Origin of the sequence: Bacteroides sp. An322, assembly GCF_002161765.1 — a bacterium.
Taxonomy (GTDB): Bacteria; Bacteroidota; Bacteroidia; order Bacteroidales; family Bacteroidaceae; genus Phocaeicola; species Phocaeicola merdavium.
Genome location: NZ_NFIN01000007.1, coordinates 1 through 167268 on the forward strand (window position 1 = coordinate 1; position 167268 = coordinate 167268).

Genomic DNA, 167268 nt, shown 5'->3' on the forward strand with positions numbered 1-167268 from the left:
GATTATGAATTCCTTGCTGAAACCGCAGAAGCTATGGTACAGATTGCATTCATCCAAATCATGCTTAACAGATTTATCGAATGAAATCAAAACAGCTTCTTAGAAACTGACTATAAAATACATGATTGCCCGCTATTTGCCCATCCGACCATATTAGCGATATAACTGCAATACCGGCACGATTACTAATCGTGTCGGCGATGCAGTTATATTGCACCTGCCATGCAGTTATATCACTCATTCTTCATTTACCAAAATAAGTGTCGAGCAAACGCTTGGCGGCAGAGAAAGAAGTGGTTTTGCCCGAAAGCACTTGTCCTTCTTCGTATGCCAGCATCGGAGTGATTTGTGGATTGTTATAGAAATTGTCCCGCAATTGTTCGTTGATGGTTTCATACATCCAATATTTTGCCTGCTCGTTGCGCCGGTGTTCAAAATATCCGTTTGCTTTTACGAAAGCGAAATATTCGTCAACCATGTCCCATATTTCCTTGATGCCGATGCCATAAAATCCGGAATAGGTCAAGACCTTCGGCATCCAGCCCGATTCGGGAGCGGGAAACAGATGAAGTGCATTACGGAAATGAGCCGCTGCCAATTTGGCTTTCTCAATATTATTTCCGTCTGCCTTATTGATGACAATGGCATCCGCCATTTCCATAATCCCCCGTTTGATACCTTGCAATTCATCACCTGTACCCGCAAGTTGGATAAGCAAGAAGAAATCCACCATCGAATGTACCGCCGTCTCGCTCTGCCCGACTCCGACCGTTTCTACAAATATCTTATCAAAGCCAGCCGCCTCACACAAGATAATAGTTTCGCGTGTCTTACGTGCCACCCCGCCCAACGAACCTGCCGTAGGGCTGGGACGGATAAACGAATCGGGATGTACGGAAAGTTTCTCCATACGGGTCTTATCCCCCAAAATGCTTCCTTTCGAACGCTCACTACTGGGATCAATGGCAAGCACTGCCAACTTTCCTCCTTTCTCTAAAACATGCAATCCGAATACATCGATCGAAGTACTCTTGCCTGCTCCGGGCACACCACTAATGCCTACCCGAATCGAATTACCTGAAAAAGGCAGGCATTTTTCTATTACTTCTTGCGCCAATGCCTGATGTTCATGCTTCACGCTTTCTACCAACGTGACCGCTTGGCTTAGTACTGTAATATCTCCTTTTAGGATACCTTCTACATACTCACCTGCCGTAAACTGGCGGCGTTTTGGACGTTTTCTTGCTTTCAGATACGGATTTACCGCAGCAGGTTGTTCGATGCCCTGGTTTACCGTCAATCCTTTGTATGCATCGCTGTTTTCAGGGTGTTCCATAGTTATCTTTTTATTAATTGATAATTGACAATTTGCCATGCGGATGAAAAATAAAATAATTATCAATTGTCCATTGTCAATTGTTAATTGATAATTGCAATTCCGCTTTTACCCGAATCGTGACCGAAGGCTTTGCCGGATCATTGGTTATCATCAAGACACGCGGTGTTCCTTTCACTCGAGGCAAATTCTCCGCCAATACCGTAATCTTCATTTTAGTTGACTCACCGGGTTTCAGAACCGTCTTCTTCAGACTTACGCCAAGAGCTATACTGTTTACCTGCATATCTTGAATTTCTAAATTCGACTTGCCCGTATTAGTTATCACAATATTCTGCGATTTCTTTTGTGTCGGCTTTAATCCCGTAAATTCCAGTTGAGTAGCCGAGAGAGAGAGCTGTGGAGGATTGTTCTTCTGTTGTTCGGTCATACCCGAGAAATCAGGAAGCAAAGCTATAGATACAGGTATCTCATTCTCCGCACCGACCTTATCACCCAAAAAGCGTGACAAATACACCGAAGTGCGGGTAATGCCAAGCTTAGGCAACTTGTCGGTATCAAGCGTCACTACTATCTTCCCATTTTTACCACGTCCCAAGACTTCGGGAGTGGCCTTCGCCGAAAGATAAGGAGGCAAGTGCATCAACACTGGTGTATAAACCTTGCTGGAGGTATTAGCAACCAAGATCGTAAATTCCGGACGGTCACCTTTATTAACTTTCTCGAACTCAATTTCTTGTTGGTTCAAACGTACTGAACCAAATCCGTAGGGATGTGTAAACGAATAATTCTTGGGATCGGCGGTCACTTCTCCATTAAATTCCAAATAGATAGGCATTGGTGAAGCATTACAATATACGCCTACTTCTTTATAAAAATGCCCGATAGCTTCGGCATCGAATACCGCACTGACCGTTCCTTTCCCTCCCGCCGGAATGGGTTGCTTGGTCCAATCCACATTGACACATCCGCACGAAGCCGTCACATTCGAAATCACCAAAGGCTTATCACCCGTATTGGTAAACGCATAAGTAACGGTAGTCGGATTACGCCAAAGAAGATAGCCCAAATCCTGCTTTTCACGGTCGAAAGAAATTTTCGGCTGGGCTTGTACGGATAGAACCGTCACGAATAATATGCTGAATAGAAATAAAATACGTTTCATCATCTTCTGTCTTTGTTTGTTTTGAGTGAACAAAGATAAAGAGAAAATCAAAGACAGACAAAAAAAGAAGGCTTGGAAATAAAGATGAAACGCAGATTAACGCGGATTAACGCAGATTTTTTAATATTCATCTGCGAAAATCTGCGTTTCAAATAAACGTACGTATTTACTCCACTATTAAAGTTTCGCCTGCGGTATGCCCGCTATACTCAGGCGCATACGCCGACTGAATAGTAGCGATACCTGCCTGATACGTTCCGGAACGGTCGATGTAAACCGTATATTCCAATTGATACGTGCCTTTACGCAATTGGTCGATAAAGAACGAAGTAGATGCGTCGCGGCTCACTAAGTAATAGCCGATGCCTCCACCCCAATGATAACCTGAAAGTTGTTGTTCCGGCTCCATGCAAGCGGCACGCTCGTCTTTTACCTGAATGAAATCCATATCCCGGTCTGCCGATATGGTAAGGCGTACCGTCACCTTATCGCCTACGTGCAACACCGTTTTAGAGTCTAACTCCTTCCCATCGCGGAAGAAAGTGCGTTCGATTTGCAATCCCGTACCTTTTGCAGAAGACACTTTATCCATATCTTCCAAGTATTGGGCATAAACGGCACCCCAACCCAGACCTTCACCTGTGCGGGCTATGCGGATTTCGCTTACATCTGCATCGCTTCCCGTAAAGGTTTTGCGAGTATATCCTAAGGCATCTTGCGGGGTTTGCCACGTAGTTCCGCCTACCGACGCTTCCATACTTCCGCTTTGATTCAACTTATTTCCTCCCATAGAAAGGAACGCATATACTGCATCCGCCGTAGCTATCGGGGTTTCCCACACTTGTACCTGCTTTTGCTTCAGGAGCCATTGCTTCATGCCGTTCAGCATCTCCGTATCCGGAGCAATGCGGTTAATAGCTTCCATTGCAGCCACTTGGGTCGGTATCTTATAACTCATCCACGAATATTGCGCTTTCCGGGTATCGAAATAAATGCCCATTTCTTCCGTACCGACCACATATTCCTTAATGGATTGAATCAACTCCGAAGCTTGGTCCGGCTTTCCCGCCCCTTGCATCACCATGGCTATCATCGCCTTTCCATAAATCGTATATTCAGATGAACAATCCGTTAACTTCGAGATAAAATAATCGTTCACCTTTTTATCCGCATGATTTGCCGCCAACTTGTCAATAGCACATATATATAAATAATGTACTATCTGCTCGTCTCTCCACACGTACGGTTCTTTTTCAGCATCCCGCCGTTTCAAGTCCTCATACGCTTCTTGCGCCTCTTTCTTCAAATAATCTATCGCACGCACATACATATTCCCGACACCATTATCTAATTTTACATCCATCGCTTGCAGACGTGCCAACATCTCTGCTACATGCGTAGTGATGTAACGGCTTCCCGTCATACCTTTATACCAGCTCCACGAGCCATCGGGCAATTGCAATGCCGAAAGCTTATCGATAGCCGTCTGCAAGCGGTTGCCCATCGAGTTCAGGTCGAAGAGCAAGGCGACGCGTCGTTTTTGTTCGGTTTCATTTGTAGCCTCAGCCACCCAAGGTGTTTCGGAGAGCAAGAGATTCTTCAAGTCCTGATTGCGTTCCAAATTACTGAGCAAAGTTTCCTTGCCTGCACCGTTTGCTTTCCATGCCTTAAACACTTCTTCGATGCGGGGATTCGACTTCACGATGTGCGAAGCCAAGGCATTGGCATAATATGCCGTAGCCCATGACAAGGCATCCTCATCCGAAGGATTGCCCGCTACAGGAAGCGCTTGTACGGCATACCAATCAGGATTGGCGGTCATCTCTACCGTGAGGCGTTTCTCCGATGCAGTCTTGCTTTGCTTGTTAAACAAGTCTTGGGTATTCACTTGTTTTGTCTCCGTCCCATTCAATTGTACGGGCACGGTCTCGGTCACCCATTGTTTATCGGTCAGTATCGGCAAATAGTGCTGCTCGCCATCGGTATATGCACCGGCTTCCGCAACTATCTTGCAGACCAATACATCATATATGTCTGGTGCCTCGAAAGTAAATTGCACCGTTCCCGTCTCGCCTTCGCTTACCGAGAAAGGTTGCGCATCGTGCGCCACAGCCTTTCCGCTTACAGGGTCAGACCATTCGATACGCGCCGTACCCGATACGGCTTCCATAGACAAGTTAACCAAAGAAGAAGCGATAACCGCACGGTCTCCCTTTCGGATGAAGCGAGGCAAATTGGGTTGCACCATAAAGGGCTTCGAGGTCTGCACCGTATCTGTCCACAAGGCATAATCCACTTCTTGCGTATGAGCAAAGCCCAAGAAACGCCATTGGGTCAAAGCATCGGGCACGGTAAAGGAAATGCTTACATTCCCCAACGAATCCGTGCGCAGGTTGGGATAGAAGAAAGCCGTCTCGGCAAAATTCTCGCGCAAGGCAGGCATCGGAACTTGTGCGGCTTCTTCCGCACTTCCTTCCGCCACTTCGGCTATACTCATCTGTATTTCACCTCCTCCTGCATTCCCTTTCTTCATTTGGAAACTGGGAGCAGCCGTAGGCGCACTCACAACTTCCTGCAAATCGGCTATGTCCGCTCCTTCCAATTGGCTCAATGGGATGACATCCATCATCACTTCCTCCAACGCATTACTCCGGCTCAATGCGAATCCACGTATGCGTAAAGAAGAATGATTCGCCTCATACAACTTACTATAATCGCCATAAAGCAAATCCCAACCGCTATCGGGATAAGACACCCGAAAATTACCCGACATCCAAACCATTTGATAAGCCGAAGCCAAATCGGCACGCACATACATCGAAGAGCGCGGGAAAGAAAGCCCGAACCGCCAATCGTGTTTGCGGAACGCATCCAGCGAAGCATCGTAGAGCGTTGCCATCAGGTTGGCTTTTGCCGGCATCCTCGAAGAACGGGCAATATGAAGTGTCCATGTCTCTTGCGTGCCCGGCTGGAGCTTATCGCGGAACGTCTCCCATTTCATCACCAATCGTTTATCGGGTTCAGGACGGATAATCCGGGACTGGTTGGTATAAAGGCTTCCTTTCCGCATCAAAGTAAATGAAACGGTTATCGCATCACCATAACTTGCTTGATACGGATAACTGAATGCTTTCATTTCCCGATTCAACTTCACCTCTTGTGTATCAATGCGTTTCTGATTATCATACACATTGATAAAGAGCGAAACGTTTTCTTCGCTCGTCCCGATATAGAAGGTCGGAGGAGTATCGCTTCCGAAAGTGTCTCCGTCTTGATAAAACCATGCAATCTCATCCGAAGGAGATACCTTATCTGCCTTCGAGAATAGCGTGAAGTCTTGCTCTGCGGTGCAAGCCCTGCCTTGCTCATCCTGTGCGGAGATTTCCATACGGTACTTGCCCGAAGCCAATGCCCATACTCCCGAAGGCACGAACGATTGCATCGAAACGGCTTTGCCTTCATAGCGCAAACCGCCTTTCTTGCCTTCCTTGTCCAAGGCATAGACTTTATAACTTACCTCCACCTTTACGGGCTGGTTAGTCAGGTTCAAGGCTTGGAACTGGATGCGCTCTTGCTTCTCGCGCATTACATTCGCATTCAATCCATTGATTTGCAAGCCCAAGCTCTGCTTTCCGATAGGCAAAGCCAACTCGCCTTCGTGAGTCTCTCCCGCCCCATCGGTCACTTCTGCTTTTACCTTATATATATAATAGGTGTAGTCCTCTTCCACCAAAGGCTTCTCCAAGTTCACGCCGATAAAGAACTTCCCGTCCGCATCGGTCTGCATTTCACCCGATGCCAATTCTTCCGATACGCCCCGGAAACGAAACCACGACATGCCAGTACGGGTCACGGTGTATTTCACACAGGCATTGCGCACCGGAGCACCAGCGTAAGTCTTTGCTTCAGCCGATACCCGGATGGAATCTCCCATTGTATATGCATCTTTATACGGATTGAACTGCACATCGAAAGTCGGACGTTTGTACTCATCCACCTTTATAGCCTGTATGCTCTTATATCCTGATACGTAATACACACCGGGGAGCAAATCTCCGGGCAAGGTAAATTCATGCGAGAATACACCGAATTCATCGGTACTTACCTCCACCTCTCCTACAGTTTGAGAACCAGAATAGATTTTCAACTTATCACTTGTGTGTTTCGCCACACGAGTAGAATCGCCCAATTGCTCATAAACCAAGCCCGATACATACACCGTCTGACCGGGGCGATAAATAGAGCGATCGATGAATAACGAAACCTTCCGCGTCCACTCCGCCGAAGGCTTGCTATTCACAATGCCATTCGCATACAACTGGGTTATTGCCATCGATTCATGCCCCGGTGTGCGTACCTGATAATAAAACTCAACACTTTTCGGCATCGTAATCAATGTGCGTCCACAGGCATCGGTGCGATGTACGTTCCACACTTCATAATCGGTATCCGATTGATAAAAATTGAGCTTATACGTCACAATTTCCGCTCCCGGAACCGACTGACCCGTAAGACGGTCTACCGCAATAAACTCGCGCTGGTTGCCCGATACGGGTACATCAATCGCCTGATAGGGTGATACATAGAGCAACGCATAATCAATGCCTTCCTTTTCTCCTTTAGGAATCTGTTTTAACATATAGATGCCTTCTTCGGGCAAGGTATAATGCAACACGGTATCACGTTGCTTATAGTCCGTAGTAGGACTTAATGCATAAAAAGCAGAAGCTACTTTTTTCCCGTATTGCTTAATCAGCGTCTCTTGCTTGATATCATTACGGGGTTGAAGTTGAGCTGCTTGCGCCGGAAGGTCCAACCGGTAAAGTTCGAGCGTCACCCCTTCCAGATTGGCATACGACACATTCAAATCCGCTTCATAATCCGGATAAATAAACGGGATTTGAAGCCTCAATTCGGGACGGGTAATGTAATCAATCTGCGTCTGCAAGTCCTTCGCCCATTCCCCTTTAGGATATTTCTTCAAGCCCTCACGAGCCGTCTCCACGGCTTTTACGAAATCTCCTTTTGCCCGATACACATCACCCAGCTTGACGTATGCATCGGCACAAACAGACACATCCGAATAGGTTTCAATCAACTTACGCAAGCCTTCGATAATTTCCTCATCCGAAAGCCGATAGGGTTTGAAATCATCCAGCCGTACCTTTTGGAACCAAAGTTTCGCCACCTTAGTTAATAATGCCGCCGGACGGTTCTGCTCCTTTTCATAAAAGCCAATCAATCCGTCATAGAAATCCAGACACGCTTCCGCCTTCATCATCCGGTCTTCCGCATAAAGCCCAGTGGAAACCAAGCCTTGAATAGCTCTGCGGGTGAGCAAATCCAACATATTATCATCGAAATACGCTTCGCTCCGCTTTCCCGATTCGGTCATGGGACGGAACGCCTTTGCCGAAGTATGTCCCAGCACTTCCTTATTTTCCACCGAAAGACGAAAATAACGGATCACCTCTTCCGTCGTATATACCTTCCGTCCCTGTGTCATCGTCCCCATCAGGCTATTCAGCACGGCACGCGCCACGGTATCGGTCTCCCGCTCTGCCCAAGCCTTCAATGCTTTAAATTCGGCTTCGGCACTATCCGGAGTAAGCGACACCTGCGAAGAAGAGCGCACCAGTTGCGCTTTCATCATCTGAGGCAAGTTGCGTTCTTTCTTTGCTTTCTCGTAAATCTTTCCCGCCGTAGCCATCACCGACTTAGGCAGGTCTTTCTTCTGATATGTCTCCACCTCTTTCCATAGCTGGTCATAACTTTGAGCCAACACCGGAGAAGAGGCCATGCCAATGAAAAACATCATCAGCCAAGACAAAATTTGTTTCGTTTTCATATCAATTCAAATTTGTTTTATAAAGAAACGAAATATTTCCCGAATTACTGCACTCTTTCGTATTAAAAGAATCAAAAACGGAAAGGCAAATATATGCATCGCTTCACGCACCTGTCTTCATCGCCCGATGCAAACAGATGAAATGCCGTATGCATATATTTGCCTTCCTCCTTCGATATAAAGGCGCGTTCACGAAGATTAATGTATCGTGACCATCGTTGCCCCGAAACCATACTCGCGGAACGATGCGTCCTGGCTGGAATAATTCTTATACTTGCGCTTCAATTCGTCCAAGATAGCCCGGCGCAACACACCGTCCCCTTTTCCGTGGATAAACACGATGCGCTGGCCTTTCTTGTTCTTGTATTCATCCAAGGTCTTACGGAATACATCCAACTGGTAATTAAGCATTTCACTATTGCTCATGCCAGCGGTATCGTCCAGCAACTCGTGGATATGCAAATCAACCTCCACAATGTCGTTCTTCACCTTCGGCTGGTGCTTTTTCGGCATTTTAGGCTTATCCGAAGCATCCTTTTGCAACAATGCCTCCTTAATGTCATCCGCCGAAACGAAGACTTGCTTCACCTCCTCATCATCACGCACAATGTCGTACACCAAAGCGGGTTCGGCAAAGAAATCGGTTTGCTGGAACGTGTGAAGTTTATAAAATTTCACCGTATCAATGCGTAATTCCATGTTGATAGCCGGTTTCAATAAAAACGTACGGTCATCCTTATAGGCAAGCAATTGCACGGCTACATGCTCCAAATTGTTCAACTCGCTCTTTTCGAACTCCTCCAAAAGCTGCTTCATATTGGGTGCCACCGTCCCCCGGCTACGCAAAGTCCAGTTTTTCCCTTCGGCGGAAAGATACAGATAATCAATAAAATAATTGCTGTCATTCACTAAATAAGCATCGAAAGCCGTAGTGGAAATCGCCTTCACGTCTTGCGGGACGTATGCCAAATACACGTTCAGCACATCATTCCCTTTTATTTCCGGCGCGCGGTACGTAACAGGCTTCTCCTCCTCTTCTTCTTCCGGCTCTTCGTCCACCACTTCCGGCACATTCGCTTTCTTAGCCGATTTCAACGGGATATTGTAATCATCGGTCTCGATTACCACGCATTCTTTCACCAACATCGGTATTTCGAATCCGTCTTCACCTTCCACCAACGCAATGTCTTTCCCTTGGAATCCTTTCACAATTCCGCCTCCCACTTCGCTCAGGAAGCGCACTTTATCTCCTATTTTCATACTCGTTCTCTTTTTTATTAATGGTCTATTGGTAGACAAAGATAGTTATTTTCGATAAGATAACAGATAACTGATAAAAAAATCCCTGTTCTTTCTTGTTGTGCAATTGGGAAACAATTACATTTGCATCGGTTGAAAGGAGAGGCTTATGAATACAATGACTTACAAAGGATATATCGGTTCGGTAGCTTTTAGCGAAAAGGATAATGTGTTTTTCGGTAAAATAGAAGGCATTAACGGACTGGTCAATTTCGAAGGAGAAAGCGTAAAAGAACTTACGGAAGCTTTTCATGAGGCGGTAGACGACTATTTGGCATATTGTAAAGAAGAAGGCATCGAACCGCACAAAAGCTATTCCGGCTCGTTGAACATACGCCTATCGCCCGAAACACATAGCCGTATCGCTATCCTTGCCAAACAAGCCGGAATTTCGATAAATGCATTTATCAAAGCTGCTGTAGAAAAACAAATCTCTGCTATGATGTAACTTAACTTATATAGGAGGCAAATTATGAAAAAGGCTTTAAAAATTGCAGGCATCACGGTAGGCGTGATTCTAATCCTGCTTTTGGTACTCCCGTTTGCTTTTCAAGGGAAAATAGAAAAGATTGTAAAGCAAGAAGGGAACAAGATGCTTAACGCACAATTTGATTTTAGCGCACTCAACATCAGCTTGTTACGCAACTTCCCGTCCGCTTCGGTCACATTAGAAGATTTCTATCTGAAAGGTACGGGAGCATTCGAGAACGATACGCTTATCCAAGCCGGAGAACTGACTGCGGCGGTCAACCTATTTTCTCTTTTCGGAGATAGCGGATACGACATTTCCAAGATTATCATCGAGGACACCAAAGTAAAGGCTATCGTATTAGAGGACGGCAAGCCCAACTGGGACGTAATGAAGGCTTCCGCCGAAGAAGATACCGTTCAAGAAACTTCTGCCGAAAGTTCACCTTTCCGAATCAAACTGAAAAGACTGTCTGTCAAAGACTTGTCTGTGAGCTACGATGACCGCCAAGCAGGTATGTACGCCGCAATCGAAAACCTGAAAGCTACATGTTCGGGCGATTTCGGAAGCGAACGGACCCTCGTAGACTTGGAACTGAAAACACCTGCGCTTACCTATCGCACCGGAGGCGTACCTTTCTTAAACCGTGCGGCACTGGAAGCCGACATGAACGTAGATGCCGACCTCGTAAACAATAAATTTACCTTGCAAGACAATTCCATCAGCCTGAATGCCATAAAACTGAACATTGACGGATGGGCTGCTATGCAAAAAGACGGTGTAGGCATGGATATCAAGCTGAACACGAACGAAGTAGGCTTCAAAGAGTTGCTTTCACTCATCCCCGCCATCTATGCCAAAGATTTCCAAGACCTGAAGACTGACGGAAAAGCTTCACTTACGGCTTTTGCCAAAGGCACATTGACGCAAGAACAAATGCCCCAGTTTGAAGTGGCACTCAATGTAGAGAACGCCATGTTCCGTTATCCGTCTTTGCCAGCCGGAGTAGACGGCATCAACATCTCTGCCACGGTTAAGAATCCGGGCGGGAATATCGATGCCACCGAAGTGACTATCAATCCGTTCGACTTCACTTTGGCAGGTAATCCGTTCAGCCTGAAAGCCATTGTAAAAACCCCGACCAGCGACCCCGACCTGCAAGCTACGGCTAAAGGAACGCTCGACTTAGGCAAGATAAAAGATGTCTATCCGCTGGAAGACATGTCGTTTAACGGTACGATACAAGCAGATATGAACCTCGCCGGGAAATTATCGTATATCGAAAAAGAGCAATACGACAAAATGAAAGCCGAAGGAAGCATCCGCCTGAACGGCATGAAGCTGAATATGAAAGACCTGCCAACCGTAGCTATCCAACGCTCTACCTTCTCGTTCTCGCCCCGATACCTGCAATTGAGCGAAACCACGGTCAATATAGGCAACAATGACGTAACTTTGGATAGCCGGTTCGAAAACTATCTTGGCTATGCGTTAAAAGGCTCAACCTTGAAAGGAAGCCTCAACATCAGCAGCAACCACCTGAATCTGAACGACTTCATGAGTACCGACACTACAGCGGTACAAGCTCAAGCTACAGCAGATACGACCGCTACAACCTCTTCTACCGGAACGATCCGCATCCCCGAAAACCTGGATTTCAACATGCAGGCAAACCTGAAAGAAGTGTTGTTCGACAAGATGAAATTAGAGAACGTAAACGGTACATTGCTGGTCAAGAACGGCACGATAGACATGCGGAACCTTTCTTTCAACACCATGGGAGGAAGCATCACCGCCAATGGCGCTTATTCGGCTCCGAAAGCCAGCCAGCCTCATCTGAACGCGGGATTCGACATGAAGAACATCGGTTTTGCGCAAGCCTATCAAGAATTAGGGCTGGTACAGCAATTAGCTCCTATCTTCAAAGGACTGAAAGGAAACTTCTCGGGCAACCTGCAAATAGATACACCGCTTAACGAAAACATGAGTCCCGTAATGCAAAAAGTGCAAGGAAGCGGAAATTTATCTACCAAAGATTTAAGCCTGAGCGGAGTGAAATTTATCGACCAGGTAGCAGACATCGTGAAGAAACCTTCGATGAAAGAGATTGAAGTGAAAGATCTTAACCTCGGCTTCGAAATTAAGGACGGACGGGTAAACACCCAACCTTTCGACCTGAAATTGGGTGACTATACAATGAACTTATCCGGCTCTACCGGCTTAGACCAAACCATAGACTATACCGGCAAGATAACCCTGCCTTCGGGAGGAATCGGCTCGGCATTAGGAACGGTAGACATGACCATCGGCGGTACATTCACATCGCCCAAGGTAGGCATCGACATGGCAAGCCTTGCCAAGAATGCAGCCGAACAAGCCCTGAAAGGCATCGTAGGAGGAGATAATAAAGAAGGCGAATCGGGCGAAAAGAAATCCATTCTCGATAAGGCACGCGACTTGTTTAAGAAGAAAAAGTAAAAAATCCCTGAATAAGATAGGCATATACGCCCGCCTGTTTTATGTCAAAATGTCAACTGGATACTGACAAAGATGCATACGGCTTCGATGGCTGATGAAGTTAAGTTCAATCGTTGATGAAGCCAACTTCGTTTGCCATCGAAGCCGTATGTATTTAAACACACACCTGCCCGACATGAAATGCATAAATGAAAGTTTGGCTATCTGACCGGAAAACCGTACCTTTGCCCGTCCATAAAAAAACATGCATACAATATGGAAGATACCAAACACATTCATATCAGCGATTATAATTACAATCTGCCCGATGAGCGTATCGCTAAGTTCCCGCTTCCGGTGCGCGACCAGTCGAAATTATTGGTTTACCGGAACGGAGACATCAGCGAAACACATTTCACTTCCCTGCCCGATTACATCGAACCGGGCACTTTAATGATTTTCAACAATACCAAAGTAATCCAAGCACGGCTTCATTTCCGCAAGGAGACCGGAGCTTTGATAGAAATCTTCTGCTTAGAGCCTATCCAGCCCAACGACTACGCCTTGAATTTCCAGCAAACCGAACATGCGGCATGGCTTTGCATGATAGGCAACCTAAAGAAATGGAAGGAAGGACCCTTGACCCGCCAACTGACGGTAAAAGGCAAAGAAATTACATTGACCGCCACACGAGGCGAGGCACGAGGCACCAGCCATTGGATAGACTTCACATGGAATAACCCCAGCGTGACTTTTGCCGATATTTTAGAAATGTTCGGCGAACTTCCTATCCCTCCTTATTTAAATAGAGAAACACAAGAAAGCGATAAAGAAACTTATCAAACGGTTTATTCGAAAATAAAAGGCTCGGTAGCTGCCCCTACCGCCGGACTTCATTTCACCCAGCGGGTATTGGACGCATTGAAAGCCAAAGGTGCAGACTTGGAAGAAGTAACCCTCCATGTGGGCGCAGGTACGTTTAAGCCTGTCAAGAGCGAAGAGATAGAAGGGCACGAAATGCATACCGAATACATCTCGGTTTCGAAAGGAACCATCGAAAAGCTGATTGCGCATGAAGGAAAAGCCTTAGCCGTAGGAACTACTTCGGTCCGCACACTGGAAAGCCTATATTATATAGGTGTAACTCTCAGCCAGCATCCCCATGCGAATGAAGCCGACCTGCACGTGAAACAATGGCAACCCTACGAAACCCATCCTACCCTAAGTACGGTAGAAGCGTTGAATCAGATTCTCGACTACATGAACCGGAATCACTTAGACGCGTTGCATACCAGCACCCAAATCATCATTGCGCCGGGATACGAATATAAGATAGTGAAACGCATGATTACCAATTTCCACCAGCCCCAAAGCACCTTGCTGCTCTTGGTCTCGGCATTCGTCAAAGGAGACTGGAAGCGCATTTACGATTATGCCCTGTCACACGATTTCCGGTTCTTGAGCTATGGGGACTCATCGCTGCTGATGAACTAAACATGAAATAAAATCTTCATTCAAAATATATGCCAATGTTACATATTATAAAAAACAAATTCCTAAATTTGCGATGATGTATTTTATTTAGTAAAGCTATGGTGGTACAGTTAAATCAAGCAAATTCTTATCGCTTCTCTACGGACGAGGCTTTGTTGGATGATATCAAGCAGAGCGACCATGTCGCTTTCGAATATCTTTTCAAGCGTTATTATCCCAGGCTGTTGGGATATGCTGTCCGTTTTGTGCAAGACGAAGATATGGCGCGCGATATATTGCAAGAGTGCTTTATGACCTTTTGGGAGCGCAGGCATTTGCTGGCTGCTGTATCGCTTAGTTCCTTGCTTTTCCTAATGGTGCGCAATGCATGTCTGAACTACTTGAAGCATAGTGCATTGGTCCGTCATATTCCTATCGATTATTTAAACGAGTTGAATGGAGAGGAAAAACTGTATTCTGCCGATTTGATGTTAAGCGCGGACGAACCTGTATTATACGAAGACTTGAAGCGGCAAATTGATGATGCTTTGTCACACCTCTCTCCCCGTTCGCGCGAGATATTTCTTCTTAGCCGTTTTAAAGGACTGAAAAATCGGGAAATAGCAGAGATGCTTGGCATCTCAACCACAGCGGTAGAGAAACACATTTCTAAATCGTTGAAGCTGATTTCTGATTATCTGAAAGATAACACTTCTTATACATCCTACCTTATTATTATGTCTTCCTTGCTTTTTAGATAATTCTAAAAAAACACACGAAGGAGGTTGGGTAAACTCCTTTTTAATTGTTCTATCTATAGAAAACAGACACTATGGATAGACTTTCTTACATACGCGATTTGGCATTCCGCTATTTTGAGGGAAAGATCTCTCGTGATGCGGAAGAAGATTTGTTCGGTTTTATCAATGAAAGCCCCAGTCATCTTACCTTATTCCGCAGATGGGAACGGGAATGGTTGCATTCGGGGTGTACGGATGCTGCCGTAGAGCGAGAATGGCAAAAACTTCAGGCACGCATACAAGTAAAGGATGCCATTGCTCCAGTACTTCCCAAACGCCATTTTTCTTTTTGGCGGATATGCTCATTTGTTGCTTCCGCTGTTATTTTAGTTTGTTTGTCAGTTACATTTTCTTGGTATTATTTCCATCAAGAAGATGGCGATTTTTATTTCATCAGCGAAGCTCCGTTAGGTGGAAAATCGAAAGTACTTCTCGCCGATGGCTCTTTAGTCTGGCTTAATAGTGGTTCGACATTGAAATATTCCACGGATTTTAATGAAGAAGAGCGCATCGTCACATTGAGCGGGGAAGGTTATTTCGAAGTATCGAAGAGAAATGATATGCCTTTTACCGTGCGTACCCAAGGGTATGACGTGGTGGTAAAAGGCACGAAATTCAATGTGTCCGCTTACGAGGGAGATCCTTTTATTTCCACTACCTTAATCGAAGGGAAAGTTACGGTCAATTATAAAAATGAGTCGATTGACATGAATCCGGGTGAGGAGATGAAGCTGATAAAGAGTACCGGTGAATTGCAACACACTTCGGTTAATGTTTCCCAATCGAATGCGTGGATGGACAATCAGTTAGTAAGCGACAACATCACTTTCCAAAACCTGATGGCAAAATTGTCACGCCGGTTCAATGTCGAGATTGAAATCGAAGACGAAAGATTGAAGTCTCAGACCTTCAGCATTTCGTTGCGGAATGATGAGACTTTGGAGCAAATCTTCGGGGCACTACAAAAAATCATTCCATTTTCAGTAACACGGGATAATCAAGTTTATCATATCAAATCTATTAACCATTAAATTAAAGAATTATGAACAACCGAAAAGTTTTTCTCAGGCTGTTCCTATGCCTTTCGTTCGGGTGGGGTACAATGACGTTGAATGCCCAGACGGTGAGCAAGACGTTTAGCAATGCTCCGTTAAAGACCGTATTGAAAGAAGTGGAAAGCCAAACGGGGTTGTCTGTTGTTTACAAAACAGACGAAGTGGACGTGAACAGGAAGGTAAACGCATCCTTCCAAAATGCTTCATTGGAGGAAGTGATGGCGCAAATCCTTGACAATGGATTATCATGGACCGTACAGGACAAAATGATTGTCATTTCGAAGAAGCCGCAAGAACAATCGCGGCAAGTAGGAAAAGGCATGAATGTAACAGGAGTAATAATAGATGAAACAGGTATTCCCGTAATTGGTGCCAGTGTATTAGTGAGGGGAACCTCGAACGGAGCTATCACCGATATAGATGGTAAGTTCTCTATATCCGATGTAGATAAGAATGCAATGATAGATATTTCTTATATCGGTTACAAAACATTGGAATTCAAAGCAACAGATAAGGCTTTGGCAAATGTTGTATTGAAGGAAGATACCGAAGTGTTAGAAGAAGTGGTAGTTGTAGGATACGGTACGGCAAAGAAAGCGAACTTGTCGGGTTCTGTTGCGCAGATTTCATCCAAGGAAATCGAACACCGCATCAGTGCCAATACAGGTTCTGCCTTGCAAGGGCTTATCCCGAACTTCAATGTATCGTTCAGCGATGGTGCGATTAATAAAAAAGCATCGTTTAACGTGCGTGGTGAAGGTTCTATCAATGGAGGTGAGCCGTTGGTGTTAATTGACGGTGTAGAAGGGGATATGAACTACATCAACCCGAAAGATATTGCTTCGGTTACAGTATTGAAAGACGCTTCTTCTGCGGCTATTTACGGAGCCCGCGCCGCATTTGGTGTAGTATTGGTCACCACCAAGAATCCGGAAAAAGGAAGGATACAGGTGAACTACTCCAATCATTTTGCTTGGAGCAATCCGACGATTAATACAGATAATTTCATTACCGATGGTTTGGAATGGGCACGGTTAAGCGATAAGCTGAGTTTGATGGAAAATACGAGCACTTATTTGGGCTATACTGAAGCAGATTACGCTTATATGGAAGCCCGCAAGAAAGACCCTTCGCTTCCCAGTGTGCTGATAAAGACGATAGACGGTGTGGAACGGTATGTACATTATGGCAATACGGACTGGTGGGATTATATCTTCCGTAGCAATCAGCCTTCTATGGAACACAACCTGAACATCTCTGGAGGTTCAGACCGTGTGCGTTATTATCTATCTGGACGTTTCTATTCGCGTGACGGAATTTATCGTATCAATCCTGATAAGATGAAAAGTTACACCTTGCGCTCGAAAGTGGATTTCCAGATATTGGATAACTTGAAATTTACAAGTTCTACCAATATTTACATGAGCGATTACGATTATCCAGTGACCAATGCCCGCGATATGAGCGGAAATAATAACGATGAGGATTGGCGGAAATATACTTATCACGCTTCTCCGTTGTTCCTTCCTCATAATCCGGATGGCTCAATCATGATTAACAGTCCTTATTCTCCGGGACGTGACATTGCTGACGGTACTTTTGCTGACCTGACGTATGGCAAGAGTCATGGAACGGACTCGGAGTATGATTTAATGAATACATTCAGCATTCAATATACTCCTATCAAAGGATTGGATTTGAATGCCGATTATACATTCCGCAAAGAAAGCCCTTATTCACGTCAGTTGCGTGTGTCAACTCCTCACACCAACCAACCGGGCGGAGCTGGAGTGACAGACTATAAACCTAATACGGAGTTGTATAAGGAAAGGCATTGGCATTCACAATACCAAGCTATCAATGCGTTTGCCACTTACAGCCATACGTTCAATAACAATCATAACTTGAAGGCGATGGTCGGATTCAACCAAGAGTGGAGACGCTGGGAGCGTACGGTTGCTATGCGTAGCGGACCTATCTCGGAAGATTTAGGGTCATTCAATCTAGCTACCGGTGAAAATATTGATTTGTTGGGTTCGAAAGCGGAATGGGCTATCCGTGCTGCTTTCTATCGGTTCAATTACGATTATAAAGGGAAATACTTGATTGAATTTAACGGACGTTTTGATCTTTCGTCTAAATTCCCTCATGACAACAGATTGGGTATATTCCCATCGGGATCAGTCGCTTGGCGAATGAGTGAAGAGAAATTTTTTGAGCCTTTGCGTTCGTGGATGGATAACCTGAAATTGCGTTTATCATTCGGTACGTTAGGCAATCAGAATGTCGGTGAATACGATTATATAGCCAAAATGAAAGTAAATCAGGGGAATTATATTGCAAACGGGTCATACTTGAATTACTTGAGTACACCAGGTGCTATATCTTCCAATTTCACTTGGGAAAAATCTCAAACCATTAATGCAGGTATTGACTTGTCGTTTTTCAACAACCGCCTTTCGGCTTCGTTTGACTGGTATCAGCGTGATACACGCGATATGTTGACGCAGGGTAAGGAACTTCCTGCCGTATTCGGTACAGAAGAACCGGAAGAGAACGCTGCAGACTTGCGTACACGAGGTTTTGAATTGTCGGTAAACTGGAGAGACCGTTTCAACTTGTGGGACGCTCCTTTTGAATATAATATCGGAGTAAACCTTGCAGATAACCGCACTGTTATTACTCGCTTCGACAATCCGAGCGGAAACATAGACGACTTTTATGTAGGGAAAGAACTGGGTGAAATATGGGGATATACCATCGAAGGCTTCTTCCAGACCGATGATGAATATTTGACCCATGCCGACCAATTGTTAGTGAACCAGCGTATCCGTAACTACTATTTGGTTAACCATCCGGTAGCGGGTGACTTGAAATTTATGGATATTAATGGAGATGGTGAAATCACTCCGGGAAAACAAACGCTAAGTGACCACGGTGATTTACGTCAGATTGGCAATACTACACCTCGATATACATTAGGTGTCAACTTAGGATTTAATTATCGAGGTATCGACTTCTCCGCATTCTTCCAAGGCATTTTGAAACAGGACTGGTGGCCTGGCGATGATAACGGATATTTCTGGGGACCTTTTACCCGTCAGTACCTCAACTTCTATCCGAAGAGCATAGAATCTATGTCGTGGACACCTGAAAATCAGGATGCTTACTTCCCACGTCTGGCTGTCTATGCTGCAAATGAGGGAGGAAACTATGAAGGTTCGCAGTTAAGAGTCATTTCGGACAAATACCTTCAGAATGCGGCATACGTGCGGTTGAAGAATATCACTCTTGGATATACTTTACCCGAACGAATTTGTCAGAAGCTGAAAATTATCAGAAGCATCCGTATGTATGTGTCGGGTGAGAATATCCTGACATTCTCTCCGCTGTATAAGAATAATCCGGACCGTACTGTAGACCCAGAACAACTTGGTAACGGTAATGCTTATCCTTTCAGTAAGACATTTGCCTTTGGCTTTGACATTAAATTCTAAAGAATATCAGTTATGAAAAAGAAATATAGTACAATTAAATTAGTTTCCCTTTTTGTGGGAGGCATATTGACGGTTTCCTGTAACGATTCCTTCTTGGACCGTTATCCCATTGCGGAAATCTCGCCGGAAAATTCGTTCAAGACGGCAGATGACTTGCGGTTGTATACAAATGGCTTTTATGAACAACTTCCGTCTATCCGCAACATTATCGATGAAGACTTGAAGACAGACAATGTGTTGTATTCCAGCATACCGGAAGAACAACGTAGCCACGAACGGATTCTTCCCTCTGAAACAGGAAGTGGCGGATGGGATTGGGAAGATTTGCGTGATATCAATTTGTTCTTCGACAATTACCAACGTTGTACCGATGAAGCAGGGCGCAATAAATACGAAGGAGTTGCCCGATTCTTCCGTGCGTGGTTCTATTTCGATAAAGTGAAGCGTTTTGGCGATGTACCTTGGTATGAAACAGTTATTCAGACTGATGATGCAGACTTATTGTACAAGGCACGTGATAGCCGTGAGTTTGTAGTCAGCAAGATTGTGGAAGATTTGGAGATAGCTGTAGATAAGTTAGGAAATGAACGTGCGTCCGATCAAGTTACCCGTTGGACAGCATTGGCTCTCCTTTCCCGCGTCTGTTTATATGAAGGTACGTTCCGTAAATATCATACGGAATTGAATTTGCCCGAAAGCGATGTCTTATTGCAGAAGGCATACGAAGCGGCACAGCGCGTAATGGACGAATCCGGCTATACCTTATATAGTACAGGTAATCCGGATACGGACTATAGGGACTTGTTCGCTTCTACGTTAAAAGAGGAGGAAGTGATTTTGGGACGCCGTTATTCGTTGACTTTGAATCGGATGCATAATGTGAATTATTACCTAACATCACGGACCCAACGTGACATCGGTTTGACAAAAGATTTGGTGGATTCTTATTTACAGATGAACGGAACCCCGTTTACAAATAAGGACGGATATGAGACAATGGGATTTTATGAAGAAATGCAGAGCCGTGACCGCCGTTTAGCACAAACAATTCGTTCTTTGGGATATCAGCGTATAGGGGGAACGGCGACTTTACTTCCCGATTTTGCCGCTACGATGACAGGTTATCAATTGTGTAAGTTTTTATCCGATGAAACACAAGACGGTGACGGAGCATCTTATCAGGATGTGGCGTTTATCCGTTATGCGGAAGTTCTGTTAAATTATGCGGAAGCAAAAGCTGAATTAGGAATCATCACACAGGATGATATTGACCATACCATCCGGTTGATACGTAGCCGTGTAAGTATGCCTAATTTGGATATGGCGTCAGCTAATCAGTCCCCTGATGCCGTTTTGTCTTCCTTGTACCCCAACGTATCTGGAAGTAATAAAGGCATTATCTTGGAAATTAGGAGAGAACGACGGATTGAATTGGTGATGGAAGGATTCCGTTGGGATGACTTGGTAAGATGGAAGGTCGGCAAATTGCTGGAACCTCATTTCATCGGAATGTACTTCCCTTCATTAGGTGAATTCGATTTGGATGGTGACGGAACTCCCGATTTGTTGCTATACACAGGGACGGCTCCTTCTACGACTGCTTCACAAAGCGTAGAGATCGGAGGCGTGCTTCAACTGACGGAAGGCGACCACGGTAATCTGATAGGTTTCAAGGATAACACGAAACAATTCGATGAATCCCGTGATTATCTATACCCTCTGCCTACGGGAGATTTGTTATTGAACGAGAATTTGGTACAGAATCCGAATTGGGATAAGTAATAAAAGAGGAATGTTATGATTAAGGCTTTTAAGTTTTTCATGCTTGTATTTGTCACGGTCTTCTATGCCTGCGGTTCCGATTCTGTAGAAGAAGGCGCGGCATCTACATCCATAACGATTGAGGCTTCCGCCAATGAAGTCAATTATGGGGAAGACGTGACATTTACGCTCCAGAATGTGCCAGAAGCAGATGTGGTTTCTGTGCATTGGGATTTTGGTGACGGTGAGACATCTGATGCATTTGTTCCGTCGCATACCTATCGTATTCCTGATGATTATACGGTAACGGCTTCTGTGGCTTTGTCTACCGGAGAGACGAAAGAATATAAGACCTTAGTAAAGGTTTTTGCAGCAGAAATAAGTTCGGCAGTCCGTCTTTCCATTCCGGAGTCTTTGGCAGGCAGGCATTATCAGGTATGTGCGCACCGTGGATATTGGAAAGAAGCCCCGGAAAATTCGGTTGCATCCATTGCGAAAGCGATACAGCATGACATTGACTTTATCGAAATCGATGTACGGATGACAAAAGACAATGAGTTAGTGTTAATGCACAACGCTACGATAGACGAGACAACCAATGGAACAGGTAAAGTTTCCGACTTGACTTTTGAAGAAATGAAATCTTACTATTTGTATTATGACGGTCGTCAGACAATGGAACGCGTACCTTCGTTAGCAGAGGCATTAATGGCGGCAAGAGGAAAGATTTATGTGGATATTGACATGAAGATTTCGGATTATCGTTCTGTTTACAATGTAGTGAAACAATGCGGTATGCTGTCTCAATGTATGTTTACGGTTTACGAATTGCAAGACGCGTCTAAATTGTTGAATATCGACAATACAGTCAATGTATTTCCAGTGGTTTATACCAAGGAAGACTTAGACGGCTTTATGTCTTTGGTTGATAATCTTGCTATTGTGCAATTCAATTCGGATGCTTGGATAGATGACATTTTGGAGAAAGCTTACAACAACGGGATAGCTGGATTTATGAATGTTTATGTGAATGACAAAGATACTCCGGAAACAGACAACTATCGGAAAGCAGATAGATTTGTCGATTTAGGAGGAACTGTCGCACAAACAGATTTCCCTGTCGAGCTAAAAACTTATCTTGACAACTTAAAAAGAGATTAATGACGTATGAAAAAACTATTATTAATGGCAACGGCTGTATTGTTAATAACAGCTTGCCAAGATGACGATAAAGTGAATACCAAGCCGGTAGCTGCGTTTAAGGCTACGGCTACTACGGTAGAAGTGGAGCAAAGCATTTCATTTACGAGTCTTTCCTTTGACGAAGACGGGCAGATAAGCCGCTGGCAATGGGATTTCGGAAACGGAACGACCTCGGAAGAAGAAAATCCTACCATTACCTACAGTGCGCCCGGTGACTATAAAGTGGTGCTGACCGTATGGGATAATCAAGGACAGCAGAATGCCAATTCGTTTGATAAGACCATTGCAGTCAAGGAAAAATCGTTATCAGATGAGGAACCGGAACTGATATGGGAATATGCTACTACAACGGGATTTCAAGATGCTTCTTTGGCTGTAGATAACCAAGGGAATGTTATTTTTGGTTGCGATGCTAATAACAGCCGTGGCGATTATAACATTGCGGTGTTGAACAATAAGGGTGAAGAGCAATGGACTTATAAAGCCGGTGATGTGGTAAGAAGTACACCAACTGTTGCTGATGACGGAACATTCTACATCGGTAGCTATGATAAAAATCTGTATGCGTTTAATGCGTCATCCTCTACAATCTTGGCATCGTTTGCAACAGGTGCGACTGTGAAATACTCTTCACCTGCAGTGGATGCAGACGGTACGGTCTATTATGGAGGAAATAAGAAAATGTATGCTATATCCGCTTCTCCTGCAATGACTGAATTGTGGAGTACGGATTGTGGCGGAGACATACAGTCTCCGGTAGTTATCGGTGATGATGCTGTATATGTCTGCAATAATAGTGGCAAGATGCTGGCATTCGCTAAGGCAGACGGCTCTAAACTTTGGGAAATAGAATACGGATCGTCATGTACGGCTGCTCCGGCATTGGGTGAAGACGGAATAATTTATATGTGTGGAAACACATCAGACGGTGGTATTGTCATGGCTGTAAATGCAACGGACGGAACCGTTAAATGGCAATCGCCAAGCATGGCAAAATATGACAATACGGGAGTTGCGCTTGATTTAAATGGACATCTCTTTGTCGGTGATAGTGACGGCGTGATGACTTGCTACAACCAATCAAATGGAGATGTAGTTTGGACATTCCGTAGCCAAGGAAAGATTCGCTGTACGCCAGCCATAACCGATAACGGATACATTTGTTTTGGAGACGGTGCCGGTTATTTCTATATTTTGAATGAAGAAGGCAAGCAGGTATACAAGGAAGTCAAGCTGGGTAATGAAATCTATTCTTCACCGGCAATAGGTAGTGACGGTACGGTTTATATTTGCGTGAATGTCGAGACAAACCAACAGCCTGGCAGATTGTGTGCATTCCGAACAACTGCAACTGGAGCAATGAAAGGCTGGTCAATGCGAGGAGGTAACAGTTTAAGGAACGGACGTCGTTCAAATTAAAAAAGTTTTCAATATGAGGTATTTTATATATATAGTATGTGTCTGCCTGTTGACATTATCGTCTTGCGGACAGAAAGAGAAGAATGATTCGACCAATGAAAAATCGGTCATTGAAAAGAAAAGTGCATCTGTTACCGAAAACTTGGAGTCTGAAGGAATCTTAGTGGTTTCGCATCGGGGTGACTGGCGTAATGCTCCGGAGAACTCGTTGCAAGCCATTCAGAATTGCATTGATATGGGTGTGGATATGGTGGAAATCGATTTGAAGAAAACCAAAGACGGATACTTGGTATTGATGCACGACAAGACCATCAACCGCACAATGAACGGCAAAGGGAAGCCGGAAGACTATACGCTTACTGAATTGCGGGAATTCTTCTTGAAAGGTGGGCATGGTCAAAAAACCCGTCACAAAATCCCTACTTTCGAAGAAGTAATGACCCTCTGTAAAGGCAAGATTATGGTGAACGTGGATAAAGGATACGATTACTTCAAAGACGCATACGCTGTACTAGAAAAAACGGGTACGGTAGACCAGTGCGTGATGAAGTCGGATCATCCGTATGAAAAGGTGAAAGCGGAAAATGGAGAAGTTTTGGATAAGATGGTCTTTATGCCAGTGGTGAACCTGCATAAGGAAGGGGCTGAAGCCATTATTGACGGTTATCTGAAAAATATGAAGCCAAAAGCTTTTGAATTGGTGTTCAATAACGATTCTGCCGATGTGTTACGCCTTGTCAAGAAGGTAAAAGACAGCGGTGCAAAGATTTTCATCAACTCTTTGTGGCCCGACTTGTGCGGAGGGCACGATGATGACCGTGCGGTAGAGCTGGGTGAACCTGAAGAAAGCTGGGGGTGGATTATCAATCAGGGAGCTAAGCTTATCCAGACAGACCGCCCCGCTCTTCTCTTGGATTATCTGAGAAATAAAGGATTGCATCAATAAAAATCGGATAGAAGTTATTATTACCTGCATAGTTTCATTTGAGGCTATGCAGGCAATGTTAAGCATTTCTAAAGTCAGTGTAAGGTATGATTAAGAATCTGATATTCGATTGGGGCAATGTATTGATAGATGTATCTATGGAACGCTTTGCCAAGTCTTGCGAAGACTATGGAATCCGGTTCACCGAGGATGAAGTTAACAGCACCCATAAAGCTGGTTTCTTCCTGGAATATGAGAAAGGTAACCTTTCGGATGGTGAATTTAGGGATGAAATCCGGGCAAGGGCTGCTATAATTCTTTCAGATGAAGAAATCGATTCGGTTTGGAATAGGATGTTAGGCAACATTCCTATAGAGAAATTGCAACTCCTGTGTCTGCTAAAGGATAAATACAATTTATATCTGTTGAGCAATACCAACTCTATACACTGGAATACGTTTTCCAATAAATGCTTCGATTATAGAGGATTAAACGTCGATGATTTCTTTAAAGGAATCTATCTTTCTTATAAGCTGCATACGGCGAAGCCTGAATCTGCCATATTCCGTATAGCGGTTGCAGATGCGGGGATAGATGTGAGGGAGACCTTGTTTATTGATGACTCTTCTGCAAATTGTATAACGGCTGAATCCTTGGGAATGAAAACATTGGAATATAAACCAGATGATGATTTGATGAATTGTGTATTGGAAAAATTAGAACAAAAAGAAATGATATGATTTTTAAATCAATAATTGAGTTTTACAAGGTCTCCAAGCCGAAGCCTTGTAACGGCGGATGGACACCGGAATCGGAACGAAAGCTGAAACGCTTGCAATGGTCCACTTTCCTTTCGGCTACGTTAGGGTACGGTATGTATTACGTCTGCCGTTTGAGCCTGAATGTGGTAAAGAAACCGATTGTGGAGGAAGGTATTTTTTCGGAAACCGAATTAGGTATCATCGGATCGGTGCTTTTCTTTACTTATGCGGTAGGGAAGTTCACCAACGGATTCCTTGCTGACCGCAGCAATATTAAGCGGTTTATGTCAACGGGGCTGTTGGTGACGGCGCTCGTGAATTTGTGTTTGGGTTTCATACATTCGTTCGTCTTATTTGCCGTGCTTTGGGGAATCAGCGGGTGGTTCCAGTCGATGGGAGCGGCATCGTGTGTAGTGGGGCTTTCGCGTTGGTTCGATGACAAGAAGCGTGGTTCATTTTACGGCTTTTGGTCGGCAAGTCACAATATCGGCGAGGCTTTGACATTTATTATTGTGGCTTCTATCGTAAGCGCATTCGGTTGGCGTTATGGATTTTGGGGAGCTGGATTGGTAGGTTTGCTGGGAGCGTTGATTATATGGAATTTTTTCCACGACACGCCGCAAAGCAAAGGATTACCACCTGTAAATCAACCTAAAGAAATAAAAGTATTGACCGAGGAAGAGACTGCTGACTTCAACAAGGCGCAGAAACAAGTGTTGCTGATGCCTGCCATTTGGATATTGGCATTATCAAGTGCGTTTATGTACATCAGCCGATATGCTGTAAACAGTTGGGGTGTTTTCTATTTGGAGGCACAGAAAGGGTATGATACATTAGATGCCAGCTTTATAATCTCCATTGGTTCTGTGTGCGGTATTGTCGGAACGGTTTTATCAGGTTTCGTTTCCGACCGCTTATTCAAAGGCAAGCGCAATGCACCTGCACTGATATTCGGTTTGTTGAATACCTGTGCTTTGTGTTTATTCTTATTGGTTCCCGGTGTGCATTATTGGTTAGACGTGACAGCAATGATACTGTTCGGTCTCAGCATCGGCGTGTTGTTGTGTTTCTTGGGTGGACTAATGGCGGTAGATATTGCACCTCGTAACGCTTCGGGAGCGGCATTGGGCGTGGTTGGTATAGCCAGCTATGTCGGTGCGGGTGTGCAGGATGTGATGAGCGGTATTCTGATAGAAGGGAATAAGATGGTGATGAATGGTGTGGAAATATATGATTTTACTGCTATTAATTGGTTTTGGATAGGTGCAGCACTATTGTCTACGCTTTGTGCTCTTTTGGTTTGGAACGTGAAACCGGCGGAACATAAGTAACTTTTTAAGATTAGTTTTTATAGGATTGTGGATTTTGCCTAAGCTTGGTTCCACAATCCTTTTTATTTTTATAAAATTCAATTTATGGAGAAAATTTTATCGACACTATTCATAGCGTTTTATATAATAGGAATGGATGCACAAAATATTCAGTGGAAAGATTATATGCCAGAAATCCACGGAACATTAAGGGGTAAATACGAATATCAGACTACGACCAACCAACAGCGTTTCCAAGTGCGGACGGCACGGGTGAGCGTTTCTGGGAACATAATTCCTATCGTAAGCTATAAAGCCGAAATAGACCTTTGTGATGAAGGTGAAATAAAGATGCTGGATGCTTATGCACGGGTTACTCCATTAGAAGGGTTTCACATTACCATAGGGCAAATGCGTGTTCCGTTCACTATTGACGCACATCGTTCTCCCCATTTACAGTATTTTGCCAACCGTTCGTTTATTGCCAAGCAGATGGGAAGTCTGCGTGATGCAGGTGCCACGTTGAAGTACGTTCACAGAAACGGGCTCCCATTTTCGCTGGAAGCTGGTTTGTTTAGCGGGTCGGGGCTGACAGAGCAAAAGGGCTGGCATAAGTCTCTTTCGTATTCAGCGAAATTGGAGTTAAAACCTTTTAAAGGATATAATCTGACATTAAGCACCCAACGCATCCGTCCTACAGACAAGAATATCTACATGTATGATTTAGGCACTTATTACGATTGGAACAATTGGCATTTCGAAGTGGAAACCATGTATAAAGAGTATCCCAACTCATTATTCAAAAGTGTATGGGCAGTAAACGCTTTTGTCAATTACGATTGGTTCATCCGAAAGAAGAAAAGTCTGTTCAAAAAGGTTTCTCTCCTTGCTCGTTTCGATTATATGGGCAATAACAGTGACGGCACCTTAGATGAGCAAGGAGAGTTCCTGATAACCGATTATGAGCGCAAACGCATTACGAGCGGTCTGACCTTCAGCTTCGGAAAACCGTTTCAGGCAGACCTTCGCTTGAATTACGAAAAGTATTTCTATGAGGATCGCTCGTTTGCTTTAGAGTCGGAACAAGATAAGTTGGTGGTGGAGATGATGGTACGTTTTTAAACCTCAATTAATTTACTTTGTTACGTAATGCCTTCGAAGAAAATCGATTGAAATTGACAACTATAGCAAAATTCAAAGATAGATAAAGAAGCTGTCTCAAAATAAAAATAGGCCTTCATTTTGTCTAAAAGAGCGTAATGAAGGATCTTGAGGACACAAGCTGATGCACACGAGATCCTTCACTACAACACCCGTCTTCGCTATTGGCGTGTAGCAAACAGCCGATTGCCAACCTCTGCAATGTCTAATGATAAATCTCTACTTTCAATTTTTAATTTCTTCAGCGTTTACAATCCTTGCTTCTTCGCTTCTTCCCAAATAGCATCCATCTCTTCCAGCGTCATATCCGTCAACTTTCTTCCGGCTTTCAGCGTATGTTCCTCTAAATAATTGAAGCGGCGGATAAACTTCTGGTTGGTATGTTCCAAGGCGTTATCGGGATTGATTTTATACAAACGGGCTGCATTGATGAGGCTAAACATGACATCTCCAAACTCGGCTTCCGCCTTGTCTTTGTCCATTGTAGCCACTTCCGATTCGAATTCACTGATTTCTTCCTTCACTTTGTCCCATACCTGCACACGGTCTTCCCAATCGAAGCCGACATTACGCGCCTTGTCTTGGATGCGGTAGGCTTTAATCAGTGAAGGCAAGGCTTCGGGCACCCCGCTCAATACAGACTTGTTCCCGTCTTTTTCCTTCAACTTAATCTGCTCCCAATTCTCGGAAACTTGCTCGGCTGTATCTGCTTTTACTTCACCGAAAACATGCGGGTGACGGAATATCAGCTTGTCGCACAATCGGTCGCATACATCCTTGATATCAAAATCTCCCGTCTCGCTTCCTATTTTTGCATAAAATACGACGTGAAGCAACACATCACCCAGTTCCTTACAAATGTTCTTCTTATCGTCCTTCATCAGGGCATCACAAAGCTCATATACTTCTTCTATCGTATTGGGACGCAAACTTTCGTTAGTCTGTTTCCGGTCCCAAGGGCATTTCACCCGCAATTCATCGAGCACATCGAGCAACCGCCCAAAGGCTTCTATTTTTTCTTCTCTTGTATGCATAATCTATCGTTTAGTGAATAATTAATAGTGAACAGTGAATAACGGCAATTAAAATACCAACTGTTATTGCTTGCAAAAGTAAGGAAAAGCTTCGGGAAAACCTAATTGAAAACAATGAATAGTTAATAATGAATAGTGAATAACGGCGGTTAAAAAACACAACCGTTATCCACAATCCACTATTAACTATTAATTATTCACTATTAACTAAAAAGACAGCCCGTCGTTCCAGCCCGGATTCTGTGTCAGATTATGATTCAACGAACGTTCGTTGATAGGAATCGGATACAGATAATCACGTTCTTCATTAAATGCGGTACGAACGATATTGTGATGATAATCGATATATCCATGATCGCCTTCCGACAGGGTTATATCTGAACCAATTTTGTAAATCTGAGCACCGTCAAGAACCGGTTTGTCATCACCCTCATACAAAATCACATCTATCGCGCCATCACCACTCAAGTCATATTCTCCTGCACCGGGGAAATACATACCCATAATAGACTGATTGATGCAAGTACCTGCTTTCCAACGTACTAAGTCATCGTAACGGAAACCTTCTTGAGTCAACTCTATGGCACGTTCACGGCGGATTTCCAAAATAACTCCTTCATTGCTTCCTGTTACATTGGAATAACCATAGTCATCAGAAGCCAAATAAGGGTCTGGATTTGCGTTTGCTTCTGCTAAATTCAGATGAGGCATCCCTACACGGTCACGGATTACATTAACCGATTTATCCAAATCAGCCTGAGTTAAATTCCCTAATTCGGCTTTAGCCTCAGCAAAATTCAACATGACTTCTGCCAAACGGAATACAGGCAAATCACAAGTCGAACGGTCGTTACGGTCTACCTGACCACCCGAATCTGTCGGGTCTTGCACAAACTTGACAGGCTGATATCCCGTTACACTAACCGACAAGTCGGGAGCCAAAATGTCCGTCTGCCCGATACGGTGATAACCCGGAGTACGAATGCTCTGAGCCAAACGCGGGTCACGGTCTTTCACTTCCTCTGTAAAAGGCATCGTTTCCCATCCTTCACGGTCGGTAAAGCGTGTTCCGTCTTTCATCAAATAAGCATTGATGAGTTTACGGGTTACGCCCGGACGTCCTTGTGTAGGAACCAATGTATGTGCCGTAGCATTGTGGTAAACACTCATACCATAGTCAAACTTAATAGCCAAGATATATTCATCGGGATTGGCATCTTCTTCAGCAAAAAGCGTCAAGTAATCCTCTTCCGGATTATCCGTCGAATACAGATGATATTTACCGCTGTTTATCAATTCTTCCGCTGCATCCGCTGCCTGTTGTAAATAATAGGTATAATCATGTCCGTCCAAAGTCAAGTTATGATATTTCCGGTATGTTCCTTCATACAAGCAGAAACGAGATTTCAATGCCAATGCTGCCCAACGGTTTACACGGAAAGGACTGCTGGTTTCTTCTTCCTTGGTAGGCAGATTCTCGATAGCATAATCTACATCAGCCAGCATATTGGTCATCACCAATTCACGAGAATCACGGGCTTTATACAAATCGGGGTCGTCCGAAAACAGTTCTTTATCATACCAAGGCACATCGCCGAAACGCTTTACCTTATCATAATAGAAGAAAGCACGGAAGAAACGTGACACAGCTGTATATTTAACGGCTGCTTCTGCATCCTCACACTTATCTATATTTCCCAACAAGGTATTAATACTTCGCAAAACAGTCCACGACCATCCGCCCCCACTGGCAGGCACGATACGGTTTTCACCTCCCAACATCTCGTCAGATAATTCCTGTTGCACATACAAATCGCTTTGTTCATCGTAAGGCGACTTATTAAGAATGCTATTATAGAAATTATTGCTGAAAAGCTGAAGGTCTGTTTCGGTCTTGAAATAGTTCGTGTCCACAATCTTATCCAGCGGCTCTTTGTCAAGCCAGTCATCACACGAAGAAAGTCCGGCAAGCAACGCCAACGCTATAAATATAGTTTTCTTTTTCATAATTGTTTTTTCTCTTCTGTTTAAAAGTTCATGTTAGAAAGTGACATCAATACCGAACAGGAACGACTTCTGCCACGGATAGAAAGCATTGTTGTAAGCATCGCTCCGGTCGATAGCGCCTTCTGGATCAACATACTTGGTATGTTTCTTGAGAGGAGACCAGTAACAGAGGTTTTCACCTGTAAAATAGATGCGTATAGCTTCAATACCGGCTTTTTGAGTCCATTGTTGTGGAAGGGTATAACCTACGGTTAAAGTTTTGAAACGCAAGTAACGCAAATTCTGCAAATAACGGTCGTTTACATTGCTCAGCACACCGCCTGATGCCGAATAAGCCATCGCACGCGGGAAATAAGCGTCCGGATTTTCGGGCGACCATACATCTTTCAAGAAATCTTTCTGCAAGAAAGACAAGTAAGGATAAGAATACGGACCCCAGAAAGGCATCGACTGACCGGTAGGATACCAATAGTGGTTACCTGTTCCTTGAAAGAACGCCGACACATCAATACCGTTCCAGCGTACACTTGCCGTAATACCGTATGAAAGCGAAGGCAATTCATTACCAAGTATCTTACGGTCTCCCGGATTGTCTACATTGTTGCTGCCGATACCGATTTTATTATCGCCATCCAAATTGACAAACTTCACGTCACCAGCCTGCCAGCCTCCAGTCTGCCCCTTCAATACATAACTCAAATCCAACTGTTCTGCGTATGCCTTTGCTTCTTCGTCACTTTGGAAAAGCCCGTCTGTTACGAATCCCCAAATTTCACCAATTTCCATACCTTCGTAATAAGGTTGGGCAAAAGTCTTGTCTTTGTTATCATACTTTGTAACAACACTCTTATAGTCACTCAAGTTGAAACCGATGCTATACTCGAACGGCTTGCTGCCCAAAGTCAACTGGTCACGCCAGTTCAACGTGATTTCATATCCTTTTGTACGCAAATCTGCCGCATTCATATCAGGCACACTTGCGCCATATACACCAGGCAGTTCCACACCGTCAGTCAACATATCCCGCGTATCACGTATATAGCCATCCACTGTTAGGTTCAAACGGTTGCCCAACATTGTCAAATCGAAACCAAAGTCCCATTGCTGAGCGGTTTCCCACGTCATATCCGAAGCGATAGGTGCTCCCAATGTAGAATATTTAGGCAATACGCTTCCTTCGCCGAATGTGTAACCTAAGTTGGCGATTGAAATCAGACGGGCAAACGTATAATAAGAAGATACATTCTGATTACCCAAACTACCGAACGAAGCCCGAATCTTCAAGTTATCTACCAAACGGCGTGCCGGACGGAAGAAAGGTTCTTCCGAAATACGCCACCCCACTGAAGCTGAAGGAAAGAATCCCCAACGGTTTCCTCTTGCAAAGCGAGAAGTTCCGTCATAACGTCCGCTCACCTCAAACAAATAACGGCTCATGTAATCGTAGTTGATACGACCGAAGATACCCAATAGCGCATATTCGTTCTGACCACCTCCTACACCGGTTATGACCGCTCCGTCTGCATTTTGACCGACCAAACCTAAATCATCCAAATCGGCAGATACCAAGTTTTCGCCGTATGCCGAAACATTCTTGCTTTTCCAAGCCTCGTAGTTCATACCGGCAACTACGGTCAAATGATGTGCATCATTGAACGTATCAGTATAGTTTCCATAAATATTGGTTGAATAATAATGACTCGTATTAACCCATTCATCCAAACGGTTGGCACCCGCACCTGTAGCATACGAAAGTAATTCGCCATCGGGATATTCACGGTAATACATCGGATTGGAACGGCTCGTATTACGGGTCTGATACAGACGATACGTAAAGTCTCCCGTAAAGCTCAATTCCTTTATCGGAGAATACACTACACGAGTGGTATTCGAGAAGTCTGTGCCACGCTCTACATTGCGGTGCGAATCTTCACCCAATAAAATATGACGCCCATTTGCCACTTTATAATTTAAATAAGGTGTACTATACAACCATGAACCGTCGGGATTCTTCTGTGGAAAGCAAGATAAAGCGTGGCGGGCACTGTATGCCAATGTGTTTTCTACACTGCCATCACCCAAATAGTTGTATTGCGAACCATAGAACGAAGTATTATTCGACAAAGTAAACCATTCATTGATACGGAAATCAATCTTCGAACGCAGATTGTATTTCCGGAAAACATCGGGATTCTCACGCAAGATACCAGTCTGCTTGTCGAACGAACCGGAAAGGAAATACTTGATATCATCTTTTCCTCCACTGATAGAAAGATTATGTTGCTGCATCGGACGGTTATCGCGATACAATTCATGCCACCAGTCGTGGTTTCCATAATATACCCATTGGCGGCGTCCGTTTCTCACTTCTTCCACTACCCACGGACGGTCGGGATGTTCAGTCTTATCATTCACACGGTCCAGCAAAGCCTGCATATCTTGGTCTGTATAATCGACATACAACGTACCCGAATCAGCTTGCCAAAATTTATTAATGGTATATACCGACCAATAACCGGTTGTTTCATATTCGGTAGAAGTGGTAGGAGCTTGCCAACCGAAACGTCCGCTATAATGTACTGTAGCCTTTCCGTCTTTAGCGGCACCCGACTTAGTAGTAACCAAAATCACACCGAAGGCAGCACGTGCACCGTAAATAGCTGCTGCAGAAGCATCTTTAATAACCGAAATAGATTCTACATCATTCGGATTGATACGGTCCAATTCGCCTACTGCACCGTCTATCAGCACCAACGGTTCGGCATCGTTGATAGAAGTCACACCACGCACATTGATACTGGCAGAGCTTCCTGGAACTCCAGAAGAAGTAGTGACGTTCAGACCAGCCACCGTACCCTGTAACATATTGCTCAATGAGCGGGTCACACGATTTTCCAATTCATCACCTCCTACCGTCGCAACCGCACCGGTCAGGTTTACTTTCTTCTGCTTACCGTAACCGACCACAACCGTTTCATTCAGCAAAACGGCATCTTCTTTCATGTGAACGGTTACGCTGGATTGGTCAGGAGCAACCTTTACTTTCTGCGAAGCAAAACCGATGTAAGATACATTCAAAACTACCTCTCCTGCAGGCACTTGAATCGTAAACGCACCATCGATATCGGTTACCGCTCCAATGGTAGCACTCTCTACCGCAACCGTCACGCCGATTAAAGGCTCGTCATTTGCGTCAAATACTTTTCCCGATATGGTTCTGTTTTGAGCAGAAAGTGTCATAGCACTCCCCACTACGAACAACATCAAGAATACAACTACTGATTTTAATGTTCTCATTGTTTATGAATTAAAGAAATGTGTATTTTATAAGTCGATAGTCTGTGTATAGACTTCACCGAAACGGTTTGTAAACTCTATTTTGATTTGTTTGGCACCGTCGGAAGGCATCACACGGAACAAATGAGCCGTCGGTTCCGCCTTGCTGCGGTCTTTCAGTTGAGAAGCACGTTCTTCATCCGAACCGATGAACTGCTCCATGTCTCCCATCGGTTTCCCGTCTTGATACCATACCACACGGCAGGCACTGTCCCAATCCCATACATTGGCTACCACAAAACTGCTTTGAGCCGTAAACTCTCCTTTATTATATATACGGAACTGATAAGAAAAATCGCGGCGAGTAGCCTTGTAATGCCATTTCACACGCTCTCCGTCTACATCTACCACCATATAGCCATTGGGCGCACCGCATTGGTTGACCCAACCAGCCCACCAGCCGCCACAAGCCGCACCGATGTTGTGTTCATAAAGCATGGGAGTCACTTCATTATTCTGGAAGAAATGCGTATGACCGGAAAATACATGTACCTTATAATCTTTCAGCACCTCTTTCAATTGGGCTGCATTACGGACATTCCCGCCCGGCGAAACCTTGTTCCACACCGGAGCGTGCAGATTCAAGATGACCAGACTTCCTTTCGGAACGTAACTTAAATCTTTCTTCAACCATTCCAATTGCTGCCCTGTAAGGCTTTCCACGTAATTCTTCCCGCCCACATAGTTGATGTCTTTCATCGTTACAATGTGAGCCTTACCGATATTAAACGAATAATCCGTAGGACCGAAATAACTTCCGTATACCATTTCACCGTACACCGGAGTGCCTGCCTCCATGTTATGAAGGTCTTGGTATTGCTTGTCGAAATCATGATTGCCGATGCATTGGAAAAAAACGGCACCGGTATTCTTTACCGATTCCCGGTATTCCTCGAACAACGGCATATTGTCCCATACCAAATCACCCAACGTCATGGCAACCACTTCACGAGATTGTTTCAGCGAGTCAATAACTTCTTTCAAATCAGGCACCGTTTCCTGCCGCCAGCGTTTCATCTGACGGGCATCACGCACTTGCGGGTCGGAAATGGCTATATAGTGGAAACGCTCTTCCATCCGCTTCCGTCTTTCCAACACAAAATTATGTTTCCCGTCTGCCTGCGCCAACGCGCGTACCGATATATAATAATCCCCAGCCAGCCCGTCTTGTTGAGGCAAGACACACGAAGCCGGCACCGAAATGCTTACAAACTTGCTTCGTGTCGTATCCGATACCAAAGCCCATGCTCCTTGCGCATCGGTTTTGGTAAAGCTGATGCCATCGTTTACAACCACACCGGCTATGCCTTGTCCGTTCGAGTCGGTCACTTTCCCATTGAAGTCGAACACTACTTTCTGAGCACTTGCACTCAAGCAGAAGCCACCCATTATCAAACTAAAAATCAACGATTTACCTTTCATCCGTTTCTTTGCTTTATTAAAATTAACCATGCTTTTGTTTCTGAATGCAAAGAAACAGCGATAACACTTCAAAACGGATACAACTTCGTTACATTACCGTGAGAATGTCATTACAAAATCAATACAAGCTAATTGGGAGAAAAAATGAATACGGGTTCGATGGCCATCTCACCCTAATGAAATTGCCAACACACTAGGGTGCGTTGGCGAATGCTCCCTAATGGGTTTATCAACCTATCTAATCCATTTGATTTCCGATAAAGGCAAACAATAAAAAAAGGAATGCATCCGCTATCTGCAGATGCATTCCTTTTTTATTTATCTTATTAAGAAATACGCTTAACGAACCTGAATCACCAAATACCGTGATACGCTCCAGAACTGGCTCGGATTTGTAATTTTCAAGGTCAGCTGGCTCTTATCATCCTTTACCAATTCGTATGAACCCTCAGGATGCGTAGTCAGCAATTCGGCACGTTTCGAATATAACTTGATTTCCTTGTCCTGACGGATGTCGATTTCGGTAAAATAATCCTTGTTGAATTCATTATCTTTCAACACATCACCCCGCTTCAGAATCTTTTGGTCTTTCAGTTCCGACTTGGTTCCGAATACATACCATGCCGTATTCAATGCCTTATCTTGGGCTGCAACAGTCTCTGTCTTAGCAACATTCTCTGCGGTCAACTCGTCTACATTCTTGTTCAAGTCAGCTACGGCTTCGTCCAATTCGGCAATACGGATGTTCTTCGAAGCCAATTCCGCCTGTAAAGTCTCGATTTGTTTTTGCTTGGATTCCAGTTCGGCGGTCAGGTTCTTGATTGCCTTTTTCAATTGAGCCGACTGGTAATTGCTGTTCTGCAATTGCTTTTCCAATTCCGCGATACGGGCACGGTTAGCTTGAAGCTTCTGACTGATAAACCGGATATCTTCCTTAATTTTTTCGGCACTCGACTTGCTTTCCATAGCACCTCCCTGCAAATCAACCCGGTTCTCGGCTTCATTGATTTCGCGAAAACCTTCCTGTATTTCATTAAACGCGCCCATAATCTCATCCAATTCAGCATCCCGATCAGACAATTCAAGCATCAATGAATCATTCTGAAGTTGCAATGCGTCTTTCTTCTGCCCTGTTCCTGTACATGAAGCCAACAAAGCAACTGCACATAACGAAAATAAAACAACTTTTTTCATAGTTCTTAATCTATTTAGAATTTATACTTCAATTTTCTTTTCCTGCTAAAACAATTACAATCTCTCCTTTTGGCTCGTTCTCAGTGAAATGAGCAATAACCTCAGCCAACGTCCCCCGGACGCTTTCCTCGTGTATTTTCGATATCTCCCGACAAACCGAAACCCGGCGTTCCGCGCCGAACAATCCGGCAAATTGGGTCAATGTCTTTACCAGCCGGTACGGAGATTCATAAAATATCATCGTGCGTGTCTCCTCTGCCAAGGCATTCAAACGTGTCATCCGCCCTTTCTTCTGAGGCAAGAAGCCCTCGAAACAGAACCTTTCATCGGGCAATCCCGATGCCACCAATGCCGGAACAAATGCCGTAGCACCCGGAAGGCACTGCACTTCGATACCGTTACGCACACACTCACGCACCACCAGAAAACCCGGATCGGATATGCCCGGAGTGCCTGCATCCGAAACCAGCGCAATAGTCTCGCCCGCCTTCAAACGTTGGATAATACCGTCCAACACCTGATGCTCGTTGAACTTATGGTAAGACTGCATAGCATTCTTTATCTCAAAGTGCTTTAACAAAATACCCGATGTACGCGTATCTTCCGCCAACACCAAATCGGCTTCTTTCAGCACCCGAATGGCACGCAAAGTCATATCCTCTAAATTGCCTACCGGAGTAGGAACCACATACAATTTTCCCATATCATTCGTTATAATAATAGCAAAGGTAGAAAGTTTTTGATTCCACGGATGAATTTAGACCATTATTTAACAGATGTTGTATTATTTCATCTCCCTATATTGTTTTTTTATCAGGATAACCGTATGGATAGCTCAAGTTTTTTATGTAGCTTTGTTTCCACATTGCATTATATATTAAATGAAAAAGAAGATGAAAATACCAACTTGGATATGGGCAGTTGTAGGATGTTTCCTGCTGGTCCCTCTGAAAGCGGAAAACGAATCGTTATGGCAAGTGCATACTCATAATTTACACGCCTCGTATGCTCCGGCTCCAATGGCGAGTGGATGCATCGGCATTTTACCGGGGAAAGAACCGTTCCGGATAGAACAAGTGGTGCTGAATCATGTATTCGATGCTGCTGCTCCGGGCACAGTAAGCCGGGTCATGCGAGGGATTAATCCATTTGGACTGAACATGAAAGTGGACGGCGAAACCGTAGACACGACTTGCATTGAGGGTTGGAATCAAACGGTGGATATGCGGAAAGCGGTGCATCGTACGGGATTCCAAATAGGACGGAAAGCGCATGTGGTTTCTGATTTGCGTGCTTTGCGGGGGGCTTCCTTATTCAGGATTAATATCGGTACAAGTCGAGGCATTGACAGATATTACCATAGAAGTGCGGTGCGGAATGGAAATTCCCGATGATTACGGAGAAAGTACAGTATATTACCGTGAACTGGATGCCGACAGTACCCGTTTGCACTTACTTGAAGCAAAAGCCGTTTCAGCACGCGGGGCAAAACAGGTTGCTGCAGCATCTGCCTTTCTATTAGAAGATGAAACGACATCCGAACTTTCGTTTGAAGAAGCCACAAAAGAGCTTTGCCTAAATATATCTATAAAGAAAGGAGAAACGTTTTCGTTTTCGCTTGTAGGAAGTATCTGCTCTTCGCGTGACTTTTTCGACCCTTATAACGAAGCCGAACGCCAAGTGGTTTATGCCGTCCACGAAGGACAGGAACAATTAGTGGGGGCGCACGAGCGGTTGTGGAATGAATTATGGCAAAGTGATATCCGTATAGAGGGAGACGATGATGCCCAGCGGTTGGTGCGCTTCGCCTTATTCAATCTTTATTCTTCTTGCCGTGCCGGAAGCCGGTTGAGTATTCCCCCGATGGGGCTTTCTTCGCAATTCTATAACGGCCATATCTTTTGGGACACCGAGCTTTGGATGTATCCTCCATTGCTTTTGTTACAACCCGAATTAGCTAAGTCAATGTTAGACTATCGGATAGACCGAATCGGTCCAGCCCGAAAGAAAGCGATGGCATACGGCTATCGGGGCGTAATGTTCCCGTGGGAGAGTGATGATACAGGCGAAGAAGCCACGCCCACTTTCGCCTTGACCGGTGTATTCGAACATCATATTACGGCAGATGTGGGTATTGCTTGCTGGAATTATTATAGAGTGACACGTGATACTGTTTGGCTAAAACGTGAAGGCTTCCCGTTGCTCAGGGAAATAGCCGACTTTTGGGTAAGCCGTGTGGTGCGGAATGCCGACGAATCTTATTCGATAGTAGGCGTAACTGGAGCGGATGAATATGCCAATGGCGTGACGGACAATGCCTTTACCAATGCTTCCGCCTCATTGGCATTGGAATATGCGTACCGTGCCGGAATAGCTTGTGGTGAGTATGTTCCGCCTATATGGAAAGAAGTGAGCCAAGGTTTGCGCATCTTGCAATTTGAAAACGGCGTGACGCGGGAACATGCTACTTATCAAGGCGAAACCATCAAACAGGCGGACGTAAACCTATTGGCTTATCCGTTGGGGAAGATTACCGACCCTGAACAACAACGGAAGGACTTGGCTTATTACGCAGAACGCATTGACCAACAGAACGGTCCAATGATGTCGTATGCCATATTTTGTGTGCAATATGCACGAATGGGCGATGCGGAAAAAGCATGGGAGATGTTCCGCCGGTGCTATCTGCCCAACTGGCGTCCTCCTTTCGGTGTATTATCGGAAACACCCGCCAGCAACAATCCGTATTTTATGACCGGTGCCGGCGGTCTGCTTCAGGCTGTATTAAATGGTTTTTGCGGGCTTCAAGTAACCGAAGAAGGCATTGTGCAATTGCCTTCGGTTCTTCCCCCACATTGGAAGAAAGTAACGGTAACAGGAGTAGGTATCGAGAGAAAAACGTATTTTTGCACCCGCAAATGATTAACAGCAACAAACATGGTACTATTTTCAGAAGATCATACACAAGAAACCAATCGCAGGGGACGTATCGAAGTGGTGTGCGGCTCGATGTTCTCAGGCAAGACCGAAGAACTGATACGACGTTTAAAACGTGCTAACTTTGCCCGCCAACGGGTAGAAATATTCAAGCCAGCCCTTGATACGCGCTATTCTGAAGCCGATGTGGTCTCGCATGACAACAATTCCATACCATCAACTCCGGTAGACACTTCGGCAAGCATTCTGCTGTTCAGTTCCGAAATTGATGTAGTAGGCATTGATGAAGCCCAATTCTTCGATGAAGGGCTGATAGATGTATGTAACGAGTTAGCCAACCGAGGTATCCGAGTCATTGTCGCCGGACTGGACATGGACTATAAAGGCATCCCGTTCGGTCCTATCCCCGCCCTCTGTGCCATAGCCGATGAAGTGACCAAAGTACATGCCATTTGTGTAAGATGCGGCGAGTTGGCTTATATCTCTCACCGCACCGTCCCCAACGATAAGCGAGTCTTATTAGGAGAAAAAGAAGAATACGAACCCTTATGCCGGCATTGCTATCAAAAAGCATTGAAAGAAGAGGCTGAGCATAAGACATACCGAGAAAAATAAAGCATTCGAAAAGAAAAAAACAAAAAAGTTGATTTAATATTTGGTCAACTCAAAAAAAGAGCATATCTTTGCACCCGCAATCAGAAATGATGCACACAGGTTTGATTCGCTAGCTCAGCAGGTAGAGCACAACACTTTTAATGTTGGGGTCTTGGGTTCGAGCCCCAAGCGGATCACCAAAAGAAAAGCCAAAAGGCGACAACAAAAAGACAAGAAGGTGTGTCAAAAGCTACACCTTCTTTTTTATGCATAAAGCCCCGACTTTCACAACTGAGGGATTTGTTATTACCTAAAGATTTTGTTTACAATCTCAACTAAACGGTATCATAAAAAAAGAGTGCCCTTGCCTTAAAGGCAATGCACCCTCTTTTCCAGTTTAGTTAGTTGCGATATTACATAGTGTGAGCACAATTCTGTTTATCTCATATACTGACCGTATATGGCATTTGCACTCCATTCCAAATTCTTTTTGATTTCTTTTAAGAAACTTTTTACTTGATTTTTCATAATGTTACCCTTTCTAGTTTAGTTAGTACTTTCTACTTTAAGTCTTCTTTTTACCTTGTTTTCATGTTTTACAACACAAAAATAGTACCTTTTGTTCGAATATGTTCTTTCTTTTATTGGCAAAGTAAAGGAAAACATTTATTTCTTGATTTGTATCAAAAAAGCAAGGAGTATGAAGACATAGAAACGAAATAATCTGCCAATTTGACAGATTATTCATTCATCATTCTTTATTATTGCCGGTTAACCCGTGACCGAGGTACCACCGTCTGAAGACAGATAAGCTTGCAGTTATGACGTTTCTCAACGGCAATACCGGAAAAATGGAGGCTTAAACAACGGATTTACCAATTATGCAATTGATTGCCTTATTGCAATCATTTTTAGGGAAGAATGTATCAATTTCTGGAATAATATGTTTATATTTACCCATAACTTCTAGGATTAAATCCTTTGGAGCAATGCTTAAAGATAGTCATTTTCTGTAAAATACAGGACTAAAAGCTCTATTCTTTTACTTGCGAAACTTGAATTATTATTAAATAGTTTATGATAGAATTGAAAAAAGAAATGGGAATTACCCAAATACGAGAAATTAGCGAACATACAGTAGCACGTATTTTTGGATTTATTATGTATACAAGAAGGCATGCATATATAATCAAAGCACTGAGAGATAATGATTTATGGAGTGAACTAGATGAGATTTCAGGTGCAAATTGGCCGATATTTTCTGTAAAACCATTATCTGAAGGAAGATATGAATTACCAAAATCCAATAGAAATTCATCTCAAATGTTAGTTCCAATTTGGAAAGAGCCTAACGAAAATAAAGAATTTCTAAGCGTTTTTTCATTGAATGAATCAAAAGACTTACCTTGCTTCATAACATTTATATGGAAAGACAACGATGAGATAGAACAAATTGTATGGAAATTAAGCAATAAAAACAAAGAAGAGGCATTTAACTCAATTCGTGAAGTTGTTAGTATTATATCTGAAACAGAAGAATTAATACTTCCAGAATACAAAAGGACAGAAAATGTTTTTAGAAATGTCAAAGCAAATATAGAAGCACGTATTGCAAAGCACAGTATTATAAGAAATCTAAAAACCGTACTTAGACTTAAGGAATTATTTACATGATTATAATAACCTATGAATAAGGAACAGGGTGGCTTTTGCCGAAGCGAATATGGAATCCATATACAACAAAAAGCATCTACCCGTAAAGGTAAATGCTTAAAGGAAGTTGGGCTACTCGGATTCGAACCAAGAAAAACAGGACCAGAATCTGTTGTGTTACCATTACACCATAGCCCAAACGAAAAGATTGCCCCCTCCATGGAGTCAACCGGTTTTTAAGGAAGTTGGGCTACTCGGATTCGAACCAAGAAAAACAGGACCAGAATCTGTTGTGTTACCATTACACCATAGCCCAAAATCACTTGTCAAAACCGATGTTTTGATTTTGACGGTGCAAAGGTACAACTTTTCCACAACATAGCAAGTGTTTAAACGAGTTTTTTCAAAAAAAACACAAAAGATTCGAGAATTAGGCTTTAATCTTTCGTGATATACAGAAAAGCAAGTATATTTGTCACGTTTAAATCTTCCTTGCCTAAAAAGGGAGAGTAAGTTAAACTGATTATTATTAAAAAAAGGACTAAAAGCAGAATGAACGAAACACAAGTATTAGTAGAAAAAATAACAGAAGGAATTCAAGAAAAGAAAGGCAAAAACATTATCATAGCTGACTTAACCGGCATCGAAGACACGATTTGCAAGTATTTCATTATTTGTCAGGGAAATTCTCCCAGCCAAGTCCTCGCCATTACAGACTCCGTAAAAGATTATGTAAAAAAATCCACGGGTGAAAAAGTGTATGCCATAGACGGCGCACGAAATGCCCAATGGGTGGCTATGGATTATGGAAACATCATGGTACACATTTTCTTGCCGGAAGTGCGGGCATATTACAAATTGGAGAATCTTTGGGCTGACGCCAAACTGACAAGCATCCCGGATCTCGACTAACATTTTACTTATATAATATATATCATGGACGGAAATAATACAAATAATACGAACAATAATCTGAATAACCCGAATACGAACAAGCCGAAGATCAACGTACCGCGCCCCAATCTGACGTGGTTGTACATTGTGATTGCGCTCACTTTGGGTTTTCTATATCTGTCGAGCGATGAAGGCAGTGCAAGTAAAGAAATAACTTATACCGAATTCAAAGAAATGGTAAGCAAGGGATATGCTAGCAAAATCATTGCTTACGATAACAATACTGTAGAAATGTTCATCAAGCCTGAACACATTGTAGATGTATTCAAGCAAGAATCAAAGAATGTAGGGAAAAGCCCTGCAGTACACGTGCAAATAGGCTCAATGGAATCGCTGGATAAGTTTCTGGATGAAGAACAAGCCAACGGGCACTTTACCGGCTCTATCAGTTACGAGAAACAGAATAATTACTTTGGAATGATATTTTGGAATATCTTCCCGTTCTTGCTTTTGATAGCCATTTGGTTTTATGCCATGCGACGCATGGGCGGAGGTGCAGGTCCAGGCGGAGCCGGAAGTGTATTCAGCGTAGGCAAAAGCAAAGCACAACTCTTTGAGAAAGGAGCCAACCGCGTAACTTTTAAGGATGTAGCCGGACAAGCTGCAGCCAAGCAAGAGGTACAGGAAATTGTAGACTTTTTGAAAGACCCTGAAAAATATACTAAATTGGGAGGTAAAATTCCCAAAGGCGCTTTGCTGATAGGTCCTCCGGGAACAGGTAAAACATTGCTAGCCAAAGCTGTAGCAGGTGAAGCAGATGTACCTTTCTTCTCGATTTCGGGTTCTGATTTCGTGGAAATGTTTGTAGGTGTAGGTGCTTCGCGTGTACGTGACTTATTCCGCCAAGCCAAAGAAAAGGCACCTTGCATCATCTTCATCGATGAAATTGATGCTGTAGGACGCGCACGCGGAAAAAACCCCAGCATGGGAGGCAATGACGAACGCGAAAACACATTAAACCAGTTACTGACCGAAATGGACGGATTCGGTTCGAATAGCGGTGTCATTATCTTAGCCGCTACCAACCGAGTAGACATTTTGGACAAAGCTTTGTTGCGCGCCGGACGTTTCGACCGTCAAATCTATGTAGATTTGCCTGACCTGAACGAACGGAAAGAAGTGTTCGGCGTACATTTGCGCCCACTTAAACTAGACAGTACTGTAGATGTAGACCTGTTGGCAAGACAAACGCCCGGATTTAGCGGAGCGGATATCGCCAACGTATGTAATGAAGCAGCACTGATTGCAGCCCGCCATTCGAAAGAATCGGTAGGGAAAGACGACTTTCTGGCAGCTATCGACCGTATCGTAGGCGGGCTGGAAAAGAAAACGAAAGTAATGACAGTTGCGGAAAAACGTGCTATCGCCCTACACGAAGCCGGACATGCCACCGTATCATGGCTCTTGGAACATGCCAACCCGTTGATTAAAGTAACCATCGTACCGCGTGGACGTGCATTAGGTGCTGCATGGTATTTGCCTGAGGAACGTCAACTTACCACAAAAGAGCAGATGTTGGACGAAATGTGTGCGACACTTGGCGGACGAGCTGCTGAAGAATTGTTTGTAGGACATATCTCTACAGGAGCGATGAATGACTTAGAACGAGTAACGAAACAAGCTTACGGTATGATAGCATACGCAGGCATGAGCGACAAACTTCCTAATCTTTGTTATTATAGCAACAATGACTTCGCTTTCAATAAGCCGTATAGCGAACATACCGCAGAAATCATTGACCAGGAAGTTCAAAAGATGATTAACGAACAATACATGCGTGCCAAAGAGATATTGCAACATCATCAGGAAGGGCACAATCAGTTGGCACAATTACTGATTGAGCGCGAAGTCATCTTTGCAGAAGATGTAGAAAAGATTTTCGGCAAACGCCCTTGGGCTTCCCGTTCGGAAGAAATCATGGCAGAAGAAAGCCAGCCTCAACTTCCGGCAAAGGAAGAGCCTAAAGCATTGCCTGAAACCCCGGCTAAAGAAGGGAGTGAACCCCAAAGCGGCACTCCGGGCAAATAAAGCATAACAGAGCCGACCGTAGGGGCGTATCGCATACGCCCGAATGCACCAACTGTATAAGTGGATGTTTTCAGAGCGTATGCGATACGCCCCTACAAGTAATCAATTCAGATTATACACACACTTACCATGAAAAATAACTTTTTACAACGGACTATCACCGGCATTATTTTTGTAGCCGTATTAGTAGGATGTATTTTAGGAGGTCCAATCTCTTTTACCATCCTTTTTGCTATCATCAGTGCACTGACAATCAACGAATTCGGGAATTTAGCCAATGCAACAGGCGAAGTTCAAATCAACAAGCCTATTACCATTCTGGCTGGTGTTTTCTTATTCTTATGTTTCGGCTACATTGGAGTCATACCGGGTTCCAATGAAATATTCATCCCCTACTTGTTCTTAATCATGTACCTGTTCATCAGCGAATTATATAAACAACAGAAGAACCCGATTAATAATTGGGCGTATGCAATGATGAGCCAAATCTACATCGGGCTATCATTCGCCCTGCTAAACATTCTTGCCTACCATTCAAGTGCAGCCACAAGTGTTTCGCAATATAATCCGATACTGCCTTTATCCATCTTCATCTTTACCTGGATAAATGACACGGGAGCTTATTGTACAGGAATGCTTTTCGGCAAACACCGCCTATTCGAACGCATCTCGCCCAAGAAATCATGGGAAGGCTCTATTGGCGGAGCGGTATTTGCCGTTATCGCAGCGATTGTGCTTTCGCAGTTCTTCTTCTTCCTCAATATCTATGAATGGATAGGTTTGGCATTGGTTATTGTAGTATTCGGTACATGGGGAGACCTCGTCGAATCGCTTTTCAAACGTACCTTAGGAATCAAAGATTCTGGAAACATCCTGCCGGGACATGGAGGCATGCTAGACCGTTTCGATAGTACGCTTATGGCTATACCGGCATCGGTCGTTTATCTGTATATCTTAAGTTTGTAATACTTCTCACCACAGAGTTTCATTAGTTAATAATTAATAGCGAATAATGAATAACGATATAAAGACATTCCGTTATTAACTGTTAGCTATTAATTATTAACTAAAAAATCACGTATACAATTTCTTCCTGTATGCTTCTAATGCTTGCAGCATTTGACAGGCAGCCCGTTCTGACGCTCCTGCCTCCCCTAAGATTTGTATCAGATTACCATAATCTTCCAACATCTGTTTACGCTTCTTTCCGCCGGGCAATATCAAAGCAAGTTCACGTTTTACGGCACTGGCACTCATATCTCCTGCAACCAGTTCGGTCACAACCTCTTTTCCAGCAATCAGATTGACCAATGAAACAAAAGGCACTTTCAATACCAACCGGCGCAAAAGAGACACCAGTTTACCTACAGCCGTATAATAACAAACGACCTGAGGAACACGAAAAAGGGCAGTTTCAAGCGTTGCCGTACCGGATGTGACTAAGGCTGCGGTAGCATGCGACAAAAGCTGATAAGTCTCACCAAAAACAATTTCGGTATCTGCATCAATATATTGCCGATAAAACTCCGGTTCAATTCCTGGAGCACCTGCCACAACAAACTGATAATCCGGAAAATTCTGTGCCGCCTGAATCATCAACTTCAAATTATCTTTTATTTCCTGTTTCCGGCTTCCGGCAAGCAAAGCCACTATCGGCTTCTTGCCCCACTGGTGTGCAGACACATATTCATCAAAACTTTCACTGAACCCTTCCTGGAAAGCGGCTACAGCATCCACGCATGGATTACCCACGTAATGAATCGGATAGTTGTATTTCTGATAAAATTCTACCTCAAAAGGCAAAATGGAGAACATCGCATCCACATCATGCTTGATATTTTTAATGCGATATTCTTTCCATGCCCAAATCTTCGGAGATATATAATAGAATATAGGGATTTGCGTATGAAGCTTGATGTATCGGGCTATCTTCAGATTGAACCCCGGATAATCAACTAAAATCAATACATCCGGATTCCAAGCTTCTATGTCATTCTTACAATAATCCATATTGCGGAGAATAGTCCGTAAATGTAAAAGCACCGGCACAAAACCCATGTATGCCAAACTTTTATAATGCCTTACGCATACACCTCCCGCCTCCGTCATCAAATCACCGCCAAAGAAACGGAACTCCGCTTCCGGGTCTTCCCGACGCAAGGCACGCATCAAATTGGATGCATGCAAATCGCCCGACGCTTCTCCTACAATCAGATAATACTTCATACCTTACACATTACACATTAAAATTCCATGTTTTCAGTTCACGCATCACCGTATACGCCGTTACATCAATCTGAGTAGGCGTAATTGCCACATAATTATGCGCCAAAGCCCAGTGATCGGTATCTTCCGCCTTCGGTTCCAAATTAAGGTATTCGCCTGTAAGCCAATAATAATTCCCACCCCTCGGATGGTCTGCCTTCACAAACTCATTTGTCCACACGCCATGCGTCTGGCGGCATATCAACACCCCTTCCAAATCGGGCGTATCGGGGAAATTGACGTTCAGGCAAATCCCTTCGGGCAAGCCTTTCTCTAACGTTTCCTCCACGATGCGGCGCACGTAGGGCAAGACGGGCGAGAAATCGGCGTCAGCCTGATGATTGCACAACGAAAAGCCAATAGACGGAATGCCTTTCAAACATCCTTCAATCACCACACCCATCGTTCCGGAATAATGCACATTCACCGATGAATTATCACCATGATTAATTCCCCCAATCACTAAATCCGGCTTATCAGGTACAATGGCATGCAAAGCCAGTTTCACACAATCTACCGGTGTGCCCGAACATTTATAGACCGACAATCCGTTTTCTTGTTGAAGCAAAGCACAACGCACCGGATTGGCAGAGGTTATCGCCCCGGCAGAACCCGAACGAGGTCCGTCGGGAGCTACTACAATCAAGTCGCCCACCGGACGCAAGGCACGTATCAGTTCATGTATTCCCTTCGCGTTCACGCCGTCATCGTTCGACAGAAGCAAAAGAGGTCTTTTTCTTGTCATATCTACTCCTTTTTATATATAGATTTCCATATATCAGTGGCGCAAAGTTACAACAATTTGCCTAATCGCCAAGGATATAATGCTTCTAAAGTAGGATGTATTTCTTATTCCGGACAACTTCATTCTACGTTCCACGGGCTGGAATGTATATTCCACGGGCTGGAACGTATATTCCACGGGCTGGAACGTACATTCCGCGGGCTGGAACGTAAAACATAGCTTGCCTTTCCGGTAAACAAAACCGCATCATCCGTTAATTTTACACAAGCAGACATTAAACTTCATGTACCGTATGCCAGAATTACACAAAAATCGCTATCTTTGCCCAGCGAAGTTATTAACAATAGAAGCGAGTTATCAACAGTTTTGCAAAATGTAGCATTTTTGCGATACGCCGTATCGCCAATTATTTGTTACTTCGCAATCAGAATAAACTGATTAATATGGGAAAAATTATTGCAATAGCCAACCAAAAAGGAGGAGTAGGCAAAACTACTACCACCATTAATTTGGCTGCATCATTGGCTACACTCGAAAAGAAAGTATTGGTAATCGACGCTGACCCGCAAGCAAACGCTTCATCGGGACTGGGAGTTGACCTGAAGGAAATCGACTGCTCTATCTACGAATGCCTGATTAACCAAAACGACATACGGGAAGCCATTTACACGACCGATATTGACGGACTGGACATCATTCCTTCTCACATCGACCTTGTAGGGGCAGAAATCGAAATGCTGAACTTGGACAACCGCGAGAAGATAATGAAAAACGCTTTGGCGCCCATGGTGAACGAATACGACTACATCTTGATAGACTGTTCGCCCTCGTTGGGACTTATCACCATCAATGCCCTGACCGCCGCCAACTCGGTAATTATCCCCGTGCAATGTGAATACTTTGCATTGGAAGGCATCAGCAAATTGCTGAATACCATACGGATTATCAAAACCAAGCTGAACCCTTCACTGGAAATAGAAGGATTCTTGCTGACCATGTTTGACTCTCGCCTGCGTTTGGCAAACCAAATATACGACGAAGTGAAACGCCATTTTCAGGAACTGGTATTCAAAACCATTATCCAACGGAATGTGAAATTAAGCGAAGCTCCAAGCCATGGAATCCCAGCCATCTTGTATGACGCAGATTCGACCGGAGCGAAAAACCATTTGGCACTTGCCAATGAAATTATCAACAAGAACAAATAAAAAAGATTCGTAATTAGGCTAATTAGATATGGCGGTACAAAAGAAATATGCATTAGGAAGAGGGCTTGATGCCTTGATTTCAACAAACGAAGAAATCAAGACATCCGGTTCGTCTTCTATCAACGAGATAGAACTAAGCAAAATATCGGTGAATCCCAATCAACCTCGCCGCGAATTCGACCCCATCGCCTTGCAGGAGTTAGCCGATTCTATTGCCGAAATCGGCATCATCCAGCCCATCACCCTACGCCAGTTGAGTGAAGATTCTTATCAAATTATCGCGGGCGAACGGCGTTACCGCGCTTCTATACAAGCGGGATTAAAAACCATCCCAGCTTATATCCGCACGGCTGACGATGAGAATGTTATGGAAATGGCATTGATAGAAAACATCCAGCGCGAAGACTTGAATTCGCTGGAGATTGCACTTGCCTACCAACATTTGATTGAACAATACGGATTGACCCAAGAACGGTTGAGCGACCGGGTAGGGAAAAAACGCGCTACCATAGCCAATTACCTGCGCCTGCTGAAACTTCCGGCACAGATACAAGTGGCATTGAAGAACAAGGAAATCGACATGGGACACGCACGTGCCTTATTGGCATTGGATGACCCGAAGACGCAAATCCGCATTTTCAATGAAATCATCTCGCAAGGTTATTCGGTACGGAAAGTAGAGGAAATCGTAAAAGCACTTTCTGTAGGCGAAAGTATCGAGTCGGGCGGAAAAAAGATTGTTCCGAAAGGTTCAAAGCTATCCGAAGAATATACCTTATTGCAAAATCATCTGTGCTCTTTCTTCGGAACCAAAGTGCAGCTTTCGTGCAGCAACAAGGGAAAAGGAAAAATCAGCATACCTTTTAATAGTGAAGCTGATTTAGAACGGATTATGGAGATTTTAGATTCGCTGCAACCTAAAGTATAAAAACAGATTGTATTTTGAAAAAGAAACCATTGACATACCTGTTGCCTCTTGTGCTCTTATGCTGCTTCCTGTTCGGGGAAAGTGCAGACGTACATGCACAACGTGCCCGCAAGCATCGTGAAGGATTGCTAAAAGCCGATTCAATACGGGCACAACACGTCGCAGACAGTTTAGCGTTATTAGACACATTAGGCATACCCAAACGGATTACTGATTTGGAAAACCCGGTAGACACAGCACTGCTTGCCAGACAAAACGACTCTATCCAGCAACAAATGCCTGAGATAGAACTAAAAAAGAAAAAATGGATACCCAATTCCAACAGTGCTATTTGGCTTTCGTTAGCTATTCCCGGAGCCGGACAAATCTATAACCATAAATATTGGAAATTGCCTATCATCTATGGAGGATTCGTGGGATGTATCTATGCCCTGACATGGAACGGACAGATGTATAAAGACTATTCGCAAGCCTATCAGGACATTATGAGCGATAATCCAGCCAACGACAGCTACATGGACTTCCTGCCTTTGGGGTATACACAAGCAGATGTCATGAACCAGCTCAGCTATTTCCAAGACTTGTTCAGACGAAGAAAAGACCTTTACCGCCGGCAACGGGACTTAAGTATATTCGCATTCATTGGCGTATATCTGCTTTCAGTAATTGATGCGTATGTAGATGCCGAGTTATCTAACTTCGACATCTCCGATGATTTAAGTATGGAATGGCAACCAGCTATATTTAACGATGCACGTTGCGGACTGCCCCAAGGCATCGGCGTGCAATGTAACATTAAATTTTAAAGACCATGAAAAAACTCTTTATTGGAATACTAAGCTTTTTAGGATTTTCTTCCCTCTATGCTCAACAAACGGAAGAAAGCATTACTATCCGTTCTGCATCCGGAGCGGAAGAAGTCATTGACTTGCCTGCTGGCATGATTTCAGAAACAGATAGTTTATACCTGGACTGGATTTCGAAGAACTATATTAATATAGGAGAAAATTGCGACCCTACCGCTGCTAATCCTGAAGTAAGCGATTCTATTTATATGGACCGGCTGCAACGTATTCCAGCTATCATTGAAATGCCTTACAATGAAGTAGTACGCAAATTTATCGACATGTATGCGACCCGTTTGCGCCAAAAAGTGGCATTCATGTTGAGCGCCAACAACTTCTATATGCCAATATTTGAAGAAGCCCTTGATTTATACGACCTTCCATTAGAATTAAAATACCTTCCCATTATCGAATCAGCACTAAATCCCATGGCTGCATCACGCCAAGGGGCTGTAGGATTGTGGCAATTCATGCTCAACACAGGAAAAATCTACGGTCTCAAAGTCACCAGTCTGGTAGATGAACGCCGCGACCCTATCAAGTCTACACGGGCTGCCGCCAGATACCTCAAAGATTTATATGATATCTATCACGATTGGAATTTGGTACTTGCCGCCTATAATTGCGGTCCTGGAACAATCAACAAAGCCATCCGTCGTGCCGACGGTGAAAAAGATTTTTGGGCACTCTACAATTATCTGCCGAAAGAAACACGCGGCTATGTTCCTGCGTTTATAGCAGCTAATTACATTATGACCTATTATTGCGAACACAATATCAGCCCATTGGAAATGAAAATGCCGGAAGGAACTGATACCATTCATATTTCACGCCCTTTGCATCTACAACAAATCTCATCGGTTTGTAATATCAGCATGGACAAGCTGCGTGCCTTGAATCCCGAATTCAAGAAAGACATCATTCCTGGAAATGAGCAACCATACGCACTTCGCCTGCCTAGCAAAATGATGAGCTATTTCATTGACCATGAAGACAGTATCTATAATTACAAACAAGATACCTATCTTACGCGCCGAAACACTGTAGACATCCCCGAACCCAAAGCCGTCTATCACCGCATCCGCAATGGAGAGACTTTGGGAGGCATCGCACAACGATATGGAGTCAGCGTGACACAGTTACGGAGGTTGAACGGCATCCGCGGAAGCAACATCCGGGCAGGAAAATCCATACGTATTCGATAAGTCATGAAGAAAAATAATCCATTCTTCTTGCGAAATTTCTGATTTTTCCTAATTTTGCAATATTGATTAAAGACGGATACCATGACGGACGAAAAATTAACACAAGAGCAAGCCGATGAAAAGCTGATAAACGACGCTTTTCAAGAATTGTTGGACCGATACTTAGAGAGTAAGCATCGCAAAAAAGTTGAAATCATCACCAAAGCGTTCAACTTTGCCCGACAAGCCCATAAAGGCGTAAGACGCCGTTCCGGTGAGCCATACATCTTGCATCCGATAGCTGTGGCACGGATTGCATGTGTGGAAATCGGATTAGGCTCTACCTCTATTTGCTCGGCATTATTACATGATGTCGTAGAAGATACGGACTATACTGTAGAAGACATTGAAAACTTATTCGGACCTAAAATCGCACAGATTGTCGACGGACTGACTAAAATATCCGGAGGCATCTTTGGTGACCGTGCATCGGCACAAGCAGAGAACTTCAAAAAACTGCTATTGACGATGAACGATGATATCCGGGTGATTTTAATCAAGATAGCCGACCGCTTGCATAATATGCGTACCCTTGGTTCCATGCTTCCAAGCAAACAATATAAGATAGCAGGGGAAACGCTTTATATCTATGCGCCTTTGGCAAACCGGTTAGGATTGAACCGCATCAAAACCGAATTGGAAGATTTGAGTTTCAAATACGAACATCCGGAAACTTATAAAGAAATCCAAAGCAAGCTGCAAGCCACTCAGGCTGAACGCGAAAGTGTATTTGCAGAATTTACCGCCCCTATCCGCGAACAGCTGGATAAAATGGGAATCCCTTACCGCATCATTGCGCGTATCAAATCGCCCTATTCCATTTGGAATAAGATGCAAGCCAAACACATCACGTTCGAGGAAATCTATGATATTCTGGCAGTCCGTATCATCTTCAGCCCCCGCAATGAAGAAGAAGAACTTAACGATTGTTTCAATATTTACGTTGCAATCTCCCGCATCTATAAACCGCACCCCGACCGTTTGCGCGATTGGGTAAGCCATCCGAAAGCCAATGGTTATCAGGCTCTGCATGTCACACTTATGAGCAATAAGGGACAATGGATTGAAGTGCAAATCCGTAGCGAACGCATGAACGATGTTGCCGAACAGGGTTTTGCCGCCCATTGGAAATACAAAGCCGGAGGAGGAAGCGAGGACGAAGGTGAGCTGAGCAAATGGCTGAAAACTATCAAAGAAATCCTCGACGACCCGCAACCGGATGCATTGGATTTCTTAGATACCATTAAACTGAATCTGTTTGCTTCCGAAATATTCGTATTTACACCCAAAGGCGAAATCAAGACCATGCCTCAAAACTGTACTGCACTTGATTTTGCGTTCTCTATCCATACGTTCTTGGGAAGCCATTGTATTGGAGCTAAAGTCAACCACAAACTGGTTCCACTAAGCCACAAGCTGCAAAGCGGCGACCAAGTGGAAATCCTGACCTCCAAGTCACAAAAAGTCCAGCCTTCATGGATTAATTATGCCACAACAGCTAAGGCTAAAGCAAAAATCCAAGCCATCTTAAAACGGGAAAACAAAGAACAGCAACAAAAGGGAGAAGAAATTCTTGTACAATTCTTCCAAGAGTTAGGATTGCCTTCAAGCGATGAAAACATCCGGAAACTATGCGAGAAACGCCAAGTAAAGACCTACGATGAACTGACACTTCGTTTGGGACAAGGAGCCATCACGCTGGACGAAACCGACAAAAACGAACTGAAAGAGAAACCGACTCCTACCAACTGGAAAAAATACATCAGCTTTGCCTTTGGCGGAAACAAGCAAAAACAGCAGGAGAATAAAAACACGTCACAACAGAAGCTGAATATTGACAAGAAAGAAGTGCTCAAGCTGACCCCTGACGCTATTCAGAAAAACTACATCCTTGCAGATTGTTGTAAACCGATTCCGGGTGATGATGTATTAGGATACATTGATGATAATAACCGCATCGTCATTCACAAACGCCAGTGTCCGATTGCGTCCCAACTCAAGACCAGTTTCGGGAACCGTTTGATAGCCGTCCAATGGCAAACAGGAAAAGCCTTGGTATTCCCGGTAAATATCTATCTGAAAGGATTAGACGAAATCGGTGTGTTGAATAAACTCACCGAAGTCATCTCGCAACAATTAAACGTAAACATCCATAAATTGATTATCGAATCGGACGAGGGTATTTTCGAATCCCGCATCCAACTTTATGTACATGATGTAGATGACGTCAATACCATCTGCAACAACTTAAAGAAAATCGAGAACATCAAGAAAGTGACCCGTATCGAAAGTTTCGATGATCCGGCAGAATGATAAAACCATTTATGTCAAATAATCCAATTCCTTACGCATACTGACTAACTCGTCTCTGATTTGTTTCAATCGGTTGACGAGTTCAGTCGTATTGCGTACACCTTCCTTATTTTGTTTCAGCAATTGCTTTGCCCCAGCCAGTGTCATTCCTTTTTCTTTTACAAGATAATACACCTGCCGGATATTTTCTATATCCTCTTTCGTGTATTGGCGGATTTTCCCTCCTGCCCGTTTAGGGGAAATATCCGAAAATTCCTTTTCCCAATAACGTATCAACGATTCGTTTACTCCGAACATTTCCGCCACTTCCTTAATTGAATAATACAATTTCAGTTGTTTATTCTGCTTCAAAGCCATTTGCCTTCCTCCAAATTAATCAAACACTTTACCATGATTGGCTGCAATTTCTATCATCTTATCATAATCATCCGCATCCAAATCCATGAAATAATAGTTCACCGGATTCATAATCTGTCCCCGCAAATGCACCTCATAATGCAAATGCGGTCCAGTGCTTTTTCCTGTCGTACCCACTTTGCCGATAGTCTCACCTCGCAATACCTTTTGCCCCACCCGCACATCTATTTCATTCAAATGCGCATAACGGGTCACATACCCGAAACCATGGTCGATAATAATGCATTTGCCATACAATCCTTCCCAACCTGCCGTCTTTACCGTACCGTTTCCCGTAGCATATACAGGCGTACCGATATTAGCGGAGAAATCCATACCTGCATGAAACTTCACCGTTTTATAAATAGGGTCAATCCGTGTTCCATATCCCGAAGCGGTCTGTTTCAAGTTTTTATTGGACACAGGCTGGATAGCAGGCACACACTGAATCATTTCATCGTGTTGCTTACACAAATCCACCACCTCATCGAATGATTTCGACTGGACATACAATTGCCTCGTAAGCACATCCAACTTTTGGGTTGTATTCACCACCAGTTTCGCATTCGCCATATCCATTAATTCCTCATACCGGTTTGTATTCCCGTAACTGGCAGTCCGCAAAGCCCCAGCTACAGGGTCTGCCTGCAAGATAACCCGATACAGATTATCATCACGTTGCTGCAATTGCTGCATCACGTCTAAAGCCTCATCCAAGCGGGTAGACAAAATATGATATTGAGCAAGCAAACGGGAATTTTCCACCCGAAGGTCTTTTTCGGAAGGAGAACCGAAAAGCCACAACAACAAAATAAAACACCCGGCTCCCAGCCCCATTCCGACAAACAAATTACGAAGATAACTCATGAAACGCTGACGTATCGTGGGATATATCCGGTCGTATGTACGTGTCTTCGGGTTGTATATATAATAGACTTTACGCATGCAAATTCTTGTTTTTGAAGAAATTTAATAGGCAAAACTTCAAGTTTTACCCAAAACGTATGGGCAAAAATAATAAAACCAATTATCTTTGCAAATCGATTTTGAGAATATTAACGACAAGATAGTAAGACTTATATGTTGACAGCAAATGAAATCCGCGACTCATTCGTAAAATTCTTTGAGTCAAAAGGACATCAGATTGTGCCTTCTGCACCGATGGTCATCAAAGACGACCCTACGCTGATGTTTACCAATGCAGGTATGAACCAGTTCAAAGACATTATTTTAGGTAATCATCCTGCCAAATATAAACGTGTGACCGACTCGCAGAAATGCTTGCGCGTAAGTGGAAAACATAATGACCTGGAAGAAGTAGGCCATGATACCTACCACCACACCATGTTTGAAATGCTAGGAAACTGGTCATTCGGCGATTATTTCAAGAAAGAAGTGATCGGCTGGGCATGGGAATACTTGGTAGATGTATTGAAAATCGACCCCTCTATCCTTTATGCGACCGTATTCGAAGGAAGTGCCGAAGAAGGGCTGGAACGCGATAACGAAGCTGCCGGATACTGGGAACAATACTTGCCCAAAGACCATATCATTAACGGCAACAAGCACGACAACTTTTGGGAAATGGGAGATACAGGACCCTGCGGACCGTGTTCGGAAATCCATATCGACCTGCGTCCGGAGGAAGAAAAAGCCAAAGTGCCCGGACGTGAATTGGTCAATAAGGACAATCCGTTGGTCATTGAAATCTGGAACCTCGTATTCATGCAATACAACCGGAAAGCAGACGGAAGCCTGGAGCCTCTGCCAGCTAAGGTAATTGATACAGGTATGGGATTCGAACGTCTTTGCATGGCACTGCAAGGAAAGAAATCAAATTACGATACTGATGTATTTCAACCCATTATCAAAGTTATCGGCGACCTGACCGGACTGAACTACGGCAACGACCCGAAAGTAGATGTAGCCATGCGTGTAGTGGCAGACCATATCCGTACTATCGCTTTCTCTATCACCGACGGTCAGCTTCCTTCAAACGCCAAGGCAGGTTACGTTATCCGACGTATCTTACGCCGTGCCGTCCGTTATGCCTATACATTCTTAGGGCAGAAGCAAGCCTTCATGTTCAAACTGGTTCCCGTATTGGTAGAAAACATGGGACAAGCTTATCCCGAACTGAAAGCACAGCAACCGCTTATCGAAAAAGTTATTAAAGAAGAAGAAGAAGCTTTCTTGCGCACACTGGAAACCGGTATCCGCCTGCTTGACAAAGTAATGAAAGACACGAAAGCTGCCGGAAAAACTGAAATCAGTGGTGTAGATGCCTTTACATTATATGATACTTTCGGATTCCCGCTCGATTTGACCGAACTGATTCTTCGCGAAAACGGCATGACGGTCAACGAAGAAGAATTCAACGTAGAAATGCAGAAACAGAAACAACGTGCCCGCAATGCCGCAGCCGTAGAAACAGGCGATTGGGTAGTGCTGGAAGAAGGCGAAACGCATTTCGTAGGTTATGACTATACCGAATACGAAACCCGCATTTTGCGCTACCGCCAAATTAAGCAAAAGAACCAAACGCTCTATCAAATCGTATTGAGCGAGACTCCGTTCTATGCAGAAAGCGGTGGTCAGGTAGGTGATACCGGCGTATTGGTCAGCGAATTCGAAACCATTGACATTATTGATACGAAAAAGGAAAACAACCTTCCGATTCACATTGCCAAACAACTTCCCGAACATCTCGATGCTCCGATGATGGCGTGTGTAGACACCGACAAGCGTGCCGCTTGTGCAGCCAACCACTCTTGCACACATTTGCTCGATGAAGCATTGCGTCAGGTATTGGGTACTCATGTAGAGCAAAAAGGCTCGTTGGTCACTCCGGAATCGTTGCGTTTCGACTTCTCGCACTTCCAGAAAGTAACACCCGAACAATTGCGCGAAGTAGAACATTTGGTCAATGCCAAGATTCGTGAGAATGTCCCATTGACCGAATACCGCAATCTCCCGATTGAAAAAGCCAAAGAACTGGGAGCCATCGCCCTCTTCGGCGAAAAGTACGGCGATGAAGTGCGTGTTGTACAGTTCGGTTCATCTATCGAGTTCTGTGGAGGAACCCATGTATCCGCTACAGGCAAAATCGGTATGGTGAAAATTATTTCCGAAAGTTCGGTTGCAGCAGGCGTACGCCGTATTGAAGCCATTACCGGAGCTAAAGTGGAAGAAATGCTGGATGCCGTACAAGATACCATAAACGACTTGAAAGCCTTGTTCAATAATGCTCCCGACCTGAAAGCAGCCATCGCTAAATATATTGATGAAAATGCCGGGCTGAAGAAACAGGTAGAAGAATTCATGAAAGAAAAAGAAGCTACCGTAAAGGCAAAACTCATTGAGAACGCCAAGGAGATACACGGTGTGAAAGTGATTAAATCCGTTCTCCCGATGCCTGCAGATGCCGTAAAAAACATTGCTTTCCAACTAAAAGGACAATTCACTGAAAACCTGTTTATAGTTATCGGAAGCGTGTACGAGGGCAAACCGATGCTTACCGTCATGATGAGCGATGACCAAGTAAAAGCCGGGCTGAATGCCGGACAATTAGTCCGCGAAGCCGCTAAACTGATTCAAGGAGGCGGAGGAGGACAACCTCATTTCGCTACAGCCGGAGGAAAGAATCCCGACGGATTAATTTCCGCTACAGATAAAGTACTGGAACTAGCAGGATTCTAATCCGCTAAATTCTGATTTTAACAGAACACAGAGACACAAAGACACAGAGAAAAAATTCTTAAAAGCCCTGTGCCTCCGTGTCTCTGTGTTCTATTAATATATTTGCTTAAAATTTCAATCCCCCCGCATACTGAACTCACATCCGCAATACTGCTGGTTATAAAAGTCATATTCTTTGATAATCTGAATGCGGCGCTCACTCAAACCGCCCTTACGCCAATTCTTATCCCACCACGTCACATCCGGATAAGGCTCTACGGCATAACGTCCCGCCTCGTTTATTTGCTCCAGACTTTTCCAACGCGAAGAAGCCAGCGTAGTGGTAATTACAGCAAATCCATGTTCATGAGCATAGCGTGCCGTATCCCGTAAACGCAACTTGAAGCATCGCAAGCAACGCCCTCCCCTTTCAGGCTCGCCCTCAAATCCGTGCACCGCACTACGCCACGCCTCATGGTCATAATCAGCATCAATGATGTCCAATCCCAATGCTTGTGCATAACGGGTACATTCTTCTTTCCGGATACGATACTCTTCCAATGGATAAATATTCGGATTACAATAATAAACCGTAGGGCGTACCTCATGCTGCATCAAGCATTCGATAATCGCCGATGAGCAAGGCGCACAACACGTATGAAGCAACACACGGTCAGCATTGCCCGGCACCAACCAATCTTCTTTCTTCTTTTTCATTGTACTTCTTTTTTCACTTAATCACCCCTATCTTGTGGCATCTTGAATGCATACGGGTTCATCGAGCTACGTACCCGTATGTGTTGACTGACGAAGCTGGGTGTGTAGCCCGATGAACCCGTATGCATTTTTGGCAGCATTCAAATGCCATTTTGACAAGAGTTTTCTTCGAAAGCCTTAATTTCCGCGAGTCTAAAGGCAACATCATGCCGAACATCTTGTCAAAGATATCTATCTACAACCTTCGGTTTCTGTTCTTTAGGACTGTTTAAAATAAAAAACAGGATGACACGGGAATTATAGTCCGGCTATTTCATCCAGCGGGAGTCCGGTTATTTTAGCAATGATTTCCAACGGAATCCCTTCGGCTTTCATGCCACGTGCATTCTGAATATTGCTTTGTTTCATCCCTTCTTTCATTCCTTCTTTAATTCCTTCTTTAATTCCTTCTTTAATTCCTTCTTGCATACCTTTCTCCATACCTTCTTGCATGCCTTTCTCTAGACCTTCTTGCATGCCTTCCTTCATGCCTTTCTCCCTGCCTTCTCGCAATGCATCACTTATCAACGTATTTTCTACCCGCACAGCATCCCAAAAATCATCATACCACCAAAGTTGCGCATCACTGAAAGCAGATTCCTCAACTTGCGTTACGGCTTTGCTGATTTCTGGATTATCCAACAATTCTTGAGGAGCTTGACGCGTCTGTTCGTTTATTTCTGTCAGATACCGAAGCCAAAGCACAGCCATCTTCTTACCCTTGAAATCCTTGGGAGTGAATTTAGGAAGCTCTACGAAAATAAAGCGCAACCCTTCGATTACTTTATCCGTATGCTCCACCTGCACGATTTTGTAGTCGTGATAAGCATCGGGAATATCCGGAAGGAAAATATCATTCACCAAATTGAGCGAATAAACAGGTTGGAGTAGTTCGTATTTACTTTCCCTACCACCTAGTTGACGTACATACGCTTTCGAGGCATTAAACAACACACGCTGCATAAATGCGGATGACCAAAGCATCTGCATCTCTACCAAAAATTGTCTGCCCTGCTTGTCTTTGCACCTCACATCTACGATGCTGTTCTTTTTTAACGGTGTTTCCGGAACCAATTCCGGAGTCAGATATTCAATTTCCTGAATTTCTTCTTCAGGTGTCTCAAAAGGCAGCAATGCGTTAAGCAGGCTAATCACAAGATCGGGGTGTTCGCCGAATACTTTCTTGAAAGTCAGGTCGGCTTTAGGATCCAAGTATCTCATAATCGTTAGTTAAATAAGATTCCATACAAAGTTAAACAAATTTCGCCAGTTAGCCAAGTTCATGGGAAAAATGTTTTTCCTTCATACACCTTTGTTTTATGCATTCAGTTAACCAAACGCAGAGAGGCAAGAATCCGTTCAAATAGGCTCTGGATAGATTCATAAGCGAATTATGAAAGATTTATGCATGCTATTTGCACGATTAAAGAATTGTTTTAACTTATGATTTTACTACATTTGCACTCGTAATTAACTTTAAAATAAAAAGCATGAAGAAACATTTCTTAAATCTGGCACTATGGGCACTCATTCCTATGAGCCTATGTGTGACGGGATGTAGTGATGATGACACTTATCCTGATGTAGACGGACAAACGCCTGTTGCTGAAATGAACACTTTGCATATTCAAACAGCCGCAGGACGTACATTTACCATTGAAGGCACATTGACAGATGCGGACGGTATTGCTACTATCCAATTGCAATGTGCAGACTTGTATCTGAACAAAACTATTGATTTAATTGAAATCTATGGTGAGCCTAAAACAGAGTATGACTTGAGTTATAACTTCGACATGCCTGCCACAGAAATCGGTGACCTTTATATTGTAAAGGTTACTATTACCGATGTAGGCGGGCGTTCTGTATCACAAGACATCAAAGTTACATTAGACGGCGATTTTGAAAATCCTGTATTCGTTTCAGGTGCTCCCGATGAAGGTAGCATTGTACCTGTAATTTTGCGCGAAGGGGAAACTCCTACTCTAGACTTGAATTTCTCGTTAAGCGATGACCGCGGTCTGGATTATTTGGAACTTACTATCGAAGGCATAGAAGGTTTCCCAAAACGTATTGACTTAGGAATGAAAACTACGGGAGAACATACAGAAAGCGTATCTTTCCCCGCTGAAATCCATGACTACGCATATACTGTAGCTTTAGCCGATACTATCGGTAATATAGTAACACGCAACGCTACTATCCGCGTAACTGATGTGATGGATTACGATAAAATGTATATAGCCGATGTAGCTACCGAAGCCGAACTAAACAGTGACGTATTCGGTGTACCGATGTGCATTAACCATACAGGAGAATACCAATATCAGGCTATTTACTACAACGCTGAAGCAGGTACAGAAGTTTACTTCATCCCTACTCCGACCAGCTTCTCCGTACGTTACGGTATCAATTCGGAAGACAATACTGCATTGACTAACGACCCGAACTTAGTGCAACCATTGGTATTAGACCAAGCAAACGTTTACTATACTATTAATATCAACATTTGGGATTTAACTTACGAAATCGAAGGAACTTATTCTGTAGAAGAAGCTCAAGACCCGTGGGGTACAGACATGACGTATGGTGAAGAATGCTTCGACTTGTGGGGTGATGGCACAACATTCATTCCGTTCACATTCGGCTTAACTTCGGATAATCCGACAGGAGTGAAATCATTTATTCAAGATGAAACTAATCCGCACTTATTCTACAGTGAACCTATGGAGCTAGCTTCTGGAGAACAAATGAACTTTATCATCCACAACTACCATACAGATCAATGGTGGAATGCCGTAAGATGGTGTAGTATCAGTGAAACAGACCTTGATGTATTCAGTTATTATACTCAAAGTGCATCGAAGAATCCTGCTTACACAGGACCTACTACCGGACAAGATGTATGGTCGAAGCCGACTGTAACAACAGGCGGAACCTATCGTTTCTACTTCGATTCACACTTAGGACGAGCTAAATTAGTAAGAGAATAATTAACCAAACAATTTCTAATATGAGAAAACAACTATTGATTGCATGTCTGTTGCTGCTATCCGTATGCGGTTTTGCACAACAGATTACGGTGAAAGGTATTGTGACCTCAGCAGCAGACCAATTGGGACTGATTGGAGCCACGGTACAGATTAAAGGTACGACTACAGGTACCATTACAGGATTGGACGGTGACTATATGTTAAACAATGTTCCATCGGACGCTGTATTGGTATTCTCCTCTATTGGTTACGAAACCCAAGAAATACCGGTTAACGGAAAAACTACCATTAACCTGGTAATGAAAGAAGCAACTGAATTATTGGATGAAGTCGTAGTCATTGGTTACGGTGCTGTAAAGAAAAGCGACTTGACCAGTTCTATTTCTACTGTAAAAGGCGAAGAAATCACCGAGACCGTTACAGGTAACGCCATGGATGCCTTACAAGGTAAAGTAAACGGTGTACAGGTAGCCAGCGGTGGTGGACCGGGTACAACTCCGAAAGTATTGATTCGTGGTGTAACCACCGTTAATGGTTCCGACCCGCTCTACGTAGTAGATGGTATGCCGATTAGCGGAAATATCAATTTCTTGAACAGCAACGATATTGAATCGATGCAAGTATTGAAAGATGCTTCTGCAGCCGCTATTTACGGTACACGTGGTTCTAACGGTGTCATCTTGATTACTACTAAGAAAGGAAAATCCGGACAAACCCGTGTAAACTTTACAGCGTCTGTCGGTTTTCAAACTATTTCTAAACCGAAAGTAGCAGATGCTGCTGAATATAAAGAAGTATTCTTGCAAGCCAATGCTAATATTGACCGAGACCCAATGTGGAATGATACAGGTGCAACAACCAATCCGGGCGGAACAGACTGGTGGGATACCGTAGTCAACAAGACTGCCTTAACACAAAATTACGCCCTCAGCATATCAGGCGGTAACGATAAGTTAGTCTATAACTTGAGTTTGGGATACTATCGTACCAACTCTCAATTTGATGTCGGCTACTGGGACAAACTAAATGCCCGTTTAAATACCGAATATACCTTTAATAAATATGTAAAGGTAGGATTCGATGTTGCCCCGCGTGTAGAATCATGGGATGACACTTCGGTACAGTTTTCGTCTGCTATGTCAATGGACCCGACAACGCCCGTATTCCGTCCCGAATCGGAATGGGAAGACAATGAGTTCAACAACTACGAACGTTCGTACAACAACCAAACTTGGAATCCTGCAGGTTCGATTGCACGACAAAATGCACATTCACGCGAAATGGGTGCAATCTTGAATACCTATTTGCAAATTAACCCGATAGAAAAGCTGTCGCTGCGTACACAGTTTGGTGCCAACGCACATTTTCGCCGTTCAGACACTTTCACCCCGCAATTCTTCATAAATGCATTGGAGCAACAGACATTAAGCCGTGCTGAACGCGACATGACAGAATGGCTGGACTGGAACTGGACAAATACAGCTACATATATTGATACATTTGCAGAAAAACACAACCTGAATGTTATGGCAGGTTTCACGGCTGAACGTTTTGCTGAATATACTTCTGTCGCAAGACGCGATGACACTCCAAGTAATATGGACGTAATGCAAGAAGTACATGCCGGTACTGAAGCGACTGCATGGGCAGACGGAAATACAAAATATAACACATTGGTCTCTTTCTTGGGACGTGTGATGTATAACTACGACAACCGTTACTACATCTCTGCATCAATCCGTGCCGATGGTTCTTCCCGCTTCCCCAAAGGTAATAAATATGCGATTTTCCCCTCTGTATCTGCATCATGGCGTATCACCAGCGAAGAGTTCATGCAAGATCAGGAAATCTTCAGCGATTTGAAACTCCGTGGGGGTTGGGGACGTGTAGGTAATCAAAATATCAATAATGATGCAACCTTAACTCTGTTAGAACAAACATATTACATGTATGGCGAGACTTTAACCAACGGATATTTCATTTCAAGTGTCGGAAACAATAACCTGAAATGGGAAACCGTGGAAGATTGGAACGTAGGCGTAGATATGTCATTGTTGCAATCCCGTTTAGGGGTTACTTTCGAATACTTCCAGAAGAAGTCAATGGATATGTTGTACCAGAAACAAAATATCCACGCTATCGGTTACCCTAGCTGGAACAATACAGTATGGATGAATATTGGCAGCATGAAAGCGACCGGTTGGGAATTAGGCTTGAGTTGGCGCGACCAAATCGGTAAGGACTTCTCGTATGACATTGGTATCAACTTATCAGCAGTACGCAACAAAGCCATCAAGTTCTCAGGCGACGGACCGATTTATACCGGAGGATTTAACAGCGACCAAATTATCAGCAACGTAGACGGTGGATTAATCTCTCGTTTCTATGGATACGTAGCAGACGGTATTTTCCAAAATCAGGAAGAAATCAATGCCCATGCCGATGAACACGGAACACTTATTCAGCCGAATGCAAAACCGGGTGACATCCGTTTTAAAGACTTGAACCATGACGGTATATTAGATGCAAACGATAAAACCTTTATCGGTAATCCCTATCCCGACTTGATGATGGGTATTAACATCGGCTTACGTTACAAAAATATCGATTTTACAGCTAACTTCTACGGAACATTTGGCAATGACATTTTCAACAAGACCAAAGGCATGTATTCCGGAATTAACGGACAGAATGTTTGGGCAGGCACTTTGGAAAAGGCATGGCACGGTGAAGGAACCAGTAATGACATTCCTCGCTTGACATACAACGATGTAAGTCAAAACTACGAACGTGTATCCAGTTTCTATGTAGAAGACGGTTCGTATATGCGTTGCAAACTGATGCAAATCGGTTATACCTTACCGAAAAAATGGGTAGGTGATACAGACTTGCGTATCTCTTTCTCAGCTCAGAATCCATTTACGATTACCGGTTATTCGGGTATGGACCCTGAACGTCCGGCATTGGATGGTAGTGTAATCGAAACAGGTATTGACAATACGGCTTACCCAAGCCCGCGTACCTTCTTGTTCGGTATTGATTTTAAATTTTAATCATTAGACATTATGAAACATTTACTTACTATATTAACCTTAGTTGTTACGCTGTTCTTCACCTCATGTGAAGACTTCTTGACCGAAGAAATACGCGGACAACAAAACTTGGAAACCTACTTCACTGATATAGAAGATTGTGAAGCGTATATCGTCGGATGTTATCAGGACATCACTTGTGGCGGTTGGTGGAACATCAACACCGTTTGGTTACTCTCTGAAATGTGTAGTGATGATGCATGGATGGGGAATACCACCCAAAGTCAAAGCGACTATGTCTCATTAGCGCACTACCAAGGTAGCGGTGCTAGCAACGGTCCTATTGCAAACTTTTGGCAATATCGTTACAAAGCTATCCTTCGCTGTAATACCGCTATCGAATATATCAGTCAAATGGATTTAGTAGATACAGAAAGACAAAGTCAGTTGGTTGCCGAAGCTCGTTTTTTACGTGGATATTTCTACTTTGAATTGGTACGCAACTTTGGCGGCGTACCTTTGATGACTAGTTTCTCGGATCCGGCAGATGTACAGGGAATCACCCGTTCTTCTGCTGAGCAAATCTATGCATTCATCGAAGAAGATTTGTCGGCAGCAGCAGAAATATTGCCAGAACGTAGTGAATCTGAAATTGGACGCGCTACTCGTGGTGCCGCTTTAGGTTTATTAGGAAAAGTGTACCTGTACCAAGAAAAATGGCAAGAAGCTCATGATGTGTTAAAAACCGTTATTGACAGTAAGCAATATAAATTGATGGAAAACTTCGGAGATGTATGGAGCATTGATAAGAACAACAACGAAGAAAGTCTGTTCGAAGTACAATATGCCTACCATGAAACACTTGCTTTAGGCGGTGCATTAACCGTAGTTACTGGAGCACGTAACGGTCCCGGTGACGGATGGAGTTGGTGCCAACCTACAGCAAATTTGGAACAAGCCTATATTGATGCAGGCGATACAGAACGTTTGAAATGGACAATCATCAAGACAGGTTGTACAGAAATCGCTGGTGAAGATAATTTTGATGTGTTCGTACAGAATAGTAAAGAAATGGCTAATTACGACAAATACATCGAACAATACGGTTGGGACGAAAACTGTTACATCATTGACCCGGCACAACATAAGTCAGCACGTATTATCCGTAAATATTTTGTTCCATACAACAAACGACCGGCAGTATACAATATCGACAAAATTCCTTTGGATCACCGCATCTTGCGTTATGCCGATGTTTTGTTGATGTACGCTGAAGCTTGCAATGAATTAGGACAAGATAGTGAAGCACAAAATGCCTTGAATGAAGTCCGTGGACGTGTAGGATTGCCTGATGTAACTTCTACAGGCCACCAGCTTCGTGATGCCATCCGCTTGGAACGCCGCTTGGAACTTGCTTTTGAACAAAACCGTTTGTATGATATCCGCCGCTGGAAAGACGATAGCGGTCAACCAGTTATCGCCAGCATTTTGGGTCCGAACGGAACTTTTGTACAATGGAATATGAATGAAGCTACCCGTGACCGTTACGAGTGGGAAAACCAAGGTGAAAACAGCAATAAAGGTATTACATTTGATGTAAACCGTGACCTTGTATTCCCAATTCCATTGTATGAAATAACTATGTCAAACGGTTCAATCACACAAAATCCTGGATGGAATTGATTTTATAAATATCAATTAGTGTAGGGGCAGACCTCTCCCCTACACTAATTAAAGATATCTATATTCATTTTCAATAGGTAATAAATATTATTTCAAATCATGCATCGGACATAGAAGTATACGGAGAATAAAAAACTTCGTGCTGCTAATTCCGATAAATAAAGTTAAAGTATAAACCTAATTTATACAGAAACTAATCTCTAACATTATATTATATGCCGCGGGTAGTCCTGCCGATTATCCGCGGCATTTTATTTTAATAAAAAAACGTATCATGAAACTCAAACAACTTCTCTTTTCAATCCTCTTATTCAATTTTTCTGCGTGCAGTGATGCCGAAACCACTCTGTCCCAAGAAGAGGAAGGAGGCCAAGACACTCCAACGGCAAGCGTTACGAAAACAGTGACCATTGATGCCGGACAAACCTTTCAAACCATAAAAGGCTTTGCCGCATCCGACTGCTGGGCTCCTGCATTCGTAGGCAAATATTGGACAAACAACCGGAATGAAATTGCCGAACTGCTCTTCTCGTCTGAAATTGCCGACGGACAACCCAAAGGTATCGGACTTTCAATGTGGCGTGTCAATATGGGAGGAGGAAGCATGGAACAAGAAGATGCCAGCGGCATTTCAAATGTTTCACGCCGTGCCGAATCGTACCTGAATGATGACTTGACTTTAGACTGGACCCGTTGCGAAGGACAACGCTATTTCATGGAACAGGCAAAAGAATTAGGTTGCGACCAATTTGTATTGTTCAGCAATACTCCGCCCGTGCAATATACGAAAAACGGCAAGGGATTCTCATCGGAAGGAAATAAATCGAACCTAAAAGAAGACTGTTACGACGACTTTGCCAACTATATGGCAGACGTAGCCTCACATTATCAAAGCGAAGGATACAACATCACGCATATCTCCCCCATCAATGAACCGCAATTCAGTTGGAACGACGGCGGACAGGAAGGAAGTCCATGGACAAACGATGAAGCCGCACACCTGATACGTGAATTGGATAAAGCACTGACGGAGCACAGCCTTTCCACCGACATCTTGCCCGGAGAAGCAGCCGAATGGACCTATCTTTATACAATCAAAGACGACGAGAACCGCAGCAAAGTATTGGAAGCTTTCTACGAACCAAGCTCATCGGCTTACATCGGCGACCTGAGCCACGTAAAGAAATTAATCGGCGGACACAGTTACTGGACCGACAGCACATGGGACGGTATGCGCAACACCCGCCAACGCATGGCACAAGCGGCAGCCCAATACGGACTGGAAGTATGGCAGACCGAATGGAGTATGCTGGGAGACAACTACAGTTCTACTGAATTTGGAAGTTACGACACTGCTACAACCATGGATATCGCCCTCTATATGTCGCGTGTCATTCACAACGACTTGACTGTAGCTGGAGTGACTTCATGGAGTTATTGGACTTCAATGGATATCTCGCAATGGGGACAAAAAGACCGTTTCCTGCTTATCTCATTGGTGCCGAACGGCTGGACCGGTGACGGAGGCGATACGGGATTGTTGCGCAACGGAGGAAGCTACGAAGCCATGCCTACCCTTTGGGTATTGGGCAACTATAGCCGCTTCATCCGTCCGGGTTACCAGCGCATCGCACTCAGCCTGAACGAATCGCTCAACTTCTTCGGCTCGGCATGGATTTCTCCGGAAAAAGACAAAATCGTTGCCGTATATACCAATTATTCGAACAAAGGCATCCGCCTGAGCGAAACCCGTCAAGGCTGGAACGGCGAAATAACCGCTATCAAGACTTACACCACTACGCAAGACAAAGACTTGGTAGAGAAATCATACGCACCGGATAAAGAAGTGGTCTTAGACGCAGAAAGTGTAACGACTGTAGTATATACATTGAAATAAGTTCTTATCTTTGTAAAAGGATGTTTTTATAGCACACAGATGACACGGAAGTACACACCGTCAGTCGAGGATGCATCAAAACAAAATCAGCTTTCATTTTGTCATCCTGAACGCAGTGAAGGATCTCAGGAACAGATGCTGATGCGCATGAGATTCTTCGCTACGAATGACATTACTTTTTGATAGTCTATTTTTATTTTGATACACCTCCAACAGAGTAACAGGTATTTTTTCTCTGTGATACACTGTGTCCTCTGTGGTAAACAAACAATAAATTAAAGTATAAACCATGAAAAGCAAAATTACCCTCATTCTGATGTGCTTGTTAGCATGGATGACTTATCTCCCGCTACATGCACAAGTATCTTTTGGCAAGGCTGAGAAATTCAATGAAGGCTGGCTCTTCAGTCTATCGGATGATTCTCTAAGCCAAACAAATAACTTTGATGACAGCAAATGGCGTAAGCTCGACCTTCCACATGACTGGTCTATCGAAGGACAATTATCCCCTACTTTGGCAAGTTGTACCGGTTATTTGCCGGGAGGTATCGGTTGGTATCGCAAACATTTCGAAATCACCGATGATGCCCCGCGCCATTACATCTATTTCGAAGGTGCCTACAACCGAAGCGAAGTTTACCTGAACGGGCATCTGCTTGGCAAACGTCCGAACGGCTATATTTCATTTATGTATGACATGACTCCTTACTTAAAAGAAGGAGAAAACGTGTTAGCAGTCCGCATCGACCACAGCCGCTATGCTGATTCGCGTTGGTATACCGGCTCAGGTATCTACCGTGATGTATGGATGATTGCTGCACCGGAAACCCACTTTGCACAATGGGGAGTAGGATGGCAAGCGACTTCCATCAGCGACAAACGTGCTTCGATTGCCATAGACATGCAAGTGGAAAAACACGAGGATATTACAGGAACATTAAAAGTAAAAGCTACCTTATATAATAAGGAGGGGAAACAAGTGGCACAAAAGAGTGCCAACATCAAGGACGGGAAATCAGGCATTGCCCAACAAGATGTAACCCTAAGTGTATCGAAACCGAACCGCTGGGAGTTGGATAATCCTTACCTATACACCTTAAAGACCGAACTTTTCCATAACGGAAACAAGATTGATGAATGCGAGACCCGTGTCGGACTCCGTACCCTTCAATTCGACCCGAACAAAGGATTTGCCCTGAACGGCAACTGGATGAAGGTGAAAGGTGTCTGCCTTCACCACGACGCAGGAGTGTTGGGTGCTGTAGTGCCCAAAGAAGTATGGCAACGCCGCCTTACGAACTTAAAGAGCATCGGTGTGAATGCCATCCGTATGAGCCACAATCCGCAAGCACCGGTACTCTATGACCTATGTGACGAAATGGGATTCCTCGTCATGGATGAAGCTTCAGACGAATGGGAATTCCCCAAACGGAAATGGGTACAAGGCTGGAATGTAGGCGAACCCAGTTTCGACGGGTCTTTCGATTTCTTCGAAGAATGGATTGAACAAGATGTAACCGACATGGTACGCCGTGACCGCAATCATCCGTGCATCTTCTTGTGGAGCATCGGAAATGAAGTTGACTATCCGAATGACCCGTATTCACATCCGGTATTAGACGGCACAACCATCAACCAACCCATGTTCGGCGGCTATAAACCTGATGCACCCGATGCGATGCGTATCGGAAAAATAGCCAAACGACTTGCCGCTTGCGTACGTAAGATAGACACATCCCGCCCGGTAACCGGTGCTTTGGCTGGAGTCGTAATGTCTAACCAGACTGAATACCCCGAAGCAGTAGACGTAGTAGGATATAACTACACGGAAAACCGTTACGACGAAGACCATACCACTTATCCCGACCGCATCATCTATGGAAGTGAAACAGGAGTAGGTTTCGACGCTTGGCTTGCAGTACGGGATAAGGATTTTATCTTCGGACAATTCATCTGGACCGGTACCGACTATTTAGGAGAAGCCGGACGCTGGCCCTCACGCGGACTTTATACAGGCTTGCTTGATTTCGGCAGTTTCCCAAAACCACGCGGACACTTCCGCGCTTCACTGTGGTGTGAAAATCCCGTTACCTACATAGGTACTTATCCCCTACGGGAAGGGAAAAACTGGATTTCGCAAGACGCATGGGACATTTGGAACTATGAGCCCGGTCAACAAATACGGGTAGTCTGCTATACCAACGCACCTCAAGCCCGCCTGTTATTGGACGGTAAAGAAGTAGGAGCAATGAAACCTTACGATGACAAGACCGGCATCATTTATTGGGATATTCCGTATCAAGCCGGAGAACTGAAAGCCGAAGGATGTGACGCAAACGGCAATGTATTGTCGCACTATTCCATCACTACTTCTGGACGTCCGTATGCCCTGCGTGCCAGCGTAGACCGCGAGACCTTATCTCCTAACAAAGCTACAGCCCACGTAACAATAGAAGTAATTGACGAGAAAGGGACTGTAGTCAAGTTAGGCGACAATGACATCACCTGCCACATTGAAGGTCCCGCTAAATTATTGGGATTGGAAGGCTCGGACAACAGTGACATGAGCGATTATACCGACAATCATCACCGGGCTTATCACGGCAGGTTATTGGCTTACGTGCAGACTACAGGAGAAAAAGGAGAAATCCGTATCAAATTCACGTCTCCGCTCCTGAAAGCTGCCGAAGTGACACTGAAAGCTGAATAATGAATATTTTTAAGGGTCTGTGTCAAAATAAAATTTGACTATCAAAAAGCAATGTCATTCTGCAAAGCGAAGAAGCAACGTTCAACGAAGCCAATCTCGCATGCATCAACTTCTGTTTCCAAGATTCTTCACTTCGTTCAGAATGACAAATGATTATTATTTTGAGACAATCTTTTAATTAACACATCGTTACCTATGAAACATTTGACTCTGTTTGCTTGTTTGTTTTGCATATTGGAATGCTGGTCACAAACTTATACCGTAAAACGCTTAGGATTGGAAGACGGGTTATCCAATAACTATGTCGTAGACATTGCGGAAGACAAAAACGGTTACTTATGGTTTGCCACCGAAGAAGGATTAAACAAATTAGAAGGAACTGAATTTACGGCATTCTATAAAACAGAGAAAAATGAAATAGGAATAACGGGTAATGAACTAAATTGTCTATTGGATGACCCACAAGAAAATATTTTATGGATTGGAACCCAACGGGCAGGACTGAACGCTTTCAATTACGAAACCAATACATTCACTATCTACCGGCACGATGACAACAATCCAAACAGTTTAGCAACGGATGACGTAACAGGCATCTTTCCGGCTAAAGACGGCAATTTATGGATTACGACTTACTGGAAAGGCGTAGACTATTTAGACAAAAAGACAGGAAAATTTATTCACTACAATAAAGAAACAATCCCTCAATTATCTGGCGATCATGTTTGGACTGCTTTAGAAGACGGAAAAGGCAATCTTTATATCGGACACCGCAACGAAGGGCTGACCATCTTGTCACTAAAGACCAAACAAGTGGAAAACTTCAGGCATGACGCACAAAAACCGGAATCACTTCCCGGAAATGAAGTTCTTTGCATTTATCAAGACCAAACCGGAGGTATTTGGATAGGTACAAACAGAGGGCTGGCTTTATTCAATCCAGAACAAAAAAATTTTGTCCGCTTCGGAACATCAGGCAACCCATTGTCTAACGCCATCTATGACATCCGCCAACTTAACGACAAGCAATTATGGATAGCCACGGAATTTGGAGGAATTGCTATCTTAGACCTCTCACAACATTTCTTCTCTTCATCTAAGCAGACTGAATTCCGCTTTATTACCAAAGGAGATGATGAATATACATTAAGCAGCTCCACTGTACGTTGCATTTTCCAAGATTCGTATGATAACATTTGGGCAGGACTTTGGGGAGGAGGCATCAACTTCCTCAGCAACAACACGACCTTATTCAATACTTACCACTATTCCAAAGAACTGTCAGAGAGCAATCTGACAAATCCCGTCGCCAGTGCCGTATGCATTGACCACGAAGGTAAATTATGGGTAGGCACAGACGGAGGAGGAATCAACGTATTAGAAAAAGGGAAACGAATTGCCGTTTATTCTGACAAGAAACAAAATGGCAATGCCAATTCCATACAAACAGCCTATTGCGATTCGCAAGGAAATTTATGGTTCGGACTTTTCCGTAAAGGCATCATATATTATGACAGCAACCGAAAATCCTTTGAACAAATATTACCTTCCGATCTCAGAAACATGGATGTCCGTTCCATTTTCGAAGATACAAACGGACTTATGTGGATAGGAAGCAGCAACGGTATTTACCAAATTGCAAGAGATTCAAAAACAATCATCAAACACATCGACATACCTGAAAATCTGGTAAGGGAAGTAACAGCCGACGCACAAGGCAGGATTTGGGTAGGAACATTCGGAAGCGGACTGTTTCTCTATTCATCTGACATGAAATTAATCGAAACATTCAATACATCAACGGGATTTACATCGAACACCATTAATCACATCTATGAAGACTCAAAAAAGAATCTATGGATAGCCACCGGAGACGGCTTGGTTTGCTTTACCTCATCTTCAGAATTAAAATACCGTATATACCAACGTGTTGACGGACTGAACAATATCCACATCCGCGCCATTACAGAAGACAATGCCGGAAACATCTGGTTCAGTACCAATAACGGCATCAGTTGCTTCAAGGTAAAAGAATCGGTATTTTATCATTACAATCAGAAAGACAATGTACCGCTTGCCAGCTTCACAACCCGAAGTGTATGCAAAGACCCAAAAGGCAATCTGTATTTCGGGTCAACCGACGGATTGTGCTATTTCAATCCAGAATCAGTCTTAGCCCCTCAAAACACTCCAAAAGCAGTTTTCATAAAACTGACAACACTCACCCCGCTTTCTTCCCAAGAAGACAAAGGGAACATGTATCAACTTACCAACCAAAAAAACATTGTACTTAAACATCAAGAAAACAATTTCAGTATTTCTTTCTGTATTCCCAATTATGCATTGGCTGAGCAAGTGGAATACGCATATATGTTAAAAGGATTCAATGACTCATGGTATACCTCTACAGAGGAAAATAATATCACATTCAGAAATCTTCCTTACGGACAGTATAAATTAATGATTAAAACCAGAATACGCAACCAAGAATGGTCTGATGAAATTTCTACATGCAACATCGAAGTCATGCCTCCTTTCTGGCTGTCATGGGTAGCCAAACTGATTTATACAATCATCGGAATCATTATACTTTGGGCATTACTGAATGCTTACAAACGTAAAATCAATTTGGAATATCTCTATAAATCAGAGAAATGGAACCATGAGCAAGAACAACAACTGAACAACGAGCGATTGCGTTTCTTTACGAACATCACACATGAACTACGCACTCCGCTTACACTGATTATCGGTCCATTAGAAGACATGATGGAAGGCAATACCCTCACAGAGAAGGACAAACACCGCATCAATGTCATCCGGCAAAGCGCAATCCGCCTGCTTGACTTGGTCAACCAAATACTTGAATTCCGCAAAACAGAGACTCAAAACAAAAAGTTATGCGTATGCAGAGAAAATATCGCTGCTTTGGTTTATGAAATCGGACTTAAATACAAAGAACTGAACCAAAATCCGCACATCAACATACAAATCCAAACAGAGGCAGAGGAAATGGTGCTGTACTTCGACAAAGAGGCTTTGACAATCATTCTGGACAACCTGATATCCAATGCTTTGAAATATACAGAAAAAGGACAAATTACCATCAATGCCCAATGGATAGAAGAACAAGGTACACGTTATCTAGAAATTGATGTGGCTGACACCGGATATGGCATCAGCCCGGAAGCCATCACACACATTTTCGACCGCTACTATCAAGAAGGAAGCGAGCATCAAGCTTCAGGCACAGGCATCGGACTGGCATTGGTCAGAAACCTGACAATCCTGCACGAAGGAAAAATTGAAGTAAAAAGCAAACTTAATGAAGGTACCATATTCCAACTCCGTTTAGTTGCAGCCAATACATACCCTTCTGCCCTTCATCGAGATAATGAAAAAGAAAATACACAAAATACGCTTCCTCAGCCATCGGTATCCAATCAAGAGCAAACGGATAACACACGCCCCGTTATTCTGATAGTGGAAGACAACAAAGACATTCTCGACTACATCGCCGACTCTTTTACCGACCTGTATGAAGTAAAAACTGCCCACAATGGAAAAGAAGGGGTGGAAATAGCATTGGAATGTATTCCAGACATCATTATCAGCGACATTATGATGCCTGTTATGGACGGAACAGCTTTATGTACACGATTGAAAAATGACATACGGACCAGTCATATTCCCATTATCCTACTGACAGCCAAAAACACATTAAGCGATAAAGAAGAAGGCTACCAATCGGGAGCAGATTCTTATCTGACCAAGCCATTCAGTGCTAGTCTGCTACATAGCCGCATCAATAACCTGCTGGCACAACGCAGACGACTATTCGAACGATATTCAAGCACGCCTATATCGCAAGAACAAGGAAAAGAGTTGGAAGAGAAACATACGATTTTAAGCGATTCATTAAACAAAATCGACCAACAATTTTTAGAGAAAATAACTCACGTTATCACCGAAAATCTTTCGTCAACAGAAACAATTGACATCAGTTTCCTTGCCAGCCATCTTTGCATGAGTAACTCGACTTTATACCGGAAAGTAAAAGCTTTAACCGGCATGTCAACTAATGAATACATCCGTAAAATCAAGATGCAGCTTGCCGAAAAGATGTTGTTGGAAGGAAAATACAACATTTCTGAAATCGCGTTCAAGGTAGGCATCAACAGCACGGTCTACTTCCGCCAATGCTTTAAGGAAGAGTTCGGCATCAATCCTTCCGAGTATCTGAAGAAAATAAAGCAAGGGTAAATATAAAAAAAGGATACAAAAATCGGGGAGCCTCTTTGGTCAAATAATGTTTCAATACAAATTTTAAAAAAACTTATTCGGAACAAAAAAGATAAGAAAAAGGCAAACGAAGCGTTCATATCCTGCCAGTCTGACAAAAAATCACTACCTTTGCACCTGTTTTCCTTACTTTTTAGGATTAGGCACAGATTTTGTAGGGACGAAAGAAAAGCGAAATAATAAAAATACAATATCATCATGAATACAAAAAATCAGAACGAAGAAGAAGAGTTGAAACAAAACCAGGCTGCTAACGAAGAGGCAGAAGCCCAAGCTGAAGAAACTCAAAATAAAGAAGAAGGTAACGAAAAACTGACCAACGAACAAAAGTTGGAAAAGGAACTGGAAGCCGCCAACAAGGCTATCGAAGAGCAAAAAGACAAATACCTGCGCTTGTCTGCCGAGTTTGACAACTACCGCAAACGTACCATGAAGGAAAAAGCCGAACTGATTAAAAACGGAGGAGAAAAGACCATCAGTGCCATCCTTCCGATTTTGGATGACATGGAACGTGCTTTGCAAAACGCGCAAAAGTCGGAAGACATTCAAGCCGTATGCGAAGGCATCGAACTGATATCGCAAAAGTTCCAAAAAGTGCTTGCGCAAGAAGGACTGGAGAAAATGGAACCGGTAGGAGAAGCATTCGATACGGATTTCCACGAAGCGATAGCATTGGTACCTGCCCCAAGCGAAGAGCAAAAAGGAAAAGTATTGGATTGCGTACAGACCGGATATAAACTGAATGACAAAGTAATCCGCCACGCGAAAGTTGTAGTTGCACAATAATAAAAGAGTTTGATTGACCATGGCGAAAAGAGATTATTACGAGGTATTAGGTGTTGAGAAGTCTGCCTCTGCAGACGAAATAAAGAAAGCATACCGCAAGAAGGCAATCCAGTATCACCCCGACCGGAATCCGGGTGACAAAGAAGCCGAAGGGAAATTCAAAGAAGCCGCAGAAGCATACGAAGTATTAAGCAATCCGGACAAACGCGCTCGGTATGACCAGTTCGGTTTTGCCGGAGTAGACGGAGCCGCAGGCGGAGGAGGCTTCGGAGGATTCAGCGGAGGAATGTCTATGGACGATATCTTCTCGATGTTCGGAGACATCTTCGGAGGACGAGGAGGCTTTGGAGGATTTGGCGGAGGAAGCCAGCCACGCCAGCGCCGGTACAGAGGTTCCGACTTGCGTGTAAAGGTGAAGCTGAACCTCAAAGAGATTTCTACGGGAGTGGAAAAGAAATTCAAACTGAAGAAATACGTCCAATGCTCACATTGCCATGGCACCGGAGCCGAAGGAAACAGCGGTGTGGAAACTTGTCCGACTTGTCATGGAACAGGAAGTGTCACCCGTACCCAACAAAGCATCTTCGGCATGATGCAGACCCAAACGGTTTGCCCTCAATGTGGAGGCGAAGGAAAAATCATCAAGAACAAATGTAAGGAATGCGACGGCGAAGGCATCGTTTACGGCGAAGAAGTCGTATCTGTCAAGATACCTGCCGGTGTAGCCGAAGGCATGCAAGTCACTATCAACGGCAAAGGAAATGCGGGCAAGCACAATGGTGTATCGGGCGACCTGTTAGTATTGATTGAAGAAGAGAAGCATCCGGAATTGATACGTGATGAAAGCGATTTGATTTACAACCTGTTATTAAGTGTTCCTACCGCCGCCTTAGGAGGTACGGTAGAAATACCGACCATCGACGGAAAGGCAAAAATCAAGATAGAGCCAGGCACCCAGCCGGGCAAAGTATTACGCCTTCGCGGAAAAGGACTCCCGAAACTTAATAGCTACGGATACAACACCGGCACGGGCGACTTGCTGGTAAACGTAAGTGTCTATATTCCTGAAACATTAAGCAAAGAAGAACGTCAGGCTTTGGAAAAGTGGCAAGAATCGGAAAGCTTCAAGCCCAATATGACTTTAAAAGAAAAAATCTTCAAGAAATTCAGAAGCTTGTTCGAATGAGATTTCAATAAAACGCAAAGACGCAAAAGCGCAAAGAAATAAAAAATAAAAACGTTGCGCTTTTGCGTCTCTGCGTTTAACCCAATGAGGTTAATCTATGAGAATGTGCGTGAATCTGCGTTAACGCATCCGCATCTATACACAAATATGCTTATCTTTGAACTCGAAAGACAAAACGGGAATGTATTATGAAACGCTTAGGACTGATGATAATTTTAATAGGATTCGCTTTTTCCGCGATTCATGCGCAAACGGAACAACAAAACACGCTTGAAACGGAGAAAACCGATGTGGCTTCTCCCGAAATGGTATTATCGGAAGACAGCCTGAGCGTGCCGTTGGCATCTCCCGTTTCATTCTCGAATCCGTTGCGTCCTTTCGGCATGTACGGCATCACCCCATTCGATTACAATTTCGCCACATGGGAATTGCACAAAGGCTTCAATGCTTCTATCGGATTGAATGTGACATTCAGCCCAAGCAAATGGGCACCGTCGGGAGTCGGATTCGGACAAGATTTCGCGTTCATGTATGCCGTTCCGGTAAGTGACCGGTTGAGTGTAGCCGCCGGACTTTATGCAACCAACATGGATTGGGGATTCCTGCGCTATCGCAATGTAGGCTTTGCCGGAGTCGCCGCATACCGTTTGACTGATAAAATCAGCATTTATGCATACGGAAACAAATCGTTTATGCCTAATCGTCCGGGGTATTTCTATCCCTTGCCCAACTATACTCCCGACCGTATCGGAGGTATGGTCAACTTCAAGTTGGGCGAAAGCAGCTCGATAAGCATCGGTGTAGAAGAGCGGAAAAACGATTATCCGTGGTGGTATTAAAATGTATAAAACGATGAATTACCAAGAAACCCTTACCTATTTATATACAAGCGCTCCCCTATTCCAGCAAGTAGGAAAAGACGCCTACAAAGAAGGACTGGAAAACACGTATGCTCTCGATGAATATTTCGACCATCCGCACCAGAAATTCCATACCATTCATGTAGCCGGCACAAACGGAAAAGGCTCTTGTTCGCATACGCTGGCAGCCATCCTTCAATCGGCTGGCTATCGGGTAGGACTTTACACTTCCCCCCATTTAGTCGACTTCCGCGAACGGATACGCATAAACGGCATTCCGGTTCCACAAGAATTTGTCATCGATTTTGTAGAGAAGCACCGCGCTTTCTTCGAACCTTTGCATCCGTCTTTCTTCGAACTGACCACGGCTATGGCTTTCCTCTATTTTGCCCAACAACAAGTGGACGTAGCGGTTATCGAAGTAGGATTGGGAGGCCGATTGGACTGCACCAATATTATCCAGCCCGATTTGTGCGTAATTACAAACATAAGTTTCGATCATACTCAATTCTTGGGAAACACATTAGAGAAAATTGCTTCGGAAAAAGCAGGCATCATCAAGCCCCATACTCCGGTAGTAATTGGTGAAACCACACCCGAAACCAAACCCGTATTCCTTAAAAAAGCCATTTCAGTCAATGCCCCGATTGTGTTTGCCGAAGAAGAAAAACGATTGCGCCAAGCCGATTGGGACGAGAACGGCAATCATATTTACCAAACTGCGGACTATGCCGACCTGAAAGGCGAACTGGGAGGCTTGTGCCAAGAAAAGAATACCAATACCCTTCTGTCCGCTATCCATCAACTGAGACAAACCGGATACCGTTTCACCGAATCTGACGTACGGAACGGATTTGCCCAGGTATGCGAACTGACCGGATTGAAAGGACGCTGGCAACGATTGGCAAGCCAACCAACCGTAATATGCGACACGGGACATAACGTAGGAGGCATCCAATACATCGTCAAACAATTATCCTATCAACATTATCAACGGTTGCACATCGTAATCGGTATGGTTAATGACAAAGACATTAACGGTGTACTCACCCTCTTGCCTACCGATGCAGCTTATTATTTTACCCAAGCCAGTGTCAAACGTGCCTTGCCTGCCGAAGAGATGAAAAAGCAAGCCTCAGTTCACGGACTTCAGGGAAATGCCTATCCTACAGTAAAGGAAGCATTACAAGCGGCATTGGCTCAAGCAGATAAAGAAGATTTCATTTTTGTCGGAGGAAGTAGCTTTATTGTTGCCGATTTATTAACTACATGTTATACTTCATGAATTATTTAACTAAATTGCTTGTATATCTTGAATAAAATCTTTTTATTTGCATACATTTATTGTTGTAACATCAAAAAAGAAAGATATACAAGATCATGATTAACACATTTTATTATGAAAACAATCTCTGCGGACTGAAACGCAGCGATTTTCAACGTACCATAGACGGTAAAGACGTTGATTTATTCATTCTGAAGAATGACAATGGTGCCGAAATGGCAATTACAAATTATGGGGGTGCCTTATTGGCTATTATGGTGCCGGATAAAGACGGAAACCTTGCGAATGTCATCCAAGGGCATGATACGTTAGACGGGGTAATCCATAGTCCGGAAGCTTTTTTAAGCACCCTAATCGGACGGTATGGGAACCGTATTGCCAAAGGGAAATTCCAATTAGGCGGAGAAGAATACCAGCTGACTATCAACAACGGACCGAATTCGCTCCATGGAGGTCCTACCGGATTCCACGCCCGCGTATGGGATGCAGAACAAACCAGCAAACAAAGTGTTACACTTCGTTATTTATCCAAAGACGGCGAAGAAGGATTCCCCGGAAACCTCAATATACAAGTGATTTACACCTTCACTAACCAAAATGAATTCATTCTGACTTATACGGCAACAACCGACCGCACGACTTTAGTCAATCTTACTCACCATGCATTCTTCAGCCTTTCGGGGATTGCCAATCCGACCCCTAGCGTAGAAAACAACATTCTTACTATCAATGCAGACTTTTATACTCCAATAGACGAAGTATCTATCCCTACTGGAGAAATCCTGAAAGTTGCAGACACCCCTATGGACTTCCGTACTCCGCATACGGTAGGAAGCCGCATCAACGAACCGTTCCAGCAATTAATTAACGGAACCGGATACGACCACAACTATGTGCTCAACAAAGAAGAAGCAGGTACATTGACTTTTGCAGCTAAATGTGTAGAGCCTGAAAGCGGACGTTCGCTCGAAGTTTATACAACCGAACCAGGCGTACAAGTATATACAGCCAACTGGCAAAGCGGTTTCAGCGGATGGCATGGAGCCACTTTCCCGGCACGTAGTGCAATCTGCTTCGAAGCACAACATTTCCCCGACACGCCGAACAAAGGACATTTCCCGTCTGCTGTTCTGAATCCGGGCGAAACCTACCATCAAGTAACCGTATACAAATTTGGCGTAGAAAAATAACTTAATTTACTAACCTCTTAATATACAACCATGAATCAACAAAAACAGAACGGTAATCTCATCGCAATCATCACCATGTTTTTCCTTTTTGCGATGATCTCTTTCGTTACCAATCTTGCCGCCCCGTTCGGCACTATTTGGAAAAACCAATATGCGGGAGCTAACACATTAGGCATGATGGGGAACATGATGAACTTCCTCGCTTATCTGTTTATGGGTATTCCGGCAGGAAACATGCTGGTGAAAATCGGATATAAGAAAACTGCTCTTATCGCAATGGCGGTAGGTTTCTTAGGATTGTTTACCCAGTATCTTTCAAGCTTGATAGGAGCTGATGTAGCAGTATTCAGCATGGGCGAATACAGCATCAAACTGAACTTCATCATCTATTTGCTGGGCGCGTTTATCTGCGGTTTTTGCGTATGTATGCTTAATACAGTCGTAAATCCGATGCTGAATCTGTTAGGCGGTGGAGGTAATAAAGGCAACCAGCTGATTCAAGCCGGCGGTGCCTTGAACTCTTTGTCAGGTACACTGACCCCGTTGTTTGTCGGTGTATTGATTGGAACCGTTACGCCTGAGACTGCTATGTCCGACGTGACTCCTTTGCTTTTCATCGCCATGGGCGTATTCCTCCTTTCCTTTATTGTTATTTTGTTTGTGGCTATTCCCGAACCCCACTTGCATAAAGGAAATGTAAAAGAAGAAAAGTTCAGCCACAGCCCGTGGAGTTTCCGCCATACGGTATTAGGTGTTTTCGGTATCTTCGTTTATGTAGGCATCGAAATCGGTATTCCGGGTACGTTAAACTTCTATTTAGCAGACGCTTCGGATAAAGGGGCAGGCATTTTGTTCAATGGCGCGGCTATCGGTGGAGCCATTGCCGCTATTTATTGGCTGCTCATGTTGGTAGGACGTCTTACGAGTACCATTATCAGTGGAAAAGTTTCTACCCGCACCCAGCTGATTACAGTATCTGCTACAGCTATCCTTTTCATTGTCTTCGCTATCTTTATTCCGAAGAATGTAGGTATCAACGTACCGAAAATCGTTTATGACCCGATTGCCAAGACCTCTGAAATACTGACAGAAGCCAAAGTTCCAGAGGCTACAATCAGTGCGATTATCGCTGACCCGTCAGGTGCAAACCTGCAACAACACGAAGCGGAATTGGCTCAAGCCAACTTGAAATTGTCGGACATCGAAGGTTCATTGAAGACTCCGAAAGTACCGGTGAGCGCTTTGTTCCTCGTACTTTGCGGCTTGTGCACATCCATTATGTGGGGAGGAATCTTCAACCTTGCCGTAGAAGGATTAGGAAAATATACTGCCCAGGCATCCGGTATCTTCATGATGATGGTTGTGGGCGGAGGTATCTTCCCGTTGCTGCAACAAGTCATTTCCGACTCAATTGGCTATATGGCAAGTTATTGGCTCATCGTTGCGATGTTGGCATACCTGCTGTATTATGGACTGATAGGATGTAAAAACGTCAATAAAGACATTCCAGTAGACTAAATTATTTATTAACCCTTTAATTATAAAATACCATGGATATAGATTTTGTAAGAAGCCGCTTCATCAAACACTTTGATGGAACAACAGGAGCTATTTATACTTCACCGGGACGTATCAACCTCATTGGCGAACATACTGATTATAACGGCGGATTCGTATTCCCCGGTGCAGTAGACAAAGGCATTACTGCCGAAATCAAGCCTAACGGAACCGATAAGGTTTGCGCTTATTCAATCGACCTGAAAGATTACGTAGAATTTGGCTTGAAAGAAGAAGATGCTCCAAAGGCAAGTTGGGCACGTTACATTTTCGGTGTATGCCGCGAAATGATTAAACGTGGAGTAGACGTAAAAGGTTTCAATACTGCATTTGCAGGCGATGTTCCATTGGGAGCAGGTATGTCATCTTCTGCAGCACTCGAATCTACCTTTGCATTTGCATTGAACGATTTGTTCGGTGAGAATAAAGTTGACAAGTTCGAATTGGCTAAAGTCGGTCAGGCTACAGAACACAACTATTGCGGTGTAAACTGCGGTATCATGGACCAGTTCGCTTCTGTATTCGGTAAAGAAGGACATTTGATGCGTCTGGATTGCCGTTCACTGGAATACAAGTATTATCCGTTCCATCCGGAAGGCTATCGTTTGGTTTTGGTTGATTCAGTCGTAAAACACGAATTGGCGTCTTCGGCTTACAACAAACGCCGCCAAAGCTGCGAAAATGTAGTAGCCGCTATCAAGAAGAACCATCCGGAAGTGGAATTCTTGCGCGATTGCAACATGGATATGCTGAACGAAGTGAAAGCAAACGTATCTGAAGAAGACTACAAGCGTGCGGAATATGTCATCGAAGAAATCCAACGTGTATTGGATGTCTGCGATGCTTTGGAACGTGGCGACTATGAAACCGTAGGACAAAAGATGTTCGAAACTCACCACGGCATGAGCAAGCTGTATGAAGTAAGCTGCGAAGAACTCGACTTCCTGAACGACATCGCTTTCGATTGCGGCGTAACAGGCTCGCGTGTCATGGGCGGCGGATTCGGCGGATGCACCATCAACTTGGTTAAGAACGAGTTGTATGAAACATTCATCACCACTGCCAAAGAACAGTTCAAGAAGAAATTCGGACGTTCACCCAAAGTATATGACGTAGTTATCAGCGACGGTTCACACCGCGTTTGCTAAGGACCGATAGTAAATTAACTTCATAATGAGGCTGTGTCAAAATAAAATTTGATATAGCCTCATTATTTTTTACTCAAACCGTTAATAAGGTATAAATAAGAGAATGCAGCAGAATAAAAGCATTATTTTTCAGTATCAATATAGCGATATATAGATATTTATTTCTAATTTTGTAAAAGAATGATTGTACGACTTACTACCAGAACTGCCTATGCCCCCAATGGCATTAAAGCAGATAAACAAGTACATACCCAAAAGAGTAAGGAGGAACAGCAATGATACAGAATCTTGACGTTTTCCTATGGGGAAATAAAGTATCGAATAGAGAAATTAGATGACAGCTGATTTAACGCTATTCCTTTCTGAATATTTGTCAGGCGGCAACTGACAAAAATGCATACGGCTTCGATGGCAAACAAAGCCTGCTTCGTTCGTCTTCGAAGCAGGCTTTGTCAGTTATTGAAGCCAAGTCCGTTTTCAATCCCAGTTACAAGACTCTTTATTTCATTTCCCGTAATGTTTGAGACAGCCTCTTTATGTATGATTATCTTTTCTATTAGAGGTTTCCGAAGTTATGGTTTCATCAAACAATCTGTGTCTCTGTATTTATTTTTCAGCCATAAATCAGAGATTAAAATATTTTTCAACCATATCCTTGAGCTGATGCGGGGATAGATTTGCGATTCCAACCGATTCTATAAGTGAAAACTCTTCCTTATTTTTACCTATAACAAACTTCCGTTCCCGACCGTCTATTTCGGCAAGCAAATGAAAGTTTCCCTTATATGCTTGCTCCACACGGATATTCTTTACGACATGTCCGTTTATTAAGACTTCGAATGTACGGGTTATTTCTTCCAACTCTCCCCAGGATTTCAAATGACCGACTATGGTAGTTTCCACACGCCCTATCCATTGCTCTGCCACACCACATTGAGTAGCAACCGTGCGGAATTGTTTTAAAGCATTAACAATATCCCGTATGATTGCATCAGGCCGACGTATGCCATTGTCTTTAGCAAACTGAATAACATCATCGCGCGTAATATCCCGAAGTTTTGCCCTAATATACATGCAATGTTCTTCATTGGGCAAAAATCCTCCGCTGTCAACGATATAAGTCATATCGTATGCCGGAGACAAACGCCACGCACCATCCTCACTCATAACAAATGAAAAATTCTTATTATGGTCGTCCGTGTTGTTTGCCAAGACATTAAAGACCATCCTGCGGAATACCTCATTACAATCAGTTTCAGGCAAATGGAGCTTGCGGCACACTGCAATCAATTGTTCGTAACTATCCGCATCGGGACTAACAGCAGCCAAAGTTTGTATGTGAACCTTCTTGCCATCCTTACGGTCAAAGCGTTTGGTCATGAAATGATTATTCCCATCCACCTGATATAATTCCGAAGGCATCATATTGATGCCTGCCATAGTAGCCAATTCATAATAAGCCATTTCCAACTCTGCCGAACAATAGTGTGAATTACCAAATTTAACCAAGAAGTAATCAAAATCCTCCAAGCCGGAAATCTGCCCGCTACGTATCTCTCCATTCTTCCGATTAATGGCAACAATGGCTTTAGGTTGACGCCCACCAGCAGAAGTACCAACCGTAAGCAAAGACTGCATTGTAATTGACTCTTCGGGCAAGATTCTGGCATTTGCCCTTTCCGTAAATATTCGTTCCGCTAAATTGGCTAACGACTTAATATCTATCTTTTCCGCCTTGCGTTCTCTCGAAACCTCAGGCAAAAACTCCAAGGCTCCCATTCCACGTTTCCCTATAAATGAAAGCTTGTCAAGAGGAGTAATATCTGCATTGGACAGGTGATTCTGTTGACGCCACAAATCAAACAATTGATTTCCCCAAGCGTCAGGCAACGAATCGGCAACGAACGATGGCAACTTTTGATAGATTTTGGCATCTTCTCCCCAAATAGGTGTAAGTCCTCTTACTCCATTAATAGGTGCTACCAACGGAAATATATCCAAGCCTTTCTTTAAGAAGACCGGATTATACATAAAGTAAGATAACCTGCGTCTGCCATCCCAAGCTAATCTGCCAATTTCTTCACCCCAAAGAATCACTTTTAGAGACTGTACCATAAGTTTATGCTATTTAGAATGTCTGACACGTTGCGCCTTTTTATCATCCTTACGCATCAGATAAGGAGATTCAGGCAGTTCGGGAAGAATATAATCTATTGTATTAATCTGTCCGACTGTTTTTAGCAACACAATAAATGTTGACAAGGAAATGTTACCGGCTGTACCATTCTCAAATTTATGGATGGTTGTAAGCCCGATACCTGATTGCTCCGAAACGTCTTTTTGAGTAAGATTGCAACGTATTCTGTATTCTTTAAACCGAGTACCCAACAGTCTGACAAGCTCTGGAGTGGAGTATTCATAAAAATCTTTCATATCATCTGCATTTATATATCACTATAATGATAATTAAGCGTGTAATTACCCATTAACTTTCACCATAATGAAGATTATAAATGCAAATATACAGAATTTACTTGAAGCAAACTATTTTTCTGGGAAAAGTTTAATAATCAAACGACAATAATTGATTGACGGCTCTTTCATTTAAAATGCTACGCATTAGCCAAATACCTGTAGGGGCAGGGTTTGCCTGCCCGAATGCGTCCACAGATATATCCGTTGATGTATCAGGGCGGGCAAACCCCGCCCCTACGGTTAAATGGAAGAGCCGTAACCTCAATAAAGCTTTATTCGAAACGGATGGAACGTGCCGGAAGAATACAGCTGATGAGATAAGAAGGCCCGACCAACATCCATACGGATACAACCAATGTGCCTATATTCAGCAACAGCCATATCCACACATTCAACTCGATAGGTACAGCATCGATGTAATATACCGCAGGATCTAATTTTATCGGATGAAAGAAGTATTGCACACCGCAACAAGCCAACGCTAAAACATTCCCCCACAACATGCCTTTGCGGATTAAAAACACGGCAAGCGTCAGAAACACCTTACGGACAGATGTATTATCCGCCCCCAAGGCTTTCAAGACACCTATCATATTGGTGCGTTCTAAAATAATGATAAGCAATCCGGATATCATGGTGAAGCCTGCTACGCCTACCATCAGAATAAGAATCACCCACACATTGACATCCAACAAACCGAGCCAGGCAAAAATCTGAGGATAAACCTCTTCTACCGTTTGCGAATAATATTTTCCTCCATATTTATCAGTCCGTTCATTGAAAAACAGAAGCAATTGCTCATTGGTTTCATTCAAACGGGCATAATCATCTACACTGACCTCCAATCCTCCTACCTGCCCCTCTTTCCAAGAGTTCAAACGCACCACTGTACGCAAGTCGGTCAGCAGAAACAAATCATCATACGAGGAAAAATTAGTCTGGTAAATGCCCGCAACGGTCAAACGGCGTGCCCGGACATTGTTTTCTACATAATAAGTATAGAGTTTATCCCCGACTTTGACGCCTAACCGGTCTGCAATAGCCTTCGAGACCAACGCTTGAGAAGAAGAAACCGAATCGGTAAAAACAGGGATTTCGCCTTCAATCAAATGACGCTGAAGAAAAGACATGTCATACTCCTGCCCTACTCCCTTCAGCACAATCCCTTGGAAATTATCGGAAGTCATAATCATGCCGGGCTTGGTAGCATAACGCTGCACATGCTTCACGCCCGGCATATCTTTCAAAATCGACATCAGGCTATCATCGCCTACAATGGGAGTCACCTGATACGACTGCGCCTCATCCAAGCTCGTAATCAGGATATCCGAGCCTAACCCGATAACCTTATCGCGCACTTCATGCTTAAATCCGATGACTACCGCCACCGAAATAATCATGACCGCCAAGCCTATAGCAATTCCTGCTATAGCGATACGGACCGCCGGCTTCGAGACACTCTTTTCGCCTTCCTCCTTGTTCTTATAAATGCGGCGCGCGATGAAAAGTTTCCAGTTCATGGTCAATCGTCTACCCGTCCGGGATAAGCCTCCAATGCTTTACGAAGCACAAACAAGGCACGCACCAAATCTTCCTTCTTCAACACATACGCCAAACGTACTTCGTTCTGACCGGCACCCGGCGTAGTATAGAATCCTGCCGCAGGAGCAAGCATGACGGTTTCGCCTTCGTAATTAAAGTCACTCAAGCACCACGCACAGAACTTCTCGCTATCGTCTACCGGCAATTTGGCTACGGTATAGAAAGCACCCATCGGTATCGGCGAATAAACTCCGGGGATGCGGTTCAGCCCGTCAATCAAGCACTTGCGCCGCTCTACGTATTCATCGTACGTCTCGCGCGTGTATTCTTCCGGTTCGTCTAAAGAAGCTTCTGCCGCAATCTGCCCAATCAACGGAGGACTCAGACGAGCCTGACAGAACTTCATGACCGCCTTACGCACTTCCTTATTCTTTGTTATCAAGGCACCGATACGGATGCCGCATTCCGAATAACGCTTCGAAACCGAATCAATCAGCACCACATTCTGCTCGATGCCTTCCAAGTGGCATGCCGAAATGTAAGGCGAGCCTGTATAAATAAACTCACGGTACACTTCGTCCGAGAACAGGAACAAGTCGTATTTCTTCACCAAGTCGCGTATCTGGTTCATTTCGCGGCGTGTATAAAGATAACCGGTAGGATTATTCGGATTACAAATCAGGATTCCTTTCGTCCGTTCGTTAATCAGCTCTTCAAACTTCTCTACCTTCGGCAAAGAGAATCCTTCTTCAATGGTAGTCGTGACCGTCCGGATAACCGCACCCGCCGATATGGCAAAAGCCATGTAATTGGCGTATGCCGGTTCGGGGACAATGATTTCATCTCCCGGATTCAAGCAACTCATGAAAGCAAACAATACAGCTTCCGAGCCGCCTGTAGTCACGATAATATCATCGGCATCCAAATTGATGTCGTACTTCTTATAATATCCTACAAGCTTCTCACGATAGCTGCGGTAGCCTTGGCTCGGACTATACTCTAAAACCGTACGGTCTATATGGCGAATCGCTTCAAGGGCCGCTCGTGGAGTGGGAAGGTCTGGCTGACCGATATTCAGGTGATATACATGAATTCCTCTCTCCTTAGCAGCTTCTGCCAACGGTGCCAACTTACGAATCGGCGACTCCGGCATTTCATTTCCTCGAATGGATATATGTGGCATAAAATATATGAATTTAAAATATGGTCGCAAAGATAAACCGAAAGAATAAAACCCGCAAACATTTCTGCCGAAATAAATGCTATCCTAACCTTAAACAGGGACTAAACTCTATCAAAAAACATAAAAACAGCCCCCTTTCTATCGGCTTTTTCAGAAAAAGCCCGTATATTCGTCCTTTGTTAATAGTCGCCTTCATTTTAACTTAATAATTATGGATTTATACTTACTTATCTTCACTACCGGAACATACAATGCAGAACAAACGTACGAGAGCCATAAAGAATTATTCATTGCACTCGAAAAACATTTCACCCTGCATTTGGTAGATTACGTAAAAGCAGAAACAATTCCTGCTAATGCATACAAGATGGTCTTCATCGGAAGCGGAGGCGTAGAAGACAAAGTAATCCAGAACTTCAGCAGTTTTTCCTATCCTATCACGATATTGACCGATGGACTGAACAACTCACTTGCCGCAGCATGTGAAGTATCGGCTTGTTTCGGATATAAAGATATGAAAGTACGCATCATTCATGGGAACGTATCCGAAATGGTAGAGCAAGTATTGATTCATCATTGCGCTTTTGCAGCCAAACGCTCGTTAAGAGGAAAACGAATTGGCGTAATAGGCACACCGGCACCTTGGCTGGTAGCCAGCCATGTAGATTACCTATTGGCAAGCCAACGCTGGGGAGTGACGTATGTAGACATTCCCATCGAAGAGGTATTCAAACGCTTCTACACCATCACCGATGATGAAATCGGTATGCAGGCCTCTATCTTTGCCAACCGTGCCAAAGCTTGTCAAGACGCAACACCAGACGACCTTTTGCGGGCTATGAGGCTCTATAAAGCTGTAAAAGATATATGCGCCGAACAGAAACTGGACGCCGTGACTTTATCCTCTAACCAATGTATCAATCAATTGAATGCCACCGGGAATGTAACCGCAGCCTTATTGACCGATGAAGGCATCCCGGCTGGGGGCGAAGGCGACTTGCAAACGATTATGACCATGCTGATGGCGTATGCCGTAACAGGCAAACCCGCATTTATGGGGAATCCTTCTTTCATCGACCGCAAACGGAACGAACTGATTTTAGCACATTGCTCCGTCCCTACAAAAATGGTAGACGAGTTCATCATCCGCGACCATTTCGAAACCGGACGAGGCATCGGCTTGCAAGGACTGATGCACGAAGGGGATATCACCTTATTTAAATGTGGCGGGGAATGCCTGGACGAATATTACGTATCGGAAGGATATCTTGTGGAAAACACCAATCTCATTTCGGCATGCCGGACTCAATTCCGCTTGAAAATGAATAAGCCGATAGACTATTTCCTCAACAACCCGATAGGGAACCACCACGTCTTGATACAAGGCCGCCATGCCGCTGCCCTACAGGAATTTATGCAACTGAACCGGTGTAAGTTGAGGGAATAAGCGAGAAATTGAGAATTGAAAATTGAGTATTAAAAATTACGGTGCCGCATGGATAATTTTCAATTTTCGATTTTCAACTTTCGATTTTTAATGTACATTTGCAAGAAATTAATCTCATAAAAAGAATACAATTATGATGCATAACTGGTTCGAATGCAAAATCCGCTACGAGAAAATAGCGGAAAACGGCATGAACAAAAAAGTGACAGAACCCTACTTAGTAGACGCGTTGAGCTTTACCGAAGCCGAATCGCGCATTATCGAAGAAATGACACCGTTTATCAGCGGAGAATTTACTGTATCGGATATCAAACGTGCCAACTATAGCGAACTCTTCCCTTCAGAAGAAGAAGCCGCCGACCGCTGGTTCAAGTGCAAGCTCTATTTCATTACCTTAGATGAAAAGAGCGGGGCGGAAAAGAAAACAGCCACCAACGTACTGGTACAAGCAGCCGACTTGCGTGACGCCATAAAGAAACTGGATGAAGGGATGAAAGGCTCCATGGCAGATTATGTAATCGCATCCGTGGCTGAAACCGCGATTATGGATGTCTACCCCTACTCTGCCGAGCCTGACGTGAAGCCGGAATTTCCAGATGCAGACAAAAGATAACGCCTAACCCACGAATCCGATTATATAACAAGCCTATGGACATTCAGACCAATCTACGAAACGTGCTTGCCGAACTCCCCGAAGGAGTCCGGCTGGTAGCTGTCTCCAAATTCCATCCTGCCGAAGCCATCGAAGAAGCATACCGTGCAGGACAACGGATTTTCGGAGAAAGCAAAGAGCAGGAATTGTCCGAGAAATACAAAGTACTACCCAAAGATATCGAATGGCACTTTATCGGACATCTGCAAACCAACAAAGTCAAATACATCGCCCCCTACATCACCCTTATCGAAGCGGTAGATTCTTATAAGCTTTTGGCGGAAATCAACAAGCAAGCCGGGAAACACGGACGGATTATCCCGTGCTTGCTCGAAATACATGTCGCGCAAGAAGAAAGCAAATACGGATTCACTCCTGAAAGTTGCAGAGAAATGTTAGCATCTGGAGAATGGAAAAACCTGAATAATGTCCGTATTGCCGGAGTAATGGGCATGGCAACCAATACCGATGACGAAACCCAAATAGAACAAGAATTCCGTACGCTAAAAGCGTTGTTCGACGAATGGAAGCAAATCTTCTTTGCCAACGAACCTTCTTTTAAAGAAATTTCAATGGGAATGTCGCACGATTACCGGATTGCCGTACGGGCAGGAAGTACATTAGTACGGGTAGGAAGTAAAATATTCGGAGAAAGAAACTATATTAAATAATACCATTATGGCACAATTGAAAACCACATTCGCAGGACTTACACTGAACAACCCGATTATCGTCAGCAGTTCAGGATTAACAGACAGTCCGGAAAAAATCAAGAAACTGGAAGAGGCAGGGGCAGGAGCAGTAGTACTGAAATCAGTATTTGAAGAGCAAATCACCCTTCAGGCTGGCGCAATGCATGGATATGGAACTCCCGAAGCCGATGACTACCTGAATGCATACATCCGTTCACATACGTTGAACGAACACATCAGCCTAATAGAGGAAACAAAAAAAGCATGTGCCATTCCCGTTATTGCCAGCATCAACTGCTATAGTGATAACGAATGGACAGATTTTGCCAAATTAATGGAGAAAGCAGGGGCAGATGCACTGGAAATCAATATTCTTTCGCTTCAGACCGAAAAAGACTACATTCCCGGAAGCTTCGAACAACGCCACATCAACATTTTGCGCCATGTGAAGAAAGAAGTGCATATTCCCGTCATCATGAAGTTAGGAAGCAATTTGACAAACCCCGTTTTCTTAATCGACCAATTGTATGCCAACGGTGCGGATGCTGTTGTACTATTTAACCGTTTTTATCAGCCAGACATTGATATTGACAACTTTACCTTCGGCAGCACAAACAGAATGAGTACCGAACAAGAACTTGCCGACCGTTTGCGTTGGACAGCAATAGCCTCTGCCACTGTGCCACAATTAGACTATGCCATATCTGGAGGAATACACAACGGCAAAGGACTTATCAAAGCTATTTTGGCGGGAGCTTGCGCTACAGAAATTTGTTCAGCCATTTATCAAAACGGTCCTGAAACTATAAAGGCAATGTTAAACGAATTGACAGAATGGATGAACTCCAAAGGCTTTCATACACTGACACAATTCAAAGCTAAAATGAATGCCAAAGCTGCAGGTGAGATAAATCCTTTCGAACGCACGCAATTCATGAAATATTACAGCAACTACACAGAATGATCTCTTTTCTTGCATTTTTAAAGAGAATGACAAAAAGCCTAAACAAGACAAAGAATTTGACCATTTCCGTTGCATAGGTAAGAATAAAAAGATATATTTGCACATTATTGCACGATTTGTGCATCAAACACATTCGAATATATGGAAAAAAGTTTCTTAGCCTTCGTAGAGCAGAGCATCAAACAGAATTGGGATTTAGACGCACTGACTGATTACAAAGGTGCTACCTTACAATATAAAGACCTAGCACGGAAAATAGAGAAGTTGCACATTCTGTTAGAAGAAAGCGGAGTCCAACCAGGTGACAAAGTCGCTATTTGCGGACGGAATAGTTCGCATTGGGGAGTGGCTTTCTTGGCTACATTGACATACGGCGCAATCGCCGTACCCATCTTACATGAATTCAAGTCAGATACGATACACAACATTGTCAACCACTCTGATGCCCGCCTGCTCTTTGTAGGCGACATGGCATGGGAAAGCCTCAACGAAGCCGAGATGCCCGCCTTGGAAGGCATTATCCTGATGACCGACTTCACCCTGTTGGTATGCCGAAGCAAGCAACTGGAATATGCCCGCGAGCATCTGAACGAAATGTTCGGACGCAAATTCCCGCGCAATTTCCGACGCGAACATGTCTCCTACCGGCGTGATGACCCGGAAGAATTAGCTATCATCAACTATACGTCAGGCACCACCAGCTTTTCGAAAGGGGTCATGCTCCCCTACCGTTCATTATGGTCGAACACTCAATTCGCTTTCGAAGTGCTCCCGCTCCAACCGGGCAACCGGGTCGTATCCATGCTTCCCATGGCACACATGTACGGGCTTGCCTTCGAGTTCTTATACGAAATCTGTTGCGGATGCCATGTCTATTTCCTCACCCGTATGCCAAGTCCGAAGATTATCGCTCAGGCATTTACCGATGTGAAGCCCCATATTGTCATCGCCGTTCCACTGATTATCGAAAAGATTATCAAGAAAAACGTGCTTCCGAAAATGGAGACATTCAAGATGAAGATGCTAATGAAGCTCCCCATTATCAACGACAAGATAAACGAAGCCGTGCGCGAACTTTTGGTGAAAGGATTCGGCGGACAATTCTATGAAATCATTGTAGGAGGAGCCGCATTCAATAGCGAAATAGAAACTTTCCTGAAAGGGCTTGACTTCCCTTATACGGTAGGCTATGGCATGACCGAATGCGGTCCGATTATCAGTTATGAAGACTGGAAAAATTTCCGTCCAGGTTCATGCGGGAAAGCTGCCCCTCGTATGGAAATACGGATAGACAGCCCAGACCCGCAATATACGGTGGGCGAAATTCTGGTGCGCGGCGATAACGTCATGTTAGGCTATTACAAGAATCCGGAATCGACCGCACAAGCCATAGATAAAGACGGATGGCTGCACACTGGCGATTTGGGAATAATGGATGCCGACGGTAATCTCTTTATCAAGGGACGAAGCAAGAATATGCTATTAGGACCATCGGGACAAAACATCTATCCGGAAGAAATCGAAGAACAATTAAATAACCTGCCTTATGTAGCGGAATGCATCGTAATCCAACAAAAAGACAACAAATTGGCAGCACTCATTTATCCAGACTTTGAAGCTGCCTACGCACAAGGCATGAGTGATAAGGATATCGAAAACCAAATGGAAGAAAACCGCACGACATTAAATGCTGCCCTTCCTTCTTATTCGCAGATATCCGTAATACGAATCTATCCGGAAGAATTTGAAAAAACTCCTAAGAAGAGCATCAAACGCTTCCTGTATCAAGACGTTAAATGAAAAGAAAGCACATGAAAACAAATATGATAGCGGCAGGATTATTTTTATTCTGCCTGCTTTTTACAACGACATCACCGCTATTTGCACAATCTCATTCACATAAGAGACCGAAAAAAGGCATCAATCTTGCCTTGAATATTACAAACAAGAAAAAGCAACCTTCACGCACATACCTGAATCTCGGTATTATTAGCAACTACAGTTGTCTGAACGGATTGGGCATCAATGCAATCTCCAGTGTCACACACTACCACACCAAAGGATTCCAACTGTCAGGGCTGACCAATATCACAGGTCTGCATACCAAAGGCTTCCAATTGTCAGGAATAGCCAATATAACAGGAAGGAATTCCAATGGAATTATCTTAAGCGGATTGATGAATGTCAATGGAGGTTCACAAAACGGATTTGCCTTTTCCGGTATTGGAAATATGACCGCTAAAAGCCAACGTGGGGTAATTATCAGCGGATTGATTAATATTGCCAATGAACGGTCCAGCGGAATGCTCCTGTCTGGCATTGCCAACGTATCAAAACAAGAACAAAGTGGGCTTATGGTAAGCGGGTTGCTGAATGCCAGTGGAGATACTGTCAGAGGGCTGCAACTTACCTCACTGCTTAATATTGCCGGAAAAGCCAATAACGGCATCCAACTTGCTGCCTTAGGCAATATAAACACTACTAACCGAGGAGCACAAATCGGAATAAGCAATTATAGTGCAGAAAATAAGGGAGTACAAATCGGCATTGCCAACATAGCTGGAGAAGGACGCAAAGGGTTACAATTCGGAATCGTCAACGTAAGTGCTGATAGTCTTTCCCACCAAATAGGGTGCATCAACATCACACCTCAAACCCGTGTCCAGCTATTAATATCAAGCGGAAATTTAAACAAGGTGAATATCGCCGCACGATTCAAGAACCGCTATACTTATACCGAACTGGGCGGAGGAGCTTATTATTTTGACCTCGACCATGATTTATCTGCCTCAGCTTTTTACCGTGCAGGACTTTATTATCCCATTCTATCCCGATTAGAAATCAGTGCCGATGCCGGATTCTACCATATTGAGACCCTTGACAACAAACACAACGGATATCCTGCACGAGTATATGCCTTACAGCCCCGACTGAATCTGGAATACCGGATTACTAAAAAATTAGGTTTCTTTGTATCAGGAGGTTATAGCTGGACCCGCCAATACAAGCATAACCATACATTTGAACGTAAAGGAACGTTTGAAGCCGGATTGGTCTTATTCTAAAAACCAATAAATAAAAAATAAGTGAAGGAGCTTGAAAGCACAAACCGACGCACACAAGCTCCTTCACTCAAAAACGGACTATTTTTTAAATGAATATCCGCAAATCGCCAATGTAGGGGCGTATCGCATACGCCCTGAATGCACCAACTTATCCACGTGGATGTTTTCGGGCGTATGCGATACGCCCCTACAGTTTATTGGGTAAATGAGGATATTCATAATTTTTTATTTGAGTTCATCCCATTTAGGAGGTTCGACATTCAACAGATTCCGTACAAAAAAATCATACCGTTTATGCTCTCCGAACCCTTCTCCCATCGTATGGTGCGCACCCGGAATTACAACCAATTCAAAATCCTTATTCGCCTTGATTAAAGCATTCACCACTTGCATCGTTGACGCAGGGTCTACATTGTCATCCAGTTCTCCTACGACCAACATCAACGGACGAGTCAATAAATGTGCATTCTCGACATTCGAACATGCCTTGTATGAATCGTCTATCGGATAACCCATCCACAATTCATTCCACCAAATCTTATCCATACGGTTATCGTGGCACCCGCAAGCCGAATAAGCCGCTTTATAAAATTCCGGATGCAACAAAACTGCATTCAACGCCTCTTGCCCGCCGGCTGAACAACCGAAAATACCTACCCGCTCAATATCCATATACGGATACTTCTGCGCTGCCGCCTTTATCCAAGCGATATGGTCTGCCAACCCCGAATCTTTCAAGTTCTTATAGCAAACCTCCTCAAATTCTTTCGAACGGAACGATGTAGTCATCCCGTCTACCTGAACCACAATAAAGCCCAACTCTGCAATGGCGGACATATAGCCGTTGAAAGGAGAAAAACTCTTCGGTACATATTGGTCGCCCGGACCAGAGTAAATGTATTCAATCACCGGATATTTCTTTGATGAATCAAAATTAGAAGGACGATAAATGATGCCCCACATATCGGTTTTCCCGTCACGTCCTTTTGCCGAGAACACTTCTGGAGCTTTCCAACCATTGGCGACAAGTTTGGATATATCCGCTTTTTCCAAGGGCATAATCACTTTGCCATTAGAAGCATTGCGAAGCACTGCCACAGGAGCTTGGTCTACCTTGGAATATACATCTACTACATACTTATAATCAGATGAATACCAAGCCTTGTGCATACCTTCTTCCGGAGTAAGCCCTTTCATTCCTTTGCCGTCAAAACCAATCCGATAATAATGAATCAGGTACGGGTCTTCGTCTTTGTTCACACCGTTTGCCGAAAAATAAATCTGTTGGTTGGCTTCGTCTACATATTGCACCTCACGCACATACCACTCACCTTTTGTTATCTGATTAATCGGGCTGGCTGTAGCACGGTCATACAAATACAAATGATTATAATTATCACGCTCGCTCGACCAGATAATGCGTTTGCCATCGTTCAGATAACAACGGAAGATACGTGGATAATTGACGTATTTTTCTTCTTTCTCTTCAATGAGCGGACGCACACTACCATCTGCAACAGACATTTCAAGTACCCTGTAAACCTTGTGTCCCCGTTCATTGTACTCAAACGTGATGCCTTTACTATCGGCATTCCACATCGGTCCGTACAATTCATATTGATTGCTGAACAATTCGGTAGAGGGAATCAAACGCTTACCGTCTTCTACCCCAAACACACACGGCACTTTAAAAGGCAATTCATCGCCCGGCTTAGCATATTCCTGCTTATGCAATTTGGGTTGTAATTGGTCTGCCGGAGATGACTCTACATAATATACATAACGTTTCTCCGTAGGTCGGATACGGCATGCCGCCACATACTTAGAATCGGGAGACCAATAAATATAGGAGGAATAGTAATTGCCCATCGTTCCATCCTGACTTAATTGTTTCTCTTCGCCTGTTGCCACATTACGCACACAAACATTGTCATTTTTGATAAATGCCACATACTTGCCATCGGGCGAAGTGACAGGAGCGCCTTCTTTCTCGTCATCCCGTTCCATCCAATGCTTTTGTTTGGGAGGGACAGGAAGCATACCCTCATCGGTCAGCTTGCTGCGAATAATGTCAAAACACCAACGTTTTCCTTCATACACAAAACGCAAAGTATCTAATCCTTGCGACAATTGGCATCCACGAATTGGAAGTTGCATCGGATTGATCGTTTTCCCTGTACTTGCGGTGAGTGCTACAGATAGTCTCTTTTGGTCAAACAAAGGTGTGCGTTTCTTCTCTCCAGCATCTACTTTCACGTATTCTGCTCCTTCAGGAGTATTCCGCACATACCAAAAACAGTCAGTACCTTCTACCCATTGAGGAGTTACATCGCTATAAAATATTAATTTAGAACTGAATTTTTCACGTAATCCATAAGCGCGATTATAGTCTTCTATTGTACCTTGTGCCCAAGTTATACCGCTAATCAATAGAAGAGCAATTGTAAGTATAGAATATTTCATAAACTTGTTTTTACTGATTATTTATATTCGCCATAAACACAAAACACCACAGGGGCATTAATTTTAAAATATTTCCTCTGTGGTATTCTGTGTATTCAGCAATAAATCAACATATTATTTTACTTCCCATTCAAAAATACCGGAAGCATTTTTCTCTGGCAAAACGACTTCCAACTTAACAGCTTTGGTTTTAACAGGTTCGAAATCAACGATATTAGGGTCGCCTTTCTTTACGCCATAGCCATTCAAATTCTGAACCGGAGTCCAGTCACCCGAGGCATTCTTATAGTAAATCTTCCATGATTTCGGAACACGGCATCCACCCCACGGAGCATCATCAAACCAATAAACCGTAGAATTGGAAATGGTCATTTTTTCAGGGAATTCGTATGAAATCCATTCGGTTGTTCCTTCTTTCGGCCACCAGTGATAGTAGGGTATGGTACGGTCGTTCTCGTCTTTCGGCACCAGTCCGTCGGTAATGGAAGAAAGTGATGATCCTTTATGGGATGCGTCTATCTTGCTCTTTGAAGCCAATGTCGGGATAGCAGTCGGACGGGTAGCATTCACTTCATAAGGCAACCATACTTCCATGTTACCCGAACCGCGGTGTGCCCATGCGTAGTAAGGGATCAAAGTCAGTGTATGGTCTTTCGCCACAAGGCGTCCATTGTTGTCGTATTCCAAGGTTTGCGCCTGGGTCTTGATTTCGTTGATTCCATACAACAAATCAGGGTTGCTTACCACTTCAAATTTCGGTGTGCGGTTCATCAGAATGCTCAGTACATCGAAATCGTTGTCGGGCCACTCGGCGCAATATACAATCGGACCTCTTTCTATGGCGATGCGTCCACGGTCGGCTTCCACCTTATTATTAGCTTTAACCATACGCGGCTCCATATCGAAATGTACCTCTACCCGGTCGCCTTTCTTCCATTTACGGTCGATAGTGAAATAACCATGTTGCAGTTCGGCATTCATTTCCTCACCGTTTACTTTCACGCTGTATTTGGGGCGCAGTCCGTCGGTGTACATGTACAGGTCACTCGGCACGACTTGATTTTGTACCCAACCCGGTATGCGGACTTTCATAGCGAATTGTCCTGCACTATTGCGGTCTACATTTATAGTGATATCACCGTTCCAAGGATAAGAAGTGGTTTGAGACAGTTCTACTTTCTTACCTTCCACTTTCAATGTCACGTTGTTCGACATGAAGAGGTTAACATATACATTGCGGTCTTTTACGGCATATACATATCCCGGAAGCGAAGGAATGAAGCGGCAAATGTTCGACGGGCAACAAGCACATCCGAACCAAGGCTGACGCTGGTGTTGTCCCATAGACTGCAAGGGGTTAGGATAAAAAAATCCTCCACCGTCAAGCGATACACCCGAAATCAATCCATTGTAAAGCGTACGTTCCAATACATCGTAATATTTAGCATCGCCATGCAACAGGAAGAGACGGTAATTGACATAGACATTGCCGATAGCCGCGCAGGTTTCGCAGTAAGCCGACATATTAGGCAATTCGTAGTTGGCTCCGAAAGCCTCGCCGTTGCTGGTAGCACCAATACCGCCCGTAATATACAACTTCTTGCCTACAATATTATCCCAAATACGGTCAATAGCATGTACATACGAAGTATCTCCAGTCAGCGCAGCAACATCCGCCATACCGGCATACATATAAGTAGCACGTACGGCATGACCTACAGCTTCATCCTGCTCGATAACAGGCTTATGTGCCTGACTATACTCGTCACGGCGTGAAGTGTAGCCACGTTTATCAAGGAAAAATTTAGCCTGTTTCAGGTATTTTTCATCACCCGTTACGAGATACAGTTTCGCAAGTGCCATTTCAGCTATTTGATGACCCGGTACACGTACCACTTGGTTCGGTCCGTCACCTATTTCACGACATACGCAATCGGCATAACGGATAGCAATATCAAGGAAGTTGCGCTTTCCTGTAGCTTGATAATGAGCAATAGCACCTTCAATCATGTGTCCTAAGTTGTAGAACTCGTGGCTCAGTTCTTCCACTTTTTCCCAGCGTTTACTTCCTGCCCATTCGTGCGGATGTTTGGGATTCATTGTACGAGAAGTATACAGATAGCCGTCAGGCTCTTGTGCAGCAGCAACAATAGTCAACACACTATCAATATACTTCTCTAATTTCTTGTCAGGATAAGTTTGGAGCAAATAACTGGCGCCTTCAATTGTTTTATAAACATCGGTATCATCGAAAGACAATCCGCCCACTTTAATGGTGTCACTTGGATGGGCAGCCATTTCAAAATTCCTATAACGCCCCGTTTCCTCACATTTACTAAATGCCAACGGAATAGTCATTTCACGACTCGCTTTCAGACGTTGTCCCCAAAACGAATCTGTTATTTTCACCGAAGTGAACGGAACAGGGTCAATAGGATACCCATGTGCTACCGTTCTTTTTTGTGCGTATGCTCCTCCCGTTATCATAGAGAAAAGCAAAACGGAAATCATTAGTTTTTTCATGGTTGTATATTTTTATGTGGATTAATTATTTATTAAACGGAATCCATTCGTCCCATAGTTTCAACGAATGCAGGTATCCGGTAAATGGCCATGCGTTTTCGGCATTCAACCCCAAAGTTACAAATTGAATGGGTTTTACCAAAATTTGAATGTCTTTACAGCTAATGAGGCGGTCATTTATGTACACTTTTTCGGTTCTTCCGTCGAATTCTACATAGACATGTTGCCATTTGCCCGCCAAAGCGGCTGCATCTTTATATCCTACGTCTTCATACCAACCGTAATGGTTCAGCATGCCACAACGAGGTTCTGTGCCGTTAACCAACATGATTTTCTCTAATTCATCGTGACTGCTGGTAAAGTCGGCTATGCATTCGTTTTCGCTCAGTTCCGGATTTAATATCCATGCTTCCAAAGTATAAGACGCATTGTCGGCTAAAGTAGCCGGAAGCGGAAAGCTGGAACGGAACACTTGTTTGCCTTCGAAGCAGAAAGCTTTTTTCCCTCCTATCTCTTTAACGATTGCAGGTGTGCTTTGAGCTTCAAAAACGCCTTCGATTCCTTTATTGGGAATATAAGCTACGGTATCGCCCACTGCAAAGTCATTGGCAGATAGAGATACGAGTAATCCTCGTTTGTGGCGATCGGACGGCTGTATACGTACCAGTCCGGTGGTAGCATCGTATTGTTTTTCCGCTTCTTCCTGCTGCCAGTTGTAATAGCGAAAATTGGTTAATATCAATGGTTTATTTCCTGCTTCAATGCGGATGCCTCCATTTGTCAGGTAACGGTCGGCATTGACCGAAGTCCATGCGTTGTTGTCGTACATCCATACCGTAACTGTATGTGCTTGGGTAGATGTCAGTACGGGTGATGTATATTCCAATACACTGCCCGGCGCCAAGACGATAGCTTCTTGACCTTTCAAGCATCGACGGCTGATTTGTCCGGATTTCAGGCAGAAAGCTCCTCCCAACATACCTCCATCGTTTTTCCATTCCGTTCCGTTCCAGTCTTCCCCTGAAAGTCCCATCCATAATTGGGGCGAGGCTGTTTCGTATGCACCGAATACCTTGATGTTCCACAAAGCTCCGGCAAACCCGTTCTTTTGAGTACCAGTAGTGGTTAAACGGATGTAACGGGCTTTGGTATCGCCGAAGTCTACCATTGGACTTCCTGCCAAGTAGTTCGAACGTTTATCGGCAAATACAGTCCAAGTCTTGCCATCAGCAGACGTTTCGATAACATATTGATAATAGGAAGTACCGTATTCGAATTGAGTCCAAATGGTCTTTATGGTTTCTACTTTTTGCAAATCAACTTCAATCCATTCTTGTCCCATGCTGCGTGGACGCCAAAGAGTACCATTATTGTCATCTACAGCATATTCAGGCAAAAAATTATCATCGTAGTATGACGAAGCACGCACAGGTTTCCGATATGCCAGATTCGGTGAGGTCAAAACACTTTTCTCCAACCTGCCTATACCGCTATGAGTTCCTTCTATCGGCTGGATAGTTCCATCTGCATGAAAAATCAATCTGTCAATGCACAGTTGACGATGAAATCCCCGTGTAGAATGCGGATTGTCATGACGGTGATAGACAATATAATAGTCATCCCCTTCTTGCAAAATGCTATGATGTCCAGGTCCGTGTACCGTTCCATCTGCCGAAGTCTTCAAAATAGTTCCTTTATAAGTGTATGGTCCTAATGGACTGGTAGCTGTAGCATATTGCACGTGATAGGTGCTGTCATGACAAGAGTCTGACGAATACATAAAATAATAGATACCGTCTTTTTTCATCACAAACGGTGCTTCGAAGAAATCCGTTACTTCCGTATTGGGTATCAGACGGGTTTCGCTGAAACCTTTCAAATCGGGAGTCATTTTTCCAGCCCCGCATCCAAATCCTTTGTATATACCCCATGTTCCCCAATACAAGTACACCGACCCGTCATCATCTACAAAAGTCTGTCCGTCTAATGTAATGGCATTTTTCACAAACCGGTCGGGGACCAATACGGCTTCACTTTCTCCTAATATATTTTTCCACGGACCACGAGGCGTTTCTGCTATGCCTTCATACAAATTACATGGTTGACAATAGAACAGCCGGTAAGTACCATCGGTATGTTTCATTACATCAGGTGCCCATATCCAATGACTGTCAGGCCAATTCATAGGCATAAGTGTCCAGTTTTCGAAATCTTTGCTACACCATAATTGCGATGGTCCAAATCCGGCACCACTTCCATCGGTAGTAGCATATATATAATAAGTATCGCCAAATTTCTTAACAGTAGGGTCGGCAAAATAACCCGGAATGAAAGGGTTTCCCGCCCCCGGCGTATTCCATTTGACTTCTTGCGCTTGTGTAGTCAACGCAGTAGCAATTAATAAAAAGGTATACAATAACTTTTTCATGGTTTATCACTCCTCTGCTTTACAATCGTTGTATAAAGGTAAATCTATCTCATAAAAATATTCTTTAAGCAAGTTGTACATATCCGGATCGTATGCTTTCAGTTTCGTGCGGTTATTCACCCAATTATGCACTCCGTTAGCTTTTTTCGAATAGCGGTTACAATTGAAGAACGACTGTGTACATTCAGCGAAGTATTCTTCTTTATTACTGACAGCATAAGTGTCTTTCCATAATCCTTTTTGGATAGCATTTTGACGAAGCGCTTCCAACCGTTTGTCAAAATCTGGTTCCACCCCTACAATTCCAATCGTATGAATCAAATGGGCAAACTCGTGTACTAAAATATTTTCGCCTACGTATTTATCATTAGGCAAAGCAAGCAGGTTTTCTTCTCCACAACTGGATGAGTAAGTATCTTCGGGTGCGCCGCCGAAACCGCGGGCACGCTTGTTCCAATACTTGATGCTGTCTTCACAATTGCAGATGTGTGCGAATTCGGGCAAGTCGCACGTCTCTTCATTTTTTCCAATGACCATCACGTGACAGCCTTCTTTTACCATTTGCGCTTTAATATCAGGTCGTTTCGCAAGCATCAGGCTGATAATGTCACAAGCTTTCAACAAAGCAGTATCGCTTACCTGTTCCGAAGAAGTAACATAGAGCCCTTCCGTCTCAATGTATTTCTTATAAAAATCTGGAATCTGTTTTCCTTCAGGTACACCAATTACTTCACTATGTTTCGGGCATAATTCCAATTTCATTGCAAAACCGCCTCCCGAAGCAAGATGCAAGTTGAGTTTGGAGTCATGATTTACATTAAATTGTTCGCACACATAATCTTCGGCTTGTTTCGAAGCATTGATGCCATCCTTTATTAACGTACAACGATAAGTCTCATTAACATTCAAGAAAGAAAAATCTATTGTTATATCACGTTCATCCCAATTGGTCATACCACCCACATACCAGTTGATGTCTTTCATACGTGCCGTTACAATATATTTGCCTATTTCGCCCGCTACAACAAAAGTCGAATCGGTTTCTACCGGAAGAGAAGTGATAAAATCCAAGCATTCCGATTCACGAATATAATTGGTAGGTGCATCACAAAGCATTGTGAATGGAGAATCGTATACGATGTAAGCGGCAAGTTGATGAGAACGGGTTCCCATACTCATCGGTGTGTAATACATCGGTCGGAAATCATGTTTCGTAGCATTACGCATGGCTCCCGGTGTATAGTCTACATGACCTGCCATCATACGGATGTAAGGAAAAGTCACATCATACAACGGCATATTCTTTTCTACCTCGCTCCATTTGGCTTCCTCCATACCGAACACACTTTCGTAATTGATGACATTGGGATAAGTACGGTTCAATCCGGTAGGTTTATAGATACCGTGATAATCGAGCAATAACTTATATTCGGCAGCTTTTTCAGCGATACGGTATATCATTTCTACAGCAGTCTGATCGTCACGGTCAAGAAAATCCACCTTAAATCCTTTGATGCCCATATCGGCATATTTCTTGCAAGCAGCTTCCAGTTGGGCGTCTAATACATTGAATACCGTCCACAACACGATGCCTACACCCTTGCTCTTTCCGTAGGCAACCAGTTCGGGCAGGTCGATAGCCGCAACGGTAGTCAACATATCTCCGCTCTTGGGATCATACCAACCTTCGTCCATTACGATATATTCCAACCCGTTGCGGGAAGCAAAATCGATATAATATTTATAGGTATCCATATTGATGCCCGTGCTGAAAGGTACGCCTTTCAGGTTCCAGTCGTTCCACCATTCCCATGCCACTTTGCCTGGTCTCACCCAACTATAGTCTCCGATGCGGTTAGGCGAGGCCAACGCATAGACTAAATTGTTGACCGGCATTTCGGTGTCTTTTTCTGTAATGGCAAGGATACGCCATGGATATTCGCGGGTACCTTTTACTTTTGCAATAAAGTTTTCTGTTTCGGTCACATATAATTGTTTGCGCCACGGATAGTAGTCTGTCTTTTTAGGATAAGGGGCAAATACTCCTTTCAGTCCGTTGGCTCCGGTAGGCTCAACGAACATACCCGGATAAGCTTCTAAATCCGATTCTAACAACGTTACTTTTACACTTCCGCAATCTACTGTAACAGGAAGAAAGGCAAGTTGCTTACGTGCCCCCGAAAGCGGTTTTACATCATAGGTAGCCTGATATGCCATAGCCATCGGTTTTTCTTCGTTGGTAGTGTAAGGCAAGTATGCCGTATAGTTTCCGGTGAAATTGAATTCCGCCGTTTCATCAGCTATAATCAGTTCTTTTTCTTTACCGGCGGTCGTGTAAAAGCGGTAGGCGACGCCTTCGTTATATGCCCGGAATATAACGCCGAAATCACCTTTCAGCTTCAAGTTCATTTCGTTGCATGCCGCACGGAATGACTTGAAGCGATAGAAAGGAGATATTATATCCTGAACAATCGTCCTTGACTTTTTAGAAGCGACCTTAACTGCTGTCCCAGCGGTCAGTTGTTTGTCAAGAGTCACTAAACCTATTTGATTGCTTTTAAGTATGAGAGAATCGTTATGATATACAGAGTATGTCAACAGATCGTTCCCGTCTGTTACTGTGACTTTCAAGTGCTTGTCGGGCGAAAGCAACGTGAAGTCTTTGGCTTGCGATGCAATCCCGACGATGCTAAAGATTATTCCGAAAAAAAAAGATGTCTTTTTCATGTGTTCATGTATTATGGGTTATTTTCGTTTGCAAAGCAAAAGAAAAAGTTCCGAATGGTGTGTCATAGAAGTCTTAAACAATGCGAATATCGTCCGAAAGCCGGCGTAATTCATGGCTTTTGGACGATTATTGCATCTGGTTAAACGATTTTATAATCGGTATAGAGTTTTTTACAGTTATTGGATGCTGGTATTCGTCAGTCGTATTTTATAAGGCCATTGCACTAAAGGTACTTGCTGTAATAACCGGTGATTATCGTGCGGGCCGGCGGTCACTATCAACCATAGATGGGCTAACTTCTTTCCTTTAGGCACTGTCCATGACGCTGTATTCGTTTGATTGTTTGCGTCTGTGCTTCCCGATGTGCCGAATAAGGTTTCTCCTTCTTCCGTTACGCCCACAAAGCCGTAACGGTAATAGGCTGTGTGATGAATCGGGTTCTCGTAACCCGGATATCCTGTTGGCGCTTCTTTGCCTTGCAGCCCTTTGAAGTCAGCTTTTACCGTCGTGCCCGGTTCAGGTATTTCAAGACGGATGGCATTGAAACCGTAATTTTCCGGACAATGTTCTGCTTTTACTTGCCAATAACCGTCAGGCTCTTGGATCATGTAAAGCTTGAAGTTCTCGAACGAATTGGCAAAAGGCCGGGTTTCAGCAAAAGCCCGTTTGAAATCGAGGTTCACCAAATGGCAGTAACAATCAAACATTTCATCTATAAACTTATAATTCTCTCCTGTCTTGAATCCTTTCAGCCGTTGATAAGTCAATACAGGATCTTCGTCTGCCGTGCTTTCCCGATAAAGCTTGGCGATGAAGTCCAGTCCGTTGCGTTCACTCCAATATTCTAATACGTATGGCGAACGATAAACATTCTCATCATGTAGAAATGCTTTATATGAAGCTTGTTTAAACGCATCCCAATGATAGGTCTCTTCAGCAATCCAGTTCGGATTGACCTGCCATAACATCCATTGCGAAGTCATTTCGAAGAATCCTCCTTGCTTTTCTCCCCAACATGAACTACCATCCGCTAACATCTGAAGTTGGAAACTGTGTCCCAATTCGTGTGCCACGGCATTCAGGTTCGGGTCTTGCAGACGGTTTGGCGCAGCCCAAAAGGCTCCTATCTTATTATCGTAGGCTCCTCCGTATGCGGTGCCATCCAGCGAGTACATCAACATCACCATCATGCGGTATCGTTCGCAGTACGAGCCGGAGTTGACAAAGTCTAAACTGTCGCGGAAAAACGTGTAGAATTCTTCCAATTTCGTTTTCAAGTGTTCCAAATCAATACGCATATTGTGTCCCTCTAATTGTGGAGGATTTGCCAAGTCTTTGCCAAAACCTTTTTCCCAGAAAATAGCTGTATTTTCGGTATAATCCATCCGGGCATAACTGTATTGGCAGGTATCTATTTGCCAATTTTGCCCAGCAAATTCTTCTGGCTGGTAAATGGCTTTCCCTGATGGCAACGGGTAAAGCTGATGAATGGAAATCGTATCATTGGCTGCACATGAAAGCAGGGCAACCGTACTCAATAAAATTATACTAATGTTTCTCATGGTTGATGAATGTTTTTTTATTCTGTCAGCAAAGTAAAGCAAAAAACAGGAAAAGAAAGGATGAAAATCGTACAAGGTTATGATAAGATAGTCCAAATATATCCCACTTTGGTTAAGAAACTGTTTTAAATTAATCGAAGATAAACGTTACGCACATTTATAATTGATTCCCCAATACCTTTCAAATATTTAAGTTCCGCTTGGATTATATTATCGATGTGAACGGCATCCTTTTACGGTTTCCGTTCCAAAACCGTACGTTCTTGATACGGAAACCGTATGTTTTTGGGTCGGAAAACGTACGGTTTGGGGACGGAAACCATAAAAGTGAGACTGCCTGAAACAAATTCTGATCCTTTCAATCCTACATTGATTCATACCCTCCTAAACAAATTTATCGGATATGATCAAACCAGCTTCTAAAAAGCAAAGAGCAATACCATCAGGCTTTATTCCGACAATCAACCCATGTATTGCTCTTTGCCTTTATAACGGATAACCGGCTTCTTCAATCATTTAGTCTTCATAAGGAAGACCGTCAAGATTCGGACACTTATTTAATTCATAACGTGGTACAGGCATCCAATACATCGCTTCACGGAAATTGCGTTGTTGCAATATCGTAGTATTGTGTGTGTAAAGCAACGTACCGTCCCCTAACTTATAAATCTTCATAGCAGTAGGACAGTTTTCTGCTGAATAAGCATCTTCCATCCGCTTCCACCTACGCAAATCAAAGAAACGTTGCCCTTCGAACATTAATTCCACTGCTCTTTCCTGCTCATACTTTTCGCGAATGTTATTTGCATCTGTCAAAGCAGGCAACAAAGCACGTGTACGGGTTTTGTTAATATATTCCAACGCTTCAGAATCCCGACCCAATTCTATCAAACATTCGGCATAATTCAAATAAAACTCGCCTAAGCGGAAGAAAATCCAAGGAGTATTATCCATGACGGTTTCATCCCATTGGTCATAGTCCGGATTCATAAACTTACGCAGGTAATAACCTGTTTGCGTCGCATTCCAATATTCACCGCTGGTATAAGTTGGTGATTGTTCACCTGAAGTCACCCCTTCTGCTCCTGATTCATATATTTGAACAGGATGGTTATCTTCTCCATATCCCCAACGTGCACCATCATAAAGAATATTTGCATACAAACGCATTTCACGGTTTTCATAAGGAGAGATTTTTGTAGCGTCAATAGTTTGGTCGGTATATACAATTTCGCCAGTATTAGCATCAACAGTAGGTACTTGGATATTATATTTTTGGACTCCAGTCATTTCAAAGTCTGTTCCGTCTTCATTCTGATAAAGATTTACAATATCATAAGTAGGAAGCCATACTCCCCAACCATTGTAACCATTATAAGCTCCGGGAGGCGATGACATCGGATAACTTTGTGAATAAGCACCTCCACTTACCGTATTATACATTTTCTCAAAAATGATTTCTGGATTTTGAGGGTCGCAGAATAAAGCGGCATATTCTTCATAACCATTCACTTGCGGTAAATTGTAAACTCCTTGGTCAGCCAAGTCAATAACCGCTTTTTGGGCATCAGCGGCTTCTTGCCATCTTTCAGTAGAAGGCGTGCCGAAAAGCGGACTTGCCTTATATAACAAAGTACGTGCTTTTACGGCTAATGCAGCCCCTTTTGTTGCACGACCGAAGTCCTCGCTGCCATAAGATGTCGGCAATATGGCAACAGCACGGTCACAATCCGCAACAATAGAATCTGCCACTTCATCCATATCTGCCCGAGTTTGTGTCCATTCCGCATCCATATCAAATGTATGGTATACCAAAGGCACCCTTCCATAAAGGGAATATAATTGGTGATAATAGAATGCACGCAAAAAATAGGCTTGTCCAATCATTTCTTCTTTTTGCGTTTCCTCTACGTCTGAAGCGACAGGGACCTCACCTATTCTTTCTAAGAACTGGTTTACATTTTTAATTCCCGTGTAATAAAAATACCACGTATTACCTTTACCTTCAGAATATCCTACATTATAATTATCGCACGAAACATTACCCAAGGTATAAACTTCCGTAGCATAACCTGTACGGTGATACAATTCGTCTGTATAGCTACAAAACGGAACGCCCTGTTCGTTATCACCTTCTATCCATCGGTAACAGTTGTTTAAGAAAGCCTCGGCATAATCGAGGTTGCTCCACACAGCTGCATCCGAAATCTGGTTGTGAGGGTCAACATCCAAGAAGTCTGAACACGCTGCCATGCCTACTCCAACCAATGCACACAATGCGTTTTTATATATTGTTTTCATATTGAAGTTATTATAGAATTAAACATTAAAAAGTTACATTGACACCAAATGTCCATGAACGCTGAATCGAATATCCCCTAATACCATTTGTCATTTCGGGGTCGAAAATACCTACACCGTCAATGGTGAATAGGTTGTTTCCATTCGCATAAAGACGAAGATTGTCTATGCCTAAACGTGAAGTCCATTGTTTCGGGAATGTATATCCGAATTCCAATGATTTCAGGCGGACAAATGATGCATCGCGCAGCCACCATGTAGAGGATTGTGAATTACGTCCGTCTACTTGAGATTCTTTCATGAATGCACGTGGCCATTTTGCTGCTAAGTTCTGTTCGGCTGTATTCGATTCACTCCAGCGTCCTTCATAAAAGTCAGTAGCCATGTTCATGGTCGGTTGAACCAATATTTCAGCATCTGCTTGACCTTGGAAGAAAGCACTGATGTCAAAACCTTTCCAAGAGCCATTCAGCGTTAAACCGAAAATCCATTTTGGCGTAGCTGATTTATCACGACGCACAGCATCATCCCATGTGATATTTCCATCGCCGTTTGTATCTCTATAAATCAAGTCTCCGACTTTAGTCCCTGACAAATGAGGCGTAGCATCAATTTCTTCCTGAGTTTGGTAAATCCCCAATGCTTCATAATAGGTGCCACCATCAATAGGATGTCCGGTTACCCGTTGCCATTCTGGAGTATCTATTGCCTCATCCATATAAATAACTTCATTTTTAGCATAAGTCACATTACCAGTCACTCCCCATTCGAAATCACCTGCGCGGTCACGATAAGTAGCAATAGCTTCGAAACCATGATTCTTTACCTTCCCTAAGTTTTCCGCCGGAAGTGAAAGTCCAGAGTAAGTAGGAATAGAAGCATTCCGCGTAATCAAGATATCACTACGGCGTGATTGGAAATAATCAAGGTCAAGCCCGAATTTACCATTTAGAAATTGAGCGGAGAAACCTGCATTCCAAGTTTTCGCCGTTTCCCAAGTAACGAGAGGATTAGCAGTAACAGTTTCGTAGATACTTTCTGCAAATACGGGGTCTGTACCGAAAGTATACAAAGGAGGAGTTGCCCCACTTTGTACAAATCCATACATGGAAAGATATTGATAAGCGGAAATGTTATCATTACCCATCATACCCCACGAACCTTTCAACTTGAGAAAACTTACCACATTCTTTATAGGTTCGAAGAATTTTTCTTCTGACATGACCCAACCTGCAGAGAAACCCGGGAATAATCCCCAACGATGACCTGGTGCAAAGTTCATCGAACCGTCATAGCGCAAGGTAAATTCGGCAAGATATTTATCTTTATAACCGTAGTTAATTCGTCCAAACCAATTCTGGCGAGCTGTTTCATCAGAATTGCCACTATTGCTTTGGTCATCTTTATCAATGCTGCCAAAATCCAAATCGGGCAAAGCCGATGATGTAAAGTTCGTCCGGTAGCCATACAAATAATTGTAATTATACCGACTTTGCTCATAAGCCACGAAAGCATCAACCTTATGTGCTTCGTTAAATGTACGACTATATCCAATACGTGCATTTACGGTAATGGTACTACTGTTGCTCGACCAAGACCCAACGCTATTCGAACCTGTAGCGTCTCTCTGATTAATGTATTCTCCAGTAGCTTCATCATACGAATAAATATCATACGGAGTCCGTATAGACTTCCCGTTATTGAACGTATAATCCAATGCAGCATAACCTTCTGCATAAAGTCCTGATGTAATTACATCCAAATCAATACGAAGTTTCGGCTTTAAATTAATGGTATTATACGTACTCTTGTCAGTTCCGGGCAAATCAGATACCATTAATACAGCATTGTTGGTAATGCCATCGTGTCCGGTTCTCAACAGTCCGTTCGGATAATACGGAGCAGCCATCGGACTGGTAGTTAGGAAATAGCCAAACAAGTCTTCTGTTGAATAAGCTCCACGATTATTCACGGCTTGACGTCCCAAAATATCCATACTGAACTTAATGGATTTCGTTATTTTGGCATCCAAATTAGTTGTAAACTGGTACTGATTGTAATCTTGAGGGCTATTCTTGTAGATTACATCCTGATACATATATTGAGCAGAGGTATAAAACGAGAAACGTTCATTACCTCCACTAATGGAAAGGCTGTGTTCGGTATTGGTAGCCCAATTCTTTGCTACAGCATTCCACCAGTTCGTGTTCGGATAGTTAATTTGGTCACTTCCATTCAATATGGTTGCAAGGGCTGTTTCTGGATAAGTCAACGCATTGCCTTGTGCCGCATCAAACTCATTCACATACGTAGCATATTGATATGCGTCTAACATTTCAGGCACACGAGTCGGTTGCGAAATAGATACATTTCCACTGTAGTTTACGGTTATTTTCCCTTCTTTACCACGTTTGGTAGTAACCAAAATGACACCATTTGCCGCACGGGCACCATAAATAGCAGCCGAAGCATCTTTCAATACTGATATAGACTCAATATCTTCAGGATTCAATCGGCCAAAAGAACGGTCTGCGATACCATCCACAACAATCAACGGAGCGGTATTTCCTAACGTACCTTTACCACGAATCAAGATTTCAGCATCATCTGCTCCCGGTTCCCCGCTTCGGGTATTAGCAATAACACCAGCCGTTTTTCCAGCCAAAGCATTGGTCAAATTTGCAGCAGAAACATTCTTCAACTCATCACCGCTTACCGCAGAAATAGAACCGGTTAACGTAGCTTTCCGTTGAGTACCATAACCAACTACGACAACTTCATCCATAAGTTCTGAATTTTCTTGCAGCATAATAGCTTGCCCTGCTTTTACTTCACTTGCTTTTATTTCTATTGTCTTGTAACCGATGTAGCTAATAACCAATGTTGCATTAGGAGCTACCTCTAATGAGAAGTTTCCATCAAAATCAGTAATCGAACCATTACTCGTACCTTTCTCAATGACATTGGCACCAATGATAGTTTCACCTTTCGAGTCCACAATCTGCCCGCTAACGGTCCGTGTCTGTTGGGCAGCCATCATAGCAGCTTCTATGTTGCCCGCTTCTGCATACATTGCCAAAGGCAATCCAGTAGTCAGCATGGCACACGCAGCCACTTTCACCATAGCGCGACTAAATAACGCGCGGTTTCCATGTGTATCCATTCTGTTGTTATTTAAAGGTTAATAGTTAGTTAATAATTAACAGTGAACAAGGAATAACGGGATTGCCATTCTTTGCTCTTGTTAATCACTCACTGTTAATTATTCATTATTAATTATTTACTGTCATTTTACTTTCCATTCAATAATTCCTCCCGATTCCCCTTTCTGCAATTGTACGGATATTCTAAGCCCATTTGTCTTTACAGGCTTGAAATCGAGGCTATTATAACAATCTTTCTTCACGCCGTATTCGCCAAGGGCTTCTACTTCTTTCCATGAATTTCCCGACTTGTAATAAAGTTTCCAGCTTTCAGGCACACGGAAGTTTCCATCGTAATGATCGAAGTCTAACCAATACACTTGTACATTTGATACCGTATAAGGCTGGTCGAACTCATAAGCGAGACTTTCTTCGGTCCCTTCTCTCAACCACCAATAGAAATAAGGTTTCGATGTATCTGAAGAACGTTTCGGTTCCCATTGGTCATTCACACCCCAGGCATACGAAATGACAGAAGCCGATTCGGGCGCATCTTTTTGGATAGGTGCCTGAATGCTGAATGTCTGAGCCTTGCTGGCTATAGTGGGTTCAGGCGTAGGGCGTACATATTCGGCTGATACCGGAATCCATACAGCCATTTGGTCTGCTCCACGGTTATTCCAAGTTGCGTATGGGATTGCCTTGAAAGGCACATCTTTCACCGTTCCGTCTTTCTCGACTTCCTTAGCCATGCCGGTCAATTCTACTATTCCATTCAACAAGTCGGCACGATAAACGGCTTCCATAGGCGTATTGTCCGGGATAAACTTATTAAATACCGTACTATCAGCTTGGTCTTGACCTTCCAAGCAGAACACCACTGGTCCTCGTTCGATAGCCAGTTTTCCAAGGTCATCTTCCACATTCTCATTGGCTTTTACCCGACGGACATCCATCGGCAACTCAATTTCAACTTTATCTCCGGCTTTCCAATCACGCACAATAGTTACGTATCCATTTTGTTGTTTGCTTCTTACTTTCGAACCATTTACTTTCACACGATACCGTTTAGCCCCGTCGGTGAACGAATAGAGGTCAGTTGGCACCGGAGCATCTTGCGCCCATCCGGGTATACGGACATGCAAAGCAAACTTTTGTTCCCGCTCAGGCTTAACCGTAATCTGTATTTGTCCGTCCCATGGGTAAGCCGTAGTCTGGCTCAGTTCCACCTTATTTCCCTCGGTCTGAATATCGGCATTGCCTTGAATATACAAATTGACATAAATATCATTTGCCTGAGTAGCATACATATAATTAGATACTGAAGCCATGAAACGGGTAACATTTCCCGGACAACAAGCACACCCGAACCAGCGTTGGCGTTCGTGTTGTCCCATTGACTCCAAAGGATTGTCATAGAAGAATTTATCCCCACTCAACGATACACCGGAAATCACTCCATTATACAAGGCACGTTCCAGCACATCCATGTATTTGGCTTCTCCCGTAGCAAGAAACATCCGGTAATTCCAATACACATTGGCAATAGATGCACAAGTTTCGCAATAAGCCGTGTGGTTATTCAATTCATAATCAGGTCCGAAACCTTCGCCTTGCGCACGAGAACCGATGCCGCCCGTAATATAAAGCTTTCGTCCAGCCATATTGTCCCAAATGCGTGTCAAGGCATGAAAATAAGCTGTATCGTGTGTCAAAGCCGCCACATCTGCCACTCCTGAATAAAGATAACCGGCACGTACCGCATGCCCTACAATTTCATCCTGCTGCAATATCGGCTTATGGTCTTGGCTATATTCGCTCAACGGATGTCCGTCCGTACCCCGTCCGGTTTCCTCTACGAAATACTTAGCGGTTTGCAAATAGTTCTCATTACCTGTCACCTTATATAATTTAACCAATGCCATTTCAATAATCGGATGCCCGCTGGGACGATGAATCTGCCCTTCTTCCGGTCCGAACACCTGACAGACCAAATCGGCATTCTTTATTGCCACATCCAATAAAGAACGCTTTCCCGTAGCCCGATAATGCGCCACGGCTGCCTCATACAAATGCCCGCTATTATACAATTCATGGCTATTGATTTTCTCCCAACGGCGGGTCCCCCACCAACCGGATAAACGAGTGCATTTATTTGTCACACAGGTAGTCAAATACCCGTCCGGCTCTTGCGCCGATGCTATGATAGTAATCACGCTATCCAAATAATGGTCCAGATTCTCATCATATTTCACCGCCAAAGAATACGAAGCCCCTTCTATTATCTTATAGGGGTCGGTATCATCAAAAGAAAAATCTCCCCTATGTTCTCCTTTCATCAATCCGCCCGCAATGGCAAAATTGTCAAAGCGTCCGTTCTTCTCACATTCTTTAAAAGCCGAAGGAATAGAGACCGTACGGTTTGTCTCGATACGAGGCATCCAGAAACTATCTTCCAAATGCACTTGGGTGAAAGGCACTTCTTTAATCGGCGCATCGGGGCGTGTATAAGCGCCTCCACAAGCAGACATGCCCAACAAGGCGATGCTTCCATACAAAATGTGTTGCAGTGTTTTCTTCATAAATTTATGTGTTTCGTTAGTATTTTCACAATCACAAAATAATGGAATTCATTTCAAACAAACTAAAACATAAGTCTATAAGAATGACAAAATCATCCGTAAACAGCTCTCTACAAGTCATTTTAGACAATATTTTCATGATTTAGACGATATTTTCATCCATCCAATCGATTTCATTGCCAGTTCCAGTTAAATGAATTCCCTTACGAAGTTAACTGCATCAGGCATCTCACTTATATTCATTGCCTGATAAAGCCAATTGGATAAACTTCATAAAGGCGTTTTCAAAAAAATTAGTATCTTTGCCAAAAAGAAAAATCAAAGACTATGGCAAAACGACTCCTGCTACTCTGTTGCATCCTCATACCGGCAATGCTACTGGCGAAACCTGTAAATTTCCGATTCCGCCACCTTTCCGTGGAAAACGGACTTGCCTCCAACTCTGTACGTGCCATTACGCAAGACCATTCGGGTTTTCTATGGATAGGGACAGACGAAGGCTTGAACCGCTATGACGGTACAACAATAAAGACGTATACGATTTCTCCGGAAGGTCCGGGCAAATTCATATCAGCCCTTCATGCCACAGATAAAGAATTGTGGATAGGAACCGATGAGGGAATTTATATCTATACATTTGAGACCTCCCGATTCAAGCATTTTGACCAAACCATATCCCCCAATATACGCATCAAGGGTATCATTAACCACATCACGGAAGATAAAGAAGGGAATATTTGGATTGCGACCAACCAGCAAGGAGTATTCAAATACATCCCCTCGAAACATGATATGGAACAATATGCTTTCTCGGATGTATCTGGACAAATATATAATATTTTAGCGGACAATGAGAACCAAATATGGGCGGTCAGCAATCAAGGGAAATGGGGTATCTATAAACTCAATAAAGCAGAAAACAAATTCGAACCTTTTCCGTTACATTATTCTGATTCCCACAAACATGACTCACAGGCATTGGCTATTTTGGAAGATTCGGAACATAATCTATGGCTAGGGACGTGGGAATGCGGCTTACATAAAATAGATAAATATAGCGGACAAACCACTACCTACCTTCATCCCGATGACACAAAAGGCATTACCCACATCCATTCGCTCATGGAATACGCTCCCCACCAATTACTCATCGGGTCGGATGACGGTTTGCTTTGGTTCAACACGATAACCGAAGATTATCAGTTGTTTACAGAAAATGAGACTTCCCCCTACCCTTTATCAAACCGCTTTGTATATCCCATTATTAAGGACAGGGAAGGCGGTATATGGATAGGCACTTACTATGGAGGAGTCAACTACATTTCTCCCAAAACCGACCAATTCGAATGTTTTGCCCATTCGCAATATACCAATTCGGTTAACGGAAGAGTTATCGGACGCTTTTGCGAAGACAAAAACGGACATATATGGATTGCTTCAGATGACGGAGGACTGGATTGCTATTCTCCCCAAAGCCAAAAATTTACGCACTATAATGCCAACGAAGGGGAAAACAGCCTCTCTTACCACAATGTACACGCTTTGTGCCTTGACGGAGACCAGCTTTGGATCGGGACTTATACGGGAGGAGTAAATGTCCTAAACCTGAAAACAGGTGCATTCAAAAAGTATTTCCCATCCCAGGAAACCCCCAACGGCTTGGACGGAAGCAGTTCGTATGCGATATTCAAAGACCGCTCGGAACAGATTTGGGTGGCTTCCATGAGCAGCATTCACTTATATAATAAGGAGAAAGATAATTTCACCTGCATCAAAACATTGAATGCCCTTACCATCGACATCGACCAGGATAACAAAGGGAACTTGTGGTTTTCAACACAAGGAAAAGGGTTATTCAAATACCAGCCCGAAAAGCGTATATGGAAAAAATATACCCACGACCCAGCCCGCTCTAATTCACTTGCCAATGACCAAGTAAATTGTTGCCTGATAGACCGTCATGGCACCTTATGGGCAGGCACAATGAACGGGTTATGCAAATACAATGCGGAAAAAGACGAATTTGAAACTATCCCGCTGGATATCCCCAGCCACAATATATGTTGCATCATTGAAGACCAGCATATTCTATGGCTAACCACAACGAAAGGGCTGGTACGTTACGTTCCAGGCGAAAGTTGTCAAGTATTCACAAAAAACGACGGATTACAAAGTGACCAATTCTTGCCTAATGCGGGCATGAAAGCGTCTGACGGAAAAATCTATATCGGGTCGGTCAATGGTTTCAATGCTTTCTATCCACATCAAATAAAGACCAACCAAGTAATTCCTCCCGTAGTTATCACCGAACTGGAGATATTCAATAAAACCGTACCCGTAGGAAGCAAGACATTGCCTAAGGCTTTAAATCAAACCGAAGAATTGGAATTATCTTATAAAGATAACGTATTCAGCCTATTATATGCATCCCTCAGCTATTGCACACCTGCTAAGAACCAATACGCTTATAAACTGGAAGGATTTGATAAAGAATGGAATCACGTAGGCTCACAAAACAAGGCAACTTATACCAATTTGCCAGCCGGAACCTATACATTCAAAGTAAAAGCCTGTAACAATGATGGGGTATGGAACGAGCAAGGGGCAAGCTTGAAAATCACTATTCATCCGCCATTTTATTGGTCTACCGCTTTCAAGCTACTTTATTTCGTTATGTTCATCATCACGTTAGGACTCTTTATCCGACTGATCATCAAACGTACAGAAAAAAAACATACTATCGAAATAAACCGGCTCAACGAAAACAAAGAAAAAGAAGTACATGCAGCCAAAATCAAGTTTTTTACGACTATTGCCCACGAAATCCGCACACCGGTATCGCTTATCATCGGACCTTTGGAAAAAATCATGAACTCAACCGTTACTTTACCCTCATCGGTCCGCGAAGATTTGAACATTATTGACCGGAATAGCCAACGGTTACTTTTTTTAGTAAACCAGTTATTAGATTTCCGCAAAGTAGAGGAAGAAAGTATGAAGATGAAATTTACCCGCCAATCGATTTATGCCTTATTAAAAGCCGTGTGCGAACGTTTCCAGCCTTTCATCAACCAGCGTGGTGCAACGCTTGAAGTCAACTACCCGAATGAAGAATTTACCGCCATAATAGATAGTGAAGCTATAACCAAACTGGTCAGCAATCTATTAACTAATGCAAGCAAATATACCAAAGACCAAGTCATCTTGACCTGTACCGTCCAGCCAGCCCAACAAACCTTTACCATACAAGTGACAGACAATGGCATCGGCATCAGCGAAGAAGACCAAAAGAAAATCTTCAATCCTTTCTTCCAAGCCACGGACAACAAACCGGGGACAGGCATCGGGTTGAGTATCGTTAAAAACATTGTAGAATTACACAAAGGACAGATTCAAGTTGAATCCGAGAAAGGGAAAGGATCTTCGTTTACCGTTACTTTGCCTATCGAACAGGCCGAAGAACAGGAAGAAGATATCCCAAGCAAAGAAATGAATACCCAACCAACCATATTGCAGGAAACCATAGTGGAATTCCCTGCCCGCCCAACTACAAAAAGCAAACCTGTCATGCTGATTGTAGATGATAACCAAGAGATGTTAAATTTTTTAGCAAACAATTTCACAAACCGATATAACATTTTGCTGGCTGAAGACGGTATAGAAGCACTAGAGAAATTAAAAGAGAACGATGTGACCCTTATCATCAGCGACTGGATGATGCCGCACATGAACGGTGTAGAGTTCTGTAAAGCAGTACGCGCCAATCCGGCTACAAGCCACATCCCCTTCATTCTATTAACCGCCAAAACTGATGTGGATTCAAAAATAGAAGGATTGGATTGTCAGGCAGACGCTTACATCGAAAAACCGTTCTCGGTGCAATATTTAGAGGCTTGTATCAAGAACCTGATTACAATGCGGAACTTGTTACGCCAAAAATTCTCGAAAATGCCATTAGTTCCTTTAAACAGCATTGCCAATAATAAGATAGACAACCAATTCCTCACCCAATTGAATGAAATTATTGAAGCAAATTTCTCGAACCCAGAATTATCTGTTGATTTTTTGGCAGAAAAATTATGCATTAGCCGTTCCGGATTGTTTGCCAAGATAAAAACATTGGCAAATATCACCCCCAATGAACTTATCCAACTGGTGCGCTTAAAAAAAGCGGCTTCCTTATTGGCTGAAAATAAATACCGCATCAATGAAATCTGTTATATGGTAGGATTCAACAATCCGTCTTATTTTACTAAATGTTTTCAAAAGCAGTTCGGAATGAAGCCAGGAGAGTTCATAAACAACTCTTCGAAGGATATTTTGCCAGATATATTAGGAAATCAACAATAATTCGCTATTTTTGCAAAAACTAAAAGAAACAAGAGTAAAAAAGCATGAATGTAGCGATTATCAAATACAATGCGGGAAACATCTTCTCGGTAGATTATGCCTTACGCCGGTTAGGAATAGAACCGGTAATCACTTCCGACAAGGAACTCATCCGGAAGGCGGATAAAGTCATCTTTCCGGGAGTAGGTGAAGCCCAAAACACAATGGAATACCTTCGGGCACATCAATTAGACCAATTGATAACCGGTTTAAAACAACCCGTGCTGGGTATTTGCCTGGGCATGCAATTGATGTGCCGGCATTCGGAAGAAGGCGATGTCCCGTGTTTGGGTATCTTCGATACCGATGTCAAACGTTTCCAGCCAGCCCGGCATGAAGACAAAGTACCCCACATGGGATGGAACACCATCCAATGCACCGACAAGGAACTATTCAAGGGCTTCGGCAAAGACGAGTTTGTCTATTTCGTCCATAGCTATTATGTTCCGCTAAACGATTTTACGGCTGCACAGACCGATTACATTCTGCCTTTCAGCTCTGCCCTGCATAAAGACAATTTCTATGCCACTCAGTTCCATCCTGAAAAGAGCGGAAAGACCGGCGAACGTATATTACAGAACTTTTTAAATTTAGCATACTGACATGATAGAGCTTATCCCTGCCATCGACATTATAGACGGAAAATGTGTACGCTTGTCACAAGGAAACTACGATTCAAAGAAAGTCTACAACGAAAATCCGTTAGAGGTTGCCAAAGAGTTTGAAGCATACGGCATCCGGAGACTTCATGTAGTCGACTTAGACGGAGCGGCATCCCAACATGTAGTCAATTACCGTACCTTGGAACAGATAGCCACCCAAACCTCGCTCATCATTGATTTCGGCGGAGGCATCAAGACTTCGGGCGACATTGAAATAGCGTTCGATAGCGGTGCCGAAATGATAACATTGGGAAGTGTGGCGGTAAAACATCCGGAATTATTCGATGAATGGCTACAAACTTACGGGAACGAGAAAATTATCTTAGGCGCGGACGTTAAGGATAACCGCATCGCTATCAACGGATGGAAAGAAGAAAGCCCGCAGGAACTGATGCCTTTCCTAAACCAACATATAAATAAAGGTGTAACGAAAGTGCTCTGTACGGACATCAGCCGCGACGGGATGCTGAAAGGACCTGCACTCGATTTATATCGCAGCATCATGGAAGCCCATCCCGAACTGCACCTGATAGCCAGCGGAGGCATCAGCGGCATGGAAGATATCCTGAAACTGGACGAAGCCGGCATTCCAGCTGTGGTATTCGGAAAAGCGATTTATGAAGGACGGATTTCTCTAAAAGAGTTAAGCCGCTATATAATATAATAAGGAGACACGACATGTTAGCAAAACGCATCATACCTTGCCTGGACATCAAAAACGGGCAGACCGTAAAAGGCACTAATTTCGTCAACTTGCGCGAAGCGGGAGACCCGGTAGAATTAGGTCAACTATATAGTGACCAGGGTGCAGACGAACTGGTTTACTTGGACATTACAGCCAGCCACGAAGGACGGAAAACATTCACCGACTTGGTAAAACGCATCGCCGCATGCATCAATATCCCGTTTACCGTAGGCGGAGGCATTCACGAACTAAGCGATGTAGAATGCCTGTTAGGTGCCGGAGCTGATAAAGTCTCGGTTAACTCTTCCGCTATCCGAAACCCGCAACTCATCGATGACATTGCCCGCCATTTCGGTTCGCAAGTGTGTGTCGTGGCGATTGATGCCCGCCAGACCTCGGAAGGCTGGAAATGCTATTTGAACGGCGGACGAATCGAGACCGACAAGACCTTATTCGATTGGGCACACGAGGCTAACGAACGAGGTGCCGGAGAAATACTCTTCACCAGCATGAACCATGATGGAGTAAAAAACGGCTATGCCAATGAAGCCTTGGCTACCCTTAGCGATAAACTGACCATCCCGATTATTGCTTCGGGAGGCGCCGGAAACAAACAACATTTTAAAGACGCTTTCGAGACAGGAAAAGCCGATGCGGCATTAGCGGCAAGCGTATTCCACTTCGGCGAAATACCCATACCGGAACTAAAGGCTTACCTCCATGCAGAAGGCATTAACGTGAGAATTTAATTGATTAGATATAACCTAATGATGAACATTACCAAAAACAAGAAAGACCATGCAACCCGATTTTGATAAAATGGACGGATTAGTCCCTGCTATTATCCAAGACAGCTATACCCAAAAAGTGCTTATGCTTGGATTTATGAACAAAGAAGCTTACGAAAAGACCTTGGAAACAGGTAAAGTTACATTTTATAGCCGAACCAAGCAACGCTTATGGACCAAAGGAGAAACCAGCGGAAATTTCCTCGAAGTCGTATCCGTCAAGAACGATTGCGACAACGATACGTTGCTTATCCAAGTACACCCTACAGGTCCCGTATGCCACACAGGCACAGACACTTGCTGGGGAGAAAAGAACGAGCAGGACATCATGTTCCTGAAAGAACTGCAAGACTTTATCGACAAGCGTCATGAAGAAATGCCCGAAAAGTCATACACCACAAGCCTGTTCAAGTCCGGTGTCAATAAAATGGCACAGAAAGTAGGCGAAGAAGCTGTAGAAACCATTATCGAAGCCTGCAACGGTACGGACGAACGCCTGATTTACGAAGGTGCCGACTTGCTATACCACCTCATCGTATTGCTCACCTCGAAAGGGTACCGCATCGAAGACTTGGCACGGGAATTGAAAGAACGCCATAGCGAAAGCTGGAAAAAACATTGACGCATGATGAACGAAGAACCGCTTATCCTATATAAAGGAGTAGAAATCAACCAACAAGCACTCTGCATCCTGCACGATGTAGATTTCGAACTGCATAAAGGCGAATTCGTGTACATCATCGGCAAAGTGGGAAGCGGGAAATCTACCTTCCTGAAAACCATTTACGGAGAACTGGACATAGCCGAAGGAGAAGCCAATGTATTAGGCTATAACGTCAAAAAGCTGAAGCAAAAGCAAATCTCTGAACTGCGCCGCAAGTTGGGTATCGTATTCCAAGACTTCCAACTATTAATCGACCGGAGTGTACACGATAATCTGGAGTTCGTGTTGCGGGCTACAGGCTGGAAGCAAAAAAGCGAAATCGAAAACCGGATAGAAGAAGTGCTCAGGCTGGTAGGCATGGAAAACAAAGGCTATAAAATGCCCAATGAATTATCGGGAGGCGAACAGCAACGCATCGTCATAGCCCGTGCCATTCTGAACAAGCCGGATATCATCTTAGCAGATGAGCCTACCGGAAACCTGGATGTGGAAACCGGAAGGAACATCGTAGAGCTCTTGAAAGAAATATGCAAGCAAGGCTCAGCCATCGTCATGACGACACACAACCTGAACCTGCTTTCAGAATATCCGGGCATCGTTTACCGTTGCGAACAACATCAATTGCAACGGATAGGCGAATCCTAAAAAACACAAAGAGACAGAGATTTAATCCGCAAAGCATAAAAAAAACGTAAAATATTCGTATCTTTGCGGCGAATATTAAAGAAAAGTATTTATAACAGAACATTTTAAAGAATTCGAAAATGAAAGTTTTAAAGTTTGGAGGAACATCGGTCGGCTCTGCACAACGAATGAAAGATGTTGCCAAATTAATTACCGATGGCGAACAGAAACTTGTTGTTTTGTCTGCCATGTCGGGCACAACCAACACATTGGTTGAAATTTCGGATTATCTGTACAAGAAAAATCCTGAAGGTGCGAATGAAATCATCAATAGGCTGGAAAGCAAATACAAACAGCACATCGATGAACTTTATTCTACTGAAGAGTATAAACAGAAAACGCTGGAATTTGTCAAGTCGGTATTCGACTACATCCGGTCGTTTACAAAAGATATATTTACTTTATTCGAAGAAAAAGTGATTCTCGCACAAGGTGAAATCATTTCAACAAACATGGTTACCAATTACTTGTGTGAACAAGGAGTAAAGGCTTATCTGATTCCGGCACTCGACTTCATGCGTACCGACAAGAACAGCGAGCCAGACCTGAATTACATCCGCGAGAAATTGAAAGCTCAACTCGAAGCACATCCGGGACAAGAAATTTACATCACTCAAGGATTCATCTGCCGCAATGCATACGGCGAAATCGATAACCTGCAACGAGGCGGAAGCGATTATACCGCTTCACTTATCGGAGCAGCCGTTAATGCGTCTGAAATACAAATATGGACCGATATCGACGGTATGCACGATAACGACCCGCGTGTAGTCGACAAGACTTCTCCGGTACGCCAACTCCATTTCGAAGAAGCTGCAGAACTGGCATATTTCGGTGCTAAAATCCTGCACCCGACATGCATCCAGCCCGCAAAATACGCCAACATCCCTGTACGCTTGCTGAATACCATGGAACCGACTGCTCCCGGCACCTTGATTTCAAATGATACCGAAAAAGGGAAAATCAAGGCTGTAGCTGCCAAAGACAACATTACAGCTATTAAAATCAAGTCGAGCCGCATGCTGTTGGCTCACGGATTCCTGCGTAAGGTATTCGAGATATTCGAAAGCTACCAAACATCCATCGATATGGTCTGCACTTCGGAAGTAGGTGTATCAATGTCGATAGACAATACCAAACACCTGAACGAAATTGTCAACGACCTGAAGAAATACGGCACCGTAACCGTTGACCACGATATGTGTATCGTTTGTGTCGTAGGTGATTTAGAATGGGAAAACGTAGGCTTCGAAGCCAAAGCACTCGATGCCATGCGCGACATCCCCGTACGTATGATTTCATTCGGAGGCAGCAACTATAACATTTCTTTCTTGATTCGCGAAGCCGACAAGAAGAAAGCATTGCAATCACTGAGTGACACGCTGTTTAACAACAAAGCATAAACGAGACAATCTATGCAAACGAAAGCGGATGGTACGGTTGTTGCACAAAACCGCATCATCCGCTTTTTTGTTTCACCAATACCAAATACAAAACTCTACCATTATGAAAGGGACTTTTCCAATAAACAAATTCCGTGAGATAGAAACCCCATTCTATTATTACAATGCCGACCTGTTGCGCGAAACTTTGCAAACCATCCGCACCGAAGCAGGCAAGTACAACAAATTCTGCGTACACTATGCCATTAAAGCCAATGCCAATCCTAAAATCTTGGGAATCATCCGCGAAAGCGGATTAGGCGTGGATTGCGTCAGCGGAGGTGAAATAGAAGCAGCTATCAAAGCCGGATTCCCAGCCAGCAAGATTGTATTTGCAGGCGTAGGAAAAACCGATAAGGAAATCAATTTAGCACTTGACCACGACATTTTCTGCTTCAATGTAGAATCGATACCCGAACTGGAAGTCATCAACGAACTGGCATCAGCCAAAAGCAAAATCGCACGCATCGCCTTCCGCATCAATCCCGATGTAGGCGCACATACACATGCCAACATCACGACCGGACTTGCAGAAAACAAATTCGGCATCAGCATGCAGGATATGGACAAAGTGATAGATTGTGCCTTGGGAATGAATCATGTAAAATTCGTAGGGCTGCACTTCCACATCGGTTCCCAAATATTAGACATGGGAGACTTTATCGCATTATGCAACCGGGTAAACGAATTGCAAGAAAAGCTCTATGCACGCCAAATCATCGTGGAGCACATCAATGTAGGCGGAGGATTGGGCATCGACTACGCACACCCCAACCGCCAGCCTATTCCCAATTTTGCCGAGTATTTCGCTACTTACCACAAACATTTGAGACTTCGCCCGCAACAAACCTTGCACTTCGAATTAGGGCGTGCCGTAGTAGGACAATGCGGAAGCCTCATCACACGGGTGACTTACGTGAAACAAGGCACTAACAAACAATTCGCCATTGTAGATGCAGGCATGACCGACCTTATCCGCCCTGCCCTCTACCAAGCCTATCACAAAATAGAAAACATCTCATCCGAAGAACCGGTAGAAGCATACGATGTGGTAGGCCCCATCTGCGAATCGTCTGACGTATTCGGCAAAGCCATCGATTTAAACAAAGTACATAGAGGAGATTTCCTTGCCCTCCGTTCAGCCGGAGCCTACGGGGAAATCATGGCATCACAATATAATTGCCGTCAGCTCCCAAAAGCTTATACATCGGATGAACTAGGATAAAATTCATTTATGAATTACGAAGAGGGTGTGTCAAAATAAAAATTAGCTTTTTGATACACCCTCTTCATTTTACTATGCGTATGATAAACTTTACCGCAAAGGCTTCAATTTGATAATTTCTCCCAATTCCGGAATAATGACAGGCATATTACGTTTCTTTGCCTCCATTCCAAATACATGAGGAGGGTCAAACAGAGGTTCGTCCGATAAATCAAATGTTCCATAATGCATGGGAATAGTCATATAGGCATGCATATCCGCTGAAGCTGTCAATGCATCGTATGGTGAGATATGATTCGGCTTCATAAACCAACGGGGCTTATAAGCACCTATGCCTACCATACAATAATCAATATGCGGAAATAATTCGGGCAACTCACCAAAATGTTGCGCATACCCCGTATCCCCGCTGTTATAAATCACGATTCCGCCCGCTTCAATCATAAAAGACCCCCAAAGCCGCATGCCTCCGTCATTCACCCCTCGCTTACTCCAATGCTGGGCAGGAAGGAATGTCAACCGCACTCCGTCAGCCTCATATTGCTGATACCAAGCTGCTTCTATTACTTCCATTGCCGGAAACCAACTCTGAATCAACGTGCCCGTATTAATGCCGCAAAACAATTTCATCTGCGGATTATCCGCAAACAGACGCGCCACACTTGGCTTGTCCAAATGGTCGAAATGGTCATGACTGATAAGCAAGTAATCAATATTCTTAAAAATAGAAACATTGGCAGGGAACTGGCTCCGGCGTTTCACGAAAGGAATGCTTCCATATACCGGGTCAATCATAAACCGCTTCCCTCCCAATTGCAAGAAAAACGAATTATGTCCCAACCAAATCAAGGAATTGCCCACTACTGCATCCAACGAACGCAAGAAATTCACTTTCGGCTCCCATTTGATAGTTCGTTTTTCCTTTCGTTGCGGATTAGGAGACAAACGCCATTTCAACACACTGCCCATTCCTGGACGCCAACGATGCTGCCGGTTAAAGAACTTTCCTCCCACCGTAGGATTGCCACGCCAACGCGGATTAACCGTGTGCAACCGTTCGTTTTTACGAAATGTAATACGTTCTCCCATAGGCTTATATTTTTAAGTTAACGAAAACTCACAAACTTTTGTCAACAACACAAGTCTACTTCTCCAACAGGTCTTTCAGAAAAGCATCCAGTTCTTCGTCCAGACCTTTCAGCAATTCATCATTTAAGAACAATGTTTCATCATCGTCTACCAACAACAAATCTGCTACAGACTCCTTTTCGTCATCTATCAAGACAAACGAATAAGGCTTCATCAGCGCAATCTTGTCCAGCAATCCTTGTTCTTTCAATGTTACCACTTCCTTCCGAAGCAACGGCTCGACTACTGTATAGAAATCGTCTCCTTCATAATTCACCCATTCATTAACCACCGTGCGTGCCAATATCGCATCGTCATCATCAGAAATAACCACTTCGCCAGTCTCCTGATTCGGATGCAAATGAATGTCTGTCAGCACCGATTCCTCACCCGTGCCGGTATATCTTTTAAGTGCTTCTTTCAGTGCTGAAGCAATAGCAACATGCGATTGTTCACTAATATCCATCATTTTTCCTTTTTAAACTTGACCAAATGTACAAAAAAAATCAGTCATAACAACATTATTCCGGCAAATTGTTTCCAAAACGCCTCATCTGAATCTGCAAATGAGGAAAATCCTTCATTCTTTCCTCCAACTTCAAGACATAATATTTATAAATCATTTCCTCATCCGAATTAGGCTCTACCCGTTTTTGGGCTTCATCCAACCACTTCCGGGCTTCTTCCAAATTGCCTAACATTTCAGAAGCCAAAGCCAAATTCAGTGCGGCACGCGCCTTTACCTTATCCGACTTGCGATGCTCGAAAAGAGAAAGCCACAATTCTTTCGCACCTGCCCAATCGCCTTCTCTAATACATACAGCCGCATCACGCATCTCTACACAACCACCCGTATAATATACCCGGTCGGTATGTTCCCAATAAGGAGTCAACTGACGCGCCAACAAATGAGCAGAAAACTCCGCTACCTGTTCCAACAAAAACTTATCCGAAGGCATACGGTCCAAATCCCAATCCAAACTATCCGTCGGAGCAACCACACGGACGGGACGTTCACGCACAGGCGAATAAATGCTTAAAACCGGAGTCACCTGCGTCAGCACCACGGGCCAAGGTTCCGAAATGCCCGGATAATGAATTTCCTTTTTTACATTCTGCACAAAAACACGGTCAAGTGAAAACAACATGTCCACTCCCAAATCTTGAATCAATCTACCAATTTCTTCTTTCGATAACGAACGGATTTCCGTATCGTCTGACGCAGTTTTCCCGTTCAACGCAGAATCGCAAATAATCACTTGACTAAAATAATCAGCATCTGCCAATGCGCCAGCCAATGCCTCCGCCGTCTGCTTTCCGTCGCCATTCAAACTCCCTAAGGTAGCCATACCTCTTTTAGCCTCCGGTATCGAAGGCATATTGTTGACTACAGCCACGCTTCTTACCCCTTCCGGCAAACTGACTTCCGCCGGACAAAGCTGGTCGAAACCGATCGTCTGCACCGAAACACACGACATCATCCCCCATGCAGCCAACAATACATATAAAACACGTATCTTCATATCATAATCCTTTTCTATACGAAGCAAAGATAAAGAGAAAAAGTGAAAATACATTCATCCGACACCAATTTATCACAAAATCATACATGAAAAAAGAAGAAATCAGATAATGACAAAAAGGCAGGCAAGTACTGACAAAAATGCATATAGGTTCATCGCCCGATGCAGCAGGGTGCATCAGCCAACGCATCCTGCTTCATCGGCTTACGAAGCCGGGTGCGATAAAAAACATTCTCTATTGATTTTGGAAAAACACTTTCGAAAATTCAGAATAAAAAAAAGAAAAAGGACACCATACTGATTATCAAGCTGGTATCCTTTCAATTCTAGTACACCCGTGGGGAGTCGAACCCCAATCGTCGGAACCGGAATCCGATATTCTATCCATTGAACTACGGGTGCATTTCCGATTTGCGGCACAAAAATACAATTATTCTTTTATCTATCCTAATGATTCAGCCAAAAAATTATTTGAATGTTAGCAATCAACCACCAAATCCATATCTTCTCCTTATCCTATCCGTATGTGCTATTTGAATATCATTTTTCCTATGAAAGCTTTTTGATATTTACATTCTGATAATATTTTTCAATTATCTATTGCACTTTTACAAAATATTCCTACCTTTGCATAACTTTATAAATAACTAATAACGAAAAAGCAATGAGCTATCTAATAAAACCTGTAAATTACAAACCCTTACTCGATATGAAACAAACCGAGTTGGGCATCAAACAAATCAAGGAATTTTTCCAGCAAAACCTATCATCGGAACTGCGTTTACGAAGAGTGACCGCTCCGCTTTTTGTATTGAAAGGAATGGGTATCAATGATGACCTGAACGGTGTAGAACGTCCGGTTACTTTCCCTATCAAAGACCTTGCCGACCAACAGGCGGAAGTGGTACATTCGCTTGCCAAATGGAAACGGGTCACCCTCGCCGATTATCACATCGAGCCGGGCTATGGCATCTATACAGACATGAATGCCATCCGTGCCGATGAGGAACTGGGCAACCTGCATTCCTTATATGTAGACCAATGGGACTGGGAACGGGTTATCACCCCCGAACAACGTAACGTAGAATTCCTGAAAAGCATCGTAACCCGCATCTATGCCGCTATGCGCCGCACGGAATACATGATATGTGAAGCCTATCCGCAAATCACTTCTTTCCTTGCCCATGACATCCACTTCATCCATGCTCAGGAATTGCTGGATATGTATCCGGACAAGACCCCTAAAGAACGCGAAAACCTCATTACTGAGAAATACGGCTCGGTATTTATCATCGGCATCGGATGTAAACTGAGTGACGGTATTCCGCATGACTTACGTGCACCAGACTATGATGACTATACGACTATTGACCCCAAAACCGGATTGCCCGGTCTGAACGGCGACTTATTGGTATGGAACAGTGTATTGGGACGTGCGCTTGAATTGTCTTCGATGGGTATCCGTGTAGACCAAGACGCCATGATGAAGCAATTGAGACTGACAGGCAAAGAAGAACGCACCCGGCTTTATTTCCACAAACGTTTGTTAGAAGGCTCACTTCCGTTAAGTATCGGCGGAGGTATCGGCCAGTCGCGTTTGTGTATGTTATACTTACGCAAAGCACACATCGGCGAAATCCAAGCCAGCATTTGGCCCGAAGAAATGCGGAAAGAATGTGCGGAACTAGGAATGCAGTTGATATAATTCGTCAAACGCAGAGACGCAAAAACGCAAAGGAACTATTTTTTAGAGAAGGCAAAGACCACAAAGCCAAATACATTTCTGCAAATCTGGCATTCTCTCTAAAATCAAAGCTCAGCGTTTTTGCGCCTCTGCGTTTTAATTAAAAAAACAAACGACTATGAATGTACAAATAGAAGAATCGTGGAAACAAGTACTGGCTCCCGAATTCGAAAAAGACTATTTTGTCCGACTAACTGATTTTGTGCGGCAAGAATACCGCGCTACTACAATTTATCCTCCCGGAAGACTGATATTCAATGCATTCAATCTTTGTCCTTTCGATAAGGTAAAAGTAGTCATCATCGGGCAAGACCCTTATCACGGACCGGGACAGGCACACGGACTTTGTTTTTCGGTAAACGATGGAGTCGCATTTCCACCTTCTTTGCAAAACATCTTCAAGGAAATACACGATGATTTAGGCACTCCAATTCCTGCCAGCGGAAATCTGACACGTTGGGCAGAACAAGGTGTACTGCTCCTGAATGCGACCCTTACAGTACGGGCACATCAGGCAGGCTCACATCAAAACAAAGGGTGGGAAGAATTTACCGATGCAGCAATTCGTGCCTTAGCAGAGCACCGCGAACATTTGGTATTTATCCTATGGGGGTCGTATGCACAAAAGAAAGGTGCTTTTATTGACCGAAATAAGCATTTAGTATTGACTTCGGTACACCCTTCTCCCCTTTCTGCCTATCACGGATTCTTCGGCAACAAGCATTTCAGCCGTACCAATGAATATCTTATCCAGCACGGGGAAACACCGATTCAATGGTGACTTTTTCAATGAACAATTAAATAGTTAATAATGAATAGTTAACAATTAACAACGGTAAATGTCAACAGAAGCACATCCGCTATTAATCATTCATTGTTAACTATTTATTATTAACTATTAACTACATCAGTACCACGTAACCTGACTACCCGTATTGCTTCGTTGATCCCACTTCAAGGCATCGGTCAACATACTCGAATTGGCACGGATAGAGAAGTTATACGAAGTAAACGGACCGAATACCAAACCGCAACTCATATTAAAACAGTGCAAATCGCGCGTAATATTCACCGTGGTCATAGACATCTCTTTCGATGTAAAATCATAACCGCTTGAATACGTAATGTTCCACCGGCTTCCGATTTTCACATTTCCTGAAATATTCAACGAATGTGTAAGTGCATACGGATAACGCATTTTCTTAATATTAATCTTCGCACTGGTGTTTTCACGGATACTATAACTATAACTCAAGCTCAAGCTCCATGGCATATTAAAGGCAAGATAACCGTCTGAATCAAGGGTCGCATCCTCGGTTTTCCGATTAGGCGAAGGCTGGTCGTTAGCCGTACTTTCATCATCATCTTCATCCTCTTCTTCTGAATCTCCCTTTTTATCTTTATCCTTGTCTTTATCATCCCCTTTCCCGAATAATTTCTTAAACGTATCATTATTCAAAGTATATGAGAACGAACCGCTATATCCCTGGAAACGTCCGAAACGTCCGTATGACCATTCGGTCCGGTCGCTTGTCACAACTCTACCATTCTCGTCAAACTTATAAGCATAGGTAGCAAATGTGGCATTCATATTAAAAGTATAACTCTTAGTCAGCTTCAAACGGGCACTCATCGTCAAGTTGCTCCATCGCTTTTGGGCAATATCGTACGACAAGTTTGCACTCAAATCATCAATCAAACTGATTTTCTTATATCCTGTCGTATCTTTATCCGAAGCCATTTTCATTTCCAAATTATTCTTCAGAGAGAAAGCAACGGTCTGAGAAGTCCCTTTACCCGGCACACCGTAAGGCATTCCTTCAAAAGGCGAATATTCGGTCATACGCACCTCGCCGTTTTCATCTGTATAAGTATAAGTTTCATAATAACCGAATTTCGACCTGCCGAAGTCTGGCGTATAAGTATAACTCACACTTGGCGTAACAACGTGACGGATAGTTATATCCTTACTTTTCCAAAACAAAGGCTTATACATACCATATAGCTTTGTATTCATTGATACCGCCATATTATAATCATACACGCGATGGAAACCATTAATAGTATCACGCACTTCTTCATGCGCCAATTCGTCGTAATTGCGCATGATTTTTTTCGTATACCAACGCTCTGTATAATTAAACGAAGGTGTAATGTTGATATACTTAAATAAGGTAAAGTTTGCCTCAACCGGAATATTATGACGCATACCTGTCTCCCACTGCGATAACGGAGTCTTAAACAGAAGGTTATCTTTTGTATTGACACTATTGGTCAATGCACCCGTATATTGGAAAGAGATTTTCTCATACCAACGTTCATTACCGGCTGCTTTTTTCCGCTTAAAGGGATAGATACGGCTCAACGAAATGTTTACATCAGGAAGAGTCATATTCAATGAAGAATCCCGCGTATTCTGCGTAATATTAAACGTACTCGAAATATTCAATCCGATTTCAGGGAAATTACGAGAATAACTGATACTAGACGCTTTCGTATTGTTGCTATACGAAGAAGGGTCGTACAACGTACTCAAACTCGAACGATCATAGCTGCTGGTCGCAAAGTTCACACTTGCCGAGAACGAACTGTTCGGATTCGCTTTGGCATCCTGACGATGGCTCCACTGGATACGGAAGTCTTTCGAAACGGCATAATCGGGCATATTTTTCTCTCCCGTCTTTGTTACCAAATAACTCGCATTAAAATAGCCACTATATTTATACCGCTTGTTATAATTCGAAGCGACAGAAAGCCCCCATGAACCTTTCGTATAAATTTCACCCAACAATTTTAAGTCCATTTTATCGCTAATGGCAAAATAATATCCTCCGTCACGCAAATAGAAACCACGGTTCATTTCATCCCCGTATGTCGGCATAATAAACCCCGAAGAATAACTGCTATTGAAAGGGAAAAAGCCGAACGGAATAGCCAAAGGCAGAGGCACATCTTCTACCACCAGCTGTGCCGGACCAAAAACCACATCCTTTTTAGGACGCACTTTCGCCATTGAAAGTTTCAAATAGAAATGCGGATGATCAGCATCACAAGTCGTATAGGTTCCGTTCGTCATATAAATTTCATTATCTGGACCTTTTTTCGCATTCACACTGGTCACATATCCTTCTCCTTGTTGGGTAATAATATCGTTAATGAAACCTTTCTTGGTCTTGAAATTATAGCGCATGGTTTTCGACTCGTATGGTGTTTCTCCATCTTTGAATATCGGAGTGCCTGAACTTACTCCTGCCGTGTCTACCACACCTTCAGCAAATACTGTACTGCTATCCATATTCATGGAAATCTTAGCAGAAGTCAGTTCGATATTCTGATAATTCACTTTTCCGTTACCATACAAATGAGCATACCCTCCCTTGGTAAAGACAATCGAATCACTCGCTTCATAAATTACCGGGGCATCCAACGGCTGTTTATCCGTACTGTCTGAAGCCAACGAATCAGCCATAAGACTATCTGTCGCTAACGAATCGAGCAACAACGAATCTGATTGTAGAGAATCTGTACGAAGTTCTGCATTGTTTCTTCTCGCCCGTTTCCCCTTTACACGCTGAACCTCAGCATATAACGAAAAACAACAGCTCATAAAAAACAAAGACAAGAACAAATATGTAGTTTTCTTAAATGACGTCATTCATTCTTTTTTTACACAATGCGCTGCAAAAGTAAGCATTCTCCCGTAAATAAACGCAGATGCTTCTGTTTTTAATGTATTTTTAAGACTATAAAAACAACTTGCACCAGCGGTCGAAACGCTGCACGCCGTTGCCTCCATGCTTTTCTACACTCTTCCGTGCCTTCTCAAGACTCTTTTCTTTATCCAATTTGGTTTTCGAGAAAAACTTGTCGGCAAAGCAAATAATCTCTTCTTCCAAACTGACCGGAAGCATATCCCGATGCGGAACAGGCAGGTTCTGTTCTTCAATATCCTGCAACGAAAGCCCTGCCCCCGTATGCCGTTCGCATACCAAAGCATGGCGCGGAAAGCCTTCTTTCCTCACCAAATCCGCCCCCAAATAGCCATGGCAAATATACGGATGAGTGCCGAAACACTGAATATCCGGCGCATCGGTCAGGAAAATGCCGATGTCGTGCAGCATCGCAGCCTCTTCGATAAAGTTCAGGTCCAAATCCAGCTCGGGATGTTTTTTAGCCAAAGCAAGTGCCTTGTCCGTAACCGAACGGCTATGTACCAACAAAATATGTTTCAATTCATTCTCTTCCGGATAGAATTTATCAATCAATGTCAATGGATTCATACCTTATTTATATTATAACGATTTATTTTCCTCTTTTCTCTAATTCCAATAAAAACTTCTTGGCTTCAAGTCCGCCTCCATATCCCGTCAACGAATAATCGCTTCCGATAATCCGATGGCAAGGAATAAATAGAGAAATGGCATTGGCACCGTTCGCATTGGCTACGGCACGCACAGCTTTAGGTTGCCCAATACGCTCTGCCAATTCACCGTAAGAACAAGTCTTGCCGTACGGAATCTCTTGCAAAGCGTCCCACACCTGTTTCTGAAAATCAGTCCCTACGGTCAATAAAGGCACATCAAAGCTCTTCCGTTCCAGCCGGAAATAAGCATCCAACTGTTTCATTGCTTCCTGAATCACATCCGACATGCCTTCTTCATAATCCACTTTCAATCCGGTCTGTAACCTCCTGTCCACCCTGCCCGGATGTTTTTCAATAGTCCAATTGCAAAGGCAAAGTTTATCCTCGAAAGATCCTAACACCAATTCCCCGCAAGGCGACAAATAGGATTGTATTCGAATTTTCTTCTCTTTTAGCATAACTCTTTCAATTGACTTTAGCCGGTTTGATATCCGGAAGAAATACGGCAATCACGCCCAACAGAGGCAACAACGTGCTGACAGTAAAAATAAACTCAATACTGGTCTTATCGGCAAGCCAACCAAAGAATGCCGAACCGATACCTCCCAAGCCGAACATCAATCCGAAGAAAACACCCGACACCATACCGACTTTATCAGGCTTCAAGTCGGTAGCATAAACCAAAATAGCTGAAAACGCCGATGCTATAATCAAGCCGCTCAGTATTGCCATGACAAGCGTCCAAAACAGATTAAGGTAAGGAAGTGCCAACGTAAACGGTGCGGCACCCAAAATAGAGAACAAGATAACATACTTCCGTCCATAACGGTCTCCGAAATAGCCTCCTAATAACGTCCCTGCCGCCAATGCCGCAAGAAAAGCAAACAGGCAGAATTGAGACGCCTGCACCGTAACTCCGAACTTTTCTATCAAATAGAAGGTAAAATAGCTCGTCATACACGATGCAAAGAAGTATTTCGAGAAAAGCATAATCACCAAAATGCCCATAGCCTTACGGACAGCCGATTCAGACAAGCCATGCGCAGCCATCCGTACAGCGCGATGAGCCTGCTTCATGCGAACCAGCAGCAAGCTATACCAATAGCCTACCCGTACCAAAATCATTGAAGCGAGCAAAGCAGCCGTAGCAAACCATCCTACGGCATGTTGCCCGTAAGGAATGATAATCAACGCGGCAAGCAACGGTCCGATAGCGCTTCCGCCGTTTCCGCCTACCTGAAAAATAGACTGTGCCAAGCTTTTCTTTCCTCCCGAAGCCATTTGTGCCACACGCGAAGCTTCCGGATGAAACACCGAAGAACCGCAACCGATAACCGCTACCGACAATAAGATAACCCAATAATTCGGGGCAAAAGCCAATATCAACAGCCCTACCAACGTAAATCCCATACCCATAGCCAATGAATAAGGCTGCGGATGGCGGTCGGCATATTGCCCCACAAAGGGCTGGAAAACCGAAGAAGTCAATTGGAATATCAAGGTAATGACACCGATTTGGGCAAAAGTAAAGCCGAAACTGTCTTTCAGCAAGGGATACATGGCAGGGATAACCGACTGGATCATGTCGTTCAGCAAATGACAGAAACCCATAGAAAACAAAATAGCGTATGCAGTACCCTCTCCTACCCGCGGGTGTCCTTTGAGCTTAGTTAAAATGTCCATACTCTTTTCATCTCAGAATTTGCAAGTGCAAAAGTACGCTTTACGAAGCAACGGACAAACAAAAACCGGAATTATTTTCTATCTTTGCCTCATCATTATCCAACACTGACACGCATGAAACATTCTATCAAATACCTTATCCTGACCGGCTGGCTCATCCTGACAAGCCTGATGCAGGGATATGCACAAATCCGTATGGGAGCCGAACAAACCGAATGCTATTTCCCACTCATCGAAGGGAAAAGGGTAGCATTGGTGGTCAATCAAACTTCTTTAATCGGAGAAAAACATCTGCTCGACTCCTTATATAATATAGGTATAAACATTACCCGCATCTTTGCTCCCGAACACGGATTGCGGGGAGAAGCCGATGCAGGCGCAACTGTCAAAGACGGAAAAGACACACGTACCGGTATTCCGATAGCCTCGCTCTACGGGAAAAACAAGAAGCCTACGCCTCAACAATTGGCAGATACAGATGTGGTAGTGTTCGACATCCAAGATGTAGGGGCACGCTTCTATACGTATATCAGCACCTTATATTATATCATGCAGGCTTGCGCCGAAAACGGGAAAGAACTAATTGTATTAGACCGTCCGAATCCATGTGATTACGTAGACGGTCCGGTATTGAAACCGGAATACAAAAGTTTTGTCGGCATGTTTCCTATTCCTATCTTACATGGATGTACCGTAGGCGAGATAGCCCGCATGATAAACGGAGAAGGATGGTTGGGAAACGGTTTGCAATGCACACTCAAAGTCGTCTCTGCATCAGGCTGGAAGCACGGACAGCCTTATTCGCTTCCCGTAAAACCCTCTCCCAACCTGCCCAACGACCAAGCCATTGCACTTTATGCCTCGCTTTGTCCTTTTGAAGGCACTTCGGTAAGCGTAGGGCGCGGCACGGAGTTTCCTTTTCAAGTCATCGGAAGTCCCTATACCAATAGCTATAGCTTCCGCTTCATGCCCCGTCCGCTAAAAGGCTCGGACATGAACCCAATGCACAAGAACAAGAATTGTTACGGAAAAGATTTACGAAATGTGCAGCCCCCCAAAGGTTTCACTTTAAGCTATGTGTTAGAATTCTATCGTCTTTACCAAAAACAAACAAAAGAGTTTTTCACCCGCCCACAGTGGTTCGATCTGCTCATGGGAACTGATCAAGTCCGCCTTGATATACAGAGCGGTAAAGACGAAGCAATCATCCGGAAGGCTTGGCAAAAAGATTTAGAGGAGTATCAAGCAATACGGAAGAAATACCTGCTTTACCCGAATTAGAAATAAAAGCGGGAAATATCTATCCCAGATACTTCCCACCCATACATACAGATTACAGATTTAGTTTCAGTTTCCTCCATAACCAGGATTCTGAATCAAAAGATTATTGGCTCCGATAATGCTATAATGAATAGGGAACCGGTTCAAATTCGGATTATGAGTAGCCTTATGATCCCACCAATCCTCGGTCACGTATGCATCCCAACGGACTAAATCAGTACGCCGGCGGGCTTCTCCTAAGAATTCAAGTTTCCATTCTTTCAGCATCCGGTATTTATCCAGATTGGCAGCTGTTACAGGGTCAGGGTCTACACCATCCGCAAAATAGCGTTTCCGTACGGTATTGATTAAATTAGCAGCCTCCTGTTTGTCGCCTGCACGCATTTTGCATTCAGCCAACGTATAATAGATTTCGGTCAAACGGATGATAGGGATATCCGGATTATACATCTCCTGATATTCGTCGGCATTCGGTCTTGGACTACGTTTTATCAAACGGACACCCGAACCTTCTTCAGCCGTGGCAATGGTAGAAGGCAACTCTTCCACACCGGCATATTCCGTTCCGACTTTAGCAAAACATGCTATCTGGTCACGTATGACAAGAGGCTGACCGATATAGTCTCTCGCTCCTACACAAACCCAATCCGGATGGTCAGGATTTACCAGTTTTCCTACCACAAACATCCCGCGGTATTTTCCTCCTTGTTCATAAACATACTGCTGCTTACGGACGTCTTTATCGTTGAAGCCTTCGTAATTGTTGCCCAAGTTGAACTGGTATAAGTTCCCTTCCGGGTCACGGCTGGGAATCAGACAGCACCCGTTATCTGCTTCAGAATCTTTCAATCCGCCTAAAAAGTTCTTATAATTGTATGGCATAGAAGGCTTCCAATAGCACCCATCGGTTTCCAGTTTGGCATTCTCGCTTGGGAGTGTCCAAATGATTTCCGGACAGGTTTCATTCTGGAAACCGAAAATATCAGTCCAGTCATCTGCCAGTTCATAGCTTCCGTATTTCCCGTCTATGATATCCTGACAAATCTGAGCGGCTTCCTGATACATCGGTTTTCCGATATAAGCCTCCGCATTGAAATAAAGTTTCGCTTTTAATGCGGCAGCTACAGCCTGATGAACCGTATTGGTTTCCATAGCTCCCAATTCCGTTTTTACCGGAAGTTCCGGAAGCACTTGCGTCAGCAACGAATCGATGAAATTAAACGTCTCGACATCCGTCGAACGGGGCAACACCTCGCTTTTAGTCGTCGTATAGAGCGGCACTCCGCCAAAGAAATCCAGCCCGTCCAAATAAAAAGACGCGACCAACGTATTCATTTGACATAACATCGACTCTCTGGTCCCTTCTGGAAAACCCAAAGCATTGAAGTCTATTTGCTCTAAATCTTCCAATGCGTCCCAAGCCAATGCGATTCCCATGGAAAAATTAGTCCAGCCATTCGAGATGCTGGTCATATCTTCGGTATATTCATGATGGTGGAATTTCTGAAATACCGCCCCGTCATACCAGTCACTTCCACGGGTAGGGACACAAAATTCATCCGTACCGAGTTCTTGCATCTCCCATCTGGCTCTATCCGAAGCAATCCAAAAACGCCAATGAGTAAACGGACGATTGAAACGTTCCCAAACCGCATCCTGCGAAGAGTAAAACGTTTCGGGCACTACTTGAGAATAAAACGTCGGCTCCACATTACAGGAAGTTCCCATAGTCAAAAGAAACAGACTTCCTACAATTCCTGATTTTATAGTAAATGCTTTCATATCTATGTATCTTAACTTTATCATTCTTCACTTTAGAAAGTGAGTTGCAATCCCAATGTATATGTCCTTACCAACGGATAAAGCCCGTCAAAACGTTCCGTACCCTTATCCCAGCCAGCAATATCCACCTCTGGATTCACGCCACTATATTTCGTAAACATACAGACATTGCCCACGGTAGCATAAATCCGGAACCGGTCAACCCACTTGCAATAGTTTTTCAGCGAAAGTGAATATCCCAAAGAAATGGCGTCAATCTTCAGGAAAGTCCCGTCCTCCAAATAATAGTCACAAATCTGTTTCTCGCCGCGGATGTGGTTGAATTTCCCATAAGCGTCTTTCAGCACATTGCATTCGTCGATTCCTTGAATACCGAAATACATGTTAATCATGTTGTACACGTCAAACTTAATCCAACTGCGCATATTGATATTCAGGTCGAAATTCTTGTACATGAAAGAGTTGTTCCAGCCCAACATGACCTTTGGTATGTAATTGCCCATGTAGCGCTTGTCCGCTTCGGTCTTTTGGGCGGCAGGGATAACCTCTCCGTCTTTATTATACAACAAGAAATTGCCGTCCTCGTCGAATCCTGCGAATTTCCACAGATAAAAGGCACCAATGGTAGAACCTTCCTCCATTCTGGCTGCATCTCCCGGCATACCCGGCACAGGAAATGAATTGCCATTATAGTAAGTATTATTTCCCCACAACGTAAGGATCTTACCTGTATTATGAGCTAAATTCACCTTGGAAGTCCAGACAAAATCCTTCCGTTGGATGATGTCCCCTCCAAGTTCTAACTCCCAACCTTTGCTCTCCATCGCGCCAATGTTCTGCCATTGGGTACCTTGAATATAAGGAGGTTGCGGCACTTTCACTTCATAAATCATGTTGTCAATCTTCCGGCGGTAATAGTCAAACTTGCCATAGAAACGGTTGTTGAAGAAAGAGAAATCCACACCGATATTCCATTCTTTCTTTTCTTCCCAACCTAAGTTCTCGTTAACATTCTGGGTCTTGCCATACGAATTTGCCCAGCTCCCATTAGGCAGCATCCACCAAGTGTCCGAGCCTAACACATTCGCCATATAGGAAGAATTGAAATCATTATTACCCGTCACGCCATAACCGAAACGGAGCTTCAAATCGTTCACCCAATCTACGTTCTTCATGAATGCCTCATTCGAAATCCGCCAGCCGCCTGACAAAGCCCAGAAATTACCCCAACGGTTTTTAGCGGCAAATTTGGATGAACCTTCGTGACGAATGGTAGCCGTTACCATATACTTGTCATTATACGAGTAATTGGCACGGGCGTACAGGGCAAACAAACGTTCGGTAATGTTCTTTCCCGACCCCATTCCGGCTTTACCGTCACTCAGATAAGAACCTTTTCCTATATCCCAAAACCGGATTCCTTCTACATCGAAATTATAGTTTTCGGCATAAAAGTTCTCACCATTGCACTCAAAATAAGAATAACCGGCTACAGCGTTCAAGCTATGCCCTCCTTCGAACTCTTTGATATAAGTGGCGTAACCTTCGGAAGTTAGATTCTCGGTTTTGCTGAACTCTAACTTCGCCCATCCGTTCCGATTATTGTTGATTTCATCCAAGTGATACCTGGACCTGAACTGATGCAATTCCCATTGACGGTTCTCATACCCTAACGTCTGTGTAAAAGACAATCCCGGAATTGCCTTGATATTCAGTTTAAAGGAAACCTCCGGCTTAAACCATTTGTCAAGCCCTTCGTAATCATACAATTGGGCATTGGCCAATACGTTGTAATCCAAGTTCTCGCCAGTCCAGACATTAAATCCGGTCTCGCTTTCCGGGTCGTAAGGCGAACGGGTAGGATTGTTTCTCAACGCTTGCTGGAAATTGGGCCAGTTGTTGTTTCTCCAAGCCTGCCGGTAATCAACGTTCGGACGCACTTCCAGCCAACCGTCAAACAATTTAAAGTTGGCATTGATTCGTCCGCCATAATCCTGACGGGAATCGTCTATGGCTATACCTTCATTCTTTTGGTAAAAGAACGAAGCGTACATCCGGGCGTTTTCCGTTCCGAGGTCGATGGAAAGATTGTGCTTTTGGGAGAAATTGTTATCATTCACCAATTCTTCCCACCAGTCTACATCATCCCCATAATCGATGCCTACCTGATGCTCTCTGTACTCATCTGCAGTCAACATACGAGGCTTGCCCCAATCCTGCTTTTTAGAAAGTTCCGTACTATAAGTCAGCCGGGCTTTCCCATTGGTGTTCGAACCGCTCTTGGTCGTAATCAAAATAACTCCCGAAGCGGCACGAGTTCCATAAATCGCACCGGCAGAAGCATCTTTCAAGACATCAATCGACTTGATGTCATCCTGATTAATCGAACGTATATCTCCACCGGGGAAACCGTCAATGACAATCAAAGGAGAGCGTCCCGCATTAATCGAAGTCATACCGCGCAACTGTATCGTAGTCCCTCCGTTGACACTACCGTTATTCTGCAACAACAATCCGCTGATTTTACCTTGCAAAGCAGTCGTAATATCCGCCCCGCCTACTCCTTTCAGCATATCGTCGGCAGAAAGAGAAGTCACCGCACTGGTCACCTGCTTCTTTTCCATGGTTCCATATCCTACTACAACGACCTCTTCCAACGTCTCGCTATCTTCTGATAAGGTCACTTTGATAAGGCTTTGGTCTTTTACAGGCACTTCTTTCGTTTTATAACCGATGAAAGATATTTCCAAAATAGCATTAGACGGGACATGCTGCAAAACAACACATCCGTTCAGGTCTGTCACATTACCTAATGTTGTTCCTTTCACCAATACATTCGCACCGATTAATTCACCGCTGCTGTCTGAAACCATCACTGTTACAGTCCGGTCTTTCTGCATCACCGATTCACTACCGGCATTCTCTCCCGACAAAGCAGTTACATCAGCCAGCATGTCAATCCCAGGAAAGCATGCCAAACCAACGGCAATCCATAACGCCTTCTGCCGGGAAAATACATTTTGAATTTGTTTCTTAATTATCTTATCCGTTATCATAATTCCTGATATAAACACATAAATAAATATGAAATTCACTCACAAATATTCCAGATATGATTGTCATTTCAATATGCCGGCTTGATAAACGGAGCATCCAACAAATAGTCTATGCTCTCACGCACACTCTTCAGCACGTCACTCGTACTGTACGATTCGATTTCGGCAACGATATTCTTGACTCCCGCTACATCCGCATTCCGGAAAATAGCATCATAGCCCACCATACCGCTCTGACCGATTTCACGATGGTCTTTCAGATGCAGCATCTTGAAACGTCCCGGATATTTATGGAAATAATCTACCGGACTCTGCTGTCCTCTCACTACCCAATAAACATCCATTTCAAAACATACGTACCGAGGGTCTGTATGCTGCAACAAATAATCCATCATAACCTCCCGGCCCTCTACCTTCTGAAACTCGTGCGCATGGTTATGATAACCGAACGATAAGCCTGCCGCTTGGCAGCGTTTTCCTATTTCATTAAAATAGGTGCAATACAATTCCAAGTCCTTGACCGTTTTGGGAACCTCCAAATAGGGGAAAATGATATACGACATTCCTGCTTCCCGATGGTCGGCTATGCATTGGTCCCACCAAGCCAACGCTTCCGACAAATCGCCGCTTTTCAGTTCTTCGGCATTCAACGCACGGCTGCAATGAGAAGACAAGACCTTCATGCCGGCACCCTCGATGTCGCGTTTAAAATCAGAAGGCGTACGCCCGTAGAACTTGCCTTCACCGTAATAGGCAGCCTCGATAGCTGTGTACCCCATATCAGCCAATTTCTTCAAAGTCTGGAGATATACCTCCGAAGCCTTTCCCTGCTGATTCACACCATTAATCAAATCTCGGACAGAATAAAGCTGAATGGCTATTTCTTTTTTCACACGCCCATGCTGCTGGGCTTCTACGAATTGGAACGGAATCCACAACAAGACTCCGATTATCCACAAACAAACTTGCTTTTTCATAGATTGGATCTGTTTTTTACGCTGCCCCAGGCTGAATCGCTTCAGCCCGGAACAAACGTTAACCTAATAAATAGAATAAAAAGACATAGTAAAAAAGAGAGAACGACAAACAGGAATGCCCGCCAATCAGCAACCGATTGCGGAATTTACCTTTCTGCTGTCTTGCGGGAGCAAAAAGCTTGCGATTTCGTCCTGCAACGCGCAGGAAGCTTTCCCGGCCTGGGATTCCGTCCTGCAACGCGCAGGAAGCTTTCCCGGCCTGGGATTCCGTCCTGCAATGCGCAGGAAGCTTTCCCGGCTTGCGATTTCGTCCTGCAACGCGCAGGAAGCTTTCCGAGGCTTGCGATTCCGTCCTGCAACGCGCAGGAAGGAATTGCATCCTATTTGACCGTTCTTGCTTGAGTTAGACTTCGATATTAATCCAGTATTTTCACACGGATGTTTCTGAACCAAACATCGTCACCATGGTCTTGCAGGCCGATATAACCTTCGTGATTGTCGCCGCCGCAATTGTTCAGCAATTCAAACGCCAAGGGCCATTTCTCTTGGCTGAACTTGCTTTCCTGCAACATCTTCGTCCATTGCGGAGTCCACAAATGGTATTCAACCACATTTTCTCCGTTCTGGCCATGAATCACCGTACCTTTATATACCATAATCTTAGCCTGGTTCCATTCGCCATACGGATGCTGGTTCTGAGGAACAGCCGGTATCATGTCATACAGCGAAGCGGACTGGCGGTTGTTGTCCTTTCCCAATTTCGCGTCGGGGTGATTGGCATTATCCAACACCTGATATTCCGGAGCGGAAATGTAAATCGGCTCGAGCACCTCATTCCCGTCTTTATCCTTCGATGTCACTTCTTGAGCCAAATACAAGATACCGGAATTTCCGCCCTTCGAGACTTTCCATTCCAAAAGCAATTCAAAGTTCTTGAACTTATGTCCGAAAATCAAATCGCCGCCATCGCTGTTCTGCGCTTCACCGCCGCCCGAGCCATTGAACTTGATGCATCCGTCTTCGATAACCCAACGGGAAGGTACCCGGTCTTTTCCATAGCCACGCCATCCGTTGAATGTCTTTCCGTCAAAAATGGTAATGTATCCGTCTTTATCGATAGGAAGCTTCAAACTGTCTGTTTCGGGAGCCTTCAACGATGAAGAATAAGATAGAGTAGCAACCGTTTCTTCCTCCGGCTGATTTTCCGCTTTCTTCTGATTACCACCACAAGCGACCAAGGCACAACTCAATGCCAGTACGCCCAATGTCTGATTCATTTTTTTCATTTGAGTAATATTTAATTGATTGATAATGATTGAAACCTATAGAACCTTTCCGGAAATTATCGAGGCATATCCGGCAATGCCCATCCCGCACGGTAATGATGCTTAATCAATTCTGCGGCAAATTCTTGCGCGTTAATGGCGTCTGTCCAAGTCTTATTGAACGACGGATGGCCGTTATGAATCGTAAAACCGTCTTTGACGCACGTCTTTATCGTCTCGTTCTCGCCAATGTTCGTGAAACGCATATTTTCGCCGTCCCATTCCAATGTCTTGTTCAAGCCTTGCAGACGGACAGCCAATACGCCCATCACAACCATTTCATTCAACGGACCCGCTTCTGAGAAAGCAGACTTCACCGGTACCCGGTATTCAGGGTCTTCCTTGCAGGCGCGTACCCAATCCATTTCATGTGAAGTGGTCACGCGGCGGCATACCTTCGGCGCATTGGGCACTCTTCCTGAAAGCAAGAAAGGATTTTCACCGTAACAACTGCATACCAACGTGTCTTTTGTCCCGTGGAAAATAGTCAACCCGCCATTAGCCGGCATCAACGGTTTCCCTTCCGGAAAACCTTCCGGACGTTCGGGCAACAAACCGCCGTCATACCAATGCACTTCCACCTCAGGCATTGCTATTTTAGGCATATTCTCACGAGCCGGGAAAATCATCTTGACATGCTGTGCCTGAGGCGCACAAGCGTTCAGCAACAACGTAGAGCTTGCTTCCACCTTTGTAGGATAGCCCAATTTCAATGCTTTGAACGGCTGATGCAAAATATGGCAAGCCATATCTCCCAAAGCACCCGTACCATAATCCCACCAGCCGCGCCAGTTCCAAGGATGATAAATGGAATTATACGGATTCAGTTTTGCCGGTCCGGTGAAAAGGTCCCAGTCTAATGTTTTAGGGATACGTTCCTCTTTCTCCGGAGAATTCAAGCCCTGCGGCCAAATCGGACGGTCGGTAGCACATTCCACCTTTACGACATCACCGATTTCCCCATTCCAAATCCATTCGCAAACCAAGTCTGTGCCTTCGCCAGACGCTCCCTGATTACCCATTTGAGTCACTACGCCGGTCGACTCTGCCAATTTGGTCAACAATCTGGATTCATAAACAGAATGCGTCAAAGGTTTTTGGCAATACACATGCTTGCCCATCGTCATCGCATCGGCTGTAATGATAGCGTGAGTATGATCGGCTGTAGCAATCATGACCCCGTCTATCGATTTTCCCATTTCGTCCAGCATCTTGCGGTAATCCCAATATTTCTTGGCTTTGGGAAACTCGTCAAAAACCCCTTTCGCATAATTCCAGTCTACATCACACAATGCTACGAGGTTTTCAGTATCTTTCACGGCATTGATATTGCTATGACCGATACCTCCCACTCCGATAGCAGCGATATTCAGCTTATCAGAGGGCGGAATATGCCCGAAACTTTTTCCCAAGATAGAACTTGGTGCAACAGTAATAGAAGCCAATGTAGCGGCTCCCGCTTTCAAAAAATCTCTTCTTGATACGTTTGACATAAGATTCAATTTTAAAGGTTAATATATTATTTAATGAAAAGCAGTCATGATTAAGTAAAATGCCTTAGCAACCCATACCCGTTGGTCAGGGTTTTCCGGTGTTGCCTGATTTCTTCCAATGTCTCAAGATTGCCGATTGCCGGCAGCCGGTGTGTGGAAGCATCTTCAAGGAACTTCCAAGCATACCCCGACGCTATGGCAGAGTCCCTCATCCGGGGCAAGTCGGGAGAGGGCTCGCCTTTCAGTATGCTTTCGGCAAAAAGAGAACAAAGCACATCAATGTTTTTCCCTCCGTAAGGCTTTTCAATACGTTCTGTCCGAGTAACTCCATGAAGCTCTACAACAGCTGTCTTAAAGTCGTGGGTCATCCGGGCTATCCCTTTCGTGCCGATTAAATCCACATACGAATTATGGGTCTGGTCTTTGGCTAATTGCCCATATACAAAGCCCTGGGTAATATCGAAAACAATTCCATTTTGGAAAGTACCCTGACACTGAAGCCACCAAGGGTCTTTATAATTCCACATCCTCATTCCCTGCGCATGCCAAGTCTCATAATCACAACCCGCATACCATCTGGCTATATCCACATAGTGCATGCCGCAATCGTGAAATGCCGGACCTTCGTACTCATGACCTTCGCCGGGAGCCAATCCGGGCGTCATGTGACAAATACGGACAATAGCCAATTCTCCGATTTCTCCAGAATCTACAAATTGTTTCAACGCATGATGATACCAAGAATTACGCAAGTACAGATTAACGGTCGCGATAAGAGGATGATTCTCTACCAACTCTACCGCCTTCCATTCTCTTTCGATAGAATCGGCAATCGGCTTTTCTGCCAAGATGTGCTTTCCATAGCGGACCGCCTTCTCTATCTGCCTCAAACGCTGGTCTGCCAATGTAAAAAGCCCTACAGCTTGAACCGACGGATCTTCAAAAATCACCTGTTCATCGGATACAATCTGGGCATCCAGCCCCCATTGAAGGGCTTCTTTTCTGACAAGAGGATTTACATCACAGATATACGCAATATCCCACTTCCCGCTTTTTCTCATTTCGTCCAGATAGAACCGTCCCATTCTACCTAAACCTATAATCCCGATCTTTATTTGTACATTTTCCATGGTTTATTACATTTAAAGAATTATGATTCACAATCTGACATCTCTTCCGGCTTGACCAGCAAAGCACTCAATTCCCACAAAATATAAATAGGAATAAAGACTGCTAATAGCGTAAATGGGTCTGATGATGGAGTAATCACTGCAGCCACAACCAACAGGATGATAACTGCATATCTACGGTATTTCTTGAAAAACGTACGATTCAAGAGTCCTATTTTCGAGAACAAGACAGATAATAAAGGCAATTCAAACATAAGACCCATCATGAAAACCAACATGAAAAAGTTATTCATGTATGAATCCAATGCCAAGTGATTGCCAATCAGAGAACTCAACTCATAAGTGTACAAGAAACGCAACGTCAGCGGAAACACCACTGAATACCCCATCAAGCAACCCAAGAAAAACATCACTGTACCAAATACAAAAGCCCAACGCACTTTTGCACGTTCGTTGTCGTAAAGTGCCGGACAAACGAATTTCCATATTTCATAGATCATATAAGGGAAGACGAGCAACAAAGAAATCCAAAACGATAAGGACATGTGGACAAAGAACTGCGATGCCAATTTGATGTTGATGACATCCACCTGCAACGGTTTTTCCAAAAAGCCAGGCATCAATGAAGTATAAGAACTCATTTGTCCCAAAAACCGATACAAGAAAAAATCGCTTTGAGCCGGAGCCATAATCACATGGTCGAACAAATAAGGGATAAAAAGAAAACAAGCAATCACCCCTATCCCCCAAGCGACAAGGATGCGTATAAACATCCATCGTAGGATTTCCAAATGTTCCCAAACGGGCATTCCTGTATGATCTATTTCACGCATAACTATTATTTCTTTTCAGACATTGAAATATCTTTACTTGAATCGGCATCCAACCCTTTATCGATTTCTTTTTCGATGCCGTTCATCCCGTCTTTGAAAGTTTTGATTCCCTTGCCTAACCCATGCATCAATTCCGGAATTTTTTTCCCGCCAAACAAGAGCAATGCTATAAAAGCAATCAACAAAATCTCAGAAGTTCCAATAGGACCTAAAAACAATAGTGTACTCATAATACATAAAATTTAAAATTAGTTTTTTCGAATGGAGGTTCGGTTGAGAACCTTGTGTTGCAAATATAGAAGGATAAAAAAGCGGTTCTGAAAATCAAAAAACTTTTGTAGTAAAGACCAGACAATAACAGTTCTATTTTCAAGGATTTAAGCAGACATGCAAATGTAATTTGAGGAGAAAAATTGAAGCCTTAATTCCTTCGTTTTTCAATAAACCATCTTTATAGTTTCCTAAGAAATGCACTGCAAATGATTCTTCTTATTCTACATTTTCTATTTATCGCTCTATTTTAGGGCACTATAAATCAACATTTTACAAATCATTCAAAAAAAATGCTCTACATAAAAGCGGTAAAAATCAAATAATTCATAAATTCGTACGTTTAAATTCAATTTTTAAAGTTATGAAGCACACAGTCGTCTTATTCTTATTTATCTGCTTAAACGGATTGGTTTTCTCGGCAGAACCGAGCAGCACTGCCCAAGTAACCCTTCAACACTTGTCAGATTCCTTGAATGAATGCATCAAGCACAGACAAGAATACGTCAATCGAAAAGAAAACCGGATAAAAGGAATCAAACGGCTATTAGATAACAAATCGCCGAACGACTGGCAACGCTATGATATCTATAACCAACTTTCGAAAGAATACAAAAAATTCGTCGTAGACTCTGCTATCTTCTATACAAAAAAGAAAATGAATCTGGCAGAACTACACAAAAAAGAGAAGGAGCTAAATGCGTCAAAAATCGATTTGTCTCTGCTTTACTCGATGAGAGGGAGCTATTTGGAAGCCGAAAAACTTTTACAAAGCATACAAAGTTCATCTTTGGATAAAGAGCTACGATATGAATATTATAGTGCCTATCACCAGTTTTGGGAATATTATTCCATTTCTTCCAGAGGCAATGACTATGCCAAACAACAGTTTGCCCTCTACGATGATTCTTTAGTTCAAGTAATGGATAAGTCCAGCCTGTCTTATAAATTGTTGCAAGCTAACATACTGGCAAGTAAAAAACAGTTTGCAGAAGCAGAAGAACAATTTTTAGAATTGCTCGCAACCGAAGAGGCAGGCAGTACCAATTCTGCCATGATTGCCTGCGGACTGGCATTTAATTATATGAATCTAAACCAACCTGAACAAGTAAAGTATTATTTCACCCTATCCGCCATAACAGACCTCTGTAATGCTACAAGAGAAAACATGTCTCTGCAGTCCTTAGCATTTATTGAATTTAAGAACAAAAACCTGGAACTGGCTTCTACTTATGCACAAGTGGCTGTAGAAGACGCGATTGCTTCGAACATTCACTTTCGGACTTCCCAAATCTATCAGTTTTATACGGACTTGAATACACAATATAAACAAGAGAAAATCAAGCAAAAGTCCAAACTCCAAACAAGCCTCATCATCATTAGCTGCATTTCTGTTTGCTTAGTGCTGCTGGCCATTTATGTATTTTTGCAGATACGGAAAATTACCCGCATCAAAGAGACTTTGGCAAGCAACAACAAGCAACTGAGAAACCTGAACAACCAGCTGAACCAAATGAACGAAGAATTAAACCAAAAAAATGAGCAGTTGCACGAGATTGGAAATATCAAAGAAAAATACATCGCCCAATTCTTTGACCTCTGCTCCAATTATATCAGCAAAATGGAAAATTACCAAAACCAACTTTACAAACTTACAATCAACCATCATTACGAAATGTTAGTAAAGCGGTTAAAGTCAACCAACCTGATTGATGAAGAATTGGAAACGCTCTACAAACATTTCGACAGCATCTTCCTCAGTTTATATCCCACATTCATCGAAGACTTCAATGCCTTGTTAAATGAAAATGAAAAAGTTATCCCCAAAGCAGGCCATCTGTTAAATAAGGAATTGCGTATCTATGCACTGCTCCGCCTCGGACTGACCGACAACACTAAAATGGCAAGTTTCCTGAGATGTTCGATGAGTACGATTTACAATTACCGCACCAAGATGAGAAACAAATCCAAAGTCGACCGGGAAGATTTTGAAAATCAAGTTATGCAAATCGGAAATACGAAGCCGGTAAGTTGAACAAATAAAGATTTACATAATAAAAAAAGTTACCTTTATTTAGGTAACTTTTTGTAGCCCGTGGGAGAATCGAACTCCCCTTTCAAGAATGAAAATCTTGCGTCCTAACCGATAGACGAACGGGCCATCCTTCTTTTCTGCCTTAGCAGATCTTGCTTTGGAAGTAGCCCGTGGGAGAATCGAACTCCCCTTTCAAGAATGAAAATCTTGCGTCCTAACCGATAGACGAACGGGCCATCCTTTGCCGTGTCGAGAGGTGTTTCTCGAACACGGGTGCAAAGGTACGAATTATTTTTTAATCTGCAAATGTTTTGCGATGTTTTTTCACTGGATTAGTAAAAATATGCCTAAAATAAAGAATAAGCAACATTATTTGTTCAGTGCATCCGCTTCCTTTATGCTCTTCTCGATGTCTTCATCGCTCAATTCAAAGTTCGTGAGGTTACCAGCCAAGTATTGGTCATAAGCACTCATATCAATCAGTCCGTGTCCGGAGAGGTTGAAGAGCAATACTTTTTCTTCGCCGCTTTCTTTGCATTTCAAAGCCTCGTTAATGGTAGCGGCAATAGCGTGGCAAGATTCCGGTGCCGGGATGATGCCTTCTACTTTAGCGAAGAGGCAGCCTGCCTTGAACGAATCCAATTGCTGGATGTCTACAGCTTCCATCAAGTTGTCTTTAATCAGTTGCGATACGATGACGCCTGCTCCGTGATAACGCAAACCGCCGGCATGGATATTGGCGGGTGTAAAGTTATGTCCCAAAGTGAACATCGGAAGCAGCGGAGTATATCCGGCTTCGTCTCCATAGTCGTATTCAAACTTGCCTCGGGTCAGTTTCGGGCACGATGCCGGTTCTGCCGCAATGTATCGGGTTTTCTTTCCTTCTAAAATGGTATGGCGCATGAATGGGAAAGCGATACCGCCGAAGTTTGAACCTCCGCCGAAGCAAGCGATAATGGCATCCGGATATTCGCCTGCCATTTCCATTTGCTTTTCGGCTTCCAGTCCGATAATGGTTTGATGCAGGGTTACGTGGCTCAACACAGAACCCAGTGTATATTTACAGTTGGGTGTGGTACGTGCCAGTTCGATAGCCTCCGAAATAGCTGTACCCAATGAACCTTGGTGGTTGGGGTATTTAGTAAGAATGTCTTTTCCTGCACGGGTCGACATAGAGGGCGAAGGAGTGACCTGTGCGCCGAATGTCTGCATGATGCTGCGGCGGTAAGGTTTCTGTTCGTAGCTGATTTTCACTTGATATACGGCAGCTTCCAGTCCGAATACATTGGCGGCATACGATAAAGCGGCTCCCCATTGTCCGGCTCCGGTTTCGGTTGTAATATTGGTAACGCCTTCTTTTTTACAATAATAAGCTTGTGCCAAAGCCGAATTCAGCTTGTGTGAACCGATAGGGCTTACACTTTCGTTCTTGAAATAGATATGTGCAGGTGTATCCAATGCTTTTTCCAGTCCGTAGGCACGAACCAACGGAGTGCTGCGGTAGTATTTATACATTTCGCGCACTTCTTCGGGGATTTCAATCCACGTATCTGTTTGGTTTAGTTCCTGTTTGCAAAGCTCTTGAGCGAAAACCGGATAAAGGTCTTCGGGCTTAAGGGGTTGTTTGGTAGCCGGGTTTAAAGGAGGCAGCGGTTTGTTTTTCATGTCTGCCTGGATGTTATACCAGAAGCGGGGTATTTCGTCTTCGGGTAAGATGAATCTTTTCTGTTGTTTGTTCATAATGACTTACATTTTAAAATGTTTTGCCAAAAATAAGTAAAATATTGATATAAACAAAGTCTTTTGCGGAAAAATATGCTACTCCACCCAAAGCAAGTCGCTTAAGATTCCGTCGGAGATGAAAATGCCTTCCGCTGATAACCGGAGGATATTCTCGTTTTGTTGCAATGTACCTTGATGCAGGTAAGGCAATGCTGCTTTTAGGCAATAATCATATAATTTATCTCCGAATGTTTCCTTTAGGTGGTCGAGCGGTAACCCCCATTGGGTGCGCAGACGGGTGATGATAAAATCGTTGTAACGGGTATAGAGGTCGAGTTCTTCTATTTCGTAATTGGGTTTACGGTTCTCGATGCCTATTAGGTATTTTTCAAGCGATGCGATGTTCCATTGGCGGGAAATGCCGTTGTATGAATGAGCCGCTGCACCGCATCCTAAGTATTTCTTGCCTATCCAATAGCTGGAGTTATGCCGCGAATGATAACCCGGCAGGCAGAAGTTGGATATCTCATAGTGTTCGTATCCGGCAGACTTTAGTGTGTGTATCAACTCAGCAAAGAGGTCAACGCTTAGGTCTTCGTCTATTTCGTTTACCCTATGTTCTTCTTTAAGTTTCCATAGCGGTGTTCCTTCTTCGTAAATCAGGTGATAGGCGGAAATATGTTCGGGATGCATACGGAGGGCTTGCTGCAGGTCGGATTTCCACGACATGAGTGTTTCGCCGGGCAGTCCGTACATTAAGTCAATGCTGAGATTGGCAAATCCGGCTTCTCTGCATCGGTCGAAAGCTTCAATGGCTTGTTGTGCCGTATGGCGGCGATGCAAGAGCTGTAAAGTCTTGTCGTTAAAGGTTTGTATTCCCATGCTCAAGCGATTGAACGGGAAAGTCCGAAGCATCTTTACATATTCTTCATTTAAATCATCGGGATTGGCTTCGATGGTGATTTCGGCATCGGGACGGATGTTATAATATATATATAAGGTAGAGAAAATCCGTTCGAAGTGTTTTTCTTGCAGTTGCGAAGGGGTTCCTCCGCCCAAATAGACGGTTTCGATATCTTCTTCTTCAAGATAATCTTTCCGTTGCTTTAATTCGGAGCAAAGAGCCTCGACGTATCGGTCTGTTTGTTCACTTTGAGTGGTCGAGAAAAAATCACAATAGATGCACCGGCGTTTGCAGAAAGGGATGTGTAGGTAGATGCCTGCCATAAAGTAAAAGGATAAAAAATTGTCATTCTGAACGAAGTGAAGAATCTCGTATGCATTAGCGGATGTGAGATCCTTCGCTTCGCTTAGGATGACAATTCTATAGAAACGTTATTGTTTTAGTCTTATTCTTCGCCACGGATAGCTGCGATACCCGGCAATACTTTGCCTTCGATAGCTTCCAACAACGCACCACCACCGGTAGAGATGTAAGAAACTTGGTCAGCCATGCCGAACTTGTTGATGCAAGCTACAGAGTCGCCACCGCCAATCAATGAGAACGCACCGTTCTTGGTTGCTTCTGCGATAGCTTCTGCAATGGCTTTCGAACCGCCAGTGAAGTTATCGAATTCGAATACGCCTGCAGGACCGTTCCACAAGATAGTCTTGGCGTTAACGATAGCTTCTCTGAATGCTTTGCGGCTTTCGGGACCTGCATCCAGTCCTTCCCATCCGTCAGGAATATTACCTGCCGGGCATACTTGCGTATTAGCGTCGTTCTTGAAGTCGTCAGCTGCGATGCAGTCGGTACCCAATACCAAGTTTACGCCTTTTTCTTTTGCTTTCTTGATGATGTCGAGAGCTAAGTCGAGTTTGTCATCTTCGCAGATAGACTTACCGATTTTGCCGCCCTGAGCCTTAGCAAAAGTGAAAGTCATACCACCGCACAGAATCAGGTTATCTACCTTATCCATCAAGTTTTCGATGATACCAATCTTGGTAGATACTTTCGAACCACCCATGATAGCGGTGAACGGACGTTTGATGTCTTTCAATACGTTGTCAACGGCTTGCACTTCTTTTTCCATCAAGTAACCCAACATCTTGTGGTCTGCGTCGAAGTAATCAGCGATAACGGCTGTAGAAGCGTGTTTGCGGTGAGCAGTACCGAATGCGTCCATTACATAGCAGTCAGCGTAAGAAGCCAATGTCTTGGCGAAATCTTTTTGACGAGTTTTCATTTCCTTCTTAGCTGCATCGTAGTTAGGATCATCTTTTTCGATGCCTACAGGTTTGCCTTCTTCTTCAGGATAGAAACGGAGGTTTTCCAACAGCAACACTTCGCCCGGTTTCAAGGCAGCTGCAGCGTCCTGTGCCTTAGCGCAGTCGGGAGCGAATTGTACCGGAGTGCCCAAAGCTGCAGATACAGCGTCAACAATCTGGCTCAATGAATATTTAGCGTTTACTTTGCCTTTGGGCTTGCCCATGTGCGACATGATAATCAAGGCACCACCGTCAGCCAAGATTTTCTTCAGAGTAGGCAGTGCGCCACGGATACGGGTATCATCGGTAATTTTACCATTTTCGTCCAAGGGTACATTGAAGTCCACACGAACAATTGCCTTCTTTCCGGCAAAGTTGAATTTGTCAATAGTCATCATAGTTTTATATTTTTTGTTTAAAGTGTTTGCTTCTTTCAGATGCACCGCAAAGTTAAGAAAAAAAACAGATAAAGCGATATTCTTCCCGATTATTTTCTATGCCTTTGTTATTTTGTTTTAAAAGATATGCCCAACTTAATGCTTTTGCGATAAATATTCTTTCATGCGTCTTTTTATTTTTAATGTATATGTATTTTCTACTTTTAAGGGCATTCCAATGATTGTGTGTGCAACCCTTCTTGCTTTTTCTTTTTCTCCTGTTGTAACATAGAGTTGCCACAACAAATATTGTGGTTGCATACGTGTTGGAATCATGTAGGAAGCCCATCGGTAATAATATTCTGCTTGTATAAACTTGTTTTGTTCCATATAATAGTTCCCTAAATGACAAAATCCTTCACATGAGGGTAATATATCTTTTATCCGTTTTTTAAGATGGCTTTCTAATCGGGATTGTTTCGATAGCCAAGTCATGTAGTAGTCAACTTAGGTATTTACAAACGATTATTACTCAACATTTTGCAAGTAATAAGTCAGAAATATGGTCATAATCTTTAAGGGTACATTCTGAAAGACGAAGATTTAACGCTTTTATTGATTCTTAACTTCCTTGGAGCATCAATATGGGCATTTCCCTCTCTTTTCTATGCTATTCACTTCCAATACTCCACATCTGTTTTAGCTCATTGTATTAAGCAACAGCAAGGTAGTATGTTTTTCTTTATTTCCATAAAGGTTCTTGTTCCCAATTATGAGGGAAGCCTAATAAATACTGGCTTACTGATATATGTTTTATCAAAAGTTGTTTGAAGTCGGCAACGAAAGTATTGTTAGGGGAAATGGAGTTAAGCCAATAAGCCACATAGCAGAGTTGCGGATAAAGAGTTTGTTCACGAAACGAAAAATCTGTAATCCAAGTCTTGGGCATACGCTCCGGCATCATTGGCTTTACAGGAAATGCACGGTTTGATAGTCTTGAATGATGGGCACAGCAATTACGAAGCACAGCAAGGCATTCTAACCAACTTCTTAAAAATTTGTGATGGTTCAAGCCAAACTCTCTTGCTACAGCGTGTTTTGCCGTAGCATCCGAAAAATTAGAATAAAGTTTAGAAAGTGTACCCATTGAAATAACCTCCAATGTTTTCCATACAGGAGGCAGGTCTGGTTCGCTATATTTACGGAAATGCTCGGTTATAAACTCGTCATGTGAACGAGATACTTCTTTGCGAATAACAGCCAAGTTTACTGCAAAACGTGTTTCGTTAGTAGCGTAATTCTCGTCCATAAACCAGAATGCACCAAATTCTGAGGCAAAGTGCTTAATTATTTTTGTACGGACGGAAACCTCAATCGTTTGGATGGCGGTAAACAGTAAGGCCCGAAGTTCTTTGTCGAAAGAATAAAGGTCTATAACATCGGCAAAATTACTGTCCTCTCTAAATTGGTGGGTGATATGGTCGACTTCAAAGTGTCGCCAATAACCTGCAAGACGGAAATAACTGATGGTGTCAAGAACCTCAATAGCTTGCTTAACATCATCTATGAGCAAACCTCTTCCTCTGAGAATATCAATTTGCTGTTTTGTGGTTATGGCTTGATGCGTATATCTGATTCCCATAAATAAAAAATGTCCCGCTGGGTACGCTAATCTTACGGGAAGCGGGCGGGATTTGTTGATGCAAAGGTAATCTATTATTTTGAATATAACAAGAGGAGAATAGAAAATTGCTGAACTTTTTTATCTTACATTCGTCTTTTCCAAATGTTTTCGTTAATTTTGTATTCGGATTTGGGTAAACCATTTCCAGACATTTGAAAATAAAGGAGCGTTATGCTACTCTTGTAAGTGCAAAGCCTGAGAAACTGAAACACAAAAATCAACAAGAATTGGCATGGCAGTTCCCACGTTATAGCGTGGGCTGCTTAACCATATCTGTTGATTAAGGTTTTCTCAGGGCCTGCACTTTAAGACGTGGTTATTGGCAGTGCCACGCTTCTCGTTTTACCAAGTGAGTGTTCAATACTGTTAGAGTAAATTATGAGCAATAAACAAGAAGATAGAACTGTCATATTAGATAATGGAGAGATTGCCAAGGCAACTTTCCCTGTTGTTGTTTCTGCAAGCCGAAGCACAGATATACCGGCATTCTATGCCGATTGGTTCTTTGAACGACTAAAAAAAGGCTATTCGGCATGGACAAACCCATTCAATGGGAAAAAATTTTATGTCGCTTATGAAGACACTCAGTTCATCGTCTTTTGGTCGAAAAATCCTCGTCCTCTTCTTGAGCATATAGATTATTTACGAGAAAAAGATATTGGCTGTTATATTCAATATACTCTCAATGATTATGAGAACGAAGGATTAGAGCGTGGTGTACCTCCAATTAAAGAACGTATTGAAACATTCAAATTGTTTGTTGATAAACTTGGAAAGGGCGCGGTAGTTTGGCGTTTTGACCCTCTTATTCTTACAGATAAGATAGACATTGATAAGCTTCTGCAAAAGATAGAGAATATAGGGGAACAACTTCAAGGATATACAGAAAAACTCGTTTTCAGTTTCGCAGACATATTGTCATACCGCAAGGTTAAGTCAAACCTTGAACGTAACCATATCAACTACCTTGATTGGACAAAAGACCAAATGATAGAGTTTGCTGAGAAACTTGTTAGTCTTAATAAAGCAAAAGGATGGAACTATAATCTTGCTACTTGTGGAGAAACCATCGACTTAGATGGAATAGAACATAATCATTGCGTAGATGACAAACTTATGGTACGTTTTGGTTATACATCTAAGAAATTGATGGATTTTTTAGGAGTAGAATTTATTGATAGAAATAATCCGCAATTTCTCTTTTATGAAGATGTTGCAATTTCGTTAGATGGCAATCGGTATGCGATAATCAACAAAAAGAATAAGGATAAAGGACAACGCACGGCTTGTGGCTGTATGAAAAGCAAAGATATAGGCGAATACAATACATGCCCACATTTGTGTGAGTATTGTTATGCCAATGCAAGTAAGGAAGTGGCAGTAGCAAATTGGAAGCGACATCAATTAAATAAGAACAATGATTCAATAACTGAAAAATGAATATTCCTCATCAATTGATTCTTAATCGTAAAAAATGTATTTCGTTTTCAGGAGAGGACAATAATGTTGTTTTATCCTTTGAAGACGGAAGTTCTGTTGAGATTAAGTTTCCTACAGTTACAGATATAATATTTATTGGTGAAGGATGTTATGACATAAACAATTATTATAATGAAACCTATTTAATATCTACTTATTGGAATTTTACAAAGGAAAAATATTGTCCAATACTATTTAAAACAGGACAATGGTTTTTCATAAATGAATATCTTGAAATTGTTTACGATGAATGGTATTATTCTATTGGAATCATCCATCATGGACATACATGCTATCAACCTCCTATAGCAAATGAAGTTGTTATAGAAGATAAAGGATTCTTAGTAACAAAAAATGATGGTATACAATATGTATATGAATCTGAATTGGACACTCGGCTAAAATTATTACAAAGTAATGCGTATTACAAAACGATATTAAGTCATTTTCCACTTACAATTGATAAAATAATACAAACGGCAGAAACCGATATACCTCAACGCTTTCGCTCTATGCCGTGGGCATATAGCGATGCTGAAGGTAGAACTTTGGAACATGGGACTGCCATACTTGAGACGGAAGAGTTATGTTCTGCCTATCTAGCTGCCTATGGCAGGATGCATCGTGAAAAACTTTATTTTGCATTGGACGAGACAAAAGAAAAAGGTAATTTCCCTTATCGTGAACTGCATAACGGAGTAGAACTATTTGATTGGGGTTGTGGGCAAGGTATAGGTTCAATGGCAGTTATAGAAAACTTAAGGAAAGAGGGATTGCTGTCTTGCCTAAAGAAGATAACCTTGGAGGAACCATCAGATGTTGCACTGGCAAGAGCCGTACAACATGTAAAGCATGCTCTCGGTACCGATTCTAACGCAACTGTCAAGCAATATTCCGAATACCTTCCATCTGACTATAGTTCCAAAAATACAATTCAAAGTATTGCGGTAGAACAACCATGCGCCATTCATATATTTTCCAATGTACTTGATATTGAATCTGTAAGTCTTAAAGGCGTTTCCAAATTGATTACATCTTCTGGTGTAAAGCATATTGTATTGTGTATCGGTCCTGCCAATCTTAACGAAAGTAGAATAAATGCCTTTAAGAACTATTTTAAGGACAACGACATACAAGTGTTTACGGATTATCGAGAAACGAAATTTGGCAAGCACCCAAATGGAAGAAATTATGGATGCCTAATCAAAAGCTTCGCATTCTCGCTGGATTCTGCAGAAAGTGTTCTTCATAAATACAAATGTTTTGCTCCTATACAATTATTCGCTTGTTATGCGGAGACAATGCCCGAACCAAAGAATAGGAGCATAAAAGATGGAGCTTTTGAGATTATAGCCCCATTTGATATGACAGTACACAAAGGGTTGAATCCCATTCTAGCACTTGTCAGCAATCTCATATCAAGGGGCATCCCAACGTATGCAAGTGAATACATTACTACGGCTCTTTCACACCGAGGTGAAAGGGAAACATCATTAAAAGCAATAGCCCGAATACAAAAGACTATTGTTGAAGCAATGATAACAGGGCGGCTTAACGTTCAATCTGCTGAATGGAATGTCTTGATTATAGAAGATGGTATGGATATTGCCGATATAGCAGTCAGGGATTTTGTTGAAATGTACAATAATGTCATTGCAATGACAGAGGGCTACGACGACATGTTGTTACCACATATAAATATCGTAAAGGTTTCTTCTGTCAAAGCAGATAATATTTTTGACATTGTTATTGATGTATCTGTAAACAAGTATGCCGATTTTGAACATATAGTATTCTCGAAATACAAGGCTAAGAACGATTGTTATTTTATTGTTCGCTCTTCCAAATTAGTTTACGAACCACGTATACTTTATACTACAGAACGCATTAAATATAAATCGTTTGTAGAAAAAGAATCAAGTGGAAAATATATTGTAAATGAGGCGACAGCATCTCATCTCAGATATTTCTTAAAACTTATTTTCAGGAAAGAAGATTTTCGCCCAGGACAATTACCTATACTTAACAGAGCTTTAGGATTAAAGAGCGTGATTGGTCTGTTGCCGACAGGAGGGGGTAAATCCCTAACTTATCAGTTGGCTGCAATGCTTCAACCTGGTGTTACATTAGTTGTTGACCCATTGAAAGGTTTAATGAAAGACCAGTACGATGGACTAATTAACACAGGAATTGATTGTATTTCATTTATCAATGCAGACATTACAATCAATCCAGAAGAAGCACACAAGCGAGAACAAGCTCTTACTGGTTCTCAGATACAAATTATGTTTCTCTCCCCCGAACGTCTTTGTATTCATCGTTTTAGGGAAGTATTACGTTCTATGCGAGAATCTGGTGTATATTTTTCGTATGGCGTAATAGATGAAGTACACTGCGTTTCAGAGTGGGGACATGATTTCCGATTGTCCTATCTTCATTTAGGACGTAATCTGTATAACTATGTCTTACCCAAAGAGGTTGAAGGTGCAGATAATCACATTTCCCTTTTTGGTCTAACAGCGACTGCTTCATTCGATGTGTTGGCAGATGTGGAACGTGAATTATCTGGCAGCAATTCCTATTCATTGGAAGATGATGCTACGGTCAGATATGAGAATACCAACAGATTGGAACTGCAATATAACATTTATCCAGTTGATACTTCAAATGCAAAGAATGTATGGGATGTTGGTGACATTAAAGAGAAATGTCTCATTGATGCAATCAATGATGCAACAAAAAAGATACAGGAGATACAGACTGATGAAAATATCAATGATATAAAAGTGCACTTTTTGGATAGAGAAAACATTTCAGACAAAGAAGTTATATCCAGCGTTAATTCTGTTGATCTCTATACACATATTGATAAAGATTGGTATAGTGTAAGTCATACAGATACGGCTGGTATCGTGTTCTGTTTACGTGCCTCTGAAAAAAGCAATTTAAGTGTTCCTTCTGTTGCCAAAAAACTAAAAACATGTAATATCAATGGCTTCTCCACTTATAAAGGAGGCGATGATACGCAGTGTCAAGAAGAATTCTTGCATGGCAATACACAGTTGATGGTGGCAACAAAAGCTTTTGGTATGGGTATAGATAAGTCAAATGTGCGTCTTACATTTCATTTGAATTATCCGGGCTCTTTGGAATCTTTTGTACAGGAAGCAGGACGTGCTGGAAGGGACAAGAAAATGGCATTGGCTACCATAATGTATTCGCCTAAAAAATTCTGGGACAAAAATGCTCGGACAAATGAATGGAAAGAATATTCGGCAGATTACACTAATAATAAATTTTTCTATGATAGCAATTTCCTTGGAGAAGATTTCGAATTGTATGTAATGGAGTTGCTGATGAATGGGTTGCCTTTGCAAATAAGCAATGAAGAAATAGCTGGTATAAACGAAACTCTTTTCGGAAAAAGTACGGGAATACTTCAATTTATCAATAGATATCCTAAAGGGACAACTCTTACCTATTATGTTTCTTATATTGAAGATGATTATATCCTTGACATGTATAATGAACGTTTGACAGAAAAGCAGATGCCATTATTCAATACCCCAAAGGCAAAATATCTGAAAAATGAACGTGGCTTTAGTTATACACGTGATTTCGGTTCGACTAATTACAAAGATGCTATACAAAAAGCTATCTATCGTATGTGCATTATTGGACTGATAGACGATTTCACAGAGGACTATGCAAAGAAACAATTTCGCATCACAACGATTTGTCAGGATGATTCACGTTATTATGAATATCTCAGTTCCTATTATCGAAAATACTATTCTGAAGATAGAGTTGAATCAATGCTTAATGAAGTTAGACAGATAGCGCAAGGCGAAGGTGTTATTATGGCTTGTTTGAAGCATCTCACTTCATTTGTCTACAGAAGTATTGCGGACAAAAGAGCTAGAGGTATCTTGGATATGGAGCAATTCTGCAATATGGCGATTACTTCAGACAAGGATTGGAAAGAAACGAATGAAGATTTAAAGGATTTCATCTATTACTACTTTAATTCTAAATATGCAAGAGAGGGATTTGTCACTTATGATGCAAGTGTGAAGCAAGAAATACCATTTTCTCTTAAAGATGACACCAATACTGATTTTCACTTAGAGAACGAAACAACCAGTTTTGAACTGGTCAAGAAATATATGCGAGTTGTAGATGCGGACATTGTTAATAACGATGCTCAGAAAGATAATGTTAAGCATTTACAAGGGGCTATTCGACTTATTCGCAGGGCAGCTGCAGAAATGAACCCGGTTCTTAATTTGTTAAATATTTTCTGCACATTATTCCTCGGACAACAAGATAATGAGATGTTAGAAGAAGAAATTTGTAACGATTACGAAGAAGTCATCGATTACTATACTTCGAAAAATAACATAAAAATTTTGGATGAGTATGCAGAACTGCTTATAAGTCATGCGGCAATAGATGAATATAGAAAGGATTATCTTCAAAAATTGTCCACTTATATTCAATTAAAGAGACATTTGAATAGTTTAAAAAATATCGTATCTAAATACAAGTAACATGATAGACGAAAAAATAAACAAAACTTTGTCCGAATTGGAAGCAAATCTTCGAAATGTAGAATCAGCTCGAAAGCAGGTTGAAAGTACTGTTAATTCATACGAAGGAATCAAGGCTGTAACTGCAAATTATGTAAAGAACCTTTCTTCTATAGAAGACAATTTGAAGGAACTTATAAAAGCCATTGGGAAAGATTATGAGAGAACAACCACGTCGTGCAATTCTTTAATTTCTAAGATTAACGATGCAGTAGACGACATAAAAGACGAAGTATCTTCCCAAATAGAAAAATTTCACAAAAAGTTTATGTATATCATTATATGTAACGTGATTATTTGGGTTACTATGCTAATACTTTTCTTTATAAACAAATAGTATTTGCGACAATTAGAAACAACAAAAATAATTACGTAATGAAAGATTCAGTCTCTTCGCAAATCTTCCAAGACATTCAAACTGCATGGAACACATTAAATCCTCAGCATATTATAAAGCACTTGGACAAGTGTTTTATTTATAATTCCCAATGGGTATTTGAGTCTCTTGATTATGAGAGGTATATCTCATATTTAACGGGAAAGTTTAATAAAATAAGAGAAACTGGTTGCATTGTAGAAGCTACTATTGTTGACGGAGCAGTTAGACTTAATCAAAATGGTAGTATTGCATTTTATCGAGTGAAGATAGAAAATGGAAAAATAATCAAAGGTGATGGCTTTCCACATCGTTTTTCGTGTCTCTTAAGTAAAATAAGCCGTTAGCTGGCACTTGAAAAATTAATTGTTCAGATTCGGCTTTTTTTCTTTCGACTACTTCCCATTCATTGTTGTTCCAATAATATAATTCGTATGTTCTTCCGGATGTGATACGGCCATCTTCGATTCGTGGGCAATATCGTATTTCACAGATGCTTTGTGGTTTCCCTAAGTCTAATCCGGTCCAGGCAAAATCACCTTTTCCTTCAGGTGCGTCGAAAAAGGTATAGATGTTTCCGTCAAAAGCTTTGTCGCAAGTTGTCGTGCCGTTGTACCAAGCACCCGGTGTTCCTATGTTTTTCCCTGTCAACTTTTTGCCTTTTTCTCCATAAAATTCAATTTCGGCTACATTGCCATTCCCTCCTTTGGGAGAGAAGACATAACGTACATAACGGTAAGCTGTCATATCGGGCACTCGGATGGTCTGATAATCAGCCTTAGGCATATCTTTTATTGTGTATAATGTTTTCTTATCGGCGAAATCTGCTTGATTAGCTCCTTCGAATACGCCTTCTTGCATACGGTATAGCATAGATTGGTCCAGCCCTATGTCGGTTACGATTGCGGTCTCTCTGTTCGTTGGATCAGTTTTTTCCTGCTGAATCTAAAATACCGCTTTGATAATACCGCTTCGATGTCTGCCGGATATGGTGTGCGGTTGCAGGATAAAAATAAAAAGAAAATACTAAAATAGTACAAGTATTTCAAGGTGATTTGGATTGAAGAATGTTCCTTGCTCCATGGCAATTGCCAACGGAGCAAGGAAGCTGGTTAATATTTCAAATCCTCAAATGGGATCTCAAAGAAATCAGAACAATAGAATTGGGTTACAATTCCTTTATCGTTATATATTTTGCAAAAGATAAATTAGATATCTTTGTAAATAACGATTTAGCTCATCAATCTGTCTTATTCGCAAATGAGTGTGGTAATTATATTGTATTTTAAGTTTTTCAGTATCAATGTAGAGCTAGTACATTCTTGTATTTCGTAATTTAAGACTTCATAATAATATGATTGGTTATTAGCTGATTTTTTCTTATTGTTGACAACTAAATATTTTCCTGATTGGCTTTTCCCGATTTTAGTTGAGTTAAAAGTGTTTTCAGGGGTATCTGATAAATAATAGTCATTTGAATATTCATATCTTTTATTTCCGGGTGAAATCATGAAGGTTGTTTCTTTTGTAGTGGAATATATACATCCTTGTGGGTATGAGGTGCTTCCTTCAGGCAATTGTATTTTCCATTCTTTATTGATCAACATGTCGCTTGTTATTTTTATTTGTGCTTGTGTGTTTTTTGTAAAGCATAGAATCATTATGTATAAAAGTATATATTTTTTCATAATCTTTTTATTTTACTCCTTTTATTACTATTTTATAACTCCCTTTGATGTATGATTGGTTAACGGAATAACAGTATCCTTTTTCAGGGTTCATATAAATAAGGTCACCATTAGCTTTATAACCAACAATTATAATGTTATGTGTTGAATTTAGTATGCTGCTTGGTATGTCAGTCATAATAACATATCCTTTATTTATGACTGTTTTGTAATCTGAAAAAGTTGTTGTATCGAAGAAGTTTGAAACAAGTTCTTTAACTTGATCGAAACCAACAATTCCATCTTTATATATGTTTATTTTAAATGTTTGTAAAGCATATAAATCGTATTCACCTTGATTTGCGTCACCTCCAAAAATATTATTGTTTATATATTCCATACTTGATGTCACACAGGTATTAGGTAATTGTTTGTTCATTGTTACTTTTAGATTCTTTTTAACTAATTTGTCTCCAGTTTCAGCTTTGTATTTTACTGGAGTTTTGTTGCTTTGGCTATTCGTTCCTCCATCATGGCTTCCTCCATTGTAATTTCCATTACCTTTTCCGGGTGGTTGTATGGGTGGTATGGTGCTCGATCCGGGCGGCAGGTCTGGATAAGGCGGATTGGGAGGAGGTGGCAGCGAAGGTACAGAAGGTGTTGGATTGGTCGGTTCTACGAAGACAGGAGGTAGCATACCTCCAGACATTTCTCCGCTTCGAGTCAAGGTACGAACTGTGCGTTTCAGGCTTTTGGCTCCGATGAGTAGTTTCATGGCTTTCAGTTTGGCAAGGTAATCAAGTTCTTTGTCAAACAATGAAACAATGTCGCACAGTTCTCCGTTCCGGTAGCGTTCCACCTGTACGGTGAGGTTGGTGGTGACGGTAGAATACATCACTGTACCGCTGAAACGAGTATCAAGGTCACCTCCATAGAACATGGAAGCGATTTTTTCTCTGTTTAGCGTGGCATGTTCCGCATCGGGAATGATGGTAGCGATGTAGAGACCGTATACATCTTCTTCCAGCGATTGAGCTATGACCAGTTTCTGCAAAAGTGCAGTGCGGTATGTATCGGTACGGATGGCACTGGTATCGATATCCACATAGAAAGAACCTTCATAGGTAGCTTCAGTCACCAAGGCACATCGAATCCTATAGTGGCTTCTTCAGGTTGCGAGAATACTTTTACTTCCTCCCATTTGGGCGAGATGCATCCGGGATGCAGTCCGCTGATTTGGTAGTCAATGTCCTGAGAGGCATAATCCTCAAAAGCGGCACGTGCTTTCAGTACGGCGGGGCTTTGGCTGATGCCTGTAGATGTAGGGCTTAAGTCGTTTCCTTCCTGTAGGCAGGAATGGAACAGCAACAGTCCTAAGCACAAGGATAGAAATCTTACAAAATATTTCATTCGCATTTAATTTTTTAAGTTAATCACTAAAGGTGTTACGTAACGGTCCTATTTTTATTTTTCGGCGGCAAATGTCATGATTCTTTGGAATGTGAACAAATTTTATTTAAGGAAATAATTGCTTGATAAAGAGAATGAAAAGATTTAGATAAAATAGTATTACCATTCCTTTTGTTACGGTATTCCTGTTAGAATAATTGGACAGGAAAAGGATGTTTTAAGCTTGGACATTGAGAAGGTTGGTACAGGTACGGAAGATATTATTAATAAATGTCGTGAATATGGATTGAAGACGCCTGAGTTTTATCAGGAAGAAGACTTTAGGGTTGTTATTTGGAGAGTTAGAGAGGAAAAGGATGATCCAAAGCGGTCCAACTCTGATCCAAAACCGTTCCAAGGTGATCCAAAGGAAGTTGAAGAACTGATAAACTTGATAAAAGGCAATCCTTCCATTTCAAGGGCGGATCTTGCAAAACAGCTTTGCATAAGCGAGCGTCAGGTTCGTAAGATTATAGACTAGTTGAGAGCCGACAAAAGATTGGTGCGAAAAGGAGGAACAACTGGCGAATGGATTATTCTTGAACATCAACAGTAAATTACCCTGAAAGCGGATAGAAATACCCGGATTACTTTTCTCCGTGTGGTGATAAATGTACTAACAAACCTTAAACGATTTCATCGTCCGGTAAGTAGTAGTCTCTCCATTTGATGTCCGATGTGTAAATGGCGGCAATCTTAA

General features: G+C 43.1%; 114 protein-coding genes, 6 tRNA genes and 4 pseudogenes. 65 read left to right on the forward strand and 59 right to left on the reverse strand.

Features of this window, described 5'->3' with window-relative positions; translation table 11 throughout:
* Positions 1-244: 244 nt before the first annotated feature.
* The 4 genes from meaB to B5F91_RS05460 form a co-directional block, all read right to left on the reverse strand.
* Positions 245-1336: a methylmalonyl Co-A mutase-associated GTPase MeaB gene (gene meaB / locus B5F91_RS05445; protein ID WP_087428085.1), complete on the reverse strand. Its 1092-nt coding sequence runs from the start codon at positions 1334-1336 to the stop codon at positions 245-247.
* A 76-nt stretch (positions 1337-1412) separates the two neighbouring features.
* Positions 1413-2501, reverse strand: a complete 1089-nt coding sequence (locus B5F91_RS05450; RefSeq protein ID WP_087428185.1) for a DUF1573 domain-containing protein — start codon at positions 2499-2501, stop codon at positions 1413-1415.
* A gap of 166 nt (positions 2502-2667) precedes the next feature.
* On the reverse strand, positions 2668-8349 hold the full coding sequence (locus tag B5F91_RS05455; protein ID WP_239416265.1) for an alpha-2-macroglobulin family protein: 5682 nt from the start codon (positions 8347-8349) through the stop codon (positions 2668-2670).
* Positions 8350-8547: 198 nt separating this feature from the next.
* Positions 8548-9609: a DUF2027 domain-containing protein gene (locus B5F91_RS05460; RefSeq protein WP_087428087.1), complete on the reverse strand. Its 1062-nt coding sequence runs from the start codon at positions 9607-9609 to the stop codon at positions 8548-8550.
* Between the two features lie 148 nt (positions 9610-9757).
* Between B5F91_RS05460 and B5F91_RS05465 the strand changes: the two genes are divergently transcribed.
* The 13 genes from B5F91_RS05465 (at position 9758) to B5F91_RS05525 (ending at position 27900) form a co-directional block, all read left to right on the forward strand.
* Positions 9758-10096, forward strand: a complete 339-nt coding sequence (locus B5F91_RS05465; protein WP_087428088.1) for a type II toxin-antitoxin system HicB family antitoxin — start codon at positions 9758-9760, stop codon at positions 10094-10096.
* 24 nt (positions 10097-10120) lie between these two features.
* Positions 10121-12595 carry an AsmA-like C-terminal region-containing protein gene (locus tag B5F91_RS05470; protein WP_087428089.1) on the forward strand — a complete coding sequence of 825 codons (2475 nt, stop codon included), beginning with the start codon at positions 10121-10123 and terminating at the stop codon, positions 12593-12595.
* A gap of 255 nt (positions 12596-12850) precedes the next feature.
* Positions 12851-14068 (forward strand): S-adenosylmethionine:tRNA ribosyltransferase-isomerase, encoded by a 1218-nt coding sequence (locus tag B5F91_RS05475; protein ID WP_087428090.1) that lies wholly within the window; start codon positions 12851-12853, stop codon positions 14066-14068.
* A gap of 98 nt (positions 14069-14166) precedes the next feature.
* Entirely contained in the window at positions 14167-14808 is a 642-nt protein-coding gene (locus B5F91_RS05480; protein ID WP_087428091.1) for an RNA polymerase sigma-70 factor, read from the forward strand.
* Between the two features lie 71 nt (positions 14809-14879).
* Positions 14880-15878, forward strand: coding sequence for a FecR domain-containing protein (locus tag B5F91_RS05485; protein ID WP_087428092.1), 999 nt, complete (start codon positions 14880-14882; stop codon positions 15876-15878).
* An 11-nt stretch (positions 15879-15889) separates the two neighbouring features.
* Complete coding sequence (locus tag B5F91_RS05490) at positions 15890-19399, forward strand: TonB-dependent receptor (RefSeq protein WP_087428093.1); 3510 nt, start codon at positions 15890-15892, stop codon at positions 19397-19399.
* Positions 19400-19411: 12 nt separating this feature from the next.
* Positions 19412-21181 (forward strand): RagB/SusD family nutrient uptake outer membrane protein, encoded by a 1770-nt coding sequence (locus B5F91_RS05495; protein ID WP_087428094.1) that lies wholly within the window; start codon positions 19412-19414, stop codon positions 21179-21181.
* Between the two features lie 15 nt (positions 21182-21196).
* Complete coding sequence (locus B5F91_RS05500; RefSeq protein WP_087428095.1) at positions 21197-22321, forward strand: glycerophosphodiester phosphodiesterase family protein; 1125 nt, start codon at positions 21197-21199, stop codon at positions 22319-22321.
* Between the two features lie 6 nt (positions 22322-22327).
* Positions 22328-23782, forward strand: a complete 1455-nt coding sequence (locus B5F91_RS05505) for a PQQ-binding-like beta-propeller repeat protein (protein ID WP_087428096.1) — start codon at positions 22328-22330, stop codon at positions 23780-23782.
* Positions 23783-23795: 13 nt separating this feature from the next.
* On the forward strand, positions 23796-24728 hold the full coding sequence (locus B5F91_RS05510; protein WP_087428097.1) for a glycerophosphodiester phosphodiesterase family protein: 933 nt from the start codon (positions 23796-23798) through the stop codon (positions 24726-24728).
* Between the two features lie 86 nt (positions 24729-24814).
* On the forward strand, positions 24815-25447 hold the full coding sequence (locus B5F91_RS05515) for an HAD family phosphatase (RefSeq protein ID WP_087428098.1): 633 nt from the start codon (positions 24815-24817) through the stop codon (positions 25445-25447).
* Positions 25447-26799, forward strand: coding sequence for an MFS transporter (locus B5F91_RS05520; protein ID WP_087428186.1), 1353 nt, complete (start codon positions 25447-25449; stop codon positions 26797-26799). The genes B5F91_RS05515 and B5F91_RS05520 overlap by 1 nt, the downstream gene beginning before the upstream one ends.
* Before the next feature lie 84 nt (positions 26800-26883).
* Complete coding sequence (locus B5F91_RS05525; protein ID WP_087428099.1) at positions 26884-27900, forward strand: porin; 1017 nt, start codon at positions 26884-26886, stop codon at positions 27898-27900.
* A gap of 287 nt (positions 27901-28187) precedes the next feature.
* Here the strand turns inward: B5F91_RS05525 and mazG are convergent, their stop codons facing one another.
* The 6 genes from mazG to rsmI form a co-directional block, all read right to left on the reverse strand.
* On the reverse strand, positions 28188-28976 hold the full coding sequence (gene mazG / locus B5F91_RS05530) for a nucleoside triphosphate pyrophosphohydrolase (protein WP_162611700.1): 789 nt from the start codon (positions 28974-28976) through the stop codon (positions 28188-28190).
* A gap of 204 nt (positions 28977-29180) precedes the next feature.
* The gene (locus B5F91_RS05535) at positions 29181-30980 is read right to left on the reverse strand and encodes a RagB/SusD family nutrient uptake outer membrane protein (RefSeq protein WP_087428101.1); all 1800 of its coding nucleotides are present in this window, start codon (positions 30978-30980) and stop codon (positions 29181-29183) included.
* A 33-nt stretch (positions 30981-31013) separates the two neighbouring features.
* On the reverse strand, positions 31014-34277 hold the full coding sequence (locus tag B5F91_RS05540; protein WP_087428102.1) for a TonB-dependent receptor: 3264 nt from the start codon (positions 34275-34277) through the stop codon (positions 31014-31016).
* Positions 34278-34304: 27 nt separating this feature from the next.
* Positions 34305-35768 (reverse strand): calcineurin-like phosphoesterase family protein, encoded by a 1464-nt coding sequence (locus B5F91_RS05545; RefSeq protein ID WP_239416267.1) that lies wholly within the window; start codon positions 35766-35768, stop codon positions 34305-34307.
* 309 nt (positions 35769-36077) lie between these two features.
* Complete coding sequence (locus tag B5F91_RS05550; protein WP_087428103.1) at positions 36078-36932, reverse strand: hypothetical protein; 855 nt, start codon at positions 36930-36932, stop codon at positions 36078-36080.
* 28 nt (positions 36933-36960) lie between these two features.
* A complete protein-coding gene (gene rsmI, locus B5F91_RS05555) occupies positions 36961-37635 on the reverse strand; it encodes a 16S rRNA (cytidine(1402)-2'-O)-methyltransferase (protein ID WP_087428104.1) in 675 nt (224 codons plus the stop codon).
* A gap of 190 nt (positions 37636-37825) precedes the next feature.
* Here rsmI and B5F91_RS15545 point away from each other — a divergent pair, with 190 nt between their 5' ends.
* From B5F91_RS15545 to B5F91_RS05570, 4 genes are all read left to right on the forward strand, one after another.
* The gene (locus B5F91_RS15545; protein ID WP_343210796.1) at positions 37826-38326 is read left to right on the forward strand and encodes a hypothetical protein; all 501 of its coding nucleotides are present in this window, start codon (positions 37826-37828) and stop codon (positions 38324-38326) included.
* Positions 38214-39854: a glycoside hydrolase family 65 protein gene (locus B5F91_RS05560; RefSeq protein ID WP_343210799.1), complete on the forward strand. Its 1641-nt coding sequence runs from the start codon at positions 38214-38216 to the stop codon at positions 39852-39854. Before B5F91_RS15545 ends, B5F91_RS05560 begins: the two co-directional genes overlap by 113 nt.
* A 15-nt stretch (positions 39855-39869) precedes the next feature.
* Positions 39870-40484, forward strand: a complete 615-nt coding sequence (locus tag B5F91_RS05565) for a thymidine kinase (protein WP_087428105.1) — start codon at positions 39870-39872, stop codon at positions 40482-40484.
* Between the two features lie 103 nt (positions 40485-40587).
* Positions 40588-40663: transfer RNA gene (locus B5F91_RS05570), tRNA-Lys, on the forward strand.
* A 591-nt stretch (positions 40664-41254) separates the two neighbouring features.
* On the opposite strand, the pseudogene B5F91_RS15295 reads toward B5F91_RS05570, so the two are convergent.
* A pseudogene (locus tag B5F91_RS15295) lies at positions 41255-41424 on the reverse strand (IS4 family transposase); the annotation flags it as partial.
* 116 nt (positions 41425-41540) lie between these two features.
* On the opposite strand from B5F91_RS15295, the gene B5F91_RS05575 reads away from it, so the two are divergent.
* Positions 41541-42137: a hypothetical protein gene (locus B5F91_RS05575; protein ID WP_087428106.1), complete on the forward strand. Its 597-nt coding sequence runs from the start codon at positions 41541-41543 to the stop codon at positions 42135-42137.
* Positions 42138-42243: 106 nt separating this feature from the next.
* Here B5F91_RS05575 and B5F91_RS05580 read toward each other — a convergent pair.
* Positions 42244-42314 (reverse strand) — tRNA-Gln (locus tag B5F91_RS05580).
* 47 nt (positions 42315-42361) lie between these two features.
* Positions 42362-42432 (reverse strand) — tRNA-Gln (locus B5F91_RS05585).
* A 236-nt stretch (positions 42433-42668) separates the two neighbouring features.
* On the opposite strand from B5F91_RS05585, the gene rsfS reads away from it, so the two are divergent.
* The 3 genes from rsfS to B5F91_RS05600 all read left to right on the forward strand — a co-directional run bounded on the left by rsfS (position 42669) and on the right by B5F91_RS05600 (position 46064).
* Positions 42669-43028, forward strand: coding sequence for a ribosome silencing factor (rsfS, locus tag B5F91_RS05590; protein WP_087428107.1), 360 nt, complete (start codon positions 42669-42671; stop codon positions 43026-43028).
* Positions 43029-43052: 24 nt separating this feature from the next.
* A complete protein-coding gene (gene ftsH, locus B5F91_RS05595; RefSeq protein ID WP_087428108.1) occupies positions 43053-45098 on the forward strand; it encodes an ATP-dependent zinc metalloprotease FtsH in 2046 nt (681 codons plus the stop codon).
* Between the two features lie 129 nt (positions 45099-45227).
* The gene (locus B5F91_RS05600) at positions 45228-46064 is read left to right on the forward strand and encodes a phosphatidate cytidylyltransferase (protein ID WP_087428109.1); all 837 of its coding nucleotides are present in this window, start codon (positions 45228-45230) and stop codon (positions 46062-46064) included.
* 108 nt (positions 46065-46172) lie between these two features.
* Here B5F91_RS05600 and lpxB read toward each other — a convergent pair whose 3' ends face one another.
* The gene (lpxB, locus tag B5F91_RS05605) at positions 46173-47324 is read right to left on the reverse strand and encodes a lipid-A-disaccharide synthase (protein ID WP_087428110.1); all 1152 of its coding nucleotides are present in this window, start codon (positions 47322-47324) and stop codon (positions 46173-46175) included.
* A gap of 10 nt (positions 47325-47334) precedes the next feature.
* A complete protein-coding gene (gene surE / locus B5F91_RS05610; protein WP_087428111.1) occupies positions 47335-48108 on the reverse strand; it encodes a 5'/3'-nucleotidase SurE in 774 nt (257 codons plus the stop codon).
* Between the two features lie 36 nt (positions 48109-48144).
* Here surE and B5F91_RS05615 point away from each other — a divergent pair, with 36 nt between their 5' ends.
* The 6 genes from B5F91_RS05615 to B5F91_RS05640 all read left to right on the forward strand — a co-directional run bounded on the left by B5F91_RS05615 (position 48145) and on the right by B5F91_RS05640 (position 54646).
* Positions 48145-48327: a hypothetical protein gene (locus B5F91_RS05615; RefSeq protein WP_087428112.1), complete on the forward strand. Its 183-nt coding sequence runs from the start codon at positions 48145-48147 to the stop codon at positions 48325-48327.
* Between the two features lie 224 nt (positions 48328-48551).
* On the forward strand, positions 48552-49316 hold the full coding sequence (locus B5F91_RS05620) for an AAA family ATPase (protein ID WP_087428113.1): 765 nt from the start codon (positions 48552-48554) through the stop codon (positions 49314-49316).
* Between the two features lie 28 nt (positions 49317-49344).
* On the forward strand, positions 49345-50244 hold the full coding sequence (locus B5F91_RS05625) for a ParB/RepB/Spo0J family partition protein (protein WP_087428114.1): 900 nt from the start codon (positions 49345-49347) through the stop codon (positions 50242-50244).
* A 14-nt stretch (positions 50245-50258) separates the two neighbouring features.
* Positions 50259-51050 carry a DUF5683 domain-containing protein gene (locus tag B5F91_RS05630; RefSeq protein WP_239416269.1) on the forward strand — a complete coding sequence of 264 codons (792 nt, stop codon included), beginning with the start codon at positions 50259-50261 and terminating at the stop codon, positions 51048-51050.
* Positions 51051-51055: 5 nt separating this feature from the next.
* On the forward strand, positions 51056-52294 hold the full coding sequence (locus B5F91_RS05635; protein WP_087428115.1) for a lytic transglycosylase domain-containing protein: 1239 nt from the start codon (positions 51056-51058) through the stop codon (positions 52292-52294).
* Between the two features lie 81 nt (positions 52295-52375).
* Positions 52376-54646, forward strand: coding sequence for a RelA/SpoT family protein (locus tag B5F91_RS05640; RefSeq protein ID WP_087428116.1), 2271 nt, complete (start codon positions 52376-52378; stop codon positions 54644-54646).
* Positions 54647-54655: 9 nt separating this feature from the next.
* Here the strand turns inward: B5F91_RS05640 and B5F91_RS05645 are convergent, their stop codons facing one another.
* Together B5F91_RS05645 and B5F91_RS05650 are read right to left on the reverse strand one after the other, a co-directional pair.
* A complete protein-coding gene (locus B5F91_RS05645; RefSeq protein WP_087428117.1) occupies positions 54656-55003 on the reverse strand; it encodes a MerR family transcriptional regulator in 348 nt (115 codons plus the stop codon).
* A gap of 15 nt (positions 55004-55018) precedes the next feature.
* Complete coding sequence (locus tag B5F91_RS05650) at positions 55019-55987, reverse strand: M23 family metallopeptidase (protein WP_087428118.1); 969 nt, start codon at positions 55985-55987, stop codon at positions 55019-55021.
* A gap of 135 nt (positions 55988-56122) precedes the next feature.
* On the opposite strand from B5F91_RS05650, the gene alaS reads away from it, so the two are divergent.
* Entirely contained in the window at positions 56123-58741 is a 2619-nt protein-coding gene (alaS, locus tag B5F91_RS05655) for an alanine--tRNA ligase (protein ID WP_087428119.1), read from the forward strand.
* Between the two features lie 114 nt (positions 58742-58855).
* On the opposite strand, the gene B5F91_RS05660 is transcribed toward alaS, so the two are convergent.
* The 3 genes from B5F91_RS05660 to B5F91_RS05665 all read right to left on the reverse strand — a co-directional run bounded on the left by B5F91_RS05660 (position 58856) and on the right by B5F91_RS05665 (position 60697).
* Complete coding sequence (locus B5F91_RS05660) at positions 58856-59437, reverse strand: epoxyqueuosine reductase QueH (RefSeq protein WP_087428120.1); 582 nt, start codon at positions 59435-59437, stop codon at positions 58856-58858.
* A 17-nt stretch (positions 59438-59454) separates the two neighbouring features.
* Positions 59455-59577, reverse strand: coding sequence for a hypothetical protein (locus tag B5F91_RS15510; protein WP_255376657.1), 123 nt, complete (start codon positions 59575-59577; stop codon positions 59455-59457).
* Positions 59578-59734: 157 nt separating this feature from the next.
* Positions 59735-60697, reverse strand: a complete 963-nt coding sequence (locus B5F91_RS05665; RefSeq protein ID WP_087428121.1) for an Rpn family recombination-promoting nuclease/putative transposase — start codon at positions 60695-60697, stop codon at positions 59735-59737.
* Positions 60698-60966: 269 nt separating this feature from the next.
* Here B5F91_RS05665 and B5F91_RS05670 point away from each other — a divergent pair, with 269 nt between their 5' ends.
* The 15 genes and pseudogenes from B5F91_RS05670 to B5F91_RS15555 form a co-directional block, all read left to right on the forward strand.
* Positions 60967-62469 (forward strand): hypothetical protein, encoded by a 1503-nt coding sequence (locus B5F91_RS05670; protein WP_087428122.1) that lies wholly within the window; start codon positions 60967-60969, stop codon positions 62467-62469.
* A 20-nt stretch (positions 62470-62489) separates the two neighbouring features.
* The gene (locus tag B5F91_RS05675) at positions 62490-65522 is read left to right on the forward strand and encodes a TonB-dependent receptor (RefSeq protein ID WP_087428123.1); all 3033 of its coding nucleotides are present in this window, start codon (positions 62490-62492) and stop codon (positions 65520-65522) included.
* A 12-nt stretch (positions 65523-65534) separates the two neighbouring features.
* On the forward strand, positions 65535-67184 hold the full coding sequence (locus B5F91_RS05680; protein ID WP_087428124.1) for a RagB/SusD family nutrient uptake outer membrane protein: 1650 nt from the start codon (positions 65535-65537) through the stop codon (positions 67182-67184).
* 274 nt (positions 67185-67458) lie between these two features.
* Positions 67459-69081: a glycoside hydrolase gene (locus B5F91_RS05685; RefSeq protein WP_087428125.1), complete on the forward strand. Its 1623-nt coding sequence runs from the start codon at positions 67459-67461 to the stop codon at positions 69079-69081.
* 289 nt (positions 69082-69370) lie between these two features.
* Positions 69371-71791 (forward strand): sugar-binding domain-containing protein, encoded by a 2421-nt coding sequence (locus B5F91_RS05690; protein ID WP_087428126.1) that lies wholly within the window; start codon positions 69371-69373, stop codon positions 71789-71791.
* A gap of 195 nt (positions 71792-71986) precedes the next feature.
* Positions 71987-76054 carry a hybrid sensor histidine kinase/response regulator transcription factor gene (locus tag B5F91_RS05695; protein ID WP_087428127.1) on the forward strand — a complete coding sequence of 1356 codons (4068 nt, stop codon included), beginning with the start codon at positions 71987-71989 and terminating at the stop codon, positions 76052-76054.
* Positions 76055-76291: 237 nt separating this feature from the next.
* A complete protein-coding gene (locus tag B5F91_RS05700) occupies positions 76292-76879 on the forward strand; it encodes a nucleotide exchange factor GrpE (protein ID WP_087428128.1) in 588 nt (195 codons plus the stop codon).
* Positions 76880-76898: 19 nt separating this feature from the next.
* Positions 76899-78065, forward strand: coding sequence for a molecular chaperone DnaJ (gene dnaJ / locus B5F91_RS05705; RefSeq protein WP_087428129.1), 1167 nt, complete (start codon positions 76899-76901; stop codon positions 78063-78065).
* 188 nt (positions 78066-78253) lie between these two features.
* Complete coding sequence (locus tag B5F91_RS05710) at positions 78254-78904, forward strand: hypothetical protein (RefSeq protein ID WP_087428130.1); 651 nt, start codon at positions 78254-78256, stop codon at positions 78902-78904.
* 13 nt (positions 78905-78917) lie between these two features.
* On the forward strand, positions 78918-80210 hold the full coding sequence (locus B5F91_RS05715; RefSeq protein ID WP_087428189.1) for a folylpolyglutamate synthase/dihydrofolate synthase family protein: 1293 nt from the start codon (positions 78918-78920) through the stop codon (positions 80208-80210).
* Positions 80211-80305: 95 nt separating this feature from the next.
* On the forward strand, positions 80306-81400 hold the full coding sequence (locus tag B5F91_RS05720) for an aldose epimerase family protein (RefSeq protein WP_087428131.1): 1095 nt from the start codon (positions 80306-80308) through the stop codon (positions 81398-81400).
* 30 nt (positions 81401-81430) lie between these two features.
* Positions 81431-82444, forward strand: a pseudogene (locus B5F91_RS05725) (MFS transporter); the annotation flags it as partial.
* Positions 82445-82624: 180 nt separating this feature from the next.
* Positions 82625-82918 (forward strand): annotated as a pseudogene (locus B5F91_RS15550) (MFS transporter); the annotation flags it as partial.
* A 32-nt stretch (positions 82919-82950) separates the two neighbouring features.
* On the forward strand, positions 82951-84105 hold the full coding sequence (galK, locus tag B5F91_RS05730; RefSeq protein ID WP_087428133.1) for a galactokinase: 1155 nt from the start codon (positions 82951-82953) through the stop codon (positions 84103-84105).
* A 175-nt stretch (positions 84106-84280) separates the two neighbouring features.
* Positions 84281-84397 (forward strand): annotated as a pseudogene (locus B5F91_RS15555) (XRE family transcriptional regulator); the annotation flags it as partial.
* Between the two features lie 332 nt (positions 84398-84729).
* Here the strand turns inward: B5F91_RS15555 and B5F91_RS05740 are convergent.
* The 4 genes from B5F91_RS05740 to B5F91_RS05755 all read right to left on the reverse strand — a co-directional run bounded on the left by B5F91_RS05740 (position 84730) and on the right by B5F91_RS05755 (position 89305).
* Positions 84730-86220 carry a type II toxin-antitoxin system HipA family toxin gene (locus tag B5F91_RS05740; RefSeq protein WP_087428134.1) on the reverse strand — a complete coding sequence of 497 codons (1491 nt, stop codon included), beginning with the start codon at positions 86218-86220 and terminating at the stop codon, positions 84730-84732.
* Positions 86221-86229: 9 nt separating this feature from the next.
* Entirely contained in the window at positions 86230-86538 is a 309-nt protein-coding gene (locus B5F91_RS05745; protein ID WP_087428135.1) for a helix-turn-helix transcriptional regulator, read from the reverse strand.
* Between the two features lie 314 nt (positions 86539-86852).
* Positions 86853-88100, reverse strand: a complete 1248-nt coding sequence (locus B5F91_RS05750; protein WP_087428136.1) for an ABC transporter permease — start codon at positions 88098-88100, stop codon at positions 86853-86855.
* 2 nt (positions 88101-88102) lie between these two features.
* Positions 88103-89305, reverse strand: a complete 1203-nt coding sequence (locus B5F91_RS05755; RefSeq protein WP_087428137.1) for a pyridoxal phosphate-dependent aminotransferase — start codon at positions 89303-89305, stop codon at positions 88103-88105.
* Positions 89306-89516: 211 nt separating this feature from the next.
* On the opposite strand from B5F91_RS05755, the gene B5F91_RS05760 reads away from it, so the two are divergent.
* From B5F91_RS05760 to B5F91_RS05785, 6 genes are all read left to right on the forward strand, one after another.
* Positions 89517-90752 (forward strand): fucose isomerase, encoded by a 1236-nt coding sequence (locus tag B5F91_RS05760; RefSeq protein WP_087428138.1) that lies wholly within the window; start codon positions 89517-89519, stop codon positions 90750-90752.
* Between the two features lie 130 nt (positions 90753-90882).
* Positions 90883-91365 (forward strand): DUF4494 domain-containing protein, encoded by a 483-nt coding sequence (locus B5F91_RS05765; RefSeq protein ID WP_087428139.1) that lies wholly within the window; start codon positions 90883-90885, stop codon positions 91363-91365.
* Between the two features lie 35 nt (positions 91366-91400).
* Positions 91401-92075 carry a YggS family pyridoxal phosphate-dependent enzyme gene (locus B5F91_RS05770; protein WP_087428140.1) on the forward strand — a complete coding sequence of 225 codons (675 nt, stop codon included), beginning with the start codon at positions 91401-91403 and terminating at the stop codon, positions 92073-92075.
* Positions 92076-92082: 7 nt separating this feature from the next.
* Positions 92083-93060 (forward strand): dihydroorotate dehydrogenase-like protein, encoded by a 978-nt coding sequence (locus B5F91_RS05775; RefSeq protein ID WP_087428141.1) that lies wholly within the window; start codon positions 92083-92085, stop codon positions 93058-93060.
* Positions 93061-93201: 141 nt separating this feature from the next.
* The gene (locus B5F91_RS05780; RefSeq protein WP_087428142.1) at positions 93202-94860 is read left to right on the forward strand and encodes an AMP-binding protein; all 1659 of its coding nucleotides are present in this window, start codon (positions 93202-93204) and stop codon (positions 94858-94860) included.
* Positions 94861-94871: 11 nt separating this feature from the next.
* Entirely contained in the window at positions 94872-96125 is a 1254-nt protein-coding gene (locus tag B5F91_RS05785) for a hypothetical protein (protein ID WP_087428190.1), read from the forward strand.
* A 225-nt stretch (positions 96126-96350) separates the two neighbouring features.
* Here B5F91_RS05785 and B5F91_RS05790 read toward each other — a convergent pair whose 3' ends face one another.
* The 8 genes from B5F91_RS05790 to B5F91_RS05825 form a co-directional block, all read right to left on the reverse strand.
* Positions 96351-98588: a DPP IV N-terminal domain-containing protein gene (locus tag B5F91_RS05790; protein WP_087428143.1), complete on the reverse strand. Its 2238-nt coding sequence runs from the start codon at positions 98586-98588 to the stop codon at positions 96351-96353.
* A gap of 114 nt (positions 98589-98702) precedes the next feature.
* Positions 98703-101111, reverse strand: a complete 2409-nt coding sequence (locus tag B5F91_RS05795) for a glycoside hydrolase family 127 protein (RefSeq protein WP_087428144.1) — start codon at positions 101109-101111, stop codon at positions 98703-98705.
* A 25-nt stretch (positions 101112-101136) separates the two neighbouring features.
* Positions 101137-103539 (reverse strand): family 43 glycosylhydrolase, encoded by a 2403-nt coding sequence (locus B5F91_RS05800; RefSeq protein ID WP_087428145.1) that lies wholly within the window; start codon positions 103537-103539, stop codon positions 101137-101139.
* 6 nt (positions 103540-103545) lie between these two features.
* Positions 103546-106266, reverse strand: coding sequence for a glycoside hydrolase family 97 catalytic domain-containing protein (locus B5F91_RS05805; RefSeq protein WP_087428146.1), 2721 nt, complete (start codon positions 106264-106266; stop codon positions 103546-103548).
* A 177-nt stretch (positions 106267-106443) separates the two neighbouring features.
* A complete protein-coding gene (locus tag B5F91_RS05810) occupies positions 106444-107829 on the reverse strand; it encodes a DUF6055 domain-containing protein (protein WP_087428147.1) in 1386 nt (461 codons plus the stop codon).
* A 516-nt stretch (positions 107830-108345) separates the two neighbouring features.
* Positions 108346-110130, reverse strand: a complete 1785-nt coding sequence (locus B5F91_RS05815; protein WP_087428148.1) for a RagB/SusD family nutrient uptake outer membrane protein — start codon at positions 110128-110130, stop codon at positions 108346-108348.
* Positions 110131-110155: 25 nt separating this feature from the next.
* Positions 110156-113293 (reverse strand): TonB-dependent receptor, encoded by a 3138-nt coding sequence (locus B5F91_RS05820; RefSeq protein ID WP_087428149.1) that lies wholly within the window; start codon positions 113291-113293, stop codon positions 110156-110158.
* 123 nt (positions 113294-113416) lie between these two features.
* On the reverse strand, positions 113417-115855 hold the full coding sequence (locus B5F91_RS05825) for a glycoside hydrolase family 127 protein (RefSeq protein ID WP_087428150.1): 2439 nt from the start codon (positions 115853-115855) through the stop codon (positions 113417-113419).
* Positions 115856-116182: 327 nt separating this feature from the next.
* Here B5F91_RS05825 and B5F91_RS05830 point away from each other — a divergent pair, with 327 nt between their 5' ends.
* The 8 genes from B5F91_RS05830 (at position 116183) to lysA (ending at position 126394) form a co-directional block, all read left to right on the forward strand.
* Positions 116183-120205 (forward strand): hybrid sensor histidine kinase/response regulator transcription factor, encoded by a 4023-nt coding sequence (locus tag B5F91_RS05830; RefSeq protein ID WP_087428151.1) that lies wholly within the window; start codon positions 116183-116185, stop codon positions 120203-120205.
* A 44-nt stretch (positions 120206-120249) separates the two neighbouring features.
* Positions 120250-120846 (forward strand): imidazole glycerol phosphate synthase subunit HisH, encoded by a 597-nt coding sequence (gene hisH / locus B5F91_RS05835; RefSeq protein ID WP_087428152.1) that lies wholly within the window; start codon positions 120250-120252, stop codon positions 120844-120846.
* A gap of 1 nt (position 120847) precedes the next feature.
* Positions 120848-121570, forward strand: coding sequence for a 1-(5-phosphoribosyl)-5-[(5-phosphoribosylamino)methylideneamino]imidazole-4-carboxamide isomerase (gene hisA, locus B5F91_RS05840; protein WP_087428153.1), 723 nt, complete (start codon positions 120848-120850; stop codon positions 121568-121570).
* A 14-nt stretch (positions 121571-121584) separates the two neighbouring features.
* The gene (gene hisF, locus B5F91_RS05845; RefSeq protein ID WP_087428154.1) at positions 121585-122340 is read left to right on the forward strand and encodes an imidazole glycerol phosphate synthase subunit HisF; all 756 of its coding nucleotides are present in this window, start codon (positions 121585-121587) and stop codon (positions 122338-122340) included.
* A gap of 49 nt (positions 122341-122389) precedes the next feature.
* Positions 122390-123001, forward strand: coding sequence for a bifunctional phosphoribosyl-AMP cyclohydrolase/phosphoribosyl-ATP diphosphatase HisIE (hisIE, locus tag B5F91_RS05850; RefSeq protein WP_087428155.1), 612 nt, complete (start codon positions 122390-122392; stop codon positions 122999-123001).
* Between the two features lie 6 nt (positions 123002-123007).
* Positions 123008-123688 carry an ATP-binding cassette domain-containing protein gene (locus B5F91_RS05855; RefSeq protein ID WP_087428191.1) on the forward strand — a complete coding sequence of 227 codons (681 nt, stop codon included), beginning with the start codon at positions 123008-123010 and terminating at the stop codon, positions 123686-123688.
* A 119-nt stretch (positions 123689-123807) separates the two neighbouring features.
* Complete coding sequence (locus B5F91_RS05860) at positions 123808-125130, forward strand: aspartate kinase (protein WP_087428156.1); 1323 nt, start codon at positions 123808-123810, stop codon at positions 125128-125130.
* Between the two features lie 103 nt (positions 125131-125233).
* Positions 125234-126394 carry a diaminopimelate decarboxylase gene (lysA, locus tag B5F91_RS05865; RefSeq protein ID WP_087428157.1) on the forward strand — a complete coding sequence of 387 codons (1161 nt, stop codon included), beginning with the start codon at positions 125234-125236 and terminating at the stop codon, positions 126392-126394.
* A 90-nt stretch (positions 126395-126484) separates the two neighbouring features.
* On the opposite strand, the gene B5F91_RS05870 is transcribed toward lysA, so the two are convergent.
* From B5F91_RS05870 to B5F91_RS05885, 4 genes are all read right to left on the reverse strand, one after another.
* Positions 126485-127483 carry an MBL fold metallo-hydrolase gene (locus tag B5F91_RS05870; protein WP_087428158.1) on the reverse strand — a complete coding sequence of 333 codons (999 nt, stop codon included), beginning with the start codon at positions 127481-127483 and terminating at the stop codon, positions 126485-126487.
* Positions 127484-127538: 55 nt separating this feature from the next.
* Positions 127539-127988 (reverse strand): hypothetical protein, encoded by a 450-nt coding sequence (locus tag B5F91_RS05875; RefSeq protein ID WP_087428192.1) that lies wholly within the window; start codon positions 127986-127988, stop codon positions 127539-127541.
* Positions 127989-128043: 55 nt separating this feature from the next.
* Positions 128044-129045 (reverse strand): DUF6340 family protein, encoded by a 1002-nt coding sequence (locus B5F91_RS05880; RefSeq protein WP_087428193.1) that lies wholly within the window; start codon positions 129043-129045, stop codon positions 128044-128046.
* A 330-nt stretch (positions 129046-129375) separates the two neighbouring features.
* Positions 129376-129447, reverse strand: a tRNA-Arg gene (locus B5F91_RS05885).
* Between the two features lie 262 nt (positions 129448-129709).
* On the opposite strand from B5F91_RS05885, the gene asnA reads away from it, so the two are divergent.
* Both asnA and ung read left to right on the forward strand, forming a co-directional pair.
* On the forward strand, positions 129710-130750 hold the full coding sequence (asnA, locus tag B5F91_RS05890) for an aspartate--ammonia ligase (RefSeq protein WP_087428159.1): 1041 nt from the start codon (positions 129710-129712) through the stop codon (positions 130748-130750).
* A 157-nt stretch (positions 130751-130907) separates the two neighbouring features.
* On the forward strand, positions 130908-131570 hold the full coding sequence (ung, locus tag B5F91_RS05895; RefSeq protein WP_087428160.1) for a uracil-DNA glycosylase: 663 nt from the start codon (positions 130908-130910) through the stop codon (positions 131568-131570).
* A gap of 126 nt (positions 131571-131696) precedes the next feature.
* Here ung and B5F91_RS05900 read toward each other — a convergent pair whose 3' ends face one another.
* The 4 genes from B5F91_RS05900 to B5F91_RS05915 all read right to left on the reverse strand — a co-directional run bounded on the left by B5F91_RS05900 (position 131697) and on the right by B5F91_RS05915 (position 136835).
* On the reverse strand, positions 131697-134444 hold the full coding sequence (locus B5F91_RS05900) for a putative LPS assembly protein LptD (RefSeq protein ID WP_087428161.1): 2748 nt from the start codon (positions 134442-134444) through the stop codon (positions 131697-131699).
* A gap of 88 nt (positions 134445-134532) precedes the next feature.
* On the reverse strand, positions 134533-135069 hold the full coding sequence (locus tag B5F91_RS05905) for an HD domain-containing protein (protein WP_087428162.1): 537 nt from the start codon (positions 135067-135069) through the stop codon (positions 134533-134535).
* Positions 135070-135091: 22 nt separating this feature from the next.
* Positions 135092-135610: a methylated-DNA--[protein]-cysteine S-methyltransferase gene (locus tag B5F91_RS05910; protein ID WP_087428163.1), complete on the reverse strand. Its 519-nt coding sequence runs from the start codon at positions 135608-135610 to the stop codon at positions 135092-135094.
* A 7-nt stretch (positions 135611-135617) separates the two neighbouring features.
* On the reverse strand, positions 135618-136835 hold the full coding sequence (locus B5F91_RS05915) for an MFS transporter (protein ID WP_087428164.1): 1218 nt from the start codon (positions 136833-136835) through the stop codon (positions 135618-135620).
* A 114-nt stretch (positions 136836-136949) separates the two neighbouring features.
* Here B5F91_RS05915 and B5F91_RS05920 point away from each other — a divergent pair, with 114 nt between their 5' ends.
* On the forward strand, positions 136950-138116 hold the full coding sequence (locus B5F91_RS05920) for a DUF1343 domain-containing protein (RefSeq protein ID WP_087428165.1): 1167 nt from the start codon (positions 136950-136952) through the stop codon (positions 138114-138116).
* A 66-nt stretch (positions 138117-138182) separates the two neighbouring features.
* Here B5F91_RS05920 and B5F91_RS05925 read toward each other — a convergent pair whose 3' ends face one another.
* The 8 genes from B5F91_RS05925 to B5F91_RS05965 form a co-directional block, all read right to left on the reverse strand.
* Positions 138183-139898 (reverse strand): RagB/SusD family nutrient uptake outer membrane protein, encoded by a 1716-nt coding sequence (locus tag B5F91_RS05925; RefSeq protein WP_087428194.1) that lies wholly within the window; start codon positions 139896-139898, stop codon positions 138183-138185.
* A gap of 32 nt (positions 139899-139930) precedes the next feature.
* A complete protein-coding gene (locus B5F91_RS05930) occupies positions 139931-142798 on the reverse strand; it encodes a SusC/RagA family TonB-linked outer membrane protein (RefSeq protein WP_239416275.1) in 2868 nt (955 codons plus the stop codon).
* 224 nt (positions 142799-143022) lie between these two features.
* On the reverse strand, positions 143023-143931 hold the full coding sequence (locus B5F91_RS05935) for a sugar phosphate isomerase/epimerase (protein ID WP_087428167.1): 909 nt from the start codon (positions 143929-143931) through the stop codon (positions 143023-143025).
* A 416-nt stretch (positions 143932-144347) separates the two neighbouring features.
* Positions 144348-145217 carry a DUF1080 domain-containing protein gene (locus B5F91_RS05945; RefSeq protein WP_087428169.1) on the reverse strand — a complete coding sequence of 290 codons (870 nt, stop codon included), beginning with the start codon at positions 145215-145217 and terminating at the stop codon, positions 144348-144350.
* Between the two features lie 56 nt (positions 145218-145273).
* Complete coding sequence (locus tag B5F91_RS05950) at positions 145274-146749, reverse strand: Gfo/Idh/MocA family oxidoreductase (RefSeq protein ID WP_087428170.1); 1476 nt, start codon at positions 146747-146749, stop codon at positions 145274-145276.
* 50 nt (positions 146750-146799) lie between these two features.
* Complete coding sequence (locus tag B5F91_RS05955; protein WP_087428171.1) at positions 146800-147879, reverse strand: Gfo/Idh/MocA family oxidoreductase; 1080 nt, start codon at positions 147877-147879, stop codon at positions 146800-146802.
* Between the two features lie 20 nt (positions 147880-147899).
* On the reverse strand, positions 147900-148712 hold the full coding sequence (gene tatC / locus B5F91_RS05960) for a twin-arginine translocase subunit TatC (protein WP_087428172.1): 813 nt from the start codon (positions 148710-148712) through the stop codon (positions 147900-147902).
* Positions 148713-148717: 5 nt separating this feature from the next.
* Complete coding sequence (locus B5F91_RS05965) at positions 148718-148942, reverse strand: twin-arginine translocase TatA/TatE family subunit (RefSeq protein ID WP_087428173.1); 225 nt, start codon at positions 148940-148942, stop codon at positions 148718-148720.
* A gap of 404 nt (positions 148943-149346) precedes the next feature.
* Between B5F91_RS05965 and B5F91_RS05970 the strand changes: the two genes are divergently transcribed.
* A complete protein-coding gene (locus B5F91_RS05970) occupies positions 149347-151017 on the forward strand; it encodes a DUF6377 domain-containing protein (RefSeq protein ID WP_087428174.1) in 1671 nt (556 codons plus the stop codon).
* A gap of 54 nt (positions 151018-151071) precedes the next feature.
* Here the strand turns inward: B5F91_RS05970 and B5F91_RS05975 are convergent.
* The 7 genes from B5F91_RS05975 to B5F91_RS06005 all read right to left on the reverse strand — a co-directional run bounded on the left by B5F91_RS05975 (position 151072) and on the right by B5F91_RS06005 (position 156966).
* Positions 151072-151143 (reverse strand) — tRNA-Glu (locus tag B5F91_RS05975).
* 38 nt (positions 151144-151181) lie between these two features.
* Positions 151182-151253: transfer RNA gene (locus tag B5F91_RS05980), tRNA-Glu, on the reverse strand.
* A gap of 133 nt (positions 151254-151386) precedes the next feature.
* Entirely contained in the window at positions 151387-152757 is a 1371-nt protein-coding gene (locus tag B5F91_RS05985; RefSeq protein WP_087428175.1) for a TrpB-like pyridoxal phosphate-dependent enzyme, read from the reverse strand.
* Positions 152758-152835: 78 nt separating this feature from the next.
* Complete coding sequence (hemW, locus tag B5F91_RS05990; protein WP_087428176.1) at positions 152836-153966, reverse strand: radical SAM family heme chaperone HemW; 1131 nt, start codon at positions 153964-153966, stop codon at positions 152836-152838.
* Between the two features lie 122 nt (positions 153967-154088).
* Positions 154089-155345 carry a phosphoglycerate kinase gene (locus B5F91_RS05995; protein WP_087428195.1) on the reverse strand — a complete coding sequence of 419 codons (1257 nt, stop codon included), beginning with the start codon at positions 155343-155345 and terminating at the stop codon, positions 154089-154091.
* A 135-nt stretch (positions 155346-155480) separates the two neighbouring features.
* A complete protein-coding gene (locus B5F91_RS06000) occupies positions 155481-155714 on the reverse strand; it encodes a hypothetical protein (RefSeq protein ID WP_087428177.1) in 234 nt (77 codons plus the stop codon).
* Positions 155715-156066: 352 nt separating this feature from the next.
* On the reverse strand, positions 156067-156966 hold the full coding sequence (locus tag B5F91_RS06005; RefSeq protein WP_087428178.1) for an Abi family protein: 900 nt from the start codon (positions 156964-156966) through the stop codon (positions 156067-156069).
* Positions 156967-157386: 420 nt separating this feature from the next.
* Between B5F91_RS06005 and B5F91_RS06010 the strand changes: the two genes are divergently transcribed.
* The 3 genes from B5F91_RS06010 to B5F91_RS06020 are packed head-to-tail and all read left to right on the forward strand — an operon-like array spanning position 157387 to position 163413.
* Positions 157387-158448: a DUF1848 domain-containing protein gene (locus B5F91_RS06010; protein ID WP_087428179.1), complete on the forward strand. Its 1062-nt coding sequence runs from the start codon at positions 157387-157389 to the stop codon at positions 158446-158448.
* Complete coding sequence (locus B5F91_RS06015) at positions 158445-163037, forward strand: DEAD/DEAH box helicase (protein WP_239416271.1); 4593 nt, start codon at positions 158445-158447, stop codon at positions 163035-163037. The genes B5F91_RS06010 and B5F91_RS06015 overlap by 4 nt, the downstream gene beginning before the upstream one ends.
* A gap of 1 nt (position 163038) precedes the next feature.
* Positions 163039-163413 (forward strand): hypothetical protein, encoded by a 375-nt coding sequence (locus tag B5F91_RS06020; protein ID WP_087428180.1) that lies wholly within the window; start codon positions 163039-163041, stop codon positions 163411-163413.
* Positions 163414-163740: 327 nt separating this feature from the next.
* On the opposite strand, the gene B5F91_RS06025 is transcribed toward B5F91_RS06020, so the two are convergent.
* From B5F91_RS06025 to B5F91_RS06040, 4 genes are all read right to left on the reverse strand, one after another.
* On the reverse strand, positions 163741-164313 hold the full coding sequence (locus B5F91_RS06025) for a discoidin domain-containing protein (protein WP_158099892.1): 573 nt from the start codon (positions 164311-164313) through the stop codon (positions 163741-163743).
* A gap of 389 nt (positions 164314-164702) precedes the next feature.
* Positions 164703-165140: a hypothetical protein gene (locus tag B5F91_RS14885; protein WP_144025078.1), complete on the reverse strand. Its 438-nt coding sequence runs from the start codon at positions 165138-165140 to the stop codon at positions 164703-164705.
* A gap of 7 nt (positions 165141-165147) precedes the next feature.
* A complete protein-coding gene (locus tag B5F91_RS06035; RefSeq protein ID WP_087428183.1) occupies positions 165148-166257 on the reverse strand; it encodes a hypothetical protein in 1110 nt (369 codons plus the stop codon).
* Positions 166254-166529, reverse strand: a complete 276-nt coding sequence (locus B5F91_RS06040) for a hypothetical protein (RefSeq protein WP_144025079.1) — start codon at positions 166527-166529, stop codon at positions 166254-166256. Before B5F91_RS06040 ends, B5F91_RS06035 begins: the two co-directional genes overlap by 4 nt.
* A 223-nt stretch (positions 166530-166752) precedes the next feature.
* Here B5F91_RS06040 and B5F91_RS06045 point away from each other — a divergent pair, with 223 nt between their 5' ends.
* On the forward strand, positions 166753-167049 hold the full coding sequence (locus B5F91_RS06045) for a hypothetical protein (protein ID WP_239416273.1): 297 nt from the start codon (positions 166753-166755) through the stop codon (positions 167047-167049).
* Positions 167050-167268 lie beyond the last annotated feature (219 nt).

Excerpts from the sequence above, each read along its gene's own strand:
- meaB (WP_087428085.1), bottom strand. The coding sequence starts at position 1,336 with ATGGAACACCCTGAAAACAGCGATGCATACAAAGGATTGACGGTAAAC.
- B5F91_RS05450 (WP_087428185.1), bottom strand. The coding sequence starts at position 2,501 with ATGAAACGTATTTTATTTCTATTCAGCATATTATTCGTGACGGTTCTA.
- B5F91_RS05455 (WP_239416265.1), bottom strand. The coding sequence starts at position 8,349 with ATGAAAACGAAACAAATTTTGTCTTGGCTGATGATGTTTTTCATTGGC.
- B5F91_RS05460 (WP_087428087.1), bottom strand. The coding sequence starts at position 9,609 with ATGAAAATAGGAGATAAAGTGCGCTTCCTGAGCGAAGTGGGAGGCGGA.
- B5F91_RS05465 (WP_087428088.1), top strand. The coding sequence starts at position 9,758 with ATGAATACAATGACTTACAAAGGATATATCGGTTCGGTAGCTTTTAGC.
- B5F91_RS05470 (WP_087428089.1), top strand. The coding sequence starts at position 10,121 with ATGAAAAAGGCTTTAAAAATTGCAGGCATCACGGTAGGCGTGATTCTA.
- B5F91_RS05475 (WP_087428090.1), top strand. The coding sequence starts at position 12,851 with ATGGAAGATACCAAACACATTCATATCAGCGATTATAATTACAATCTG.
- B5F91_RS05480 (WP_087428091.1), top strand. The coding sequence starts at position 14,167 with ATGGTGGTACAGTTAAATCAAGCAAATTCTTATCGCTTCTCTACGGAC.
- B5F91_RS05485 (WP_087428092.1), top strand. The coding sequence starts at position 14,880 with ATGGATAGACTTTCTTACATACGCGATTTGGCATTCCGCTATTTTGAG.
- B5F91_RS05490 (WP_087428093.1), top strand. The coding sequence starts at position 15,890 with ATGAACAACCGAAAAGTTTTTCTCAGGCTGTTCCTATGCCTTTCGTTC.
- B5F91_RS05495 (WP_087428094.1), top strand. The coding sequence starts at position 19,412 with ATGAAAAAGAAATATAGTACAATTAAATTAGTTTCCCTTTTTGTGGGA.
- B5F91_RS05500 (WP_087428095.1), top strand. The coding sequence starts at position 21,197 with ATGATTAAGGCTTTTAAGTTTTTCATGCTTGTATTTGTCACGGTCTTC.
- B5F91_RS05505 (WP_087428096.1), top strand. The coding sequence starts at position 22,328 with ATGAAAAAACTATTATTAATGGCAACGGCTGTATTGTTAATAACAGCT.
- B5F91_RS05510 (WP_087428097.1), top strand. The coding sequence starts at position 23,796 with ATGAGGTATTTTATATATATAGTATGTGTCTGCCTGTTGACATTATCG.
- B5F91_RS05515 (WP_087428098.1), top strand. The coding sequence starts at position 24,815 with ATGATTAAGAATCTGATATTCGATTGGGGCAATGTATTGATAGATGTA.
- B5F91_RS05525 (WP_087428099.1), top strand. The coding sequence starts at position 26,884 with ATGGAGAAAATTTTATCGACACTATTCATAGCGTTTTATATAATAGGA.
- B5F91_RS05535 (WP_087428101.1), bottom strand. The coding sequence starts at position 30,980 with ATGAAAAAGAAAACTATATTTATAGCGTTGGCGTTGCTTGCCGGACTT.
- B5F91_RS05540 (WP_087428102.1), bottom strand. The coding sequence starts at position 34,277 with ATGAGAACATTAAAATCAGTAGTTGTATTCTTGATGTTGTTCGTAGTG.
- B5F91_RS05545 (WP_239416267.1), bottom strand. The coding sequence starts at position 35,768 with ATGGTTAATTTTAATAAAGCAAAGAAACGGATGAAAGGTAAATCGTTG.
- B5F91_RS05550 (WP_087428103.1), bottom strand. The coding sequence starts at position 36,932 with ATGAAAAAAGTTGTTTTATTTTCGTTATGTGCAGTTGCTTTGTTGGCT.
- rsmI (WP_087428104.1), bottom strand. The coding sequence starts at position 37,635 with ATGGGAAAATTGTATGTGGTTCCTACTCCGGTAGGCAATTTAGAGGAT.
- B5F91_RS15545 (WP_343210796.1), top strand. The coding sequence starts at position 37,826 with ATGAAAATACCAACTTGGATATGGGCAGTTGTAGGATGTTTCCTGCTG.
- B5F91_RS05565 (WP_087428105.1), top strand. The coding sequence starts at position 39,870 with ATGGTACTATTTTCAGAAGATCATACACAAGAAACCAATCGCAGGGGA.
- B5F91_RS05575 (WP_087428106.1), top strand. The coding sequence starts at position 41,541 with ATGATAGAATTGAAAAAAGAAATGGGAATTACCCAAATACGAGAAATT.
- rsfS (WP_087428107.1), top strand. The coding sequence starts at position 42,669 with ATGAACGAAACACAAGTATTAGTAGAAAAAATAACAGAAGGAATTCAA.
- ftsH (WP_087428108.1), top strand. The coding sequence starts at position 43,053 with ATGGACGGAAATAATACAAATAATACGAACAATAATCTGAATAACCCG.
- B5F91_RS05600 (WP_087428109.1), top strand. The coding sequence starts at position 45,228 with ATGAAAAATAACTTTTTACAACGGACTATCACCGGCATTATTTTTGTA.
- lpxB (WP_087428110.1), bottom strand. The coding sequence starts at position 47,324 with ATGAAGTATTATCTGATTGTAGGAGAAGCGTCGGGCGATTTGCATGCA.
- surE (WP_087428111.1), bottom strand. The coding sequence starts at position 48,108 with ATGACAAGAAAAAGACCTCTTTTGCTTCTGTCGAACGATGACGGCGTG.
- B5F91_RS05620 (WP_087428113.1), top strand. The coding sequence starts at position 48,552 with ATGGGAAAAATTATTGCAATAGCCAACCAAAAAGGAGGAGTAGGCAAA.
- B5F91_RS05625 (WP_087428114.1), top strand. The coding sequence starts at position 49,345 with ATGGCGGTACAAAAGAAATATGCATTAGGAAGAGGGCTTGATGCCTTG.
- B5F91_RS05635 (WP_087428115.1), top strand. The coding sequence starts at position 51,056 with ATGAAAAAACTCTTTATTGGAATACTAAGCTTTTTAGGATTTTCTTCC.
- B5F91_RS05640 (WP_087428116.1), top strand. The coding sequence starts at position 52,376 with ATGACGGACGAAAAATTAACACAAGAGCAAGCCGATGAAAAGCTGATA.
- B5F91_RS05645 (WP_087428117.1), bottom strand. The coding sequence starts at position 55,003 with ATGGCTTTGAAGCAGAATAAACAACTGAAATTGTATTATTCAATTAAG.
- B5F91_RS05650 (WP_087428118.1), bottom strand. The coding sequence starts at position 55,987 with ATGCGTAAAGTCTATTATATATACAACCCGAAGACACGTACATACGAC.
- alaS (WP_087428119.1), top strand. The coding sequence starts at position 56,123 with ATGTTGACAGCAAATGAAATCCGCGACTCATTCGTAAAATTCTTTGAG.
- B5F91_RS05660 (WP_087428120.1), bottom strand. The coding sequence starts at position 59,437 with ATGAAAAAGAAGAAAGAAGATTGGTTGGTGCCGGGCAATGCTGACCGT.
- B5F91_RS15510 (WP_255376657.1), bottom strand. The coding sequence starts at position 59,577 with ATGCTGCCAAAAATGCATACGGGTTCATCGGGCTACACACCCAGCTTC.
- B5F91_RS05665 (WP_087428121.1), bottom strand. The coding sequence starts at position 60,697 with ATGAGATACTTGGATCCTAAAGCCGACCTGACTTTCAAGAAAGTATTC.
- B5F91_RS05670 (WP_087428122.1), top strand. The coding sequence starts at position 60,967 with ATGAAGAAACATTTCTTAAATCTGGCACTATGGGCACTCATTCCTATG.
- B5F91_RS05675 (WP_087428123.1), top strand. The coding sequence starts at position 62,490 with ATGAGAAAACAACTATTGATTGCATGTCTGTTGCTGCTATCCGTATGC.
- B5F91_RS05680 (WP_087428124.1), top strand. The coding sequence starts at position 65,535 with ATGAAACATTTACTTACTATATTAACCTTAGTTGTTACGCTGTTCTTC.
- B5F91_RS05685 (WP_087428125.1), top strand. The coding sequence starts at position 67,459 with ATGAAACTCAAACAACTTCTCTTTTCAATCCTCTTATTCAATTTTTCT.
- B5F91_RS05690 (WP_087428126.1), top strand. The coding sequence starts at position 69,371 with ATGAAAAGCAAAATTACCCTCATTCTGATGTGCTTGTTAGCATGGATG.
- B5F91_RS05695 (WP_087428127.1), top strand. The coding sequence starts at position 71,987 with ATGAAACATTTGACTCTGTTTGCTTGTTTGTTTTGCATATTGGAATGC.
- B5F91_RS05700 (WP_087428128.1), top strand. The coding sequence starts at position 76,292 with ATGAATACAAAAAATCAGAACGAAGAAGAAGAGTTGAAACAAAACCAG.
- dnaJ (WP_087428129.1), top strand. The coding sequence starts at position 76,899 with ATGGCGAAAAGAGATTATTACGAGGTATTAGGTGTTGAGAAGTCTGCC.
- B5F91_RS05710 (WP_087428130.1), top strand. The coding sequence starts at position 78,254 with ATGAAACGCTTAGGACTGATGATAATTTTAATAGGATTCGCTTTTTCC.
- B5F91_RS05715 (WP_087428189.1), top strand. The coding sequence starts at position 78,918 with ATGAATTACCAAGAAACCCTTACCTATTTATATACAAGCGCTCCCCTA.
- B5F91_RS05720 (WP_087428131.1), top strand. The coding sequence starts at position 80,306 with ATGATTAACACATTTTATTATGAAAACAATCTCTGCGGACTGAAACGC.
- galK (WP_087428133.1), top strand. The coding sequence starts at position 82,951 with ATGGATATAGATTTTGTAAGAAGCCGCTTCATCAAACACTTTGATGGA.
- B5F91_RS05740 (WP_087428134.1), bottom strand. The coding sequence starts at position 86,220 with ATGGTACAGTCTCTAAAAGTGATTCTTTGGGGTGAAGAAATTGGCAGA.
- B5F91_RS05745 (WP_087428135.1), bottom strand. The coding sequence starts at position 86,538 with ATGAAAGATTTTTATGAATACTCCACTCCAGAGCTTGTCAGACTGTTG.
- B5F91_RS05750 (WP_087428136.1), bottom strand. The coding sequence starts at position 88,100 with ATGAACTGGAAACTTTTCATCGCGCGCCGCATTTATAAGAACAAGGAG.
- B5F91_RS05755 (WP_087428137.1), bottom strand. The coding sequence starts at position 89,305 with ATGCCACATATATCCATTCGAGGAAATGAAATGCCGGAGTCGCCGATT.
- B5F91_RS05760 (WP_087428138.1), top strand. The coding sequence starts at position 89,517 with ATGGATTTATACTTACTTATCTTCACTACCGGAACATACAATGCAGAA.
- B5F91_RS05770 (WP_087428140.1), top strand. The coding sequence starts at position 91,401 with ATGGACATTCAGACCAATCTACGAAACGTGCTTGCCGAACTCCCCGAA.
- B5F91_RS05775 (WP_087428141.1), top strand. The coding sequence starts at position 92,083 with ATGGCACAATTGAAAACCACATTCGCAGGACTTACACTGAACAACCCG.
- B5F91_RS05780 (WP_087428142.1), top strand. The coding sequence starts at position 93,202 with ATGGAAAAAAGTTTCTTAGCCTTCGTAGAGCAGAGCATCAAACAGAAT.
- B5F91_RS05785 (WP_087428190.1), top strand. The coding sequence starts at position 94,872 with ATGAAAACAAATATGATAGCGGCAGGATTATTTTTATTCTGCCTGCTT.
- B5F91_RS05790 (WP_087428143.1), bottom strand. The coding sequence starts at position 98,588 with ATGAAATATTCTATACTTACAATTGCTCTTCTATTGATTAGCGGTATA.
- B5F91_RS05795 (WP_087428144.1), bottom strand. The coding sequence starts at position 101,111 with ATGAAAAAACTAATGATTTCCGTTTTGCTTTTCTCTATGATAACGGGA.
- B5F91_RS05800 (WP_087428145.1), bottom strand. The coding sequence starts at position 103,539 with ATGAAAAAGTTATTGTATACCTTTTTATTAATTGCTACTGCGTTGACT.
- B5F91_RS05805 (WP_087428146.1), bottom strand. The coding sequence starts at position 106,266 with ATGAAAAAGACATCTTTTTTTTTCGGAATAATCTTTAGCATCGTCGGG.
- B5F91_RS05810 (WP_087428147.1), bottom strand. The coding sequence starts at position 107,829 with ATGAGAAACATTAGTATAATTTTATTGAGTACGGTTGCCCTGCTTTCA.
- B5F91_RS05815 (WP_087428148.1), bottom strand. The coding sequence starts at position 110,130 with ATGAAAACAATATATAAAAACGCATTGTGTGCATTGGTTGGAGTAGGC.
- B5F91_RS05820 (WP_087428149.1), bottom strand. The coding sequence starts at position 113,293 with ATGGATACACATGGAAACCGCGCGTTATTTAGTCGCGCTATGGTGAAA.
- B5F91_RS05825 (WP_087428150.1), bottom strand. The coding sequence starts at position 115,855 with ATGAAGAAAACACTGCAACACATTTTGTATGGAAGCATCGCCTTGTTG.
- B5F91_RS05830 (WP_087428151.1), top strand. The coding sequence starts at position 116,183 with ATGGCAAAACGACTCCTGCTACTCTGTTGCATCCTCATACCGGCAATG.
- hisH (WP_087428152.1), top strand. The coding sequence starts at position 120,250 with ATGAATGTAGCGATTATCAAATACAATGCGGGAAACATCTTCTCGGTA.
- hisA (WP_087428153.1), top strand. The coding sequence starts at position 120,848 with ATGATAGAGCTTATCCCTGCCATCGACATTATAGACGGAAAATGTGTA.
- hisF (WP_087428154.1), top strand. The coding sequence starts at position 121,585 with ATGTTAGCAAAACGCATCATACCTTGCCTGGACATCAAAAACGGGCAG.
- hisIE (WP_087428155.1), top strand. The coding sequence starts at position 122,390 with ATGCAACCCGATTTTGATAAAATGGACGGATTAGTCCCTGCTATTATC.
- B5F91_RS05855 (WP_087428191.1), top strand. The coding sequence starts at position 123,008 with ATGAACGAAGAACCGCTTATCCTATATAAAGGAGTAGAAATCAACCAA.
- B5F91_RS05860 (WP_087428156.1), top strand. The coding sequence starts at position 123,808 with ATGAAAGTTTTAAAGTTTGGAGGAACATCGGTCGGCTCTGCACAACGA.
- lysA (WP_087428157.1), top strand. The coding sequence starts at position 125,234 with ATGAAAGGGACTTTTCCAATAAACAAATTCCGTGAGATAGAAACCCCA.
- B5F91_RS05870 (WP_087428158.1), bottom strand. The coding sequence starts at position 127,483 with ATGGGAGAACGTATTACATTTCGTAAAAACGAACGGTTGCACACGGTT.
- B5F91_RS05875 (WP_087428192.1), bottom strand. The coding sequence starts at position 127,988 with ATGGATATTAGTGAACAATCGCATGTTGCTATTGCTTCAGCACTGAAA.
- B5F91_RS05880 (WP_087428193.1), bottom strand. The coding sequence starts at position 129,045 with ATGAAGATACGTGTTTTATATGTATTGTTGGCTGCATGGGGGATGATG.
- asnA (WP_087428159.1), top strand. The coding sequence starts at position 129,710 with ATGAGCTATCTAATAAAACCTGTAAATTACAAACCCTTACTCGATATG.
- ung (WP_087428160.1), top strand. The coding sequence starts at position 130,908 with ATGAATGTACAAATAGAAGAATCGTGGAAACAAGTACTGGCTCCCGAA.
- B5F91_RS05900 (WP_087428161.1), bottom strand. The coding sequence starts at position 134,444 with ATGACGTCATTTAAGAAAACTACATATTTGTTCTTGTCTTTGTTTTTT.
- B5F91_RS05905 (WP_087428162.1), bottom strand. The coding sequence starts at position 135,069 with ATGAATCCATTGACATTGATTGATAAATTCTATCCGGAAGAGAATGAA.
- B5F91_RS05910 (WP_087428163.1), bottom strand. The coding sequence starts at position 135,610 with ATGCTAAAAGAGAAGAAAATTCGAATACAATCCTATTTGTCGCCTTGC.
- B5F91_RS05915 (WP_087428164.1), bottom strand. The coding sequence starts at position 136,835 with ATGGACATTTTAACTAAGCTCAAAGGACACCCGCGGGTAGGAGAGGGT.
- B5F91_RS05920 (WP_087428165.1), top strand. The coding sequence starts at position 136,950 with ATGAAACATTCTATCAAATACCTTATCCTGACCGGCTGGCTCATCCTG.
- B5F91_RS05925 (WP_087428194.1), bottom strand. The coding sequence starts at position 139,898 with ATGAAAGCATTTACTATAAAATCAGGAATTGTAGGAAGTCTGTTTCTT.
- B5F91_RS05930 (WP_239416275.1), bottom strand. The coding sequence starts at position 142,798 with ATGCAGAAAGACCGGACTGTAACAGTGATGGTTTCAGACAGCAGCGGT.
- B5F91_RS05935 (WP_087428167.1), bottom strand. The coding sequence starts at position 143,931 with ATGAAAAAGCAAGTTTGTTTGTGGATAATCGGAGTCTTGTTGTGGATT.
- B5F91_RS05945 (WP_087428169.1), bottom strand. The coding sequence starts at position 145,217 with ATGAAAAAAATGAATCAGACATTGGGCGTACTGGCATTGAGTTGTGCC.
- B5F91_RS05950 (WP_087428170.1), bottom strand. The coding sequence starts at position 146,749 with ATGTCAAACGTATCAAGAAGAGATTTTTTGAAAGCGGGAGCCGCTACA.
- B5F91_RS05955 (WP_087428171.1), bottom strand. The coding sequence starts at position 147,879 with ATGGAAAATGTACAAATAAAGATCGGGATTATAGGTTTAGGTAGAATG.
- tatC (WP_087428172.1), bottom strand. The coding sequence starts at position 148,712 with ATGCGTGAAATAGATCATACAGGAATGCCCGTTTGGGAACATTTGGAA.
- B5F91_RS05965 (WP_087428173.1), bottom strand. The coding sequence starts at position 148,942 with ATGAGTACACTATTGTTTTTAGGTCCTATTGGAACTTCTGAGATTTTG.
- B5F91_RS05970 (WP_087428174.1), top strand. The coding sequence starts at position 149,347 with ATGAAGCACACAGTCGTCTTATTCTTATTTATCTGCTTAAACGGATTG.
- B5F91_RS05985 (WP_087428175.1), bottom strand. The coding sequence starts at position 152,757 with ATGAACAAACAACAGAAAAGATTCATCTTACCCGAAGACGAAATACCC.
- hemW (WP_087428176.1), bottom strand. The coding sequence starts at position 153,966 with ATGGCAGGCATCTACCTACACATCCCTTTCTGCAAACGCCGGTGCATC.
- B5F91_RS05995 (WP_087428195.1), bottom strand. The coding sequence starts at position 155,345 with ATGATGACTATTGACAAATTCAACTTTGCCGGAAAGAAGGCAATTGTT.
- B5F91_RS06000 (WP_087428177.1), bottom strand. The coding sequence starts at position 155,714 with ATGGAACAAAACAAGTTTATACAAGCAGAATATTATTACCGATGGGCT.
- B5F91_RS06005 (WP_087428178.1), bottom strand. The coding sequence starts at position 156,966 with ATGGGAATCAGATATACGCATCAAGCCATAACCACAAAACAGCAAATT.
- B5F91_RS06010 (WP_087428179.1), top strand. The coding sequence starts at position 157,387 with ATGAGCAATAAACAAGAAGATAGAACTGTCATATTAGATAATGGAGAG.
- B5F91_RS06015 (WP_239416271.1), top strand. The coding sequence starts at position 158,445 with ATGAATATTCCTCATCAATTGATTCTTAATCGTAAAAAATGTATTTCG.
- B5F91_RS06020 (WP_087428180.1), top strand. The coding sequence starts at position 163,039 with ATGATAGACGAAAAAATAAACAAAACTTTGTCCGAATTGGAAGCAAAT.
- B5F91_RS06025 (WP_158099892.1), bottom strand. The coding sequence starts at position 164,313 with ATGCAAGAAGGCGTATTCGAAGGAGCTAATCAAGCAGATTTCGCCGAT.
- B5F91_RS14885 (WP_144025078.1), bottom strand. The coding sequence starts at position 165,140 with ATGAAAAAATATATACTTTTATACATAATGATTCTATGCTTTACAAAA.
- B5F91_RS06040 (WP_144025079.1), bottom strand. The coding sequence starts at position 166,529 with ATGAAATATTTTGTAAGATTTCTATCCTTGTGCTTAGGACTGTTGCTG.